The organism is Paenibacillus sp. FSL R5-0928, from assembly GCF_037970385.1.
GTDB classification, from domain to species: domain Bacteria; phylum Bacillota; class Bacilli; order Paenibacillales; family Paenibacillaceae; genus Paenibacillus_AQ; species Paenibacillus_AQ odorifer.
In genome coordinates, this window is sequence record NZ_CP150225.1 from 3287271 (window position 1) to 3517956 (window position 230686).

Consider the following 230686-nt stretch of genomic DNA (forward strand, 5'->3'; position numbering starts at 1 on the left):
GAAGAGAATAGTTAAGACGATCGATCATCCCTTGCTTAAGGCAAAAGGCTGGGTGTATCCCTTCGGATTCGCTTCGGGTGTACTTGGCGGTGCTTATAACTTTAATGGTGTCCCGGTCGTGATCTATGGTACTTTACGACAGTGGAATCCTGATCGCTTTCGGGGTACGTTGCAAGCTCATTTTCTTATTTCTGGTGTACTTGTTGTAACTGGTCATGCTATCGGGGGATTGTGGACTACGGATGCTCTTGTTCTTTATGGATATTCTATTCCAGCAATTATCTTAGCTACAGTGCTCGGTGTATATGTGAATAAACGTATTCCTGCTAAGAAATTTGAGAGTTACTTATTTCTGATTATCATTTTACTTGGTGTCCTATTGCTAGTACCTCGCGGATAGTTGAAAAGAAATAGAAAGACGTTCTTCTCCTTAGTGTATATGAACGTCTTTTAAATTTATCCAATCTTAGGGTTGACGAAGAGCCTTGTTCATGAGAAAATGTACGCGCGTACATTAAATGAATGCGTTTTCGAATAGTATATTGAACGAGGCTAAATGTCACTGTTCATAACCTATGAGAAGGAGGAATTTATATCGCCAGCCGTAAAGAGGTTGCCGAGCTTGCAGGTGTGTCAGAAGCCACAGTATCTCGCGTGTTAAATAACGTTGGCCCGATTAAGGAAGAAACGAAGGAACGTGTGTTGGCAGCTGCTCTGAAGCTAGGCTATACCCCTAGTTCACTCGCTCAGAGCTTTGCACGTAGACGGAGCGGGAACTTGGGTGTAGTGATGCCTTATTTGCCGAAAGCCCGCTTGTTCTCCACATATTATTTTTCGGAAATATTAAGTGGAATAGGGAGCAAGGCGCGAGAAGAGGGTTATGATCTGTTAATGCTGTTTCGGAATGCCGAAGAGCCAATGGATTATAGCGGGTTGTTTAAGATGCGGAAGATCGATGCTTGCATTGTGCTTGGCGCTAAAGAAGAGCCAGGTGAGCTAGCCTCACTCCGCCGTTTGAAGGAAGAAAACCATCCTTTTTGTCTGATTAATCAGCATTTTGCAGGGGAAGCTTTTCACGAGGTGGATGCCGATCATGTCGAAGGAAGCTGGCAAGCGGCTAAACACTTACTGGAACAAGGTTTTACGAGGATTGCTTTTCTAAATGGGCCTGAATCTTATTCCAACAGCCGAGATCGTCTAACGGGGTATGCCCGCGCTTTGGCAGAGGTGAATCTTTCTGTAGATTCTTCACTTTTGTTCGAAGGTAACTTCAGCCGGAAAAGCGGGATTATAGCTGCCCAAGAAATGTTGCCTCTGCTGGATGAGATTGATGCGATTATGGTCGCCAATGATCGGATGGCCATTGGTTTGCAGCAAGGGCTGCAGGAGCTAGGAATACCAAGGGATCGCCTGCCAGCTATTGTGGGTTATGATGATTCGGAAGCTGCGGAGCTTACCACACCTGCATTAAGCAGTGTGCGGGTTCCCTTTTACGAACTAGGTGAACTTGCCGCAGCCCAAATCATTGAATTGCTGGGAAACAATCTGGCAGATATACCCGCACCAGCCGTACAGATCAAATTACCGACAGAACTAGTTATACGAGCTTCATCTAAATCTATCAACACTTAGGAGGATTAAGATGAAACAGCTTCGCATTGGAATGATCGGTTATAAATTTATGGGTAAAGCCCACAGTAATGCTTATCGCAGTTTGCCTATGTTTTTCCCGAAGGCGCTTAAACCGGAAATGTCTGTAATCTGTGGACGTAATAGTGAAGCGCTTGAAGAAGCTGCATCGCAGTTAGGCTGGGCGGATTGTGTTACGGATTGGAAGGATCTGATCGCTCGAGAGGATATTGATCTTATAGATATTAATGCTCCCAGCAACGCGCACAAGGAGATAGCTTTGGCAGCAGCCAAAGCAGGTAAACATATTTTTTGTGAAAAACCACTTGCGCTGACCTTGGCAGATTCCCGTGAAATGCTGCAAGCTGCTGAAGACGCGGGAGTTACACATATGGTTGGTTTTAATTATCGCTTTTCTCCGGCAGTTCGACTGGCTAAGAAGCTCATAGAGAGTGGGCGTCTGGGAAAGATTTATCATTTTCGGGCTTGGTTTCTACAAGATTGGATAATAGATCCGGATTTCCCTTTAGTATGGAGACTGCAGAAGGATATCGCCGGTTCAGGTTCGCATGGAGATTTGGGGGCGCATCTTATAGATTTGGCTCATTTCTTAGTAGGCGATATGAAGGAAGTAATCGGCATGAGCGAGACCTTCATAAAAGAGCGTCCGCTTGCCGCTGAAATGACTGGTTTAAGCGCTAAAGGAGATAAAGATGCACCCAAGGGTAAGGTTACCGTTGACGATGCCACCTTGTTTTTAGCCCGTTTTGATAATGGTGCTCTGGGCAGCTTTGAAGCTACAAGATTCGCAGCGGGTCATCGCTCTACCAATTCTTTTGAGATCAATGGGAGTCTTGGTAGTGTGAAATTCGACTTCGAACGTATGAATGAATTAGAAGTTTATTTGACCTCGGATGCCGAGGATGTACAAGGTTTTCGCCGTGTGCTGGCGACCGATCCTGCTCATGAGTATGCAGAGGCTTGGTGGCCGCCTGGTCATACGATTGGTTTTGAACATACGTTTATTCACGAAATGCTGGAGCTTTCTAACGCAATTGAAGAAGGTCGTCAGCCAGAACCAAATTTCAATGATGGAGTGAAATGCCAAGCGGTGTTAGAGGCTGTAGAACGCTCTATTGATGAACGCCGTTGGGTCGATTTATCCGAAATGTAATCTAACCTTAGAAGGAGTGCTGAAGATGAGAAAAGCATTGATTGTATGGGGCGGTTGGGATGGTCATGAGCCTGAGCAGGTAGCTGATATAATCGCTAAAATGTTGCAAGAGGAACAGTTTGAAGTTGAAGTATCGAATACACTGGAGGCTTTTGCTGATGCAGATAAGCTTCTTGGACTAGATTTGATCGTGCCGGTATGGACAATGGGCACAATCGAGCAGGAACTTGTGAATAATGTCTCCGCAGCTGTACAACATGGAACAGGTCTTGCCGGTTGCCATGGCGGGATGTGTGATTCTTTTCGTAATAATGTAGATTGGCAGTTTATGACGGGTGGACAATGGGTAGCTCATCCTGGTAATGACGGCGTTAACTATACCGTAGAGATTTGTCAAAGCTCAAGTCCTCTGGTAGAAGGATTAGAAGATTTCAGCATTTGCTCAGAGCAATATTATCTGCATGTAGATCCAGCTGTTGAAGTTCTTGCTACGACTCGTTTTCCAGTAGTTGAAGGGCCTCATTCGTATAATAAGGCTGTTGATATGCCAGTAGCTTGGACAAAACGTTGGGGCTTGGGCAGAGTTTATTATAATTCACTCGGGCATCATGCGGACATTGTAGATCAGCCGCAAGTGCGTGAAATGATGCGCAGAGGATTAATATGGGCAGCTGAAGGTAAAGCGCAGGCATTATCCAATGTTATGGAGGTTAGTAATAGCTATAGTGGAATGGCAGACAGTCAATAAATTCTGGGAGCGATCAGCGAATGGATAAAGTCAAAGTTGGTATTATTGGATGCGGTAAAATCAGTAGTATCTATATGGAGAACTGTCAAAAGTTCGAGATCCTTGATCTAGTTGCATGTGCGGATTTAGATTTGGTGAGAGCACAAGAACAAGCGGATAAATACAATATTCCAAACGTCTATACCACAGAACAATTACTGAATGATCCAGAGATAGAAATCGTAATCAACTTAACGATACCAGCTGTTCATGCGGAAGTATGCCTGAAAGCTATTGAAGCGGGTAAACATGTATACGTTGAGAAACCTCTAGCTGTGACGAGAGAAGAAGGACGCAAAGTTCTGACTGCGGCGCGGGAAAAGGGAGTACTTGTGGGCAGTGCACCGGAGACGTTCTTCGGAGCGGGAATTCAAACGGTTTTGAAGCTGATAGATGAAGGAGTAATTGGCGAACCTGTTGCAGCTACTTCGTTTATGCTGGGCCGTGGACATGAGCATTGGCATCCAGATCCGGAATTTTATTATGCCGCTGGTGGAGGTCCAATGTTCGATATGGGTCCTTACTATTTGACGGCTTTGGTGCAGCTGCTGGGTCCTATTCATACGGTTAGCGGAATGACTGGGAAAGCGCTGGAAGAACGTACGATTACAAGCGAGAAGAAATTTGGGAAAAAAATTCCTGTTCAAATTCCAACTCACGTAGCCGGAACCTTACGATTTGAAAATGGTGCCATTGCAACGTTGATTACAAGCTTTGATATCTTTGGCGGGAGCAACCTGCCGCATATAGAAATCTACGGAACGCTAGGAACGATTCAAGTTCCAGACCCGAATAACTTTGGGGGTCCCGTGAAACTCCGGCTTATGGGTGAGAATGAGTGGACGGAACAGCCGTTGTTGTCAGGGTATGATCAGAATACCCGCGGGATTGGACCAGCAGATATGGCTTACGCCATTCGAACGGGTAGAGGGCATCGTGCCAGTGGAGAACTGGCTTATCACGTATTAGAAGCAATGTGGGCTTTCCATGATTCTTCTGATGCTCATTCATTCTACGAAATGGAAAGCACCTGCACTCGTCCTGCGGCACTTCCAATCGGTCTTGCTCCTTACACTTTGGATTAGAGAATTCTTCCTGAATCTGCAACCTATCACTTCCGGTCTTCGTTTGAGAAGATGAAGAGTGGAGGTGTTAATAGGATGCGTAAGATAATTATTGGTTGGATATGGATTCCCGTTGTTATTTTGTTAATCAGTGGCTGTTCAGAGGCTCAACAAGCGAATAAGGAGCCGGTTCCTACTCCTGTAATTAGTTCAGAACCACAAATTCTAGCTTCTAAGAACCCTGCAATGGATGATCCAGGCGAGGTTAAGACTTTCTTATCTGCTCAGAAGATTCCTAACGGAGATATTTATCTGCAAGATAACAAGGTTCATATTAATATTGTAGGTTTGAACTCGGAGATTGAGCAGAGCTTTGCTCAGGCTTTCACTGCAGGTACTTATGAGCTTCATGATGTGAAATATACAATGCAAGAGTTATTAGCTGCTCAAGAATTGTTGCATGAACAAGAACTCTACCAGAAGCTGAATCTCTACGGCTCTGGTGTAGATACGATTGGTAATAAAGTAACTATTACCATTCCGTCTGATGATGCGGAAGCAGCCAAGCTTGAAATTGAAAAGTGGATCGATCCAGAGATGTTGACCTATGATATTTCAGAAATAGGTGATCCACATGTAGTGGGTACAATCGTTGAGATCGACACTAAACAGGCAAAGCGGATACTAATCCTTGAACCTGGAAACGAAGATCCATCTTACTGGTTCACAATCAATGCAAAATCTGAAATGTTTAATGAAGCTGGAGAGACCATCAGCTTTAAGGATTTGCAGGTTGGACAGCAGGTTAAGTTATGGAATACAGGGATGGTGCTGGAATCTTTTCCCGCGCTTGCGAGTGTGCGGAGAATGGAGCTAGCAGTTACTGAATAATCTAATAGACCCGTCAACAGGTAGCAAGTTCTCCACGCATTTGAACAGTAGATGGAAAGTGAGGGTGCTCTAACCCTCACTTTTTCTTAATTAGGAATAGTATACTTTTTCTACTTTGTATAATGTATGCTCGATTGTTGGACAGAGATTGGCATCTACTTTGTAATATTTAACTCGAAAATATAAACTTTTCAAGAAATTCTTTATATTATTTTTTTGTTTAAAAGCAGGAAGAAATTCTGGATTTTTCTCCACATCACCAAAACTTCGAATCCATTGCTCTACATAAGTCTGACTAAGCATTTTTCTATCTAAAACACTAATTATGGGTCTTACCATTCGCTCATCTTCCCCATCGGAGTATATTCGATCTGTTATGGTCATCTTTTCGTGAACCAAATCGAGGATAGTTATAAGGTCATTTTTATCCAGTTCGGAACATTGAGCCAATTCATCTAAAGTATCTGCTGCATGGGCTATGGCATGAGCCCAGCCTTTTTCTTCGTCATACCCCCGGTAATCGCGCTCATTTTGCACACTGCAAAATACCTTCTCCTTTATCTGATGAATTTGCTCTCTTGAGAGAAATGGTGATTCTTTATGCCTCATGAAGAGGATTGGGATGACTAGCATAGAGAAAGATCTGGTAAAGACAGAGTCTGCATTGGTTTCGCCAAGCTTAAAATGCAAATGGTTTTTATCCAAGATAACGGGTATAAGTTGCTCCAGTTCGTTTGTAGTTAGAGCATTACCTGGGATCCAATGTGATAAGGTTGTATAAATTAGCTCATCCCGTAGTTGGGCATCTAAAGAACCAATGTTATTTATCATTTCTTGTACCCACTGGAAGGTATCGGGAGGTGCTAGGTAATCATTTTCTTTTATGCATATCAGCGTTTCTTTTAAATTCATTTTACATGCTCCTATTTTCCAGTGTGAATTATTTTCTAATACCAGATGGTGTAGTTCCTTTATATTGCTTAAACAGCTTGGTAAAATAATTAGGATTGTCGCAGCCCACTCGTCCAGCAATCTCCGTTACAGTAAAATCTGTCTCCAGCAGCAGTCGTTCTGCTTCATTTACGCGGCAAAGATTAACATAATCGATGAAGGTTCGGCCGGTGAGCTTCTTAAAGGTTTTGCAGAAATGGTATGGATTTAGATTAACGGATCTCGCGGCGCTTTCAATAGTCATTTTCTCATCAAAGTGGTTCTCCATATACTCCAGCAGTGGCTTAAAACGCTCACGATTGAAGGAATGACGTTCATTTGTTCTGCCAGAAACCCGCTCAGGCAAAAAGGTACGGGAGAGCAATACAAAAAGCAGATGAAGTTGATTTTTGATGATTAGCTGAAATGCAGGACCTTTCTGATGCACTTCATCCACGATAGTGTCTAGAAGAGAGTAATAAGTAGAACAGGTTGGAACAAGTGCTGCTGGTTTAACTGGTAGCTGATATCGATTTTCCAAATAGGGAGCTACGAACTGCTCATGTTGAGGATCTTGCTTCCAATCTTTAAATAAAGAACTATGAAATACGACGGATATAAATCGGACATGATCATCCCGCAGACTATATCCAACGTGCAAACCTCCAGAAGGAACAAACAAAACCTCTCCGGGATGCAGTTCGTAGGGCTTGCTGTCAATGTGGAAAATGGCGCTGCCTGCTTGCATGATAATGATTTCGAAATGCTCATGCCAGTGTAGAAAAAGGATGTTCTGGCCGATTTTCGCATGTCTGCATTCATTAAAAAACAATCGAAACGGATAGGTGCTTCCTTCTAATTGAGGGTATTCTTTAAGATCATTAGGATAGCTCAATATTTATTCAACTCCCACAATATACGACTATATAAACACAATATAATAAGAGTTTTAAGCTTAAATGCAGTATATACTCGGGTTATAGAACTTACTATAAACCAATATTGGAGTGGTACACAAGATGAAGGATACAATGCGTATAGGCACATTAGTTGGTGGCGGAGATGCTGTTAGAGTGATTCCGCAAATCGTAGGTCATGGCTTCGAATCTTTTAGCTTAACCTTCTGGCAGACTACAGGTGAAACAGATCTTGTGGAAACTGGTAAGCGTGTGCAAGAACTTGCGGCAAAACATGATTTTGTGATTTCATCGGTTGGCATCTTTGGCAATCCTTTGACGAATACTGGTGACAATTCCGATGCGTTAGCAAGCTGGGAACGGCTTATTGATCATGCTCATGTATTTGGTACTGATATGGTATCAGGGTTCACGGGACGACTACCAGGAGTGTCCATTGATGAATCGATTCCGAAGTTTACCCAGGTATTTGGTGAGCTGACCAAAAGAGCAGCAGATCGCGGGGTACGAATTGCCTTCGAGAACTGTTCCATGGATGGCAATTGGACTTCAGGGGACTGGAATATCGCTCATCATCCAATAGCCTGGGAAAAGATGTTTAACGCTGTACCTGCTGACAATATGGGACTTGAATGGGAGCCCTGCCATCAGATGGTGCAGCTGATTGATCCGATTCCACAGCTGCGCAAATGGACAGATAAGATCTTCCATGTACACGGCAAGGATGCCACCATCGCTTGGGATATTGTAAAAGAATATGGAATCCACGGCCCAAAACCTTATGTATGGCACCGTACTCCGGGTTTTGGTGATACGAACTGGACGGATGTTATTTCCATTTTGCGTCAGGCTGGTTATAAAGGTACCATTGATATTGAAGGTTGGCATGATCCTGTCTATCGGGATGAGCTGGAAATGATGGGTCAAGTACATGCCTTGAATTATTTGAAACAATGCCGCGGGGGCAGCTTTGTGCCTAATCCGCTTTAATAAGTCAGGGGGAGAAATATGACAGCACAGTACCGTGTAGCGGTTGCAGGTTGCGGAGGAATGGCTAACGCATGGATTGAATACGCTTTATTGCGTCCAGATACTAAGATCGTTTCTCTAGTAGATATAAGGTTGGAGTCGGCTGAGGCGATGGCTGCGAAGCATGGGATTTCATGTCTGACGTTTACGGATATTAAGCAGGCAATTCAGGAGACCGCAGCAAATCTCGTCTTTGACGTTACCGTTCCCGGAAGTCATTTCAATATTTCTAGTACTGCATTGGAACTTGGGTGTAATGTGTTTAGTGAGAAACCGTTAGCTGAGACTATGGAGGAATGTAATAAGATTGTTGAGATCTCGGAACGGACTGGAAATGCTCATGCTGTGATGCAGAACCGCCGTTATGATCCTCGAATTCGTTCTTTAAGAAAAATCATAGAATCAGGAACCATCGGAAGAACAGGATTTATCGGTGCAAGCTTTTTCCTTGGGGCTCATTTCGGAGGATTCCGTGATGTTATGAAAAGTCCGCTGCTGTTGGATATGGCAATTCATACCTTCGACCAGGCCCGGTTTATTAGTGGCGCGAACCCTGTGTCCGTATACTGTCAGGAGTTTAATCCTCCCGGTTCATGGTATGAGGGGAATGCGTCGGCAGTGTGCATTTTCGAGATGTCCGACGGTTCAATATTTACCTATCAGGGATCTTGGTGTGCAGAAGGTGCATCCACGTCATGGGAAGCTTCTTGGCGGGTTAACGGGGAGAAAGGAACAGCAATCTGGGATGGTCATGAGCTGCCATATGCTGAGGTAGTTACTGCAGGAGATCAGAGCGATAAGTTCATTCGTGACGTAAAGCGTATAAATGGAGATAATGTTGAGATGAATAAAACATTCCATCACGGGTGTTTGGATGAGATGTTCTTGTCATTGGCAGAGCAACGTCCTGCAGAGACGAATTGTAGAGATAATCGGTATAGTATGGCAATGGTGTTCGGAGCGCTGGAAAGTGCTGAATCTCGCCGGAAAATCGATCTAGTGGAGTTCTGAGATTGACTTCTGTTACTACAATCGCCAGCAAGGAGATCAAAATGGATATTAGAGCTTACCGAGAATCGGATATTAGTCAAATTGTCTCATTGTTCTACGAAACAGTTCATTCCGTAAACAAACAAGACTATTCACAGGAACAGCTAGATGCTTGGGCACCTAAAGAGGAAGAGGTACTTAAGCATAATACTTGGAGAGCTTCTTTGCGTCAAAATATCACTTATGTAGCCGAAATTGATAATATTATTGTGGGCTTTTCTGATATGACAGCAGAGGGACATTTGGATCGATTATATGTTCACAAAGATTACCAAGGACTAGGTATAGCCTCTGCATTGGTGAGTAAGCTTGAATTGAAAGCGAAAGAACTGGGTCTTTATGAAATGGATGCCGAAGCAAGCATCACTGCTAATCCTTTTTTTGAACGACGGGGATACCAGCTTATTGCGAAACAAAGTGTAGAACGAAAAGGTGTTCTGTTGGTCAATTATAGGATGAGTAAAAAAATAATGTAATTCAAAAAAGCAGGTTGCTCATTAGAGCAGTCTGCTTTTTGTGATAAGAAGGATATTCAAATTCACCCATCAATCAAGTTCATTAATGCTACAGTATCAAATCGATCCCCTTGCACTAACCATTTACCGTCCACATCAAAGAGAGTCAATATACCTTCCAAAGGCACACGTTTACTTTCTTTGTCATCCTTATCCAATAGGACAAGATCCACCGTATATTTTAACTCGATAATATCTTTTTTTTGTTCGGAAAGGTTAAATTTTAGGTTTTCCGGTTTTAAAGAAAGCTTTTGTTTATCAGCGATTTTAATTGGGATAGTTGTAATTCGGCTCGCTATAGCCTTTTCAGTAAAGTATTCTGTAAAATACGGTTTCATCTCTTCATTTCGCGCAAGAATGGATTCATCAGACATTAAATCCTCAGAAGCCTTGACGGTATATTCTACATTTTTATATTTCTCTGCGGCTTTAGTGGCATCATCTACCTCTGAACTACATCCGATAATTAACGCAAGAGATAATAATATCATACTCAATATCAACGGTGATTTACGCATTAGTACACCCCCAATGTATTTAATCTTGCATTATTATACTTATATTACCATGTTGTGGTTTCATAATTTCAAGAAGAAAATGATTCAACTCCCTAAATATGGTATGGTGTAAATATGATCGTAAATTTGCGGTGATTAAACTAAAAAGTAGAATCGAAAGGATTATTAAAATGAACACATCCTTAAAATTCACACACGGGAATAAAGTAGGACTGATTGCTTGTTCAGATGGTGTGAGAGTAGAGAACTTACCTAAAGTAGAGGAATTAAAAAAAGTTTTGCATTCATTTGGACTCCATGTAGTGGTGGCTAATACTTTGTTTAGAAAAGATGGTTATTTCAGTGGAAATCCAAAGGAAAGGGCAGCGGAGCTGAATCAACTATTTAAAAATACTGAAATTAGCGCGATATTCGATATTTCAGGTGGGGATTCTGCCAACCAAATCTTAGAGTACATAGACTACGAAAGTATCCGTATGAACCCCAAACCCTTTTTTGGAATGAGTGATTTGTCAGTTATTTTGAACGCTTTATTTACGCAAAATAATTCGAAATCCTATCATTATCAGTTGATGAATTTAGTGTCTTCTGATGGGGCAGAGCAGCAGAGGGCTTTTTATCGAACATTCTTCGAGGGGCAAAACGATCTTTACGATTTCCGGTATCATTGGGTCCGTGGTAACCAGATGAGCGGGATAGTAATCGGAGGGAATATTCGCTGCTTTTTGAAGCTGGCAGGGACAAGCTATTTTCCGGATCCTTCGGACAAAATATTATTGTTGGAGAGTTTAAGTGGCAGAGCTAACAAAATAGTCTCCTTTTTTGCTCAGCTCCAGCAATTGAAATATTTTGATGCTTGTGCTGGATTGATTCTAGGGTCATTTTCAGAACTAGAGAACTTTAATGAATTTCCGATAGTAGAAGCGTATGTGAAGGAAATTAGCCATTCCACCTCCATTCCTATCATAAAGACAGCTGAGATTGGGCATGGCAGTAACAGTAAGTGTATTGTTGTGGGCGATAAAATCACTTTGTAAAAAAGGTGGAGTGTGCGATGGGCAAAATTCTTTGCTTCATATCTGATGATTTTGCGGATTTTGAGATTACCTTGGCACTACATAAGATTAGAAATGTTGGAAAAAAAGAAGTGTTATCCGTAGGATACAGTTATGAATCTGTAGTTAGCGAATCTGGTCTGACTTATCAACCTGATTTGGTCCTCAAAGAAGCAGTTAAGCTTAATGATATTGAAGGGCTAATTATTCCCGGAGGTCCGATTGTAAATCAAAAACAGGATTTAACTGATCTGATAAACCATCTTGATCGAGAAGAGAAGATGCTGGCAGCCATATGTCATGGACCACAGTATTTAGGACGAGCGGGCATTTTAGACCATTGTAAATTCACTACTTCGTGTTCAGTAGAAAGAATCAGTAAACTTAATGTAGATGATCCATTTCCAAGAGACAATTATGTTGATAAGAGAGTAGTTAGAGATGAACATATCATTACTGCTAAAGGCCGTGCATTTGTTGATTTTTCATTTGAAATCTTTGATTATTTAGGGATTTATCAGGATCTAGATGAAGAAAAAGAACAATTGTTTAGGGATATTATGGATAAATAGCAGTGATAGATGATAAACAGGGAGAGTTGACGTGGAAACTAATTTAAACGAAAAGAAAAATGATTATAAACCATTAGGGATATCAGGACTTGGGGGATGGTTGATTCTTGTACAAATCGGTCTTTATGGGACGATTATCATTCAGTTGATGCAGCTTTTTCAGGATTCTTTTACAGCATTTGATGCCGATATCTGGACTGCTTTTACTTCTAAAGGTTCGGATTTCTATCATCCCTTGTGGGGATTTATAATTGTTTTTGAAACCACTTTCAATATAGCTATATTAGCGTTTAGTGTATATATTCTAATTAATTTCTACAGAAAAAAAGCATTTTTACCACGGTTATTGATTATTTTCTATATTGCAATCCCTGTAGTAGGAATCATTGATGTTGTACTTCTTTATCAAATTCCTCTTGCCAGAGAACTTGGAAATGGAGATTCACTCAAAAGGATCATTAGGTCAGCGTTTACTTGTGCAATTTGGACTGCATATTTATTGAAATCAGAGCGAGTACATAATACATTTGTAAAGTAATTTAATAAAGTGATTTAAAGGAGGGGTATGATGTCAACACACGATTATCTATCAAAAGAAGAATTGAAAGATGCGATTCATATTGCCTATCAGTCTCTTGATCAAGAATTTGATGGCATTGAGAACTCCCAAAGAGACAATCGTATGGAAGGGGTTGATCGAACCCCAGCAGAAATCATTGCTTATCAATTGGGCTGGTTGAATCTTGTTATGAAATGGGATAAGGATGAAAAAGCAGGGTTAACCGTTATTACACCTTCACCGGATTATAAATGGAATCAACTTGGCGGATTATATCAATCGTTTTATCATACATATGCTGCCTACTCATTAGACGAGTTAAGATCTTTATTTCAAGAGACAGAACATCAGTGGAAGAACTGGATTGATTCTTTAAGTGATGAAGAACTTTTTACGCAAGGCGTGCGGAAATGGACAGGAAACAATCCAAGATGGCCTATGGTCAAATGGATTCATATTAATTCAGTAGCACCGTTTAAGACTTTTCGTTCTAAGATTCGCAAATGGAAAAAGCTTAATGTAACTAAGGAATTATAAATCAAGCCCCCGCCTAAGAGAAATCTCTGAAGCAGGGGCTGTTTTAGGCTGATCAATGATCAGTATGAAGGATATAAGATTAGTGGAAGAGAATGTATAGCGGTAGGTGAATAGATTAGTAAAGGACGGATTATTTTTGAAGAAAATATCTATTATTGTAAGTACATTTATATTTTTGATTGCATTAAGCTCGATTATATTTGTCGTGGTAAACAACTCTGCAAAACCCATTAAAAGTCCTGAGAACATTGAACTAAAAGAGTTGGCGAATGGAAACAAAATACAAGTGGACTTCTCGAAGAAACCCACTGTATTCGTATTTTTCACCTCATGGTGTCCATATTGTAATGACGATGCTCCTAAGATTGTCTCATTGTATGAGAAATATAAAAATAGAGTGAACATATACGGAATCAATTTGCTTTATCAAGATGATCTTTCTGATGTAGAACAATACGTGGCGAATTACAACATTAAGTATCCCGTTCTCCTAGATGAAACAGGTGATCTCCATAAACAATTTGGTGAACAAGCTTTTCCTGCGTTGTTTTTTATAAACTCTGATGGCAAGGTTATGGATCAAATTATTGGCTCGACTGATTTTGACGCAATTGAGAGCTCGTTTAAGATTTTCATTAAAAACTATGATTAGTGTGAGATATATGAAATCAAAGAAACCCATAATCATCTTCGCATTTCTTTCATTTTTGCTTCTCACAACAACGATACTTTTGAACGATTTCGAACAATCGAGGGAGAGAGTTACTGAGTTCTTCGAAGATTTAAAAGACCAATCGAATCCAAGCTAGGAGGTTGAGATGAAGAAATTCATTATTGTAATTCTAGCTATAATTGCTTTATCGTCATTACATGCGGTCTCCGCGGATTGGGCCGGTTCGTTTGTTGTTTATTCAGGTGACATCTACGAAATATCAGATGATGAACTCATCCCCTCGGAAGAAATCGATAAGAAGATAGGGCATGTAACTAAATATTCCGATGAGGAAGGAACGTACAGGGGGAATTTCTCGAATATTTATCCTAAAGGTACGCCCTACTATTCAATTATCAATACCGATCCAAAAGATTTTATTGCTATTAAGACCCAAGAGGGTATCTTTGTAAAAGCTTATAATAAAGGCCATTATCCCAATGATGAATTGGTTGAAAAAACGATTTGGATGTATTTCTTATTGGGAACATCGGTTATTGTCTTATTAATTATTTGGATAATGAAGCGGAGGAAAGCAGTGTTGTCGCTAGAACGGCGTGGTGAAAAATTCAAGTTCAAAGGGTGAATCTAGTGGAAGAAACATCTAGTCTAATCAAAAAATTATCATGGCACACACGCGAAGAGGAAAAGGAAGAAGCAATTCATAAGCTACAATATATAAAGGATGAAGCTTTGCATTTATTAGTACAACCTATATCAAAAGACTATTGGGATGGAGCGGCTGAAACAGTCATACGTTTAGGATATCCACGTGTGAAAAGCATATTGCCGGGTTTGCTTGAATGGATACAAGATTTAAATTGGCCAGGTGCGCGGGAAATAGCTGATTTTTTACTTGAAATAGGTGATCCGATGATTCCATATGTTAAAGATGTACTAAATCAATACAGCGATGATCAAGAATGGGTGTACTGGATTTTTGAAGTATTAATTAATCATTGGAATACGGTACAAGTCCTACAGATACAAGCAGAATTAATTAAGATTTCACAGGAAAAAGCCAATGACCTATCGGCATTAAGAATCTTATTAACTCACGGTATATACGCAAAAGATGTGGTCTATGAAATAATCCAGCGAAAAAAAGATGTCCTTGTATTTGAACTCAAGGAACTTCATGATACTCATCCTGAAATTGATTGCGAAGCTCTTCATAAAGAATTCTTAAATCAGCAGCCTAATTTAATTAAACAGTTTCATGAGCACAATAAAGACCGGTTTTATATATGTAATGCGATATCTAACCGCCAAGAAGTTTTAAGAGAAATAGAAATTTTTACAGCTGAGTTTCTCACTTCATGAAGTTATCAAGCTTTACTGAAATAAATTGAAAGGAGACGTACCAGTGAACAACATCAAAGTGCTTCATTATGATGCTTTTTCGCCCTATCCGAACAAAGGAAATCCAGCTGGTGTAGTATTAGATTCGGTAGAGATGGGAAAGTAAATGTAGAAGTGTACCGACTAGATTCTGATAGAATGGATGGAACTGCGGTGTTTGTGGGGGAGGTAGATTTATGAAAATGATAAAATATACTCACTTGGAGTGTACGGAGTCTTAGTGATACCCAGTTAGAAGAGTTACATCAACTCCTTTTGTGAAGAAAATAATGCTGGGTCATTATTAGAACTTTAATGATCTATGGAATGGAGGTAACTTCATGATTGAAATTGATTGTCTGGGAGAAATCTGTCCAGTACCAGTAATGATGTTAAAAAAACATCAAAAAGCCATTCAAAATGGCGAAAAGGTAATGCTCGTTACTGATCATAGCTGCGCAAAAGTTTCCATCACGGATTACTGTCGTGGTTCAAATTTGAAATGTACCATTCAAGAAGTCATTAATGGGGTATGGGAGATTACGATTGAGCTATAAGTTCAACATAATGTATCAATCAATGTCTTTTCTATATAACGAATTAATTGTTTCGTATCATTGTCACAACGCTGATTGTGTTTTTTTACCATGTAGACATCGTTATTTACCTGGAACTGATCAATATGAATGATCTTGAGTTGTTTACTATACAACTCTTTTTTTATGGACATATAAGGGAGAAAGGCGACACCATGTCCTCTAATGGCAGCAAGCTTTACCGCCTCAATGGAGTCCAGATTAAACAGTATATTTAATTTAAGCTCCCCTGCAGATATGTTGTTCAAAGCCCTTTGTACACAATGAAGCTGTGAGGACCAGATTAAAGGATATTTAGGGAGCTCATTCAGTGTGATTTTATCAGGACATACAGTCGTACTGCTTGCCACTAACATAACTTGATCAGAAAACACCATATTGGAGCATAATTCAGATTTCGGGGAAGGCCCGGAAATAAAGCCAACATCACCTTCTTCAAGAAGTAAACGTTCCTCTACTAGTGACGATGCCCCTTCGTTTAGAGTGATATGGCAATTGGGAAAATGTTTTTTTACCTCATATAAGGTACAGGGCAGGGCATAATTACAGACTTCTGGAATCGCATAAATAGACAGCTCATGTTGTGTTGGCTGTAAATGATTGATTTCTGTGACCATATCATCATATAATTTACAGATTTGCTCCGCATACTTCTCCGCTATAATCCCTGCTTCTGTAAGGCTGGCCCCTTTATTACTTCTCACAAAAAGCTCAGAACCCAGGGTATTCTCCCAGGATTTCAACTGCTGACTAAGTGCGGATTGGGTGATATGAGATTTCTGAGCGGCTTTAGATATACTTTTTAACGAAGCAATATCTAAAAATAATTTAAGCGTTTCCATATTCATACTTATTCCTCCTGTTGCCCGCTGTTAGTGCACACTATAGCATACTTGATTACGCTCCATCTGTGCCATTAGTAACACTTATACAGCATAAAGAAAGCAGATAACCACAGCTCGAATAAGTATGTTACTATTTTCACATAGTCAATTACATAAAACGATGGAGGTGTTAGACTATGGGGCAAACCGTAAGTCCCGAAACGAAATCAACCCGAACCAGAGCTCCTAGAAAACCTAAAAAGAGTCAGTTGCCCATCGCGTTGCTGGTTACAGTTCTCATTATTGGGTTTGGTTTTTTCCTAGACCATTCCCACGATAAAATGGTTGTCTACCTGCTTTTCGGTATTTCGTTTGGCGTTATTTTGCAAAGATCACGATTCTGCTTTACTGCATCACTTAGAGATCCATGTATTACAGGCAGCACATCGGTAACAAGAGCTGTACTGATAGCATTTTCTCTCGCTACGATCGGATTTACAGCCATTAAGTATCCAGCGTTCCTGGAAGGTAAACCGATTCCTGGGATGGACAATGTGGGTCAAATCAGTTTTGCTTTGATAATTGGCGCTGTATTATTTGGAATTGGCATGGTTATTGCAGGTGGTTGCGCTTCGGGTACATTGATGCGTGTAGGTGAAGGGTTCACAATGCAGATGCTGTCGCTTGTATTTTTTATCATTGGTTCACTTTGGGGATCACATGATATGGGTTGGTGGAGAGCTAACGTTATAAAGGATGCACCAACAGTATTTTTACCAGACGTCTTTGGTTGGCTTGGAGCACTAGTTGTTCAGTTCCTGATCATTCTTCTGTTGTACATCGCTGCAGTTAAATGGCAAGAGAAAAAGATGGGAAGCGCAGATTAGTATAAGTTATTACGTGAATATTTTCACTATTGGTATTTCAAAAAAATATAAAGGTGGTTTTTAAGATGGCTGAATTTACACTTGATTGCATGGGAGAAGCTTGTCCGGTACCGTTAATGAGAACAGAAAAGAAGATGACTGAACTAAATATTGGAGACGTTTTAGTTGTTGCTATTGATCATAGTTGCGCAATGAAAAACGTACCAGAATGGGCGAGAAAACAGGGACATAATGTGGAAATCGAAGAGGTCGATGATGGCGAGTGGGAAGTTGTTATTGAGAAGGTAAAATAGGATCGCTGAGTAGGAAAGGACGGTGAATGAAACGGTGAACGAATTCTGGTTGAAGATATCGTCTAACCGCTTTTACAAGCAATTGCTCAAAGAACCGTTTACTTATGTAACTGGAGCTGTACTTCTGGCTGTGTTCGCTACAGCACATCTGGCTGTTTTCTCAAAAGGATGGGGAGTAACCAGCGCCTTCGCGGACTGGGGAGCTTGGGCGTATCGACTGGTAGGAGGAAATGTAGATAACTGGGCTTACTTTAGTACGGAGAAAGCTCAAAAAACATTATCTTCCGGATTTTTGAATGATGGTGGATCCATTCGAAATGTAGGGATTATCTTAGGTGCATTAGCAGCGACATTGTTTGCTTCCGAGTTCAAGCTTAAGAAAATTAAGTCCAAAAAGCAGGTAGTGGCGGCTGTACTTGGTGGGTTGCTCATGGGGTACGGAGCTAGACTGGCTAATGGATGTAATATAGGTGCATTATTTACGGCTATAGCTTCTTTATCGCTTTCTGGCTGGATTTTTGGATTGTTCCTGCTGGTTGGTGCATTTATAGGCAGTAAATTATTAGCCAAATTCTTTATGTAAAAGTGAAATAGGCTGAGCTTATAGTGCTGACGAGAGTCAGCCTATTTTATTGAAATCAAAATCTACACAGGAGGGACAATTGAAATGGAAAAGAAGACAGAACAGTATGATGTCGTCATTATCGGTGGCGGGGCTGCTGGATTAACAGCAGGGATCTATTGTGGACGAGCAAAATTGAAGACACTCCTCTTGGAAAAATCGTTGGTAGGCGGTCTTGCGACTTATACTAATGAAATAGAAAATTATCCTGGTTTTCCTGAAGGAACGACCGGAACAGATCTTATGGGATTATTTCATAAACAAGCCAAAAAATTTGGTGTTGATTTCAAAATGACAGATGTCAAATCTGTCTCGGTAGCAGAGGACATTAAAGTAGTGGAGACCTTTCGGGTTCGATATGAGTGTAAAGTCATTATCATAGCCAGTGGAGGAAAACCAAGAATTACAGGTGCAGCTAATGAAGATATGTTCTTATATGATAAAGGGATTTCCTTCTGTGCAACCTGTGACGCTGCGGCAAATACGGGGAAGACAGTTATGGTCGTTGGCAGTGGTGATGCAGCTATTGAGGAAGGGATGTTTCTGACTAAGTTTGCTGATAAAGTGATCGTATCTGTCATGCATGATCATGGGAAAATGGATTGCAATGAAATTGCCAAAACGCAGGCACTAGAAAACCCTAAAATGGAATTCATGTGGAATACGGTGGTAAATTCTTTCGAAGGTGAGGAACGTTTAAATTCCGTCGTCCTGAAAAATTTAAAATCTAATGAACTGCAAAACGTAAAGGTCGATTCATGTTTCTTATTTATTGGATACACCCCGAACACAGAAGTTTTATCAGGGGTAGTAGATTTGAATCGTAATGGATATATACTTATTAATGAGAAAATGGAAACGAATATCCCTGGGGTCTTTGCAGCAGGAGATGTGTGCGATAAGTTTCTAAAACAAGTTGCTACCGCTGTTGGCGATGGTGCCATTGCAGGGTATGGTGCAGAGAAGTATATATCTGAATGTGAGGTGTATGAGCATCAAATTCTGAATCAAGGCAAAGCATCTGTTGTTTATTTATGGAATGCCACAGATCCTTCCTGTCGGGAGTTATTGCCTCTAATTGAAGGATTTGAGCAATCCCATTCGGATGTCAGGGTCACAAAGGTAGATGTATATAAGTCACCCGGACTTGCCGCCAAGCTAGGAATAGATTCAGTTCCTTCTATTGTTTATCTGGATAATGGGAAGGTCCAAAAAGTAATTACTGAAAAGATAAATGAAGAAATACTGAGTACTCTTGCTAATTAAGGAGAAAGTCAAAGACACATGCAGATGTTATCTCTGTATGTGTCTTTTTTTATTCAAGCTTAAGGAATATGAGACGAGCTAATGCAAGAGAGTGTCAAAGTATCAATAATAGTTGTTTTGTCATATATTTTTGAAAGCGCTTAAACCTTATGATTATTTTATAAATGTTGCAACTATAGCGGAGGGAGAAAGGACATCAATTATCTGTACATATCTTCAAAATCATCACAAGGAGGATTCACCTATGGCGAACGCAAGCGTCGCACCAGACAAGAGATCCGGACCGAATCTCAACAAGCAACGAACTAGCGGGATCAGACGCTTTTTTAAGCAAATAGATCTACAGCTTATGGTATTACCAGCACTTGTTCTAGTTTTTATTTTTGCCTATATCCCCATGTACGGGATTCTAATTGCATTCCAGGATTACAAGTTAGGGAATAGTTTTATTAGCAGTGACTGGGTTGGCTTTAAGCACTTTATTTACTTTTTTAATGCACCTGAATTTGAAGTGGTTATGAAAAATACAATCATCATCAGCTTACTGAAATTTTGTTTTGGATTTCCTGCACCGATTATTTTGGCGTTAATGCTGAACGAAGTTCGTAAGATGTTCTTTAAACGGGTTATTCAGACCGTTACATATTTGCCTCACTTCTTATCTTGGGTAGTTATCGGCTCAATGGTTACCTCGATGTTATCTGTAGATAACGGCAGTATAAATATGCTGCTTGAGAAATTGAAATTTATTGATGAACCGATCAACTTCCTTTCCATGACAGAATATTTCTGGGGCATTCTAGTTACAACCAATGTATGGAAAGAAATTGGATTTGCTTCAATCGTCTATTTAGCTGCCATTGCTGGTATTGACCCGCATTTATATGAAGCGGCTTCGATGGATGGTGCAAGTCGGTTTAAACAGATATATTTGATTACGTTGCCTTCAATTATGCCAGTTGTAATCATCTTTATGATTTTGGCAATCGGTAATCTGGTGAATGCAGGATTCGAAGATATTTTGATCCTAGCTTCTAATCCAGCACTACGAGAAGTGTCAGATTCAGTTGATGTATATGTTGTACGTGTCGGTATAGACAATTTCAGGTACTCCTATGCGACTGCTATCGGATTGTTCAAGGCCGTGATCAGCGTGACATTACTTACCTTTGCCAACTTCATTGCCAGAAGAGCAGGGAACAGCTTGTGGTAATGAATTACTCAATATAGGGGGACCAAACTATGAAACGTATTAATATAGGAGATCGAATATTTATAGGATTCATATATGTATTCTTGACTTTACTGGCATTTTCCGCCTTTTATCCATTTTGGAACTCACTTGTTATTTCCTTTAATGAGGGGATGGATACTTCGAAAGGTGGAGTTACTTTCTGGGTCCGTGAGTTCACGCTTGAGAATTATAAGATCGTTTTTGAAGATTCCCGTCTAATGGGTGGATTCGTCATTGCTACATTGCGGACGGTAATCGGTACAGTAACAGCGATACTGGCCACTTCGATATTCGCTTATGGAATGTCGAAGCGTGAACTGATGGGTCGCAAATACTACATGATTATGTGTATCATTACTATGTATTTCGGTGGGGGACTCATTCCGTCATACATGCTTATCAGAAGTTTAGGGCTCTTCAACTCATTTTGGGTGTTTATTATTCCTGCACTGGTCAGCGTATGGAATATGATCATATTCCGGACCTTCTTTCAAGGTCTTCCACAAGGTTTAGAGGAGTCAGCAAAGATTGACGGTTGCGGGTATTGGGGGACTTTTGTCCGCATCGTACTTCCTTTGTCGGGGCCAGTTATAGCAACATTATCTTTGTTCACAGCAGTAAATCACTGGAATGAGTGGTTCGTAGCGAGTATTTACATTACGAAAGAGGAGTTAATGCCGATTCAGACCATCTTAAGACAGATACTGTTCTCTAATATTGCTTCAGAACAGCTGTCTAATGTAGATGCAAGCTCCATTGCTCATATTAACTCGGCTAAGAAAATAACCTCGAAGTCATTAACGATGGCTACGATTATGGTTGCAACCATTCCGATTGTATGTGTGTATCCATTCCTACAAAGATTCTTCGTTAAAGGGGTCTTGGTCGGATCATTAAAAGAGTAGGATGATAGAATGAGATTGGGTTTAGAGCGTATTGCTTTGAACATAGATTACAAATTGAAAGGGGAAAATACATTGAAGACTAAGAGAAAGATGCTTCTCGGTATGATGTCTACCTTGCTATTAACGACTTTGGTGGCGGGTTGTAGTGGCAACAATTCAAGCGCTCCAGCGGCAACTGCTGAACCAGAGAAAGAAGGAGGAACAGCGGTCAACACAGCAACTGAAGCTCCCGCGGCTGATTTGTATGAATTAGGGAAAGAACCGCTTGAAGTCTCATTCTACGGAAATTACGGCTGGTATCAAATGCCGAAATGGGGCAAAGATGCTGCTTCTAAATGGATTTTAGATAATCTGAAGATTAATGTCACAGGAATTAGCTCTGGTGGTAATAACGCTCAAAAGCTGCAAACGATGATCGTTGGTAACGAGCTGCCGGATATTGTGTGGACCGAGAAAGGTGCTGACGTAGAACGTCTTCGCCAAGCGGATATGCTAGTTCCTTTAGATGAATATATTGATAAATATCCAAACTTTAAGAAATACCTAACATCTGGACATTTGGAATTACTTCGTTCCCCTGATGGGAAGATTTATCAGCTGCCGAATTATTATACAACTCAACCAAACGGAAATGCCGGTTATGCTATTAATAAGAAGATTTACAAAGAGCTTGGTTCTCCTAAGCTAGAAACGACAGATGATTTGTATGCATATTTAAATGCTGTTAAGGCGAAGTTCCCTGACGTTATTCCGTTCGAGACAGGCTTAGCGAGAGATGGTAACGGAATTGACCAGTTATTTTCCTCTTTTAAAGAGAATAATCTGTCGTATACTAGAATATACGCCGTACCTGATGGCGACAAAATGGGTTCGATATACAAGGATGAAGGATTCCGTGAGTCTGTTGTATTTGCTGCTAAATTAATGCGTGAGAAGCTAATGACGCAGGATGCGAATACACAAACAGAAGATCAAATTAGAGAGAAAGCAATGAATGGCAAGTTTGCTGTTATTGCGACTTTTGATCCAATGAAATTGCTCGCCACTGCTGATGAAGAGATGAAGAAGACGGATCCGGAAGCTGGTTATATGTTTATTAAACCGATTTACAAAGCTGGTTTGGATCAAAGTAAGATTACTCCAGGAACGTACAATCAGTTAGGTTGGAACGTTGCTACAATCACTAAAAACGCTAAAAATCCAGAGGCTGTATTCGCTATGCTTGACTGGATGACAGGACCAGAAGGTTCTATGGTTCTTAACTGGGGTCCTCCAGGACCAGATGGTTATTGGGATGGATTTGAAGCAGATGGACTTACTCCTAAATTTAATAAAGATAAGTATCTGAATGAGCCAGAAGCTCTGTCCGAAATTAGCGGAAAAGCCGGTGACTTGGTATGGGTAGGTAATACAGTTTTCTTGGATAATACAAAGAAAATGATGTTGCAAACCCTTCCAGCTGACAAGATTGACTTTAGTAACCGTTGGCAGATGGAAGTTACTTGGGCTTCACAAGGTGACTTTACGGAGTTCCTGAATTGGGATCCGGCTCCAGACAGTGAAGAAGGTATTATTAGACAAAGTGTCAGAGATATCTGGTTAACAGCAAGAGCAAAATCAATGTATGCGAAGACTGATGCAGAAGCATTAGCAATTCTTGATAAAGCACATGAAGATTCTATCAAGGTTGGCTATGAGAAATTCCTCGATTATGTAACAAAAGTATGGACAGAAAATAAGAAAGCTTTAGGTAAATAATAATTTGTAATACGAAGGTTTGCTATTTAGCGAGCCTTCGTTTTTACGTCCCATTTCTAGTGCTCATTGCTTTATAAGCTGTTAGGTAAGAGAATGAATGGTATACTGAAAAAGATTGGTTAGTAGAATTCAGCAGGTTGGTTTAAAAACATTTCAAAGGAGGATTGTGTTGATGTACAACGTATTATTAGTAGACGATGAGATGCTTGATCTTGAAGGCATGAGACAATTCATTCCTTGGAATGAACTGGGTATGCAGGTCGTGGAGGCAGCGAATAACGCGTTTACCGCATGCGATATTTTAGAACAGCATGTTATTGATATTATTGTTAGTGATGTGAATATGCCGAATATGTCGGGTCTAGAGCTGGCTCGGATTGCCATAGAGAAAAAAAACGATATACGTGTGATTTTTGTAAGCGGTTACCAGGATTTCAGTTATGTGAAACAGGCGCTTTCGCTAAAAGCGTATAGCTATGTCCTTAAACCAATGGATGACAAGGAACTTATTGCTGCACTTCAGAAAGTTAAGCAGGATTTAGATGATGAAAGTAAACGGCGTGACGTTGAAGAAGCTTATCAGCATATGATTCCTATGGCCAAAAATGATTTGTTGATCCGCTTGTTTGAAGGGGAATGGGAGGGGGATACTCAAGCTGGAATGTTGAAGCTTATGAAATCCTACGGTCTGGATAAGCTGGAATGGCCTATACGTGTGGCGGTCTTGGAGCTGGACTATTTCAACTGGTTTCAAGAACAGGATAATCTAACTAAACATCTAATGTCCAAGGACTTTCTATATGAAGTGAATACAATTGCTCAGAAGCACGGGATGCCTCATTGCTATAAGGTATCGTCTTATCGAATCGCGTTGTTGATTAACGAACAGGAGATGGAGAGGTTTATTGAAGAAATTTATGACTCGATTCGTACAAAATTTCCTGTCACTATGACCGTAGGTGTAGGGAAGCCTACATTTGCTATGGAACAGGTCCACACCTCCTATCGGCAAGCTATGGAAGCCGTTGACGGAAAGATGTTTCTTGGCAAAGGCAAACTTATTATGTATGAAACGGTTAGCAGCGAACCTGGAATGATTGATGCCCGTACGTTGGATACCCGTATGGATACGCTTTTTAAAGCGATGAAAGAATATGAGTTAGTCCTTATTTATGATGAGATCGATAAGCTGTTCAGATCCGTGAGTAGTCTAAGATCTAAATTTACGATTCATAATCTAGCCATGTATATTATATGGAAGCTGGATCAGCAGTTGAAGGAGGTTAGCGAGGATTTATTTGAAATCTTAGGTATGGAGTTACATAGTTTAGATATTTTGCTTCAATTCGATACGATCAGTGATATACGCTCTTGGCTTGTACTCAAAACGTTTGAAATATCCGAGTACCTACGAAGCAAAACAGAGTCAGTGAACAATAAACTGATTAGAGAAATTATGCAAATGATGAAGGATAAGATGAGCGAGAATTTTACGTTAAAGGATATTGCACAGCAGTTCTCTTTCTCACCCAACTATTTGGGATATCTATTTAAAGAGGAAACTGGGAAAACGTTCAGCGAAGTACTCATTCAGCTGCGAATGGAACAAGCAGGCAAGCTTTTGAAAGATCCGAAGTGTAAAATCTATGAAATCGCGAGCCAGGTAGGTTACCGTTATCTTCCTTACTTCAGCAGACAATTCAAAGAAGCCTATGGTATGACACCTATGGAGTATCGTAAGCGGGAGAAGTGATGGGGGATGATGTTGCATGAAACAACCAAGAAGAAAACATAAGTATGTGCCGATAGGGTATAAATTAATGCTGACCTATATTTTTTTCATTATTATCCCTGTATCCGTGATCGGTTTTGTCTCTCACTCTATGTACAATGATTCATTACGCGAGCATACAAGTTCGAATATTAAAGGTACGTTGTTGCAGATTCGCGATAATATTGATTATAAAATGGGGGAAGTTATTCGGATATCAACGCAATTATATAGTGATTATGATTTCTATCGGAATCTGCGAAGTTATGAAGAAGGCTGGGAAAACTATGATAGGATGTCTATGAAGGTACTTCCAAAGCTGGACGTAGCTATTCAATCAACGGGTATGAGGATTGGGATGTCGCTATTTTTAAAGAATGAATCCATTCCTGAGATCTATTCGAATTCACTTGAGGGCTATCTGGATAATAGTAGCTTCTATCATCTTTACCATATGAAACGGATTGAAGGGAAATCCTGGTATTATGATTTTCCAACCGAGAAATACGCGGAGACTATGAAATGGTGGCAGATCGAGCGCGATGTAGAAAATAATCGGATCTCGTTGCTCCGTAGATTAATAGATACATACGACCCTCTCGTGCCTAAGGAGATTGGCTTCTTGCGGATTAATGTAGGCATTCCAGATCTGTTCAATAGTGTGAATTATACGAAGATAGGAAAAGGAAGTATTCTAATTTTAAAAAACGAGTTCGGAAGAACGATGTACCAATCGGGAGAACTACCAGAGCACTATACCAATGAAGCCGAACTTAATAAGGATTACCTGACGATTAGTGAAACAGTTACGGTTTCTAACCAAGCTTGGCAATTAAACGCGCTAGTTCCAATTACAATACTTGAACAGGATGCAGTGAAGGTACGACTGTTTATTATTTTAATGTGTCTCATCTGTTGTGTTGTCTTTAGTTTTGTCGGCATATTTATATCCCGATATTTTTCAATTCGGATTAATAAGTTCGTGTACGTGCTGAATGCCTATCGGGAAGGTGATCTTCACAAGCGTATTTCCTATCGAGGCAAGGATGAATTCTCTCAGATTGCAACCGCGTTAAATGATATGGGCGAGAATATCGATATGTTGATTAAAGAAGTATATTTGACGCAGCTCCAGAAGAAGGAAGCAGAGCTTGAAATTCTACAATCACAAATCAATCCTCATTTCCTATATAATACGTTGTCATCTATTATTCAATTAGCCAAGTTTGGTCAAAATGAAAAGCTGCAGCAGATGGTGCTGGAATTAGCGAAGTTTTATCGCCTGACGCTTAATGAAGGACGTACCATGATTCCGGTCCCCACTGAAATTGAACAAGCAAACGCTTATTTAGAAATTCAGAAAATTAAATACGGTGATCGTCTGGAAGTTATGTTTGATTTTGATACAGAAATCTGGCCTTATGAGACCATAAAACTGATTCTACAACCATTTATCGAGAACGTGCTGAAGCACGCCTGGTGTGGTGACCACATTCATTTACGCATTGTTGGGCGTAAAGAGGGCAATGATATTCTGTTCCGCATCATTGATGATGGAATCGGCATGAGACAGGAACGTATTGATCAAATTTTTGATCCAAAGGGCCATACGAATACAGGTTATGGGGTCCGTAATGTGGATCAGCGGATTAAACTGCAATATGGATCTGAGTATGGCGTAACCATTTTTAGTCGTGTCGGAATTGGCACTTCTGTTCAGATACTTATTCCGGCTAATAAGGGCAAGCGTGGCATTCGTTCGAATGTTGTACATGATGAAAAGGGGTCTTAAAGCTAGTTTTTCTAGCCTAAGACCCCTTTAGCTTTAATTAGAACCCTTTATATTGAGGCTCTTCGGACTCTAATTCGGTTACCCGGTTCTCTACTTGAGTTACGATTTGTTGTGTTTGCTCAGCTGCGTTTGTGAACAAGGTTTTTGCACTCTCGTTTTGTGTTTCTAGTGCAAATTGTTCAAGACTGGCTTGAGCACCTTTTAAAGAAGATAAACATGTTTTTACTTGTGAGGCTACTGTCATTGAGTTTCTCTCCTCTGTGTTGGATTATTAGCAAGACGATTGCTATTGTCCTCAAATGCATCTATCGTTATGCAGGAAAAAAATTCATGTTTGTAGTAATAGAGGATTTTCCATAAATAAGTAGTGAAATTCCGGAGTGAATGCGGCTTTATTGACAAATAATGAGTGTTAGTAAACAAGCTTTGATTCAAAAAGGAGGGTATTTGTAATGCCGGAGTGGTTGGAGGTTATAGTTCGAACGCTCTTTGCTGTGGTTGTACTTTTCTTTTTAACAAAATTACTGGGAAAGAGACAAGTATCGCAGCTCTCGTTCTTCGAGTATATTACGGGGATAACTGTCGGCAGCTTAGCCGCTTACATTTCTTTGGATACGGATAAGTTATGGCATTTAGGGCTCATTGCACTGATTGTATGGGTAGCTTGTTCTTTAGGGATCGAATACCTTCAGATGAAGAGTAAAAAAGCAAGAGACTTTATTGATTTCAAGTCTACCGTACTAATTAAGGACGGAAAAATTCTCGAAGATCACATGAAAAAAGAACGTTTAACCACAGATGAATTGCTGGAGGAGTTACGCAAAAAAGACGTTTTCAATATATCGGAAGTGGAATTTGCGATTATGGAATCTGATGGAGCCATAAATGTTTTACTTAAGAGTGAAAATCAGCCGCTAACCCCTAAGCAATTGGGTATAAAGGTTGCTCCAGAGAAAGAGTCACAAGTTGTCATTATGGATGGTAAAGTGCTCGACAAACCATTAGATACTCTAAATCTAACGCGAAGCTGGCTTGATGGTGCCCTTGAAAAAATGGGTCTGACTGTTGAAAATGTGTTTCTTGGACAAGTTGATTCTTATGGTGAGCTGACAGTCGATTTGTATGCCGATAACTTTAAAGTCCCACAGCCGCAGGATAAGCCACAATTATATGCTTTGCTGAAAAAGTGTGAAGCTGATTTAGAGATGTTCAGTTTATCAACAGATAACGAAAAAGCTAAAAAAATGTATGAACAATGTTCGGAGCAATTGCAAGCTTCACTGAAGGTTTTGAAACCGTTAATTCAAAATTAAGGGTATAGATAAGGCACTCTCGAGTGAGATCGAGGGTGTTTTTTTATATTAATTTAAATAAATGTAATAATATGGGCACAAAGTAGCTGTACAACTTCAAAATATTAATTATAGTTGAGATTAGGCTGGAGTTATAGATGACACAGGATTGGAGGAATGTCCTCGCTTTTTATTTAAATCACAAAAACAAGGAGGAAGATGTTCACGTGAAACTAAAAGGACAATTTTCATTCGGAATTATGGTTACGCTTACAACTTCGCTGGTTCTAGGTAATTTGGTATGGAGTAACCCTACCGCACAGGCAGCAAATATTTTTAGCAATGATTTTGAGAATGGAAATGCCGACAATTGGACGAGTACAACAGGAACTTGGTCTGTAGTTGAAGAGAGTGGCAATCATATGTATTATCAATCCAGTCAAAACGAAGGACGTTCGTTCTCCGGTAGCAACACGTGGACAGATTATAGTGTTCAAGCCGATGTGAAGATTGATAATTTCAATGGAACTAATCGAACTTATGTGTGCGGGCGCTATGTTGACGGAAATAACTATTATGCTGCATCTCTGTCTAACAGTAATGGTGGGACGCTTGAAATACGAAAAAAGGTGAATGGTTCAAGTTCAACACTGGCTAGTAAAACTGATTTTCCTATAACCACTGGAACTGCCTATACAGTTAGGCTGGAGCTTAGTGGAGATTCGCTTAAAATGTATGTTAATGATGTTTTGCAGTTAAATGCACACGATAACAATTTGACGGCAGGTGGTATTGGACTTGTAGCTTATAAGACAGCAGCGAAGTTCGACAATATCAATGTCTCCGATATCACAACGGGCACTCCGACATCTACGCCTACCGTAGCACCAACAATTGCACCAACGGTAGCTCCTACGGCTACTCCAACAGCAAGCGCAACCCCCACTGCGACAGTAGCTCCAACCGCCACTCCAACTGCAACACCAATTGCAGGCTCGATTTATGTAGCCCCTAATGGTCTGGACAGCAACGCAGGAACAATTGGTAGTCCAACCACACTGGCCTCAGCGATTACGAAGGTAGCCCCCGGGGAAACCATCTATATGCGTGGAGGGGTTTACACGTATTCTTCAACAATAATTGTTGGACAAGATAATAGCGGAAGCTCTAACTTACGAAAGAACATCGCTGCATATGGGACTGAGAAGCCTATACTGGATTTTTACGCCCAGCCATTTGACCCAGCTCAACGTGGTTTGCAGATATACGGTAACTACTGGAAGGTAAAAGGATTAGAGATAAGAGGCTCAGGAGATAATGGGCTCTTTATTGGCGGGAACTATAACATTATTGAGAATGTTGAAACCCATCATAATCGGGATTCGGGACTGCAAATCAGCCGTTATGCTTCATCTCTGACCAGCATGAGTCAATGGCCGAGCTATAATCAGATCATTGGAGTGTATTCTCATGATAATTATGATCCGGATAACGGGGAAGACGCTGATGGTTTTGCTGCTAAGCTGACCATAGGTCCTGGTAACGTATTCGATAAATGTATAGCTGCATGGAATACAGATGACGGCTGGGATCTTTACAGTAAATCAGAAACAGGCCCCATCGGAGTGGTGACGATCAAGAATAGTATCTCCTATAAGAACGGACAGACCTCAGATGGAAATTCAACGGCAAACAGCGATGGGAATGGATTCAAACTAGGTGGTGAAAAGATTGCAGTAAACCACATTGTACTGAATAGCATCGCATTTCAAAATAAAAAACACGGATTCACTTACAACAGTAATCCAGGTTCCATCCAGTTAACAAATAATACTTCTTGGAGTAACGGACAGAGTAACTTTGCTTTTGATACCGGTACTCACCAATTTACGAACAACTTGTCTTTTGCAGGAGGATCGAGTGACAAAACAAGTGGAACCGATATTCTAAGTACTAATGTGTGGTGGAAGAGTAATGCAAGTACCAATGCCAAGGGTTTGGTAGCCAGTGCCGCTGATTTTGTAAGTCTTACGCCTTCAGTGGTGCGAAATGCTGATGGATCTTTTAGTCTGGGCAGTTTCCTCAAATTAACAGGGGGTAGCGACCTAATCGGATCTGGAACACCTAGCGGAACTAATATTGGTGCTACATTTCCTTGATTTGAAATCTAGGGGTTTGATGGGCATGAGTTCGGTACTATACCGGACTCATGCCTTTTTGCTCTGATATAAGAATAAACCTTCCATTTCATTGGCAAACTAAGCCAGATTAACAAGTCACAATCTTGGAGGTATGCCGCAGATGTCTGGAATTATTGAAACAATTAAAGAACAACTAGAGGGATCTAGTGATGCAGTTTTTCAATCCATTCGCCTTCACGGGCATTCCTGCCACTTGATCTATATCCCATTCATTGTGAATTCCCTGAGTCTTCATAAGGATATTGCATTACCGCTAAGAAATGAAGCAAATTCAGAGCACAAATGGTCTGATTTTTTAGAACGACTGGATCGAGGAGCTGTTTTTCCCATCCCGTATCTTAAGGAGTTTGACATAAACAAGGCTGTGGATTTGATTGTCGCTGGAAAAGTAGTGCTCTGTTTTGAAGAGCTTCCTTATGTTTATTATTTTGAGATCACGCAATATCAGAAAAGATCGGTAACGGAATCACAAAATGAACTTGTGGTGATTGGACCACAAGAAGCATTTATTGAAGATATTGAAACAAATCTGTCCCTGCTCCGACACAAAATTAAACATCCGGATCTAAAGACTATTCAGTATACAATTGGTAAATATACCAAAACTGATGTGTATGTTGTATATATTGAAGGACTTTATAAAAAAGAAGTTCTTGCGGAAATTGAAAAGCAACTAAATGAAATAGATATTGATGGGATATTGGGCATTAGTTATATATCGGAGCAATTGCGGAAGGGGAACTTGACACCATTTCCTGTATTTCAATATACAGAACGCCCCGACTCGGTGGCAGCTTCTTTAATGGAAGGCCGGATCGGAATATTACAGGATGGCACACCCACTGCAATGATTGCACCTACATCTTTTTTTACAATGCTACAATCCTCTGAGGATTATTATCAAAGCTTCTATGCAGCAAGCTGGATTCGAATCGTTCGATTTGTGTTTTCCATCATATCCATGATTCTTCCATCGCTTTATGTTGCGATTACAACCTTTCATCCTCAGATCATTCCCTCAAACCTGTTAATTACGATAGCATCTGCCAGAGAGAATATTCCTTTCTCAGCCTTGACTGAGGCTTTAATCATGGAGCTTACCTTCGAGGCCCTTAGAGAAGCTGGAACCCGAATACCAAAGCCTGTGGGCCAGACCGTTTCTATTATTGGGGGTATAGTCATCGGTCAAGCTGCGGTACAAGCAGGAATTGTATCTGCTCCAATGGTCATTGTGGTTTCTATCACCGGAATTGCCACCTACATCATTCCCCATTATGAGCTGGGTTTGACTTTTCGTTTACTTCGTTTCCCTTTATTGATTATGGGGGGGACGATGGGATTACTCGGGGTATATATTACAGCCTTTTTGATTTACGGGCATCTGGCTAATCTTAGGCCGTTAGGTTCACCGTATTTACAACCCGTTGCTCCTTTGGTGTTACAAGACTGGAAGGACACATTATCTCGTTTTCCCTCTAACTATATGAAGAAACGAAGCAACATTTATAGCAACAGGAATCTAAGGAGACAGAAACAAAAATGAGAACTCTAAAAATTGGAGTTGTTATACTTCTACTCCTAAATGTAACAGGCTGCTGGTCGTCCAAGGTGGAACTGGACGAATTAACCTTTGTATACGGCTTGTTTATAGATGTAGGCAAAGAAGCAGGCACCGTTGAAATTACGATTAACTCTCCTTTGCCCAATCGTCTTAACTCATCAAGCCAACCCGCTAGTGGTGGCGGCGATGGAAATAGTTATTCTACAGTTTCCAAGACCGCAGATACGATAGCAGATGCCATGTTACTAGTCCAAAAAGACCTAACACGTCAGCTTAGTCTTTCTCAATTAAAAATAATCGTCTTAGGGAAAGCTTATGCAGAACAAGGAATCGGTGAACTTCTGTTATGGATTAGACGAGAGCCAGCCCTTCCCCTCGGAACCTATGTCATGGCGAGTCCCGGCAGTGCCAAAGAGATGAATACATTAACACCTATCTACGAACAATTGCCTTCTGATGTACTAATGAGCTTTGGAACAGAAAAATATATGTTTTCAACTACAATCAAGGACTGCTTGTTCGCCGAGGCATCTGGAGTTGGGTTTGCTATAAATAATCTTTCATTTGGTAAAAAAGAGGAAACTACAAAAGAAGGTAAACCACAATATTGGGCAGGCATTCAAGGGGCCATGTTGTTTCAGAATGAGAAAATGAAGGGAATACTAAAGCTTAAAGAAGGTAGGGCATTGGCATGGGCCGCAGGCAAGCTTAAGCTGTCGGTTTATTCTGTTACCTGGGATGGAGGAGAAAGTGCGGCAAGTGTTGTATTTGTTAGCACCAAATCTTCAAAGAAAGTAAAACTAACGGATAAAGGCCCAGTGTTCACAGTGAAATTAAAAGGAAAAGCTAGTGTGATTTATTTAAGGGACCCTAAGAAAAGAAATCTAGAAGAGATCAGTAATATCATTACAGAGAAACTAAGCGATAAAATTACTGCTAATCTGACCGAAGCTATACGTTTATCCCAAGAAGCAGGTGCGGATGTTCTACAACTCGGCATGTTACTGGAATGGAATGATCCGAAACTTTGGAAGGAAGTAAGAGAACGTTGGGATAATTACTACACCCACGAGGCAGATATTAAGGTGGCAACGGACTTTCGCATTGTAGATTTTGGAACAGCAAAATAAAGAACTGAGGAATGAAAAGTTATGCGTACAACAAAGTGGCAGCTGTTCCGGTTTATCACTATTTTTTTCAGCTCACAAACCACCATTTTTTTGATTCCAACTATTATTGCTAGTTCCTCCTATCAAGGCTGGATTGCATTAATCGTTGGCTCCTTATTAGGATTGATATTATTGTGGTTTACAATCTATGTTGGTAAGCTGCGACCTAATCAAGCTTGGGTTCACTTTGGAAAAGAGATCATTGGCAAATGGCCACATAAATTTATGATTCTGCTCCTACTATGCTGGTGTGTTTATTATGTTTCTTTCGATATAGAGAATTTCGTACTATTTTTCGGCTCGAATTATTTAAGAGGAACTCCACCTCTATTTATCCAGTGTGTCGTTGGTCTGGTGATCATGTACACGGCAAGTCTAGGATTTGCAACAATTACATATATGGCCGATGGATTATTTATTATTTTCTTTATTACCGTGATTATTTTATTTAATTTATTCCTTCCAAACGCGGACTTTAATATGGTACCTGCCTTCTTTCATTATCATGATCCTGGAATCGCCCTGAAAGATTCTATTGTGGTCATGTCATGGTTTGGAGAATGGATTGTCCTTTTGTTCATTGCACCTGATTTAAAAATTGAAGCGAAAATGATGAAAAGATTAGTATTTGCGCAGTTCTATGTTTCAATTACGGTCTTAATAGGATGGTTATTGACAATGATGAGTTTTGGTCCACATTTAGGCCAGCAACTCCAATATCCTTTTCTTGAGATGGTGCGTAGTTCAAAAGAAGATAATTTATTAGGTAATACTGACCCGCTTTTGATTGGAATCTGGTCGTCTTCGATGTTTATTCACAGTGCTTTCCTTATCTATGTAGCTTCAAAATGTGCAGCAAGTTTGTTTAATACTAATAGTAAAAAAATTTACGTTCCCCTTTTAACACTGGCTTCAGTGACAATAGCGTACTTATATTCACGCGACGTCGGCAGATATTACGAACACTATAAAAGCTTTGCCATTGTGATCATTTGGCTAATCGTTGAAAGCATACCCATATATTACGGGATTGTAGCCTTTTTTCGATATCGGCATAAGACTGCGAAATGAAAGTCGAATGGAAGACGGGTGCTGTCTAATTATGGGCAGTGCTTTTTTTTGTGAATTATAAATCGGGTACGCTTTCTGTTATGATTAAAGCACTTATTACATAATTATCCTCAGATTGGATGGTGTATTCACATGAATCTTCAAGAAGTAACTGAACTTATCAAATCTATTAGGGCCAATCTTGCCAAAGTCATTGTAGGAAAAGAGGAGGGAGTAGACCTGCTGCTGACCGCATTACTTGCGAATGGACATGTTCTGCTGGAAGATGTACCAGGAACGGGTAAAACCTTGCTCGCAAAGGTTCTTGCCAAATCATTAGATTGTTCATTTAAGCGCATTCAATTTACACCGGATTTATTGCCTTCTGATTTAAGCGGGATCAACTATTACAATCAGAAGACGGGAGAGTTTCAGTTCAGACCAGGTCCGGTATTTGCTAATATACTGCTGGCTGACGAAATTAATCGTGCAACACCTAGAACTCAATCCAGCCTATTAGAGTGTATGGAGGAACGGCAAATAACTATCGATGGCGTAACGCACGGATTAGAAGCACCATTTCTTGTCATTGCTACTCAGAATCCGATAGACAACCAAGGGACCTTCCCACTGCCTGAGGCTCAGTTAGATCGATTTTTGATGCGGATTACTACGGGTTATCCTACCTTCGATGAAGGGATACATATTTTACAGCGTTTTCGTGAGAATAATCCGCTCGAAGAGTCTTTTCCTGTAGCAACGGTACAAGATATTCAAGCCGCACAGCGCTTAGCCGCATCGGTAAGTATCAGTGATGATTTATTAGGTTATATCGTACGGATAACGGAAGCTACCCGCAAATCTACGGCAGTAAAACTGGGGGCGAGTCCACGTGCTAGTGGCGCGTTGCTTAGATCAGCTCAGGGATATGCACTTATTCAAGGCAGGTCCTATGTAACACCGGATGATATCAAAGCCGTAGCTGTTTCCGTGCTTGCACATCGTCTGCTGCTTCATCGGGGATTAGGCTCAAGAGAGGGACAAGCCGCGGATATTGTATTGCAAGTGCTACGTGAAGTTGAGGTGCCTGCTGAACCCGTGACGTCCTTAAGAGGCGGAAAGGTGGAATGACCTATGGCTTTGCCTTGGTTCATTTTCATTACTGTGGCGTTGGTGTTACTTCTTGCTGACATTTATAAACGGAATGGCCTGAAAGCGCTTAGTTATTCTCGCTATTTTTCACGCAAGACTGCTTATGAAGGAGAACGTATTGAGATGATCGAGGAGATCGTTAATGCGAAACTTCTTCCTTTGCCGTGGCTCCGATTGGAGTCTAGTATTGCGAGAGGTCTGGAATTTGGAAGTCAGGATAATCTTGGGATTAGTACAGGAGAAATCTCTCAGAATCATATTAGTTTATTCTATTTAAAATCTTATCGTCATATTAAAAGACGGCATCAGGTGACATGTGAGCGTCGTGGTTTATATCGTTTGGAATCCGTGACTATGACAACGGGAGATCCATTTGGTTTGACTCGAAAAAACAAAACGTATCCACTCGAGTTAGAGTTATTGATCTATCCCGTTCTGCTGAATCTAGACGAGCTTCCATTGCCCATTCATAGCTGGCTGGGTGAGCTTCCTGTGAAAAGATGGATCGTTGAAGACCCTTTTCTGACTGCTGGCATTCGTGAGTATAGCTCAGGAGATTCTATGGGATTGGTAAACTGGAAGGCTACAGCACGTACTGGTGTTATGCAGGTTCATAAAAAAGATTATACTGCTGACTCCCGGCTCGTCATCTGTCTGAATATAGAGGACAGTGATTCCATGTGGAGAACGGTGACTGATGTGGAACGAATCGAGCAAGGAATAAGATATGCAGCGACTATAGCTGAATACGCAATGCAGCATGGAATTGAGACCGGATTAATCTGTAATGGCAGATTGGACGATGCTGGCGAAAGAGATCCAATTGAAGCAGAGCCGATGGCTCAGCTCGAAGATATGTTAGAGCTGCTGGCAAGGCTGAAGCTGGATAGAACACTTCCTATGAGTCGACTATTGGAATTGCAGGTTGAGAGTGGAATTAGTGACACAGACTTTCTAATCATAAGCTGCCATAGAGGAGCAGAATTGCAAAAGGCGACGGATCTCCTAATGCAGCAAGGCAATGGTGTGGAATGGCTGGATATTCCGGAACAAGGGAGAGAGAGCGCATGAAGCTTACGTTGTCTGGCTATGTAAGGGAAACAGTCAAACTCTGGTTGTGGTCTGTTATTGAATTGTTGCTATTTCTACCGGTTTGGGTTCTATTTCAGATTTATTTGTTGCCCCAACAAGATGAACAAATATGGTTGATTGCGCTGCCTATACTAGCTTTAGCGGGCATTCTTTTGCGCAATTTTTGCAATGTAAGATGGAAGCAATTGCTTGCCGCCTTAATCCTCGGGGTATTATTAGGTGCGGTTTCAGGGAGTTTATCCATCGAAAGCCTTCCCTTAGGTGTGGCTGGATTTATATGTACATTTTTAGGGATGACGGTAGACTCTAGAAATAATAGATTCAGAATGTTTTGGATAGGTATAATAATCTATTTTGTAGCTACTATAGCGTTTCATAGAGTTCCTGAATTGGAGCCAAGTGTGCCGTTATTGACCTGGTGTGGCAGTCTGTATTTAATACTGACTTTACTTATTTCTAATAGCAGCTATATACGATACAGCGCACTTACTGAAGAGAATGAAACGCTGCCCAAAGGGATACAACGGAATAATCGTATATATGTCATTGTGATTGGAGTTATTGCAGCTGTACTAGCAGCAGGTGTCGGCAAAGCTATAGGAACACTGGTATGGAGACTCTTACGCTCATTTTTCAATTTTATTAATCAGTTATTTTCTGGCACAAAAGAACCAGAGCCTCCGCCAGCAGAATTGCCGCCAGCAACTCCGATGTTACCGCCTGTTGGCGAGCAAAAGCGGGGCTGGCTAGCTATTATACTAGAGTACGGATTCTATATTTTGGCAGCGGTATTATTGGGGTTTGTAGCCTATTATGCACTTCGCTGGTTGTACAGAAATGCTGGAGAAAAGTGGCGGAGAGCCATAGATGCATTGTTATCGATGTTACGTAGGGAACATGCCCCTAAGAATAATACAGCATATCTTGACGAAGAGAAAAGCGTCTTTACTTGGGAACAAACCGTTCGAGGGTTGAAGGATTTCTGGAGCTCACGTCTTCCTTCAAAACATCGAAAGGATCGCTGGGAACAGATGAATGGCGAGCAGGAACGTGTACGTTGGCTTTATCGGCGGTGGCTAAATATAAAGCGCGATAACGGTTATGAAATGAAAAGTTATCTTACGCCGCAGGAAACAAAAAGGGATGTTTTGCTATGGGGAGATCGTAACAAGCATAAACGTAAGGGAGATGAAGATTCTATAGCTGCGTCAGAACAATTGATTGAAATATATGAAAAAGTTAGATACGGAGAAGACCAGCCTGCGGCTTCTGATATTGCAGCCTTGAAAAATCAACTGAAATTATAGAATCGTTTTCAGAATATATGCAAATTGGAACAAATAGGTTACAAAAGGCCTGTAAGTGTTACAACATGGATACAATTGGATCTGCTCTAACCACTATAATAATTCTAGTAAAATACTCGTGGAGGGAAGTCAATGAGAAAGCATAGCAGTACATATGTTGTTTTACTCTTAAGCACCTTTGTCATAAGCCAGTTGACAGGGCATACCGCTTCGGCTGCATCAGTTAGTTCTGTTCAGCCAAAATCTGCGGTAGCTGCTGCAACTGTAGCAGCTCCTAGTAATCTGGGTTCCGTTTCTTTAGGAGCTAATATCAAAGCTACACTGGAAGATGTGAATATTTGGTCACAACCTGGAGGCAATATTTTAACTTATACAATTAACTATTCGAATGGCAGCAACAAAAGTGCTAGCCTATTGTATTATTTTTCGAGAGTTATGACCTCTGGCGGCTCTGTCATTCCAGGGAATCCACTAAGTGCTGACTCTACTAAGAAAAAAGTGGGTTCTAATGAAAGCTTGCGCGTTACATATTATGTTAATGTCGGCCAGGTAAATTCGTTAAAAGGTATCAAGATTCCAATGTACGTTTGGGATTCCAAAACCAAGGGGTATCTCAAGCAAGTAGGAACTTTTAATATACCCGCCAACTATTCGCCAACCGCTGTAAACGGTAAAACTGTAAGCACTACAATGAATGACATTCCGGTTGTTGCTAAAAGCGAATCCTTGGAGCTCTACAAATACAGCGGAAAGGTTTATGCCAAGGTGGGCATAAGCTTGACCAATAAAGGCAGCAAAGTATTAAGTGATCCTGGTTACGCAGCATATTTGGTCTCGGCAGGGGGAAGCTCGTATGAATTAGCCCTTGACCGTTCTCAGCTTAGTTATAAAATTCAGCCACAAGAGAAAAAGACCATTTATTATCTTACAGAAATTCCTTCGTATATGAAGACGGATAATATGAAACTGCAATTCACCCAAAAGGATGAGGCGCTGAAGCTGGAGATTGCCAAATCTTCGTACAAGCTGCCTGCGGCTACAACACCAAATTTGGTAGTTGGCAAAGGTGTAATCAAGAAAATTACCATCAATAACAATACGATTGAAACACAATTAAATAACGCAACCGTATACGCAGAGAACAATAAGGGATTCTGGTCTTTTCAGCTGCGAGTGAAGAATACAGGGAAGACAGCCGTTACGTTACCTTCTTATGAGCTTGCCGTCAAATCCTCAACTGGGACAACCTTTCCGATCAATTCTAAGGGCTTGAGCGGATTAACCATAAAACCTCTGGAGGAAAAAATCATCCCGCTTACCGCACAAGTCCCCCTTGAAGTAGAACAGAATTCACTGCAATTGCAGATGATTGAGGCTGTTTCTGCTCCAGATAATAGTGAGACGGGAACTACCGGAGACGGAGCAGGAACTGGAAGCACTGGTGGAACCAATGTCGTTACGGGCAACACAGCTAAACTAACTGTTCCGGTTGCTTACTTTACAATCTCCTATACCTTGCGTCCAGAGATACAGAAAGGGCTCGAATATAGAGCTACAAATGAATATGGGACGTTTACTTACAGTTTAGTTTCCTTACAGCGTTTTCCATGGAAAGACGACGATATCGTAGTTGCCAGATTAAATATTACGAATACCCAATCGGTTGCCTTGTCTCTGCCGGAATTAAAGGGAGCTGTTCAGGTAGACAATGAGGACATGTCATCTTCAACGGAACTGTTTATGGATAAGGAAACTTCAACGATTGGACCAGGTAAAAACGCTGAAATCTATGTGTTTGCCAAAATTCCTTATACACAAGAGTTCGATAAACTAAAATTAAATCTTTATTCTATGGTAAAAGAAGAGAAGAGCTCGTTCTTATCAGTTACTACTAACAGCATGATGAACGCTGTAGCTTCTATTGAAACTGGAGGAAGTTATGTTATCTCTGGTAAAGGTAAGAACGCTAAAGTGCAAGAGAACAAAACCATTATTTATGAAGGACTTAACTCCAATCTCGTATACACAGAGCTCCTTATGAGCAGTGAAGAGAAAAGACAAAGCAAAATGGCTCGCCTCCAAGCTTATTACAAAACGGGAGACGGTCAGCTATTCGAAGCTACAGCCAATCAACCAGATACTTCTGCTACTCCGGGCGGTAAGCAATTAATCACCTTCTGGGCGAAGGTTCCGAAGGCCGTTAATACTTCTGATGTTAGCCTGTTCCTAGGGCCAGGGATTACTGGGAATAAGCTGACGGAACCGGGTCAGGAATCCACTGGATTTATTAATATGGCTTCACTGTCATTAAATCCGGTTACCACTCCACCAGAGAAAAACTTGACGAAGGTGGCAATTTATCCGTATACCATGTCCGTTCTAAGTTCAGAAGGGCGCTCATTACAAGGCAGTGACTCTATAAATATAGTTATGAATTACAATCTTCTTCGTGATAGCAGCTATGATATGGGTACCTTCACGCATAAACTGGTCCTGAAAATGACGGACCCATATGGTCTTTCTCAGGAACGAAGCTTGAACATCGGTACTGATATTCTTGAAGGGACCAACAACTCGTATACAGCAAGCTTTAGCAATAATATGTATAAGAATTTGTCAGGAGGTACCTACCGGATCACGCTGTACGATGAATTCCAAGGCGAACGGATCGAGCTGGCTAGTCAAGCTTATAACATCAAGATTGATAGAGCAGTTGTAACTGAGAAATAGCATTTCATATCTATTATTGTACGAAGAGGAGCAGCTCCAATGTTGCGAGTGGAAAATGTAACGCATTCTTATAAAAACGGTAATGAAACTACAGCAGTGCTTCATCAAATTGACTTTTCTGTGAAAGAGGGGGAGATGGTAGCACTGCTGGGGAGCTCGGGTTCCGGTAAGTCAACGATGCTGAATCTGATGGCAGGACTAATGAAGCCTACTGAAGGCCATATTTATATTGCCGATCAAGATATCGTGAAGATGAGTGAGAATAAGTTATCGGAATTTCGCAGAAAAAATATCGGGTTTATCTTTCAAGCGTATGAGCTGATTACTAGCATGACAGTCCGTGAAAATGTAGAGCTGCCGCTGGTTTTTCAATCCGTTGCACCCTCTATACGTAAACAAAAAGCTTTAGAATTGTTGGAAGGGGTCGGCATTCCTGATAAAGCCGACTTGTTCCCTTCCCAGCTGTCTGGCGGACAGCAGCAGCGTGTCAGTATTGCGCGCTCCTTAATTACGGAACCGTCTGTTATTTTTGCAGATGAACCAACCGGAAACCTAGATTCGAAGACAGAAGAAGAAATTATCAATATCCTGCTTAACCTGAACAAGAAGATGAAGACCACCTTCATAGTTGTAACTCACGAGCTAAAAGTCGCGGAGCAAATGCAGCGGATATTCACGCTTCGGGACGGATATATGATTACTGAAAACCAAACTTCTTCGGATACTGAACTCGAAGGGGGTATACTCATTGAGGATTAGTGATATTTCCCGCTTGGCTTGGGAACAGGTCAAACGGCGGAAAGTTGTCACAGGTCTTTGTATGGCTGGCATATCCATTGGATGTGCTGCAATCATAGTTGCATTAAGTATAGGAGACTCCGCACAGAGCTACACGGAGCGGGAAATCAACCGCAATTTCAAAATGGATGAAATTACGGTGTCGCCCAACGGAGGTATACCCTCCCAAGGAGGAGGCAGCGGTGGCAGCGGATCGTCTGCGGCCAATGAAAAGCTTGATCCCGGCAGGCTGACGGCGCAAAAGCTGGAGATTATTAAAGGCTTGCGGCATGTAACTGCAGCAGCTCCCTTTCAAGAGCTAGGGTACATACAGATGTTGACTATCGATAATAAAATAACAGATGTACAGCTTATTGGAACCGATCTACGCCTGTTAACGAAATATGATAAGAAATTCAAACAAGGCGGGGCTTCTGATTTAGTGGGAATGGCTGTACTGAACTATGGTGCAACCGTTGGACTGATTGATAACGAAACTCGGCAGCGGCTTTTTGAACAACTGAGTACAGATCCATATAACAATAAGTTGATGGAACAGTACAACAGCTTAAGTATGCTTCCAACAGATATGTACAAGCAACAGGTTCAATTACAATCTTTTGATCCCGCCTCTCAAACCGGAGGGATGTTAGTTAGCTCACCGATTCAAGTGGTGGGGATCCTCGACAACCCGAGTGGAACGAACGAGAATATGGCTATGTACGACAAGAAGATCTATGTGTCACTAGAGACTGGCGAGCGGCTTGTAGAACAAATGAAGCTATCGAGTGGAACCGCTGGGCAAAAGGGTGTCTATAACTCAGCGATTGTAAAGGTAGACAGCACTGAGAATATCGTGGAACTAGAGAAGCTTATTCAGAAACTTACACTAACGACAAGCACGAATTTGTATCAAAAAGAGGCACTCGCTGATACCTTCAGCATGGTCAAGAAAGCGGCTCTCGGTGTAGGTGTATTTATTCTAATTATTGCTTCGATCTCCATTATCGTTGCGATGACTATGTCCACTCATCAACGACGGCGGCAGATCGGTATCATGAAAGTGCTGGGCGCCAATATGGGCCAGATCCGCAATATGTTCATTACAGAAGCGGCATTGCTCGGGATGTTGGGCGGATTGCTTGGTATAGTCTTTTCATACTTGATTGTATTAGGAATTAATAAGCTCATCGGTACCTCTTCAGGAATGGGTGGAGGCGAGCCTTTGGTGATTTATATTCCTCTGATGACTCTCCCGGTAGGGATCGCATTTGCGGTAATGACAGGGGTATTATCAGGTATTTATCCGGCGATCAGTGCATCCAGAACGAATGCACTCACGGCGATTAAACGGGATTAGCTATTTTTAAGTTGAAAGGAAGCCAAAGTGATGAAGAGGAGAATCAAGTGGATTGTATTGGTACTGATTATAATTGCAGCAGGTTATTTTCTATACAATAAGATGTATAAGCCTGAAGCGCAGTTAGAGCCTGTTGAACCCCCACAAGCAATAACTTTTGAGGTCACACAGGAGACCATTACCAATTCCATACAGGTTAAAGGTAATTCTAATTATGAGAAAGAAACGCTTGTTTATGCTCCATATGCTTCAAAGGTGACAAAGTGGAAGGTTGAGAACGGTGGACAAGTCAAAAAAGGCGATTTACTGTTTACTCTCGATCAGGAAGCCTTAAAGAATGAGATCGCTACACAAGAGGCGACTATTCGAAAAGCAAAGCTGGAAGCAGAGCTGAATGAATTTGTGAGCCAGCAAGACGAGGAGAATGCAGCCCTTGGTGCGACTGAAGCAGAACGGATTAAAGCACTCACAGCCCAAGAAGCAACACGGCTAGGGGACGAGCTTAATCAGGTCAATGCAGAAATACAGGCACGCGAATTAACAGAGAAAAAAGCCAAACTTAAAACAGCACTTTATTATGCTCCGGCAACCGGCATTTTCTTATTTGACAGTGCAAGTGAAATTCCGCAAACAGTGACAGATAATCAATATATCGGAAAAATAGTAGATATGAACAAGCTTGAATTCATTGCTCTTGTAGGTGAACAAGACGTCTTCCGTATAAAGACAGGCATGAAGGTCGACGTAAAAATGACAGCTATAAAAGATTTGAAGTTATCTGGAGAAGTTACGAAGGTAGCGAAATTTGCAAAGACTGCTTCAGGTCAGAATGCCACTACCAGTTCAGTTCCTCAATTCGAAGTGGTGATCACGCTGCAGCCTGACGAGCATTTGATCGGTGGCTTAAGCTTAAACGGAGAAATTGAAACAGTTCGCAAAGAAAATGCCACCGTTGTATCCAGCATAGCTGTAATGCATGAAGGAGACCTCTCCTACGTTATGCTGGATAAAGGGGACGGGCAATATGAACGAAAAGATATCGAAGTGGGTCTGGAAACAACGGACAAAACAGAGGTTCTCTCTGGGTTGAAGGTTGGAGATGTTGTTGTTCTTCAGTAAAAATGACTAACGCTTAGATTTACTTCTCAATCGTTTGACGCCAAACGTTAATATCTTTATTAAGATCGGTAAGATCAGGAACCGGGATTTGCTCATCGGAAAGGTTATATTTGGCTTTTAAGGCTAAGATCCGATAGACGCTTTCATCAATCCGTGTTTCTTGAATCTTACCGTTTTTTACGTTTTGCAGGAGGGAGTCCATGACCCGTTCTTCATTATCATAGCCATGAGCGACAAGGAGAATATCACTACCTGCATTCACAGTATCTACAGCTGCTGCAGCCAGATCGTAGTTCTTCATGATGGCTCCCATGGTTAGATCATCTGTAATTACGATTCCTTGGTAGCCCATTTCATCTCGAAGCTGTTCACCAATAATGGTACGCGATAAGGATGCAGGTTTGTCTGGATCTAATTTTGGAAACAAAATATGAGCGACCATTACGGCGTCCGTCCCCTCTTTAATGGCTGCTTGGAAGGGGAGCCATTCTAATTCGGCTAGCTGACCGGCTGTTTTATTCACAATCGGCAGAGCCAGATGGGAGTCGACAGAGGTATCTCCGTGTCCTGGGAAATGTTTGACAACAGGAACGACGCCTTCACTCTCAATTCCCTTCATTTCGGCAATCCCTAGTTGAATGACTTGGCCAGCAGCATTACCGAACGAACGATCTCCGATGACTGGATTATCTGGATTGCTATTGATATCGAGAACGGGAGCAAAGTTCATATTAAATCCGGCTGAACGTACTTCTCTTGCGAGCAGCTTTCCCATTTTCTCGGCAGCAGCAGCGTCATTACTTGCACCCACTGTTCCGTTAGAAGGGAATGTAGCATATTCTTTAGGCATCCGGCTGACTTTTCCACCCTCTTGATCCACACTCATGAATAGTGGGGCAGGGTTGCCAGTGTTACTCTTTTTCATAGAATTGATAAGACTGATCATCCCTTTCAGGTTTTTAATATTGTCCTTATAGAGGATGATTCCACCGATTTTGTCTTCGGTAATCATCTTTTTAGCTTGCTCATCAAGGACAGTTCCATCAATTCCAACTAGGAGCATTTGTCCGATTTTTTCTTCCAAAGTCATCTCAGCAACCTGAAGAGCAATTGGATCGCTGATTGCTGAGGGGGTGGGAGCCAAGCTAGCGGTTGGTGAAGGTGTGGATTGGGAGGTCGGTGTAGCGGTAGCTTCAGATTGTGAATTATTGCTGCTATTGGAACAGCCAGCTATGAGGAACAGTGACACCATAGCTGCAATAATGAAGAGTGTACCGGAAATCTTAGGCTTTAGGCTGTGACGGGTCAATCTAATCATCTGAATAGTCGTCCTTTCGTTAGCTAAATTAGATATTGGGAGAGGAATCCTTGCTGACTTAGAAGCACGGTGATAAGATAAACTTAAATATTTACATATTAAATTTGAATAATGAGGTGACGGTCCAATGAAAGATGGATTAGTACAAGCACTTAATGAACAGATGAATTTCGAGTTTTATTCCGCTCATGTTTATCTAGCGATGGCTGCTTATTGTTCCGGCGAAAGTCTGGATGGATTTGCAAACTTTTTTCTAATTCAAGCCGAAGAAGAACGGTTCCATGCCATGAAGATTTATAAGTTCCTTAACGATCGGGATAACCGTGCTACGCTAGAAGCACTACCAGAGCCGAAGAACGAATATAACTCGATGTTAGATGCTTTTGAACATGCCTTCGCGCATGAACAACAGAACACTAAACGGTTCTATCATTTGGCTGATCTTGCTCTGGATGAGCGTGAACATGCGACGATTTATTTCTTGAAATGGTTTATAGACGAGCAAGTAGAAGAAGAAGCACTCTTTAGCAACATCATCAGTAAACTGAAACGAATTGATAAAGATAGCAACGCCTTCTACATGCTGGATGCCGAGTTTGCTGCACGTACTTTTACAGCTCCGGCTGAATAAGTTATTGAAGCCCAAAAGCCTGAGAAATCAGGCTTTTTTATTTTATATATGCAGGAAGTTTAATGGCGAGCAGCTTATTATCCGTCCGAATCATCAGCATCCCTCCAGTTTTGAGGGAAGGGGCGAAGTTACGAGAGCCTGTGTTCACAGTGAAAATAGGCTTTAGAGTTAACATGTCATAAGCGTGAAATAGGCCATCAGATTGTCCACTATAAACCACGTTTCCGAACAGATCCGTCTGTACCACTGGATTCTCTCCAATATTGAGGTCGACAAGCTGTCCAGTTCCTAGCTTAAGTGCGGATAAAGTACCTTTATCTTGATTTTGAAATAACATTCTTTGTTTATAAACTTGGTTCAGTGGAGAGTCTTTTTCTTTAACCATCGAGGTCCAGGTTTGCACCGGCTTACCCTCTGCAGAATAATTCCAGAAATCATATTTCACAAACTTACTACCCTGAAAGATATAAAAGTCTTTTCCATCCAAAAACGCGTTTCCATTCATCCCATTATAAGTGTACACACCATCCTTATTCTCGGTATCTGTCCATTTATATAAACGTTCTCCTTTTAATTCTCCCGTCTTTATGTTGAACACGGATACTTTGACTTTACGATTTACCGGGTCATCATCCATCATAAATGTATTCGTAATGGAGTAGAGAAGTCCATCCTTCACTGCTAACGGCATCCATTGCCGGGTCTGGTCCCATAGTTTTTTTCCTGTCAGACTGTCATAGGCGGCTAGTCCAGCAGTAGTTAAGGCCCCTTGAGACAGATAGCTGCGAATAACGACCCCATCTGATTCCATGACCTCTGATAAGCCTGTAAAGTTATTGCTTTTCTCTACAGCCTTCCATTTGATCTTTCCGGTTACGGCGTCAACTGCTGCTAATTGTTCCTCTTGTGTAACATAAATAGTAGATCCTAAACGCTGTATATTTGTAGCTTTGGGGAGTGTTATGGAAGCCGACCATGCCTTTTTACCTGCCTCATTAACGGCATATAGTGAGCCGCTTTGGGTCAGACCGTAGATAAATCCATTGCTGTATGTGAATAGCGGCGCTAATCCACTTCCGAACTCCCATAATTTTTTGCCTGTTGCCGCATTCATTGCGGTTAATTTTTCATTGCGCTGCAACGCAAAGATCTTCCCGTTTTCCGCGAGTGCTGTAATGTCCTGTCCGGTGATTCTGTCTTTTTTTAAAATGGCGAGTTGTGCTGACCAAACAGGTTTTAGGATCGGGGCTATGACTTCACTGTAATAAGTGTTACTTAGGCTTACAACTGCTTTTTCTGCGGAAATGACTGACGTTGATCCACTGTTTGTTATTGGAATCAAAATACTCCCTATAGCTAAACATGTAACAATTTTCTTCGGAAAAGACTGAATCATCACTCCACGCTCCTTTGAATTTGTCATTACTATAATTAGACAATAAAAATAGCAAAAAGTTACTATTCCAGAAGAATGGAAGCAAAGTTGAACGGGGGCAAACTATGTTACGTCCTGCAAAACAGTTACGACCTTGCAACTCTATTTGACAGAGGGAACTATTGCGCCCCGTAGCAACACTGTTTCTCTAGACCCACCCGATTCTCAAAGTGTAGTATAGAACAATACTATTCTTTGGGGGTTCTTTTTTTGGAAACTTATAACGACATTAAACAAGGCGAAAAAGGAGCTTGGCTAAGCATCGTTGCTTATATCTTTTTATCAGCTATCAAGCTGTTCATAGGTACGGTCTCAGGATCTCAAGCGTTGCTTGCAGATGGATTGAATAACAGTACAGATATTATTGCTTCTATCGCGGTACTAATTGGCCTGAAGATTTCCAGAAGACCGCCGGATTCGAACCACAGCTACGGGCATTTTAGAGCGGAGACCGTGGCTTCATTAATTGCTTCATTCATTATGATTGCGGTAGGGCTTCAAGTTTTGTATCAAGCTGTGAACAAGTTTATTCAACCAGCACTGGAAAGTCCTGATCTTATAGCGGCATGGACGGCAGTGGGCTGTGCTGTAGTTATGATGGCTGTCTATATGTATAATATTAGGCTGGCCCGCGCCATTAACAGTAACGCAATGCGGGCAGTAGCACTGGATAATCGATCAGATGCTATAGTTAGCGTGGGCGCTTTTATCGGAATTGTGGCTTCCTCCTTAGGCGTTCCTTGGCTTGACCCGCTTACAGCTATCATTGTCGGACTAATCATCTGTAAGACGGCATGGGATATCTTTAGCAAGGCTACGCATGATCTAACGGACGGATTTGATGCGGAAGAGCTTGAACAGATGAAAGAAACTGTGGCAGAAATTGATGGCGTACAATCCATAAAAGATATCAAAGCCCGTATCCATGGGAATAACGTATTAGTAGACACAACTGTACTAGTGGATTCTCAGCTAAGTGTGGTGCAGAGCCATGATATTACGGAAGAAATTGAAGAACAGTTAAAAGACCGGCACCAAGTTTCCAATGTACTTGTACATATCGAACCCGTGATGAAGTAGAGATTATTAAATAGGTACCAAATCAGTAGGTGCTATATGTACAGCTAAAGGTTGAATATAGACGCCTGTGATGTTGTTAATAGTTCTTTTGTGGAGAAAGGTGGAAAATAAAATTGAAATGTAATTTTCAAGAAACGGAATGGTGATTTCATGATCGCTTGGAAAGATTCATATGATATCGGTGTAGAAAAAATTGACTGCCAGCACAGACAGTTGTTAGCGAAATTGAACGAGTTCTTTGAAGCATGCAGTAATCAGCAAGGAAAAGAAAAGATTGAGGAAACGCTGAAATTCTTGAAAGAATACACGATTGAACATTTCAGTAATGAAGAGCAGCTGATGGAGGAGATCAACTTCCCTGAACTAGCTGAACATCGTCAGACGCATGCTGATTTCGTGAAGGCAGTTCTCGAATTGGAAGAAACGGTCAAAACAAAGGGAGTGTCCGTACTCTCAACCATCAAGCTTAATCGAACGTTAACAGACTGGCTGATAAATCACATCAATAAATGCGATAAGCTGATTGGTCAATGTATGGCCACACGTGATAAAGCGATATAAGATAAACCTCCAAAGAAGATGCCGTAGGGCATTTTCTTTTTTTAGTTCCGATGTTTTCCGAACACCGCATTGCAGTTTATACTGGGTTAACGGTTTGTGTTATGATTTGAGATAAGAGGTAGAGAAGTAGTTAGGTAAAGGGGAGAGAAACGATGAAAACATTACGAATGTTAGCTTCAGGATTCGCTATGCTGCTCATTCTGGGTCTTGTTAATTTCTACATTGGCTATCACGGTTGGCTGCTTATTGATGAATGGTTTTCAGGTGTTTCGTCAGCAGTATTCTGGACATTATTTATACTCATCGCTTTTGCGTATGTCATTGGAATGATTCCATGGCCAAAATCGGTTAAACCGATCGCCAGATTCTTTAAAGTTATTGGATCGTATTATCTAGCCTGTATGGAATTTGCTATCATTACGTTACCTTTGGCAGACCTATTATACGTGATACTGGGATGGTCGGGAATCGATCGTACCTATTACATCGCAGAAGCGGGCGGGACAATTCTGATATTATTGGCAGTTTTTCTGGTCTGGGGCTCAATCAACGCCTGGAGTACCGTGATCCGCACACATTCCATTCCTATTGATAAATCCATTGGCACCAGTACGCCATTAACGATCGCGGTTGCTTCAGACCTGCACTTAGGGAATATCGTGGGCAATCGTCATCTCAAAAAAATGGTGTCACAAATGAACGCTATGCAACCCGATGTGATTTTGCTGGCTGGAGATGTCTTGGATGACAGCATTGAACCTTTTATACGCAATAGTATGAGTGAACAGATTAAACAGTTAAAAGCTCGTTATGGTGTCTACGCAGTACTGGGCAATCACGAATATTATGGTGGATCAATTAAGGAATATACCGATTTGATGAGTAGTATTGGGATCAAGGTCCTGCAAGATGAGGTTGAAGAAGTCGCAGGAACCTATATTGTAGGCCGAAAAGATAAGACAGCCGAGGCGATGGAAGCCGGTGGCAGACAAAGTGTAAGCTCCTTGCTCGAAGGACTTGATCTTACACGTCCTGTGATTATGATGGATCATCAGCCTACAGGCTTCGACGTAGCCGCTCAAGCTGGGGTAGACGTTCTACTCTCTGGTCATACACACCGAGGACAGATTGCTCCAAATCACTGGATCACTAAACGTTTGTTCGAGCTGGACTGGGGATATCTTCGTAAGGACAATTTGCATGTAGTCGTGTCGTCAGGTTATGGAACATGGGGACCCCCAATTCGTTTAGCAAGCCGGTCGGAGATCATTAAGCTGGAGGTTATGCTGGAGGGTTCTAAAAAATACAGTGAAGAGCCTGTTTCCACAAAAACGGTGTTAATCTAAGGTGAGTTTATATTTAGAGGCTGTTTCATCAGCAGATTTATTCTGCTAGGTGAGGCAGCTTCTTTTTTTTGACAACGCATGGGGATTGTAGTATGTTTGAAAAAAGTTAAGGACTTAACTATATTGGAGCTGAATTATAGAATATGGATCATTTACAACAAGTTGTGCTGAATCAGCCATTGCATACCAAAGCATTTTTTACATTAGTTGAAGCTACTGCAAATTTGGTTTCTGTCTCTGAGAAATATTGGCAGTCGAAAGGATTGAACGGAGCAAGAATTCGTATCTTGGTGGAGATCTCTAAACAGGGAGGTGCGATTTTACCTTCTACATTGGCTCAAATTATTGGAGTTACCAAAGCTAATATAAGCATGCTGTTAATACCATTGGAACGAGATGGATTAATAACCCGTTCGAATGATACAAAGGATGGCAGAAAAAGCGTCATTTCGATTACAAGTGAAGGCCAGCAATTACTTCTGGAGCATCTTCCAGAGAATCGTCAGGCTGTCGCAGAGAGAATGCAAAATCTGAATGATCAGGAGCTACACCAACTTATCTTTTTATTACAAAAACTCAGTACATTCGAATAACAGAAAGGGTGTTATGTATGTCAATTATGGTTACAGGAGCCACAGGTCAATTAGGCAGCTTAATTATGGAGAACCTTGAGAAGTATGTTCCGGCTAGTCAAGTTATTGCTTGTGTTCGTCAGCGAGAGAAAGCTGCTAATTATTTAGAAAAAGGGTTCGAAGTCCGTTTTGGCGATTATGACCAGTTGGATTCGTTAATTGAAGCTTTTACAGGGGTCACAACATTACTTTTAATCTCCAGCTCTCATACCGATGATAAGATCAGATTAAATCAGCATGCTCAGGTCATTCATGCAGCAAAAAAAGCCGATGTGAAACATCTGCTTTATACTGGATTTGCCTTTCCCCCCAAAGGTCCGATTCCTTCTTATCATATTCATTTACTAACTGAGCAGTTGATTCTTGAATCAGGGATAGCTTATACGTTTCTGCGTAACGCTTTGTATATAGATTTTGTGGGTGTGCTTGGGTTGAAGGAAGCGATGGAAAGCGGCGAGCTACCCACTTATCCAGGGAACTGGCAGTTTAATTCTGTCACTCGTGAGGACCTCGCTTTAGCTACGGCAAAGGTTCTTACAACGAGTGGACATGAGAACCAAGTCTACGAACTAGCCGCACCTAACGTTTGGGACTTTAATGACTTAGTTGATGTATTATCAGAGTTATCTGGGAAAAGAATTACGTATCGCCAGGATTCAAGTATTCAGCATTGGATATATTCGTTTCTTGCGAAGACAGATACTGCTTCTACATCAAAAGATCTGGAAAGGCTGATGGAGCGGAAGGTTACCACACTTAGAGAGAGTATCAAGCTTTTTGTTTGATCTGACTTTAGTTGTTCTATCGTTATAAAGTTGTTACTATGAGTTCATCCATTATTCAGGGAGTGTAAATGATGAAGAAGATTTTAGTAGCAGATGACGATGTGAATATTCGAACATTATTAAAACATGTACTAACAAGGGAAGGATATCAGGTGATGGAAGCCAGTGATGGCCGAGATGCGATACATAAATTGCAGGACAGTATTGCGGATTTAGCGGTCGTAGATGTAATGATGCCACATGTAGATGGGTTAGAGCTATGTCAGCATATTAGAGAAACGTATGATATTCCGATCATTTTATTGACAGCACGCCAGCAGCTGAGTGATAAAGAGCAAGGTTATTTGCGGGGGACGGATGATTATGTAACGAAACCTTTTGAGCCTGAAGAGTTGCTGTTCCGGATCAAAGCGTTATTTCGCCGCTATTCCATTGCTTCAGATGATCGGATTCGATTAAATTCTCTAGTCATTGACCGCAAAAATTATGAAATAACCGATGGTGATGAGGTTCTGCTGCTGCCGGTAAAAGAGTTTGAGCTTTTGGCCCAGCTCGCACAATATCCAGGCAGGTTATATACACGTAGTGAGTTAATTGAACTGGTATGGGGCATGGATTATGAAGGTGATGAGCGAACAGTCGATGTACATATCAAACGTTTGCGTCAACGCTTCATAGATTATCAGGAGGATTTTGTGATCCGAACCGTTCGAGGCATTGGCTATAAATTGGAGATGGTTAACGTATGAGATCCTTGTATGTCCGGATGTGTATTGTCTTCTGTTCAGTAATTGTGGTAAGTAGCCTTCTTGGATTTTTGGTGTCTAATATCTACTATCAAGCCCAGATTAAATCTCAGAACGATGCCAAACTTACCGGAATGGCTATCGAGGTTCAACAATTCGCAGAATCACATCCGGAAACGATGGAGGATTATTTGCGGAGTATAGCCAAGCTGGGTTATAAAATCTATTTAACAGATGCTGAAGGGGAATCAAGATTCTACGGTAAGCCCTTTAGAAAAGAAGATTTGGATGAGCAGCAACTAGAGAAGGTTCTGAATGGGCAAATTTATCATGGGGTCGCGGATTTCCCGGACAGTGCATTTATTACCGGATTTTTTGATAATCAACTGCGTAATTCAATTGGTGTTCCTGTAAAAGTAAACAATGAGACGTATGCTTTGTTTATGCGTCCGGATGCTGAAGTACAGTTCGGTGAGCTCCGCGTCTTTTTCGCTGTGATCATTGGGTTCACCGTGTTGTTTAGCTTAGGCTTTGTAATGATTAGCGTACTGCATGTAGTTAGACCTATTACACGTTTGACGACGGCCACTAAACGGATCTCAAAAGGCAGATACGATATCAAATTGAATACGTGGCGGCGTGATGAGATTGGTCAGTTAGCTTCCCATTTTATGATTATGAGCCGGGAGCTGGAACGAACAAATCGGGCACGTCAGGAATTTGTCGCTAATGTATCGCATGAAATTGAGTCGCCATTAACATCTATTCAGGGATTTGCCCAAGCGTTACAAGATTCAACCTTACCTGAGGATGAACGGTTACAGTATCTCAATATTATTGACCAAGAAAGCCATCGCCTTTCCTTGCTAAGCAAACAGCTGCTTACCTTGTCTTCGCTTGATTATGATCCTAATTCCATACAGAAAAAGTCGACAGACTTGCGTGCACAACTAAGACAGGTCGTACAAATCATGGAATGGAGATTAACAGAGAAACAACTGGCCGTGCGTTTGAATCTTGCTGACATCAGCGTTCTAGGGGATTCAAATCTATTGTTCCAGGTATGGATGAACCTGCTCTCCAATGCCATAAAATACACACCTGCTGAGGGTTCCATTATGATTTCCGCGAAGCTTGTGGAACAGAACTGTATTGTTTCTGTGTCTGATACTGGTGAAGGTATTTCAGCCGAGGAGTTACCGTTAATCTTCGATCGTTTCTATAAAGTAGATCGAGCACGAACGCATGAAACCCATAGCAGCGGACTTGGACTTGCGATTTCTCGAAAAATCGTAGAAGCGCATAACGGAACCATTGAAGTAACCAGTACTTTGGGTGAAGGGACTACCTTTACAGTTACACTTCCGCTTTTGTAATTCATTATTCATACTCCGTTCATTTTCATCTTCTAAACTGTGACTATACAGATTAGAAGGAGTGGTAATATGTTTTTAGCCTTAAGGGAAATGCGACATTCTAAAGCCAGATACCTATTAATTATGGTTATCATGTTATTGGTTTCCTTTCTTGTACTTTTCGTCACGGGACTAGCCAGAGGATTAGCTTATGCAAATATCTCTGCAGTAGAGAACATGCCGGCGAATTATTTTGTAGTACAAGGTGATGCGGATCAGACCTTTAGACGTTCTCAGTTAACAGATGCGGAGCTCCAGAATGTACGTGCAGTAGTTGGAGACAATAATGCGTCTTCGCTTGCAATGCAGATGAGCACTGTCACTGCTAACGATGCAGACGTAAAAGCAGATATTACTTTTTTTGCAGTAGATATGACTGGGTTATTAGCTCCTAAAGTAGTTGAAGGTGACAAGATTACAAATGAGACAAATGGTAAAGTCCTTGTTGATCGTGACCTGGAACAGTCAGGAATCAAACTTGGCAGTATCATTCGTGATCAGGCAACCGGGATGGAATTTACTGTCGCAGGTTTTGTTGAGGATAGCTCTTACAGCCATACCCCAGTAGTTTATATCAACAATCAGGATTGGCAAGCTATGAAGCAGGGGGTTAACCAAGGAGAAGAAAACTCTTCGTCGGTACCGTTTAATGTGATTGCCCTTAATGCGAATGCTGATCAAGTAGATAAGATTTCAACGAATGTAAAAGATGTAGAGGTCATTACGCAAAAAGTAGCTATATCCAATATTCCGGGCTACTCGGCAGAGCAGGGTTCACTGCTAATGATGATTGTTTTCCTGTTTGTGATCGCAGCGTTTGTTCTGGCGGTATTCTTCTATGTCATTACGATTCAGAAAACAAGTCAGTTTGGTATTCTGAAGGCGATGGGTACTAAAATGTCTTACTTGGCTTGGAGCGTGGTAGGGCAGGTCATGATTTTAGCTATATCAAGTCTTTGCATTAGCTTACTGCTTACCTTTGGGATGAATAAGGTCCTGCCAGATTCGATGCCATTCCAACTAGAGCCTTCCACCATTCTTTTAACCAGCTGTTTATTCGTTGGGATGTCTCTTTTAGGATCACTAATTTCTGTCGCTAAAGTGGCAAAAGTAGATGCATTAGAAGCTATTGGGAGGGCTGGAGCATGAGTGCAAAACTAATTATGAAGCAAGTAACCAAAAACTACGGTGATGGCGACACAACGGTGTCTGTGCTGAACAATTTGAATCTGATCGTTAATGAAGGGGAATTCGTTGCTGTCCTTGGACCTTCGGGAACAGGGAAAAGTACATTCCTTTCAGCGGCTGGTGCGCTTCTAACACCTACTAGCGGTGAGATTTTTATAGATGGAGAATCACTTACAGATAAAAGTAAAAGTGAGCTGACAGAGCTCCGTTTAGAGAAGATAGGCTTTATGTTCCAAAGCGCTCAACTATTGCCTTATTTGAAGGTAGAGGAGCAACTCCTTTTTGTAGCTAAGCAGGGGAAAATGAGTGCTAAGGAAGCGAAGGAACGGGCTGCCGATTTGATGAAACGATTGGATATCTGGAAACGGCGTAATCACTATCCGGAGCAGCTATCCGGTGGGGAGAAGCAGCGTGTAGCTATCGCTAGAGCATGGATGAATAAACCAGCGATTCTCTTTGCAGATGAACCGACAGCCAGTCTGGACTTCAAACGCGGAAGAGAAGTTGTACGCATGATCGCTGATGAGGTGAAGAGTGAGGGGAAAGCAGCGGTAATGGTCACTCATGATGAACGGATGCTCGAATGGTGTGACCGCGTTCTGCATCTGGAAGACGGGCATTTGGTTGAACATCAAGTATAATTTCATAGTGTGGAAGAAAAAAAGCTACTTGTCTTTTCTAAAGACAAGTAGCTTTTTTATAAAGACATCGGTAGCTAAGGAAGAAGAACATTCTTGATGTCGGATGATCGAGAATTGCCTTTCCAGATGATGTTGCCTGATTGGCAGCTCCTTGATCTCACCACTTTCCAGTTCCTTCCGTACAATCCATCTGGAGAGCATGGCGATTCCGAGACCGGAGGCCACAGCTTCTTTAACACCTTGAGAGCTGTTGAAGACATAGGATCTTTTAACAGAAATATCTTCCTCCTGTAGGAAATGATCGCTGAAAGCTCGTGTGCCCGAGCCATGCTCGCGAAGCACCCAAACCTGATCCTGCAACATGCTCTGCTCCACAGAAATCGCTTTTGACAGAGGGTGGGTAGCAGGGGCGACCATAATCATCTCGTCTTTCATATAAGGAGTGACGTTGAGATCATTCTCATGGACCTCGCCTTCAATAAACCCTATGTCCAGTTCGTTGGATTTAACGCCTCCAATAATCTCCTCAGTATTGCCTATCGTCACTTGCAGCTTGACCTGCGGATATTGATTGGCAAAATCAGCAAGTCTTGCCGGCAAAATATATTCACCAATAGTAAAACTAGCGCCGATATGTATACTCCCAGTGACTTCGTCCTGAAGCATATGGATTTCCTGACTTGCTTCATCGAAATGAGCCAATATTTGTTTGGCGTGTTTATAAAGAATACTACCGGCTTCTGTTAATCTAACCTGTTTAGAAGAACGATGCAGGAGTTTAGCACCGAGATCATTCTCAAGATTCCGGATATGCAGACTGACACCGGGTTGAGATAAATTCAGCGCTTCTCCTGCTTTGGAAAAATGACTCAGTTCAGCTACAGTAACGAATACGCGTAATGGATCTACAATCATTTTAATCCCTCATTAGATTAGTCTATACTCCCGAATAAGCCAAGAATCCACCGTCAACGGGGACGGTAACTCCGGTCACAAAGCTGGACATTGCTTCATCTGCTAACCAGAGTAGTGTGCCAAGCAGATCCTCCGGCTGTCCAAAGCGGCGCATTGGAGTATGAGAGATGATTTTTTGGGAACGGTCTGTAAGCTCGCCATCTTCACGAACCAACAGCTTCTCATTTTGTTTAGTAAGGAAAAAGCCAGGGGCAATGGCATTCACACGTATACCAGACTCAGCGAAATGAACGGAGAGCCACTGGGTGAGATTATTAATTCCTGCTTTGGCAGCGCTGTAGGCAGGTACTTTGGTCATTGGAGAAGGTGCGCTCATGGATGAAATATTAATTACAGATGTGCCCGTTCTGCCGAGCATCTGCTTGGCAAAAACTTGGGTTGGGATCAATGTTCCAATCAGATTAAGGTCCATCACGTTGCGAAATCCATCTACACTAAGGTCAAAAAAAGTGAATATGTCCGGGTTCTCCATGTCATCATTTTTGAAAATCTCTTGGGTCGTATTTGCTGAGGAATCATTTCCGCCAGCACCGTTAATTAATAGATCGCAAGGACCCCAGTGATTCTTAACAGCTTCTGCGGCTTTCATAACACTCTGTTGATCTGTAACATCACAGGAGAGTGAAATTGCTTGACCGCCTGCGGCAGTAATTTCAGCGGCAACCAAATCTCCCTTAGCTGCGGTACGATTTAGAATCGCGACTTTAGCTCCTTGTCGACCTAACTCTAGCGCCATAACCCGGCATAATACACCGGCTCCTCCGGTAATCACAGCGATTTTTCCTTCTAATGTTGGATGCAAAGTTAATTCTAGCATAACCATTGAGCCTCCCTAAAAGTCCTGAGTGTGATTAAAGTTCCTTATCAAGTACGAACTAATCCCTGTTTGGATTGCCCATCGTTCACAGGTTTCTACAAGCTGTCTGCCAATTCCTTCTCCGCGGCAAGTCTGATCAACAACAAGACCTCCGATTTCAACAAATGAAGGAGATTCAAGCAAAATTCGAACGGTCGCATGTATCCATCCTACCAATCGGTGATCTGATTCAGCTACATATACAGCATGATCTCTATGGGTTCCGATTTCTTGTAGTCGTTCTCCTAATTGTTCCAACACATAGATCCGGACATTCCCTAATAAATTTACTTAGTGCTGTTACGATAGGCAGAAGGGGAGATTCCTATTGTCTTTTTGAAATATTTAGAGAAATGGGCTAATTCCATACTTACTTGCTCCGCGATATCTGAAATGCTGAAATTGCTATAAGAAAGCTGTCTTTTAGCATGCTCCATTCTTTTCAATTGTACATAATGCATGGGGGGAACCCCTATAAATTTCTTGAAGTAGGGGATGAAATAGTTCGGATGTAAGTGGACAATTTCTGCTAACTCTTCTATTTCTATGGGTTTATCCAGCCGCTCATCAATATATTGAAGAACATAGGCGAGCTTTCCTTGATCCCCCGTATGTATAAATTCTTGCATAAAGTCTGTTTTGATATTCTCGTTCGATTCAAGGCAAGTAGCAATTAGATTGAGGACGTTCGCCTGAGTACGCAGAATGGACAATACATCATCTTTTTGAAACTGTTCGATCATTTCTGTGAAAATAACCCGTACGGAATCTGGGTCGGGCGCATCACAGATAAACAGTTTGTTTGCCGAATGGAATAAGGGCCACTCCCCAATATCAGCATCAAAATGGCAGAAATAGCGTGTATAGGGATCATTCATTGACGTTTCTGTAGTTTGAGTGCTTCCTGCGGGCATGATCATTAGCTGACCTGCTCTCGGATAATAAGTAACACCGTTAATGATAACTTTTCCCTCACCGCGGTCAATAAAATACAGCCGATTAAATGTTGGGGTTTCCAGCGTACGATTCCACCCGCTATATCCGCTTCTAAGTTGGGCATGGGTCACTTTTACGGTAAGATTCTGGAGGAATCTGCCGGTAAGGTTACCTGGATTATTCATCATCTAGCTCCTCTATGACTTGATTATCCTTATTATAACGAATTTATTTAACTAAATCATCTTATTATTATGCAAATAATGCTTAGTTTCGATCATGTTCATGTCTATTAATTAAGTATATTCTCATAACATAACCTCAAATAGGGAAGTGATCTGATTGAATAAAGTACGGTATGGCATTATTGGAATTGGGAATATGGGGAGTGCGCATGCACAAAGTCTGTTGAATCATATTAAAGATGCTGAGCTTGCAGCTGTATGTGATGTAAGGGAAGAACGTTTGAAATGGGCAGAAGAGCATTTACCGGAAAGTGTACAGAAATTTGCAACACCCCAAGAGTTATATGAGTCTCATCTCATAGATGCAGTATTAATCTGTACTCCACATTATGATCATCCAACTTTAGCTATCGAGGCTTTTCAATATGGTTATCATGTATTGGTAGAGAAACCGGCTGGGGTCTATACCAAAGCTGTTAAGCAGATGAACGAAGCTGCAGCAAAGTCTGATCGCAAATTCGGAATCATGTATAACCAGCGGACGAATCCTTTATATCAAAAGCTTAGGGATCTCATAAAGTCTGGTGAACTAGGCGAAATCCGCCGCACAAATTGGATCATCACCAACTGGTACAGATCACAAAGTTACTATAATTCCGGTGGTTGGCGGGCTACATGGGCAGGCGAAGGTGGTGGGGTGCTGCTGAATCAAGATCCTCATCAACTAGATTTATGGCAGTGGACGACAGGTATGATGCCTAAGCGGATCAGAGCGTTTTGTCATTTTGGTAAATACCGCAATATTGAGGTTGAAGATGATGTAACCGCTTATGTGGAATATGAAAATGGTGCGACAGGGCTTTTTATCACCACAACAGGTGAAGCACCGGGAACTAACCGTTTCGAAATTACTGGCGATCAAGGAAAAATCGTAGTGGAAGACGGGAAGCTAACCTTTTGGCGTCTACGCACGCCGGAGCCGCAATTCAATGCAGAGTTTACGGGAGGATTCGGCAGCCCAGAGTGTTGGAAATGTGAGATTCCTGTAGAAGAAGGTGGCGGTGAACAGCATAAAGGAATTTTGCGGAACTTTACGAATGCCATTCTACACGATGAGAAATTGTTAGCTCCGGGTGAGGAAGGTATTCACGGTCTAACGTTATCTAATGGAATGTATTTATCGGCTTGGACCGACGATTGGGTGGAGTTACCGATTGATGAAGATTTATTTTATGAGAAGCTCATGGAAAAGGTAGAGAATTCTAACTTCAACAAAGAAACCACAGTCGCCCAAACCTTTGATGTTAAGGGAACTCATTAAATTCTAATCAGAGAGGAAAGATCCTATGAATCGTTCAACCATTGCTGCTCAAATGTACACATTACGTGATTTTACTAAAACTGCGGAGGATTTAAGATCCACTTTTCAAAAGGTATCTGCTATGGGTTATGAAGCTATTCAGATTTCAGCCATCGGGCCGATCGATCCGAAACTCGTAAAAGAGTATGCGGATGAATCAGGTCTGGCAATATGTGCAACCCATGTGTCATGGGATCGCCTAACGAACGATTTGGATGCTTTAGCCGCTGAACATAAGCTGTGGAACTGCAAAAATATTGGACTAGGAAGTTTACCGGAAATATTCCGTACGGGACAAGAAGGTTACCGTGAATTCGCAAAGCTGATGTCGGACATTGCAGTTACTTTAAAAGATCAACATGATCTGCAATTTGTTTATCATAATCACGATTTTGAATTTGAACGCTTTGATGGAATGACTGGCATGGAAATTCTGCTCACCGAGTCTGATCCTGCCGTTGGTTTTGAGCTGGATTTATATTGGGTTCAAGCAGGCGGAGGGAGTCCGGCTGAATGGATACGCAAAGTTGCAGGCAGAATGCAGGTAGTTCATTTAAAAGATATGGCGATCGTTAATAGAAAACAGATCTTTGCTGAAATCGGTGAAGGGAATATGAACTATAAAGAAATTATCAATGTTTGTCGCGAAACAGGTGTTGAATGGTTCGTAGTGGAGCAGGATGTTTGCCGTCGTGATCCTTTTGAAAGCTTGGAGATCAGTCTGCGTTATCTTCTTAATACGTTATAGAATGGAGTAATACTGATTAGGAGGGGTTTTATGAATCGGAAAAATGGGATGACCTATGCACCAACATATGAATCCAAACCAGTAGTGAAGCCGGGTGAATTCATCATTGCCGCTATTGCCCTAGATCACGGTCATATTTACGGGATGTGTAACGGACTGGTTGAAGCAGGGGCAGAGCTGAAATGGGTATATGATCCGGATGAGGAAAAGGTCAGAAATTTTATTAGTAAATATCCCGGTGTCAAAGCTGCTGGATCTGTGGAAGAAGTTCTGGAAGATCCCGAAGTGCGATTAATAGCAGCGGCAGCAATTCCATCTGAACGCGGACCTTTAGGCAATCGGGTAATGGCTCACGGGAAGGACTATTTTACGGATAAAGCACCCTTTACAACCCTGGAACAGCTTGAATCCGCTAGAGCAGTGGCAGCAGCAACTAATAAGAAATATATGGTCTACTACAGTGAACGCCTTCACGTTGAAAGCGCTATCTATGCTGGGCGGCTGATTCAGCAAGGAGCTATCGGCCGTGTCCTGCAAGTCATTGGATTAGGGCCACATCGTCTAAATGCTCCTAACCGGCCGGAATGGTTTTTCCAAAGGGAGAAATATGGTGGGATTTTGTGTGACATAGGCAGTCATCAAATAGAACAATTTTTGTATTATGCAGATTGTCAGGATGCTTCGGTTATTCATAGTAAAGTGGCCAATTACAACCATCCGACTTATCCCGAATTAGAGGATTTTGGTGATGCTACTCTTGTAGGTGACAATGGGGCAACACAATATTTTCGCGTGGATTGGTTTACGCCTGATGGGCTGGGCACATGGGGAGACGGGCGCACGATGATTATGGGTACTGAAGGATATATTGAACTGCGTAAATATACTGATATGGGTCGTTCAAATACACCGGATCATGTGTACTGGGTCAATGGGGAAGGGGAACATTATGAGCATGTAGCTGGGAAGGTTGGTTTTCCTTTCTTTGGTGAGCTAATCCTTGACTGTCTGAATCGGACAGAGCTGGCGATGACACAGAGCCATGTGTTCAAAGCTGCCGAGCTATGTCTGAAGGCTCAAGAACAAGCGATCAATCTAACCCCGGCAATACTCAGATAACGATTGAATGATGAACGGGGGTAATATAGATGAAAGAACTTGGAGCAGCCATTATTGGATGCGGAGCCATTTTCCCTCTACATGCAAAAACATTAACAGGCATCGATGGTGTGAGCCTACTTGCAGTTGCAGATATTGATGCTGACAAAGCATTACATGCGGCTAAAGAATATGACTGCCAAGCTACTAATGATTATAGAGAAATTTTAAAGGATGACCGTATTCATGTTGTACATCTCTGTACGCCTCATTATTTACATGCAGAAATGGCTACGGAGTTGTTACAAGCAGGAAAACATGTCCTTACCGAAAAGCCTATGGCGGCAGATCTTCCTTCAGCCAGACGAATACTTGAAGCCGCACAGCAAAGCACAGGTCAGCTTGGTGTGGTGTTTCAGAACCGTTATAATGATGCCTCCATATATATTAAGCAGGTCATTGATTCAGGAATATATGGGAAGCTGCACTGCATGAAAGGAATCGTGACCTGGCACCGCAGCGAAAGTTATTATAGCGATAGTGACTGGAGAGGACGCTGGTCTACGGAAGGTGGAGGCCTGCTAATTAACCAAACTATCCATACACTAGATTTACTTCAGTGGTTTGGTGGAGAGGTTGCATCGGTGAAAGGGAGTATAACCACGGATGTGCTAAATGGGGTCATAGAGGTAGAGGATACCGCCCATGCCTCCATCGATTTCACTAGTAATGTCAGAGGGCTTTTTTATGGTACAAATACCTATCTGGAGAATTCTCCAGTGGAGCTGGAGCTAGTCTTTGAAGAAGGGACTATCAACCTCCGCAGAGATCATTTATATCTTTGGAAGGATGGAAAGGAAACCTTGCTGTGTGAGCCTAGATTTAGTGCTACGGAAGGTAAATCCTATTGGGGTACCGGGCATAAGAGACTGATTGAGGACTTCTATGAGCATGTCGCCAGGGGTCAAAAGTTTTGGTTGGATGGTGCTGAAGGGATAAAAGCGCTGGAGTTGGTGGCGGGGATTTATAGTTCATCGCAAAAGGCTGAATAAATAATAAATAAGCTGTATCAAAAGTAGATTACTCTACGAATGATACAGCTTATTGTATTTTTAATGTGAATCAATTATTCTCAATCCTCATAAATCAACGGAACTCTAAATATTCTATAACCTACCTTTTTAGCTTGTCCATGGGGTTGATTTATGTAATTATGTTCTTGGGTAAGTAATTCGTAGATTTACAATAAATATATAATGATGATTAACGGCAGGTAGGAGGGGTTAGGAATGAGTGTTACATGGAAAAGAAGGATTCTGATCAATGATCCTATTTCACTAGATCCAGTTCAGATTCAGCAAGACTTGTACAGCGGCAACCAAGTGATTGTTCAGTTCTCTGATCCATCGACCTATGGCTCGATTCTGGATGAAGTAAATGAGCTTTGCGCGCGTTTTGATGAAAATTTTGGAGTGCGTTTTTATGGCCATTATTCTGTATCCTTTGATTGTGAGACACTCCTGCAGATTCCAAATGTTAAAATGCTGCTGCTGAATTGTCTTCGCCAGGCACATAACACGAACGTATTGGCTAAGCTGAATAACCTGTATAGTCTGAGCGTGGGTATTTATGAGCTTGAGAATTCGGAGATTCTGAGTATAGATACGTTGCGGTCTTTAAGCATTTTAAATATTAGTTCGGAGAAAAAGACGCTTAATCTGGAATACCTAAAAGAATTCTCTCGTCTAGAACAGTTGCATGTAATAGGAAAGGTTAAAAACCTTGATGCTATTGGAGATCTGGAGGATCTTACCTATCTCGCGCTGCACTCCATCAGCAACAAACCCTTACATTTTATTAATCGGCTAAAGAAATTGAAAGAACTTCGCATTTTACTTGGAGGCAGAGAACATATTCAGGACATCGAAGAGAATGAGATCGAAAGCCTGGAAATTTGTAGAGTCCGTGGCTTTCATGATCTGAGTAATATTTCGGTTTTTCGTGCGTTAAAAAAGCTTGTGATTGAAGATCAAATCCAGCTACGTGAGATTAACTTTGATCAGCAGATGAAGGCATTGGAAGAGCTAACGATTATGAATTGTAAAACATTGGCTCATTTGACGGGAATGGAGCAATTACCTTTTCTGCACAAGCTTCGTATTTTCAAAACGGCGATCGATTTTGATTCATTTATAGAACAAGAGCTTCCAATTGGCTTAACTACATTAGAGTTTGCAACTTTTAAAAGAAAAGTAGATCAGGAAATTCAAAAAACAATAGTAGGGTTGGGATATCAAAACGGAATTGTCTACAATGAGAACAGGGGATGATACAGCTTTTTTTATTCCATAAATCTTGAGGACTTATTTCTATCTTTTTTACAAGCTTTTAAATATTTTATTTTTTTCATATAATAGTAGATATTAAATTTATAAATAATTGTAATACACCATGATAAGGTTATAATTGATACAGAAAAGGTGTGACGCCTAAGAAGGAGCGCCCACATCCTTTCTGCAAAATTCAGGGGATAAGGATGGTAATAATGGGCAAAAGTGCAACTGATACAGACGTCATTTTAATTGGTGCCGGAATCATGAGTGCGACTTTAGGAACACTTTTGAAGGAATTAGTACCGGAATGGAAAATTAAAGTATTTGAAAAGCTTGAAAAAGCAGGGGAAGAAAGCTCTAATGAATGGAATAATGCAGGAACCGGGCATGCGGCGCTCTGTGAGCTTAATTATACTGTTGAAAAGCCAGACGGATCTATAGATATTAGCAAAGCTATTCAGATTAATGAACAGTTTCAGCTTTCGATGCAGTTTTGGTCTTATCTTGTAAATCGTAAGCTGATACATAATCCCCAGGACTTTATTATGCCGTTACCTCATATGAGTTTGGTGCAAGGGGAGAAGGATATAGCTTTTTTAAAGAAAAGATTTGAAGCGCTCTCAAAAAATCCATTATTCCAAGGTATGGAATTTTCTGCTGACTCTAAAAAACTGATGGAATGGATTCCGCTTATTATACAAAATCGTCCAGCGAACGAATCCATTGCGGCTACAAAAATTGACTCTGGAACGGATGTTAACTTTGGTGCTTTAACGCGTATCTTATTTGAGCATTTAAAGAGTAAAAACGTCGATCTCCACTACAAGCATAGTGTCAATAGTATGAAGCGCAACAGTGCTGGCTTATGGGATCTGAAAATCAAAAATGCCAGCGGTAACATTGAACAACATACAGCGAAATTTGTGTTTATTGGTGGCGGGGGAGGAAGCCTGCACTTACTGCAGAAATCAGGTATTCCTGAAGGAAAACATATAGGTGGATTCCCAGTAAGTGGTATTTTTATGGTGTGTAATAATCCGGAAGTTATTGCACAGCATCATGCCAAAGTATACGGCAAAGCTAAAGTTGGAGCCCCTCCAATGTCCGTACCGCACTTAGACACAAGATTTATCGACAATAAAAAATCACTGTTATTTGGACCATTTGCCGGCTTCTCACCTAAATTCTTAAAAACGGGCTCAATGTTTGATTTAATAACTTCTGTAAAACCGGATAACCTCATAACAATGCTGTCGGCAGGTGCTAAAAATATGTCATTAACAAAATATCTGATCGAACAAGTGCTGTTATCGAAAGAAAAACGTCTGGAAGAACTGAAAGAGTTTATCCCCAATGCCAAAATTGAAGATTGGGATCTTGTTGTAGCTGGTCAGCGTGTGCAAGTTATCAAAGATACAGAAGCTGGCAAAGGCACACTTCAATTTGGTACCGAGGTTATTAGTGCCGCTGATGGTTCGGTCGCAGCACTGTTAGGGGCTTCCCCTGGAGCTTCTACGGCTGTTCACGTGATGCTTGAAGTGCTTAACAAATGTTTCCCTCAATATATAAAAGAATGGGAACCCAAAATAAAAGAAATGATTCCTTCTTATGGCTTGTCACTTATGGATAATCCCGTGCTTCTGCAGAAAATTCATACTACAACAGCAGCTACACTGGGTTTAGGTGGAAAAGAACATGTTTTTAATCAAAAGGTGTTTTAGTAATAAAAGGGCTGCCGAGAGGCAGCTTTTTTTTCTGCTCAAACCTGAACTATTGACACAAAAGTGTATTACACGTATAGTACATAAATAAGATGTATGAACCACTTAGTACACACACTTAGTATATGGAGTTGGTTGTATGACAGAAGAACAGAAATCAGGCGTCAGCTTTAATATTCGTGAGCCGGTATATATTCAAGTTGTGCGTCATTTCAAGGAACAGATCGCCACAGGGCAAATCGGAGCGGGAGACAAAATTCCTTCACGGCGTGAACTTGCATCAGTAATGAAGATTAATGCGAACACGGCGCAGAAGGCATATAAGGAAATGGAGGAACAGGGTTTGATCGTAACAGAAGGGAATTCCCCGAGCCGAATTACACAGGATCAGCAAATACTTAACTCGATTCGAGCTGAATTAATCGAAAGTGCAGTGGATATATTCATCAGCTCCATTCAGAATATTCAAATTCCAGTTGAAGAACTGGTAGAGATCATAAAGACAAAATATACATCCGAGCGAAAGTTATCTCCAGAGGATGGTGACACAAGATGATCCAAGTGAATCAGATGGTGAAGAATTATGGATTCAAGAAGGTACTTAATGGCGTTAGCTTCACTGCTGCCAAAGGAGAGATTACCTGCCTGATCGGAATCAATGGTGCCGGGAAGTCAACGGTGCTGAAGTCCATCATGGGACTGACACCATACAAAGGTGAGGTCTTAATCGATAATGTATCACTAACACCTGTGATGTATGAGAAAATCACTTTTATTCCAGATTCGTTAACGATGCCCTCCAATATGCGAATTGCTGATTGCTTGATCTTTATGGCTGACTTTTATCGGAATTGGAACGCTGAACGTGCAAAGGAATTGCTTAAGTTCTTCCAACTGAGCTCTTCGGATCGCGTATCCTCATTGTCGAAGGGGATGGCTGCGAAGGTAAATTTGTTGCTGGGACTAGCCTTGGATTGTGATTACATCCTAATGGACGAACCGTTCTCGGGGATTGATATGTTCAGCCGCGAGCAAATTACTGATGTGTTCACGAGTGAATTGATCGAGGACCGTGGTGTGATTATTACAACTCATGAAATTAACGATATTGAGCATTTAATTGATAAAGCGGTCTTGCTACAGCACGGGAAGGTAGAGCGTGAATTCTACTGTGAAGAAGTTCGCGAGCAGGAAGGTAAGTCCATTACGGACGTAATGAGAGAGGTGTACATGAAATGAGAGCTTTTGTGAAGCTATTGAATTTTGAAATGAACCGATTTGCCAAAATATATATTGGACTCATGGTGCTGACAGTTGCCTTGCAGCTTGCAGCAGTCACCATCGGTGCTAATCATTGGCTGGATTCTGCGAATGAGGCAATGAGAGTGAATCAATGGACGCTTGAGCAATATCACAATGTGACTGGATATATTCAGCTAAACAGTATGATGTATGCTCGCTATAATGGACTTCTATATTTCGGACCCATATTCTTGAGCATAACAGTGTTACTAATATATAGCTGCTTCATCTGGTACCGTGACTGGAGAGGTAAAAATACGATAGTATATCGCCTGCTCACCTTGCCATCCAATCGGGCGAATTTGTATTTTGCCAAGCTGGTTACGATCTTGCTATTCGCATTTGGACTTGTTGCCCTGCAAATTGTGCTTGTGCCACTGGAGCGTTTGATAGCACAGTCGATTCTTCCTGCTGAACTATATCGGAACATCTCGGTATTTGATTATTTGAAGTATCCTACTGTGCTTAGAGTACTGGTTCCGCCCTACTTTTCTGAGTTTGTTCTATATTATGGACTGGGCATTACGGGCTTGATCGTCTTGTTCACAGCGATTCTAATGGAGCGGAGCTACAGACTGAAAGGGATCGGCTTTATCGTATTATACTTAGCGGTTCTAGCTGGATTAGCCTCAATACCCTATCTTATGGGTTATAGCAGATACGATAGCTACTTCTATCCCGGAGAAATCTTAGGTGCTTGTCTCGGATTAATAGTGATTATTGCTGGAGGTTCGCTTTGGTACAGCTTGTATCTATTGCGTAAGAAAATATCGGTATAATTGAAGGGGAATGGAGGTTAAGGAATGAGAAAATATATGGTTACCGCCGTTCTTGTAGTGTTCGCGGTTGTTACAATCGGGACGTATTATGTACAGGCTTCACAAGAGACACCACCTAATTATAAGCTGACGATGGTTCAAGGGGATGCTTCTCTCGTTGAAGATATAGCTTTATACGGAAATTATCTGACTAAGGATAGTGTTTTTGGCATCAAACGAGCTAATATCACTACAAATGGTACAGATTATCCAGATGAAAAGTTAACGATCAGCCAAAGCTTAAACCGAAGACCAGTGAACACACAATTGGATAAATGGAGGGATCAGCATCGTCAGTTCATGCGTGGAAAGAAGAACTTAGCTGGGTTTTATGAAAATCAGGATATGCTTGCTTACGTGAATTGGACCGTAGATAAGCAGCAATCCAATGATCCTTCAGCGAAGAAAAATGCTAAGCTCAGTATTTCTGTGCTTAACAAGCAGAAGATCAATACGCTGGAAATCACATCCGATATCAATGTAGATCATGATGTTTCAGATATGTATGTACAAAATGTACAGCTTGTTGATCAAGAGCTTGTTGCAATGGTGTTTTTGAATCACAGCGCCAAAGGTTATGTATCTGAACCGCAGATTATCCGTGTTAATCTAACAACAAAGGAGATTACAAATGAGCCGCTCGTGTTACCAGGAGCTAAATCTGAAGCAGCAAATGGGGATAATCAATTCGTTAGGTTAGCCAATCAAAATCTGGATCACACGGATCAATGGATTTTAACGGTTAGTAAAGATAATCATAAAAAGGCATATCAAGTAGATGTTGCAACAGGACAAATCTCGCCGCTCGCGTTCCAAGGGCATGAAATGTTATTGAATAATATTATGAATGCGTATGGACAGAAAATTTATTTCCTGCAAAAAGCTGTATCGGGTAAGGAGAATATAGGATTTACTGTTATTTCTTACGATCTCGTGAGTAAAGAATATGAGACTACTTTGAAGAATACAAATATAGATTTAAGTGAAAACATTACCTATGATTTTAAACAAAACTATCTCTATATTGTGGGTTATAAGAATTTCAAAGGTAATCGTCTATATGTATTCAATTTGACAAGCGGTAACCTTGAATACGAAGGAAAAGTAGTATCAACGGAGGCTGCAAATCAGGCTGAAGATGAAACTAACATGGATTTGAATTTTATCGATCTCGGTCAGTATTAGAATTACTTGTAGAATAGAAAAATAGAGATAAAGAGATATGAAAAGGTACCAAGGCCGAGCTAATGACTTCTAATAGTCAATTAGCTTGGCCTTTTAGTCGAAAATTATAAAACAGCCAATAATAACTGTATTTCGATTAAAATATATTGTAAAACGATAAATAATGTGATAAATTCAATTCACAATAAATCTGTGAGGTGTGTTTTTTATGGAAAGAGGATCAACACTTTTTTTAAGGGCAGCGGTTATTCTTATAGGTATCCCGGTGCTTGCTTTGTGCATATTTGTGGTGCCGGAGATAGCGAGTTTCGCAGCAGAACTGTATCCGGATTATAGTTTATTGAAATATCTCCTTGCCATTGATTTGTATGCCTCGGCGATACCTTTTTACTTTGCACTGTATCAAGCTTTTAAACTGTTAGGCTATATTGACAAGAACAATGCTTTCTCGGAAATGTCTGTACAGGTTTTAAAGAAAATAAAATATTGTGCAATCATCATCAGTTGCTTGTATGTAGTTGGTATGCCACTCTTTTACCTCATGGCGGAGAAAGATGATGCCCCCGGGATTATAGTCATCGGTTTGATTATCATTTTTGCCTCCATGGTGATTGCCGTTTTTGCTGCAGTTCTGCAAAAGCTTTTAAAAGAAGCTATTGATATAAAATCAGAAAATGACTTAACTGTCTGAGGTGAAAACAATGGCGATTATAATTAATATCGACGTGATGCTGGCTAAAAGAAAAATGAGTGTTACTGAGCTTTCGGAGAGAGTTGGAATAACAATGGCTAACCTTTCTATATTGAAAAATGGAAAAGCAAAAGCGGTGCGATTATCAACGTTAGAGGCAATTTGTAAGGCTTTGGAATGTCAGCCTGGAGATCTATTAGAATACAAAAATGATGAGGAAAGTTAAGAATGAAGTCAATAACACAATTGCTGCATTTTGGATATCATCAGGCGATGAGTTGCATATTTCCTATTGCGATTTTTGGGACTTTAGCTCTTTCTAACATAATAGAAATGCCTTTTCTTTACCGTTATGATGCCATTCTTCTAATACTGCTTACAGTGCAGTACCTCATGTACCGTACTGGATTAGAAACACTGGATGAAATAAAAGTAATCTGTGTATTTCACGTTATTGGTTTGTTGCTGGAAATCTATAAGGTAAAGATGGGTTCATGGGCATACCCAGAGCCAGGGTTTACGAAGGTGTTTGGTGTACCCCTCTATAGTGGATTTATGTATGCGAGTGTCGCAAGCTTTATGTGCCAGATATGGCGAAGACTGAAAATGGATATGACCGGTTGGCCGGGGCTTGCTTCAGCGGGATTGTTGGGAGGAGCCATCTATTTAAATTTTTTCACACATCATTTCATTCCTGATTTTCGTTGGTGGCTGACAGCGCTTGTGGTTGTTGTCTTCTGGAAAACATGGATCATTTATAGGGTACGGACGGTTACCTATCGAATGCCCTTGACACTGGCCTTTTTTATTGTAGGATTTTTTATCTGGTTAGCTGAAAATATCGCTACATTTTTTAATGCATGGAAATATCCTGATCAATATCAAACGTGGCAACTGGTTAGTTTCAGTAAGATCAGTTCGTGGTTCCTTCTAGTGATCATTAGCGTCATTATAGTTGCCCAGCTTAAACATGTTAAGGCTAGCCGTAATCCGATAAATTCATAATTGAGCTGAGTTCGGACAATACGGTTGATTTGACGAATAAATCATTCGTTTGTTACAATGACGGCATCAATTAGGAAAAGGATGAGGACGATGGTTCGTCGTTTGAAAAGGTTTAAGAATGTCGCTACTGCATCAAGCTTCTAAGTATAAATGAATTACATTACTTAGAAGCGAGGGAAAGAAAATGAAACAACATCAGTTCAGCCACTGGTCTGAAATTAAGTATTTAAAGGATATTGTCACCAACCCAATGATTGAGGTAGGAGAGTACTCTTACTACTCTGGTTATTACGATAATCTTGATTTTGAAGATGGGTGTGTTAGATACCTTTGGGGTGATGAACAATCAAGAAAGTTGTTTAATCCCAGTGAAGATTATGGTTGGCATTTAGATAAATTGATTATAGGAAATTATGTTTGTATTGCTAGTGGTGTAATTATTCTCATGGGTGGGAATCACAATCATCATCCTGAATGGATCACCGTGTATCCTTTTGTAGATCAGATTGCAAACTCTTACGAATCCAAAGGGGATACAATCATTGCTAGTGATGCCTGGATTGGGATGAATGCAATGATTATGCCCGGTGTGAAAATAGGCGAAGGTGCTATTGTTGCGGCAGGATCAGTTGTTGTAAAGGATGTCCCACCGTATACGATAGTAGGCGGAAATCCTGCTAAAGTGATCAAGCAACGGTTTACAGATCAAGAAATCGAAAAGTTAAAGGAAATGTGCTGGTTCGATTGGAAACGTGAGAAAATTGAACAAGCAGTGTCTATCTTTTCAAGTTCATCTATTGATCAATTATATGACTTTTACCTTAAAGAAATAAAAAAATAACAAAATCAGAACAGGCTGCCGGTATATTCTGCAGCCTGTTCTTTTATCTGACAGGGTAGTTTAACAATAATCGTTTTTTACCAGATTAATCCTAATTAGTATGTTAATATAGGAATGGACTCATTTAATAAGTTAGGAGGAAATTATATTATGGCCTTACCTTTACAAATCCGTCGAATGACACAAAACGATATTGCTATTATACATACGGGGTTATCTGAGCATGACGTAAGCCAACCTCTTGATTATGTCCAACGTTGTTGGCAAGAAAATCAAAATGAAAAGCGAGTTACAATTTTAGCTTTTTGTGAAAATGAGTTTGTTGGATGGGGACATGTGGTATACAGGTCGGAATATCCTTATTTTGCAGAGAATAATATACCTGAAATTCAAAACTTTGACGTCATCCCGCCATTTAGGAAACGTGGGGTAGGAAGTGTATTAATTGAAGCTCTTGAAAAAGATGCTTTTACTATATCTAATACTATTGGTATTGGATTTGGATTATACGCTGACTATGGAACCGCACAACGGATGTATATAAAGCGTGGTTTTATCCCTGATGGGCGGGGAATCATGTACGATAATAAGCCTGTTGAGCCTGGGGCACATGTTTGTGTGGACGATGATCTCTGCCTTTATCTAATAAAAACTATTGAGCAATAAAAGCAGCTCTTGTACGGGGGAGATAGATTCTGAAGTATATCGAATTTGGTCTTGGCAATACATGGCTTATTAGAACTGAAACGGAGTTAGAGGATGGAACGGAATATGAAGAAAAAGGCATAGTGAAACCGGTAAAGTTCCGCTCGTTATTTTAGAGTTTGGATTGGCAAAACCGTAATCATTCTAGACTTAAAACAAGGCTTAAAAATAAGTAAGAAGAGTCGTAAAACGTTGAAGATTATTTTTGGTATAACAAGTCTTTAGGTTTAGCATGTCAAGGTTGCCGTCTAAATGAACAAATGGAGGAGCAAGATGAACTCATTTTTAATACAAAAATACAGTCCGCAAAGAGATAAGGCGCAAATTGAACATATGTTACTTCACAATAAGGATTTATTAAAGAGTTTTTATCAAAATGAAGAAAGCAACAGAGAGAACATTGTGGTTGCCATTATGAATGATACATCCATAGGCTTTCTTTCATTTAACGGGTTTGGAAGAAAACCACAAGCAATCCTGTTTGTTAATAATGAGTATGACACAATGGAAGTCGGCTCCAAGCTTATAGAAGAATATGAAAACATGCTTATACATAATGAAACAGTAGAGCATACAGTATTCAATGTTCTTTCTAGCAATGCTCAATTAATCAGCGTTTTGGAAAAAAATAATTATCGCGTATACTTTGCCATCTATAATATGGAACGAACAGGCGCTCCCTTTCCTTCAGAGAATATCCTGGTTAGAAATTATGAGGAAAAGGATTACTTTGAATGGGACAGAGTTTGCGAATTAGCTTTTTATCATATGCGTCAACGTGTAGGAATGTATCCCTCGTTTTTTTATAAACCTGTGGAATGGGAACGGGAACAGTATGCGGAGAATAAAGATAATATGTTTGTAATGATAGTTGATGAAACGATAGTAGCAGTAGGCAAGATAGCAGGAAATAAAATAAGTATGGTTGCTATTTCGATAGAACATCAATCACGAGGTTATGGAAGATCTTTTGTGAAATTTCTTATTAATGAAATCATTAGTAGAGGTGAAGATAAGGTCATACTTGAAGTAGTGAAGGGGAATTTTGCGAAAGCCTTATATGAGAGCCTTGGGTTTAAAGAAACGGAAATATACCACAACTATATCAAGTATTTTAGACCTGACACGAGACTTAGCGCTCCACCTGAGAATTATTAAAAAACTCAAAAATATAATGACAAGCGAGGTTTATATGGATCAGCCAGAGATTTTGACTCAAGCGCTGTCTAAGTTTTATGAAGAACTTGAACGATCTGATTTACCGGTTAATACTTTTATGCTATTGCGAAAGGGAGAAGTTATTACCGAGTTTTATCGTCAACCGTACCGCAAAAACGTTCCCCAAATTTTATTTTCCCTGAGTAAGAGCTTTACATCTATTGCAGCAGGCATAGCATGGGATAACGGTTATTTTGAATTAACGGATAAAGTGGTTTCTTTTTACCCAGATCAGCTTCCTAGCTCAATTTCACCTAATTTAGATAAGATGACGATACATCATCTTCTTTCCATGAATACGGGGCATAACAATAATATATATGGTGCGATAGCCAAGCAAAATGATTGGGTTCGTGCCTTTTTAGCTTTGGACGTAGAAGATGAACCGGGAAGTTATTACAATTACAATACACACGCCACTTATATGGTTTCGGCTATTATCGAAAAGACGACTGGAGAGAATCTTGTTGATTTTCTAATGCCAAGATTATTTACTCCATTGGACATAGAAAGACCGGATTGGGAGACTTGCCCGTTAGGAATTGTTGCTGGTGGAATGGGACTAAGCATACCAACAGATGGAATTGCGAAATTTGGCCAGATGCTCCTCAATCAAGGAGTTTACAATAGCTGTAGAATTGTTTCTGAAGATTATTTAAAGCTGGCGCTAAATGAACAAAGCGATAATCGTTGGGGACAAAATAAGGCTGATTGGTCAAACGGATATGGTTATCAGTTCTTTATGTGCAGGAATGGATGTAAGATGGGGAATGGAGCTTTTGGTCAATTGTGCTTCATTGATCCGAGTCGAGAGATTGTGATTGCTGCAACTTCAAGTTTTACCGAGATGAAGAAGTTACAGGATTTTTTAGATATCATATATGCAAATTTACTGAACCTTGATTGGCCAACGGTTGTATCTAACATTATTAAACCTCCTACATTTACCTCCTTAGTAGACAGGATAGTTAAAGTAGATTATAGATCGTACAGTGGAATTTATATCTTTGAAGATAATAAGCATAAAATCAAAGAATTAACACTGAAGTTTGAAGAAGATCACCTTAGTTTTTCTTTACTTTACGACGATCATTTAGATGAATTTAACTTCAATTTTTTAAAGCCTGCCTATGCAAAATGTTTATTTATTAAAGACTTATCCCTTAGTGAGCAGGAAGTTTGTACATCTGCAAGCTGGCAATATGCTGATTCTAAATTAATCCTCACGGTATATTACATTGAAACCCCTTACGTAGTTGATTACACCTTAAGTTTTAGCGGTAAAAAAATTGAATTGCATATGCATAGGAATCTTTCCTTGGAGGATAGAGAAGACATAACTGTTATTGGTTGGGAGGGATGAAATGATCAAGGGTAAAGGATGGATGGCTGTTTTATTTTTGCTGTTTTCTTTAGTTTTTGTGGGAATCACACATCAGGGGACTATGTTTGGGGATTACCTCTTCAGAACCATTGGAATTCCGCCTTGGAGCGAGCCTGCGACAAACCATGGTTTACATTACTCAGCGATATTCGGGATCATTATGTTAATCGTCAGTGGGAGTTTAACTATAAAGCACTTTAGACAGCGTTATAAAAAATATGTAGGCAGAACCGTTTTGCTTGCTATCATCATTTTCATTACGTTATATCCATTTCTAACAGAACGATTGTATTATCTTGTGAATATGAACAATGAAGGAATTGAAGTTGTGGATTTTCTGGAAAAAGATTCGCACTGTATGTACGGTACTCAAGAGGATATAGTGAAGGTTCAATGTACAATCAGGCTAATCAACTATGGCGGGCAAAATGAAACCGTTATGATTCGTCCAATCTTTCGAGAGTATGGTAATTCTCAAGGGATTTGGTCATTCGCAGAGGTTCAGCCGCAAGAGATTACATTGTTACCAAGATCTAATATTAAACATAACATTCACTTTGAGAGTAAGCCTGATGCTCGGATCGCTGAATTCGGGGCGAACGGTAATACCGATTATTTTGGTGTGGAATTCGTCAAGGATGGACAGAAAAAGGTAGTCTTTAGGGACTGAATTGATAAAAAGATTTATGTCAGTTTTAGCTTTGGTATTATTACAGCTGAGCAGTAACGGAGGGGAAGGTTTGCAGTGACTGAACGACTGATAACAAAAGTAAACCAGCGCCTCGAAAGTGTGCGTGTGCTTGTTCAAGAAATGATCTTGTCTATAGGTAACGAACAACGAAAACAGGAAGCGTATGTTCACCTGTACGGAGTGTCTAGCTTCGCTTCATTGCTTGCCATGAAAAGAGAACAAAATCAGGAATTGGCAGCCATTATAGGACTGCTTCATAATTATTATTTCTTCAAAACCGGAGTCAAGGATTTTCCAGGTCCCAACAGTGCAGATACCGTAAGGCCTTTATTAAGAGACTTGAATATGTTCACCAATGAAGAGCTGACTCAAATTCTAAAGGCGATCTTCCATCAAGGGGATAGGAATAAAGTTAAGGGTCCCTATGAAGAGATTCTAAAGGATGCTCAAGTTCTACAATTACACTTGCAGAATAGGGACTGTAATGTAACACAACAGGACACGAATAGGCTTCGGAATGTACTTCGTGAAATGACGATTCCAGAGGATTTTTTGGAAGAGATAGATTACAGTAGCGGGGCTGAAGTTCATCAGCCTACGGATAAACGAGGCAAGTTGGCTAATATTGCTGAAGCATTTGGAAAAGAAAACATTGTTGGAATACCAGGAAACGAACGATATCGAGAAATCTGTAAATATTGGCCTGACCAAGGGATTTATAAAGTATTACAAAACAATTGGTGCGCAGCATTTGTATATTACTGCTGTATGCAAGCTGGCTTTCTGCTGCCGATTCGATATCCGAATGCTGATTTTCGATTAGCTGGCGTAGGGGCATGGTTAGAGTGGGCGCAACTACCTGAGACCGCATTTTTTTATTTTGACGGGCAAGAGGGGTTTACTCCTCAACGTGGTGATATTGTGATTTATGAAAAATTGCTAACTAATGACCCTCACGATCATACAGGTATTGTTTTAGCATGCGATGACAAAGAGATCTTAGTTGCTGAAGGAAATAGGGATAATCAGAATTATTCCAGTGTTTTCTACAGAGATCGCTGGCATTGCGTATATGGCTATATCCGTATCGCTAATGACTATGAATTTGAGTTTAATGGAGAGTATACTCCAATTAGTTGAGGATGAAGAAGATTGCTTAATGGGCGAGTGTAGGAATTATATACTTGCCTTTTAAAAATGTTAGAGTTATCATAGATTTCTAAAGTCGTTAATGGAGGTGCTGAATGAAATATTCCCAAGCGACAGATTATGCACTTCATGCAATGCTCTATATGGTGACGGTGGCGTCTGATAAGCCGGTGGGTGTTCAATTGCTTGCTGAGAAGCTGGGTGTTTCCCAAACCTATCTGTCCAAAATGATGACTAAGCTAGTGAAGGCTGGATTAATTCAATCTGCGCCTGGCGCTAATGGTGGGTATCGTCTCAGACGCAAGTCGGAGGAAATTTCTTTTCTGGATATTATTCATGCGATTGAAGGAACTGCTTCCTTTTTTGAATGCAGTCTAGATCACGGAAGTGAATGTCTGATTCAACAGGTTGTGATTGACGCTGAGCGACAGATGGAGCAGTACTTAGAGAACACGAAAATTGCAGATTTGGCAAAAACGATGAAGACGGAGTAAAGATCCGTTCTTTTTTCGGGCTTATTAGAGATAATATAAATCCGTAATAACTTTAATGTGGGTTTTGATACTAAAATGTGAAGTTTAAAACAATGGAGGATGATTACAATGACTGAAGAGCAAAAATTAAATGCCAAGAGGGCGACCTATGAAAAAACAACTCGTATTTCGATTCCCTCTTATGATTCATTATTTTCGATGATCCAATCTTATTTTCGCTTCGAATTAGGTGACATCCCTGTATCTTTGCTCGTGGTCGGTGCGGGGGGAGGAAATGAATTTTCGGCATGGGGTCCATCTAACCCAAACTGGACATTTACTGGAGTGGATCCTTCGGAAGATATGCTTAAGATCGCGAAGTTAAAGATAGATGAACTGGGCTTAGAGAGCCGTGTCAGTCTGATTCCTGGGACAATCGATGATCTTCCTCAGCAGGACTCAAAGTTCGATGTGGCAAGTTGTATTTTGGTCGTTCATTTCATCCATGATGTTCAAGAAAAATTGAAATTGCTTCGCTCCATAAAGGATAATCTGAAACCGGGTGCTCCGTTTGTTCTCGTAAGTGCATATGGAGATTTGGATGATCCTGAACTCCACGACAGAATAAATGTATGGAAAAGCTTTTGGGTTGCAGGGTATGAATCTCCCGAAGCGTTTGATAATGTAAGTAGCAATATTACGAAAATTTCTTTCCTTCCTGAAAAACAAATTGAAGAGTTATTGAAAGAATCAGGCTTCACGAGAATCACTCGATTTTATTCTACTGGAATTATGGCAGGCTGGATGTGTCACGCGGAGTGACTTGAATACTTTCGGACTCAGATGACGTTATTTGCATATATTTAGCCTTTGGAGCATGATTTCGGACTCCAGTGCTGCTATTCCTTAAATAGAGGATGATATATGGTGATTATCAAGCTCATAGCGGCTATGGAGTCCGCGAGCACCCTTAATATAGGAAAAAGTAGCGCATAAGGTCAACTGTGTCCTATAGCGGCTTCGTTCGTGTGAATAATATCTAATCAAACCAAGTTTAAGGATTAGATCAGCGATCAGTTAGATTCAAAAAGTAAGGGTGCCCAACAGCCATTGTATGGCTATGGACACCCCATTGTTTTTAACGAAAGTGACTAATCTATACATGAAGCTTGTAACGATTTGCTTTGCTCATCTGCTGAATGTCTGCAAGTTCCTCCGAAGTGAGTGGAGCTACATCAGCAGCCATTACATTGCTTTTTAATTGCTCCAGACTGCTTGCCCCAGGAATAATAACGGCTACAGATGGATTAGCTAGTGGATAATGCAGCGCTGTTTGTGCAAGATTGCGAGAGTCGCTAGTTTCCTGTGAAAGCCGATCATGCAAATTCAGAAGTTCCTCACTACTGTAATCTAAGTAATTCTTTTCCGCCTTGCTGCGGCCACGCTCTGATAGAATGCCCCCCGCTAAAGGCCCGCGTGCGATCATGCTAATTCCATGCTTGGCTAGCAGAGGGAGGATTTCTTCTTCAGGACGTCGATCTAAAATGCTATATTGGCTCATAACACTTACAATATTTGATTTTTTCACATATTCTCTAATTACATTAGGACGAATAGAAGAGATCCCATAATAGCGGATAAGACCCTCTTGCTTAAGTTCTTCAAAAGCTTCAATCGTTTCGTCAATTCGATCTTCAATAGTGCCGCCATGCAGCTGGTATAGATCGATGTAATCCGTTTGCAGCCGTTTGAGACTATCTTTGACTGCATTTTTAATATAGGCTTTTGAAGGGTCCCAGCTCCAGCCTTCTTGACCGGGAATTCTGCGGTTGCCAACTTTTGTGGTCAGGATTACATCCTGTCGACGTTGACGAATGGCTTTGCCAATAATCTCTTCATTACGGCCCTCATCATAAAGATCTGCTGTATCAACAAAATTGATTCCTTGATCGAGTGCTTCATGAACAATGGAAATGGCTTTCGCCTCATCCGTACCCAAAGACATACAGCCAAGTCCTATTTCACTTACATGCAAATCGGATTGTCCTAAACGATTTTTTCTCATAGCGCATTCCTTTCTACTTCTGTTGTTGTTATATTATAACGTTTTGGAGATTTGAATTCTAATGGTGCTGCTGACTTCCATTGACTTTATGATCTTTTGGCTTTATCGTCATAGCATATATTATTTATTAGATGAAGATAGATAGGGAGAGATTTGATCATATGGAACAAGCGATGTTTGCAGGCGGATGTTTTTGGTGCATGGTGACACCGTTTGAGGAATTACCAGGCATTCATGGAATTGTATCGGGATATGCGGGAGGGTTAACTGAGAATCCAACCTACGAAGAAGTCAAAACCGGAACAACGGGGCATTACGAGGTTGTGCAGATTACGTTTGATCCAGCGCTTTTTTCATACGAGAAGCTGCTTGAATTATATTGGCCTCAGATTGACCCTACCGATGATGGTGGACAATTCCAGGATCGAGGGACTCAGTACCGGACAGCTATCTTCTATTATAATGAAGAACAGCGGTTAGCGGCTCTTGCCTCGAAAGAACAGGTTGCGGGCAGCGGCAGATTCTCCGGTCCAGTCGTTACGGAAATTCTTCCGGCGCCAACTTTTTATCGTGCAGAAGAGTATCATCAGGATTATCATCATAAGAATCCTAAGCACTACAAAGAAGATCGGGAGCAATCCGGTCGGGATACTTTTATCGCTAAACACTGGTAAGTGTTGAAAAAAACTTTAAACCAAGAGCATCCTGAGTCATACATGGCTTACGGGATGCTCTTTTTGCATTATATACAAATTTTATTTATTTTAAATTCTACATACTTTCCACACATTTGTAGACTAAACTACTCTAAATCAAGCGAGAACATCACACAGGAGGGTTTAGGATGAAAAAAATCATACCATTTGTTGCCGTTAGTTTGCTTTTGAGTACAGTGATAACAAGCTGCCAATCAGGCAATAATGTTCCATCTAAGGTTAATTCGCATGCTAGTTCTGCAACGGTGGAGCCACCTTGGATAGCTACGAAGAATACTACTCGCATTAACACTTCAGATCCGATTCAAGCCGCAGTGTTAGTTTCTCAGACTTTATGGACTGCGCAAACAAAGAATAATAGACCCTCAAGTGTAGTTTTGACGGATGTGAGTAATTGGCAGATTGCCGCAGTTAGTGCAGATTTGATTCATCATCCCAGTAACGGCCCCGTCCTGTATACCACAAAAGATGGGGTTCCTGAGGTTACCCTCGCAGAACTTAAGCGACTGAATCCAATAGGTGCTGATGGCAATAATGGGGTTCAGGTAGTGCTTGTTGGGCCTATGGCATCTAATGTAGAACAACAATTAAAGGCCATTGATTTAAAAGTAGACCGGATAGAAGGGGATGAGCCAGCGGCTGTAGCTCAGGCTATAGATACTTATTACGCTAAAGCAGCCGGCGAACTTCCAAAGTCGGTCATAATTGGTTCTATGGATAGCCCTGAGTACACGCTGCCAGCAGTGAATTGGATCGCACATATGCCGGAACCTCTACTCTATGTAACCAAAGACGAAATTCCTAACTCAACGGTCGAGGCTTTAAAAGAACGTGGAGGTAGTGCAACTATTTATATCCTAGGACCAGAAGACATTGTCTCAGCAGATGTAGAAAAGCAATTAAAAGAATACGGAACAGTTACCCGTATAGCTGGACAAGATGTTTTTAAGAACGCTATAGCTTTTGCAAGTTTTAAGGATGCCAATAACGGATTCGGCTGGGGAATCACTACACCCGGTCATAACCTGTCTTTGTTAACCACGGATTCAACGATGCTCGCTATCGCCGCTGCGCCGTTTTCCCATTTGGGGAAACATGCGCCGCTTATTTTTACAGAAAAAGACGGGCTGCCAGATTCAGTAATGGAGTATATGATGGAGCTTCAACCTAAATTTCAAGATTCACCAGCGGAAGGTCCTTACAATCATGCTTGGATAACTGGAGATAACCTTGCAATAAATGAGCGAGCACAAAGTGAAATTGATGATATGCTAGAAATCTCACCTACTGCAGGAGGCAATCCGCATTCCGGCCACTAACCATAATCACAGGCTGGCATCATTTAGGGATGATGTCGGCTTGTTCTGTATTTTTTTGTATAATGAGAAGAACTAGGTCATAAAGAGGGTGAACGGCTTGAATAAGCTACAGATACTGATCGTAGATGATGAATGGAACATGCGGAATTTATTGCGGATTTATTTAAGTAAAGAAGGGATGTCTACAAAAGAGGCGTCAACGGGTCATGAGGCACTCCAACTGTTGAAACAACACAGCTTTGACCTAATCTTGCTGGATGTGATGATGCCGGATATGGATGGCTGGCAGGTCTGCAAGCTGGTGAGGGAGACAAGCTCTATCCCAATTCTAATGCTAACCGCACGTTCTGAAACCAAGGATAAGGTACGTGGTCTCGGTATAGGAGCAGATGATTATCTTACTAAACCGTTTGAGCCGGAAGAATTAGTGGCTAGGATTTATTCTCTGCTGCGGCGTTCAACACTTACATTTGCCCACCAACCTCAGGATAAGGTGCTCACATACCCTGATTTTAAAATATACCCAGAAGCTAGGGAGGTACATATTCAGGATACATCCATTGAATTCACTCTCAAGGAGTTTGATTTACTGGCTACTTTGGCGCAAAACACTACCCGGGTTTTTACGAGAGAAGAACTGGTGGAACGATTATGGGGGAATAATTATGAGGGGGAGAATCGTGTTATCGACACCCATATTAAGAATATCCGTGAGAAATTGCATAAGGCAGACCTCTCCTATAATCCGGTTCAAACAGTGTGGGGGTTAGGTTATAAATTTCACGCTCCAGGTAATCTGGTATGAAAAATAACATCATCGGACTTAAGCTTGGTTATATTATAATGTCTGTTTTTTTAGTAGTTTTGCTTGTCCTTGGAATTACTATAGACCGGATGTTTACAAGCTTCTATTACAACGAGATGCAAAAAGAGACGGAGGAACTCACCTCACATTTTATCGGAATGGCGGAATCGCAGGATAGTTCAAATGAGCAGATGATGAGTACCTTTGCAGAATTTTCGGATGTCAGTATCTTTAATATCTCGAAGGATGGCAATGTGATACTCCACTCGGGTGTACATGATCGTTCGGATCGTTCATTCATCCAAGCTTCGGATGTTAGCCGGATTTTCGCTGGGAAAAGTGTTGATTTTGAGTATAAAGATCCTGCTGGACATTCTTATTTTATCATTGGAAAACCAATAATGGAGGGGGATACAACTCAGTCTGCACTTTATGTAATGTCCTCTACAGAGAGTATGAAGCAATCTTTGGCTTCCATCCGGAATCTGCTGCTGATTGCAGGAATAGGGGCTTTTATATTGGCTATAGGGATCACTGGTGTGATCGCCATGATTTTGTCCAGACCTCTGATCAAGATGCAAAAGGCAACCCGGAAAATCGCGGCTGGCGAGCTGGAAACGAGACTTTCTATACGTAGCAACGATGAGATTGGTTTTTTGGCAGAGGCTATAAATGATCTGGCTGTCGATCTGCAACGATACAGGGATACACGTCAGGAATTTCTGGCAAATATCTCACATGAGCTGAGAACGCCCATTACATATTTGGAGGGGTATACCAAGGTAATAAAAGATGGACTTTACGAGACCGAAGGGGAAAGAGATCTATACTTGGATATCATTCATCGGGAAGCACATCGGCTCCAGCATCTTGTGGATGATTTATTTGAACTGGCAAAGATGGAGGAAGGAAAGGTTACTCTTACCCAAGAGTGGATCGATCTCAGTCAGCTAGCGGAACAAGCCGTGCGCAGAGTTGAACTGAAAGCAAAGGAGAAGGGGTTACTGCTGAAGCTTCAGCTTAGCGGAGATGCGTATATGATCCGTGGAGATCAAAAACGTATGGAACAGATTATTATGAACCTTCTGGAAAATGCAATTCGTTATACGGATGAAGGCGAGATTATTGTTCATGTGGAATTTGCAGCGGATGCTGCAACTCTAATAGTTGAAGATACAGGAATAGGTATTCCTGAGGAAGAGCTTCCCTATATCTTCGAGCGTTTCTACCGGGTAGAGAAATCACGTTCAAGACAATACGGTGGTTCAGGTCTGGGACTTTCCATTGTTAAAAAGCTGGTGGAATTGCATGGAGGCAAGATTCGAATGATAAGTCAACCTGGAGCGGGTACTCGTTGCGAGGTGCAACTATTGAATCTATCTAAATCCGAATAAATGTAAGTGAAAAGAGACTTCATCATATACAAAATGAGGTCTCTTTTTTTGCTTGTTTATAATGTTATTTATTCGACTCAAGCTCTTCAAGTGCCCATTCACAAAATTGTATAGAGCTCTCCATATCAAGCACACGTTTGCGGATCAGTAAATAACGTCCAAAAGTTGTGGCTTTTAACTCACGAGTTTCACCGCGTTCATCACGCAACACTTCGTTTGCTTTGAGCAAAACCTTGTATCGCTCCAACTCACTCTTACAAAACTCTGCACGTTTTAGTAATAGGTCCTTGGCTTCTGCCGGGTTGGATAGCCATAAGCTATACAGCTTAAAATGCAGTTCATCCCGCAGCACCGGAGGCTCAGCAGGAGTTTCCACCCATTGCCGCAATTGTTTCAGTCCTGCTTCCGTAATGGAGTATTCTTTTTTATCCGGTTTGTCGGTCTGTTCAATGAGCTTAAAGGTGATATAACCTTGTTGCTCCATGCTCATTAATAGAGGGTAGATTTGACTATGTCCAGCACGCCAGAGCGGCTTGATATTCTGAGTTAATTCATATCCAGACAATGAGTTAGCGCTAAGTAAAGCTAGAAGTCCATAAGACAGTGTATTCATTACTATAAAGCCCTCCAGTTATTATAAATCCGTTTTCATTGAATTTTTCGGGGATATGTCATCATTGACATATTGATCATACGATTATAACATTATTCAAGTCACCTTATATATGTAAAAGTAGACATATAAAAAATAATGAGGAGGGGAAGCATGGAAGAAAATCAAGCAAGCAAAATACATTTTTGGCCGATCATGATTGCCATATTCTTCGGAAATTTCGTCTCTGTCTTAAGTACAACGACGATCAACATTGCTGTTCCTCTTTTAATGGATCATTTCAATACGAGTCTGAACACCATGCAATGGATGGTCACGGGCTTTATGCTGGCGACAGGAGTAACCGCACCACTCGCCGGATATCTCGGAGGAAGATTCAGCTACAAAAGGCTTTATCTTTTCGCCTTGATGGGATTCACCATGTTCTCTTTGCTTTGTGCTTTGGCATGGGATCCAACATCATTAATTGTATTTCGGATGCTTCAGGGTTCGTGCAGCGGTCTCATTATGGCTTGTACGATGACCATCATATTTCAAGTAATTCCGGGAGAACGCAGACCGTTTGCTGTAAGCCTCTGGTCGCTATCCGCGATGGTCGCGCCAGCCATAGGTCCGACGTTTAGCGGTTGGCTGCTCCAATATGCCAGCTGGCATTGGTTATTCTTAATTAACATTCCTATTGGAATTATAGCTGTTATTCTAACCCTAACGTTAATCCCATATTATCGAATGAATATTCCGAAGTCATTTGATATTCCTGGTTTCCTCACCGTTGTCCTCGGTAGTTTATCGTTATTAACCGCATTTAGCCAAGGCAACAGCTGGGGATGGACTTCATGGAAAACTTTATCGTTAATCCTTTTGGGGGTTGTGTTGTTAATTTTGTTTGTTTTGCGCGAGCTGAAGGCGGAGGTGCCTCTGCTGAATTTGCGTGTATTCCGTAATCGCCGTTTTACCGCCATGCTTAGTATCTATAGTTTGGTTACGATTGCGATGTATGCCGGAACCTATTTAACCCCTTTGTTCTTACAAACGGTAGAAGGGGCTACAACGCTTAAAACAGGGCTGATTTTATTGCCGTCCTCGATCCTCCTTGCCTTACTGAGTCCAATCGTAGGTAAGCTGTATCCAAAGTTCGGACCTGTGAAGTTGATTTCTGCGGGTATTTTATTTATATTCATCGGTTTATTCATGCTTAGTCGGCTGCAAACGAACATATCTTATAGCTTTATTATGTGGGCGATGGTCGTTCGTAATCTCGGCATTGGACTAGCCAATGTTCCAAGCAGTACAGCCTCAATGGAGGAAATTCCCGTCGAATGGTCTGGGCATGCTACGTCGATCAACAACTGGGTCCGCAATGTGTTAAGCTCACTTGGGATTGCAGTATTCACATCCCTGTTGTCGAGTAGATCTTTACTCCACTCTAAAGAGTTGATCAGCTCCGGTGCAAGTAATACAGATTCGATACGTTTACTATCGTTCACGATGGGTGTGAATGATGTTTTTGTGGTAGGTTCCATTATCGTGTTGTTTGGATTTCCGCTGATGTTTTTATTACGCAAGAAGCGTACTGTGGTAACTGTACAAAGCGCGGGATAACCGGTACGAGACAAAAAGCAGATCAAGGTTTTATCCTTGATCTGCTTTTTGACTTAGATTACGTTATGTTAATAAACTTTAATGCATCATATCGCCCATTCCACCCATACTGCCCACAATTTCCGGATTAATCATCCCAAATATCATCGCTATATGCGCCACGACCAAGAAGCCACTAATTAGCAGAAAATGCAGCTTCATCTTGTGCTCTTCCGATCGTTTACGGGCAATCAGATCAAGATCTAACAAAGCCAGTGGCAATAAGAAGAGTACTCCGCTTAAATAGAAGCCCACGGCTACGATATCTAACCATGTGTGCCATTCCCCATTCACAGACAAAGGAATAAATGCAGTTGGGAACAAGTAAAGGAATACCCCTGTGAAATATAACCCTGCGAGTATGCTGCAGACTTTGTTGAAGGATCGTAGCGGGCCTGTTAGATTCTTGGTGAACAAAATAATAAACTCTGTAATGGTAATCGTCTCAGCGAAAATCACGGGGATTGCCATGAATATAATCAAGTTCCAAGGCTGGTTGTCTGCTAGCAAAGACATGTAATGCGTCATGTTCATAAGATACTCCTCCGATAATATGTAATAGCTTCGGTTACTTATCGTATTTGAGAAGTATGTGGAAAGTATGTGGAAACGAAGGTATGATAAATATATGCAATAATAACAGTCGAGGGGAGCAAGACAACCGTGGGAAGAGGATTACACAACATTTTATTTGATTTAGATGGTACTTTAACAGACCCCAAAGAAGGCATCACCAAAAGCGTAGAATACGCTTTGAACAAATTTGATATACAGATCGAACACTTGGATGAGCTTCTTCCTTACATAGGTCCTCCGTTATATGATTCATTTATCGAGCTGCACCATTTCACTGAGGAACAAGCGCTTCAAGCGGTTGCTTTTTACCGGGAGCGTTACAGTGCCACGGGATTATTTGAGAATATGGTGATTGAAGGTATACCCCAATTGCTGGAGGGACTTAAGACGAATGGATACTCATTGTATGTAGCAACCTCCAAACCGACTGTTTTTGCAGCACAGATTCTTGAGCATTATAAGCTCGATCATTATTTCAAACATATCGGAGGAAGTAATCTGGACGGTACCCGTTCTAAGAAGCAAGAGGTTATTCAGTACGTGCTTGATGAGAATGACATACATCCAGAGGAAGCGGTAATGATAGGAGATCGTAAGCATGATATGATCGGTGCTATTGGCTGTGGTGTCGAATCTATTGGAGTGACTTTTGGTTATGGTCCCAAGGAAGAGCTTGAACAAGCCGGAGCAGACCATATCGCCTTTCGTGTGGAAGAAATTGCAGATATCATTCAGCATATTTCATTGAGAGAACGGTGCACCAAATGAGTGTTATGAATACTGAACTACTTGACGGGAAAACAATTAAGCTGGTTCCAATAGATGAAAGTCATGCAGAAGGATTGGCGAGAGTGTTAAGAAATCCAGACATCTGGGAATTTACCTGGCGAAAAATAACGTCGGACGAGCAGGTGCAAGGATTAATCTCAACAGCTTTAGCAAATCAAAAAAACGGTTCACAAATTACCTTTACTATCATTGAGAAAGCAACAGGTCAAATTATCGGAACCACAAGGATTATGCATCCGGATTTGGTTCATCGCAATGCGGAAATCGGATGTACCTGGATCTCGCCTGATTATTGGAGGACTAGTGTGAACACAGAGGGCAAGTCGCTGCTGCTACACTATTGTTTTGAAGAACTTAAGCTGATCCGTGTAGAATTTACAGTGGTCGCGAACAACTTGAGGTCACAAAGAGCAGTAGAACGAATTGGGGCGGTTAAAGAAGGAGTTCTGCGCAAGCATAGAATCAAGTCTGACGGATCGATTCATGATAATGTGGTCTTTAGCATATTGGATACCGAATGGCCTGCTGTAAAAGAGAATCTGCATTATTTGATAAATGATAAATACGCATAAGTATAGATAGTAGCAAACAAACGGGCTAGGGGCTGTTCCATAGGGAGCTACACTTCATCTAGAATAGATGAATCAGAGTGGCGATGGAAGCAATTAGTTGAAGCAGAGCGAGCGTTTAATTGTATTTTGTACAACTATAATTCCTTAATTGGTTGGGTCATAGATATAACTGTATTTAGTACATCTATTTTCCTCATTTACTTCCGTATAGGTAGATTTTTAGGTTTTTAATTGTACAGAATACAATTAAAACAAGTATAGTTGCTTTTTCATCCGGAATAAGTGCACAGAATGCAGTTATTTCACATTTACCCTATATCACTCCCCATTATCTCATTCGAATCCTTTAAATTAGGTGCTAGAAGTATACTAAGAGGGGATACAACGGAAGCTACGGACGGTCCGAAAGGATCACTCAAGAGCATCAGACTTGGCAACTCCTGCATAGTGTGTGGACAATTATACTTTGGTGGATCAGCGGATGTTTAAGCGGGTTAAATCAGAGTGTATAAGGATTTGCCCATAAATTTGCTTAAGCCCCGCTACAGATCAAAAACACCAGGCAGCGATACTCCATTTCCCGGAGTATCGCTGCCTGGTTGTTTTTTTAATAACAGAGACCGCTACAAATTCTAGAAAGAGCTGCTAGGGGCAGCGCCTTCTTTTATGATTCAGCCAATAGGCTGCTTATGGTTATTGTTTAGGACTTACAAGGATTTTTACTTGATTTTTTTCTTTCAAAAGTGCCTCAAACCCGTGATCAATCACTTCATTCAGTTTAATTCTCTTAGTAACAAGCTTCTCAGCAGGGAAGTACCCTTGTTCCATCAAGCTAATTACAGCTGGGAAAACATCACGGTATCCGATGATACCAGTTAAGTTGCGTTCTTTAAGTACGATATTGTTTGGAGTAATCGTAGCATCTTTTTCGAAAATACTAACGATCATGATTTGTCCACTCAATTTAGTGGAATTAATGGCTTGGGTTAGAACGGGAGGGACGCCAGTGACTTCAAAAGCAACATCTACGCCACCATCGGTACGTTTTTGAATTTCTTCGACCACATCATATTGTTTAGGATCGATTACAATACCACCGAGTTCTTCAGCTTTACTCTTACGTTCTTCAGAAAGTTCTACAACATAGATTTCCGCTGCACCGGATGCTTTCAAAGCTTCAATGACCAGCAAACCGATTGGGCCAGCACCGAATACTACAGCTTTATCTCCAACCTTTAGTTGACTGGAACGAACAGCGTGTAGAGCAACGGCAGAAGGTTCCACGAGAGCACCTTGTTCATAGGATAAGCTGTCTGGAATTTTGTGCACCATATGTTGGTCTGCTGCGACGTATTCTGAGAATCCACCGCCACCACCAGCCAAACCTAGGAAGCCCATTTTTTCACAAAGATTATATTTACCTTGTCGACAAGCCACACATTCACCACATGCAAAAACAGGCTCGACGACGACGCGATCACCAACATTAAACTTGCTAACGCCTTTACCTACTTCTACGATTTGTCCAGAAAATTCATGTCCCATTACGACTGGAGCTTTTTCACCAGTAAGGGGATGATCAGTACCTTGGGGGATGAAAATAGGGCCAGCTACATATTCGTGAAGATCGCTGCCACAAATTCCGCACCATTCGATTTTGATTTTCACTTTTCCTTCAAGGGCTGCTGGTTCTTCAATCGTTTCTAACCGTAGATCTTTGACGTTATGCCATCTTAATGCTTGCATATCATTCATCTCCTAGATTAATAATTGATAATAAATAGTGTTTTATTTCTGAAAAAGAGGAAACGTTTCCGAGAACAAATATGTCACATAATTTTCATATTGTCAAATTTAAATAATGAAAATATTAATATCGAAAATTAGTGAAATATTTCACTAAAACGGAGCTATATCAAGCGTTAAGGCACATGACGGTAGCTGAGATATGTATTTTTCTATGCAGTATTATGTTATAATCTTTACATTGGAATTTTGATTTTAGATGAGCGGAATAGAGATAAATACGAAAACGATTCCGGAAATAAGGGGACTATCAGAGTGGCTAATAAAAACAAAGTAACCATAGAGGATGTAGCGAAACGGGCGGGGGTAGGTATTGCTACTGTCTCAAGAGCCATTAATAATTCAGAGGGAATTAGTTCCAAGACCAAGGCGCTGGTACTTCAAGTGATTGAGGAGATGGGTTTCACTCCGAACACCTCTGCGCAAAGCCTCAAAATCCGCCAAACGAAGCAAATTGCTCTGGCCGTTCCTGACATCCGCAACGCAATTATTCCGGATATCGCCTGGTCCGTAGAGCAAGCCGCTAAACAACATAGCTATCGGGTAATTCAAATTAATACTTCTGGCAACCCGCGCACTGAGCTCGAAACGATTCGTGAGGTCAAAAAATTACATGTAGATGGACTCATTATCATGCCTCTTGCTTATCCAAAGACCATGGTAGAGTTAATTAATAAATCGAGTGTTCCGGTCTCCATCATTAACTACGGGAAAAGAATCACAGAAAATGTGAAAGCAGACATCGTCAGCTTGTCACGTTTTGAAGGTCAATTAGTGATGGAGCATTTAATCAATATCGGTCGAACTAGAATTGCATATGCAGGAGCTCAAAAAGATCTTATTGAAGATCGTTATCTTGCCTATCAGCAAGCTTTAAAACAAGTGGATATTTCGCTTGTTTATTTTGGCGAAGACTTTTCCTTGCAAACGGGGCTGCAAGCCGCTGATTATTTCTACAGCCTGACACATATGCCAGACGCTATTTATGCAGTGAATGACATGGTGGCCATAGGTATTGTGAATCGTTTTAAAGAATTAGGCGTTCGTGTTCCGGAAGATGTGGCGGTGGTTGGGGTGGATAATAACTCATGGACAACTATTACAACGCCTCAGATTAGTTCGGTTTCCATCATGGGGAATGAAGTGGCGCGTTTAGCCACACAGCTTCTTTTACAACGTATTCAGGATAATATTACCGGGGAGTATCAAAGGGTGCAGCTTGATCCACGATTAATCGTGCGAGAGTCGAGTGTTTCGGTTAGACGTAGTACGAATTAACGGCCTCAATTTGCGACTAATAAGAATCAATAGGTTGTAAATCCTTTAAATCCTGCTAGACTTAATACAGAGTAATTTGATTGGAAATTAAGAAATGAGGTGCGGATCATTATGGCTAATATTTACAAGAGCTTAACCGATCTGATCGGAAATACACCGTTATTAGAGATTTCAAAGTATAGTAAAACCCAAAACGTAGAAGCAAGGGTTCTTGCCAAGTTGGAATCTTTTAATCCTGCAGGTAGTGTTAAGGATCGTATTGGGTATGCATTGATCAAAGATGCGGAAGAGAGAGGTCTCATCAATAAAGATTCTGTCATTATTGAGCCTACCAGTGGAAACACTGGGATTGGACTTGCTTTTGCAGCTGCTAGCTTGGGGTATTCACTGATCATCGTCCTACCAGATACATTTAGTGTTGAACGCCGTAAATTAATGCTGGCACTAGGTGCTGAGCTTGTGTTAACACCGGGAACTGAAGGGATGAGCGGAGCTGTAAGAAAGGCAGAACAATTAGCTGCGGAAATTCCAAATTCATTTATTCCCCAACAATTCAGCAATCCTGCGAACCCGGAAATACACAGAACGACTACAGCTGAGGAAATTTGGCGGGATACCGATGGAGATGTAGATATTTTTATAGCAGGTGTTGGTTCTGGAGGCACTATCTCGGGTGTTGGAAAAGCGTTGAAAGAAAAGAACCCCGCAGTCCAAATCGTTGCCATTGAGCCGTTTGACTCCCCTGTTTTATCAGGAGGCCGTCCTAAGGGACATGGGATTCAGGGCATTGGAGCTAACTTTATTCCGGAGAATTACGATAATGAGGTAGTGGATGAGATTTTTCAGGTGAAAAATGATGATGCCTATAGCGTATCACGTGCACTTGCGAGAACAGAGGGTTTGCTGGTGGGTATCTCCTCCGGAGCAGCTGTTTACGCAGCTACACAAATCGCTAAGCGTCCTGAGAATAAAGACAAGACCATCGTGGTAATTCTGCCGGATACCGGTGAGCGTTACTTAACAACTACTCTGTTTGATTTTTAACGGAACATGAGCTCGAGATCCAACTAATTGGCTTTAAATTCATGAGGCTCAGCAATATGCTGAGTCTTTTTGTTGTTGGAGTATTGGCTGTATATCTAAGATTCCGGGTATCTCAAGTAACTAAGAAGTTTAAGAGGGATTCCAAAACTTCCATTATTACAAGTAGCTAAGAGAGTTTAGTGTGTTACGGACCGTATTGCAGCTATTTCGCCTTTTCAGCTCATTTTGCTGCGTTATCGGACTGTATAGCACTTATTGGCCAACATTTATGGATAAGTGGTGTGGTTTTAAGTAAATAGCTGCAACTGAGTCCGATAGACTGCCACAAACCCGCAAATGAACAAAATAACGTCTCCTGAGTCCGATCCATCGGCGAAAAGTATGTTATCCAGTAGGAGGATTCCAAAACTCCAATGTTCCTCAAGTAGCTTAGGAAGTTTAGGGGGATTCCAAACCTCCCATTATCTCAAGTAACTAAGAAGTTTAAGAGGGATTCCAAAACTTCCATTATTACAAGTAGCTAAGAGAGTTTAGTGTGTTACGGACCGTATAGCATCTATTTCGCCTTTTAAGCTCATTTTGCCGAGGTATCGGACTGCATAGCACTTATAGGCCAACATTTGCGGATAAGTGGTGTGGTTTTGAGTAAATAGCTGCAACTGAGTCCGATAGCTTACAGTAAACCCGCAAATGAACTAAATAACGTCTCCTGCGTCCGATGCATCGGCGAAAAGTATGTTATCCAGTAGGAGGATTCCAAAACTCCAATGTTCTTGAGTTTGATCCCTCAACACAACACGATGATTGCCCCTAAAGCGACTCGCACGCCTTAAATCACCTGCCTCACAAATTCTAACCGTTTTTTCCTGTTGTGTAATTTCCAGTTTAGAATAAAATGGAACTATTCCGCTAACCGCGCGTAACCGATAAATAAGAGAGATAATGATAGATCAGGAGGTACATATGAACACGAGAACTCTAAAAATACTGCTACGTACCACACTTGCTGCCTTATTGTTAAGTGTATTGCTTTTGCCGGCTGTAAGTTTAGCCAAAACTGCTGTACCTAAGCATACGGGTTCATTTTATGTAAATGATTTTGCGAATGTGATTGACGAGAAAGCAGAGAATTACATGGTGAACTACGGTATTCGATTACATCAGGCTACTGGAGCTCAAGTGGTGCTTGTAACTGTCGACTCTACTGAAGGGGTTTCGATGGAAGAGTATGCAAAATCGCTTTTCAATAGCTGGGGTGTGGGGGCTGCGGATAAAAATAACGGTCTGCTGCTGCTCCTTTCTATAAAAGATGATGATTATTGGGCGGTACAAGGTAAAGGTATAGAGGAATCATTGCCTAACAGTAAGATTAAAGAGATTCTTTCACAATATCTTGAGCCGGATTTCGCAGCTAAAACATACAGTAATGGTGCTAGGAAGACGTATGGAGCTTTTATTCAAGCTATGGGCGGTACTTGGGCAGAAAATGTTGGTACCAAAAATTACGTATCCGATAATGCGGGTGTGCTCAAAAAAGTAACTAAAGACTATCTGAACGATTCCAGCAACAGATATAAAACAACAACCGGAAGTGGAATTTATGTGGTTACCGTAAAAAATGCTGGAGATAAAACATTGCAGGACTATACCTATATGAAGTTTGCTTCGGTAGGTGCTGGTCCTAAGGATGTTATGCTTGTATTGGACATAGGCGGAGACAACTATCATGTTCTACAAGGCAAGGATATCGACAAGGTTTTAACTAATGAGGCTATTAGTAATATTTTAAATACCGTGCTTGAACCCCAATTTGTGAAAAAAGATTACGGAACGGGAGCTACAACGACAGTTAATTCGTTCTACAGTTTCTTGTTAGCGAGAGCGGATCATCCGCAAGGAGTCACTGGAAACAACGGAAACAATGTTAATCCTGGAACTACAACGAACTCTGGTACTTCCTCTACTACTGCTATAAGTGGAGGTGAGGCGGTTAGTAAAAGCAAGGCTTTTCTAATCTTCTCAGCAATTTTTGGTTCGCTCATCTTATTTGGATTTACTGCTTCACGACGCAATAGATATATAGAAATGTATGGTTTGCCATTTAATCCATATAGCCAAAGGAATATACGCCGTTATGGTCCTTGGCATGGTCAAGCCGATTACGGTTATGGCAGACGCTGGCATAGACGTTATTATCATCACCATCATAATCATCATAGAAATACACCATCCAATAACTCACAGTCAAGCTTCTGGGGAAACAGTGGTGGCGGAGGCTCTACTAACGGTGGCGGGGCAGGAAGGTATTCCTCAAGCAACGAGAACCATGGTGGTGGAGGTTCCAGCAGTGGTGGAGGAGCAGGAAGACATTCTTCCAGCTCTTCAAGCAGCAGCAGATCTAACAATGATAGTGGCTCTTCCGGTGGAGGAGGTTATTCCGGCGGTGGTGGCTCATCAGGTGGCGGCGGTAGCGCTAGCAGCGGCGGTGGAGTAGGAAGACATTAGAATTTGATTAGCTATATGTGAGCAGGTAGCCAAAACTTTGGAAACCTGCTCTTTTTTGTTTTTGAAATGATGACTATTACTCAAACAGAAACTTTTAACGAAAATCATCGTCTATGATAAGGACGAGTTGTACATATTATCAAATTAGTAATATTTAGGGAGGAATACTTAGAAGTGAGCACTTCATCATTACCTCAACGTTCCAATGCACGCAATAAGAAACCTGTTAAGAAACCAATAAAAAAGCGTAAGAAACGGAGTTTTTTTCGCACCTTATCCAAAGTTTTTTTATTCTGCTTATTCTTAATGTTCGCTGCTGGTGGATGGCTTTATTTTGCACCCTCGGCTCAGAACTTACGTTATACGATCGCAGATACGCTAATTACAACACAACATCGCTATATGGCTAAATATATTATAGGTGAAGATCAACTGAAGGACCGGGTAACCGAGTATACCGCCCGCTTTGAAGAGATGGGGGACGAAATAGATACACATACGATCGCTCCCGAACCTGAGGTGGTAGAGAAGCCACTTGTCGAGATTGAGAATGTCTCAGGCAGTGGTTATACCGGATATGTAATGATTGTTAATGATCCAACCAAAGTCCGGCTAGGAATACCTAATAAGATTGGTTCAGGTGAAAAAGTAACCAGTATGGTGAAGCGTACAGGCGCTATCGCCGGAGTTAACGGTGGTGGATTCGCTGATCCGAACTGGAAAGGTAACGGTTTTAAACCTATAGGAATTGTAGTCTCTCAAGGTAAATTATATTACAACGGTCTAGGCGGTAAAAAATCTACACAGATTGTTGGTCTTGATAAACAAGGAAAAATGGTTGCCGGGAATTATACGCTAGATGAGATTAGTAAAATGGGGGTTCAGGAGGCAGTTACTTTTAGCCCGCGGCTAATCGTCAATGGCAAAGGATTGATTAAGAATGCAGCGGAAGGTTGGGGGATTGCACCTAGAACAGCAATGGGTCAGCGGGCAGATGGCGCTATTATTTTTGTGGTAATTGACGGTCGACAGCCTACTTATAGTATTGGAGCAAATCTCTATGATGTGCAGCAAATTTTGCTTAAGCATGGAGCCGTGATAGCGGCTAATCTTGATGGTGGATCTTCTACGGTACTTGTAAAAGACAATGAGATTATGAATAAACCTTCATCCCAATATGGTGAGCGGTATTTGCCTACAGCCTTTTTAGTTTTTGAGCATCCAGAACAGGTTGATATGCCAAATATTTGGAAAGGACTAGATCCTGCCAAGATTGATGCCGGGAAAAAGAGAACACAATAAGTACGCGTTATTGGGCACCTGAAAAGGATTATCTTGGAATGAGAGATGTATTTATGCTACGATATCAGCTAGTATGAAACAGAATGCAGTACGAATAGGTCTGGAACAGGGGGAATAGGAGTGACGTTGCAGCAGCTCCGCTACGCTATCGAAATTGCAAATAGTGGCTCCATGAATGAGGCGGCAAAGAAGCTCTTTGTTTCTCAACCGAGCCTGTCCAACGCTATTAAAGAGCTTGAAAATGAACTTGGGATTACCATCTTTGAACGGACGAACCGTGGAATCAGCATTTCTGTAGAAGGAATGGAATTTCTCGGATATGCCCGTCAAATCATTGAACAAACAGAGCTTATGGAGAATCGTTATACTGGGAAAAAGCGTAGCCCAATCTATTTTTCCATTTCGACTCAGCATTATGCTTTTGTGGTAGATGCTTTTGTGAGTCTCATGAAGCAAAGTGATGTCTCAGAGTACAACTTCAGCTTGAGAGAGACGCAAACCTACGACATCATCGAAGATGTGCGTACCCTCCGTAGCGATTTAGGGATTCTTTATATTAACGAGAGCAACTATAAGCATATGAATAAGCTGTTCAGTGATGGTAATCTGAAATTCACACCACTCTTTAATACCGACCCACATCTTTATGTCAGAACTGGACATCCGCTTGCCCAGAAGGAAAGGATTTCGCAGGACGATATTTTACCTTTTCCGTATATTACTTTTGAACAAGGTGAGAACAATTCACTTCACTTCTCGGAGGAAATGTTAAGTTTTTCTCAGATTGAGAAGAATATTAAAGTGAATGACCGGGCAACCTTGACCAATTTATTAATGGGCACGGACGGTTATACGGTGGGTACAGGAATCATGGCATCCGATCTGAACGGTAATGGACTGAAGACGATTCCATTTGAGAGTAATGAAGTATTCACGGTTGGTTGGATTGCACATAAAGATCGCAGACCTAGTGTGATGGCATCCAAGTATATAGAAATCTTAAATGACTTGGTTTCCGGAAGTTATTTTGATCTAAATCATTTTTTACTATAGCTGTAGGAGGATCGGTATGATTAGACCCGTAACTGGCACCCAGAGAAATGCTCCACCCTTTCGCTATGATATCGTCGGCAGCTTCTTGCGTACGGAAGAAATTAAAGCAGCCCGCCTCCAATATGAGAATGGTGAAATCACAGGAAGTGAGCTTTATGAAATAGAGAATATTGAGATTGCTAAACTACTGGAACTAGAAAAGGAAGTAGGATTATTAGCAGTTACAGATGGTGAATTTCGCCGTTCCTGGTGGCATCTTGATTTCTTTGTTGGAATTAAAGGAACTGAAAAAATTAACTTAAACCAAGGGAGTGGAAGAGCGGAAACGGTTCAGCGCGCGGAATCATTCCGAATTGTTGACCGAATTTCCTTTGAAGATCATCCGATGCTCCAGCAATTTATCAAGCTCAAGCAAATGGCGGGAGACCGAATACCCAAAATGACGATTCCTTCACCTGCATTATTTCACTTTGTGGAGGAGTTTAATGGAAATGAAGTTTACCCTGATAAGGAAACTTTATTTCAAGATATCATAGCGGTTTACCAAACTGCGATTCAAGCATTTTACGATGCAGGCTGCCGTTACCTCCAGTTAGACGATACAACTTGGGGAACGCTGAGCAGTGGTAGACATCGCGCACATTTACGCAGTAGAGGTACAGATCCAGATCAGTTAGCAAAGGATTATGTTAGGCTGATTAATGAGAGTATTGCGAAGCGTCCGCATGATATGACCATCGCTCTGCACGTATGCCGAGGTAATTTCCGCTCCACTTGGTTCGCTGCTGGTGGTTATGAGCCTGTTGCCGAGGTGCTTTTTTCCAATTCAAAAGTTGATGCCTTTTTCTTGGAATATGATAATGAACGAGCTGGTGATTTCGAGCCTTTACGATTTATTAAAGACCAATTTGTAGTGTTGGGATTAGTGACAACCAAACATGGGGGTCTGGAGAGTAAAGAGCAGCTTAAGGCAAGGATCGAAGAAGCCGCGCAATATGTAGATATTGAGAAGCTGTGCCTAAGTCCTCAGTGTGGGTTTGCTTCTACGGAGGAAGGAAATATTCTAACCGAAGAAGAGCAGTGGGATAAAGTACGCCTTGTGATCGAAACCGCCCGAGAGGTCTGGTTATAATTAAATAAGCTAATTTGGTGGCCTGCTATAGCGTAAGCTTATGGTAGGCCATAGTTTTTAGGAGTTACCCTGTCCTGATTGTACAGTGCTATAGTGAATTCAACAGAAAAGCACAGACAAAGAAGGAGGACGAACCCCTATGAGTACCATCCAAAAAGGAAATCAAAGAACTGAAGTGCCATTCAGAGTAGATATCGTTGGCAGCTTCTTACGTCCGGAAACGATTAAGAGAGCTCGTGTCCAATATCAAAATAATGAAATCTCCGCTGATGAATTGCGCAAGGTTGAAGATACAGAGATTACCAGAGTCGTGAAAAGACAAAAAGCGGTCGGATTAAAAGGTGTAACGGATGGAGAGTTCCGTCGCTCTTGGTGGCATTTAGATTTTATGTGGGGCCTTGAAGGGGTAACAAAGAAAGTCAGCCCAGTGGGCTACCTGTTTAATGGTGTAGAGACTAGAGCGGAAACTGCAGAATTATCCGGAAAAATCCGTGGGACTAACCATCCGATGATCGCTGACTACAGACAATTGGTTAGCATAGCGGGAAATGATGTAGTAGCTCGCCAAACGATTCCTTCGCCAGCGCAGTTCCTTGCTGAACTTCAGCGCAATCAAAAGACTACTGTAGCGGTTTACAACAACCAGGATGAACTAGTGGCTGATATTGCTGCAGCTTATCGTGAAGTTATTCGCGACTTCTATGAGGCAGGTTGCCGTAATCTGCAATTGGACGACTGCACATGGGGGATGCTCTGTGATAAAGGATATTGGGAAGCTCGTCAAAAAGAGGGTGTAGATGTTAACGAAATCGCTAAGCTATACGCATTTGTAAATAACGAAGCGATAAAAGATCATCCAGCAGATATGGTAATTACGATGCATGTATGCCGTGGGAACTATGCGTCCACTTGGGCAGCATCCGGCGGATACGAGCCTATCGCAGAAGTGTTATTCGGAACGGTGGATGTAGATGGTTTCTATCTGGAGTTCGATACGGATCGGGCCGGAGATTTTGCACCCCTTAGATTTATTAAAGATCAACAAGTGGTTTTAGGTTTGTTCAGTTCGAAGTCAGGTGAGCTTGAGAATAAAGAAGAAATCATAGGACGGATTAAAGAAGCTTCGCAATATGTGGATATCAATCAGTTGTGCCTGAGCCCACAATGTGGTTTTGCCTCTACGGAAGAAGGAAACCATCTGACAGATCAACAACAATGGGACAAACTGCAGTTTATTAAAGAGATTGCAGATGAAATATGGCAGTAATCTATAAAAAATTAGCAGGCTCCTGATTGAATCAGAAGCCTTTTTCTATACGTATTGTGACAGCTTAGAGGATTAACCTACTACTGCACTTTACTAGAGCTATCGAAGAAGGGTATAATAAGTAACAATTGTTTTTAATTCATGTTGAAAGAGAGCGGGAACAATATGGGTCGTAAGTGGAATAATATTAAAGAAAAGAAAGCTTCCAAAGACGCAAACACAAGTCGTGTTTATGCAAAGTTTGGTGTTGAGATTTATGTAGCAGCAAAGAAGGGTGAACCCGATCCAGAAGCGAACCGGGCTCTGAAAGTTGTATTAGAACGTGCAAAAACTTACAATGTACCAAAAGCGATCATTGACCGTGCGCTTGATAAAGCTAAAGGCAGCGCTGAAGAAAATTATGAAGAGCTTCGTTATGAAGGATTTGGACCTAGCGGTTCAATGATCATCGTTGATGCGCTCACAAATAACGTTAACCGGACAGCTCCATTGATCCGTTCAACCTTCAGTAAGAATGGCGGAAATATGGGTGTCAGCGGATCAGTAGCTTACATGTTTGACTCTACGGCCGTTATAGGTGTGGAAGGTAAAACTGCTGATGAAGTAATTGAAATGATGTTTGATGCAGAACTTGATGTACGCGATGTGCTGGAAGAGGATGATGCAGTTATTGTTTATGCAGAGCCTGATCAGTTCAATGCAGTGCAAGAAGTATTCAAAAATGCAGGCATCACTGAATTTACTGTTGCTGAGTTAAACATGCTTCCACAAAACTATGTGGCACTCCCAGAAGATGCTCAAGCTCAATTCGAGAAATTGATTGATGCTTTGGAAGACCTGGAAGATGTTCAACAAGTGTATCATAACGTAGATTCAGAAGAAGAATAATTTAAGTTTTATAAAGGGCGATGGAGTTCGCCATAACTGTCTCTCTGAGACTAATGACTCCTACCAGTGTGAGCTTCCCTGGTAGGGGTCTGTTTTATTGTTGAGACTAATTTATTTTGTCCTTAGGAGCTGTCGAGATGAATCCATGGTCTACCCGATGGTTTGAAATCACTAAGAAGCGAAGTTATTTTGCACTTTGGAGTACTTTTATCAAATGGATTGTGCTTGGTAGTGTGGTTGGCATTTTATCCGGCACCGCCTCTGCTTTTTTTCTGAAAAGCTTGGATTACGTTACAGATGTACGTTTAGAGCATCCGTGGCTACTTTATTTGTTGCCTCTTGGGGGAGTACTTGTTAGTTTCTTATATATGCGATATGGCAAGAACAGTTCTAAAGGCAATAACCTCATTCTAGAACAAATTCAGGACGGACAAGAAACCATACCTTTGCGAATGGCTCCATTGGTGTTGTTCGGAACATTAGTAACCCACTTATTTGGTGGATCCGCTGGGCGTGAAGGGACAGCTGTTCAAATGGGCGGAAGCCTTGCGGAATGGTTCGGAAAGCTGATTAAAATCAGTCCTATGGATCGCAAAATATTGTTAATGTGCGGAATTAGCGGTGGTTTTGGATCTATATTCGGCACTCCACTAGCAGGAACTTTGTTTGGTCTAGAGGTAGTAACCATTGGACTTATTAGTCAACAGGCATTACTTCCATGTTTTGTGGCTAGCTTTGTTGGTGATCTGGTCACCACTCGATTGTGGGGCGTTCATCATACACACTATGTAGTGAATGAATTTCCAGCCTTAAGTTTAATGATTATTCTAAAAGTGGTATTGGCCTCTGTAATTTTTGGTCTCGTGAGTATGCTTTTCAGTGAACTGACTCATTTTCTAAAAAGAATCTTCACCGCCATGATAAGCAATCCAATGATAAAAGGTGCAGTAGGTGGATTAATTATCATTGCCTTAGTATTCCTTGTAGGGTCTCGTGATTACTTAGGCCTCGGAATTCCATTAATCAAGGATTCTTTTGAGGGAGATATCTCACCGTTCGCTTTTTTATGGAAGCTGATCTTTACTGCCTTTACCTTAGGAACAGGATTTCAGGGTGGTGAGGTTACTCCGTTATTTGTGATTGGTGCCACACTAGGCAATGCTTTGGCTGAAATATTACATGTGTATGGACCCTTTTTAGCTGCCCTCGGTTTTATTGCTGTCTTCTGTGGAGCTACTAGCACGCCTATCGCTTGCTTTTTAATGGGGATCGAGCTGTTTGGTTCGGAAGGAGCCATATACATGTTTATCGCTTGTGTGGTGAGTTATTTATTCTCCGGACATAGTAGTATTTATACTTCACAGCTTATCGGTGTATCGAAGAGCCAGTTCATTACAATTCCTCAAGGGACTAGGATCGGTACGGTCAAACGCGCCCGCAAAAAATAACAGCACCTCTCGGATGGTGGTTGACAAGTGCGGGTACACGATTTAAAATGTAGCCAAACGAAGGGATGGTTCAACATGATTCATGTGGAAACTGAAAAATTATATACCAGAAGCTGCTCCGAACAATCGGATACAAACGATGAAACGTTGTCCGGAGCTTAATCAAAAAGCGAATCGCTTTTTATATCATCGAAAGATAGCTAGGTCATTTTAGTGTGATTATTCATGCTTATTTGATTACGCCATCTTCCGATGTTAATGATTAAGAGGCTGTAGACAATTTTCGTCTACAGCCTTTTGTGTTTGTAATGTTCAGTTTCCAAACTGACAATTATCTATTTGTGCCGTCTATTCGTGCACGGATAAGCAGAAGGCTTGCGCCCAAGGGCGCGGTGTCTTCTGCTTTTTTTGTGCTTAAAAACAATTATAGAAAAGAGGAAAGTAAATGAGTTTACTTGAGGTTTCTAATTTATCACATGCTTTTGGAGATAAAGTGCTGTATAAACAGGTTTCTTTGGAAGTCTACAAAGGGGAGCATGTAGGTGTGGTGGGTCAGAATGGAACAGGGAAAAGCACATTAATTGGTATTCTGACGGGCGAGGTGATCCCTGATGGTGGAACGATTAAATGGCAGCCCAATATCAAAATAGGCCATCTTGATCAATACGCGGTTATTGATGGGTCAAGTACAGTTCAAAGTTATTTAAGGCGAGCGTTCACTGAATTATACAAAATGGAAGAAAAGATGAATGCACTTTATGCGGAATGTGCAGTTACTGGCAATGAAGTGCTTTTGCAGAAGGCAGCAGACCTTCAGGAACGACTCGAGGCGCTCAACTATTATTCTATCGAGAGCAATATCAGTAAAGTGGTTACGGGGCTAGGATTAAACGCAATGGGGATGGACCGTCCTATTGATCAGCTTAGTGGGGGGCAGCGAACCAAAGTTATATTGGCAAAGCTGTTGCTTGAACAACCTGATGTGTTATTGCTCGACGAGCCCACCAATTATCTCGACACCACGCATATTAACTGGCTTGCTGAATATCTGATAGCGTTCGATCAAGCCTTCATTGTGGTCTCTCATAACTATGCTTTTCTCGATAAAATATCAACAAGCATTTGCGATATTGAAGGGGAAACGATTAAGAAATATCATGGCAAATATGCTGATTTTTTGAGACAGAAGGAGCATTTTCGCGAGAGCCATATCCGGCAGTACCATGCACAGCAGAAAAAAATTGAAGCCACTGAGCAATATATCCGGAAAAATGTTGCTGGTGTTAATTCTAGAATTGCCCGTGGCCGTCAGAAGCAGCTGGATCGTATGGAGAGAGTCGCTGCACCGACGTTTGTCACTAAAGCATCTATCCGTTTTCAAGAGCTTCCTGTTAATGCACAAGTTGCGCTTAGAGTAGACCATCTGGTGGTTGGTTACGTCAAACCGCTGCTGCCCAAATTAACATTTTCGATTCGAGGAGGACAAAAGATAGTCATTACAGGCTTTAACGGCATCGGAAAATCAACATTGCTGAAAACATTAGTTGGTCAAATCTCCTGTGTTGCCGGGGCTTTCCGCTTTGCCGAACAAGTCTCTATTGGTTACTACGAGCAAGATTTAATTTGGGAAAACGATAACATGACACCTATTGAAATCGTCTCATCGTTTTATCCAAAATTGACTATTAAGGAAATACGTCGTCATCTAGCATTATGTGTTGTAAAAGATAGTCACGTTACACAGCCTATCCGTACACTCAGCGGTGGCGAACAATCTAAAGTTAAGCTGTGTCTTTTATTGCTTACAGCATGTAATTTCTTAATCTTAGATGAGCCCACCAATCACTTAGATGCCGAAACAAAAGATGCTTTACAGAATGCTTTAATCCAATTTAAAGGTACAGTGATTCTGGTTTCTCATGAGGAGCAATTTTATCAAGGGTGGGTGGATCGTGTAATCAATATTGTGGATGAAAATAGAAATAGAGAACTAAAGTATAGCCATAGATAAGGTTAACTAGTAACATGAAGCTGTTCCAAATTAATACAATCGTCTTCAAATGGCTTCCTGGTTTAAGTGGTTTAAGTGAATATTAAGGAGGGTTCCAATCAGACATGTACATTAATAAATCTTCGTTAGCTCAGTTTGCTCAGGGCAATAAGATCTCAGATGTAACCATGGATAGATATCTTACACAATATTTAGATCTTTACGATAAGGTAGAACCACACGTGCGTGCTTTCGTGCCAGAGGAGAACCGAGCAGATAGAATAAAAAATGAAGTGGCTGGGGTAAGAGAGAAGTATTCAGAAATTCCTAAACCATCGCTATATGGAATACCTGCTGGAATCAAAGATTTAATTCACTTAGATGGGTTGCCTACCCGTGCAGGGTCGAACCTCCCCTCACAAGCTTTGACGAAGTCTGAAGGCAGTTTTATTCAAAAGCTTCGGCAAAAAGGGGTTTGGTTCACCGGCAAAACAGTGACGGAGGAATTTGCTTATGCCGGACCTATCACAACCCGCAATCCTCATCAGCTGGATCATACGCCTGGCGGTTCTAGTGCAGGCTCTGCTGCTGCGGTTGCCGCGGGCATCTGTCCATTTGCGATAGGTACACAAACTTTGCGTTCTGTTATGGCACCTGCTTCATTTTGCGGAGTGGTCGGCTTTAAACCTAGTTATGCGCGTATCCCTATAGATGGTGTCCAATTGATGTCGCCATCTTTTGATACGTTTGGATTTTTCACTCAGGATATGGAGGGTATGGACTTTCTCGCCGCTGAGCTTGTAACGGGATGGAGACCTTTTAAAGAAGCTCGTAAACCTGTACTGGGGATACCCGAAGGTGTGTACATGACATTATTGGAGGATGACACCAAGATAACCTTTCAGAAGCAGCTTAAGAAGCTTGAGGAAGCAGGGTTCAGCATAAAAACAGTTGCGATGCCGTGGGAAGATAGCTTTATCTACGGAGATGCCATGGTGAGGTTTGTACATGGAGAAATGGCGCAAGTCCATGATCCACTATTTGATGTTTATAAAGATCTTTATGATGATACCGTACGGCAGGCTATTTTATCTGGACGAACCATTACTGAGGAAGAACTGGAAGGATATCGTAGCGGACAACTCAAGCTCAGAAATGATCTATTAGATGTGCAGAAGTCACAGGGGATTGATCTGTGGGTTTCGCCGGCTCAGGCAGGAACAGCTCCGCTGTGGGGAACACGAACCGGATGGACCGGAATGACGGCCATTTGGTCATATGCTGGAGCGCCTGCGGTGAGTATTCCAGCTGCCACTATAAATAACATGCCATTAGGGTTTCAATGTATCGGGGCATATGGTAGGGATGAAGAGTTAATTTATTGGAGTAAAGTGGTTTCTTTAGCGCTTCAGTGATTCTATGGCTTTAGAAATGGAAGGTGTTAAGTTGAACGATCAAAGTATTGTGTTTCCTGCGTTGCATACAGAAAGAATTGAATTGCGGATTTTAAATCTAGAGGATGCAAATGTAGTCTTTAGACATTTTTCTGATGAAGAAGTAACTAGATATATGGACATTGAGCCCTGCAAAGATCTAAAAGAAGCTGAAGAGATCATTCAGTATCATTTGGACGATTCGGGTTGTAGATGGGGAATGTTCGAAAAAGCGAATAATGAGTTTATCGGCACCTGCGGATATCATTATTTAAGAAGAGTAGGCAATGAATTTACAGCAGAGGTAGGCTATGATTTATCCAGAGCGTTCTGGGGCAAAGGCTACATGTACGAAGTGATGAAAGAGATTATTGATTTGGGATTCTTGAAATTGGGGTTTACTAGTATTGACGCTACAGTTGAGCCAGAGAATGTTAGATCCTTAATGCTGCTAGAGCGATTAGCGTTTGAGCAGGACGCTGAACTTCGTGATCAATTGTTGTATTTTGTTCTAAAACGTAATCGGTAGATTACACAGTAGGTCTTCGTTTTATTTGAAGATCTACTTTTTTTTGTATAAAGTGAGAGTTTTTTAAATAGGGATCGTCTATACAGTATCGTGCTTCAAGGAGGCTTCAAGGTGAAGGGACATGTACCGAAAGTTGAAAAAGAGGATGAGAGGCTATGGATCCAAAATATTCTCGATGGACATAAAGAAGACTATTCGTATCTTGTAAATCGATATAAGAATAAAATTTATGGGCTTATGCGAGGAATGGGAGCCAATCATCAAGATGCACAAGACATAACGCAGGAGACTTTTATTAAAGCTTACCGCAAGCTGGCCTCACATGATTTGGATAAGAATTTTGCGGCGTGGCTATATGCTATCGCGACTAATTTACTGAAGGATTTGTGGAAAAAAGACCGACCAACAGCGAGCTTGCCGGACAACAATGCCGAACATTCTCTTTCAGATAATCCAGAAGAAGAATTAATGCGATCGGAGCATCGCACAGAGCTGCTTCACCTGATGCAGAAGCTCCCGTCTAATTATCGTACGGCTTTACTGCTTCGTTATACCAATGATTTAAGCTACGAAGAAATGTGTATGGTTCTAGATGTTCCATTAAGCAAGATTCAAAATGATTTATACCGGGCTAAACAGCGTTTGAAGCAGCTAATTACACTCCAGGAGGTGAAGACCGATGAGGTGCTTAAATTCCTATGAGATCGAAGAATATATTTTAAGCAAATCTATCTTACGAGATCAAGCCGTAGCTGAACATATGGCAACTTGTACGCATTGTAATATGATCTACGAAGCAGAGCTTGAAGAACAAGCTGAATGGTCGCAGGCTATGTATGAAGAGCGCTTACCAGATTCATTTACTGCTCAAGTAATGGCTTCTTTGGAACAAGTTGAGCTTGAGGAATTTACTCCAACACAAAGGAATCGCAAGCATCCGAAGCGCAATAAGTTGCTGAGATTATTTATGGGCGCGGCGTTGTTACTGGTTGTACTAAGTGCCGTGATCTTATATTCCGTTCCTACACTGGCAGAGACTTTACGTTCTCTTTTTGTAAAAAACAACATGGACATTGGCCTTCTACGAGCACAAGAATTTGGGTTAGTAGAACATCCTAATATTAAGGTGAAGGATAAGGGCTACACTATCAAAATAGATGAAGCGGTGGCAGATCCTACACGGGTAATTGTTGCGTTACAGTTGTTTGGACCGGATGGAAAGCATGATAAAAAACGCTTGGCCCTTAATGATGGGAACAGTATTGCGATTAAGGATGATCAAGGGAAGGTTGTTGGGGAGTTATACGATATAGGATTTACCAGTGACTTTTACTATTTGATCGCTAATTTCACTGAACCTCTGCAAACTGATCGAATTACGGTCGAAGGTCATATTACTGAATTGGGAAGTGAACGCAAGAACATCCCTACTCTTAAAGGCGATTGGAATTTCAATTTTTCGATGGATATGACGGAAGCGAATAAACAAACGACCTCCATGCCACTAACGGGTAGCTACACCTCCCCGGACGGTTTAACTGTGACCTTGAATAAATTAACTCATATGGTGCAAGGTGTTCGTTTTGAGTTCGATACTCAATTGAGTGAAGAGGCGTTGACCCGTTCTCCAGGCGAACTATGGAAGCAACAAGGTTTGAAATTCCATTTTGAGGATACAGTAGGAGAAGAGATTCACAGTGTTAATGCTAGAAAGTTTCCTAATAAGAACAGCGTTATGTCCTACTCTAACATTCCCGGGGCAACAAAGGGACTTATGCACTGGAGCTATACGTTTAAATATTTACCACAGGATACGCCTTATACTTTCGTATTGGATGGATATTTTATCCCAGAGAAGGATGGTTCTAGTGTGCAATTTGAGCCAGCCAAGTTGAAAGAACATCCGATTCCCTTTGCTTTTGACGGGGATGAGCTGATGTTAAATGATTTTATAGTGGAATCGTCTCCCGATAACAATGTATCAGCGAAGGAAGGTGTATTACATTTTAGCGGAAGATTGAAAAATGAATTTATGAATGATGAATGGATGTTCAAGACAATGGATGGCAAGGAATACAAACTCACTAAACAAGGAGCGCATTCTATCAAAGGGGAAGGATGGAAGGATGGATATATTATAATTGTTCAATCTCAGTCAAATAATCAAAAGAAATATTTCCAATTCCGTGCCGAAGGCCTTACACAAATTCCCGAGCAGCTTCAATTAATACGCACGATAAACAATCGAATGTATACTAATGTAGACTGGTCCGTTCCTATCATGGAAGCTAGCAAAAAAGAGTAAATATAGTTATTTGGTTTCCGGATTGTACAAGCAAATAAGGGGGAATAAGCATCTCATATACTATCACAATCGAAAAGAGGTGGTAGTTTATGACTGCTGCAGAGAAGAGAAAAATTCAAAGAGCTTTGAACGCATTGCGTAAGCAAAGAGTGATTCTGAAAGAAAGTCTTAAAAGAATTGAAGCCATTCTTTGCAGGTTGCCTATTGGCAGTCGTGAAAGATTTGAATTGTTAGCAGTAAGAGACTCAATAGTAGAAGCGCTTCGACTAAATGCAATTGCCATTAGAAATTTAAAAGATGCTACTTGTTCTTGTTAATTACCCTAATACCAGTTCTACGCAGCTTTTGCGTGGAGCTGGTTTTTTTGAAATAATAAGATTCACACTATCCGTTATGATACTATAAACTTAATATGTCGATAACGTAAAAAAGAGAGGAAACCATTTATGACCAACAAATTATACTACAATTCAACATACCTGACTGATTGGCAAACCCGTGTGACTGAAACCATAGAACGAGAAGATGGTCTTTATGTTCTTTTGGAGGAGACGGCTTTTTATCCGCATGGTGGTGGACAACCCTGTGATCTAGGATCTATTCAGGGAATTCCTGTGCTTGATGTAATCAGTGAGGAAGAGCTTGTACTACATAAGCTGGAACGTTTACCTAATGATGAATCGGTAGCTTGCCAGCTCGATTGGAATAGAAGATTTGACCATATGCAGCAGCATAGTGGCCAGCATTTGCTCTCAGCGGTTTGTCTAGAAAAACATAACTTTATGACCTTAAGCTTTCATTTAGGTGAGGATTATTGCACCATTGATATAGAAGTGCCAGAACTGAATGCTGGTCAACTGTCCTCGATAGAGAGAGAAGTTAATCGGCAGATTTACTTAAATCACAATATTCTCAGCTATTTCGTAACAGGGGAAGAGGCTTCACAGCTTAAATTGGTTAAACAGCCAAAAGTGACAGAGAACATCAGGATTGTTGAGATCAAAGATGTTGAATACAACGCTTGTGGGGGGACACATGTGTCCTCAACAGGTGAAATTGGAATGATTAAGCTTCTGAAAGCTGAAAAAATAAAAGGGAATACGCGGATTTATTTTAAATGTGGATACCGGGCTTTAGAGGAATTTAATACCAGTCAGCAAATCCTTGGTACACTATCTTCCAAATTCAATACAGGCAAAGATGAAATTATCGATCGAATTGAAAAATGGGAAAATGAACAAAAGCTTCTGCAAGCTGAAATTAACCTGCTTAAAGAAAAAAATGACGACTATGTCGTGCAAGAGCTTTTAAATGAGCAAGCGGGAAAGATAATCGCACAAGTATTTGAGGATAAATCGCTAAAAGATCTACAGAGCTTAGCTAATAAGCTGACTTCGAAATGTGATCTTCCTGTATTATTAGCTACTTCTGCGGAGAATAAGGTTGTGTTTGCGCAGAATGGGAGCCTGGAGATTTCCTGTGGAGCTTTTTTCAAAGCTCATCTAGGCAGCTACAACGGTAAAGGCGGGGGCAGCGATAAACTGGCGCAAGCAGGATTCCCAACTCGGGAGGATGCTTTGGCTTTTTATGAGTTTGCTAGAGGGTGAAATGAAACTTTTTCCATTATCTTCCGTCTAATTACATATGATTATAATGTCGAAGGAGACGGATAGAAATGAATAAATGGAAAGTAACGCTAGGGATCTTTGCTGTTTTGATTTTAAGTACTGGGTATGGATCGGCATCTGCGCAAGCAGACAAGCAAATTCAATTCAACTATAAAGAAATTGGAATCAGCAGTAAACAAGTCATCGCGGAGAATACAACTTTTGTACCTTTGAAATCACTTGCAGATGCTATGGGTTATACGTTATCGTGGGATCAAAAATTAAAAACGGCCAAGCTGGTACGTCCAGAGCGTGAAGTCATCTTCACTGCGGGTGCTACAACGTCAAAAGTGAACGGGGGAGCGATGGGATTAACAAAATCTCCACGTATCATAAAAGGTTCGTTGTACGTGCCATTGGTCTCTGCGGTCAGTGTACTTGGGGGTAAAGCGGGGCTAAATAAAACGGATGGAATTATCCACATCGTTGATGAACCTAGATTTGTTGCCGCTTCTGTAGAAGGAAGATCCTATTGGATATCTCAAAAAAACGGTGATTTATATTACCGGGCTACAGCAGCTGGGAAACCAGTAATTATTGGCCAACTACCGCTCAAGGGATCCGCTTACAATCATGGATTTGAGATCAAGAAATTTGGAAATGGCAAGTACTTGCTCCAGTTAACAGACAATCACTATGCTATGTTTAATGATTTCAGCAACAGCTATCAGGTACTAGTTCAAGCAGGTACAATAATTCAGCAAATGGATTATCATTATATGATCTCTGCTTATCCTCATGCGCCTCAAGTGCCCTCCACTCAGGTGTATATGACCGATGGGAAGAACGTTCAGTATATTACTAAGGATGGCGGTTTGGGCAAGTTGTTTGAGATGGAGAAATTAACCGGGGCAACCGGTGATTTCATAGTGGAGTACGCCGCGGAGGATGTGGCACTCGTTCGCTTATTAGATACAACACAATTATATATTGTCTACAGCAGTACAGGAGAAATCGTCAATCTCAGTGAACAACTGATTACTAGTGAGGATCGTAAAGAATGGGATAAAGTAAATGATGGCAGAGATCAATACATTCTGAGCAGAATGTTAGGGATGAAAAGCCGTAAGGGGAATGTACTGACCTTCACCTACACGCCAATCCTTGAGGAAAAAGCAAAAACAGTGACATATACACTTCAAGCGAAATAATTCGGAATCACATCAATATAATTAGTACAAAAAAAGAGCGATGTTGAACATCGCTCTTTTTTATGTATTTATGATTATTTCGTCGTCATCATACTTCCACCCTTAATCTGAACGGGTTGATCATTTATAGATACCCAAACATCTATGGCAGAATTGTTGCGGATAATCGTTTTGTCGGCACTTAATTTCAGTGAATACAGGGCAGTGACATAATCATAAATCTCAATATTAGTAGCGTACCAAATATCTGTATGTCCACCTGCTTGTTGGCAAAAGGTTTCGATTAGCTCCCAATTGTTCTGCTGTGCGAACTCATAGCTATGGCCCCAAACATAACAGAGTCTTAGTTTCTGGGAGGGTCCTTCCATTGTGAATCGCTCCCAAACCTGATGCAGATCTTCAATATGGTGGCAGGTTGGATGCCATTCCATGAAATTAAGAGGCATATCAAATTGTTTAGTAGAGTGAACAGTGCGGCTGTATTCAATTCCTACGGACTGAAGTGGTGCAATTATCTCCTGAGAGTATGTACCGTAGGGGTAGGACATGCCTCGCACTGGATAATCCACCAGCTTTTCCAATCGTTTACGGTCTTCGAACAGCTCTTCAATTACCATCGGTAAAGGAAGACGCTCTAGATGTGGGTGAGTAACGGAATGGGCGGACACTTCATGATTCCTGAGCGAATGCTTAACATCAGCGGGCGATAAGAACCCAGGTGCATTGATCATTGCACTATTTAAATGGAAGGTCCCTTTGATTCCATATTGATCAAAAATACCAGCCAAGCGGATATCGTGTTTCTGGCCGTCATCATAGCTCATAGTGAGCGCCTTAGATAATCCGCCTGGGAATAAGTTGAATTGAAGTTTCATGAATTCACACTCCTATAATTTGGTAATCTCGAAATTACTTCTTCCAATTATAAACAATTAACGTTATAATCAGATTCCACGTTTAAAAAGGAAAGAGTTTTCAGTGAAAAATATACACTTAAGGAGAGATGCTATCTGCCTGACTTTCTCTACGTTGTAAAACTGCTCTATGTAAAAGACAAAAGAAACTCACTTTTATATTTTATCACTAACCTGCTGAGCCCACCAATTCTATTTGCAGAGCTGTTCATAACGAAATATGTGGTTGACCTCATTCAGAACTTCACGACTAACGCCTACCTACATATCTTACTATTGGTAAGTTCACTGATGTTAATTTTATATCTGGCTGGCATCAATGGTTCTCTTCGAGCCATTTCTGTAACCAATTTAACGGCAACCAGTATTTATGAACTGGAACATAGTATTTTGGCTAAGACCTCTAAATTATCGACGGCTTTATTGGAAGACCCCGCAACAAAAACGATTAGAGAAAAAGCAAAACGGCTTTCCCTGATCGATTTATTAGATCAATGGACCGGAGTGACAATCCACTTTATAACATTAATCGCACTAATCGTAGTTCTATCCTGTTATGGCTTTTATATCCTGGCAGTGTTCATTTTAGTTGTACAAATTCTGCAGCTTTACCTCATGAGATGGATGTCTCGGAAAGTAGAGGCCATTTCAGCGAATCAAACCTCCTCTGTACGAATGATTAATTATATCGTTGATTTGCTGGTTAGTAGAAATACCCTCCCGGAAGTAAGAATGTACGGAATGTCCTCCTACTTGGTTACCACAATGAAAGAAATCTTCAATGGAAATTTCAAACAAATGCACCGAAAAGTTATTTTATCTGAGACCTTAAGCTTCTCCCAAAGTATAATAATGACTTTATTAAACGGGCTTACGATTGCTATTTTAGCAATTACGCTTGGAGGTAGCGGGCAGAGCGCCGGACTTTTCGTATTATTACTTCAGATATCTAGTCAATTATTTATTGTCATTCCTGCACTAACAAGGATGTATTCTGATCTGACCAAAAGTCGCTTGCGCTTCAATGAGTATAGTGCGTATTTGGAACTTGAAGAGCAAGTTCAAAGAGATCCGGAAGATTCCATAAGGAATACCGATGCGATGCAGATCACAATTCAGCAGTTGAATTATCGTTATGCAACCAATGCAGAGGACACGCTTAAAAATATAAACATGATCCTCAAACCTGGTGAACGAGTTGCTTTTGTAGGTGAGAATGGTTCAGGAAAATCCACGCTCATCAAGCTGATAGCAGGGTTATATCATCCAACAGCGGGAAACATCCAGTGGTTTAATGGAGAGCAGGAAGTTCTGGCTCATAACGTCACAAAGGGTGTGAGAGTTGTATTTCAGGATTTCACTAAATTACATAGACCAATTCGAGAAAACATAGCCATGGGGAATATTGCTGCCATGTATGACGATTCAAGATTATTAGCTGCGATGAGAAAAGCAGAAGCTGATTCCTATGGTGTTGCGTTGGACACTTTAGTAGGTCCACAGTTTGGGGGGATCGATCTGTCTGGTGGACAATGGCAAAGACTTGCGATTGCACGTGCTTATCTCAACAACGGCTCGCTTACGATTTTTGATGAACCTACTGCAGCCCTCGATCCTTACGCGGAACAGCAGGCGTTTGAAACCTTTATGAAATTAGGAGAGCAGCAGACCTCCATTATTGTGACACATCGGCTATATATGTCCAAATTTGTTGATAGAATTTTTCTGTTTGAGCATGGACAAATCGTTGAAAGTGGAACACATGAAGAATTAATGATTTTGGATGGTAAGTACAGGGGAATGTTTAACCGCCAGTCCTCTTTATATGGCTGAGAAAGGAGAGATTCTGCTGAGAAGAGACCTTAAGAATATTTTAACGATACTGGCACGGATGATTGGAATAAGTCCAGTAATCTCAACAATAACGATCATAGTTCCTATAATCAGTGGATTATTAACTTTTTACTCGTATTCTGTTCAAGTTCATATCATTAATGCAGTAGCTGCTGGTGCGATAACCTTTATTCCGATTCTATGGTTTGTTTTAATTCATGGAGTACAAGCCTGTTCATTGAGTATAACCAACATAATGAAAAGTCGAATGAATGCGGAACTAACTCTCGCTTTCCAATCCGAGCTGATAGATATTGCAAACCAAGTTGACTTTGAGGATTTTGATGATGAAGAGTTTGGGAACAAGCTGCAAAGAGCTAAAACAATAGTTGGAGAAGATTTAGAGGGAATTACTGGTTTTTTGGTGTCCAGTGTAGGAAATATCTCAGGACTTATAAGTATCATCTGGTTATCGGCTACAAGTGGATATTTTTTAGTCACACTGGTGGTGGGTTTAATGATCGTATCTACTTTATCTTTTCGAATGTTTACTGAGATTAAAGTTAGAAGAACAGGGCGAGAGCTTACTTTTGACGGAAGAATGGGGGATTATCTAGCTGTAACTTTGGAAGATCCTAATGCGATTAGGGAAATGCGAATCTATAACTCTATCTCCTATTTTACGGATCTCTGGGCAAAGCTTATGAAGAAGCAGCATGATAAAAGGTATAGTGCGAGGAAATTCGAAATCAAAACAGGGATGATTGTGGCTATGGTTCAGACGAGTGCTATTTTTATCGTATTGGTCTATCTGTTAAGTAAAATGGGGGAGTCAAATACAGTTATTGTGGGGACAATCTCAGTATTATTTCTGGCTTTGTTAACTTGTGGTGGTAAAATCATGAGTTTGACCTGGCCGCTAAGCAAGCTTTACATCAGCAGCAGTAAATTATATGACTTAAATGAAGTGCTTACCTATAAAAATAGAGATTTTCGAAAAAATAATATCAATAACAGCTCTGAAGCTATGCTTCCTATTACCGTTTCAAATGTCTATTTTAAATACGCCAAATCCAGTAAGTATGTTTTATCTAACATCAATATGGTCATAAAGCCCGGTGAGAAAATAGCCATCGTTGGAGAAAATGGAGCAGGAAAGTCTACCTTGATCAAATTGTTATTAGGGCAGTACACTGCTAGTTCTGGATCTATTTACTGGAAAGACAGTCCAGAACCTCAAGGTAAAGTATCCGTCGTGTACCAGCATTCTATTAAATTCGAACTGACACTAAGAGAAAACATCCTGTTGGGGGATGCCAAATCTTCGCCGGACGATGTGAAAATACTAAGTATTCTGGAAAAATGTGAGCTGATGGATTTGTTTTACGAATTAGGGGGACTAGATGTAAGGTTAGGTCAAATGCTTGAAGGAAGCAGGCAGCTATCAGGCGGACAGTGGCAAAAGCTGGCGATAGCGCGTGCGTTATATAATGATGTGGATCTTATAGTGTTTGACGAACCTACTTCTGCGATTGATCCGAATGCTGAGATGCAGATCTATACACAATTATTAGATATCTGCCAAGATAAAGCTGCCATCTTCATTTCACATAGACTGGGCTGGGCGAAAAATGTGGATACGATCTATGTTATTGATAATGGAAGTATAGCTGAAGTGGGGCAGCATCAAGACTTAATAAATAATAAAGGGATTTATGCAGATATGTACGCTTTACAATCATCTTGGTATAACTAAAAATGCTTAGCATAGTAGTTTTCACCTTAATTATATTCATGAGGTTTACTAAAAAAATCCACAGCAAATTTCCGGAAATGTATAGCTGCTTGCGATAAAAAGTGCTTTCTGCTCCATGCGATGCCAAAAGAGCGTTGACATAGCGGATCTGTTATTTTTAATTGAACAATTTCGGTATTTTGACTTCTTCTGCCTAAGGAGAGAGGGAGGGTGAAGGTGATTCCTAGTCCCATTTCTACTAGGGTTTGAATGGCGCTTACTTCTTCAAGCTCGAACGTAATTTGAGGTTCAAATCCAGCTTGTCGGCAAAATTCATCTGAAATTTCACGGAAATTATATCTAGAAGATAAAGAAATGAAATTCTCACCTGCAGCTTCTATCAAAGAAATACTCTTTCGATTAGCAAAGTGATGGTTCTTGGGCACAGTTAAACATAATTCTTCTTCTGCTAAGGTATGCCACTCGATATCTGGTCCGGTAACAGGTGTAGATGATATGCAAAAATCAATCGCTGCACTCTCTAAATCATTTCTCATTTCTAACGCAGAGCCAAGCTGGCGTTGGATGATCCGTACATGCGGATGAAGGGTAAGAAATTCTTTTAGTAAAGTGGGCAATACATACGGGAGTGTGGCCGCAATGGAAATTACTCCATGTTCAAGTCCAGCCATATCTGTGAGCTCACGCTGTCCTTCTTCAAGTTCCATAAAAGCTTGCTCGACGCGTTGCAGATAGGTTTTGCCGAATTCGTTCAATTTTATATTTCTGCCTTGTCGCTCGAATAAGGGAACACCTAAGTTTTTCTCTAAACGCTGTATGGAATTACTAAGGGAGGGCTGAGATACATTTAATTCTTTTGCGGCCTTAGTCATGTGTTCATGGCGTGCAACTGCCTGAAAATATTGAAGCTGAAGGAATTCCATAACAAAAACCTCACTTTACTTATAACTCTAATGTGATCTATCGATCATATAATATGTATTTTACTTAATTAATTTTCAGTCCTATACTATTGTAACATATAAAAAGTTATAGGTAGGATGGAGAGAGTCTGTTGTGATTAGAGAGAAAATATGGACCCGCAATTTTATTGTTGTTTGCTTAAGTAGTTTTTTTATGTTCCTGACCTTTTACATTCTGGCAACTGCATTCCCGTTATACGTAAAGGAAAGTTTGCACGGGAATCAGCAGCAAATGGGGTTAGCGATTACTATCTATGTAATAGGGGGAGTGTTGATCCGTCCTTTTTCGGGACAATGGGTCGATAAATTCGGTAAAAAGAAAATGGCGGTTATTGGCCTAACCATTTTTCTAATCGCCTGTATTGGTTACTTCGGATCTAATGGAATTGTATTATTCCTGGTGATTCGTTTCCTACACGGAATGAGTTATGCTGTTGCCTCTACAGCTACAAGTACAATAGCCTCGACGCTAATTCCTTATTCACGTCAAGGAGAAGGCATCGGTTATTTTAGCATGTTTATGAGCATTGCTATGGTCATTGGACCCGCATTGGGGCTTTTTCTCTGGAAAGATGAGAATATTAATGTATTACTGTTAGGCGTATGTGTGATTGCTGCTCTTTCGCTGTTATTCACGTTAGGTGTTCGGATGCCAAAAGAAGATAAGGCTAACGTTATTGAAGCTATTAAGGAACCTGCGAAGACGCGAAAAGGGCTCCGCTGGAGAGACGTAATCGAGCCAAAAGCCTTGCCGATTTCACTTGTCGGATTTACGCTTGCTTTTTCCTACAGCTCCTTGTCTGGATTTATAGCTTCTTTTACGAAAGAAATTCATCAATCACAGCTTACTGGTTATTTTTTTGTGGCTTTTGCAATTATGATTGTATTGTTTCGCCCGGTTATAGGTAAAGTATTCGATAAATATAATGAGCATATTCTCATCTATCCCGGAATTCTAATCTTCGCCGTTGGATTGCTTAGTTTAAGTCAAGCTCGGTCTGGTTTGATGTTAATGATGTCTGGTGTCATTATGGGAATTGGATATGGTGCACTTATGCCATGTTTCCAGACTCTTGCGCTTAAATTAGCGGCTAAAGATCGTAGAGGTAGTGCGAATGGGACCTTTTTCTTGTTTTTTGATTTGGGTTATGGAGCGGGCTCGTATTTCATGGGTTTAATTGCTTCTTATACGGATTACCGAATGATGTATGAGGTTGCGGGGGGAGTAACACTTCTTTCTCTTGCTGCGTACTATTTGCTTCATCATGTACCTCAGGCCAAAGCTAAGCTGCACATACAAAAATCAAATATAGACGTTGTATAAATAGATGGTCTTGGCTGTATGATATAATTATTAGAAAAAAATATGGGGAGAACTGTATGACTACAATCATTGATAAAATTGCATGGATTCATATTCAGAATGGACAAGTTTTGTGTGCGCGTTCCAAAGGGAAAGATACCTATTATTTGCCTGGAGGAAAAAGAGAAGCTGGAGAAACAGACGAGGAGACGCTCGTGCGCGAAATCGAGGAAGAGATCTCTGTTCGTATTAAAACAGAAACCATCTCCTATTTTGGAACCTTTGAAGCGGAAGCTCACGGTAAAGCTGAAGGCGTCATAGTTAAAATGACATGTTATATCGCCGATTTTGAAGGTACACTTAGTCCTGCGTCGGAAATTGAAGAGTTATCCTGGTTATCTTATAAGGATCGAAATGGTGTTTCAGTCGTTACACAGATCATTTTTGATCAATTGCATGAGCATAAATTACTTTCCTAATCCACAATTTAAAGTTCTGAAAGCCCGTTTTAAGCCTAAGAGATGGCTTGAGGCGGTCTTTTTTTTGAAAATATATGAAAGGCTTATAGGGGCAACAACATCGTTTATTTTGGTTTAGGACAGATGTCCTTTTTTAAAGGCCTGAATTGCTTTTTAATATGTAAGAGATCGAAGTTGAGGAGAGAGAGAAATGAGAGGAATTATATTTGCGTTTTTAGCGGGGGCTTGTATCACTCTGCAAGGAGTATCTAATGCTCGAATTAGTCAAGATATTGGGACTTGGCAAGCTGCGACAATTACACAGCTAACTGGGTTTATAATGTCCTTATTAATCCTGCTATTCGTCCGAGATGGCAAATCACAGGGCTTTAAACAGGTAAAACCTTTATATTTGATTGGCGGCGCCTTTGCCGCAGTCATTATTTTCAGTGAGGTAACAGCTATTCAGCAGATTGGTGTAACGTTTACGATATCCACATTGCTGATTGCTCAGCTATGCTTGACCTTCATCATCGATATTAAAGGCTGGTTCGGGATGGAAAAACGAAAGATGAGACTGCCACAATTTATCGGTATCGCGTTAATGATTGCTGGCGTCGTGATCCTGAAATTCTAAATGATCCTGATGGATAATCGATAAATGGAGGAATGAAGTTATGATTATAGGTTTGATATTAGCGCTTATCGCGGGCTCACTAGTGAGCCTGCAAAATATATTTAATACGAAGGTTAATGAGAAGGTTGGATCTTGGGCTACAACGACATTAGTGTTAGGCATGGGATTTCTGGCTTCTTTTATCATGAGTCTTATCTTTGAAGGCAACCGTATATTTACTTTGCGAAACATGGAGCCCTGGTATTGGATCAGCGGATTGATCGGAGTGGGAGTTGTAATCTGTCTCGTGCAAGGGACCAAGCGGCTTGGACCAACCTATGCGATCTCTATCGTGTTAATCTCTCAGCTTGGATTCGCTTTATTGTGGGATTCCCTCGGCTGGTTAGGGCTTGAGAAGGTTCCTTTCACTTGGAAGCAGTTGGTCGGAGTACTTGTGATTGTTGGCGGTATTCTAGTGTTTAAGCTAGGCGGTGCCCGGGAGACTCAAAAGTCGGCTTAAATCAATCCTCTAAATAGAGCTAATAAATTTGTAAGCGTGGACCCATAAGGGTTCATGCTTTTTTTTGTTATGAATAACCTATTCTCGGACGCATGACTGTCAAATTAGAAGTGATGGCAGTCACACGAGAGGAGAAGAAAATCGATTTATACTTTGCCAAAGCAGTAAATCTGGAGCATAGAAGGAAAGGAGAAATTATCTAATGTCGGGAGCGGAATTGTTAGTAGACTTGTTATTGAGGAAAGGTGTTTCAACGATTTTTGGTTACCCCGGTGGGGCCGTACTGCCTGTATATGATGCATTGTTCGATTGTGAAGGATTAGAGCATATTTTAGTACGGCATGAACAGGCTGCAGTACATGCCGCAGATGGTTACGCGAGAGCGACAGGAAGTGTAGGCGTTACACTCGTAACTAGTGGTCCTGGAGCCACCAATGCTATAACTGGAATAGCGACAGCTTTTATGGACTCCATTCCACTGATCGTACTAACTGGTCAGGTCCCCACGGATATGATTGGATTAGACAGCTTTCAGGAGGTTGATATTTATGGCATGACCATGTCCATCACGAAGCATAATTACATAGTAATGAATAAGAGTGATCTCCCACGCATCATTGATGAAGCTTTTTATTTGGCAACTACAGGACGTCCTGGCCCTGTTCTTATTGATCTGCCTAAAAATGTTATGATGGACACAACTCCAATAATATACGAAATTTCCGAACAACAATCATTTGTTTCTATTCGTGGATATTCAGTTGCTAATCAGTCTAATGGGAATGACTTGGATACGATGGCGGAGAAACTTCGGAATGCTGCCAGACCCTTACTATTGATCGGCGGGGGATGTGTAGCAGGTGAAACCCCTTCCTTATTGCTTAATTTGGCAGAACGTCTCGATCTTCCAGTTGCTTCTACTCTGATGGGTATAGGGGCGTTTCCATCTGATCATCCATTGCACTTAGGAATGGTAGGTATGCATGGAACGGTGGCCGCGAACCGCGCTATACAAGCAGCTGATGTTCTAGTTTGTCTAGGCGTCAGATTTAGTGATCGTGTAACAGGAAAACGCAGAGCGTTCTCTCCTCATTCGTATAAAATCCAAGTGGACATAGATGAAGCTGAATTTGATAAAAATATAGAGATGGATCTAGCTCTTTGTGATTCTATAACAAACGTATTACAGGAAATGCTTAATCGCTTATCAGATAGAAAGATTCCTGAATGGCATGACCAGATCAATGAATGGAGCAGATGTCCAATTCAACCATTTAGAGATCATCATGAATCGAGATTGACACCTCAAGACGTTATTCGGTACGTTGATCATGCAACTGTCTCCGATGCTATTATTTCCACGGATGTAGGACAACATCAAATCTGGACAGCACATCACTATAATTTTAAAAAGCCGCGTACCTTTCTAACCTCTGGAGGATTGGGTACTATGGGTTACGGGTTTCCTGCAGCTATTGGAGCAGCAGTTGCTTTTCCGGAACGGCAGGTTGTATGTATAAGTGGGGATGGAAGCTTTCAAATGAATATGCAGGAAATCATGACAGCTGTAGATTTGCAGCTCAATGTAAAAGTAGTTATTTTGAAAAATGGTTATTTAGGAATGGTGCGTCAGTGGCAGGAACTATTCTTGAACAAAAGATACTCAGCCGTACAGATTAGTTCACCTGACTTTGCCGCACTCGCTAAATCCTTTGGTGCACAAGGTTATCAAGTCAGCACTAAAGAAGAGGCTAAAGCCATAATCCAACATGCTATGAATACCGAAGGTCCTGCTATTATGGAATTTGATGTCATCGAAGAAACAAATGTCTATCCAATTGTCCCGCCTGGGGCAAGCAACGATGAATCGATTGAAGGGTAGTCTAAATTACAAAATAAGGAGTAGAGTATCTTATGCACATAGAACTAAACGCACTAACAGTAGATAAGTTAAAAGAGAACCTTGGGGAACGGCCAGGTGATTTTAAATTGTTCTTCGATACAGAGGGTTGTGGTTGTAATGGCGTGATCGTAATTCAGATCATTAGTGAACCCTATGCTACAGATATTGAAGTTCAGAAAGAGCCTTTTACATTTTTTGTTGATCGTCAACAGGAATCTTTATTTGATGAACAGATGCGACTTGAAGCAGATGCAAATTACCCTACATTTAAATTAAGTAGTGATGCCAGTCTGTTAGGAAATAATATTCGAGTAAAAGATATTCGCTGAGTAGAGCACTGCTACACTAAAAAACCAGAGCATTTGAGATCATCTCTCAATGCTCTGGTTTCTTGAATTTTTGTTTCCGTATTAGCTGCTTGCGTTTCGTTTCTTATCCATTTGATTTTTTCATAAACGCTATATGGTCTATTTTGCTGTTAACCAGTGTAATTAACTGTTCTGCCATATAGCTCGCCGAATATTTGAAATTGACTTCAGCCCAGTGCATAATGACACCTACTGTAGCAGACATTTGGTAACTCAACATAATTTCATAATCCACGGGAGCAGCATCAGCTTCTATCTCAATCCGCATATCCTCACGCATGGATTCCCGTAAACGGTCGAACAGTTCAACAGTCATTTTCCCTCGTTCCACAGCGGATAAGGCCAAAAACTCAGCTTTATGCCCCTCAATATATTCGAACAATTGCAAAATGGAAGGGAAAACCTCTGTTGCCTCAATACGATCCAATCCCTCATAAGGGTCTATTAGCGCTTCACCTATGCCCTGTAGAAATTCATCATGTATTTCGTTAAGCAAAGCCTCTTTACTCTCAAAATGCTTATAAAAAGTCCCTCGATTGTAATCCGCTCGATTAGTCACGTCCAATATCGTAACTGAATCATAACTATTTTCCAATATTAGTTCAATGAATGCAGATTTCAGAGCTTGGCGTGTTCTTCTGGTTCTTCTGTCTTCATGCTCTTCCTGTATCAAAAAAACTACCCCCAGCTATGATCTTTTTATCGTTCATTTATAATTCCTACTTTAAAAGTAACAAAAGATCAGCCAATGTTCAAGATTTAGACATAAGTAAACACAGAGATCAGTTCTGTTGGTTAGGCGACATTGATTAAAATTCTGATTATTGAACAGATTAACTAATGGGGTGTACTCTAGTAATAGAGATAGGTTATCCCATCTCCTAAGACTATAATATATAGCCAATTCATAACAAAGGATGCGAATATACAATGAGTGAATCATATGTAAAAACTGCTGTAATTACTGGAGCTGCAGGAGGAATCGGTAAGGAGCTTGCCCGTCGATTGTCTGATCGTAAACTGAATCTTGTACTTGTCGATCTGAATGAAGAAGCGATAAAAAATGTTATCCAAGATTTAGGCTTAAATGAATCTAACTCTTTAGCTGTAGCTGCGGATGTCTCTAATGAAGAAGACGTTCAGAATTATGTTAATAAAGCGGTAGAAAAATTTGGTGCCATTGATTATTTTGCAAACAATGCCGGAATTGAAGGTCCAGCAGGTCAAATCGAAGAGCTTAACGTCAAAGCACTTGATCTTGTATACAACGTCAATGTACGTGGTGTATTTCTTGGACTACACTATGTAATTCCTGTGATGAAAAAACAAAACTCAGGTGCTATTCTGAACACTTCTTCTCTGGCAGGACTCATGGGCGCACCAGGCATGGCCCCTTACATTATGTCTAAGCATGCTGTAATTGGTCTGACTCGCGTAGCTGCAAATGAGCTTGCACCACTTGGCATTCGTGTTAATGCGGTACTGCCAGGAACGATCAATACACAAATGATGCGTAAAATTGAGAATAATTTCGGAAGTGCAGAAGAATACAAGGCAGCTAACGAAGCTGCAACACCAATGGGTCGCTACGGTGAACCGCAAGAAGTTGCCGCTGTGATGAACTTCCTTCTGTCGGATGAGGCTTCATTCGTAACGGGTTCTCTATATACAGTCGACGGTGGTATGATAGGTCAATAATGCAAGCTGATTTCGGTCATTATGGATACTCCAAATAAAGGATTGGGCCTGTGCGTTAAGCATTGGGTTCAATTCTTTTTTATTTAGGATACCCGGATCGGATTTAATAATAAGCAATCTGTTGAATTATCTTATAGAATATACAAAGGGGAATTATTCTTTTAAGTATTGCTCAGTTATTTAGATAAATTGTTGGCGAGGAGTGTTCATATGCTTGAATTATCTCAACAGGATTTTATTGAAGTGAAACCGTTACTTACAGGTGCTCTTATTCATCCTGAAATTCTCTCCATCATCGAGGGAAATAATCCGGGCTGGATTTTTGTAGATCAACTTGTAACACCGAAAAGCGCGTTGGTATGGAGTAAGGGGATGCAAGGATTTTATATTATAGGCGATCACACCAATGGGATATTTATCAAAAGCTTAGATAGTTATGTATCCAGTCATATTGCACCGAGGATGAAAAAGCTTGGGCTGGAGTATTTTGAAGTCTCAGGTCAACACGATGAATGGGATCTGGCATTGATGTTTCCTTCTAGGAAGCTATATCCTTTTGAACAAATGGTGTTCAAGTTATTCCACAAGCCCGCTGAGTCCCTTAATAATGGGATTAGAACTATAAATCTTAAAATACAGGATTGGGAGAACTTAGATTTAAAGCACATGGAATTTGTACATGAGAATATTGATTTATTCTGGTCATCGAAAAAAGGCTTTAAGGCAACAGGCTATGGATATGCTGCTATTGAGGGAGCTGAGATCATTGGTGTATGTTATTCTAGTTTCGTTACTGTGGATACTCATGCTATCGGAATTGAAACCCTCTCCAAGTATCAGAATAGAGGAGTGGGGACCCATTTAGCGGCTTTAGTAGCGGGAGATATACTTGCAAATGGTTTTACACCTTATTGGGACTGTTCATTAGATAATGAAGCTTCCCAAAAGCTAGCTCTTCGTTTAGGATTTCAGCAAATTCATCAATATAAGTGTAGCGCTTTTTCAATATGACGGTTTCGCAAATTATTAGGTTAGGATGAACATATATGAAAATATTGCTCGTAGAGGACGATAGAACCATTGCGTCAGGACTTGAATATTCCTTGCAGCAGGATCATTTTGAAACTATTTTATGTTATGATGCAACCTCTGCTAGGAGGGTGTTGGCGGAGCAGATATCTGAAGTAACACTTTGCATTTTTGATCTCTCTCTACCGGATGGCAGCGGATATGATCTGTGTAAGATCGTGAAGGAACGGAGCGATATTCCGGTCATCTTTTTAACTGCGATTGATGATGAGGTCAATGTAGTGATGGGACTTGATATGGGAGCAGACGATTACATAACTAAGCCATTTCGGATTCGTGAGCTGTTATCACGCATTAAATCGGTGTTAAGGAGATATAACAAGCAGGCTCAGACCCCGTCTAATTTTGAACTAGAGAATGTACGGATTAATACGCTAGAAGGAAAAGTGTATAAGAACGGCAATGAAGTTCTGCTAACAGCATTAGAATATCGTCTGCTTCTGATATTTGCTAATCATGTGGGACAAGTCCTTTCCAGAAATCAATTGTTAGAGCGGATTTGGGATGTCGCCGGAGAATTTGTAAATGATAATACATTGTCTGTGTATATTAAACGCTTACGGGAAAAGTTAGAGGATAACCCGCAAGAGCCCACCTTAATCAAAACAGTACGCGGTTTAGGGTATAAGGTTGGTGATTAGGATGTTACGTAACAAAGAATTTAGATGGTTATTACTAACGATGTCTACGATCAGCCTTCTGGCGATTATAGTAACGGCATTTATTTCATCAGGGGCGATGGGGATCACGGCGGTAACTTCAGTTCTGCTTATAGGTTGTTGTTTATTATTTACCCGCTGGAGATACCGCGAAATTGAGAAGCTTTCAGGGTATCTACGTCAAATTAGCAGCGGTAATTATTCGCTCGATGTTCGTGATAATCAGGAAGGCGAGCTTAGCATTCTGAAAAATGATATTTATAAGGTGACGTTGATGTTATCGGAGCAGCGTTTGCTGTTGCAAGAGGATAAAATAAAGCTTACCAATGCGATCTCCGACATCTCCCATCAGCTCAAAACACCACTTACCTCCATGACCGTGATGGCAGATTTATTAAGCGACCCTGAACTGAACGTTGAGAAAAGAATGGAATTTACGCGGAAAATCAGTCTTCAGCTCGATCGGATTGGCTGGCTGGTTTCTTCATTATTAAAGTTCTCAAAGATCGATGCCGGAACCATTCAATTTAAAAAAGATTCAATAAAAGTAAAGAGGCTTGTTCAGAAATCTATGGAGCCCATACTGATTCCAATGGATATTAAGGAGCAACGGATCCAAATCGAAGGAGAAGACGCTACCTCATTCATAGGCGATTACAATTGGACAACTGAGGCGATGATTAATATTCTGAAAAACTGTGTAGAGCATACACCTGCTGGGGGAGTGATCACGATTTCTTTTGCAGAAAACACGCTGTTCACGGAAATTGTCATTACTGATAATGGCAAAGGAATTCCTAAGGCAGAGATCCCCTATATTTTCAAACGATTCTACAAGGGGACAAATGCAAACGAAGACAGCGTTGGAATTGGACTTGCCTTGGCGCAAAGTATTATCACTGAACAAAACGGAACGATTGATGTGATGAGTGAAGTAGGGAAGGGTACACAATTTCAGATCAAATTTTACAAGCAAGTGATTTAACACTTATAGCTTAGTGACTAGAATGTCACTTAAGAGTCACTGGAGAGTCATTGTAGACAGATATACTGATCTCATCAACAAATGGAGGTCTAACAATGGATATTTTAAAGATTGAACATCTGTCTAAAACATATGGTAAAGGCGAGACTGCAGTAAAGGCTCTGGATGACGTATCGTTTTCAATTAAAAAAGGTGAATTCGTAGCGATTATCGGACCATCCGGCTCAGGAAAATCAACCATTTTGCATTTATTAGGTGGAGTGGATAGACCGACAAGCGGCAAAGTATTTGTAGATAACACGGATATTTACGATTTGAATGAAACACAACTGGCGATCTTTAGACGCAGACAAATTGGTCTGATTTATCAGTTCTATAATCTCATACCGGTGTTGACGGTCGAAGAGAATATCACACTACCGTTACTGCTCGATCAGCATAAGGTGGATAAGAAACAGTTTGCGGATACCGTGAAGGCGTTGAATCTGGACAATCGTTTAAAACATCTGCCGAATCAGCTATCAGGCGGACAGCAGCAGCGGGTATCCATAGGCAGAGCGTTAATTAGTAATCCTGCAATTATGCTGGCAGATGAGCCAACTGGTAATCTAGATAGCAAGAATAGTAGTGAAATTATTGAATTATTAAAAATGTTTAATAAAACGTATAATCAAACACTTATTGTTATTACTCACGATGAACGTATTGCCTTGCAAGCAGATCGGGTCATTACTATTGAAGATGGAAGGATCGCTAAAGATGAGGTGATTCGTCCGTGAATATCGTAAACAAATTAACTATAAGACATTTGAAACAGAATAAGCGAAGAACATTGGTTACTATCATTGGAGTCATTATTTCTGTAGCTATGGTAACGGCTGTCGCGACCTTAGGTTTTTCTTTTATGGAATTAATGAAGAAGCAAAGTATCTCGACAAATGGAGAATGGCATGTCCAATATAGAAATGTTACTAAAGCTCAGCTCAAAGCGATAGAAACAGATGATGCGACAAAAGCACTAGTGATCTCCAACGATCGTGGTTACGCCCCTTTAGAGGGTGGGAAGAATGAGAATAAACCTTATTGGTATATCAAGGAATATAATGCAGCTGGTTTTAAACAATTTCCGATTGAACTGCTGGAAGGTAGACTCCCGAAGACAAACCACGAAGTAGTCATTTCTGAGGAGATTGCAAAGAATGCAAAAGTCACTTACAAGATGGGGGAAACTTTAACGCTTGATGTTGGTGAACGTGTCACTAGCGATGGTGAAAATAGTGGCCAACCCCTATCTCAGAATGAACGATTACGGACTGAAGAGGACACCCTGCTTGAAAAGATTATTCATAAAAAACCAATGAACTATACGATTGTGGGAGTGATAAAGCGTCCTACTTGGGAACCAACATGGTCTCCGGGCTATACTGCCTTAAGTTATGTGGATGAAAGCTTGATTGGAGCAGCCGAAAAAACCACAGCGACGGTAGTATTAAACAAGGTGGATAGCTCCATATACAAGCATGCAGAGGAATTGGCAAAAGAAAACAATATCGAGTCGATCTCTTATAATAATAGTCTGCTCCGCTACTATGGTGTGACGAATAACGATGGCTTACGTAACACACTTCTTTCATTGTCAGTGATCATTATGGTTGTGATTATCATTGGTTCCGTTTCATTAATCTATAATGCTTTTGCGATCTCTGTCTCGGAGCGTGCACGTCATTTAGGGATGCTCTCCAGCGTAGGGGCTACAAAGTGGCAGAAGCAGAATTCAGTGTTTTTTGAAGGAATGATTATCGGTTTAATTAGTATCCCCATTGGGATCATTTGCGGAATAGCAGGCATCGGGATCACTTTTATGTTTATCAATTCAATGATTCAAGATGTATTAGGCATAACAGAAAAATTAACGTTAGTTGTTACACCTCTGTCTCTACTAACCGCTTGTTTAGTTTCAATACTGACAATTTTTATATCCACTTATCTTCCAGCCAGAAAGGCTTCAAAGATCTCGGCTATTGATGCGATCAGACAAACAACCGATGTTAGGCTCTCTGGTAAAGCTGTGAAAACATCCAAGTTCGTGCGCAGATTGTTTGGTATTGAAGCAGAAATTGGTTTGAAGAATTTAAAGAGAAATAAACGCAGGTACCAAGCAACCGTGTTCTCACTTGTCATTAGTATCGTTTTGTTTTTATCTGTATCAGCGTTCACTTCTAATATGACAAGGTCGGTAGAACTCTCACAGGATGGGTTGAACTATGATATCCAAGTATATATGGGGACTGAGGACGCTCAAAAAGTGGATCGGTTGACGAAATCGATATCCAAATTACCTAATATAACGGAATATAATGTGACTAGGGAACTTAGTGTGAGTTCATGGATTGATGAAAAAAATATGGCGAAAGAATTGCAAGAGATTGTGCAGGCGGATAAGAGTGTTCTAAAGAACGGGAAATATCCTTACTACATTCAGATTTATGCACTAAATGAACAGAGTTTGAAAACCTATGCAGAAACGGTCGGCACAAATTATGAACAACTAACGAAGCTTGATCAGATGACTGCTATTGTGAATGATACGGTTACTTTTGAGGATGAGAAAGCCAAAAAAATTGTCGAGACCAAAGCTTTTCACTCTGAAGTCGGCCAAAAGCTTGATCTTTTTTATACGGATTGGGATACAAAAAAAGCGACGGATTTATTACCCGTAAAAATTGCCGCTCTAACTGATAAACGTCCCATGGGTGTACATTCAGCAATGGTTGGTGGAATAAACATCATCGTCTCTGAACAAGTCTTCGATAAACTAACAAATGATACGATGAGTAAAGATATTCAAAGTCGGCTTAACTTGAACAGCACAGACCCATTAGCGACACAGCAAGCCATAGAGGAAATGAAAGAGCGTAATATCTATGTTCAAAATGTGTATCAAAATAGACAAAATAGTGAGCAGATGATCATGTTAATGTCTATTTTCACCTATGGTTTTATTGCTTTGATTACTTTAATATCAATTGCGAATATTTTTAATACGATATCAACCAGCATATCCCTTCGTAAAAGAGAGTTCGCAATGCTGAAGTCTGTGGGGATGACACCAAATGGTTTTAATAAAATGATTAATTACGAAAGTGTTTTTTATGGAATAAAGTCACTACTATACGGGCTTCCGATTAGTATCGTTATTATGTACTTGATCTATAGATCAATGATGAGCAGCTTCTCTTATGGATTCACACTTCCGTGGATGAGTATCTTGTGCGTCATTTTGGCAGTGTTTATCATCGTTAGCGTAGCCATGTTATATTCAAGCTCAAAAGTGAAAAAAGAGAACATTATCGATGCATTGAAACAGGAAAATATATAACTATTATCCATCATTGCCGCGTTTAACGCGGCTTTTTTGTGTCATATCTGACACGTTGGTATGTAAATTCTTATAAAATCCTATGATATAATGTACACAATTGAATTGATACAGATTATAACCACGAGGTAGGTGTCAACGAATTGAGAACAATTGTCGTGATTGGCGGGGGAATTACTGGATTGTCCACCGCTTACTATTTACAGAAATCTATAGAGCATAATAAGCTAGATGTAAAAATTATTTTGGTTGAAGCCAGCGATAGACTGGGCGGCAAAATCAGAACACTAAAACAAGAAGACTTCATTATGGAGTCTGGGGCAGATTCTATGGTCACCCGCAAAACGAATGTTGCACCTCTGATTGAAGAGTTGGGTATACAAAATGAGGTTGTATATAACGCGACAGGAATATCCTTTATTTATACAGAAGGTAAACTGAAGCAAATTCCTAAAGATGCAGTCTTTGGCATTCCGCTCAGTATGGAGTCGCTTGCTACTACAGAACTGATCTCAGCTGAAGGAAAGGTTGAAGCACTCAAAGATTTCTACACACCCAATAATAAGTTTACGAAAAACGATTCCGTGGGTGATTTTCTAGAAGCTTTTTTAGGAAAGGAACTTGTCGAGAAGCAAATTTCACCTGTTCTTTCAGGTGTATATTCCGGGAAGTTGAGTGAACTTACAATTGCCTCGACACTGCCTTATTTGATTGATTATAAGAATGAATACGGCAGTATTATTCAGGGTTTATCCGCTAATAAAGCCAAATTTCTAGGAAATGGCGATAAGAAGTTCATGTCATTCAAGGGTGGTGTATCTGCCTTGATCGATTCTATGGAAGAACATCTTTCTAATTCGGAGATCATCAAAGGGATTCGTGCCGAGAGAATTGAGAAACGTGGAGAGCAGTACCGGGTAACTTTGGCAGATGGACGAATCATAGACTCCGATGTTGTCGTACTTGGAACGATGCATTCTACTGCACAAGCGCTACTTCAAGACGAAGAACTAAATGAAGATTTCAATCAGTTATATAATAGTTCAATGATTAGTGTATATTTAGGATTTAATATCCCTGATAGTCAGTTGCCTGCGAATGGCACAGGGTTCATCACTGCCAACAGCGATGATGTTCTATGTAATGCGTGTACGTGGACAAGTCGCAAGTGGGAGCATACGTCAGGACAACAGCGTCTGCTTGTCAGACTCTTTTATAAGAGCTCAAACCCTCATTATGATTCGTTGATCAAGCTATCTGAAGAGGAACTATTGAAGGTGGCTTTGAAAGATATACAGACCAGTCTCGGGATAACAGGACAGCCAGCTACCTATGATGTGACCAAATGGCATGATGTAATGCCAAATTACCATAAACTTCATCATCAAATTGTAGTATCCTTAGAGAAGAAGATGACAGATAGGTATCCTAATGTTATCCTTGCCGGATGCTCTTATTATGGAGTTGGTATTCCGGATTGTATTGCGAATGGAGAAAAGACAGCTGAGCGTATTTTGGAACAAGTAACTACACAATAAAAAGGAGGGTGTACAATCGTGAGAAGATTAGCGATCAGCTCTATGCAAAGTCTAGACTTATAAACAACGGCGGTTGTTTGTATAGAGCGAAAAATTGAGTTTACCGCTAGTGCAGTGTGCATGGGTTGTTTACAGAATAGACTTTGCTACCTTCAAACTCATTAAAAAGTTTAAGGAGCAGAGCGATTATGAAATATGTAAATGCAGATACGATTTTCCCAAAAGAATTATTAGAGGAAATTCAGAAATATATCAACGGTGGTATGGTTTATATCCCTAAGCCAGAAGAATCACATGTAAAATGGGGCGAAAAATCAGGGAGCAGAAAATACTTAAGATCTAGAAATATCGAAATCTGTCTAAGATTTGCTGTTGGTGCAACGGTTGACCAGCTTTCAGATGAATATTGCCTTTCTAGAGATAGTATCAAGAAAATTGTTTATTCAAAAAAATAGCTTATCATCCAAAAAAACCACGTTAGAGGAAACTCTGACGTGGTTTTTGGAATTTAATTATAATTTAATCTTAAATACCATATTTTTTCCGATATTTATTGATCCCATCTACAAACTGTCCTTCATACTTCACGCCTTCATCCATCTTTTTATTTGCGGCATTAATAGCTGTACTAGAAACCTTTGTTTTGTATAGTGCTTCTTTCATCATTGTCATTGCTTCTAATTGCAACTTAATCGCTTTTAAATAGATTTCATGTAACGCCTGCAATTCTGTATTGGGTGCTTTGATCTTTTTCGCCTCTATTACCAACTTAGTGTAATTGGGAATGATCACATTATTAAACGCTGTATAGCGTTGTTTTCTATTGTTACCTGTATCTATTCTGTTCTTTACATATGCCTCAGAGGCAATTTCGTCAAATTTAAAAATCGCTGCTATTTGATTAGAATAGGTTGTGAAATCTATTACTTCTTGTGGCGTTTTCATCTTTTCTTCATAATCTGCCTCAGATAGAACGGTAATAGGGAATCTTTCTTCAGACCAACCAGGAATGTTGAAGACTACTTCTGCAGAACCTTCTTGAACTCCTGTAATAATATAATCTGAGTAACCATCCAATTCAATGGTAAGTATAGATTCATCAGAAACTTCAGGTGTCAATTTTGCATATGTAAGACTGGTCATTTCGGCTAGTAAGCGAACTTTTATTTTTGTGGTTCCACCCACGGGAATAACATCACTAGACAAAGTAATACTCGCTTCGTTAAGCAATTTCTTATCAGCAGCAAACACAGTGGATGGCATTAATAGAGCAATAACCATAGTGCATAGTATCAAATATCGACCAAACCTTTTCATTTTCAATCATCCTTATCTATTGATTTTGTATTTACTGGTAGCAATCCCGTATTCCATAAACTTACTATTCCTCCCTGAGTTTTACTATAAAGTGTTTTTTCTCAAATACCAACTACTTTTTGTGCTTTAAATCTCTATACATCGATTGGGAATGGATTACTGAATTAATGAAGTCAAATATAAAGATAGATAGGGCGACAACCTGTATTTTTTGATACAAGTTGTCGCCCTATCCATTAAATATGTAATGCTATACGATTTGTTTATTCATATTCAAAGAGGCTTCAAATGCATCAATTATATACAGGAATCGTTCTGCTTCTCGGAATACATGATCCGCAAGCAATGGATGGATGATGCTCTTTATTCGACATTCCTCAATAAGATCTCGTGCCGTTTTCTTAAAGTCACGGAGAGATTTAACTGAGACTTTATTCTCGTCAAGTTGCTGACTGAGCAGGGGTTTGGTTTGGGATTGAGGACGCATGGAGCTAAGATCAATAGCTTGATACAGCAAAACATCAAAGTCATGGCTGAAATTTCTTGCTTGTTCAACAAGTTGACGTTCAGAGGGGTCCAATAAATGACCAATGAATTTAGCATGGTCTGCCATTATACGTAGGAAGAATACATTTTCATTAATAATTGCGTCTGGTAAAGGATCTAACCTACCCTGATTCAGTTCTTCCAGTCGATTTCGAAAATAGTTGGCTTCCCTACTGACATGATCCACTAATAAGGGGAAGTTCGTTCCGCCTGGAAGCTTACATTGTAGAATTAGACCTAGTATTTTTCTTTTGAACGCCCAGATATGTGAAGCTGCACTATGAACTTCCTCATTAAACTTCCGTATTACTGCTGGATCAGAATCCACAGTAAATCCGAGTGATCTATTCTCTATGGCTTCGAATGTGGCATAGAAATGGTTTGCTTCATTAATTAGTTGCGTGTCTTCACAACGAAACCCTAATTTAAGAAAAAAAGAGTGTTCTTTCATGATTCGTGACCAGAATCGTATTTCATCTAGAGATCTCGAAACAAAAGGATCCGGCATATCTGAGCACACCTCCCATTTTTATACAATTATAATATGCTAGAGGTTTGTACTATATCCGCAGAAGTTAAGGCGAGTCGAGTATATAGAAGTACAGGTACGCTTAACTTAATTATCAAATATAAATGGTGACATTATATAAAAATTAATTCTAATCGAATATGGCATATAACTAGAGCGAGGTCGTAATTATACTGAGAAAAGAAGTAATTATTGAGAAGAAATTGTGGGGGATGATGGAGATTAAGTTTGTTCCTGAACCGTTGAAGATAAAAAGTTATTCTGCCATAATATTTTAACGGAAAGTACTTACAGAGTATACAAAAGATAATTATACAGAATGTTATTTGAGTGATCTCCATTAATATATTCGAAAATTCGATAGAAGGTAGGAAGGTAACGATATGAATATCACAATCACCTTAACTGATAGTGCCTCGAAGTTTATTATTAACAACCTCTACCCACTATACTTACACGATCTATCAGAAATATGGGGGACGATTCCTAATCAATACGGGGTATTCGCGGAGGACGAGACACAGACACTGAAGGAACAGAATAAAGTCTTCGACATTTGGTGGGAGAAAGCTGGCGTTTTGTATCCTTATTTAATAAAAGAAAATGATATTCCAGTAGGGTTTGCATTAGTTGCTACACCGCCTTACACACCGTCTGCTTGTGAATTCTATTTGAATGAATTTTTTATTCTACGGCCCTTCCGTGGTAAGGGAATTGCTGAATATGCAGCTAAGGAAGTCTTTAAGCTTCATTTGGGTAACTGGGAGTTGCAAACAAATCCCACGGGCACAAATGGGAGAGCACAGCATTTTTGGAGGAAAACTTTAAAAGAATACACTGGTGATAGTTATTTAGAGGAATGCGGGAAGTCATATGATGATGAATTAAAGATGATTTTTACATTTAGTAACCAATCAAAATTATCGAATCCATAAAAGGGGATTATTTCGAAGTTATGTTTAAGAATTCATTCCTAAAAGCGAAAGCTTATAAGTACAGTTCTTTGCAATATTTGGATGTTGAAGAGCTGGAACTACAGGCGCCTGAGGATATTCTTATTGATGAACCTGGTGTGTTTATATTATGTAAATCGGTTGATGAGGGTCATAATATTCACTGGGCTGCCGAGTCTACAGAATTATTTAGGACTGCACTAATAGATCTGACCAGTAAGTTTATTCAATTACCTGTGGGTGGAACTCATAGAATGTATATCGAATTTATACATCCAGATCTCATGCCAGTTATGGAGTCTTTGGGGTTCAAGATAGTTAGTCAGTTTATTGATTTCTGGAATGAGGATATCTCAAAGAAGATCACCGATCAAGCAGAATCACCATTCATAAGAAACATTGAGCCTAAAGACTATTTACAGGTTAGTATGATCACCAAAGCATGTATAAATCTTTCAAGAGGTTTCTATGGTGAAGAGTTGGATTTCATACAAACATGGAATGAATCGGATCATTCTTGTATTCTTGTAGCAGAATTGAATAAAAGCATTGTTGGAGTATGTTTATTGAACATCTACGGATTTGAAAATGAAAAGGGACCTGTGTTATGGCTTAGAGAATTAGCTGTAGATCCGAAATATCATAACCAAGGTATCGGACATAAGTTAGCTGTTGAAGGTATACGCTGGGGGAATAACAACGGCGCTAAGCGGAGTTTTCTAGCAGCAGATAAAGAAAATCGAAATGCGATCAGAATCTATAATAAATTGGGGTATAACCATAAGGACGAAGTAGGGCAGATTAATATGGCTTTAGTGCTTGGAATTGAAGAGCCGATCTAACTATCATAGTTAGATCGGCTTTTGTTGATCTTAGCTATTTGATGCGTTTAACTCGCAAATATATGCTTACCAATTTTCAAGTTTTGCGGACGTGACCAGATCCATGCACTTGTTGCTGTATCCGGATTGAAATAATAGATTGAATGGTTTGTGGGGTCCCAACCCCGAACAGCATCAAGAGCAGCTAAATAAGCTGTCTGATTTGGTGTAAGCCAATACTGGCCGTCAGATACGGCTGTGAAAGCTCCTTTTTGGAATACAACTTCTTTAATATTATTAGGAAATTGACTTGATTGTATACGATTCATGACTACTGCACCCACTGCAACTTGTCCTACATAAGGCTCACCGCGAGACTCACTGTAGATAACTTTAGCCAAAATATCCATTTCATTAATATTAAGCGTGTGTTTTTTTAAAATATTCCAAGTTTTTGTCCCCGAAATTCCATCAGCGCTTATTCCATAGGCCTTTTGAAAACTAGTAACCGCTGCTTTCGTTTGTGATCCGTATACCCCATCTAAGGGCTCAGTATAGAAATCAAGGGTTTTTAATCTATATTGTAGATCCCATACATCTCCTGAAGAACTTCCTATGGTTAATACCGGAGCTGCATTAGCAGAACCGATCATAGTAGCCATGCTCACCAGACCCAAAAGAAGCAACAAAGTGAATATTTTAGTCTTCATTATAGTAGCCTCCTTTCAGAAAACATTATAAATATAGTTTAATCATTGAGACAACACTCATTTAATGGAAAATAAATTACTGTTTTACAAACTGTGAACTCTTAGTTCCGTTTGTGATTTTCTGAAATGGGTAAAATAATACTTATAGGCAGATAAAATTTCGGAGGTCTTTTATATGAAAAAGCAATTATTTCTACTAGTCGTTGCAGCTGCTTTCAGCTTAAGTGCTTGTAGTAATGACAATAGCTATGGCAATCAAATGTCTTCTAACGATACACAAATGGAACATAACTCACATTCAAGTTCAGGTGAAGTTCCAAAAGATCTGCGGGTAGCGGAGAACCCTACTTACAAAGTAGGAAGTGAAGCTGTGATCCAAACTGACCATATGGAAGGGATGAAGGGAGCCATTGCGACAATTGTGGGAGCTTATGAGACGACAGCATATAATGTTTCCTATAGACCTACTACAGGAGGTCAGCCGGTCACAAATCATAAGTGGATTATTCATGAAGAAATAAAAGAAGCAGATGATATATCCTATCAACCAGGCTCAGAGGTTATTATGGAATCTGATCATATGAAGGATATGAAGGGTGCAACGGCTCAGATTAACTCAGCAGAAAAAACCACTGTCTATATGATTAATTACAAACCTACTACGGGTGGAGATGAAGTGAAAAATCATAAGTGGGTAACAGAAGATGAGCTTTCACCTGTAAAATAATAGATCAACACAAAAACTGCAACTTACTCAGTTACGCATGAGTACGTTGCAGTTTTTGTTGTTTTATAGTCAGCTTCAAAGTAATTTGCGGTTAGGCTTTATCCACTGCAAGTTTTGAAGATTTCATGTTTGACGGGTCCTGTTCAGCTTCTTCAGGAACTGGCATTTGGTTAGAAGTACGAAGTGGAAGCTCCTTCAGGAAGAAGACAAGCACGAAAGCTACAACAAGCACAATGGTCCCGGTTAAGAACACGGATGACAATGTCTGTCCTAAAGCGTCACGGATACCCTCAATCATTTGTAAGAAGATAGGCTGTACATCGGTTGGCAGACTAGCTTGAGTCTGTTCAAGCAATGGTTTGTTCATTAATGCCTGTGGATTAGCGAAGGAGAGCATTTGCTCAGCAAGTTTTGGATCTATCTGTGTGAAATCCGGTGCTGATGACGATTGCAGAGCTTCCTTCAAGTTTTTGGTAAGACTATTTGACATAACGGTACCCATGACTGCGATACCGATCGTACCGCCTAAATTACGGAATAATTGTGAGGAGGCCGTTACTACACCCAGTTCTGTGTGTGAAACCGCATTTTGAGTAGCTAGTGAGAATACTGGCATTCCCAATCCTAACCCAAGACCAAACACAATCATACTTAGGACAGCCATCGGTACATTATTCATAAATACCATAATTGTCATACCAGCAATCATAATGGGTATTCCAATTAATGCGTAACGTTTATACTTCCCTTTTTTCGCCATCTTTTGTCCGGTAAGGGCACTGGCTACAACCATAACGATCGACATTGGCATAGTAACATACCCTGCATATGTCGCGGAGATCCCCAGAACACCTTGTACGAAGAAGGAAAGATAGATCATAGCTCCCATCATACCGAAGTTCATAATAAAACCAATAATATTAGATATGGTAACTACGCTATTCTTAAATAGATGAAGCGGAAGAATTGGATTTTTAGCTTTGGATTCGACCAAAATAAAGAGAAGTGCCGAAACGACCGTTCCCGCCAACAGGCCGAGAATTTGCGAAGAACCCCAATCATATTCTGTACCTGCCCAGGTGAAGGCAAGCAGTAGAGGCACGATGGTAGTTGTCATTAGCAAGGAACCTAAATAGTCTATGCTTGTTGACTCCCCGCGTTTGCCTTTAGGAAATAAGGTAAGAATCATCACGAAGGCTACTACACCAAGCGGTAGGAAGATCCAGAACAGCCAATGCCAATCCATATTGTCAATCAAAAAGCCTCCAAGCGTTGGTCCAAGCACACTGGAGAAGCCGAATACTGCCATCATCAACCCCATCCATTTACCACGTTCACGCGGAGGGAATAAGTCACCTACGGCAGTAAATGCGGTGGATTGAATAATACCTGCACCTACCCCTTGAATCCCACGGTAAATGATAAATTGATAAACATCGGAAGATGTACCTGTCAGAAAAGCCCCAACCATAAATAAGAGAATACCTGCTAATAGAAAGGGTTTACGTCCGAACATATCAGATAACTTACCGACAAGAACGGTTGCTATTGTTGATGTTAATAAGTAAATGTTAATAGTCCAAGTATAGTAATCCATGCCATCAAGAATTGCGATTATACGCGGCATAGCAGTACTTGTAATTGTCTGATTAATCGCTGCGAACAGCATTGCAGCCATTATTGCTATCATAATACTAAGTTTTCGTTTGCTGGATAAATGTTCCATTTGATTGTTTCCCCGCCACTTTTTAAATTTTATCTCTTGTCTAAATCAGAAATTATTACTGCGAAAATTCTTCTTAAATGCTCAATATCCTCATCGGGCAGTATCTTAAAGTAAGATTCCATAAGTTCTTGATGGCGTTCCTGCACCTCTTTAATCGTTGCTTCTCCTTTCTGCGTAATGGTGATGTGTACAACCCTTCGATCATCTTTGGCGCGTTCCTTATTTACGTAATCTTCAGCGATTAATTGGTCTGTTACGCCTGTAATTGCTGCTGAGGTAATACCCAGAGCTGCAGCAATCTGTGATACGTTTTGTGGACCGTTCTTAGATAAAGTCCTGAGGGTTTTGAACTGTGTAATATTTAAGGGGTAGTCTTGTTTGTTCCAATCTTGGGAGATTCCTTTTAAAAAGGATTTGAACATAGTAGAAATCTGAAGAAAATCTTCATTATTAGCCAAATCACGCCTCCTAAAGTTATGAAATAGGGCGGAATAAGTAATTCCATTAAATTTTAGATAACAACTAAATGATTAACTACTTAATTATTAAAGCGTGAAACAATATATCATCCTTTTTTATATCTCGTCAAGAAAAGGTTTGTTTTTTTCGAATGAAATAGAGTGTTGTTGTTGAAGTTCGTTCCTGAGCTAATGAATTATTTGTTATACTGTGTATAGTTATCTTTATTATTATTTCATTAAAAAGGAGCATTTATTTGAATCTAGCAACTCCTGTAACACCTATTCAACTTATGCAAGTACTTCTAAACGTTTCTGTGATTCGCCCTGTTTTTATCTGGGGGGCGCCTGGTATTGGGAAATCTTCGCTAGTAGAAGCTTTTGCTGATCAGGTGGGTCTTCCTTGTGTGTCACTATTAGGTTCTCAATTAGCACCTGAAGACATCATTGGAGTCCCGCAAATCGTTAACGGTAAGAGCCAATTCTGTCCTCCAAAAATGATTGCTCGGGATGAACCATATTGTTTGTTCCTAGACGAGCTTAATGCCTGTTCTCAAGAGGTGCAAAAAGCTTTTTATAGTCTCATCCACGAACGCCGCATCGGCGATTATCACCTACCTGAGGGCTCTATAGTAATAGGAGCTGGTAACCGTGCACAAGATAGTGCAATTGTTAAACCTATGTCCTCCGCGCTTATCAATCGGATGTTCCATATACAGTTAAATGTATCGTTTCAGAATTGGATCTCTTGGGCATATGAGCATAGCATTCATCCTATGGTTATTGAATATCTGGAATTGCGTCCCGATCATTTGTGGAGTGCACCTCCAAAGACTGAAGAGCCTTTCTCCACGCCACGCTCTTGGCATATGCTTAGTGATGCACTACATGAGTTTGGCGATGATGTAAATGTGGATACCGTGGGGATTTTAGCGAATGGCTCACTGACACCTTCTCACGCCACACAATTCAGGGCTTTTTATAAAAATCTAACTGGAAAATATGAACTTAATCAAATTATAGATGGTAAATCCTCATTTCCAACGGCTCCAGAAGATCGGGATCTCCTGTATTTTCTGGCGCAATCCTTGCGTGCCCAGATTATCAAAGAACTCCCTCCGATTAAAGATAACGTACGAGATGGACATCGCCAATTTGCACATACGGTTAAAAAGCTGATTAAAGACCTGTCCGTCATTAGCTTTGAAATTGCACAGCTAGTAGTTGCTAAGCAGGAGCAAAGTGATAATATTCCAGATTGGTTAATGGTTGAAATTGTACGTGATTTACCACGTCTTGCAATAAAAGAGCGGGGGTAAATATGGCTAAAAAAACAACTCCAGATAATCCCGCTTTGAAAAATTTTAACGAAGCATGTTCGTTAATCGCGGATCATCCTATTTTTGCGCCGTTATCTGTTCGAGCTTCGATTATTCATAATGAAAATAGTCCCTATCCTGAAGACGGCTGGGCAATTGTCACTAATAACGGTTATATTTACACTCATCCTAAACGGCGTGGCGAGGTTGCTGAATGGATGTACGTTTTGGCACATTGTTTTCTTCATTTAGGTCTTGGACATTTAAAGATTAAAGAGAATCAAGTGGCGTGGAACGTTGCATGTGATGTGTACATAGCAAAGTTTTTAAATGACTTGAAGTTTGGGAAAATACCCGCAGATATGGAGTCGCGAATTGATCTTACAATTAAAGATGAACAACAGCTTTACGAGCAGTTTATGATAAAAGGAATTCCGGACAACTCCAGATATTTTGGGACTGCGGGTGTTTCAAAACTGGATATGAATGTTAGAGATGCCACCAAAAGATACTGGGGAAAAGCACCGGATTGGGAAGCCTATTTTGCTTATGGGTTATCTAATGCTGTGACGAATGCAGTAAGTGTTGCTGGAGGACATGCTAATACTATTAGTGACCCTGCACTTTCTTTAACAGCTCCACAACGGGCAAAACGATGGTTTATGGACAGATATCCTTTATTAGGAGCGCTTGCCGCCGGCTTTGAGATTATAGAAGATCCAGCGATATGTCGGCGATTAGATATTTCCATAGCTGCCATTGACGTTATTGATCGCAAAATATTCATGAACCCTGCAGCTGGACTAAACGATGAGGAGTGTATTTTCGTGATGGCGCATGAGCTTCTGCATGCGGGGCTTCAGCATCACGAGCGATGTCTTGGTCGAGATCATTATCTTTGGAATGTGGCTTGTGACTACGTTATAAATTTATGGCTAGTGGAAATGAGTGTAGGGGAGTATCCGCGAATTGGACTCTTATTAGATCCTGAGCTTAAAGGTTTATCTGCTGAAACGATTTATGATCGTATGGTCGGAGATATCCGCACTTATAAGAAACTGGCAACCTTGAGAGGGAATGGACTTGGTGACATTTTAGATAACGGTTCATCAAGTTTTTGGGATGCGAGAGAAGGACAAACGTTAGATGATTTCTGTAAAAATGCTATGCAACAGGGACTTATGTATCATGAAGAGCAAAGTCGCGGTCTTTTGCCATCAGGCCTAGTTGAAGAGATTAGAGCGCTGGGCCAGCCACCTATTAAATGGGATGTAGAGCTTGCACGGTGGTTTGATCATTATTTTTCACCGCTTGAGAAGACCAGATCTTATTCACGAATTAGCAGACGTCAATCTTCTACGCCTGATATCCCTCGACCACAGTGGGTTCATAGCGGTGCTGCAGATGATGGCCGTACTTTTGGAGTTATTTTAGATACCTCAGGCTCAATGGATAAAAAACTTCTGGCCAAAGCATTAGGGGCTATTTCAAGTTATGCGCAGGCTCGTGATGTTCCTTTTGCACGGATTATCTTTTGTGATGCTTGTCCTTATGATGCAGGTTACATGCCCCCCGAGGCTATCGCGGATCGGGTACAAGTGAAGGGAAGAGGGGGAACGATCTTACAACCAGCTATTGATTTGATTCAACAAGCTGAGGATTTCCCGAAAAAAGGACCGCTTCTAATTATTACAGATGGTTATTGTGACAAGCTGATCCTTAAAAGAGACCATGCTTATATTTTGCCCAAGGGTAATGACTTGCCTTTCTCACCCAAAGGACCTGTATTCAGAATTAATTAGGGCTTAGAATAAATTTAGAGCGAGGTAACAATGGATATGAATCCCCCCAAACATATTCTTTCAGCAGCTACAGTTGTATTCAATGATCAAGAAGAAATCTTATTAATAAAAGGTCCACGTAGAGGCTGGGAGATGCCAGGCGGACAGGTTGAAGAGGAGGAGTCCCTTATAGAAGCAGCAATCAGGGAAGCCAAAGAAGAATCGGGCATTGATATAGAGATTAATAAGTTCTGCGGAGTTTTTCAAAATGTTGATCGATCTATTTGTACTAACCTATTTCTAGGGAATGCCATCGGCGGCGAACCTGCTACTAGTTCCGAGAGCTTAGAAGTTGGGTTTTTCTCGATAGAACAAGCATTAGAAATGGTCACATGGAAAAACCTCAGACTGCGGCTGGAGTATTGTCTAAATGATGAGGTACAGCCTTTTTACGTAGAGTTACGGGGTACAGAAGTTGAAGAAATTATATTTAAATTAGAAAACCAGCAAACTTTTTAGAGGTCCTCCTGCGTCCTAGCTAATGAGTGTCATCGGAAGGCACTTATAAATAGAGATGGAGGATGACGAGATATGAACAAAAGAACAAAAAATCTATTTAAAATGAGTGCAGTGGGATGTGTAGCCATTATGGGAGTGAGTGCAGCTTCTTTACCGGTTCATGCTATGGTTTCCACACAAGTAACAGCTAATGTTTCTGCGGCTTTACCGTCCAAGATACCAGCCCTTGCTGGCATTAAAGTACAAGAAAAAGTACTTAACACAACAAGTAAATACCTGATTGCAGATTTAAAAGTACCTCAGCTAACAGGAATGCTGGATACTCATTATCAAGATGAACTGAACGATATTATCCTCTCTCATGCTGAAAAGGATCTGGCACAGTGGGAGAAAGACGCTGCAGAAATGGGCAAAAAAGCACAGGCTGATCAAATGGAATTTCATCCTTATACTCTTTACATTACTTATGATCTGAAATCAGATGGAACAGGTTCTCCAGCAGGCGTTATCTCCTTGACTGTTACTACTGAAGGTTCTGAAGGTGGAACAAGCATGCCGCGGATCGATACTTATAATGTGAAAAATATAGCTGAGGCAGAACCTGTTACACTAACGGATCTACTGGGCGCTAACTACAAAGAGAAGCTCGATGCAGACATTCTGGCAGAAATTAAAAAGGATTCAGATAAGTATTTCTTAGAAGAGTACACAGGAACTTCAACTGAGCAGTCGTTCTATATCGATAAAGGTAACTTAGTAATCGTATTCCCTAAATACAGCATTGCGCCAGGTTATGTAGGTTCACCAGAGTTTCGGTTCAGCTTAAATCATAGTTCAACGGATACAACTAAGCTAGATTTGAAAAAAGTAGCTACTTTCACGAATAAGAAAGGCGTGCGCATGGTATCGCTTCGTGATGTGGCCAGTCAACTAAACTATGAATTGAAATGGAATCAGTCTACCAAAACCGCTGAATTGATGAAAGGTGCACAGTGGACAAGTGTTACGCTTAACAAAGATTCTTACTTCTTCGCAAAAACGACTCCTAAAGCTTTAGGTGCTGCCCCTGTTCTGCAAGATAACAAAACCTATGTACCTGTTCAATTCGTATCAGAAATTCTACAGGTTGAAGTTCAGAAATAACCTTTTAGAAGTTTGTGAAAGTAGTTAGATTTTTTAAAAACATCCCGCAGGGTAATTCTTGCGCGGGTGTTTTTTTTACTTTTGATAACAGAATAACCAGTTAAAAGAACTTTTTGTGCTACTCCTGCGTCCTGACTATGAACAACAAATTAAGGGTAAGGACTGAAACAGAATGAATGACAACAAGCGTTATATGCCTGGAATTGATGGACTAAGAGCTTTTTCTGTACTCGCTGTCATAGCCTATCATTTGAATTTGAAATGGGCTGGGGGTGGACTGCTGGGAGTGGGAATCTTTTTTGTGATCTCGGGTTATCTCATCACAGACCAAATCATTAACCAATGGGAGCGTCATCGAAGATTGGACCTTCTGGACTTTTGGATACGTAGAGCACGGAGGTTGCTGCCGGCGACGATAGTCATGCTGATCGTTGTCACCTTATGGCTCTTAATCATAGACCCCACGAGATTAAATGGGCTGACAGGAGATTTCATGTCATCACTATTTTACGTTAATAACTGGTGGTTAATATTTCATGATGTTTCGTACTTCGAAAGCTTTGGTCCTCCTTCACCGATCGGACATTTATGGTCACTTTCTATTGAAGAACAGTTTTATATTCTATGGCCGCTGCTGCTCGTATTAGGACTAAAGATCATACCTCGTCGAGGTAAACTTATTGCCTGGATTCTGGCTTGTGCTGCTGTCTCAGCTTTAGCCATGGCTATGTTCTATGTACCGGGCACAGATCCAAGCAGGGTCTATTATGGAACAGATACTCGCATATTTGCACTTCTAGTTGGAGCGGCGCTTGCCGTTGCATGGCCTAGTCAGAAACTTAAAAATACAGTCACAGAAAGATCTCGTTATATGTTTGATATCATTGGTGCTCTGGGACTGCTGGTATTAATGGTGCTAGTTTACCGGATTAACGAATTTGATGAATCACTATATCGTGGTGGATTTTTGATCATCTCTATCATTACTGCAGTAGTGATTGCCGTGCTTGCTCATCCTGCCAGTTCTCTTGGCCGGAAAATGGGCTGCAAACCTTTGCGATGGATAGGTGTACGTTCATATAGCTTATACCTTTGGCATTATCCCGTAATTATTCTTACCAGCCCTAATGGGAATCCAGATGAGAGCGGCGTACTTCGTATTATCCTTCAGTTAGCAGGAAGTTTTCTACTGGCAGCCTTATCATACAAATATGTGGAGGAGCCGCTCCGTCGGAGATCATTAAGAGATATTTGGAACAATTGGAGTGCAAAGCAACGCCGCAGCTACCGCCCAGTCTTTCTTATGACCATGATCTTTTTGGTTCTTATTCCGATTGCCTGCAATGGATATTTATCCAATGCTGAATCTGACACGCCTACAATCGAAGTTGCAGATAAGCAGAATGTACAGCAAGAGGGAACAGCGCAAGATCCAATAGCTCACAACTCATTGGCACCACCCGTAGAAAAAGATACGACTGATGATGAAAAGCAAAAACCTGACACTGAAGAGAAACAAGTTGAACCAGAAGGAAACATTGCGGTAACCGGGAAAAATCAAACCGGAAAGAATATTACGGCCATTGGTGATTCTGTCATTTTGGATGCAGCACCATTTTTGGTAGAAAGTCTCCCTGGTATTGTCATCGATGGAAAGGTCGGCAGACAGATGCTGCAGGCACAGGAGGTGGTTGATCAGCTTAGAGCACAAGGGCGGTTAGGGAAGCGGATGATCATTGAGCTGGGGACGAATGGAGCTTTTAACTCCAAGCAATTACGTAAACTACTAAATTCGTTAAGCGATGCGGAGCAGATTATTTTGGTCAATACACGTGTGCCGAGAAAGTGGGAGCAGACTGTGAATTCCACCCTTTCAAAAGTTTCCAGTGAATTCAGGAATACGACCATAGTAGACTGGTACTCAGCTAGTGAAGGAAAAGACGACTACTTCTACAAAGATGGTGTTCATTTGAAACGTGAGGGTGCCAAGTATTATGCATCAATTCTAATTAAAGCTTTGGAAAAAGAAAATAAATAATTTATTTGGAATCTCCAAACTTTTTTATACTCACCAAACGTCTTACTCCTGTTACAACACCAGATCACAAACAGAGAAGGATAATCGACCATGTTGAATAGGAAAACCGAGAAAATATTGACGCGATGTATCAAAGAAAACAAAGAAAATGTATACCGGCTTGCTTACAGTTATGTGAAAAACAAAGAGGATGCCCTCGACATTGTGCAGGATTCTATTTATAAAGCGATGACACGAATGGATTTGCTAAAGGATCACGATGCCGTGAAAAGTTGGTTTTACAGGATTGTCGTGAATACTTCTTTAGACTTTTTGCGCAGAAACAAGAAGGTTCAGACGATGGAGCCAGAGATAATAGAAACCTATAGTCCGGCTGTTGAGGATAACTATACAGATATGGATTTGAAAAGAACACTGGAAGAGCTGCCGGCGAAATACCGAAGTGTGATCGTGCTTAGATATTTTGAGGATATGAAGATTAATGAAGTGGCTGAAGTTCTTAATGAGAACACCAATACAATAAAGACAAGGCTGTATCAGGCCCTTCAGTTATTGCGAGTGAAGCTGAATGATGAAGCCTTAAAGGAGATAAAGTAAGATGGACGAAAGAATACAAGAATTACATAAAGAGTATACCGATATTCCCATTCCGGATGAACTTGATTTGATTGTAAACCGCTCTATAAAGCAGTCACTTAAAGCCAATAGAAAAAAACACACAACAACTAAGTGGGTGGCTAGTGTTGGCGCGGCCGCAGTTATTTTTCTAGTAGCCATAAACACCAGTACAACCGTAGCTAGTGCATTATCTTCCATCCCAGGCGTTGATCGGATAATAAAAGTGCTAACTATTAAAGAATACGTTGTAGAAGAAGAGAACTACGATGCTAATATCAAAGTTCCAGCCGTAACGGATATGGAAAACAAAGAACTGGAGCTTGGATTGAACAGCAAATATTTAAGTGAGAATAAAGCACTATACGAAAAGTTCCAAGCGGAGATCGAAGCGTTGAAGGAACAAGGTGGGGGCCATTTGGGGCTGGATGTTGGTTATGAAGTGAAAACGGATAATGAGCATATTTTCTCCATTGGCAGATATGTTGAGGAAACCGCTGGTTCATCTTCAATGGAAGTTACTTTTGATACGATAGACAAAGAAAATCAGATCCTTATTACATTACCAATGTTATTTAAAGATGATCAATACATTGAGCGCATCAGCGAAAATATTAAAGAACAGATGATTGCTCAAATGAAAGCAGACTCTGAAAAAGTTTACTGGATCCCTGAGTATGGCGATGATGTGCCAACGGATCAGTTTACATCCATTACGAAGGATCAAAGCTTTTATATCAATACCGAAGGTAAGCTTGTGATTGTGTTTAATAAATACGATGTCGCACCGGGTTATATGGGCTCCGTTGAATTTATGATACCAACCGCGGTGCTTGCTGATGATTTGGTCAGTCAGAAGTATATTCAATAAAAGAATTCTGGGAATAACGTCATCTGCGTTCCGAAACTCTGCGCAAAAGTTGATAAATGTGGAACTAGCGTCATCTGAGTCCGAAAGTTTAGCCAAAACTCTTTGTCAAAGCCTTAAACATCGTTTGATGTCATTATTTTACGGGGGACGCAGCAGCTATCGGACTCAGCTGACCCTAAACGCAGCATTATCGCACTTTTGCAATCCTAACGGACCACATCGTCGCTATTGGCACGAAAAACACTCCTCAAGCACTCTTTTCTAACGAATAGCTGCACTGGGGTCCGAAGCTCTGCGCAAAAGCTGATAAAAGCGGAAATAACGTCATCTGGGTCCGAAAGTTTAGACGTAAATAAATCGCTCTACTGCCGCAACGGTAGCATTAATATCCGGGTTAGAATTATCGATCAACGCAATATTTTCAGCCGGGAGCGGCCATGCTACCGTACGGTTGCCAAGAGAAGTGCGGAATTCATTCCAATGCTGGAACTTCCATTCATCTAGTGGTGATTGTCTGTCTTGAATTCGTTCCCGGTACAATTCCTCGTTGGCTAAACCTACCAAGACAACCTTGACTTCAACATCAAGGAGGGAACGTCCGATCCGAACTAACTCATTGCTGATCCAGTCAGGATTGGCCGCCTCTTTGGTGAAGGGACCAACCACAAAAGCATCGACGTCCAAGCCTATATTATCCAGCGCAGCATCCATAGTGATTCGATAACCTAAATCGCGGCATAACCTTTTGTACTCTGCTGAGTCTCTATCTGCCGGATCCAGTCCGTGTAAAGTCATTATGGCGTCGGCAGCAGGCCGTAGCAGAATATCCATATCGAAAAATGGTATTTTGCGCCGCGAAGCAATCGCTTTAGCTAACGTTGTTTTGCCTGCTCCAGCTGGACCAAGAAAAAATACAAGTTTATTCATTTCTAATTCTCCTTAGTTCTCAAGTCAACTCCAAAGTGTATCTATGCATACTATCATATAAAAGATGACGAGCGATCGCCAGCGCAAACCTAATCTCGGCAAGTGACGGTCCACAAAAACTAAAATTGTTCGCAAATTAGCCTGAAAAATGATAATTTTTTGCTTCTCCATTGAGTTTTTAGTTAATCCTGCTTATAATATAGCGAGAAAAATAAGAAAAAGGTGTCCATAAATGAGCATATTAAATGTTGAAGGATTAAGTCATGGCTTTGGGGATCGTGCGATTTTTAAGGATGTTTCATTCCGTCTCCTAAAAGGCGAGCATATCGGATTATTCGGCGCTAACGGCGAAGGAAAATCCACTTTTATGAATATTGTTACAGGCAAACTGCAACCTGATGAGGGTAAAGTCGAATGGTCCAAGCGGGTGCGTGTTGGCTACCTCGATCAGCATGCTGTGTTAACCAAAGGAATGACGATTCAAGACGTACTCAGAAGTGCCTTTCAATACCTGTTTGATCTGGAGCAAGAGATGAATGATATGTACGGCAGAATGGGTGACGTTTCACCTGAAGAGCTGGAAAAGCTGCTTGAAGAAGTAGGTACCATCCAAGATACACTTACAAATCAAGATTTTTACATGATTGATGCGAAAGTACAAGAAACTGCGCGTGGACTAGGGATCACTGACATTGGATTGGATCGTGATGTAGCCGATCTTAGTGGTGGTCAACGTACCAAAATCTTGCTTGCGAAGCTATTGCTTGAAAAACCAGATATTTTGCTCCTCGATGAGCCTACCAACTATCTGGATGAGCAGCATATTGAGTGGCTGAGACGTTATCTTCAAGAGTATGATAATGCCTTTATTCTGATCTCTCACGATATGCCATTCTTGAACAGCGTTATTAACCTGATCTACCATATGGAAAATCAAAAGCTGACCCGCTATGTGGGTGATTATGAGCAATTCCAACAAGTCTACGAAATGAGAAAACAACAGCTTGAATCTGCTTATAATCGTCAAAAGCAAGAAATAGCAGAGCTGAAGGATTTCGTAGCTCGTAATAAAGCCAGCGTGGCAACCCGTAATATGGCAATGTCCAGACAGAAGAAGCTCGACAAGATGGAGATCATCGAGATTGCCAAGGAGAAACCGAAACCACAGTTTAACTTTAAAGAAGGTAAAACTGCGGGCAAGATGATTTTCGAAGCAAAAGAATTGGTTATCGGCTACGATTCTCCATTGTCCAGACCGCTTAATTTGCTGATGGAGCGTGGACAGAAGATCGCGTTGGTTGGGGCAAACGGAATTGGTAAAACAACTTTGCTGCGCAGCATTTTAGGTGAAATCTCTGCATTGTCCGGTTCGGTAGAACGTGGATACCATCAGGAGATTGGCTATTTTGAGCAAGAGATGAAGGAAGGCAATTACAAGACTTGTATTGAGGAAATCTGGGACACGTTCCCGTCTCTGTCACAATTCGAAGTACGTGCTGCCCTTGCTAAATGCGGATTAACTACGAAGCATATTGAGAGTAAGATTGCTGTTCTAAGTGGTGGGGAAAAAGCCAAAGTGCGTCTATGTAAGCTCATTAATAGCGAAACCAATATTCTCGTATTAGATGAGCCGACAAACCACTTGGATATCGATGCCAAAGATGAACTGAAACGCGCTCTAAAAGCATACAAAGGAAGCATTCTTATGATTTCTCACGAACCCGATTTTTATCAGGACATCGTAACAGATATCTGGAATTGCGAAGATTGGACGACGAAAGTATTCTAAGTATACGAGTTCAATTAACGAATCTTAAACAGGATACCTTACTTCGATTCTCCGAAGGGTATCCTGTTTTTTTTATCCCGAGGCACCATCTGCATTAACTGTGACGATTAAAATTGGCATCTGAGGCAATAATTCCATCTCTCTGAGAAATCATGAACAGTAACGCAAAAACACCTCTGAGGATGGATAATGTAACTACACAAGGTTACTAGGATACCAATGATCCAGCCTGCAAGATGGGAGACACTTTCAATGCAGATGCCTTTTATAAAATCGACTGATTTATATTTCATCCGTACCTCAAGATAGGCGTAGATGATTACAAATAGCATAAATAGACCACACCAGTGGTAAAAGTATTTTGGCAGATTCCCAGATAACAAATCCGTCAAAAATTGAATGGCCGTCTTCATGATTTCCATAATTAACACAAACAATAGATCACTCCTCAAAACTTTCCGCCGGTAAGCAAACTTTAGGCTTCAAACTTCAGATTCTGCGGTTCCGTCGGAAATTCTTCTGTCCGTGCACGGGAATCAGTGACGGGAACGTCCAGGCCTACTTCTTCAAAGGTGCAGTCATCCAGCCAAATCTTTCCGGATCCGGATAGGAGAATACCTATGTTGATACAATCCGCCTCTGCCGGGATATCCAGCACACAAGCGTAAAAATTCCAGGAAGCAGTTCCTTTAATACTTCTGTACTGCATGTTGTCAAAACCCAGCATATTCTGGAGCTTGTCATCAATACGCATCCATAAGCCGCACCTGTCGCTTACTTCTTCGGTCCGGATAAAGCCGGCAAACCGCATCCGTTTCCCAAGATAATTTTTTGCGTCAAACTGCTGCATTAGAGTACCGAATTCGTTCCCTTCGAGTGGTTCAGTTTCTGCGCATTCCAGTGATACAGAGTTCCTTCCCTTATGGTAAATCTGCATATCTAATGATGCCTTATATTTGCTGGGAGATGTTCCGGTGATGAACCAACCTTTAATTTCGGACATGGTAAATTCCTCTCTTTCCTGAATCAATAGTTTTATCTGTGACCTGTATTGGGCTGGGGGGAGAGCATAAAGTCCTTTAAAAGCTCTTGTAAAAGCCTCTTGACTATCAAAACCATAAAGAAGTGCAATATCTAGAATGCGTTCTTCGGAATAGAGCAGCAGTTGGGCAGCAGAACTCAACCTGCGGGAACGAATGTATTCAGCTACACTTTTGCCGACATATTTCTGAAAGAGCCGGTGGAAATGATATTTGGAGAATCCAGCCTCTTTCGCAATTCTGTCCAGATTCAATTCTTCTTCTTCCAAATGGTTCTCAATAAATTCAATACTATTGTGAATCATCTTGTAATACAGCCTGATCACCTCCTTGTTCTGGTCTTAATATACCTCATCTATTTAAAGGGATTTTGATAATTCTTGCTTAGTTGTACTTCAGTATGTAGAAATTTGCACCTGAATCTAATACTATCAGCAGAATATATAAAAGAAGAGTATTAAAACTATAAAACACAAAAAGGCGAATTCTTACTCATAATGGAGTGAGAATCCGCCAATATCTATTTGGATGCATTCCTACATTAAACCTCAATGATGATTGGAAGGATCATTGGACGCCGTTTCGTTTTCTCGTATAGGAACTTACTTAATGATTCTTTGATGGTCTGCTTGATGATATTCCATTGGCCGAGATCAGTTTCGTTCATCTTTTTAAGGGTCGATGTTACATGCTGGTTGATCTCGTCCATTAAATTATCGGAGTTACGGACATAAACGAATCCCCTGGAAATGGTGTCCGGCTCATTTAATAGACGTCCATCGGTTTGGCTCAGTGTAATCACCGTAATCAGTATGCCGTCTGCTGACAGCTGGCGACGATCGCGAAGCACAACATTTCCAATATCACCGATCCCAAGGCCATCCACTAGAATTTGCCCAGCAGTCACTCGACCGGATTGGCGGACAACACCAGACGATGACTCGACGATGTCCCCATTTTTTAGAATAAAGATATTTTCTGGTTTGACGCCTACCGCCTCCGCTAACAAGCTGTGATGATGCAGCATGCGGTATTCACCATGGATCGGAATAAAGTATTCAGGTTTCATTAGAGTCAGCATTAGCTTAAGTTCCTCTTGGCTACCATGCCCTGAGACGTGAAGCTCACTGCGTGAACCATAGATGACTTTAGCACCCAGCATATATAAATTATCGACAATCCTTGAAACATTTCTTTCATTTCCTGGGATGGGATTGGCTGCGAGCAGAACCGTGTCCCCAGCCTGGATCTCCATCAATCGATGGCTTGAGTTCGCTAAGCGGGAGAGGGCGGCCATGGGCTCTCCTTGACTGCCTGTACATAAAACAGTTACCTGAGCCGGAGGAAGCTTAGCAGCTTCTGCAGGTTCGATCAGCATATTGTCCGGAATGTTTAAGTAACCGAGCTCTTGGGCTACTCCGACTACATTAACCATACTTCTGCCTAGTAAGGTCAATTTACGTTCAGTTAAATGAGAAGCATCAATGATCTGCTGTAGACGATGTACATTTGAGGCGAAGGTAGAAATAAAAATTCTACGTTCTGCTTTTAAAAAGGCTTCTTCTATGTGAGCGCCAACAAGCTTCTCAGAAGGGGTGAAGCCAGGGCGCTCAGCATTGGTGCTTTCTGACAGCAGGATCTTTACACCCTTTTTACCGATATCGGCCATTTTATGTATATCTGGATACTGCTTGTTGACGGGCGTCATGTCAAATTTGAAGTCTCCCGTATGAACTACGGTACCTTCAGGTGTATCGAATACTACGCCAAGGCAATCTGGAATGCTATGATTTGTATTAAAAAATGTTGTAGTAATGGCACCCAGGGTTAAAGTAGATTCTGAATCAATACAATGGAGTTTCGTTTGTCGTAAAATCCCATGTTCCCTAAGTTTATTTTCGATTAATCCTAGGGTTAAACGGGAAGCATATATCGGGATATTCAACTGTTTAAGCAGGTAAGGAATCCCACCGATATGATCCTCATGTCCATGAGTAACCACCAATGCTTGTACCTTATCAATATTATTTAATAAATACGAAACATCAGGAATAATTAGGTCAATTCCTAAAAGACTTTCATCTGGAAATTTAGAGCCGCAATCAATAACGACAATGTCATCTGCGTATTGCAGGATATACATATTTTTACCGATTTCATGAACCCCGCCTAATGCTGCAATCGAGAGCTGCTTAGCTGCCATTTTCATTGAAGCCCCTCCTAAATAAATTTCTCTATATTATGTTTGATTCCCATTATAATTATCCATTCTGAAGGCTGATACAATATAATAACTGAAGAAAGCTAATCGAAAGATAGGAGAACGTTACTCATGAATATCCGACTATTACAAATGAAAGATAATAGCTCCATTGAAAAGGTCATCAGGGACTGCCTAATTGAGTTTGGCGGGAATCGCGCGGGTCTCGTCTGGGAGGATGACAGCCTGCATCATTTATCTGATTATTATAATCATAGTGAGAATCGGGCTTATTGGGTTGTTGAAGAGGGAGGGGAAGTATTGGGAGGTTGTGGAATTGCTCCTTTCGGGAATGATGACAAGATATGTGAGTTGCAAAAAATGTATTTATCTCAGTCGATTAGAGGTAACGGGATAGCCAACGAACTTTTAAATACAGCGCTGGACTTTGCCAAGCTTCATTACAACCAATGTTATTTGGAGACACTGCAAAACATGCACGCAGCCAACCGTTTCTACACAAAAAATGGATTTGAGCTATTAGAAAAACCACTTGCTGGGTCGGAGCATTTTGCTTGTGATGCTTGGTATATTAAAAATTTAATGTAATTGATTTAAAAATGTTGGAGGCCTGGATTACCAGGCTTTTTTTGCTCTAAGATAATGATTTTTTATTTGACAATAAAACCGTCCAGACGGTATAGTAAATAACAGAGGTGATTATCGTGAACAGTAATTCAAAACGAAGTAGTATTTTATTAGCAGCTTCTATTGTTGTTAAAAATAATGGGGTGGAGAAGCTTACGCTTGAAGCCGTTGCCAAAGAAGCCGGGGTCAGTAAAGGTGGACTGCTGCACCATTTTCCGAATAAGGAAGCTTTAATAAAAAGTATGGTGGAAGAGTTAACAAGCGATTTTTTCAGTAATGTTCAAGAAAGAGTAGCGAATGCATCTAGAGAAACGGGGAAGTGGGGACGAGCGTTTGTTCAGGCGATTGACGACGATCTTAAGGAAGAGCAGGAGATTAGCACAGCGCTTTCGGCTGCTCTTTTTACGAATCCGGATATCCTTAAGAAATTTCAAGATCAATACTCAGTATGGCAAAACAATATAGAGAACGATGGAATAGATCCTGTACGTTCAACGATTGTCAGGCTGGCAGCGGACGGTTTATGGTATTCAGAAATGTTCGGATTAGGAGTTTTAGATAAGGAGTTACGCAGTAAAGTGATTCAAGAATTAATAAACATGACGGAGTAAGGAGGGGCTATTGTTGAATTCATATCTGTTACTGGCAACAGCGATTATCTGCGAGGTATTTGGTAGCTCCATGCTTAAAGTTTCTAACGGGTTTAAAAAGATTTTACCTTCAATAGGAGTCGTACTCGGCATGGGTTCAGCCTTTTATTGTCTTTCTTTAGCGCTTTCAACGATTCCTCTAGGGACGGCTTATGCTATTTGGTCGGGGGTAGGTACGGCTTTAACTGCGTTAATAGGAGTAATCATTTATAAAGAAAAATTCAATCTGAAGAAATTACTCGGTCTGATTCTTATCATTGGTGGAGTAGTCATTATGAAACTTTCTGGTGGATCTCATTAGAGCTTGGAGGAAATGTTATGAACAAGAATAAGGGTTTTTGGGTACTAGGGGTAGCTATTATAAGCGAAGTAATAGGTACAACTATGCTGAAAATGTCAGAAGGGTTCACACAAATATTGCCTACTATAGGTGTTATTATTGGTTTTATAATCGCATTTTATAGTTTGTCTATAAGTCTCAGAGTTTTACCTTTAAGCTTAGCTTATGCGATTTGGGCAGGTGTAGGTACAGTTCTAACCGCTATCGTTGGCATAGTAATATGGGGGGATCCATTTAGTGTGCTTACACTTGCAGGCATAGTATTAATAGTTGGAGGTGTAGTTTTATTAAACTCTCCAGATTCAGCTAATGAAAAAGAACTTAAAACCACAAGCTAATCTTTATAAAAAACAAGGGCCTGAGAAATCAGGCCTATATTTGATTGGCGTGATGTTGATAGATTCCATATTTAGGGTAGTTTGGCGATATTGGTATCACATATCTTTTCCGTAGAATTACATCTTATAGCTTGAACTGTTCTTTCTCTATAATGAAAGTGTCTCACATTGAAAGGAGGATCGGTTGTTATTTAATGTGCTCTGAGATGAATTTAAATGTAAACGCTATCATTTGAGCACTCAGATAGGGCGACACATTAGTGATAATCTACTTTAAGAGGAGGATTATAATGCGCAACAAGTATGTCGTATGGTCGCTTGTAGTAACCCTGTTGATTTCAAGTTTATACCTGGCAGCGGGTCCGTTCACATTTGTTAGTGCCTCTGGTGGCGCGAGTTTGACGCTGGGCAAAACTGTAACGGCTAGCGGTCAATCACAAACGTATAGTCCAAACAATGTGAAAGACAGCAATCAAGAGACGTATTGGGAAAGCAGCAATAATGCATTTCCGCAATGGATCCAAGTTGATCTCGGTACAGAGACAAGTATTGACCAAATCGTATTGAAGCTGCCAACGGGCTGGGAGACGCGTACGCAAACACTCGCCGTTCAAGGCAGCACAAATGGATCTACATTCACTGACATTGTTGGTTCAGCTGATTATGTGTTCAATCCTTCAGCAGGAGGGAACACCGTTAAGATTGATTTTTCAGCAACCAGCACTCGTTATGTACGCCTGAATGTAACAGGCAATACGGGTTGGCCGGCAGCGCAAGTATCTGAATTCGAAATTTATGGAGCTAGCACACCAACACCGACGCCAACAGCCACACCGACAGCCACACCAATTCCAACAGCCACACCGACAGCCACACCAACGCCAACAGCCACACCAACGCCAACAGCCACACCAACGCCAACAGCCACACCGACAGTCATACCAACGCCAACAGCCACACCAACTGTCACACCAACGCCAACAGCCACACCAACTGTCACACCAACGCCAACAGCCATACCGACAGCAACGCCAACGGCTACGCCTGTTGCGGGCAGTAATATCGCGGTTGGCAAATCGATTACCGCATCCTCTAATACGCAATCATTTGTGGCAGCAAATGCTAATGACAACAACACCAACACATACTGGGAAGGTGGCAGTAATCCTAGTTCATTGATACTTGACCTGGGGTCAAACTACAACGTTTCCTCAATCGTTCTAAAGTTAAATCCAGCCGCTGCATGGGGAGCACGTACCCAAACGATTCAAGTGCTCGGTCACAATCAAAACACAACGACATTTGGAAATCTGGTGTCAGCACAATCGTATTCGTTTAATCCAGCTTCAGGAAATACAGTAACCATTCCTGTTACCGCAACTGTCAAACGTCTACAGCTTAATATTACTGCCAACTCGGGTGCTCCAGCTGGACAGATCGCCGAATTAGAAGTGTACGGTACTCCAGCTCCGAATCCGGATTTGGTGATTACTGGCATGTCCTGGTCACCAACGAATCCGGTTGAGTCTAATGCGATTACGCTGAACGCAATCGTAAAGAATATCGGCAATGCCAGCTCTCCAGCTACTACTGTTAATTTCTATTTGAATAATGAGCTTGTAGGCTCAGCTCCGGTAGGTGTACTAGCAACTGGAGCATCGACAACAGCATCGATGACACTTACCGCAGGAGTTAAGCCTGCAGCAACGTATTCAGTTAGTGCCAAAGTTGATGAAGACAACCTAGTTATCGAACAAAATGAAGCGAATAACAGCTACACGAACCCAGCGTCACTTATTATCGCTCCAGTGTCCAGCTCTGACTTAGTGGGAACTGTTACATGGACACCAAGTAATCCTGTTGCTAATAACAATGTAGCGTTCAATGTAAATCTTAAGAATCAAGGAACCATTGCCTCTGCAAGTGGTTCACATGGTATAAGCGTTGTTCTAAAAAACTCTGCGGGTTCCACTGTTCAAACCTATAATGGATCTTATAACGGTGCCTTAGCAGCGGGGGCATCAGTTAATGTTGCGATTCCAGGGACTTGGACAGCGATTAATGGTAACTACACAGTCACCACTACTGTTGAAGTGGATGCTAATGAGATAGCTGCCAAGCAAGCGAATAATGTAAGTGTTTCTAATCTCGTTGTCTATGCTGCGCGTGGTGCAAGCATGCCGTATAGTCGATATGATACCGAGTATGCTACTCTCGGGGGTGGCGCGACCTTGAAATCGGCGCCAACCTTTGATCAGGCATTACTCGCTTCTGAAGCTTCTGGCCAGCGTTATATAGCTCTTCCTTCGAATGGTTCGAACTTAGAGTGGACGGTCAGACAGGGTCAAGGCGGCGCAGGTGTAACGATGAGATTTACAATGCCTGACTCTGCAGATGGGATGGGATTGAATGGTTCACTGGATGTGTATGTGAATGGAGCGAAAGTAAAAACAGTTTCTTTAACCTCATACTACAGCTGGCAGTATTTCTCAGGTGATATGCCTGGCGATACACCTAGTGCAGGACGTCCACTATTCCGTTTTGATGAAGTTCACTGGAAGATGGATACACCCCTCCAACCTGGGGACAAGATTCGAATCCAGAAGAACAATGGAGATAGCTTGGAATATGGTGTGGATTTCATTGAAATTGAATCTGTTCCAACAGCAATTGCCCGCCCAGCTAACTCCGTATCTGTAACAGATTACGGTGCTGTGGCAAACGACGGACAAGATGATCTGGCAGCTTTTAAAGCTACTGTAAATGCAGCCGTGGCAAGCGGAAAGTCTATTTATATTCCAGCAGGAACCTTTAATCTTGGCAGTATGTGGGAGATTGGTTCTGCTAGTAATATGATCAATAACCTCACTATTACTGGTGCTGGTCTCTGGCACACCAATATTCAGTTCACCAATCCTAATGCTGCGGGCGGGGGTATTTCACTCCGTATTTCAGGTAAGCTAGATTTCAGCAATGTTTATATGAATTCTAATTTGCGCTCACGTTATGGACAAAATGCAATTTACAAAGGTTTTATGGATAACTTTGGAACCAACTCTATTATCCATGATGTCTGGGTAGAGCATTTTGAATGCGGAATGTGGGTAGGCGACTACGCTCATACACCTGCGATTTATGCTACCGGGCTGGTAGTTGAAAACAGTCGGATTCGGAACAATCTTGCAGACGGCATCAACTTCTCGCAAGGCACTAGCAATTCAATTGTACGCAATAGCAGTGTGCGAAATAATGGTGACGATGGTCTTGCAGTATGGACCAGTAACACCAATGGTGCACCTGCTGGTGTGAATAATACCTTCTCGTATAACACCATTGAGAATAACTGGCGTGCGGCAGCGATTGCTTTCTTTGGAGGAAGTGGTCATAAGGCTGATCATAACTATATCATTGATACAGTTGGTGGTTCCGGCATACGTATGAATACCGTTTTTCCAGGTTATCATTTCCAGAATAATACGGGTGTAGTTTTCTCAGACACAACCATTATTAACAGTGGCACGAGTAAAGATCTTTATGGGGGTGAACGTGGCGCAATTGATCTTGAAGCATCAAATGATGCTATCAAGAACGTTACATTTAACAACATAGACATCATTAATACCCAGCGTGATGCGATTCAATTTGGATATGGTGGTGGATTCGAGAACATCGTGTTCAACAACATCAATATTAACGGTACAGGACTTGATGGAATAACAACTTCACGGTTCTCAGGTCCACATAAAGGTGCAGCTATTTACACCTATACAGGCAATGGTGCGGCAACCTTTAATAACCTGACAACTTCTAACATTGCTTATCCGAATCTGAATTATATTCAGAGCGGTTTTAATCTAACGATTCATTAATTTTATGTACGAGGTTGAGGGAGAAGCTCTTAGGAGCTTTTCCCTTTTTAGCTTGTAACGAGCTAATATCTCTAATTTGCCAGAAGGATAATGACTACATGAACAAGAAATTAATATATGGGGAATTTAAACTATTAAATTTTTGAAATTCTTTTGCAGATGTGTTGATTTCATCATCTTATGTTCGTCATAGCAGATGCGTCGGATCTCAAAGGACCTCCTGATTTTGTTAAACAACTTACTGCGCTTATTCAGGCAAACCATTTAATTACTTAAAGGGAGAGATGAAAAATGAATCAGGAAGTAATCGATTTTATTGAAGCGCTAAAAGAATCATGGCAGGTGGAGTTGTCCACCTCACTACGTGAGGTTGTTCATCAGGCTATACCGGATGTGCAGGAACGTATTCAGTATAAGAAACCTCATTTTTTGAAAAATGGAAAATACGCTGCGGCCATCTCGACATCAAAAGACGCAGTCAGCTTTGTAATCTTTAATACAACCGAGCTAACGCTTCCAGAGGGAGCATTTGAGGGACCACCTGAAAGGAAAACCTTAAAGCTTCGAAAAGGAGACACATTTGATTCTGCACAGTTGGTCTCTTTAGTTGCTCAAGCTTCAGCTTCTCTTTGATCCATACTTATATTAAAAGGACGATATCTCAAAGTCATTTGACTTCATGGGATATCGTCCTTTTTTGATGATTATACAGTTTTAGTTACTAGTTGTAGTGCTGAGATAATGAATCTGCTCTTCCAGGATGGTACTTGCTTTGCCTAAAAATGTTGTTATCAACTCAAGCTCCTGCTCAGTAAAGGAAGACGCCAGTTTAACCATCTTAGTGTGCAAAGGAAGGTAGGCATTTCCAACCTCGTTATTCTCATATAAAGGGACAATGATCACCTTACGACGGTCATTTGGGTCATGTTCTCTGCGAACAAAGCCGTTTTTTTCAAGTCGATCAACTAATGTGGTAATGCTGCCTGTAGTAAGTCCAGTTAATTTGGATAGCTCGCCGGCGGTGATAGGACCTTTTTCCTGAAGGATATCTATAGATAGAAAATCGTTATTGTATAACCCTAAAGAAGTTGCTACTTTTTGCTGATACAAAACCGTTCGGCTGCCTAGGCCCCGCATGCGTAAAGTTAAGTCTTCCTGCTGAATTGTAACTTGATTGTGTCGATCTCTTGACAAAAGAGGACCCTCCTTTTAAAATGTTTATATCTTGATAGTCAAGATAATTAATAAACAAGATGCTTGATGAACATCTAATTAATTGTCTTGATTTTATCGAATTATTCACTAATTTGCAAAGGGTATAACATCACGTGGTTTGGAATGAAGCCTGTGCACAATCCTTTAACAATTAGAGCAGAACTAAACATTTGGGAAAAGTGGAGGAGAAAAAGGAGCATGGAAAAGAAAAATAAAGTTGGGGTTATTATAGTAGCTCTATTGTTGGCCACCCTTATGGCATCAATGGATAATACTATACTTGCAACCGCAATGGGAACCATTGTAGGTGACCTTGGCGGTTTTGACAAATTGATGTGGGTTACGTCCGCTTATATGATAGCTGAGATGGCGGGTATGCCGATTTTCGGTAAATTATCGGATATGTATGGACGTAAGCGATTTTTTATTTTCGGTATTATTGTCTTTATGATTGGTTCAGCTTTATGTGGTACGGCAAATTCTATTGTCCAGCTTAGTATTTATCGGGCGATTCAGGGTATTGGTGGAGGGGCACTCGTTCCTATCGCATTCACGATTATGTTCGATGTAGTGGCCCCGGAGAAACGGGGGAAAATCGGTGGGTTATTCGGTGCTGCCTATGGTATTTCCAGTATTTTCGGTCCCCTTATTGGCGCTTATATAGCGGATTATATTCATTGGTCTTGGGTCTTTTATATCAATTTACCCATTGGTGTTATTGCATTCTTTATGATCGCTTTCTTCTACAAAGAATCTGTTGAGCATTCCAAAGAGAAAATTGATTATCTTGGGGCTTTTACACTTGTAGCTTCAATCCTTTGTCTCATGTTTGCGATTGAGCTCGGGGGTAAGAAATATGCTTGGGACTCGACAATGATTCTGGGATTATTTATGGCTTTTGTTGTGTTTTTAATTGGTTTTATTTTTATTGAACGTCGTGCAGAAGAGCCAATCATTACCTTTGGCATGTTCAAGAATCGTCTCTATTCTACGAGTAATGTTATGGCGATATTTAGCGGAGCGGCATTTATTACAGCCTCGGTGTACATTCCAATTTATATTCAAGGGGTTCTTGGCGGGTCTGCCACAAATTCGGGGCTTGTTCTACTTCCGATGATGATTGGTTCTGTTATCACTGCTGCTGGCGGAGGATTCTTGCTCTCTAAATTTAATTATCGCACGATCATGATTTCTACGTTAGTACTCCTTGTTGCAGGTATTGCTCTGCTTACCACACTAACACCAGACTCCTCCCGGTTTATGGTCACTATTTTTATGTTTCTGGTGGGTCTTGGCATAGGTTCATCATTTTCTGTTCTAAGCAATGCAGCGATTCATGGATTTACAGCAAGACAACGGGGTTCTGCAAGTTCGACACTTAGCTTCACACGGGAGCTGGGAATGACACTTGGTATTACGGTATTTGGTATTATTCAAAGTCACATTTTTTCGAATAAATTAACTTCCATGTTCAGTAAAGGAGGCGCGGCACCAGAAGGTGTTAATCTAAGTGATCCAAGTACAATTTTGACTCCCGACACACGGGCCAAAATTCCCTCTGAGGTTCTTGATAAAATCACCGAAGGATTATCTTCTTCTCTTGTTCATACCTTTGCTTGGGCGATTATTCCATCAGTTATAGCTCTAATGGCAGCATTTGTGATGAGCAGGGAGAAGTTTGATCCTGCTTCTGAGCTGGAAGAATTTACGGCATCGCATTAAGGAAATAAAAGATAAAATAAAAGCCTAAGTCCTTTGTTAATAAAGGCTTGGGCTTTTTTGATAAGAAGCTCGGCGATCCTATTTCTCTGAAATGCTATATCGAGAATGTAAATGCCAGATAAGCTCTCTACGGCTGCTGACACCTGCTTTAGCGAAAATGGATTTTAAATGATCCTGAACCGTGTAAGCAGAAATATGTAACTCAGCAGCCAATTCTTTAGTAGATAATCCACGAATTACTCCTTCAAGTAAATGCTGTTCCCGTTTCGTCAGATCATACGCTTCTGCAATGATAGGAAGCATATCTGCTGGACGTGCAGGCTCGAATGAAATAGCGATTTGCGTCTGACCGTCGTATGCATGAAGCCGGCTAGCCCGGATCACTAGATAAGGTCCTACTGACATCCGGATACAGGACTTAGCCATCCCCGAAGATTCAGAGGGACTATTGATTGCTTGTGTGCTCACCGCCCGAATTGGACGTGGCAGGATATGGTGATCAATTTTTTCTAATGAACGAAGTTTCTCTAACCAGCGGTCTGCTGTAGGATTGGAGGAGAGGAGCACTAGTTGATCAGAAAGGACAGCAATTCCGGAACCGTAATCTTCTTCCAGCCAAGTCTGATTTCTCTCAGGCAACTCAAGACTGAAAGCCCGCATTCTTGCGGCAATCTCAGGAAGCATTAAGGCTATCCACTCACAATCCTCCCGCGAAAATACAGGCTGACCCGACTTTCTGTAAAGTGTCAGATACCCCCAACACGCATCTCCATGAACAAGTACAGCGCGTAATTCATCCTCAAATCCTGCCGGAGATAGTACCTTTTGATAGCGAGCACTCAAATCTGGCTGCCCTTCGGTTGCTTCATATAAAGTAGCTACGTGCATTTTACTATGAACCATTTGCTCATAGGGATTAATATCGTCTTCACCGTATTCGATCTGGAACAAGTGATGGTGAATGGATTCCACGTTATCTTCTGTAACTGCACCTGTCGAGAGTAGTGTACGTGGATCAACATGGGTACAGCAGGCAGCATCAAAGGGTACAGCATCGCGTAAAATCGACAGTAATGAAGTACGGTAGCTATGTGAAGAATCAGAAACAGCACCTAACCTTATGATTTGTTGTTTAATATGATTAAGTTGTCTTATGGTTTTCATAGGTCAGCCCTCTAGTCATGGAGTATAAAAACAGGTATCCCACATTTATGGGATAGTGAATGTAAACCATATCCGTATAATTGAGAATGGTTCTTAATTATTTCTATTATATAGGATGCGGTGATAAAATGCAGAGAAAAGAAGATATTGTAGTCGTCGGTGGATATGGCCATGTAGGGCGTACCATTTGTGAAATCTTAGAGAAAAAATATCCTGGAAAGGTATATGCTGCAGGGCGAAGCCTTGTAAAAGCAAAGCAATTCAGTCAAGCAACTGATGGGAAAATTAAGCCGATGCAGGTGGATATTAATAAACCTTTACCTACTGATAAGTTAGAACGAGTTAAATTAATCATTATGTGCTTAGATCAAACGGATACAGATTTTGTAAGAGCTGTGTTTCGAAGCGGTATTCATTATGTGGATGTATCTGCGAACGGTTTGTTTTTGAATGAAATTGAGAAATACAAGAGAGAGGCTGAAGATAATGGGTCAAGTGCTGTCTTAAGTGTAGGACTTGCTCCCGGCATCACTAATCTCCTGGCCCTTGAAGCAGAGCGGCAGATGGATCAGATCGAGGAGATAGAAATTGCAATTATGCTCGGACTAGGTGATTCTCATGGCAAAGCGGCGCTAGAATGGACAGTCGACAGTTTAGCAGCTAAGTTCGAAGTGAAGCAGGGTAATCGCCAGGTTGAGGTGGAGAGCTTTACAGACAGAAGGTTATATCATTTTGGTGATAAGATGGGTAATCGATATGCTTACCGTTTTCCATTCTCAGATCAACAGACACTGAGCAGAACACTGAAAGCATCGTCTATCTCCACACGATTTTGTCTTGATTCAGCTATGGTTACTAAAATACTGGCAATAACGAAAAAAACAGGAGCCGTTCGCTTACTGCAAATAGGCTGGCTGAAGAATTTAATTGTTCGTGCTATGGGGCGGCTGCATTTGGGGGATGATGGGTTCGCTATTAAGGTTGAGGCAAGTGGAAGAAATTTAGAAGGTAAATTACTTCATGCGGATTTTTTATTACAAGGAAAGAATCAATCTATCATTACGGCAAAAGTAACAGCGGCAGTAGCAAAACATCTATATGATTCACCACCCCCAGGTGGAGTTTACCATATTGAGCAGCTGACTGATATAGCGTATATACAGAAGGAATTAGGATCAGCAATTTCTCTCAAGACTGCGGTAAACTAGTATAATATTAATCATATAGAAAGGGGCGTCATAGAATGAATAGAAAAGATTGGGAGCTGTTGAACGGTCATAAAGCGGGCGTGTTTTGGTTCACAGGATTATCAGGTTCAGGAAAAAGTACACTAGCACAACAAGCTGAAAAAGAATTGTTTAAGCAAGGCATAAGATGTGCTGTGATCGACGGCGACCAGCTAAGAAAAGGTTTAAATATCGATTTAGGTTTTTCAGAAGAGGATCGTAAAGAAAATATGCGGCGTGCGGCCGAAGTAGCGTCTATGTTTTTGGACCTTGGCTTTATAGTGCTTGTCCCGATGATTTCACCTTCTTCAGCTGCTAGAGAAGCGATTAGATATCGTTTTCAGTCTGGCGAGTTTGCAGAGATTTATGTGCAATGTTCATTAGAAACCTGCGAACAACGTGATCCTAAAGGGTTGTATAAGAAAGCTAGAAAAGGTGAAATTCGTGAGTTTACAGGTATTGATGCTATTTATGAACCCCCTAAACATGCCGAATTGACAGTTGACACAGAGATTTACAATATGGAGAGCAGTGTGAATCTGCTAGTTGATTTTGTTACACATAATTACGCTAAAAAGATATAGTGGGAAGTTAACAGAAGCCTAATTAAGTAGGGCTTCTTTTTTTGCATTCTCAAATGGAATTTTATCGCATAAAGGGAATCAAGGTGCTACAATATGAATGAACAAAAATAAATTCATTCATATTTATCGGGATTATTCAAAATATGCGATATATGGAGGAGTCCAAATGAAAAAAGTTACTGCATTTATTGGGAATCAGCAAAAGCATGCGACCTTCGAAGCGGTTTGTGAATTTGGTAATAATTTAAAGGCATATGGTGATATTGAATTTGAGTATATTTTTTTAAAAGATTATCGGCTTGAATATTGCCGGGGCTGTAAGCTGTGTTTCAATAAAGGTGAGGAATATTGTCCTTTAAAGGATGAACGCGATGTATTGATGGAGAAAATGATTCATTCTGACGGGGTTATTTTCGCTACCCCTAATTATGCATTTCATGTATCGGCACCGATGAAGAACCTCTTGGATCGGCTTGCCTTTGTATTTCATAGACCTCGTTTCTTCGGAAAAACCTTCACGGCTATTGTCAATCAGGGGATCTTTGGAGGCAACAAAATTGAAAAATATCTTAGTAATATGGGCGAGAATTTCGGATTTCAAGTCACAAAAGGTTGTGTCTTGACTACTTTGGAACCAAGAACAGAAGTTGCGCAGAAAAAAATGACGAGAGAAATTAAGAAAGCCTCCGAAAGATTCTATAAGGACCTCATGTCACCTAAGACTCCGGTTCCTTCATTTTTCAGGTTAATGCTGTTTCGAATGTCACGTACAAGTATAAAAACAATGCTTGATGATCATTCCAGGGATTACCGGTATTACAAAGAACAAGGCTGGTTTGAGTCGGGTTATTATTATCCTGTTTCATTGGGTCTTATAAAAAGGACAGCGGGTCTGATCTTTGACTTTATTGGGAAACGTATGGCGAAGAATTCGTAACCATAAAGACACTTCCCCGTATAAGATATGAACATGACCGACAATTAACCAAAAGAGAAGTTGAGGTAATCCACCTATGAATGTAAATTTAACCGATCATGCCGATTCAGCCTATTCGCTAGCCGAGCAGAGGGCGGCTCAGTATTTTGTTTCACTGCATATGCAGTTCAAAGAAAAAACGTATGTATCTACTCTGACTGAAGATATTCAATTATGGAAAAAACATCATATTCATCGCCGCTCATGGTTGTCCTTTTTCTCTAGAGGGAAGAGGAAACCTGATTCTCAGGATTATCATAAGTATATAGGGTGGCTGAATCTTTCCGGTAAATTGGATGATTATTTAGATCGCAGCGTTTCCTATTTATATATGAGAGATCTGGGCAAAGCCTTGGATTCTCCTGACACACAAAACAGGATTAAGCGAATGGTTGCTGACATTAGATCTCAATTGATCCCAGACGGTTCAACAATGATAAGAGAACAATCGGAATTTATGAGCTTGGCAGGAGTATATCGCTGGGCGCAAAAAGAAGGCGTCGAGACCGCCACCATCTGGGTGATCGACAAGCTAAAGAACGTATCAACCCATATTCCGCAGGAAATGAATGCCGAACAAGCGCAGCGTAAGTTAATTAAGATCATTATCGGGGTCATTCTGCATGTAATGGAGGAAATGGGGGAGAGTACCCCACCTTTGGAACGTTCTAAGAAGCTTAGTGAAGCCATTAGACTTGGCTATTCTTATGGGCTGACTTACCCTTTTATTGATGATCTTCTCGATTCCAGTGTCTTAACGCTTCAAGAAAAAGAGCAATATTCCCTCATGTTACGCGACGCTATCCTTACTAGATCTGTGCCTGAGCTTGGAGAATGGTCCGGAGAGAACATGGAATTCATTCGATACGTACATTCGGAGCTTAGTGAAGCTTTCCAATATATTAAAAGCTATCAACGTCCAGAAATGCAGAACATATTTTTCGAGCAATCCTTTGTGTTTTTTCAATCTCAGGAGCTGGACCGTGTTAAGGAACTCTCCAACGCTAAATACACCAATGAAGAGCTTTATATCCCCATTATCTTAAAATCCTCTTCTTCCCGTTTAATTGTCCGATCCGTTATTAGTGCTCCTACAGATGATGGATTTGATCAACGTACTTTTTATTATGGTCTTTACAATCAACTGGCTGATGATTTTGCGGATATGTTTGACGATATGAAAGAGGGAGCGGTAACGCCGTATACCTATTTTCTGAAATACCGTGATCAACGTTCAGATTTGATAAACCCTTTTGAATTATACTGGACCGTCATCTCTCATCTAATCCATTCCGTATATCACTCCGATGCCAAAACCCGTGAAGTGATTCTAGATCGAGCAATTAACGGTTTGAAGCGTTGTAAAGAACGTGTGGGTACTGAAAAGTATAAAGAGATTATGCAGATCTTTGCTTCGGGTCAACCCGAATTTAATCATCTCGTGCAGCAAATGGTGTTGAAAGCTGATGATGTGGATTTTTTTGACAAACTACTAAGAGATCAACTGCTTACGAATTTAAAAAACAACAAGCAGGAAAAGGTGGATTTTCACAATACGATTCAAAAGGTTCGTGGTGAAATCAACAATCAATTGCCGATTAATAAACCTGTTGGGACACCAGCTATGAAAGAAATGTTAATTGATGCAGCCAATTATAGTTTAGAGGGTGATGGCAAGCGAATACGACCTATCCTGACTTGGGTTATGGGTGTGAACGAATACGGATTAGACAGCGCAGCAATTGTGCCGCTTTTGAGGTCTTTGGAATATATGCATACTGCATCCTTAATTTTCGATGATCTGCCCTCTCAGGATAATGCCCCCACTCGAAGAGGCCGTTCAACTCTACATGAGGTGTATAATAGCGCTACGGCGGAATTGACAGGACTCTTTCTAATTCAGAAGTCGATTGAGGAACAGGCATCCCTTCATACATTCGATGCTAAATCCGTAATTGCTTTAATGCAATATTCAGCTCAAAAGGCGGAAGATACCTGCATGGGGCAAGCGATGGATTTGAATTCTAAAGGAAAAGCATTGACGCTAGAGCAATTAAATATGATTTGTTTCTATAAGACGGGCATTGCGTTCGAAGCTTCACTAGTTATGCCAGCGATTCTTGCACAGGTTAAGGAGACAGAAATAGAAGCTTTGAAGAAATTCGCTTATCATGCGGGGATTGCTTTTCAGATTAAAGATGATTTACTCGACTTGGAAGGGGATTTACAATTACTAGGTAAGCCGACAGGGCAGGATGTTGAGAATAACAATGCAACGTTTGTATCCATTCTGGGTTCAGAAGGCGCTAGAAAAGAGATGTGGGAGCACTATTGTCTTGCCATGGAGGCGTTAAAAGAGATCCCCCGCAATATCAATTTTTTAAAACATCTATTGAATTATATGGTTAATCGTGATCGATAAATATGAAAATGGAGTGTTGGCATCTTTGCCAGCACTTTTTTATGAAAAAAATCAATCGTTTTTACGTTCAGCTCCGTCTTACTTATAAGAACATCAGAACGATGACTTTATCCTAATACCGACACTGACAAAAAAAGAGGGGGTGTAGTGAGTGGTGGATAGGACGATGGACGAGGTCAGAATGGTTGATTTTGCCCGTATGGATGAGGAAGTTTTCTTTAAACGCCTGTATGTGGAGCATCGGAAAATGTACACCGTCGCTTATAGTTATCTACGAACAGAAGCGGACGCGTTAGAAGTTGTACAAGAGGCTTCATGTCGGGCCTGGATGAAACGTAAGAAGCTTAAAGATGAACAGTCATTTACACCTTGGTTGATTCGAATTACGATCAATTGTTGTATGGATGAACTACGACGAAAAAAACGAGTGATTCCTACGGAGAAGCTGGCAGAGGTTGCAACTCAGGAAATGAAAAGCAACGACCGGATTGATCTGGAACGCGCTATGAACAGGTTAAAGCCCAAATATCGGCATGTGGTACTTCTTAAATATTACAATGACATGACTACAATCGAAATCGCAAAAGTGCTAAAAAAACCAGAAGGTACAATCAAAACCTGGTTACGTGAGGGACTTAAACAGCTTCGTAATGTGCTGAAGTGATATGGGAGGTGAACAGAGTGACAGATAAAGAAGATCGTATTTTGCAGAAAAATGTTGATGAAATGAATCAGAATACTGAGACTTTACAGGAAATGAAAATTTATAACGCGATGCGAAAGGGAATTATGGAAGGAAAAAAACGTGAGAAACGCCGTGTTTATACCGCAGGTTTGGGAGTGATTGCAGCTGCAGCCGTAGCCCTATTATTTACATACTCTTCAATCGGATTACCGGCCAAGGAAGTGGCCCAACCTTCAGTTCAAACCGCCAGCCCTAAAAATACAGATGATTTTGCAGCTTATCGCTCATTTTCAAGGTTAGAACCAGCACTTGCAAGTGCTCTGGAACAGAATCTCGTGATGCCGGTGGGTCAGAGCGCGGAAAACAAGGGGTACCGAGTGGATGTAACTGGTGCAGTAACAGATGGAAGGAAGGTGTATATTCTATACAGTGTTCAGAACAATACAGACAAAGAAGTTATACATGCGGATTTTGCGCTTCAATATGAAGGCATACAGGAGTCGAATCTACATAAAGGTGCTGCACTAAGTATGCTTGCCAGCGATAACCGAATTCAACCAGGCCAGTCTAAGGATTTTATATACACCACTAGTCTTTCACCAACGATTAAATATCCAAAGGAAGTAAACTATAATGTCATTCTCACTGAAACTTCAGATAAGGCGCTACAATCCAGTAGTAATAAATACCGGACTAATCTGGATGTTGCTTTCGAACTTAATCCTGATATGCTCAAAGCACAGGAAAAAATTCTAAAAACGGATAAAACGCTGACAGTTGACGGGCAAAAGATTAAAGTGAATCTAGTGCAATATACACCGCTTAGTACCTATGCAGATTTGGAGTATGATCTGAACAATGATAAACAAATTTTCCAATTGATTAATCCAGTTCTGATTAGTACAAATGGGGGTGCTACCGAAAAATTATTTTACCCCGACATCGTCAACTCTGACAATTCTGAAGTCTATTCGGACAACACCAAGTTTACGTTGGTGTTCAGGAACAGCCAGAGCGGCCTAAAGCATCAGCCAGACACCGTTTCATTAAAAACCTTTGGTATCTCGGCAGTCGAAAAAAATAAAATGAAAATTGTTGTCGATCTCAATAAGCAGCAAATCATTGAAGCACCGGGAAGCGGCCTTGAGCTTGTTGCTCCAACGCAAGAGAATTATGCAGATGAAGGAGAGATCTTGTTGCGGCATACAATTACTGATGCCGAATATTTAAAATACTACACTAGACTTGCTGAGACTTTTACTGATGCGGAAGGAAATGTGCATAAAAGAGCAATCAAAACAACTTCGGCAGGAAACTTCGGTGGCTACATGACTTCAAAGGATGGTACAGCCGTGGATGAAATGCGTTATACTTTTGGAAAGGGAGCGAAAGATTATCCTCAACCACTAACGATTACGCTAGAGAAATATATCAATCCGATTATGGATACGCAAACCGTAGAGTTATTTTCTAAGTAATAGATTAAGCTTAACGATTAATAATCTTGTATTTGTTGTAATCCTATAGGAGGTAGTTATGCGTAAATATAACACTGTAATCTTTGATGTGGATGGAACCTTAATTGATACAGAAATTGCTGTTTTGAGTTCTCTGCAAAAGATGTTAAAGGTGGATCACAACAAAGAGTATGAATTGTCAGAGCTTAATTTTGTGTTAGGTATTCCAGGTTCAGCTTCATTACCGCAACTTGGGATCGAAGATATTCATGAGGGCAATGAGAGATGGAATGTTTTCATGAAAGATTTCTATGATACTATTAACATCTTTGACGGAATTGTAGATGTAATGAGTTCATTACAGTCAAAAGAGATCGTTCAAGGAATTGTGACTTCCAAGACAAGAGATGAGCTAAATGACGATTTCGCTCCATTTGGCTTAACTAAATATTTATCATATACCGTTATCGCAGAAGATACAGCAAAGCATAAGCCACATCCAGACCCCTTGCTAGAATTTATTAGAGTATCAAAAGCAAACCCTGAATCATCTATTTACATAGGGGACACGATTTATGATTATGAATGTGCACGAGATGCTGGTGTCGATTTTGGATTAGCTTTATGGGGATGCAAGCAGCATGAGCATATTCCCGCGAAATATAAATTTGAAACTCCGCAGGATATTTTAAAGCTGCAATTGTAAAGTGAATAGGATGAATATAAAGCAGAGCGGCATTTTGCCCTCTGTTTTTTAATGGAAAAACCTTCATTGTATGTTCTTAACATTGACTCTTCTCTATCTTATCGTTAATATTACCTCTGTGCTTCATTGCCCAAAAGCCTAAAAGCTTAAAAGCTTAAAAGTAAGTAAGCACCGCAATCTTCGGATTTTATCCCAATCACAATGTTAAGGAGCACTATCGTTATGGACCGTCAGCTTAGTTTTTCAAAAAGTATGATTATCATCGCCTTTATTCTTGCATTTCTTTTTGTATCTATTTTCCTATTAAAAGCAGAACCTCATATCCCGCTTCTCGCAACCACAGTTGGCACAGCAGTCTTATTGGGTTTATTTGGCGTGTCATGGAAAGATATTGAGGCTGCTATCATCAAAGGCATACAAACAGCTATAATGCCCATTCTTATCCTCATGCTAATCGGAATATTGATCGCTGTATGGATGATGAGTGGTACGGTGCCTACACTTTTATTTTATGGTATGGATTATATTAATCCGAACTACTTTGCAGTAAGCGCGTTATATGTCACAATTGTCGTCTCTATGTTTACTGGAAGCTCATTCACCACCGTTAGCACGATTGGTGTAGCTTTGATGGGTATTGCTTTGACGACAGGGATTTCTCCAACACTTGCTGCTGGAGCGATTATTTGTGGAGCTTGTTTTGGTGATAAAATGTCTCCTTTATCTGATACTACAAATTTCGCACCTGCAGTGGTAGGTATATCCTTGTTCACACATATTCGTAATATGATGTACACAACGATTCCAGCGCTTATTATAACTACTGTCTTTTTCTTGTTCGCACCAAAAGCCGATGCGATTGATTTATCGTCGATTCAGGGGATTAAGTTTGCTCTACAGGATGGATTTAGTATTCACTGGTTAACGTTGATCTCACCACTTGCCGTTATTATTTGCTCAATCAAACGAATCCCAATCCTTCCTACACTGATGGTTGGCATTGTCACTGGTCTTCTGGTGACCGCTATTATTCAGCAGCAGGCAGAAATCGGTGTCTGGTTCAGTGTGATGCAGAATGGATACGAAAGTACTATTGCCAATGAAACCGTTGCTTCTATCGTTAACCGAGGTGGAATGCAATCAATGATGAGTTCCGTTTCACTTATCTTGATTGCTTTATCATTAGGCGGGCTAATACAATATTGTGGTGTCATAGAGGCTTTTTTTCGCAAAATCATTCAACCCCTCAAACGTAAAAGCAGTATCGTGCTTATGAGCGGCGCATCATCCATTGCGGTTAATGGGATGACTGGTGAACAGTATCTTTCTATTTTGCTGCCCGGTCAAATGTTCAAAGATGAATATAATCGCCGAGGCATTCCAGCAAAGACACTATCCCGTACGTTAGAGGATTGTGGAACCCTTGTTAATCCTTTAATTCCTTGGGGAGTTAGCGGTGCTTTTTTCGCAGCTACACTAGGTGTACCGGTAATTGAATATATACCTTATGCCACCCTTCTGTGGTTAAGCCCATTCATTACGTTTGCGTATGCTTTGATCCCGAAGCTGCAAAAGAACTCGTTAGGCTAACCTTCTCTGAAAGAATGTATTTATTGAACGGATATAAAGAATAATAAGAGTGATTTCTGATTTATATCTGGGGAATTCAGCGGGGGTATTGATAGTGAGTCGCAATAAGTTGCAGGACAGAATCAGGTTAGCAAATGTCGAGACTAAACATGCAGAGCAATTTAATAATTTATTACGTTATGTATTTCAAGTGACGAATCGTGATTTACAAATCTTTGGTTGGGAAAATCGTGAAATCACCCAAGCGAAGCTGCCAGTTCTAAAGTATGCTGATGTAGTCGGTTGGTTTGATGGTGATAAATTGATTTCACAGTTAGCAGTATACCCATTTCAAGTAAATATTTTTGGGCGAATTTATGAGATGGGTGGCTTGACGGGTGTTGGAACCTATCCCGAATATGCTAATTTAGGTTTAATGAATAAGCTGATGCTGCATGCATTAACTAAAATGCGGGGCCGCAAGCAATCAATTTCTTATCTATTTCCGTATTCCATTCCATATTATAGGCGGAAAGGCTGGGAGATCATTACCGATAAAATCTCATTTGAAGTTCCGGATACCCAGCTGCCGAAAACTAAAAAAGTTCCTGGGAACGTGGAGCGGGTAACTATTGAACATCCAGATATCAAGGAGATATATGATCAGTTCTCCATGCAGCATCATGGAGCTATGCTTCGAAATAAGTTGGCTTGGGAAGAATATTTACGTTGGGATCTGGATGAAATGACGGTAGGCATCTATTATAACAATGATGATTTGCCCACGGGGTATTTGTTGTATTGGGTTGCTGAGGAGATCTTTTATATCAAAGAAATGGTATATATTAACGAAGAAGCTCGGGTGGGATTATGGAACTTTATAAGTGCACATTTTTCGATGATTACACTTGTCAAAGGGGATATTTATAAAGGGGAGCCGCTTTCCTTCGTTTTAGATGATGGTGACATCAAGGAAACCATTGCTCCTTATTTTATGGCCCGGATAGTGGATGTACAATTATTTATCGAACAGTATCCGTTTAAAAAACAGGATAAAGAGGGTTGCCTTATCTTCACCTTGAGTGATCCGATGCTGGAATGGAACCGGGGTACATTTACGCTTAATGTGGATAAAGATGGAACAGGTGTTTTGCACGCAGGAGGGACTAACCCTTCCTTGTTGATTGACATTCCTACTTTAACCACGATGTTAATGGGCTATAAGCGACCTACCTATTTGGCTAGGATCGGTCGGATCCAGGCAGATGAAGCTACAGTTCAATTCCTGGAAGGGTTAATCAGGCCAGAACATCCTTATTTCTCTGATTATTTTTAAAAAGCATACTCTAATGAGTGTGCTTTTTTGTTCTTTTATAGTAGAATTGATTCTCGGCAACACTAAATGATATGGGGTGTAAGAATGGCGATTAATTTCACCAAACCAATGATCCAAAGGTTAGAACAAGAAATCATAGAGGTAGAGAGCAAGCTCAAAAACGTGAAGAACAAAAAGGAAAAATCCAAATTCAAAATTAATCAATTAGAACAGGATATGAAATTTAGCAAGTCTCACACAGATTTGAGCAGTAAAATGACGCGAATCAAAAAGCTTAACGATGAAATTAAAAACATGAATCGCCTGCAAGCTGATCTTTCCAAAGAATTAACAGCAAAGAAAAACTCGTTAAAAAAACTCCAGGTAAATGGAACCGCGCCTACTACAATTGATTCCACAAAAGGATAATCGATGATGGTTGCACAGATAAAAAACCGCGTAACTGGCGGTTTTTATTTTTTTACCAGCTCATCTGTATCTCCCCTTAACAAGGAAATCTCATGCTTATAGGGTGCGTTTACATATTTCTTTTCACCGATGGAGGGAGTCTCTAAGAGTTTGGGAATAGCTGGAAGTTATTCAAAAGAGACTCCACATTCACTACCTTTTCCAGCCATAGTTTCTAACGAAACCTGAACATTTCGTTTATCTGTTAGCACTTCGTTTAAGCCTTCCACGATCCGAGAGATGCCGGCTTGAGAGCCAGGATGTAGGACGATTTGGGTTGAACCCAAAGCTTCTGTTCTTATGATTTCTGATTGAAGAAACTCTATACTATGCTCAAAGACCTGTGCCGAAAGTGTATTTCCTAAGTTAACAATAAATGGAGCGTGTACAATAATATTAGAAATACCGTTATCTCTCATATGAGCATGTCCTGCTTCAATATTCAAAGCTTCAATGGGTTTGCGGCGTGTATTTTGTGGGGCTCCGGTATAAAAAAGGAAGGTGGCCGCTCCATAAGAAGCTGCCTCTTCACTAGCTCGAAGGAGCATTTTTGTTCCGGTCATAGACACATGAGAGCCTAGGAGTAAAGACATCGGGGTTGACACTTCCTTTCCTCAGAATACAGGAAGTTTTTTAGGGAAGATCAAGGTTGTCTTATCTGATCTATTATTTATGAGAGACAACCTTAGCGACCCGGAATTTAGCGCTAATTAGCGGCGAAAATAGTCTCGCCTTGAATTGGTTTTAAATCTTGCTCCCATTTAACTCTGATTGCCCGGGAAGTGAATAGATCAGCTCCATCTGAGATTTGGAAGTGTAGATGGGCCTCGCTCGTATTACCAGAATTACCTGTTAAGCCAATAACCTCCCCTTTTTCGACTTTATCCCCCGGTTTTACAGTAACTGACCCTTGTTTGAGATGCGCCAAATGACTATATTCCCCGCCATGATCAATGACAACTATATTCCCGGTAGCTTGATTCGGATTCATGACCCCAACTGGCTCATTGTCTTTAATGTCATTCACAACCGATACAACGGTGCCGTCCGCTGGAGCGAGAATGTTTTTGCCAAAGGCATAATAGCTTTCATTTCTTAGTGGGTCTCCTTTATAGGAATAGTTATCTTTGGTTTGGATAAAATCGTAAGCGTAACGCTGGATTTCTAACTCATAATGATAATTCACAAGCACATTCTCACCACCCCAAAACACATACCAATCTCCCTCAAACGGCAGTGCGTATTCATGTTTACTTAGTACATTGTCGGTTTCAGGAGAAGGGGTAAGCTCTTGAACTTGAATTAATGTAATCATCCCATCCGGATCAAACATCCCGACAAGCCCCTTATTGCCAGCATCACTAACCCATGTGCGTCGATCAAATCCATTAAGCTGCATGGTCGATGCCTTTTCCAATGTATGGATACCCTTAGTGAATTCTTTTCCTGTCTCTGCTAATTCTGTTTCACTTATTTCATCTTTTAAAGGCTGGTTAAAGCGGGCATACAACTCCTTGTACTTCCCGTCCAGTAGAATCTTTGATAGTTCATCTGGAGCAAATCCACTCAGAATGGCAGCTGTGGCCGGGTTTGTTGTCTGCTCCGCCTTTTCATTAGTGGGCACATCAGCATTCTCTCCTCCACAGGCAGCCATTAATAAAGACAGTGACCCTACAGCCAAGGCAGTTCTTGTATTCAAAATAACTTTATGAATGATTTTTTCAGGTTTTTTGTTCATATATTTCGCCTCCCAGTATTACGATTGTAGCAGTCTAGCCTTAGCTCTTCTGAAATTCTATATTAACACTTACATAATTTACTAGCTATTTAATGAATACGAATTAAGCTTCCGTTAAGATTAGTAAGATTGCTAGCCAAAAAAATCATGCTATGATGATAAAAACGTCTATTGTGAAAGGGAAAATTTATATGAATGAGGCTTCAATTTTATTGGTTGATGATGAGGTATCACTTTTAGACATTATGGAGACAGTGCTGCGTAAGGAAGGCTACGTCAATATAGATACAGTGCAAACAGGTGAAGAAGCAGTAAGTGCCTGTGAATCCAAAAAATATGATTTAATTGTGCTGGATGTAATGCTGCCCGGACGAAGTGGCATCGAAATCTGCCCTTTTATCCGGCAGACGACGGATGCTCCTATTCTTTTTCTGACTGCTCGGACGTCTGATTTCGATAAATTAACGGGCTTTGCTATAGGTGGAGATGATTATATCACTAAGCCCTTTAACCCGCTTGAAGTGGTGGCTCGTATAAGAGCACAGCTGCGGAGATATTTTGCTTCTGCTAACCAACAGGCTACTGGCAAGAGTGTAGAAATAGTCCCCCATAAATCTGCAAATGTATATGATTACGGAAGGTTTAAGCTAGATGAGACAGCGGGAGAACTCCTGGTAGAGGGTCAGTCTGTTGCTTGTCCGGCACTTGTATTTCAACTGCTGGTCTTCCTATGCAAACATCCCAATCAGATTTTCAGCAAAAGTGAGTTATATGAGAAAGTATGGGGCGATGAAGCACTGAGTGATGATAATACGGTCATGGTTCATATTCATCGAATTAGAGAACGTATCGAAGCAGACCCGTCCGATCCAAAATTTATTGTTAACGTTAGGGGCCTTGGTTATAAGCTGGTGAAGGTAGACCGCCAGGAGTTGTCCATGCCATGAATATCAAACGCCGGTTAACGTTAAGGTTCGTTCTACAGCTAGCTATTACGGGAATGGTTGTTCTCGCTATTGCAGCAGTAACGTTTACTTGGATGCTGTTGCGTTTTCTCGATATCAGTATTACGCGTGATTTTGCTAATGTTGGCTTAGAGCAACTGGTTGAATCCTCCAAAATTGATGAGAAGGGCATTCAATTTTCCCCGAGCTTGCTGGAGCAAGTGAAGAAGAATAAGGGCTGGCTGCAAAACATCGATGAAAATGGAAAAGTTGAAAGTGCCTACAACACTCCAAAAGATGTCCCAATTCAATATGGACCGGGTGAAGTAGTCGCCTATTGGACAGGGACTCAGCCTTTTCCGTATACTCTGGCTGTATGGATTCAAGAGAAAAATGGGAGACAATTCACGCTTCTTTATGGCGCGCCAAATATACTAGATCCTCTGTTAAAAAAAATGAGCGAAGGTACATTTGATGCAGTAGATGGAGATCTGGTTCTGCCTGATTCGATTGAAAGAGAAATTAAATCATCACAGGCTTTTGTTCAACTCATTGATTCATCGGGTACGGAGCTGCTCTCCTATAATAGGCCAAAGATGATTCCCACCAAGTACTCAGTGCCAGAGCTAGCACTACGCACTCTCTACAGTGAACGTTACGGCTATCATGTCCGATCTTCTTTTGATAAACAAACCGGCCAAACATGGATCGTTGGACAACCAAACGTAAAGGGAGCAGATATAGGCCAAAAGGTATGGTTACCTGAAGAGGTTAAAATTGTTATTAAAGGCTCATTAGCAATGCTCGCGGCTTTATTGCTTGCATTTATATTGCTTTCTTTATGGCAAGCTCATAGGTTTGGAGCGCCAATGCTGCATATGCTTGTATGGCTCGATTCCATTGGAAATGCCATATATACAGAGCCTATGGACCGTAAAGGAAATCGTCGTAGTCGAACACACGTAGGTAAATGGAGACGGAGATACCGGGTTTTTTCTGATGTTATGGTATCCATAGAGAAATTATCTGCTAATTTGCAGAGAGATCAAGCGTTGCGGCAACAAACAGAGAATTTGAGGGAAGAATGGATCGCAGGTGTTACACATGATTTAAAAACTCCTTTATCTTCTATAACTGGTTATGCCCATTTACTGGCGGAGCCTTCGTATGATTGGTCGAAAGAGGAAGTTCGCAAGTTTACAAGGACTATGCTGGATAAATCAGCCCATATGGACATGCTTATTAGTGATCTTGCCATGACCTATCGGCTAAAAACAGGGATCAAGCCACCAGAGCTGATGGAGGTGGAATTGAACTTTTGGCTACATCAAGCCCTTGATCAAGCTGCTGCAAATCCCGAATACGGGAAGCAACGAATTATATTTGTGCCGGCACCAAACGAAGTGAGAGCTCGATTGTATACTCCATGGCTAGAGCGGGTGGTCAACAATTTGACTGCGAATGCTTTACTTCATAACCCCTCAGATACGATTTTAACGGTTTCGCTTACTATGAATGATGAGGACAGTGGATTTACTATTCAATTTTCCGATGATGGCGATGGAATGGATGAAGTCACACTTAACCGTCTATTTGAACGTTATTATCGAGGAACGGACACCGTATCTAGCTCCAACGGATCCGGCCTTGGCATGGCGATCTCCAAGGGATTAATCGAATGTATGGAGGGCAGGATTGCTGTTGAGAGTAGCCCTGGACAAGGGACCATTATTAAGTTGAGTTGGAGCTGATCATAGAACCAGCGTTTTTCCTAACGGAAATGACGGTGGTTTTTTTGTTGTGAATATAGTTTTTTAATTCTTCTGTTTATTATCCAGCCAGAGTTGGGATCATAAATAAGTTGACATCTAAACTGATTGTAACTACAATAGTTACAGGTAGTGATTAAAAATAAATTTATCATCCTAATTTGAGGAGGAAGTAAAAATGAAAATAGCAATAACAGGAGCAACAGGTCAATTCGGATCATTGGTGATAGAAGCTTTACTTAAAACTGTACCCGCAGGTGATCTTGTAGTTAGTGTGCGGAACCCAGAAAAAGCAAGTGATCTTCAGGCGCGTGGAGTAGAAGTCCGTCATGGTGATTTTGATCAACCTGAGACGCTGGAATCAGCATTTGCCGGTGTGGATCGACTATTAATTGTATCCGCAGATGGTGATAATGAAACCCGGATTCGTCAACATAAAGCAGCTGTTGTTGCTGCGGAAAAAGCAGGCGTTGGCTTCATTGCCTACACAAGTGTAGGACAAGCAGACAAGAGTGAACTATTTCTTGCTGAAGTTCACCGCATCACCGAAGAAGCTATTCGCGCAACAGGCATTCCTTACAGCTTCCTCCGTAATAACTGGTATTTGGAGAATGAGATCGGCTCCATTCAAGGCGCTCTAGCAGGTGCCCCATGGGTGACTTCAGCAGGGAACGGTAAAGTTGGCTGGGCTACACGCGGAGATTATGCAGAAGCTGCAGCTAATGTACTGACAGGTGACGGACATGAGAACACAGTGTATGAATTGTCTGGCAAACCTTTAACACAAGAGGAATTGACTGAGATCATAGGCACTGTAATCGGTAAAGAAATCAAAGTAATCCAGGTTGACGACGAGGCTTATGCCAAGACCATGTCGGAGGTGGGTGTCCCAGAAGCTGCGCTTCCAATAGTTGTAGCTATACAACGTGGTATTCGTGAAGGTTGGCTTAATATTGAAAGTAGCGAATTAGAGAAACTGCTGAAACGTTCAGCTACTCCTCTTGCGGATGTCATTCGTGTTATGGTCGGTAATTTACAAGCATAATAATATAAAAGATAAAAGGCTTCCTCGAGGTTGAAAAACCAGTGAGGAGGCCTTTTTTTGTGTTGATAGAGGATGAATCAAATACATAACTTTTCACTATTTTGCCTTGTTCATAATTGTGTTAGTTTAGTTTAACTAGTTATACTAAAAGAAATGGAAGATACTCTGAGAGAGTACATAATCTGGCGAATAAGCGAAGGAGATGATTACAAATGAAAAGAAATATCTTGCTGGTATCTGGAGCGGCGGTTGTTGCATTAGGTGCGTATTTGTTATTGGGAGGTATCGACAAGGATACGCCCTCAGCACAAGATACAACCGACATTAAGCAATTAGTGCAAGAATATAGTTCAAGCAGTATGGAAAACCTGTCCGCTTCTATCACTTCTGAGCAACTTATTGTAACCGATAGTAACAATAAAGAGAAAACTTACGACTTGCCTAAAGATGAGTTTTTTGTTTCTATAGCTCCATATGTGGAGAATACGCATCCTTGCGCTACACATAGCTTGACCGGCTGCCAAGGGGAATTAACGGATGATGAGTTTAAAGTATATATCGAAGACAGCGAAGGCAATGTGATTGTGGATCAAGAAATGAAATCGCTATCTAACGGATTTATTGATCTTTGGTTACCCCGGGACAAACAATATAACGTAACCATTGAGCAGGATGGAAAAGCAGCAAAATCTGAGCTTTCCACTTTTAAGAGTGATAATACATGTGTTACCACTATGCAATTGGCAGAAAGTATCTAAAAAGTTGTAGAGAGAAGACTTGGAAAGCGAATGCTCAGGAGGATGTTTCTTAAGCGATGTCGAATTCGTTATTCATAATCCGATTTGATCTTCCTTCTGATGTATTCTGTGTCGGACTTTCGCCAAATGTCCATCGTATCGGACTCCATTGCAGCTATTTTAGATTTTCGCAGCATTTTTCAAGCTTATCGGACTGCATAGCTCTTATTGGGTTGTAATGGCACAGAATCGGAGTGTTTTTAGGGAAATAGCTGCATCTGGGTCCGATAACCTGGTGAAATGCCATAAATCTTCGAAATAAGAGCCCCACGGTCCGATCCAGCGGAGAGTTAGAAACTGTTTGGGAAAAGGAACAAAAGTATCACACGAATGATCAAAAGAAATTGCTTTACAGAAGAGAGGAGAGGGATGAATGGTTAAAGAGCTGATCATTGGGGATGTTTTGCAGGAGTTGGCTGGTACGCGTCGGATACTGGAGAAGCTGCCTCAGGAGCATATGACATGGAAACCACACTCTAAGTCAATGAGCCTGGGTGGGCTGGCCACACATCTTGTTACCCTTCTGAGCTGGCAATCCGCAATTCTTCTTTACTCGGAGTTTGATTTGGCATCCGTGGCATACCGACGAGAAGCACTGGAGAGTCCCGATGCGGTTCTACAAGAGTTCGACCTGAAAGCTCGTGAGATTGAGGAATTAATTACTGCAAGCAATGTGGAGATGCTCGGCGCCGAGTGGACCTTGCGGAACGGGGAGCAGATCATCCGTCGTCAGACCCGGGCTGCTGCGCTTCGTACCATCGGATTGAATCACATGGTTCACCACCGGGCACAGCTTGGAGTATATTTGCGGCTGCTTGACGTGCCGGTACCTGGTCTTTATGGACCCTCGGCTGATGAATTAGAATTAGCAAACGGGGAAGTTTGATTAGTGAGGAAGCCCTACACTGCCAAGTAAGTTCAAGATATAGCTCTTACCTTATATATTGGAGTATTAAGTTACTTCCAAACATACGGTAATGGGCTTATTTGCTTTTTTCTAGCACTACACTAAATAAAACTCATGGAGGATCGGGAGGTTTGGGTTGACACTTTAGTTAATTTGGAGATATTATAGATTCATTAAATCTATGATGTAACAGATATTTTTTTGATTTAATAATAGATAAAAAGAGTCTTTAATATCTGCATATAGGAGATGATTCATATGATTTACGATTGCATTATTGTTGGTGGTGGACCCGCAGGCTTGAACGCAGCCCTTGTTCTTGGTAGGGCAAGACGAAAAGTAGCTTTAATTGATAATAATCAGCCAAGAAATGCTGTTACCCATGCGTCACATGGTTTTATTACAAGAGACGGGGTTACACCAGCCGAGTTTCGTCGTATTGCGTATGAGGAGGTACTACGTTATCCGTCAGTTGAGCATATCCAGACTGAGATTATTTCGATTAACAAAAATGATTCTGGATTTGCAGTACTTGATTCGTTTGGTCGTCACATTGAAGCTCGCAGATTGATTTTGGCGACTGGGTTAAAGGAGGTCCTTCCTGAGATAGAGGGCCTACGTCCATTATACGGAAAAAGTCTGTTTAATTGCCCGTATTGTGACGGCTGGGAATTACGAGATCAACCCCTTGTCGTTGTTTGCGAAAATCCACATATTTTTCATATGGCAAAGATGCTGCTCAATTGGAGTAAAGATTTGGTTATCTGCACGAACGGCAAGACATTCCTTTCAGATGAACAGAAAAAAAGTCTTGAGGCCAAGGGGGTTGTAGTCAAAGAATCATTAGTTTCCTCTTTTATGGGTCATGACGGGCAACTTCAGGCGGTTCGTTTTGCGGATGGTACTGAGATCATAAGAACGGGAGGGTTTATTGCTCCGAATTTGATCCAAACGGCATCGATCGTAGATCATTTGGCTGTAGAGCGGAATGATTCTGGTGGGTTTAGCACAGATGGTGCGGGGAGAACCTCGATTCCAGGATTATATTCGGCTGGAGATGTTTCTTATTTTATGCCTTCTCAGTTAGTGTTTGCCGCGGCTGACGGGAGTCGGACAGCTATGAGTGTAAATATGGATCTTACAGAAGAAGAATTTGAACTTTTTTAACGAATTATGGGTAGGAAGTTGAAAATAATAAGTATGCATGATAACATAATTACAAATTAATGATCGGAGTTGAAAAGTATAGTGTAGTAATTATTCTTGCGTCCTATGATGAATAAAACAACAACAATGGTTTATTTCGTTTGTTTTATTCTTTGTATGCAAGAAAGTTACTACTTCTTTTCACTCGAAAATATATCCATATCTAACTCCATTTGGGGCTGGATTTGCTGTATTTATTTGAGTCACAAGAAAGTAACTTTCTTGTGGCTTTTATTTTTTAAAATACAGGAGGATTATTTTATGTCATTAATAAATGTCACAAATCTAACCTTTGCCTATGAAGGCAGCTACGATAACATATTTGAGAACGTAAACTTTCAAATCGATACCGATTGGAAATTAGGTTTCACAGGGAGAAATGGTCGAGGAAAGACTACATTTCTTAGCTTATTGCTTGGAAAGCATGAATACAGCGGTAATATTTCTGCTCATGTCAGCTTTGAATATTTCCCTTTTCAGGTGAATAACAAGGAGCTTAACACCATAGATGTGATCAGCGAGATTTTTCCGGATTATATTCATTGGAAGTTAATGCGTGAGCTTTCTTTGCTAAAGGTTTCTGAGGATGTGTTATATCGTCCCTTTGATTCATTGTCTAACGGAGAGCAGACGAAAGTGCTGTTAGCCACATTATTCATTAAGGAAAATAGCTTCCTGTTGATTGATGAACCTACAAATCATTTGGATATGACGGCAAGAAAGCTTGTCAGTGATTACCTCAATTCAAAAAGTGGATATATTCTGGTTTCTCACGACAGATCCTTTCTTGATAATTGTGTGGACCACATCTTGTCAATCAACAAAACCAATATAGAGATTCAAAAGGGCAATTTTTCTAGCTGGTGGGAGAATAAAGTCAGACAAGATAACTTTGAGTTAGCAGAAGACGAAAAACTTAGAAGAGATATCAAACGCTAGTCAGCATCATCTAAACGGACAGGTAACTGGTCACATGAGGTGGAAAAAACTAAAAACGGAACTAGAAATTCTGGATCTAAGTTAGATAAAGGTTATGTTGGGCACAAGGCCGCTAAAATGATGAAACGCTCTAAAGCCATCGAGCAAAGACAGCAATCTGCCATCAACGAAAAGTCTAAGCTTCTTAAAAATATTGAAAATTCTGAGAACTTAGAGATTACGCAGCTTGCTTATCATAAACGTCATCTTGCGGAGCTGGACAATGTTTCGGTTTTTTACGGAGAGAAAAGGGTATGTTCAGAAGTAAGCTTTACCATTGAGCAGGGGGAGAGAATAGCACTCTCGGGTAAAAATGGTTCCGGGAAATCAAGTATCATCAAATTGATCTGCGGTGAGGAGATAGATTATACCGGCACCTTCACTAAGGATAGCCAGCTTATCATTTCCTACGTATCGCAAGACACTTCTGATCTACGGGGCGATTTAACAGATTATGCTAGAGAGAATGGGATAGATGAAAGTCTTTTTAAATCTATTCTGCGAAAGCTTGATTTCTCCAGAATTCAATTTGATAAGGATATTTCCACATACAGTGGCGGCCAAAAGAAAAAAGTCCTGATCGCCAAAAGTCTTAGTGAAAAAGCTCATTTGTATATTTGGGATGAACCGCTTAATTTTATTGATGTTATTTCACGTATGCAAATTGAAGAGCTATTGCTTGAATATACACCAACACTCGTTTTTGTGGAGCATGATCGCGAATTTTGCCATAATGTTGCCACGAAGATCATTGAACTTAGCTGATATTTTTAACATCGATTGAAAATTTCCAACTCTAACAGACCAATATTATTATATTAATAAAGATAATTATTATATATATTACAGTTATCCAATGTACTATAATGGTATAGTTAAACTTTATGATATGTAATTGATGCCTAAAGAAACAACCTATAGAATTGAACAACAGGAGGAAACAAGTTGAGTACACAGAGTGTGGGAATTCCATTAGAAGGTTTTGCAGAATTTAGCCGAACGGTAGCCGCTGAAGGTGCGGTACTGTTGAAGAATGATCATCAGGTGCTTCCGCTTGGTGAAAATGATAATGTTGCTGTATTTGGCAGAACTCAAGTGAATTATTATCGCAGTGGTACTGGTTCGGGCGGTAGTGTTCATGTTACTTATACAACCAACCTGCTAGGCGGTCTTCGCAGTAAAAAGAACCTTACGGTCAACGAAGATTTGGCAGCAGTATATGAGAAGTGGATTGCGCAAAATCCATTTGATAATGGTGGCGGCGTTTGGGCTGCAGAGCCATGGAACCAGAAGGAAATGCTTTTATCCGACGAATTGGTAGCAGAGGCTAGAAGAAAATCGAACAAAGCAATCATTGTAATCGGACGTACAGCAGGAGAAGATCAGGATAATGTCGATGGTTCAGGGAGCTACCAACTAACAGCTGATGAAAAGGCGATGCTGAAGCAGGTAACTACATATTTTGAGCAAACGATTGTTGTACTGAACGTCTCTAATATTATTGATATGAGCTGGCTGAACGATGAAAGCTATAAAAATCCGATTTCGTCTGTCATCTACTCTTGGCAGGGGGGAATGGAAGGTGGTAATGCAATTGCGGACGTGCTGGCCGGAGAAGTGACTCCAAGCGGTAAATTAACAGACACGATCGCATATTCCATCAACGATTACCCGTCAACACATAACTACGGCAATGAATTTACAAACCTTTATCAGGAAGATATCTATGTTGGTTATCGCTATTTCGAGACATTTTGCCCAGAAAAGGTTCAATATGAGTTTGGTTATGGAATATCGTATACCAAGTTTAAGCTCGAGCCAGAAGAAGCAAAACTTATTAACAAAGCTGGCGAACTAAATGTTGAAGTCGGCGTAACCGTAACCAATATAGGAACTACCTTTGCTGGAAAAGAGGTCGTTCAGGTCTATTATGAAGCTCCACAAGGAAAATTGGGACAGCCTGCTAAAGCTTTGGCAGCATTCGCAAAAACAAAAGTCCTTCAGCCAGGCGAAGCTCAACGTCTTACTGTGAGTTTTCCTGTTCATTCTATGGCTTCCTATGATGACGCTGGTGTGACAGGGCATGCTTCTGCTTATGTGCTAGAAGAAGGCACGTACCGCGTGTTTGCGGGAACGAGTGTTAAAAAAGTGGAGGAAGTCAAGGTTGAAGGGAATAGCGGCTATGTCGTGGAAACTCTTCAAGTTGTGGAACAGTTACAAGAAGCTCTTGCACCAACGCAAAGCTTTACAAGAATGCAACCTGGCGTTCAAAATGCAGACGGTTCGTATGAACTTCTGTATGTAGAGGTTCCAACACGCAAGATTTCGTTAGCAGAACGGATCGAGAGCAATCTACCAACAACGATCTCCCAGACAGGCAATCAAGGGCATAAATTAAGAGATGTATTTGAACAAAAAGTTAGTATGGAAGCTTTTATTGCCCAGCTTAGTGACGATGACTTGGCTGCCATTGTCCGGGGTGAAGGCATGAGCAGTCCTTTAGTTACACCGGGTACAGCTTCTGCATTTGGAGGAGTAAGTGATAGTCTATATAACTTAGGAATCCCTGTTGCATGTACGGCAGATGGTCCTTCAGGAATTCGTATGGATAGTGGAGCAAAAGCGACTCAGGTTGCGATCGGAACGCTTCTTGCAGCTACTTGGAATGCCGAATTAGTCGAAGAGCTGTATGTGTTAGAAGGACAAGAGTTGGTAAGAAACAACATAGACACCTTGCTTGGACCAGGTCTGAATATTCGTCGCAGCCCGCTTAATGGCCGCAACTTTGAATATTTTTCTGAAGATCCTTTGATCTCTGGGGTGTTTGCCGCTGCATGTACACGTGGGATTATGAAAGGTGGCTCTAATGCCACACTGAAGCATTTTGCCTGCAATAATCAGGAGAAACATCGCAGTAAGGTTGACGCTGTTGTGTCGGAACGTGCGCTTCGCGAGATTTATTTGAAAGGTTTCGAAATTGCTGTGAAGCAGGGTGGGGCAAATTCAATTATGACCTCTTATAACCCTGTTAATGGACATTGGGCCGCTTCAAATTACGATTTGAACACTACAATTCTCCGCGGAGAATGGGGCTTCAAAGGTATTGTCATGACAGACTGGTGGGCCATCATGAATGATGTCGTTAATGGTGGAGCTGCAGACCGGAAATTTACAAATTGGATGGTCCGTGCACAAAATGATCTGTACATGGTTGTAGCTAACTATGGCGCCGAAATTAATGGATGGAATGACAACACCATTGAATCCTTGGAAAATGGATCTTTGACTAGAGGAGAGCTGCAACGTTCTGCAATGAATATTTGTGAGTTCATCATGCATGCTCCAGTATTCTCGAGAAAACAGCAAATTATTGAAACGGTTGAGTCCTTTAAGGCCAATCCTTCACTTACTGCAGAACAAGTACAATCCTTATCTCAAAATCCACAGGTTAAGCCAGCCGTTGAAGGATCGACTTTCTTTGAAGTTGGCCAAGCTGGTCAATATCGGATCCTCGTGCATATCATGTCAACAGAGCCTGAGCTGGCTCAAAGTGCATGCAATGTTAATTTGAATGATCAATTGATGACAACCATTCAAACCAACGGGACAGAAGGTCAATGGATTAGACAAAAGCTTGTGAAAGTAGAACTCGAAGCAGGTCTTTATGAAATGAAACTGGAATTCATTAAACCAGGTTTACAGATCGACTGGATCGAATTTAATAAAGTTGACTAAGTAGCTCTAAATATAAGTTAAAGGAAAAACCCTGTGCTAATGCGCAGGGTTTTCCTTTTGCTAAGCGATTAGTTTAAAGTTGAGACTACCTTACTCTACTTGGAACTGGAACCACTTAAAGTCAAACTGGCTCCCCGGTAGAAATATAAAGGTGACGGTTTGTGGACCGGTTACGCGCTCCAACACAAATTCTCTTTCGCAATAATCACTTGACTGTGTAAACTCCACAAGCTGTCTCTTTTCACCCTCTGGTCCGCTAAATAGAATATGCAGAGTATTTTTATCGATAGGCGAATGCCCGCATAAGGTTAGTTTAGTGCTTCCAGTCTCACCGAAGTCCATATCTTTAAAGATGAGAGAGACGTTGTTACCAATATTTTTGATTTGTCCATCTGCCAGTGTAAAGGAATCCCCATAAATCTGATTGTATTCCAGAACGTTAAGTTGTTCGTACGCTTTTAAAGGTTTGTTAAACTGAAAGCCCTTGAGATGAATCTTTTTATGAAGAACAAAACAAAGGGTGGTGACACCTTTTATTCGCTCAGGTAATGAGTAGGTTTCCTCTTGATATACATTCCATATAGAAGGTTTTTGATAGGTTACCTGTGTCAGCAGAGCTGCGTTTGGAGCATCCGGAGTACCTTTCCATATATCAATCGTATATTTATCGTTATCTAGCGCGAAGATAGGAAGGGTAAGTTCAGTAGCTCCATAATCACCGAAATCGATGTTGTCGAAACAGATCCAGCTTTCTCCTTCTCTTGCAGTAGCCACTCCGCGTTCATTCCCATTTGTTAAGTTCCGGCTCGTATTGCTATGATAACCAGCGGAAACAAACTCATAAGGATTCAAAAAGGCGGCTCCCATATCTCGAATATGGAATTCCATAAGCGAGTACAGGCGCACTTGATCTGCACCGTTTTTCGTTGCACACCGTATATAGACGTCTCCGTCTCCCAAAGCCGATATTACTGCTTCATGCCCATTTGCCTCAAGAACGGCTATATTGGCGTCAATGCCGGCAGCATTCGTAACTCGCCATTCAATTTCCTGATAGGTTGCGTTCTCTGGATGAATTTGCACACGAACCGGAAGTGCTCGGGTGTCCTTCGTTAGTTGATTTCCTTGTGGGCATATGATTTCCAGCTTGCGAACGGGAATTTCATCTGATAAATAGTCTTGGGATAACTCGCTCACATCCGATAGTGATTGTGACGAATGCTGATAAAGTACAAGCTCTTCGTCCTTAGAATGATCTAGCTCTCGTGCTTCGGCAGTCAGTGTAAGCTCAGCGGACTGTAAGCCTTGGGAAGATGCACGTACAACGATTTTACCTGGCTCCAATGAAGAGGCAATGACTGCAAGCAATTTTCCACTGAACATCCGGCGACTTGTTACTTTATATGAATCGTAGTCAGTGCTGTCACCATTATCCAAACCAACAAGACGCCCCGGTCCTTCTACAGAGATTTGGATACGATTATTGGCGTTCTCCACGGGACGTCCTTCTTGATCGAGGGTCGAGATCTCAACAAATACCAAGTCCGATCCGTCAGCAGTGATCTGAGTTTTATCAGGCTTCATGACCACAGTAGTTGAATCTCCGAAAGAAGTTACCGTATCTTCAGCGATCTGTACTCCGTGTTCATCATAAGCGACTGCTCGTAGAGTACCTTCGCTAAATGGGAGCTGCCATTCCCCAAGCAGCTTTTTACCATGTTTATGGTCAATGTTAAAAGTGCCCATGGATTGATCATTAAAGAACAATTCGATTTGTGGTGCGTTGGAGCATACTCGCACATCAATAAGCTGCCCTTCAGAGAAATCCCAGTATGGAAAAATATGAATCATCGGGGCGACCTTGTAATCCGTCCATTCTGCTTGATAAATATAATAGGAATCCTTTTTGAATCCCGCGGTATCCAGTTGACCGAAATACGAGTTTTTAGTGAAGTACGGGGTCGGCTCCCCGATATAGTCAAATCCAGTCCAAATAAATTGTCCCGGTGAGTAGGTCGCATCACGATCTGCAATGATGCAAGCTTCTGTGTTCTTGGCACCCCAGCTAGTGGAGCTATTTCCTAAAGCTGAGCATTGTTCATCATCGTCAGACAATACAGACTGAGCAAAAGGGAAGTGATAGATGCCTCTGCTCTGTACAGTAGACGATGTTTCACTGCCATAAATAATCCAGTCTGGATGTTCCTCATGATGCTGATCATAGTATTTTTCGGCATAGTTATACCCTGCGAACTTCACTAGATCTGCGCATTTCTGTGCATTCTCCCAAGGCATATAGTTGGAACCGATAGTAACCACTGCATTTCCTTTAGGGTCATGAACCTGCACCAGATCACGTAATTCTATGGTTAACTCTTGGCCGCGTTCATCGGCATGGGTGTCGTATATTTCATTTCCGATACTCCACATGAGCATGGAGGGGCGATTTCTATCCCGGCGTACCCAGCTGGCAATATCTTGTTTCCACCAATCCGGATAAAATCTGGCGTAGTCAAAAGGAGTTTTACTGCGTTCCCACATATCGAATGCTTCGGAAACTATGAGCACGCCCATCTCATCGGCTAGTTCCATCAATTCAACGGCTGGCATATTGTGGGCCGTACGAATAGCGTTTACGCCCATCTCCTGCAGGAGGATAATCTGTCTTTTTAGAGCTGTTTTATTCACCGCAGCCCCCAAACATCCCAAATCATGATGTTGGCATACGCCATGAATCTTCACCTTTCGGCCATTCAATAAGAAACCTTGTTGGCTGTCAAACTCCATCGTACGGAATCCGAAGGTTTGGACTTCTTCCTCGATCACTTGTTCGTTCTCTAACAGCTCCGTTTTTAGGTTATAACAGTAAGGCTGGTTAATATCCCAGAGCATTGGATTATTGATGGATAAGAGGGCAGAGCTGGGTACAGCAGACCCGACTTGTACTGGAATTTCATTTTCTACATGAGAGATACAAGTTCCTGAAGCATCTAGTATACTGTGACGAATTATGTAGTGCTTTGCGCTTTGCAATAGATCATTGCACAATACTTCGGTATCTACCTCAACATTCCAGGCATCCTCTTTTTTGCGAGTAGAGATATAAATACCATCAGGCACAATATGTGTCCCTGGATACGTCTTCAGCCATACACTCCGATAGATGCCCGCACCGGAATACCAGCGTGAGTTAGGAGACTCATGAACCACTTGAACATAGATTTCGTTGATACCTTCAATAATGTATGGCGTGATATCTAATTCAAAAGTGGAGTATCCATTTTTCCAGACGCCTGCGATATGGCCGTTCACATAGAGAGTGGAGTCCATGTATACGCCTTCAAAACGAAGCGACACACGGCTATTTGGCACGTGCTCATCTATAACTATGCTTTTACGGTACCAGCCTTCTCCGCTTTCATATAGATTATGTGTATCAAAAATTAGCCAGTCATGGGGTAAGGTTACGTCGATCCACTCCGAATCAGCTGCTATCACCGATTCTAAAGTAGACTTAAGCGGCTGTTTGCTGAATAACCAGTCATTATTTAATCTTGTTTTCTGACTCATGAATGAAGTTCTCCTTTATCTTTGAAAAATTTAGAAGTGGTTATTATCGATGTGAATGATTTCCGTAAAGCCTTTTCTATTCTTTTTTATCATATCAAAGATTTTGCAAAAAGACATTCACGAAGAAGAGTAAAAAAACCGTTATAACAAAGCTATTGAAATCGCATTCAAAATGATAACATGCCATTGGTAAATTATCTATTTATTTCTTAATATATCTTTTATTGCGGAGGATGAAATTTATACAAAAACAGTACTAATGAGCGATACAGAGGAGTATCTCTGGTCTATGAAAAATGTTTTTGCTACAGAAGATAATGAAAGTGAGGGAAATTGCCTGGTATACCAACTAAGATGTGGCGGCTTATTGCTGATTAAATACTTTACAAATACTTGTCTGCATGTACTTGTGTTTGTTCGAATAAGTTAGAAAGAAGGACAGGACAAACCATAGGTGGAGATGCGTATAAATGGGGATGCGTAAACAAAGTTTTATTCGTGGCACGTTCATATTAACCGTGTCGTCATTTTTCACAAAAGGGCTTGGTTTTTTGAACGGAGTCTTGCTGGCACGTTTTTTGGGAGCAGAGGGAGTAGGGCTGCTTATGATTGCTCATCCACTGCTTCCTTTATTTATTACGCTGACAGAGCTGGGGCTTCCTGTTGCGATTTCAAAGCTTGTATCGGAAGCTGAGGTTAAGCAGGATGAAGCGCGAGTAAAGCGTATTCTCACTGTATCCTTAAGCATTACGGGTACGTTGAGTATTATATTAACTTTAGTGGCTCTATTTGGCTCCAAATGGATCGCATCGATTTTTTTGGCCGATCAGCGGGCGTATTATGCTATGGTTGCTATTACGCCGATCATTCCAATTATTGCGATGTCTGCTGTACTGAAAGGTTATTTTCGTGGAAAACAGAACATGAACCCACTTGCCTTTTCCGATATTATTGAGAATCTGGCGCAAATCATTGTCATTATCGGTGTTGTCAACGTTTTGCTGCCCTACGGTATTGCCTATGCGGCTGCTGGCGCGATGGCTGCCTCCGTTGTTGGAGAAGGTTTTGGTTTGCTCTACTTGTTTGCAGTTTTCAAATGGGCTAATCGAGGTAAGATCAAAACCTCTCCACCACATACGTCAAGAATTTCACTTAAAGGAGACAGTACGTTAAGAGATTTGCTGCGCATCGGCTTACCGATGACAGGCAGCGGTTTTATTCATTCGCTCTATCATGCCTTTTTACCACTGCTGATTACGAAAAGTCTAGTACTGTTTGGTGTAGGTGTTGAGATGGCAACCAAGCAATTCGGACTTCTGGCGGGTTATGCTCTTCCCATGTTGTTTCTCCCCAGCTTCTTCACACAATCGTTGTCGACTGCATTAATTCCGGCGATCAGCGAAGCAAGTGTGAGCAACAATAGCAAGCTTATGCATAGTCGGATGGATATGGCTATGCGATCCGCGCTTATAGTAGGTTTTCCATGTACAATCATCCTGTACCTATGGGCTGTACCCTTAACGACTATGATCTACCATTCGCCAGAAGCGGGCGAGCTGCTAAGGTTAATTGCACCCTTATTTTTTCTTTATTATTTTGGAGCGCCACTGCAAGCAATTTTGCTTGGTTTGGGGAAAGCATCAACCGTTATGTGGAACCATATTCTTACGAATATTTTCGAAGTGATTGCGATCTTTGTTCTTGGTTCTAATATTGGAATCGAAGGGGTGGCCATGGGATTCGGACTGGGACTCTTGCTGCTGACACTGTTGAATTTTTTATCTGTGGCAGGAACGATCGGATTTTATTTTGACTTTCGTATTGTATTTAAGGTGGGAGCAGGAGGAATTGTCATGGCGCTTAGCGGGCTGGCGGCTCACGGAATTCTGGAACGATTGGACCTGGGGCAGATCATTGAACTGTTCGGAGCGTTGCTCGTTTCGTTAATCACCTATGCAGCAACATTGCAGGTAACCCGTGCTTGGGAAAGAGCACCGAAACCACCAACGATTACGCCTGTTTCTTGAATGGTGATCTTTCGGTACCGTGCTCCAAAAAGTAAATCGAGCAATGATGCAACCCTCTGTGTGCCAGTATGGAGGCGGATGAAGGAAATGGGAAGCAGCAATGTGTTTAACTGTATTTTGTACAGCTATAATCGTTCAAAGCAGTTGCGCATTGAAAATAGCTGTATTTCTTACATCTATTCTCATGAATTTAAGCCTATTAGGTGATTTCTCTTGATTTTAATTGTATAGAATGCAGTTAAAGTCGAAGTTATTCCCTAGCAATATGGATTAAGTGTATAAAATGCAGTTATTTCATTAAATTGCGTGAAAATCTTGCGCTACAAATATACGGAGTGGGGATATCAGACGTTACAGTCTTAATTGCTCAGGCAAACCGCGAGTGATCCAAAATATCAGGCAGCGATCCTTGATTATCGGAGATCGCTGCCTGATTCTAATTAGCTTTATGCTAACTATGCTCGATTGACTCACATGCAAAAATGGAGTCTATCTCATAAGTAATTTAAGTAATTTCTATAGGGTTGCTCCAAATGGCAAGTTGGCTTGATAGGTAACATTTTGCGCACACGTATTTGCTATCGGACTCAGCTGACCTTAAGAGCAGATTTAGCTTACAATTGGAATTTTAACGGACACTATCGCAGTTATTACTATGAAAAACATCCGAAATGACTCTCTTTTTAAGGAATAGTTGCACTGGAGTCCTTAATCTAACTCAAAAGCCTACGCAAATAGCGTCTTCTGAGTCCGAAAAGCTCTATGCTTGATCAAGACTGGGTGATTTAGGTAGGTGCAACGGACAAAAGCATTCAACTCTCGATTCATAACATCAGAGCAACGAGATTCTCCAGTAACGGACGATTGCTGCTCTGGCGATCCAAACTTTTTCGAGACAGTTAAGAAGTGGAGCAGGACAACGCAAGATATTACCGAGTATTATCCTTGACCGTATTTTTTTCTGTAATGACTCAATGTGAGTAGTGGCCAGATATAGCGGTAACTATGATAATTGGAATAGAAATTACCGGGGAGTCCACCGCCAGTTGGATAAGAAGTTTTCCAATCTTCTTCATGAATAGACGTGATTAGTCTTTGAATCCCTTTTTCCACCGCTGCTGTTGGCTCCGGCTGAACCGCGATGAGTGCATCAAGTGCCCAGGCGGTTTGAGAAGGTGTGCTTTCTCCTAAAGGAACATATTGTAGAAGCCGATCACTGTGACAAGACTCCCCCCAGCCGCCGTCCGAGTTCTGAATGCTTAGGAGCCACTTCACTCCTTTTTGCAACGTATCATGATTTATAGGGAGCCCAACAGCCTGCAGGCCTGTTAATGATGCCCAAGTGCCATAAATATAACAAACACCCCATCTTCCATACCACGAACCATCCTTCTCCTGATGTTGAATCAGCCATTTCGTACCCCGTTTAATGAACTCGTGTTGTGTATTTAAACCAGCGAAGTTTCCGAGAAACTCCAAAGTTCGTCCGGTAAGATCTGCTTCCGAAGGATCAATGGCTGCAGATTTAGCACCATCGATAGCGAGCCATGTGAGCATTTCTTTATTGGTGTTTTTTTCGAATGCCGGCCAGCCGCCGTCGTTATTTTGCATCGATAGGACCCAATTCAGACCGCGATTCCATGATTCCAGATATGAAGGGTGAATTGTTGATAAGCTTCGGATGGCTCGCAAGGCTGCCGTTGTATCATCTACGTCCGGATTGATTGTATTGGACTCAGAGAATCCCCACCCACCGGGAACTGTATCCGGATTATGGATGCTCCAATCAGCAGTTTGATGATGCTGTTTATCCAGAAGATAAGATGCAGCGTGTTTTATTCCTTTGTGATCAACCGGAATTTGAGCCTCTTGTAAAGCATAGGAGATTAACGCTGTATCCCATATTGTAGATGGAGAGTTTTGAATTGTAGTTTTATGATCTGATTGGCATTGCAGCGCGGTGAGACCTTGAATGGCCTGTGTAATTATTGGATGCTGCCGATCATAATCGAGAGCAAGCAGGGCAAAAACCATAAGAATTGTACTGCTGGCATAGCTGTAAAAGGTACCGTCGGATTCGATTCGCTGGAGCATATATTGCTCTGCTTTGTTTTTGGCAGCTTCATGTATGTAGTGTGGACTCCCGAGTAATCTGCTCAAACCCATTTGAATAACATCCTGCAGCTCCTGATATCCACGGGTAGGCGATTCATTTGCATCCAACCGTGTCTCCATAAGATCTGACAGATCAGGAGCATGGGCTGTAGTGATCGAAAATCGCCGATCGGCCATAATGAGCATAGGAGTGAGGTGTACCCTAGAGTAGCCAGAGAATTCGAAATAGTTAATAGGGAAGTAAGACGGAAACAAAAGCACCTCCAGTGGAATCGAAGAAATTGCTAAAGGCCACTTGCTTTGACCCGTTGCGGCGAGAATGACTCTAGTTAAGATACTTGTGACTTTGCCTAATCCACCTTTAGACAGTATATAACGCTTAGCACGCTGTATTGGCTCGTCTGTTATCTTACTGTACCCAGAGTAGAGCAGGGCATAATAAGCTTCGACCGATGTGGATAAGTTCCCAGCTTCTTCGTCCTTATATAACTGCCAGAAACCCTCTCGCTGTTGTGCGTCAAGAATGCGTTCATGTAGCTGCCGAATGAGGGTTTCATTCTGTCGGTTCAACACCCTAAAGAGAATGATCATATAAGCATCGATCACAATCCCGTTCTCAAAACAAAAATGCCATGAGCCGTCATCCTTCTGCTGTTGTTGCAAGAACGTTGTCAAACGTTCGATTTCTTTATCTACTTTTCTTAGTATATCCGTCATTTTTTGGGTTCCTCCGAAGGCATCATTTTTAACATTATATGAAGTCGGAGAACAGGTCATGAAAAAGAGCTGCTTAGTCGCTTTTACGCAACTTTGCAGCTCTCTCAGCATTATAAAACGGTTAATTTTCAATCACAATACGATGTAGCTTGAGATTAACCGGAGCAGCAATGGTGTCACCTACAGGGCATTTGCTCTCCAGAAATTGTACGAACTGTTCGACCTTCTCAGCAGGGGATGGAGTCTTTATGTAGAATGTATACCGAATATCGGAATAGCCAGGACGTACTTCAGAGCGGTTGAAGAATCCGTCGAGATCCAAGTCACCTTCCACATCTACTCTGAAATCTTCAAGCTCCACCTCAAATTTAGAGGCGTAGACCCGAGCTACAATGGATTGGCAGGCACCCAAAGAAGCGAGCAAAGCTTCAACAGGATTCATTCCTGTATCCGTACCCCCTAGACTTGTCGGTTCGTCGATGACCAGCTCGAATTGTCTTACATTAGTAACGACCCTAACGCCGTCTTGCAAATGAGCAGTTGCTTTGAAAGTTTGAACATTTGGCATGTGTTTACACTCCTTCTTGTGGACAAACTAAGGATGATTTAATGTTTCTTATTTTTTATAATTCATAGTATGTTTCTAGGAATTGTATAGATTATAGTTCTATTCTGTATACCCGTCAATACATGATTAAAATAATAGTTAGGAGGCAGCTAGAGTGTCGATCGAAATTGAGAGCTATTTGGACTATCCTATGGTTGCAATTCCAGGGGGAGAAATAGAATTAAGAGACGATCGGATAAAGCGTAGATGGAAAGCAGAAATCAAACCGTTTCTTCTTGCACCTTATCCTGTAACTGTGGATCTATACAATGCTATAATTAACAACTCATCTCACGGAGATCTAAAACCGGTTGTGAATATTTCATGGTTTGAAGCCATCTCTTTTTGCAATCTGCTTTCCCAGAAAGCTGGATTTATAGAAGCTTATACTATAGGTGAAGATGGTAAACTCATTACTTGGGATAAGGAATCAAACGGATATCGACTTTCAACAGAAGCAGAGTGGCAATATGCATGTAAAGCAGGAACTTCCGGTTATCAATATGGAGAACTGGATAAAATTGCTTGGTATAATGAAAATTCAGGTGGCGAACTCCACGAAATAGGACAAAAGGAACCCAATGCTTGGGGACTTTATGATATGTTAGGAAATGTATGGGAATGGTGCTGGGATTTATATGATGAACAAGTGTATGGCTCCTATCGAATTTTTCGGGGAGGCAGCTGGGCAGAAGAGGACAGAGGATGTGGAGCCACATGCCGCCGTCGTAGTCATCCAACATTTAGCGTAGATGATCTTGGCTTCCGTCTTGCCCGGTCTTATTAATGGGCCATACATTTGTAATCGGAGTTAGAGGAGGAAATAACATGCGCGAAGGACACATAGAAATGCACGGTTATAACGAGTATCGAGAACACGGAGAGCATGGAGAAATGAATATAAATGGAGTCAAGGAGGGTTCGGAGCATCCTCACAAAAGTGCTCAGACCTTTCGTCGAGCTAGGGCTATCGCATTTTTGGACAAGCTAATGATTAATCGTTCGGCGTTGCAGCAGCAGCTAAAAGAGTCAGAGTTTGAATCTGCAAAACAGCTCATTAGTGGTGAATTAAAAGCTACGGAAGCGATCATCGATGAGTTCATTCATATGTTTCAGATTCATGAGATAACTTCTGATAATAGAGAAGATAGAACCTAAGCCACTCAGCTATATAGAGGTGTTCATGCCCTAGGTTTTGATATGAATGAAAAAAGAAGACTTCTGAAGAAATCAGAGGTCTTCTTTATGTGTAGTTAATAAAGAAAAATGTCTAATGTAAAGAGAATACATCATAAAGTAAAACGCTTTCATGTTCACTTGATAAATTGATTTATATAATTAGTCCTGTAAGCAATATAAAAATGGGGGGCGAAAAAGAATGAAAAAAGTCAACAAAAAAAGGATGAACCTAACTCTAACAGTGTTGATGGCTATGTCCATGCTTATCACTGCTTGTGGTGGGAACAACGGGAATAACGTGAATTCCGAGGCTAATGCAAACGCAGGCAATACGGGAAAAACAACTGCGGCGGAAGAGAAGCTCAAGATTACCATGTGGTCTCAATTCGCGGATCCAAATTCTAAAGATGGTGGGTTTGTTGGTTTTTATAAAGCACTTGAGGCAACCAAGGCTAAATTCCCTAATGTAGAAATCGAGCATGTAGGTGTTGGGGGCGAATCTTATAAAACAAAAGTGAAAGCGGCTTCAGCAGCCAATGAACTGCCCGACATTTTTTACACCTGGGGTGGCGGATTCTCTGAGCCATTTATAGCGGGGAACCGGATTCTGTCCATTGATGATCTCGCAAAAGATGGAACGCTGGACCAAATCGTACCAGGTACGACAGACAATTTCGTCTTCGATAGCAAGCTTTACGGTCTGCCGATCAATATAGCTACTGCTCAAATGTACGTTAATAAAGAACTATTTGAGCAAGCAGGAGCAAAAATTCCGGAAACATGGGATGAGCTTGTTGCTGCGATTGAAGCACTAAAAGCAAAAGGTATTCAGCCGATTGCACTTGGGGCTAAAGACAGATGGCCAGCCATGCAATGGAACGCGATTCTAGCCATCCGGATGGCAGGCGTGGATGCTGTAAATGCCGCTTTAACGAAAACAGGATCATTCGACACACCTGAATTCACAGAAGCTGCCGCGAAATACAAACAATTGATTGATGCGGACTCCTTCGGCAAACATTTTGTTGGAACTTCTTATGATGACGCGACAAATATGTTCCTATCAGGCAAAGCAGCTATGATGTTCATGGGTGCTTGGGTCAACGGACAGATTGAAGATGATAACTCTCTGGTCAAAGGTAAAGTGGTACCGATTAAATTTCCAACCATTCCAGGGGGGAAAGGAAATGCTGACGAGTGGTTCGGAGGTTCGGGTGAAACATTCGTGCTCAATGCCGATCTGAAAAACAAGGAAAGAATATGGGAAGTATACAAGTTCTTTATTGAGACCATGTCTAAAGAAGTATTTCTGGCTGGTTCAGGCTCCTCAGCATGGAAAGTTGATGTAGGTGACACTTCTCAAATGAATCCACTGGCTCTGCAAATTGGTGAGTTGTCTTCTTCAGCAACAGGTTTCTCCTACTGGTGGGATCAAATGCTGAATGGTAATGACACTGAATCTATGTTCGGCTCGCTGATGAAATTCGTTGCCGGAAAAACAACACCTGAAGACTACACGAAAGAATTACAGAGCAAGGTCAATCAAGGACAATAATCTGCGTCAGGCGGCGAGAATTGTTCGCCGCCTGATCGATTTAAAGGTGGAGTGAAGCATGCATCAAGTATTCGGAAACAAAAAGGCTATCGCCGTATTTGTTGTTCCTGCTTTGATTTTATACATTCTTGTTGGTTTTTTCCCGATCCTTCAGTCCATGTATTACAGTCTGCTGGACTGGGATGGGATTCAACCGGCTAAATTTATCGGTTTAGCTTCTTATAAGGATTTATTTTTTACAGATACGTACGGCATGGATTTTAATCATTCGATACTTAATACGTTGTATCTGGCAGTTCTTTCTGTTTTCATGCAACTTCCGATAGCTCTGGTGCTCGCTCTGGTTCTTGCCAGAGGGGTCTGGGGTGAAAAGCTGTATCGTACTTTGTATTTCATTCCAGTCTTGGTATCCTCCTCTGTCATCGGGGTTATGTTTCTGAAAATCTATCAGCCTGAATATGGCTTACTGAATACGATACTCAATCAATTAGGCTTGTCCTCCTGGACACATGATTGGTTAACGGAAAGCGGAACAGCACTAATTAGTGTTATGATTCCAATCGTTTGGCAATATATCGGCTACCATATGCTTCTAATGTACGCTGCCATCAAAGGGATTCCTGAAGATTTGTACGAGGCTGCAAAAATTGACGGAGCATCAAGTATAAGAACCGCCTTCTCTATCACCATTCCACTTATTTCACCGATCCTGAAGGTATGCGTCATATTTGCTGTATTGGGATCATTGAAGTTTTTCGATTTAGTCTTCATTATGAGCAATGGCTACCCAACACCGGAAACTAGTGTTCCAAGTACGTTGATGTATTCATCGATTTTTAATCGCAATATGTATGGGTACGGCAGTGCGATGGCCGTGTTTATGGTTGTGGAATGTCTCTTTTTCTACTTAGTTCTACAAAAACTGATCAGAACCTACGATGATAAGGAGGAGAGCTAATGACAACAACACATAACCGCCGCTGGCCAAAGGTTGTTTTGCAGCTTGCGTTTCTAATCTTCGCCGTTATTCAATTGTATCCGCTCGTGTGGCTTGTATTTTCATCCTTTAAAACAAACATAGAAATTACAGGCTCAAATGTGATGGGCTTGCCTAATGAGTGGCGGTGGGCGAATTACGACTACGCACTTTTTAAGGCGAATATCGCACGTAACTTTTTGAACAGCCTTATGTATACAACGGTAACTGTCATTATTTCTGCTCTGTTATCGGCAATGGTTTCTTTTGCTGTCGCAAGAATGAAGTGGAAGCTTAATAATGTGGTGCTTACTTTCTTTATGCTGGGATTGATGATCCCCGTACATGCTACGCTGCTACCTGTCTTTCAGATGTTAAAAATGACAAGTTTGCTGAATACACCGTGGGCTTTAATCATTCCTTATACCGTTAGTGCACTTCCTACTACAATCTTTATCATGATTGGTTTTTTTAGAGCGCTGCCAGGGGAGTTGGAAGAAGCCAGCGTTGTAGACGGCTGCAATATTTATCAGGTTTTTTTCCGTATTATGCTTCCGCTTGTAAAGCCGGCTATCGTAACCACTTCCATCTTTACTTTTTTATCCGCTTGGAACGAACTGATGTTTGCTAATACGTTCATTAATGATCCTGACTTAGCAACAATTACCGTCGCCATCAATTCGTTTAAAAGTGCCTATGCCACAGAATTCGGACCTATGTTCGCTGGAATGGTTGTGGCTACACTACCCATGATCATTATCTACTTGTTCCTAAGTAACCAAGTCCAAAAAAGCATTATTGCCGGGGCAGTTAAGGGCTAAAGCAATGGGATAGGAATCCTTCGAAAAATGCTATACTAGTATCGTATTGAAGTAGCTATAAATAAAGGTCCGTATTCGCTTAATTGTCGGCCAGGAGGTTACCGATGAGGTTTGCACGTATCCGATCACAAATCGTTTTTTACTACTTGGCCTTATTAGTGGTTTCCATGATTGCAAGCGGTATTATGTACCAACGAATCAATGAGAAATTCACCGAGGAAAAGGTAGGTGAGGTATCGCTTCAAACCTTAAACGCCATGAATTCCGGAATTGAATCACTTCTTGACAGCACGAATAATTATTCCAAGATGATCGTGTCGAACAACACAGTTCAGGAAATTTTGGGCAGTGATCTGGCGGGTAACGACATCGGGATTTTAACTTACAAGCTAGAGGTGGCTCTGTCAGATTTTATGCTCGCAGAGCCCTCTATCTCTTCTGTTTATCTATTCGATAATGCAGGACGTAAGTTTGCGATTGATTTGCAGTCTGCAAAACCGATCAGAACGGATGGGATCGAGTCAGCGGAATGGTACTCCGAGGCGGTCGCCTTGGACGGAAAAGCAATTTGGAGGAAAAATGCCGGAGGTATCTTCAATTTTGAGACGAAGGAACCCCAGCAGGATCCACAATATATTTCTCTGATTCGCATCGTAAACGACATGAACACTTCCAAGAAAATAGGAGTATTAGTCGTGAACATTACCGTTCAGGAGCTGAAAAAAAGCTATGAACGTTCGATCAACGATAATAAACCTGATTTAATGATCGAAACTGGATATGAGACACTCCTTGATTTTACAAGGCCTGAATTATTGACTTATACAAACTCTTCTATGCTTGATGTGCCGCTCGGCAGTAGCAAAATCGTAAAGATCAAAGATCATAATTATCTGATCTCTTCTCTGGTTTCAATGGATCGTGGTTGGAAGTTTACTAGCGCTCAGCCTCTGGGGGAATGGGAAAGCCCCTATCGTCAATTTAATCTAATGCTGTTAATGATTATGTTGTTTAATTTCATTTCTATATTTTTAGGTTCCGTCTGGATTTCTAGATTCATTACAACACCTATTTTACATATGCTGCGATCCATGAAAAAAGTGGAGATTGGAGAGTTCAGTTTGGTTCGGTACGAGGCGAGAACTGATGAACTGAACCAGTTGAAAGATAGGTATAACAATATGATTATGACCATTGAGCAAGCGCTGAAGCGGGAGAAAGAAGAACAGAAATTGATTCGGAAACTCGAATTGGATATTTTGCAGCAGCAAATTAAACCACATTTTTTATATAACACGTTAGAATCAGCTGGCTATTTAACTTTGTCAGGAAATAATAATGAGGCGTACCAGATTATTTCTGAGCTTGCAGCCTTCTATCGTCAGAGTCTTAGTAGGGGCAGTGATGTAGTAACGTTAAGAGAAGAAGTAGAGATCACTAAAAGTTATTTGAGTATACAAAATATTCGCTATCCAGAAATTTTCACAAGTGAAATTGAGGTGCCGGAAGAAGCTGAGTATGTTCGGATACCCAAATTGACGCTTCAGCCGCTTGTAGAAAATGCGCTTTATCATGGTATTCGCCCTTTAGGGGAGTGTGGTAAGATTCGCATCCTTGCCCGAATTCAGGGGAATCGACTGAAGTTAATCGTGGAAGACGATGGTGTGGGCATGAATGAAGACAAACGTCGGGAAATGCAAGCTGAGCCCTATGGGCAAAATGAGTCCAGTTTTGGATTGCGCGGTACTTTGATGCGTCTGAAGCTGTACTATGGGGCGGACATGAATTGTAGTTTGGTCAGTGCACCGGGAGAAGGAACTCGGATTGAATTGGAACTACCGCTTGAGGAGGGGAATAGTCTTGGAGCTTGAACTGCTCAGAGCCATTATTGTGGATGATGAAATTAATGCGAGAAAAATTGTTCCCATTATTATAGATTGGCAAGCGGTTGGTTACAGATTCGTAGGTGAGGCCTCGAATGGAAGCGAAGCGTTAGATCTGATCGAAACGATGAAACCGGATGTAGTATTTACAGATATCAGTATGCCTTTTATGGATGGACTGGAATTAAGCCGGTTGATAAAAGAAAGGTATCCGCTAGTCAAAATTGTGATCATCACTGCACATCTCGAATTCGAATATGCAAAAAGAAGCCTGGACATTGGAGTACAAAATTTTATCTTGAAGCCGCTTCAAGCCGAGGAAGTACGAAGAGTTGCGGTAGATCTTCATGGGAAAATCCGGGAAGAGACAGAGCGGTGGAACGAATATCAGGAACTGAATCGACAGTTAAAAGAAAACGCCGTTCAACTAAAAGAAAAATTTCTAAATGATTTGCTATCAGGCCTCTGGGACCCCGATCAGCTGGACAGCCGGTTCCATTACTTTTTTCCTGACTCAGCGAACAGCCTGTTTTCAATCATGCTCATTGAACTTCAAATTTCCTTAGAAGAAGGGGAGGAACAACGAATCCTGCAGTCTTTGCGTTGTAAGAGGTTTATTGATTATGCGCTTGAAGAGTATGAGGGAATCGAAGTTTTTTTTGATAACAGTCAACGCATTGTCCTTCTTAATAGAAAAGATAATCAGAATCTTACGAAGATTGGAGAGTGGCTTGCCCAATCGCTCCATGAAAAGCTTGAATGCAAAGCTTGCATTGGCGTAGGTAGTACCTGTACGGATTTCAATAGGATCAAAGAATCCTATAAAGAGGCGCTGGAGGCAGTTAGATATGGTAAGTTAAAGGGCAGTAACGCCATCTATTTTTTTAATGATGAAATTCATTTCGGAGGCCGATCCTGGGAAGTTAAGACGAATGAAATTGAGGAAATTTTATTTTTTGTAAAAGCTGGTGTCTTAGACAAGGCTATGCAATCCATCGAGAAAATGTTTCAGGATTTGGAGAAGTCCAAGGCTTTTTCTGTGGAACGAGCTAGGTTGGTTTCCGCCCAATTTGTCTCCACATTAATCAATTCACTCGCTGAAATGGGAGTTATACTAGATAATAATCTTTCTTTCGATATTTCGCCATATAAAAGGATTTTTGAGCTCGATAGCCTGCCAGACATGCAACAGACATTACTTGAACTCACAGAGAAGGTAACCTCTCAAGTAACCCGGGCACGTAGCAAAAAAACCAATAATATTATCCATGAAGTTAAAGAATTTATTCAACAGGAGATGCACATTCCGGAGATGTCTTTATCCTATGTATCGAATAAATTCCACATGAATTCCAGTTACTTTAGCCGGATCTTTAAGCAGGACATAGGGATTAGCTTTACGGATTATCTTCTCAAGTGCAGAATGGAAAAAGCGGTGAAGCTTCTGAATGAAACGGATTGGAAAGCTTATCAAATTGCTGAAAAGGTAGGCATTAAAGATCCATTTTACTTCAGTAACTGTTTTAAAAAAGTAATGGGAGTATCCGTTCAGGAGTATAAGAAAAATAGTTTTTCCCTATAAATCACTCCGTTGAATTTGATAATTTTTCTCTTTAAGCCCGCACTTTATGCGGGTTTTTATTGTTTTTTCAGATATAAAATGAGCAATTATGATGTTACAAAATGGAAAAATGATCTTGACAGAAATGGTTTCTATCGTATACATTTGTATACATGAAGAACGCGTATACAATTGTATACACTACTGCAAAAGGAGGAAATAAAATGCGTGAAGGACATATCGGCAAACGTGGCGGTCATAGGGAGCACGGAGAACACAGAGATCGTGGCTTTATGAAACATGGGATGACAGAACCGATGGATCAACATCCTAAAAGTGCTCAAACTTTTCGCCGTGGCAGAGCCATCGCTTTTTTAGATAAGCTTATGGTTAACCGGGCTACATTACAGCGGCAGTTAAATCAGCCTGAGCTTGAATCGATTAAACAAGTGGTTAGCGGTGAATTAAAAGCAACGGAAGCGATCATTGAAGAGTTTAAACAAATCTTTCAGATTCATGAGATCGCTCCAGAAGATACAACATCAAATGTTAAAAAAGAGGAGAGTAAAGAAAAAGATGAAAATAACTGAGCTCATTAAAACCCGTAGAAGTATAAAACAATTCAAACAGACTCCAATAGGTGAAGAGGAGTTACATTCATGGCTGGAGGCTGCAAGTTACGCTCCTAATCATCGTATGACCGAACCTTGGGAGCTTCTTTTCATCGGACCCAATACTAGAGCGAAATTAAAACATAAGACGGATTTTGGCAACGCACCTGTTGTTTTTGCAGTTCTGTCTAAGCCTGCCGTAACTGCGTTTGAACGCGATGAGAATGTTATGGCTGCTGCTTGTTTCGTACAAAATTTCCTATTAGCTGCACATGAAGCAGGTGTAGGTACGTATTGGGCTTCGCTGGGGGCTTTGCCTCATAATCGTGAGATTCTTAATGTTCAAGAAAATTACGATGTTATTGGGATATTTGGAATGGGTTATCCGGAGGAAATGCCGAATGCGAAACCCAGAACACCGATTAGTTCTAAAATCACGTATTTATCTTAAACAATTGAAGGTGGCGGAATGTGGAAGCTTAAGCATTATTTGAGGCCATATTGGGTGTGGTGTGTGTTGGCACCATTGCTGATGTTGGTCGAAGTGACTATGGATTTACTGCAGCCCACGCTCATGGCGAGCATTGTGGATAAGGGTGTTATGACAAAAGATTTGTCTCATATTTTCTCGACCGGACTGATTATGCTTGGTGTAGCGTTTATCGGTCTAATTGGTGGGGTGGGCTGCACTATTTTTTCGAGTATTGCTTCTCAAAACTTCGGTAATGATTTGCGGATTAGCTTGTTTGAACATATTCAGAAATTTTCTAACAAGAACCTGGATCAATTGAAGACGGGCTCACTGATTACGCGATTAACAAATGATGTGGTGCAGCTGCAAACCTTTGTGCAAATGATTTTGCGGAGTATTCGATCTCCATTGCTATTAGTCGGAAGCTTGGTGATGGCCATCCGGATTAGTCCTATGCTGACCCTCATCCTAGCCGTTGCCGTGCCACTCTTGAGTTTAATATTGTATGGGTTAATCCGACTTTCTTTTCCTTTGTTTCAAAAAATGCAGGTCAAATTAGACGGTGTGAACACAGTGTTGCAGGAAAATTTATCCGGCATCCGTGTAGTCAAAGCATTCGTCCGCGCTAATCATGAACAGAAACGCTTTAATACAGCTAACAAGGATTATACAGAAATTGCGATAAAAGCGGTACGGTTAATGTCATTAAATATGCCGCTAATGATGCTTGTACTAAATGCCAGTATTGTTGCTGTACTATGGTTTGGGGGAGTGCAAAGCTGGAACGGTGGGCTGCCAGTTGGTCAGCTGATCGCTTTTATTAACTATATAACTCAATTGTTGATGTCAATGCTGATGTTAAGCAATATGTTGACCTTCTTCTCACGAGCCAAGGTTTCTGCCGATCGGGAGAATGAAGTATTCTCCACCATTAGTGAGATTACAGAAGTTGCCAACGCTAAAAAAGATGCCATACACAACGGTCGGATCGTATTTGACAATGTATCCTTTGCTTATGATCCTACGGATGAAAATCTAGTGTTAGACGGTATTAATTTCACTGCGGAGCCAGGAGAAACAGTCGCCATTCTTGGTGCCACCGGTACTGGTAAATCATCATTGGTCAGCCTCATTCCCCGGTTTTACGAAGTGTCCTCTGGATCCATCACAATTGATGGCTCCGACACTCGTATGATTGCTCTGGAAGATTTGCGCAGCAGAATCGGATATGTTATGCAGCAGGCTATTCTGTTCAGCGGTACTATCCGCGATAATATCCGATATGGCAGACCGGATGCCACAGATGAGGAAGTGGAAGAAGCAGCAATAGCCGCCGAAGCTCACAATTTCATTTTAGAACTTCCACAGGGTTACGATACAGAGCTCGGCCAGCGTGGCATTAACCTGTCCGGTGGGCAAAAGCAGCGGCTTTCGATTGCACGGGCACTTTTAATTCAGCCAACAATCCTCATTATGGATGACAGCACTAGTGCGCTCGATGCAGCGACAGAGTCACGAATCCGGCAGATGTTAAAAACACGGCTGCGCAGCAGCACGAATATTTTGATAGCTCAGCGTGTCACCTCTGTAATTGACGCTGATCGCATTCTGGTATTAGAAAACGGCCGAATTGCTGTACAAGGTACACATGAGGGGCTGATGAACAGCAGTGAAATATACAGAGATATTTGGAGATCACAGATGAAGGGAGAGGAGGTGCCTTATGTCAAAGCTTAATAACGGCATGAACACCACTCCTTTTAATCGATCAGGCGGATTCGGACCGGGACCTGGATCTGGACAGGGATCTGGTCCCGGACGCGGCGGAGCTGTGCCAATCGTACGTGCTAAGAATCAAGCGAGCACACTCAAACGCATCTGGACTTATTTGAACCGCCAGCGGTTCGGGTTAATCATTGTATATGTATTTACAGTGTTGAATGCAATCCTTTCGTTGATTGGGCCTTATCTAATCGGTAAAGCGATTGATACTGCCGTAATTCCTCACGATTATCAGGGTCTTATTAGCTTTTGTCTACTCCTAATAGGTATTTATGGGCTAAGCAGTGTGGTTGCTTGGGTGCAAGCCTATGTTATGACCTCCGTTTCACAAAATACCGTATTCGAGCTGCGTCGTGATTTGTTCAGCAAATATCAACAGCTACCGATTAAGTTTTTTGACACGCAAGCTAACGGAGAACTAATGAGCCGGGCAACCAACGACATAGAGAGCGTATCCAGTACACTTAATCAGAGTGTGACCCAGTTATTAAACAGTTTGATCACACTAAGCGGTTCACTAGTGATCATGTTAATGATGAACGTTCCGTTGACCGTAGTTTCACTGATAACGATCCCTCTTGTGTTATTGTCCAGCCGTAAAATCATAGGTTTAAGTCGAACTTATTTTAAAAATCAGCAACGCCATTTAGGTGAGTTGGGTGGATTTATCGAAGAAACCATCAGCGGACAAAAAGTGGTCAAACAATACAGCAGGGAAGAGACAGAAGTGAAACGGTTCCGCAAAATCAGCGGAGAGCTGAATAAAGTCGGCGTTAAGGCACAAATTGTTTCCGGATTAGTGGGACCGGTTATGAACATGATTAATAACCTTGGATTTGCAATCATTGCCGGGGTGGGTGGCTGGATGGCTTTTCATAACATGGCTACGGTTGGTGTAATCGTTAGCTTCCTTACGTATTCCAAACAGTTCGGACGACCGATCTCCGATCTTGCTAACCAGTACAATCTAATTCAGTCGGCAATTGCTGGTGCGGAGCGAGTGTTTGAAGTCATGGATATGCCATCCGAATACGGTGACGGTGATGAACAAAGTGACGATCTGCCGAGGTTAAAAGGGAATGTTGTTTTCAAAGACGTTTCATTTGCTTACAAGCCGGATTCACCAATTCTGAGTGAGGTTACGTTTGAAGCAAAACCCGGAGAGAAAATTGCGCTTGTTGGCCCAACGGGTGCTGGAAAAACGACCATTGTCAACTTGCTGATCAGATTCTACGATTTGAGCGGCGGCTCCATATTCATTGATGGACGCGAGATTGGAGAGCTGGATAAAAACGCACTTCGTAGTCAATTGGGAATGGTATTGCAAGACGCGCATGTATTCTCGGGTACGATTCGGGAAAATATTCGTTTTGGCCGTCTTGATGCGACAGACCAAGAGGTAGAGGAAGCGGCAAGATTGGCCAATGCAGATGCCTTTATCAATAGACTGCCGCATGGATATGAGACTATTCTCCATGCGGAAGGCAGTAATTTGAGCCACGGCCAGCGCCAGCTTTTAACGATTGCCCGCGCCATTCTAGCTGATCCAGCTATTTTGATCCTAGATGAGGCAACCAGCAGTGTGGATACGCGTACGGAAATGCATATTCAACAGGCGATGGAAAAGCTAATGAAGGGACGAACAAGCTTTGTGATCGCCCATAGGCTTAGTACCATCCAGGATGCTGATCGTATACTCGTTATTCAGGGTGGCGGAATTGCCGAGCAAGGCAGTCATAAAGAGCTTCTTGCGCTGCAAGGTGTTTATTACGAGCTGTACAATACCCAGTTCAAACGAGCGATTTAAAAGAATCTTTACTTGAACCGATAACATTTGTAAGTAGATGCTTTTATCGGACTCATCTGACCTTAAAGGCGAGATTTTCTGATTTTCAGAATGTTAAAGGACCCCACTGCAGCTATTGGGGTGAAGGAATAGCATCCCAGGGTCCGAAGTCCTTAAAAAGATGTGTAATCTATTGCGTAATTAATGCCCGATAAAAAAGAGCGACGATTCACCTATTATAGGAGAATCGCCGCTCTTTTTATAAATTCCTCTCTAATAACGTTCCGAGTTGTTCAGCCAAGACTTGATGTGCTACAGGTCTTTCATTCTTGAACCACCATTCCACTACCCCTGCATAAGCCGATGCAACAAAACTAATAATAACCTCTTCATTTAACCCTTGGTTTATTCCTGCGGTGACATTTACTTCATGCCGAAACTCATCGAGAAGAAAGCTTAAGAAACGATTTCGAAAATAAGGAGCACCTTTACTCGCTAACATCATAGAGAAGAAAGAATAATTTTTATCGAAGTATTCCGTCCAGATCAACGTTGCCTCGATAAAATCCAATTCAGACGCCGATTCACAAAGTGCTCTTAGGACCTCTATATGTTCTTCGATAAGTTTATCTAACAAATCATATTTATCCAGATAATGAAGGTAGATCGTTCCCCGGCTTACATTTGCTGTGTCGGAGAGATCCTGTATGGTAATGTCGTCAAAATTTTTCTTAGTCATCAGTTCAATGACGGCCTTTTTAAGCGCATCTTGAGATTTGAGTATTCTTCTATCCACTTTAGACATTCGGGGCTCACCTTACTTTCTAAAAATAATAAACACATTTATAGGATCTGTTTAGTATTGAACAAAACAGACTCATCGTACAATTGAATGTATTCTGTAATGTTTATAATAATAGATTATAGTCTATTAATAAATCAATATACAATATCGAAAGGGTGTTTTTTCACATGCCAAATATCAAAGATAAAGTCGTAATTATTACAGGTGCTTCTAGTGGGATTGGGGAAGCCGCCGCGAAAGAACTAGCCTCTAAAGGTGCTAAGCTTGTTCTAGCCGCTCGTCGTGAGGAACGTCTTCAAAAGCTTCAAGGAGAAATTGAACAAAGTGGTGGAACAGCCATCTACAAAGTGACAGATGTGACTTCCCAAGCACAAATGGAAGAACTGGCTGCTTATGCACTTAAGAGTTTGGCAAAATTGATGTATTAGTTAATAATGCGGGAATCATGCCACAAGCTTTTCTTTTTAAGAAAAAGGTGGATGAATGGGATCAAATGATTGACGTAAATATCAAAGGGGTTTTATATGCGATTGCAGCTGTTCTCCCATCAATGAGAGAGCAAAAATCTGGTCATATTATTAACTTATCATCGGTTGCTGGCCATAACATTTACCCAGGGGGTACAGTATATTGTGGCACCAAGCATGCGGTTAGAGCAATTTCTGAAGGGCTTCGTCAAGAAGAAGCGATGAGTGGAACCAATATTCGTGTTACCAATGTTTCTCCAGGAGCCGTCAGCAGCGAATTGTTAGCTACTACCTCAGATGCAGAGTCAAAAGCTGGCTTGAATGAATTTTACAAAATAGCCATTGATGCAGACAGCATCGCTCGTGCCATCACATTTGCCATTGAGCAACCTTCAGATTTGGCTATCAATGAAATGATTATTCGCCCAACAGTTCAAGTAGGTTAAAAGGGGATCGTTATGGATGTAAAGCTTGGATATGTGGCAGGATTACCATGGAGGAAAATTTTACGTTAGGCAATAAATTAGAATTAGAGCAGAGTAACACTTCAAGCATTCCTAGAACAGACTTTATCGCTCAAAATGATGCCTCAACATATGCAGTAGCTGTAGATCCCTCGGGAAAACTGGGCTGGACCAAAAACTACATTTCAGAAGGAAGTCACAATAGAACAGAGCATCATATCATTGAAGTGCTTACAGAACAGGTATCTGATGCTTATCTAGCTTATCTGAAAAATCTAGGAATCTCATATATATTCGGTGGAAAAGAACGATTGAATTTTTCTGTAGTCGTGAGAAAGCTGAAACAATTATTCTCAATCGATGAATTGATGCTGGAGGGTGGGGGCGTTTTAAACGGCTCTTTCCTGAACGAAAACTTAATTGATGAGTTAAGCTTGGTTATTGTTCCCATCGTAGATGGAGCCTCTAATTCTGTGACCTTATTTGAAATGGATTCATCTATGAAACAACAGCCCTCAGCAAATTTCAGCTTAAAAAGTGTAGAAAAACTTGCGGATGATGGGCTATGGTTGAAGTATGTAACACGGCGTGATTAAATCTATGTTTCTTAAAAAGCGCAAAGCAAAATATGCTTTGCGCTTTTTGAATTCGAGAAAGTAGTAAGCAAGCTTCTCATTCCAAGCCTGCCAGATGCATCGTTTGTTTCAGACGATCTACGTTCACATAGATGTCTTCCAGTCCTGGAAAACGAATCGCAGGATCTGCTACACCTTGCCCGTACACCATATAATATTCGAGATTATTATGGTTGCTGATCATCCAATAGGTTGGAACAACATGCTGGGCATGGAAAATTTCAATGACCAGTGTTCCAGGCTGGCAAAAAGCCAGATTAGCGAGTCCAGCACCATGCGGACCTACGATTACTTTCGCTGAGGCGAATAATTGGATTTGCTGGGCAACCGTCCAGTCTTCTAGACAAATCGGTACGATATTAAATTTCTCTAGGCAGCGGATGACATCATCTTCATTAACCAACCTTCTTGAGCTTGCTTTTTTTCGTGAGATATAAATTCGTTCTGGAGTGACTAGTGTTGTTTCTCTATGCGGTAACAAAAATCTCCGCAGTGTATCCGTGGTCCAAGGAGGATAATGTGAATTCATCATTAAGGAAGGGACAAGTAGCTGGTCAGCCTGAACATATGCTTCTGAATTCGTCCGGATCACCAATGACTCGGATATCCCAAGCATGGCCCACGTTTGTTCCACAAAGGGTCCATACGGATTTGGATTCATGATAATAGTGGAGTAAGTGATTCCGCTCGATTGAAGCATCGCTAATCTAGGAAGCACATCATACATCCAATGAAAATAGTTATGGGCTCCGCAAAATGTTAACACCGCCGCGGTCCCGGCAAAATGTTGAAGCTGAGGATCGTTCCACCGGTGAAACACTGGGTGCTCATCTGCTTCAAGCATCTTGTATTGTTCGGCATCATATTCTTGGGAAAGATCAAAGATCAATTTCCCTTCTGGTGTTAGAAGGGCACCAGATTCTCCCCATACCTTCCCTCTGGAAATGGTGGCTACGTATCCGCCAAATGGCTCTAAACAATAAGGTGTTAGTGCTGGAGCAATACTCGTTTCAATGCTTTTGGGCGCTCTGAACTCAGCCGCCCGTCCGAAGTCAAAAGGAACGACATTCCCAGCTTCCTTTGTACTGTTTTCGTTGTGGGAAGTAAAGTCCCAGATGCTTTGGTAATATCCTTGGGGTGGTACCCCTTGTGCAGAAAATAACATCATGTCACCTCATATTCCCAAGTAGAAGCGCAGAAACCTTATTAAGCTATTTTATGAAATGAAGATTCTTTGGACACAGGCTTACTCGGAAAGAGGCGGATGAACAAGAAGACTTACGTGAGACTGAGCAGAAACAACTCATCGCACAGAAACAGATCAGATCCAAAAATCTAAATATATGCGTTAACCTATGAAGAAATTGCGTTTCTGGAAAAGACATATGTTCCATTGTTGGTATGAATTAACTTATTAACTAATAAGCGACGAGCACGCTAACGCTGAATAGATAGCCGATGGATGCGATGTGTACCAACGTTTAACTGCATTTCGTACAACTATATTCCTTCAAATCACTCAGCTCGGGGATATAAGTGTACTTCGTACATCTATTTCCTTGATTTTCTACCCAATAGGTGGATTTGATCGTTTTTAGTTGTATAGAATGCAGTTAAAGTATGAAGGTTCCTTTTCCGTACGGAATAAGTGTATAGAATGCAGTTATCTCCCAGATTCGATTAAGACACAGAACTAAGAGAATACGGAGAGGGCATTCCGATCGGTTACATTCCAAGGTTTGCTATAAGCGATATGCGGACCATTAGTTTGTTTATATTCACTTGCCCATAATCTGATCAGGTAAGCTGGTTAATCCAAAAACACCAGACAGTAATTTTCCAACAATAGGAGAATCGCTGCCTGGTGTTCTTTTTTTACCCTCAAAGCTTGTTCCTATAGACCTTAGGTGACATCCCATAGATTTTGGTGAATTGGCGGGTAAAATAATTGCTATCACTAAACCCGCATTCATGTGAGATTTGGGTGATACTGAGGTTAGAATGCTTTAATAGTCCGCAAGCCCGTTCCAGACGTAAACGATGAAGATAAGCGATCGGGGTTGTCTGATAGTAGGAGCGAAAGATCCTGTTTAAGTGTCTGACTGAAATGTCCGAATGTTTGGCGATCTGATCCAGTGTTAAGGGCTCAAGATAACGATCTTCCATATATGAGAGTGCATTCGCCAAATGCATCAGATGGTTCCCTTGAATCCCTTTTTCCTGTTGGTCATAATGTCTGGACAAATAGACAACCAGTTCCATAAACTTGGAGCCCAGCATGGTCTGATAACCCTGTAGCTTGTTGTGATATTCTTCAATCATGCCCGCTATGAGAAAAGAGACATACTCCAGGTTAGGAATCGGCAAGCTGAGTTTGCTTGTGTAGGAATGTTTATGACGATACAGGGGTTCCAACACAAATAATGCTTGAAAGCCGTTGGATGTCCGCAAATCTGGCCCAGCTGTCGATAGCATTTCAGGCTGAAACATAATATTGCAGATCTTGAAATCCTGAGGATCTTTAAAAGCATGCGGGGTCGAACCATTAATTACAAACACATTTCCCTTTTTGATAAAAGACTCCTCAGTATTAACAATATGTGTAGCTGTGCCACTCAATACAATTACGAGCTCTGAAAAGTCCGCATGTCTATGTAGATCGGTGTCTTCGTCGTGATAGCCGTATTGAATAAAAAATGGAAATTGACGATCAGATGTAAACCATTTTAAATAAAATTCACTCAACTCGTTACCCTCCAAAAGCTTGTCTAGATGAATGTCTATATCATGCTATTTTAGGACCGAATAATCAAGGCTTTCTATCCAGCTGAAGCAGTATAATCCTTGACATAGGTTTCAGTGATTAAGATAGAGAAGGAGAATACTACATGAAATATAACAATCCGATTATCCCGGGGTTTTATCCAGATCCAAGCATTTGCAGAGTAGACGAGGATTATTATCTGGTAAACAGTTCATTTGCCTATTCTCCGGGAATACCTATTTGGCACAGCAAGGATTTGGTGCATTGGAAGCAGCTTGGGTATTGTTTGACTCGTGAGAATCAGCTTCAATTTGATGAATCAGTGGTTTCCGGAGGTGTGTGGGCGCCGACTCTTCGTTATTATAACGGACGTTTTTATATGGTTACGACAAATCAGGATAGCGGAGGTCATTTCTACGTTTGGGCGGATGACCCTGCAGGCGAATGGTCGGATCCACTTTATGTGGAGCAGGAAGGTATTGATCCCTCCTTGTTTTTTGATGATGGAAAGGTTTATTTCACAAGCACAGGCTCCGAGCAAGGAATGGGGATCTACCAATGTGAGATTGATATTGAAACGGGTCAAAAGCTTAGCGATACACGCTTGATCTGGACTGGTAGCGGAGGGAAATTCCCGGAGGGTCCACATCTTTACAAAATAAACGATTACTATTATTTGATGTGTGCAGAAGGTGGGACAGAATATGGACATATGGAGACTATTGCAAGAAGTAAATCGCCATATGGGCCTTATGAATCGTCTCCTCACAATCCGATTTTGACTCATCGAAGTTCAGATTACCCCATTCAAGCTACAGGACATGCCGATTTAGTTGAAGCGCAGGATGGTAGCTGGTGGGCGGTATTTCTGGGGATTCGACCAGTAGGTTATCCTTACCGTCATCATCTTGGCAGAGAGACATATTTGGCTCCGGTTCAGTGGACAGAGGAGGGTTGGCCAATGATTGGTGATAACGGAGTGGTTGGATTAGAAATGGAAGCTGACCTGCCTTCACCAATGCCGTGGGAAGAAGAGCCTGAAACCGACGATTTTAATCAATCTGACCTAAGAATGAGCTGGAATTTCATTCGTAATGCTAATAAGGTGAATTGGTCATTGCAGGAACGGGGAGGGTGGCTAGCTTTACGTGGATCAGATGTGAGATTAAATGAGAAGGGAACGCCTGCTTTTATTGGCTGTAGACAGCGGCATTTGAATTGTGAAATTACCACCAAAATGGAATTTAGCCCTCTTGATGGTGACGAAGCTGGTCTTGTAGTTTTTATGGATCAGAAGTATCACTACGCAATTGGACTAACGCAGATGGAAGGTAAAAATGTTATTGCACTGCGCAGACAGGTAGGGAGCATAAGTGTTGCGGCATATTCTTCGCCTTTCGAAGGCGCAGGGGTAGAATTGAGAATCCAGGCATTACCTGAAAAATATATGTTTTACTATCGAGGTGTGGATCAAATATGGCATCAGCTTGGCGAAGCCGAGACACACTTGATTTCTACTGAAGTCGCAGGAGGATTTACTGGAGTATTTTTCGGTATGTATACCTACTCTCCTAATCAAACAACTGCTTATTATGATTGGTTTAGCTATCAAAAGAAATAAAAAGCGGTAGGCTACGTGTTCGTCAGAAAAAGCAGTGTTAGCTTGTGGAAAACACAAAGCAGTGATTCTCCAAGTATGGATGAATCGCTGCTTTGTGTTTTTTGGTTGTCGTTGTTTTTTTGTCGTCGTTGGTTGTTTGCCTCAGCTTGTATTTATAAACCTCTTGGGCTTAAGGACTCAGAGGAGGTTATTTGCGTATTTATCCCTTTTTGAGCTTAGTTTCGGACCCCATTGCAGCTATTACTTCGAAAGCGATTCAGATTGAGCGTTTTTTGAGCCAATAGCAGCTATGCGGTCCTTTAGCATCCCAAATGTGAGATATTACTGCGTTTAAGGTCCTCTGGGTCCGATAGTAATAAGCTCATTAGCGATAAACCCGATAGAATCAGCGTGTGCGCAAAGGTTACCTATACATGTTGGTGTTTAGCGGATAGTTCCATATTGTGAATGAAGCACGCTTTTATCAAATGAGCATATCTTCCTTCAAACGCTTGATGTCTGCTCTAGGTGGTGAACCGAACATCCGTGAATATTCGCGGCTGAATTGTGATGCACTTTCATAGCCAACGCGAAACGCGACATCCGCTGCATCCGCTGATTCAGATAATAAAAGGCGGCGAGCTTCCTGTAAGCGCAGATGCTTTTGAAACTGTATAGGACTCATGGCAGTTACCTCTTTGAAGTGTCTATGGAACGAAGAAATGCTCATACTGGCTGTTTCAGCAAGCTCTTCAATGCGCAAAGGTTTATCACAGTTCTCGATAATCTGTTCGATGGCCTCCCGAATGCGGTAGGTGCTGCTTCCTTCCATCGCAATCTGTGCGAGTGTAACTCCATATGGTCCCTGCAGAAGCCGGTATAGAATTTCATCAGTATAAATCGGAGCCAAAAACGGAATGTCCTTGGGATCATCCAGCAAACGTACCAATCGTAGGATCGCATCCAATAGTGATAACTCTATCTGCCCGACATACATAGCTCGCTTAGCATTTTCTTTCGGAGCGAGTTTAAATTCGGAATCATTTAGTACCTTCAATATCTGACTCTGCGTAAATTCTAGCTTAAAGCTTAAATAGGGTGCATTGGGAGAAGCTTTTATAATCTGACCGATAACCGGTAAATTCATTGATGATATTAGATAATTTGCGGGACCATACTCAAAACGGTCCTTGGCCAGTATGATCTCCTTTGTTCCTTGCGCAATGAAACATAAAGAAGGTTTGTATACTCTGTATACTGGCTCAGTCACGTTGGAGTTACGAATCACAAACAATGAGGGGATAGCGGTCTCATATACTCCATCCTGGCACGAATGATGTTCAATCAATCTGGCGAGTTCTTCTTTCCGCTCTAGTAATTCTTCAGACATGTGCTCCTCCTAATGTTTTATTCTTACTCAATTATAAAGTAAAAGCATCTTTTGTGTTAGTGCTAGTGAGAGGAATAGGCAATCATTTAAGATAATTGAGATAACGCTGTCAACTTCATACATCGCATAATTAGAACTAAGAAAGGGGTTTTGAAATTGAGCAATGTTTTGATCTTAGGCGCTAACGGTGGAATTGCTCGTCATGCGATTGATTTATTCTTGAACGAAACCGATGCTCAGTTAACTCTATATCTTCGCAACTCGGACAGATTAAGCTATATAACATCCAGCCGTGCTCGAGTAGTTGAAGGGGACGTTATGGATAGTGATCAATTAAAAGAAGCGATGATCGGGCAAGATGTTGTTTATGCCAATCTGGCAGGTAATTTGGAGAAAATGTCTAAGACTATTGTTGAAGCAATGAACACCACTGGTCTTAAACGTTTGATTTTTATCAGCTCAATGGGCATTTACGATGAAGTTCCCGGAGAGAAGTACAGCAGTATATTGGATCCATATCGTAAATCTGCAGAGATCATTGAAGCTTCAAATCTTAACTATACAATTCTGAGACCTGGATGGTTTACCTATAAAGACGAGATAGAATACGAAACAACTCAGAAAGGTGAACCTTTTAAAGGGAGAGAAGTGTCGCGAAAAAGTGTGGCTGCGTTAGTTGTTAAATTGGCTGAATCACCAGATATGGAAATTTGCCGCAGTTTAGGAGTTAACAAACCCAAAATCTAAAGGAGGCACAAGCTAATGGAATATATAAAACTTGGACGTACTGGTTTGGACGTATCTAGAATTTGTCTTGGCTGTATGAGTTACGGAGTACCTGAACGTGGAATGGCTCCGTGGTCGCTGAATGAGGAGCAGAGCAGACCTTTTATTAAAAGAGCACTGGAGCTTGGGATCAACTTCTTTGATACGGCTAATGTATACTCTGACGGAACTAGCGAAGAAATTGTCGGACGTGCCTTAAAAGAATTCTCTCGCCGGGATGAGGTAGTCATTGCGACAAAGGTGTTTTTCCGGATGCATCAGGGACCAAATGGGGCAGGACTTTCACGCAAAGCGATTATGACCGAAATAGACAACAGTCTAAGACGGCTGGGCACGGATTATGTGGACCTATACCAGATTCATCGTTGGGATAATGACACTCCTATCGAAGAGACCATGGAGGCACTCCATGACGTAGTAAAGGCAGGGAAAGTTAGATATATAGGAGCGTCCTCTATGTATGCATGGCAGTTCTTGCAGGCGCAGCATGTTGCTGAGCGAAATGGTTGGACTAAATTTGTCTCTATGCAAAATTACTTGAATCTACTCTACAGGGAAGAAGAACGGGAAATGTTGCCTCTTTGCCGGGAAGAAGGAATCGGTGTGATCCCATGGAGTCCGCTTGCTAAAGGCCGACTAACCCGTGATTGGAATGAACAAACAGCTCGTTCAGAGATAGACGAAGTCGGAAAGGCATTTTATGCAAAAATGGCTGAAGCTGACCGCAAGGTTGTTGAGGTAGTTGCCGAAATTGCGGCTAAGCGGGGGATTCCACGTGCACAAGTAGCGCTTGCTTGGGTTCTGCAAAAAAAGCCAGTAACATCGCCTATCATTGGTGCAACCAAACCTAATCATCTGGAGGACGCCGTTGCAGCGTTATTAGTGACGCTGGAGCCAAGTGATATAGCGAGACTAGAAGAGCCTTATGTGCCACACCCAGTTATAGGAAATCTAAGCTAGATAAAAAAGCGTGATGCCCTTTGGGATCGCGCCTTTTTTTATCTAAGTTAACTTTCATCCCTTATTTAGTGCCTTTAGAAACTTGTCTTTAGTTTGGCTTAATCGTTGCTCAGCGCCATGCGGTTGCAAGGGTTTGCTTAAATAAGTGAATAAGAAAACACATTCCAATCGATAAAAATGACATGTTCATTCTTCTTTAGCCAAGGTAATATGTATCCGACATGTGAGAGTGAATATAGAAAAGGAGATGAACTCTTTATTATTAATTCCACATTGAAGCATACGCACATGAATACTGAAATTGGTCAACCAGCTATCCTCAAGCCTAGGGAGGTTTATCCGACGGTTTCCTTCACATCGTGTGTTGACGGAAGGGTTGCCGGTGAATTGATTTTTGATAGAACGAAGCTGGTTGATAGTTTGCCTGAGACTCCTATGGTCAAAGACTCGTTAATGGAATGGACACCGTTAGGCACGGCAGAACAACTGGGTACTTATGAACTGCGAATGACCCTCAAACAGGACGGAAAATCTCCTCAGTATGACTCATATTATTTTACCGTGCTGGATCCAAAGAGCATCCCCGCGGGACAGAGCCCAATTGCTTTCCTTGGTAACGATGGAATGATGATGTATATCGGTGATTATCGAGGTAATCGGATCTTGGATTTTTCCAATGCGGGTTATAGGGGTGGCGGTGTTGAAATCCCGAATATCCCCGTTAAGTCGACCGTTCTACCCTTGGACGGAGACGCGACGGAACGTATTCAGGTAGCGATTGACCAGTTGGCCAAGCTCCCGCTCGATAAGAACGGATTCCGCGGAGCGATCCTGTTGAAAAAAGGCAGATATGAAATCGGAGGCACGTTATTCATTAAAGCAAGCGGGATCGTCCTTCGCGGCGAAGGTCAGGACAAAGAGGGCACAATTATCTATGGTACCGGAGCGAAACCACGAAATTTAATTGAAATTGGTGAAAATGCAGATCTTATGCTGGACAGCAACTCGAAACAGATGATTTCAGATTTGTATGTACCCTCAGGCTCGCGTACTTTCCATGCAAAAGAAGGGAATGCTTATCATGTTGGTGAACAGATCATAGTCCGCAGAATAGGTGATAAAAACTGGATTCACGAAATTGGCATGGATAACATATATAAGCGCCCGGGTGGAACCGTAACCCAATGGTCACGGTTCAATCTGGATTTTGACCGAGTCATCACTGCTATTGTAGGTAATGCGATTACGGTCGATGCCCCACTAGCGAATGCTATCGAACTTCAGTGGGGCGGCGGAGAGATCTATAAATATACAGACCATGCCCGCATTCAGCAGGTGGGGGTAGAGAATATGAGGGTAGAGTCCGATTTTGACCCGAGCATTATAGATATTAAGATGGATAACGATACAACGGATCCTTATTATGCGGACGAAAAGCATGCTGAGCGTTTTGTCGTATTCAACAGTGTGAAGAATGGCTGGGTTCGAGATGTGACGGGTTACCATCTGTCCTATTCTCTCGTTCAAATGAAGCGTTATTCCAAATGGATTACGGTTCAGGATTGTCAAATGTACGATATGATCAGTGTGGTTACTGGGGGTCGCCGTTATGTCATACATCAGATGGGTCAGCTAAATCTCGCTCAACGTATTTATACAGAAACGGCGCGGCATGCGTTCACCGTCGATAGCTGGGTACCGGGGCCAAATGTATTTCTGGATGGGGAAGCTGTTAACAATTATAACACCAGTGAGCCTCATCATCGCTGGTCAGTCGGAGGCCTGTTCGATAATATCAAAGCTCCCATCTCTATTCGGGATAGGGCGTGGTTAGGCAGCGGACATGGCTGGGCAGGCGCGAATTATGTAACCTGGAATACGCAAGGAGAACTCACTTTACAGCGGCCACCAACCGCTCAAAACTACGCCATTGGCCATGTTGGTAACAAGGTACCTGGACTGGTTCCTAACGATTATGATCCCCGGCCCCGTGAAGATGGATATTGGTGCAGTTGCGGTCAACATGTCGTCATTAATAGTCTCTACAAGCAGCAGCTGATGGAACGTTTAGGTCGAAATGCGCTCAGTAATATAAAAAAATAATTTACAGTAGGGTGCGGAATCTTCCGCATCCTTTTTAGTTTGGATCATAAAAAAACACAACCCCTAACAATCTATGCCATGGAGAGACATCAGGATCAAGAGTAGCATAGGAAGTGGAGTTACTGACGAATGATATGACCTGAAAATAGGAAAGGCCAGGTGAACAAGAGTTGAGTGAAAGAAGACGAGCGAAACAAGAGGTGGCATTACCGGCAACCATGCGAGAATCAGAACGTCTTCGATTATGGTATACAAGCCCGGCGTCAAATTGGAATGAGGCTCTTCCCATAGGAAATGGGCGCCTCGGGGCAATGGTGTCCGGTATGATCGGCCAAGATAAAATCCAGCTTAACGAAGATTCAATCTGGTACGGAGGCCCTGGACGCGCAGCTAATCCTGCAGCTCAGCCATATTTGACGGTGATTCGGCAAATGCTGAAAGACGGCAGGCAGGCGGAGGCAGAACATTTGGCACGAATGGCTATGACTGCTTCACCAAAATATGAACAGCCGTACCAGCCACTTGGCGATTTGATTTTAAAGTTTCTGGATTCCAGTGAGATTATTGAAGAATACGAGCGGGAGCTCGACTTGGAGCAAGCGGTCGTTACGGTATCGTACCGTTGTGGCGGGGTTCGCTATTACAGGCAATATTTTGTAAGTGAACCGGACGGTGTATTAGTAGTCCGATTGACAGCTGACAGACTTGGCAAGATCACGTTGGCTGCGAATCTTATGCGTCGTCCGTTCGATACCGGCTGTAGCACTGGCCTTGCTAACACAGTTCTAATGAATGGGGAATGCGGAGCGGATGGTGTTCGCTTTTGCACAGCACTAAGGGCAGTTCAACAAGGAGGCCGCCAGAGGCTCATCGGGGATTTCATCTCTATTGAGGGGGCAGACTCTGTCACCCTTATGCTGGCAGCGCAGAGTACCTTTCGTGTGGATCAACCTGAAAAAGCCTGTCTAGAGCAATTGGATCAAGCCATGGCTCAGTCTTTTGCAACTCTAATAAAGCAGCATAAGGAGGAATACAAGTCTCGGTTTGCTCGATTCTCAATCGATTTAACAAGGGATGGCGACCCGTACGCCGAGCTTCCTACCGATAAGCGATTACTGCGGTTACAGCAAGCAAAAGATGAAAGAAGCAATTCCAATGAGTTTGGTGATCCGGGACTAGTTGCACTATATGTACAGTATGGGCGCTACTTACTGCTTTCCAGTTCTCGACCAGGTACGTTGCCTGCTAATCTGCAAGGCATATGGAATGATAGCTTTACCCCGCCATGGGAATCAAAATATACAATTAATATTAACCTCCAAATGAATTACTGGCCTGCCGAAGTCCTAAATATGGCTGAATGTCATGAACCGCTGTTTGATCTGATCGAACGGATGCAGTTGAACGGTCAAGAAACGGCGAAAAAAATGTACGGCTGTCGCGGTTTTGTTGCTCATCATAACACTAACTTATGGGCGGAAACCCGACCTGAAGGCATCCTAATTACCTGCACGGTCTGGCCAATGGGTGCTGCTTGGTTATGCCTTCATTTGTGGGAACACTACCGGTTTGGACTGAACCTTTCTTTTCTCAAGGAAAGGGCCTATCCAGTGATGAAGGAAGCAGCGCTTTTTCTGCTTGATTACATGGTAGAGGAAGGTGGTGTACGGATTACTGGGCCTTCGGTCTCCCCTGAAAACCGCTTCCTTCTTTCGGACGGAAGCAGCGGCAGCCTCTGTATGGGACCATCTATGGATTTGCAAATCGCATATACATTGCTATCCGCCTGTTCGGAAGCGGCATTAATTCTCGGAGAAGAAGATACAATGTTTCTCTTTGAACTACATGAGACGCTTGAACACATTCCACAGCCGAGTGTGGGCAGTCATGGACAGATTAAGGAATGGCTGTTTGACTACGAAGAGCAAGACGCAGGTCACCGGCATATTTCTCAGTTGTTCGCTTTACATCCGGGTGAACAGATTGACATGAGGCACACCCCTGAGCTTGCCGCAGCAGCCCGGCGAACGCTTGAACGCCGCCTTGACGGAGGTGGAGGTTATACCGGCTGGAGCAGGGCATGGATCGTCAACTTTTATGCCCGTCTCGGTATGGGTGCGGAAGCCTACGAGCATTTACTTAATCTCTTAGCCTCCTCCACGTATTCGAATCTTTTAGACTGCCATCCACCCTTTCAAATAGACGGAAACTTTGGTGGAGCAGCAGGCGTAGCAGAAATGCTGCTGCAATCCCACCGAGGAGAACTTCGACTATTACCTGCCCTTCCTAAGGAGTGGGCTTCAGGCAGCATAAGGGGAATGAGAGCAAGAGGTGGTTTTACCGTTGATCTTTCTTGGAGCCAAGGAAAGCTTGATGAAGCGACGATTCACTCTACGTTAACCGCTGAATATCAAATTTGGTCTGCCGTTCCGCTTGATCTGCCAGAACAATCTCTTATTAGCGATGGTCAGGGATTTGAATATAATTTTTCTTCAGTTGCAGGGAAGTCCCGCAAGATTTGTGCACAATAGTCAATCGTAATAAAACACAGGCAAGCCGAAAAATCTCCATTTTGAAGACCTGGATATTGGATTAACATTAGCCATACAACAAAATCCAAACTGCAACCAAAGGAGCGATATTTATGCCACAACAAGTGCCAGCCGCATTGCCAGCGAGCAGGCCAGATCTTTCCCCATTCCAAAGACGAATGACCAATTTGCGCAAATATAAGGCGCTATATCTCATTTCACTGCCGGGCATTATTTTTTTTATCGTATTTAAATACTTACCCTTGGCGGGTTCCATCATGGCCTTTCAAAACTACAACATATTCAAAGGTTTTACAGGCAGTCCTTGGGTTGGCCTTGATCAGTTCCGGCGGATGTTCACCTATCCAGAGTTTTTGAGAATTCTTGAAAATACTATCCTGATCGGCCTATATGATATGGTCTTTGCGTTTCCGGTTCCCATAATATTCGCCCTCCTTCTTAATGAAGTGAGAAAAGCTTTCTATAAACGGATTTTGCAGACCGTCGTTTATTTGCCCCATTTTCTCTCATGGGTCATTATTGGGGGGATTATGATCGGCATTTTGTCCCCAACGACAGGTATCGTGAACCAGATCTTAAATGCTTTTGGGCTCGACTCCGTTTATTTTCTGGGCGAGGACTCGTATATTCGTACCATCCTGGTTGGAACAGGCATATGGAAAGACAGTGGATGGGGAACTATTGTTTATTTAGCCGCACTCGCTGCTGTGAATCCTGAGCTGTACGAGGCGGCCCGGATTGACGGAGCAAATCGGTGGAAACAAACCTTATCTATAACGATCCCGACGATCTTGCCCACCATCATGATTATGTTCCTGCTTCATATCGGTAACTTCCTTGATTTTGGCTTCGAGCGAGTGTTTGTATTTATCAATTCGCTTAATGAGACCAATGGAGATATTCTCGATACGTATATATACCGAGTGGGTCTTATTGATCAGCAATACAGCTATACAACAGCTATAGGCCTCTTTAAATCGGTCGTCGGACTGTTGCTAGTTATGATCGGGAATACGCTTAGCAAAAAAGCATCAGGGGATGGACTTTACTAGAAAGGAGTCGAAGAGTAAATGAAAAATAAAGGTCGCCTGTTTGACGTTTTTAACTATATATTTCTGATGCTGGTCGGGTGCTTGATGATCTTCCCTCTGCTGCATGTGCTCGCCAAATCATTTAGCAGCACTCATGCCATTAATGCAGGCGAGGTTAAGCTATTCCCTGTAGATTGGACGCTTATGAATTATCAAGTTATTCTTGGGGATACCTCCATCTGGAGAGCTTTCATGGTAAGTATATTTATTACAGTTGTCGGAACAGTTATTAATCTGATTTTAACTGCATCACTGGCCTATCCTTTATCCAGATCCGAATATTCGATGCGCAAAGGAGTTCTGATTTTAATCCTAATTACGATGATATTTCACGCTCCGCTCATACCGAACTATATGGTCATCAAAAACTTGCACTTGATCGACTCTTTATGGGTATTAATCATCCCATCGGCCATCAGTGCATATAACCTGTTCATCATGCGTTCTTTTTTCTCAGCCCTGCCTACTGAGCTGATAGACAGCGCGCGAATGGATGGAGCGGGAGAGCTGCGCACGATGTGGAGCGTCATCCTTCCTTTGTCCAAACCTGTTATGGCAACTATGGGCTTGTTCTACGCGGTATCCCATTGGAATTCTTATTCATCGGCGTTGTATTTTATCAATACACGAGCGCTTTATCCACTTCAGCTGCGGCTTCGGGAAATCGTACTGAGTAACGACCTTGGGCAAGCGGGCAGCTTATTAGAAAACGTAAATGAAGTATCTCCGGCAGGTGTGCAAATGGCAGTTATTGTCGTCTCCGTCATACCGATTATTATCGTGTATCCGTTTCTGCAAAAGTATTTTATCAAAGGGATGTTAATCGGATCTATTAAGTCTTAAATCAACCAGCTTGCATCATCCTTTAAAAGAAACAGCCATCTGCTTATCAAAATATGGTAAGATATAATCCAAACTCAAAAATGGAAGCGTTGCCAATGATCGCAACTTCAAATCAATTTCATACCACAAGACAACTGATTCTGATTCCATTCCGGAAGGGATTTGATACAAGTGCGAGTATTGATTGTAGAAGATGAGCCTGTCATTCAAAAAGGATTGGTGAAGATGGTCCAGCGTTATCCGGTCTCATTCACCGCGATTTATACAGCCGACGATGGCGAAGCAGCCTTAGAAACTATCCAAAAGCTAGAACCGCATTTAGTACTGACAGATTTGCGCATGAAGCGGATGGATGGCCTTGATTTATGTGAACGAATTCACCGTGATTACAGTCATGTCCAGGTGGCAGTCATTTCCGGGTACAATGACTTTCAATATGCTCAACGAGCAATGGCATACGGCGTTAAGCGATATTTGTTAAAGCCGGTTCTCCAGCAGGATGTGCATGATATGCTGAGAGAACTTATATCCGGAATGACAGGCAACATTATTCCTGTTCATAAATACGTGGATTGGGCCGAACAGCTGGAACAACATATCTGGCTGCTGCAACGTGATGAGACAAACCGTCTGCTTGATGACAGAGAAACATCCGGTTTATTTGAAGGGTTGAACGTCTTTAGCATGGATGCAGTCCTGAATGATTGTCTACAAATGATCGTAGATCGCTTGGAACGCCGAGGCTGGAAGCCTCAGTCCCGGTGCTGTGGAGATGTGAAAGCCGCCAATACGAAAAAAGAAACGATGTTAGCATTTGTCGCGATAATAAACGGTATACTTGCGGAGCTGCAACTTACTCGCAAAGGCAACTATAAGGACCCGGTTGAAGAAGCAAAAGCTTTCATTGATAAACATTTGGCTGAGGATGTGTCGTTAGAAGAAGTAGCCAAACGGGTGGGACTTGCCCGCACCTACTTCAGCGCATTATTCAAAAAAATGACGGGGGAAACCTTCGTACACTACCGGATCCGAAGAAGAATGGAGGAAGCGCGCAGACTTCTTGCCGTACCTACCATGACAATCAGTGATATCTCGATTCATGTAGGTTACGAGGATTATCCCCATTTTACGAAGACGTTTAAAAATCTCGTGGGTGTGTCACCTTCGGAATACCGTGCTTCGTTTGGCATTGAATAATGAGAGCAACCCTCAGCCGGAAGCTGCTATTTTATTTTACCATTGTCATCTTACTTTCCCTGTCAGCGCTGGGGATTTCCTTCTACAGCATTTCTGCCAAGCAATTGCAGGCAAGTACTGAAAACCAGATGATACAAATCGTAAATAATGCAGTTCATCATACCAATCTCTATATTTCATCCTATCAACGGTCGACCGTGGCGCTACTAACGGATTTGAGAGTTAAAAGATATATTGACCTATCAGCAGACCGTGAGGAATATGAAAATTACCGCTACACGACCGATATTCGCGATGCAATTGTCGAACCAGTATGGATTCGCAATCCTGAGATTGAAGCCTTATATATTATCGGGTATTCCGGGAATGCGCTTTATTATTATAATGGCGGTTCAGCGCCATCTTTTACACAGGAAGACACCGCTAGACAGATCAGGTATTTCAAAGAACATACAGATGTCAGTGGACAGTTGAATGTAATCAATTACAGTATCCGTGGGGATCAAACGCCGATGTTGACCTTAATCCGCAGCATTCGTGGCCTTCAGTCACCAGAGATGAAAGGATTTGTAGGCATTGAAGTCAAAGCAGAGGAGCTCTCCACGTTATGGAAAGGGATCGATCTTGGTCCCGAAAGCTATTTTTTTATTGTAGATGGCGAAGGCAGGATTCAATATCATAACGATCAAAACAAAGTAGGGACGTTGATTCCCGATAGTCTTGGCAAGCAAATTGAGCTAGCAGGAGATGCGATGTTCCGCAGCTCGGCAGAGGGAGTGGAAAAATCTTATATCAGCCGTAATGCGGAATATTCCGGTTGGCATCTGGTTGTATCCATTCCAGACACTCAGCTGCAAAAGCCGCTAATTACCATCCGGAATTATATTATTGCTGTCGCGATTTTGACATTTATGATAGCGCTGTTTCTGGCAAGCCGATTTGGTAAGTCTGTTACTACACCAATCCGTATACTGATGAAAGGAATGAGCCAGACCGAAAAAGGAAATTGGGAATTAATCTCCCTTCCGAAAAGCCAGGATGAGGTCACTGGGCTTATCGTTCGTTACAATCTGATGGTAACGCGCCTGTCAGAGCTTGTGGACACCGTGTATCAATCAGAACTGAAGAACAAGGAAGTGGAAGCCGAGCGGCAGAAGGCCGAATTCCAATCCTTACAGTTACAGATCAACCCCCATTTTTTATATAATACGCTCGAAACGGTGGTCTGCTATGCAGTAATTCAGGATTCAGATGAAATATCAGAAATTGTCGGAGCCCTGTCCTACATGCTGCATTATTCGGTGCGCACCAATCTTGAAGAGATAACCGTGGCCAATGAGCTGAAGCATGTCATCCATTATATGGTCATTATCAATCACCGGATCGGAAGGCCGTTTGAAATCGATGTGCGGATAAAGCCTGAAATGCTTCTGCGCAAAATGGTCCGTTTGACCTTACAGCCACTTGTGGAAAATGTGTTCCAGCACGCCTTTCGTTATGGTGTTGAAGATTATCAAACGATTACGATTGATGCTGGAGAGGATGGCGATATCTTCTGGGTCAGCATTACGGATAATGGCAGCGGAATGACCCCGGAGCGGCTTGAAGAACTTCGCCTTAAACTGAGCGAAAATCGACTCGCCGATGTGGAGGAAGGTAAAGGAAGCCCAGGCGGCATTGGTGTGCAAAATGTTCATCGCCGGATTCAGCTTGTCTTCGGAGAAGAATTCGGCGTTGACGTAGAAAGCAGTCCAGAATGGGGAACACGCATGATCATGAGAATGCCGATTTCCGGAAGGAAGGAACATCAAGTGCTTAACGCATAGGCGCTGCTCGCCGAAGAGAACGAGGATCAAAAGGCTGTCCTGAGGTCCGAGCCGCGGACTTTTGGGGATGGCCTTTTTTTATAACGGCAACCGATCACAAAAAAACACATCCCACAATAATCCACCCCATGGGAGAGCTGATGATACAGCTTTATGATGGGTACAGGTAAACCAAATACCTTTTTATACTAATAAGGGGGATTATCCAGATGAAAAAATGGGTTAGTCTGATCCTATCCACGGCGCTTGTCTCAAGTCTCGTCGCAGGATGCGGAAGCAATGAAACATCGGACGGTAACGCCGATGCAGCAGGCGAATCAAAACCGCTTAAATTTAGTATTTCGTTAAACACAAGCGGAAACGCTTACACGGAAAGTTCTAAAGACATTAACACCGATAAGTGGGTCAAGGAGTTGGAAAAACGGGCGAATGTCGATTTAGACATTAAGTTAATTCCTTTGAAGGACTTTGATTCCAAAATGGCTGTTATGTTCGCAGGCGGTGATATTCCGGATGTGGTTCAAAATGTCGGAGGGGCTACAGATAAATCGATGGCTGGATCGGTTCAGGCTGGTGTTTTTATGCCGCTAGATGATCTGCTGAAGGAGAATGCGCCTAACTTGATGAAGGTTGTCCCGCAGGAGGCATGGGATGAAGTCAGCTACGACGGAAAAATATATGGCATTCCGACTTGGCTCAGCAATCCGTCTCGACGTGCCACCTTTATCCGAACAGATTTATTGGAGAAAACCGGTCTCCCGGTACCTGTAACGATTGAAGATTTCTTGAATGTGCTACGCGCTTTTAAGAAACTCGGTGTGAGCGCGCCTTATCAGATGCGTGAGAACTTCAAATATGCAGATATCGCATTCGGTGCATATGACGCGCTTGGCTATCAGTTTACAGAGGATAATGGAGAGATCGTACCCAAATTTTATAATTCCGAGAATATGGAAAAAGCACTAAACGTATACAAAACGATGTATGACGAAGGCCTCATTCAGAAGGATTTTGCAACAATTCAGACGGCGCAGTATGGCGAAAATATTGCTGCAGGCAATGCAGGAATCTGGACAGCTAACGCGCAAAATCTACTGGATTTCCGGACCCAAATCGCCGCATCCAATCCGGAAGCGAAAGTGGATATTATCTCGTCGCCAACCGGTGACAATGGACAAAAAGGATATGGCTTGTATAGTTCGGTCAATACCTCACTGTATATCAACAATAAGGTCAGTAAAGAAAAGGCTGCCCGGATTATTCAAATGTTTGAATGGATGCAGACCCCGGAAGCAAGTAATTTCTATAGCTTTGGGATTGAAGGCGAAAATTACACGGTAAAAGACGGAAAAGTTGATTATAAGCTGCCAGAGAACAAGGCTGCCCAAGATGAAGAGAAATTCCGCACACAGCTGCGCTGGGTAGGGGACGGAACGATCAACCGCGAACGAACTGAGCTGCTTTCGGGTGGTAAAGATGTCTTGAAAGCATTGGATGAAACGCTGAGCAAAGAAGGCTTAGGGGGCATCGGATTTGTACCTGATCTGGAGTCTTTCAGCAAGTTCCCTGATCTTGCCTCTAAACGTCCCGATCAGGCACCAAAATTGATCATAGACCATATGGTCAAAATGATTTATGGCAAAGAACCGATTAGCGATTTCCCAAAAGTCATCGAGGAATATAAGCAAAAAGGCGGCGTAGAAATCTTAAAAGAAGCAACAGAACGCTACAAAAATAATGAGGGAATCCTTAATCAGCAAAGTCGTAAATAGATAGATTCTCAGGAAGCCTCTTCATTCGAAGGGCTTCCTGCCAGTTAGGAGGGAGAACGATGAGTCAAACTTCATTGTGTGATGAAATCATGCGTCTGCCTGTAATCGATACACATACCCATCTCGTCGGCGATAAGCTAAACGCGGCTGACTTCTGGGAAATAGCCGATTATTTCTGGTTGAACCAAGAGCTTCAGTCAGCAGGATATCCGGCGAATGCGGACCAACTTTCGAAAGGGAAACGGGCTGACTCTTTTGTTAGCGCCTACCACGCTTCCCGTAATACGATGATGAATCGTGCTTTTACAGCAATCATGAAAGATCTGTACGGTATCTCCATCACAGATTCAGAGTCGGTGTTCAAAGCGGATATAACGATTAAACAGCAAAGTCACGATCCCGGCTGGGCGCAGAACGTAGCTGACCGTCTGCATGTGCAGCGGTTTATTGTAAACCGTCCGGAACATGCCAACTTTGCACACATGAGGGAAAATGCTCTACTGATTCC

At 41.3% G+C, this 230686-nt stretch carries 203 protein-coding genes, 5 pseudogenes and 1 riboswitch (2 of these 209 only partly in view); of the genes and pseudogenes, 171 read left to right on the top strand and 37 right to left on the bottom strand.

All coding sequences use genetic code 11. From position 1 onward, the window contains the following. The 6 genes from MKZ16_RS14790 to MKZ16_RS14815 all read left to right on the top strand — a co-directional run. Positions 1-400, top strand: the 3' portion of a protein-coding gene (locus MKZ16_RS14790; RefSeq protein WP_076105574.1) for a sulfite exporter TauE/SafE family protein. 350 nt of this gene lie to the left of the window's left edge; only the last 400 of its 750 coding nucleotides appear in the window; its start codon lies beyond the left edge, outside the window; it ends in the stop codon at positions 398-400. A 188-nt stretch (positions 401-588) separates the two neighbouring features. Continuing rightward, on the top strand, positions 589-1632 hold the full coding sequence (locus MKZ16_RS14795) for a LacI family DNA-binding transcriptional regulator (protein ID WP_038570689.1): 1044 nt from the start codon (positions 589-591) through the stop codon (positions 1630-1632). Positions 1633-1642: 10 nt separating this feature from the next. Then, positions 1643-2803: a Gfo/Idh/MocA family oxidoreductase gene (locus MKZ16_RS14800; RefSeq protein ID WP_038570692.1), complete on the top strand. Its 1161-nt coding sequence runs from the start codon at positions 1643-1645 to the stop codon at positions 2801-2803. 25 nt (positions 2804-2828) lie between these two features. Continuing rightward, entirely contained in the window at positions 2829-3551 is a 723-nt protein-coding gene (locus MKZ16_RS14805; protein WP_076105575.1) for a ThuA domain-containing protein, read from the top strand. A gap of 20 nt (positions 3552-3571) precedes the next feature. Next, positions 3572-4675, top strand: coding sequence for a Gfo/Idh/MocA family oxidoreductase (locus MKZ16_RS14810; protein WP_076105576.1), 1104 nt, complete (start codon positions 3572-3574; stop codon positions 4673-4675). A gap of 75 nt (positions 4676-4750) precedes the next feature. Then, a complete protein-coding gene (locus tag MKZ16_RS14815; protein ID WP_076105577.1) occupies positions 4751-5545 on the top strand; it encodes a hypothetical protein in 795 nt (264 codons plus the stop codon). 90 nt (positions 5546-5635) lie between these two features. Here MKZ16_RS14815 and MKZ16_RS14820 read toward each other — a convergent pair whose 3' ends face one another. Together MKZ16_RS14820 and MKZ16_RS14825 are read right to left on the bottom strand one after the other, a co-directional pair. Beyond that, positions 5636-6457, bottom strand: coding sequence for a DUF2785 domain-containing protein (locus MKZ16_RS14820; RefSeq protein ID WP_076105578.1), 822 nt, complete (start codon positions 6455-6457; stop codon positions 5636-5638). A gap of 28 nt (positions 6458-6485) precedes the next feature. Beyond that, positions 6486-7370, bottom strand: coding sequence for an AraC family transcriptional regulator (locus MKZ16_RS14825; RefSeq protein ID WP_076105579.1), 885 nt, complete (start codon positions 7368-7370; stop codon positions 6486-6488). A 124-nt stretch (positions 7371-7494) separates the two neighbouring features. Here MKZ16_RS14825 and MKZ16_RS14830 point away from each other — a divergent pair, with 124 nt between their 5' ends. Genes MKZ16_RS14830 through MKZ16_RS14840 form a run of 3 tightly spaced genes read left to right on the top strand, consistent with a single transcriptional unit; the run spans position 7495 to position 9947 of the window. Further along, positions 7495-8382, top strand: coding sequence for a sugar phosphate isomerase/epimerase family protein (locus MKZ16_RS14830; protein ID WP_076105580.1), 888 nt, complete (start codon positions 7495-7497; stop codon positions 8380-8382). Between the two features lie 18 nt (positions 8383-8400). Then, on the top strand, positions 8401-9432 hold the full coding sequence (locus tag MKZ16_RS14835) for a Gfo/Idh/MocA family oxidoreductase (RefSeq protein ID WP_076105581.1): 1032 nt from the start codon (positions 8401-8403) through the stop codon (positions 9430-9432). A gap of 41 nt (positions 9433-9473) precedes the next feature. Continuing rightward, the gene (locus MKZ16_RS14840) at positions 9474-9947 is read left to right on the top strand and encodes a GNAT family N-acetyltransferase (protein WP_076105794.1); all 474 of its coding nucleotides are present in this window, start codon (positions 9474-9476) and stop codon (positions 9945-9947) included. Positions 9948-10009: 62 nt separating this feature from the next. Here MKZ16_RS14840 and MKZ16_RS14845 read toward each other — a convergent pair whose 3' ends face one another. After that, on the bottom strand, positions 10010-10504 hold the full coding sequence (locus MKZ16_RS14845) for a hypothetical protein (RefSeq protein ID WP_076105582.1): 495 nt from the start codon (positions 10502-10504) through the stop codon (positions 10010-10012). A gap of 170 nt (positions 10505-10674) precedes the next feature. On the opposite strand from MKZ16_RS14845, the gene MKZ16_RS14850 reads away from it, so the two are divergent. The 8 genes from MKZ16_RS14850 (at position 10675) to MKZ16_RS14885 (ending at position 15837) form a co-directional block, all read left to right on the top strand. Then, positions 10675-11541 carry a S66 peptidase family protein gene (locus MKZ16_RS14850; protein WP_076105583.1) on the top strand — a complete coding sequence of 289 codons (867 nt, stop codon included), beginning with the start codon at positions 10675-10677 and terminating at the stop codon, positions 11539-11541. Between the two features lie 17 nt (positions 11542-11558). After that, complete coding sequence (locus tag MKZ16_RS14855; protein ID WP_076105584.1) at positions 11559-12131, top strand: DJ-1/PfpI family protein; 573 nt, start codon at positions 11559-11561, stop codon at positions 12129-12131. A 31-nt stretch (positions 12132-12162) separates the two neighbouring features. Further along, positions 12163-12669, top strand: a complete 507-nt coding sequence (locus tag MKZ16_RS14860) for a DUF2569 domain-containing protein (protein WP_036678279.1) — start codon at positions 12163-12165, stop codon at positions 12667-12669. 30 nt (positions 12670-12699) lie between these two features. Continuing rightward, positions 12700-13227 carry a ClbS/DfsB family four-helix bundle protein gene (locus tag MKZ16_RS14865; RefSeq protein ID WP_076105585.1) on the top strand — a complete coding sequence of 176 codons (528 nt, stop codon included), beginning with the start codon at positions 12700-12702 and terminating at the stop codon, positions 13225-13227. Positions 13228-13333: 106 nt separating this feature from the next. Further along, the gene (locus tag MKZ16_RS14870; protein ID WP_081386837.1) at positions 13334-13879 is read left to right on the top strand and encodes a TlpA disulfide reductase family protein; all 546 of its coding nucleotides are present in this window, start codon (positions 13334-13336) and stop codon (positions 13877-13879) included. Positions 13880-14045: 166 nt separating this feature from the next. Further along, positions 14046-14525, top strand: coding sequence for a hypothetical protein (locus MKZ16_RS14875; protein ID WP_179090023.1), 480 nt, complete (start codon positions 14046-14048; stop codon positions 14523-14525). A 5-nt stretch (positions 14526-14530) separates the two neighbouring features. Continuing rightward, a complete protein-coding gene (locus MKZ16_RS14880) occupies positions 14531-15262 on the top strand; it encodes a DUF5071 domain-containing protein (protein WP_076105586.1) in 732 nt (243 codons plus the stop codon). A gap of 359 nt (positions 15263-15621) precedes the next feature. Continuing rightward, positions 15622-15837: a sulfurtransferase TusA family protein gene (locus MKZ16_RS14885; RefSeq protein WP_076105587.1), complete on the top strand. Its 216-nt coding sequence runs from the start codon at positions 15622-15624 to the stop codon at positions 15835-15837. Between the two features lie 2 nt (positions 15838-15839). Here MKZ16_RS14885 and MKZ16_RS14890 read toward each other — a convergent pair whose 3' ends face one another. Further along, the gene (locus MKZ16_RS14890) at positions 15840-16724 is read right to left on the bottom strand and encodes a LysR family transcriptional regulator (protein WP_036678261.1); all 885 of its coding nucleotides are present in this window, start codon (positions 16722-16724) and stop codon (positions 15840-15842) included. 173 nt (positions 16725-16897) lie between these two features. On the opposite strand from MKZ16_RS14890, the gene MKZ16_RS14895 reads away from it, so the two are divergent. The 9 genes from MKZ16_RS14895 to MKZ16_RS14935 all read left to right on the top strand — a co-directional run bounded on the left by MKZ16_RS14895 (position 16898) and on the right by MKZ16_RS14935 (position 27228). Beyond that, positions 16898-17587, top strand: a complete 690-nt coding sequence (locus MKZ16_RS14895; RefSeq protein ID WP_036678259.1) for a YeeE/YedE thiosulfate transporter family protein — start codon at positions 16898-16900, stop codon at positions 17585-17587. A 65-nt stretch (positions 17588-17652) separates the two neighbouring features. Further along, a complete protein-coding gene (locus tag MKZ16_RS14900; protein WP_076105588.1) occupies positions 17653-17880 on the top strand; it encodes a sulfurtransferase TusA family protein in 228 nt (75 codons plus the stop codon). A 22-nt stretch (positions 17881-17902) separates the two neighbouring features. Then, positions 17903-18463, top strand: coding sequence for a YeeE/YedE thiosulfate transporter family protein (locus MKZ16_RS14905; protein WP_232061338.1), 561 nt, complete (start codon positions 17903-17905; stop codon positions 18461-18463). Between the two features lie 84 nt (positions 18464-18547). Beyond that, positions 18548-19768: an FAD-dependent oxidoreductase gene (locus MKZ16_RS14910; RefSeq protein ID WP_076105589.1), complete on the top strand. Its 1221-nt coding sequence runs from the start codon at positions 18548-18550 to the stop codon at positions 19766-19768. A 244-nt stretch (positions 19769-20012) separates the two neighbouring features. Continuing rightward, positions 20013-20981, top strand: coding sequence for an ABC transporter permease subunit (locus MKZ16_RS14915; RefSeq protein ID WP_036678250.1), 969 nt, complete (start codon positions 20013-20015; stop codon positions 20979-20981). Positions 20982-21010: 29 nt separating this feature from the next. After that, a complete protein-coding gene (locus tag MKZ16_RS14920) occupies positions 21011-21907 on the top strand; it encodes a carbohydrate ABC transporter permease (RefSeq protein ID WP_036678249.1) in 897 nt (298 codons plus the stop codon). A 72-nt stretch (positions 21908-21979) separates the two neighbouring features. After that, the gene (locus MKZ16_RS14925; RefSeq protein ID WP_170914248.1) at positions 21980-23665 is read left to right on the top strand and encodes an extracellular solute-binding protein; all 1686 of its coding nucleotides are present in this window, start codon (positions 21980-21982) and stop codon (positions 23663-23665) included. 172 nt (positions 23666-23837) lie between these two features. After that, entirely contained in the window at positions 23838-25418 is a 1581-nt protein-coding gene (locus MKZ16_RS14930; RefSeq protein WP_036678246.1) for a response regulator, read from the top strand. 16 nt (positions 25419-25434) lie between these two features. Continuing rightward, a complete protein-coding gene (locus MKZ16_RS14935; RefSeq protein WP_076105590.1) occupies positions 25435-27228 on the top strand; it encodes a sensor histidine kinase in 1794 nt (597 codons plus the stop codon). A 37-nt stretch (positions 27229-27265) separates the two neighbouring features. Here the strand turns inward: MKZ16_RS14935 and MKZ16_RS14940 are convergent, their stop codons facing one another. After that, positions 27266-27472: a DUF1657 domain-containing protein gene (locus tag MKZ16_RS14940; RefSeq protein WP_036678243.1), complete on the bottom strand. Its 207-nt coding sequence runs from the start codon at positions 27470-27472 to the stop codon at positions 27266-27268. A gap of 208 nt (positions 27473-27680) precedes the next feature. Here MKZ16_RS14940 and MKZ16_RS14945 point away from each other — a divergent pair, with 208 nt between their 5' ends. From MKZ16_RS14945 to MKZ16_RS15000, 12 genes and pseudogenes are all read left to right on the top strand, one after another. After that, positions 27681-28541 (top strand): DUF421 domain-containing protein, encoded by an 861-nt coding sequence (locus MKZ16_RS14945; protein WP_036678238.1) that lies wholly within the window; start codon positions 27681-27683, stop codon positions 28539-28541. 968 nt (positions 28542-29509) lie between these two features. Continuing rightward, positions 29510-30679 (top strand): annotated as a pseudogene (locus MKZ16_RS14950) (right-handed parallel beta-helix repeat-containing protein); the annotation flags it as partial. Positions 30680-30812: 133 nt separating this feature from the next. Beyond that, positions 30813-32264: a spore germination protein gene (locus tag MKZ16_RS14955; RefSeq protein WP_076105591.1), complete on the top strand. Its 1452-nt coding sequence runs from the start codon at positions 30813-30815 to the stop codon at positions 32262-32264. Beyond that, complete coding sequence (locus MKZ16_RS14960) at positions 32261-33412, top strand: Ger(x)C family spore germination protein (protein ID WP_076105592.1); 1152 nt, start codon at positions 32261-32263, stop codon at positions 33410-33412. Before MKZ16_RS14955 ends, MKZ16_RS14960 begins: the two co-directional genes overlap by 4 nt. A gap of 21 nt (positions 33413-33433) precedes the next feature. Further along, on the top strand, positions 33434-34522 hold the full coding sequence (locus MKZ16_RS14965; protein ID WP_076105593.1) for a GerAB/ArcD/ProY family transporter: 1089 nt from the start codon (positions 33434-33436) through the stop codon (positions 34520-34522). Between the two features lie 132 nt (positions 34523-34654). Then, positions 34655-35632, top strand: a complete 978-nt coding sequence (locus MKZ16_RS14970; protein ID WP_076105594.1) for a MoxR family ATPase — start codon at positions 34655-34657, stop codon at positions 35630-35632. 3 nt (positions 35633-35635) lie between these two features. After that, positions 35636-36724, top strand: a complete 1089-nt coding sequence (locus tag MKZ16_RS14975) for a DUF58 domain-containing protein (RefSeq protein WP_036678226.1) — start codon at positions 35636-35638, stop codon at positions 36722-36724. Next, entirely contained in the window at positions 36721-38052 is a 1332-nt protein-coding gene (locus tag MKZ16_RS14980; protein ID WP_036678223.1) for an FUSC family protein, read from the top strand. Before MKZ16_RS14975 ends, MKZ16_RS14980 begins: the two co-directional genes overlap by 4 nt. A 132-nt stretch (positions 38053-38184) precedes the next feature. Continuing rightward, positions 38185-40782, top strand: coding sequence for a hypothetical protein (locus MKZ16_RS14985; protein WP_076105596.1), 2598 nt, complete (start codon positions 38185-38187; stop codon positions 40780-40782). Between the two features lie 39 nt (positions 40783-40821). Then, complete coding sequence (locus MKZ16_RS14990; RefSeq protein WP_036678220.1) at positions 40822-41541, top strand: ABC transporter ATP-binding protein; 720 nt, start codon at positions 40822-40824, stop codon at positions 41539-41541. Then, a complete protein-coding gene (locus MKZ16_RS14995) occupies positions 41531-42919 on the top strand; it encodes an ABC transporter permease (protein ID WP_170914247.1) in 1389 nt (462 codons plus the stop codon). Before MKZ16_RS14990 ends, MKZ16_RS14995 begins: the two co-directional genes overlap by 11 nt. 30 nt (positions 42920-42949) lie before the next feature. After that, positions 42950-44038 (top strand): efflux RND transporter periplasmic adaptor subunit, encoded by a 1089-nt coding sequence (locus tag MKZ16_RS15000; protein ID WP_038570750.1) that lies wholly within the window; start codon positions 42950-42952, stop codon positions 44036-44038. A gap of 19 nt (positions 44039-44057) precedes the next feature. Here MKZ16_RS15000 and nagZ read toward each other — a convergent pair whose 3' ends face one another. After that, positions 44058-45356, bottom strand: a complete 1299-nt coding sequence (gene nagZ, locus MKZ16_RS15005) for a beta-N-acetylhexosaminidase (protein ID WP_076105597.1) — start codon at positions 45354-45356, stop codon at positions 44058-44060. A gap of 127 nt (positions 45357-45483) precedes the next feature. Here nagZ and MKZ16_RS15010 point away from each other — a divergent pair, with 127 nt between their 5' ends. After that, entirely contained in the window at positions 45484-45987 is a 504-nt protein-coding gene (locus MKZ16_RS15010) for a ferritin (RefSeq protein ID WP_036678216.1), read from the top strand. A 37-nt stretch (positions 45988-46024) separates the two neighbouring features. Here MKZ16_RS15010 and MKZ16_RS15015 read toward each other — a convergent pair whose 3' ends face one another. Further along, positions 46025-47383: a PQQ-binding-like beta-propeller repeat protein gene (locus MKZ16_RS15015; protein WP_076105598.1), complete on the bottom strand. Its 1359-nt coding sequence runs from the start codon at positions 47381-47383 to the stop codon at positions 46025-46027. Between the two features lie 249 nt (positions 47384-47632). On the opposite strand from MKZ16_RS15015, the gene MKZ16_RS15020 reads away from it, so the two are divergent. From MKZ16_RS15020 to MKZ16_RS15060, 9 genes are all read left to right on the top strand, one after another. Continuing rightward, entirely contained in the window at positions 47633-48502 is an 870-nt protein-coding gene (locus MKZ16_RS15020; RefSeq protein ID WP_036678210.1) for a cation diffusion facilitator family transporter, read from the top strand. A gap of 150 nt (positions 48503-48652) precedes the next feature. Continuing rightward, entirely contained in the window at positions 48653-49063 is a 411-nt protein-coding gene (locus tag MKZ16_RS15025; RefSeq protein ID WP_051491008.1) for a bacteriohemerythrin, read from the top strand. 152 nt (positions 49064-49215) lie between these two features. Beyond that, positions 49216-50409, top strand: coding sequence for a metallophosphoesterase (locus MKZ16_RS15030; protein ID WP_036678207.1), 1194 nt, complete (start codon positions 49216-49218; stop codon positions 50407-50409). Positions 50410-50552: 143 nt separating this feature from the next. After that, positions 50553-51002, top strand: coding sequence for a MarR family transcriptional regulator (locus MKZ16_RS15035; RefSeq protein WP_076105599.1), 450 nt, complete (start codon positions 50553-50555; stop codon positions 51000-51002). A gap of 17 nt (positions 51003-51019) precedes the next feature. After that, positions 51020-51826, top strand: a complete 807-nt coding sequence (locus MKZ16_RS15040) for an NmrA family NAD(P)-binding protein (RefSeq protein ID WP_076105600.1) — start codon at positions 51020-51022, stop codon at positions 51824-51826. Positions 51827-51897: 71 nt separating this feature from the next. Then, positions 51898-52575 carry a response regulator transcription factor gene (locus tag MKZ16_RS15045; protein ID WP_076105601.1) on the top strand — a complete coding sequence of 226 codons (678 nt, stop codon included), beginning with the start codon at positions 51898-51900 and terminating at the stop codon, positions 52573-52575. Further along, positions 52572-53948: a HAMP domain-containing sensor histidine kinase gene (locus MKZ16_RS15050; protein ID WP_076105602.1), complete on the top strand. Its 1377-nt coding sequence runs from the start codon at positions 52572-52574 to the stop codon at positions 53946-53948. Before MKZ16_RS15045 ends, MKZ16_RS15050 begins: the two co-directional genes overlap by 4 nt. 123 nt (positions 53949-54071) lie before the next feature. Beyond that, positions 54072-55136 (top strand): ABC transporter permease, encoded by a 1065-nt coding sequence (locus MKZ16_RS15055; RefSeq protein ID WP_339815860.1) that lies wholly within the window; start codon positions 54072-54074, stop codon positions 55134-55136. Further along, positions 55133-55816 (top strand): ABC transporter ATP-binding protein, encoded by a 684-nt coding sequence (locus MKZ16_RS15060; RefSeq protein ID WP_036678191.1) that lies wholly within the window; start codon positions 55133-55135, stop codon positions 55814-55816. The genes MKZ16_RS15055 and MKZ16_RS15060 overlap by 4 nt, the downstream gene beginning before the upstream one ends. A 24-nt stretch (positions 55817-55840) precedes the next feature. Here MKZ16_RS15060 and MKZ16_RS15065 read toward each other — a convergent pair whose 3' ends face one another. Genes MKZ16_RS15065 through MKZ16_RS15080 form a run of 4 tightly spaced genes read right to left on the bottom strand, consistent with a single transcriptional unit; the run spans position 55841 to position 58771 of the window. After that, positions 55841-56731, bottom strand: coding sequence for a LysR family transcriptional regulator (locus tag MKZ16_RS15065; RefSeq protein ID WP_076105604.1), 891 nt, complete (start codon positions 56729-56731; stop codon positions 55841-55843). Positions 56732-56753: 22 nt separating this feature from the next. Beyond that, positions 56754-57608 (bottom strand): SDR family oxidoreductase, encoded by an 855-nt coding sequence (locus MKZ16_RS15070; protein ID WP_076105605.1) that lies wholly within the window; start codon positions 57606-57608, stop codon positions 56754-56756. Between the two features lie 15 nt (positions 57609-57623). After that, on the bottom strand, positions 57624-57908 hold the full coding sequence (locus MKZ16_RS15075; RefSeq protein ID WP_076105606.1) for a GNAT family N-acetyltransferase: 285 nt from the start codon (positions 57906-57908) through the stop codon (positions 57624-57626). 26 nt (positions 57909-57934) lie between these two features. Continuing rightward, entirely contained in the window at positions 57935-58771 is an 837-nt protein-coding gene (locus MKZ16_RS15080; RefSeq protein WP_305953517.1) for an AraC family transcriptional regulator, read from the bottom strand. Positions 58772-58925: 154 nt separating this feature from the next. Here MKZ16_RS15080 and MKZ16_RS15085 point away from each other — a divergent pair, with 154 nt between their 5' ends. From MKZ16_RS15085 to MKZ16_RS15190, 22 genes and pseudogenes are all read left to right on the top strand, one after another. After that, on the top strand, positions 58926-60089 hold the full coding sequence (locus MKZ16_RS15085; protein WP_036678183.1) for a Gfo/Idh/MocA family oxidoreductase: 1164 nt from the start codon (positions 58926-58928) through the stop codon (positions 60087-60089). 25 nt (positions 60090-60114) lie between these two features. After that, on the top strand, positions 60115-60876 hold the full coding sequence (locus MKZ16_RS15090) for a sugar phosphate isomerase/epimerase (RefSeq protein WP_038570765.1): 762 nt from the start codon (positions 60115-60117) through the stop codon (positions 60874-60876). A 30-nt stretch (positions 60877-60906) separates the two neighbouring features. Next, entirely contained in the window at positions 60907-61995 is a 1089-nt protein-coding gene (locus MKZ16_RS15095) for a Gfo/Idh/MocA family oxidoreductase (RefSeq protein WP_036678180.1), read from the top strand. 29 nt (positions 61996-62024) lie between these two features. Beyond that, positions 62025-63026 carry a Gfo/Idh/MocA family oxidoreductase gene (locus tag MKZ16_RS15100; protein ID WP_076105607.1) on the top strand — a complete coding sequence of 334 codons (1002 nt, stop codon included), beginning with the start codon at positions 62025-62027 and terminating at the stop codon, positions 63024-63026. Between the two features lie 237 nt (positions 63027-63263). Then, on the top strand, positions 63264-64304 hold the full coding sequence (locus MKZ16_RS15105) for a hypothetical protein (RefSeq protein ID WP_038570772.1): 1041 nt from the start codon (positions 63264-63266) through the stop codon (positions 64302-64304). A 215-nt stretch (positions 64305-64519) separates the two neighbouring features. Beyond that, positions 64520-66028, top strand: coding sequence for a malate:quinone oxidoreductase (locus MKZ16_RS15110; protein WP_076105608.1), 1509 nt, complete (start codon positions 64520-64522; stop codon positions 66026-66028). A 139-nt stretch (positions 66029-66167) separates the two neighbouring features. Then, positions 66168-66584 (top strand): GntR family transcriptional regulator, encoded by a 417-nt coding sequence (locus MKZ16_RS15115; protein WP_076105609.1) that lies wholly within the window; start codon positions 66168-66170, stop codon positions 66582-66584. Continuing rightward, the gene (locus tag MKZ16_RS15120) at positions 66581-67267 is read left to right on the top strand and encodes an ABC transporter ATP-binding protein (protein ID WP_036678167.1); all 687 of its coding nucleotides are present in this window, start codon (positions 66581-66583) and stop codon (positions 67265-67267) included. Before MKZ16_RS15115 ends, MKZ16_RS15120 begins: the two co-directional genes overlap by 4 nt. Then, positions 67264-68109, top strand: coding sequence for a hypothetical protein (locus tag MKZ16_RS15125; RefSeq protein ID WP_038570781.1), 846 nt, complete (start codon positions 67264-67266; stop codon positions 68107-68109). Before MKZ16_RS15120 ends, MKZ16_RS15125 begins: the two co-directional genes overlap by 4 nt. A 24-nt stretch (positions 68110-68133) precedes the next feature. Continuing rightward, positions 68134-69333, top strand: coding sequence for a hypothetical protein (locus MKZ16_RS15130; protein ID WP_076105610.1), 1200 nt, complete (start codon positions 68134-68136; stop codon positions 69331-69333). A gap of 208 nt (positions 69334-69541) precedes the next feature. Next, positions 69542-70024 (top strand): DUF2975 domain-containing protein, encoded by a 483-nt coding sequence (locus MKZ16_RS15135; protein ID WP_036678158.1) that lies wholly within the window; start codon positions 69542-69544, stop codon positions 70022-70024. A gap of 10 nt (positions 70025-70034) precedes the next feature. Continuing rightward, positions 70035-70250 carry a helix-turn-helix transcriptional regulator gene (locus MKZ16_RS15140; RefSeq protein ID WP_036678155.1) on the top strand — a complete coding sequence of 72 codons (216 nt, stop codon included), beginning with the start codon at positions 70035-70037 and terminating at the stop codon, positions 70248-70250. Positions 70251-70252: 2 nt separating this feature from the next. Beyond that, positions 70253-71029 (top strand): DUF817 domain-containing protein, encoded by a 777-nt coding sequence (locus MKZ16_RS15145; protein ID WP_038570784.1) that lies wholly within the window; start codon positions 70253-70255, stop codon positions 71027-71029. A 184-nt stretch (positions 71030-71213) separates the two neighbouring features. Then, positions 71214-71870, top strand: coding sequence for a CatB-related O-acetyltransferase (locus MKZ16_RS15150; RefSeq protein ID WP_076105611.1), 657 nt, complete (start codon positions 71214-71216; stop codon positions 71868-71870). A gap of 150 nt (positions 71871-72020) precedes the next feature. After that, positions 72021-72536, top strand: coding sequence for a GNAT family N-acetyltransferase (locus tag MKZ16_RS15155; RefSeq protein WP_036678147.1), 516 nt, complete (start codon positions 72021-72023; stop codon positions 72534-72536). A 29-nt stretch (positions 72537-72565) separates the two neighbouring features. Then, a pseudogene (locus MKZ16_RS15160) lies at positions 72566-72800 on the top strand (DUF3977 family protein). A 48-nt stretch (positions 72801-72848) separates the two neighbouring features. Next, positions 72849-73733: a GNAT family N-acetyltransferase gene (locus MKZ16_RS15165; RefSeq protein WP_076099315.1), complete on the top strand. Its 885-nt coding sequence runs from the start codon at positions 72849-72851 to the stop codon at positions 73731-73733. A 34-nt stretch (positions 73734-73767) separates the two neighbouring features. Next, the gene (locus MKZ16_RS15170) at positions 73768-75156 is read left to right on the top strand and encodes a serine hydrolase (RefSeq protein ID WP_179090024.1); all 1389 of its coding nucleotides are present in this window, start codon (positions 73768-73770) and stop codon (positions 75154-75156) included. Position 75157: 1 nt separating this feature from the next. Continuing rightward, positions 75158-75847 carry a hypothetical protein gene (locus tag MKZ16_RS15175; RefSeq protein WP_036678141.1) on the top strand — a complete coding sequence of 230 codons (690 nt, stop codon included), beginning with the start codon at positions 75158-75160 and terminating at the stop codon, positions 75845-75847. 75 nt (positions 75848-75922) lie between these two features. Beyond that, on the top strand, positions 75923-77008 hold the full coding sequence (locus MKZ16_RS15180; protein WP_256715512.1) for a CHAP domain-containing protein: 1086 nt from the start codon (positions 75923-75925) through the stop codon (positions 77006-77008). 104 nt (positions 77009-77112) lie between these two features. After that, on the top strand, positions 77113-77511 hold the full coding sequence (locus MKZ16_RS15185; protein WP_036678138.1) for an Rrf2 family transcriptional regulator: 399 nt from the start codon (positions 77113-77115) through the stop codon (positions 77509-77511). A gap of 108 nt (positions 77512-77619) precedes the next feature. Beyond that, the gene (locus MKZ16_RS15190; protein ID WP_076105613.1) at positions 77620-78312 is read left to right on the top strand and encodes a class I SAM-dependent methyltransferase; all 693 of its coding nucleotides are present in this window, start codon (positions 77620-77622) and stop codon (positions 78310-78312) included. 334 nt (positions 78313-78646) lie between these two features. On the opposite strand, the gene MKZ16_RS15195 is transcribed toward MKZ16_RS15190, so the two are convergent. Continuing rightward, on the bottom strand, positions 78647-79555 hold the full coding sequence (locus tag MKZ16_RS15195; RefSeq protein ID WP_076105614.1) for an aldo/keto reductase: 909 nt from the start codon (positions 79553-79555) through the stop codon (positions 78647-78649). Positions 79556-79716: 161 nt separating this feature from the next. Between MKZ16_RS15195 and msrA the strand changes: the two genes are divergently transcribed. From msrA to MKZ16_RS15215, 4 genes are all read left to right on the top strand, one after another. Next, positions 79717-80229 (top strand): peptide-methionine (S)-S-oxide reductase MsrA, encoded by a 513-nt coding sequence (gene msrA, locus MKZ16_RS15200; protein WP_036678131.1) that lies wholly within the window; start codon positions 79717-79719, stop codon positions 80227-80229. A gap of 170 nt (positions 80230-80399) precedes the next feature. Continuing rightward, positions 80400-81590 (top strand): ArsR family transcriptional regulator, encoded by a 1191-nt coding sequence (locus MKZ16_RS15205; RefSeq protein ID WP_051491006.1) that lies wholly within the window; start codon positions 80400-80402, stop codon positions 81588-81590. 97 nt (positions 81591-81687) lie between these two features. Then, positions 81688-82395 carry a response regulator transcription factor gene (locus MKZ16_RS15210; protein WP_179090025.1) on the top strand — a complete coding sequence of 236 codons (708 nt, stop codon included), beginning with the start codon at positions 81688-81690 and terminating at the stop codon, positions 82393-82395. After that, complete coding sequence (locus MKZ16_RS15215) at positions 82392-83789, top strand: HAMP domain-containing sensor histidine kinase (protein ID WP_076105615.1); 1398 nt, start codon at positions 82392-82394, stop codon at positions 83787-83789. Before MKZ16_RS15210 ends, MKZ16_RS15215 begins: the two co-directional genes overlap by 4 nt. 64 nt (positions 83790-83853) lie before the next feature. On the opposite strand, the gene MKZ16_RS15220 is transcribed toward MKZ16_RS15215, so the two are convergent. Continuing rightward, positions 83854-84402, bottom strand: coding sequence for a PadR family transcriptional regulator (locus MKZ16_RS15220; protein ID WP_076099308.1), 549 nt, complete (start codon positions 84400-84402; stop codon positions 83854-83856). A 153-nt stretch (positions 84403-84555) separates the two neighbouring features. On the opposite strand from MKZ16_RS15220, the gene MKZ16_RS15225 reads away from it, so the two are divergent. Continuing rightward, on the top strand, positions 84556-86004 hold the full coding sequence (locus tag MKZ16_RS15225; protein WP_038570799.1) for an MDR family MFS transporter: 1449 nt from the start codon (positions 84556-84558) through the stop codon (positions 86002-86004). Between the two features lie 78 nt (positions 86005-86082). Here MKZ16_RS15225 and MKZ16_RS15230 read toward each other — a convergent pair whose 3' ends face one another. Further along, positions 86083-86577, bottom strand: a complete 495-nt coding sequence (locus tag MKZ16_RS15230) for a DUF6803 family protein (protein WP_076105616.1) — start codon at positions 86575-86577, stop codon at positions 86083-86085. A gap of 129 nt (positions 86578-86706) precedes the next feature. On the opposite strand from MKZ16_RS15230, the gene MKZ16_RS15235 reads away from it, so the two are divergent. Both MKZ16_RS15235 and MKZ16_RS15240 read left to right on the top strand, forming a co-directional pair. Then, positions 86707-87387, top strand: coding sequence for an HAD family hydrolase (locus tag MKZ16_RS15235; protein WP_076105617.1), 681 nt, complete (start codon positions 86707-86709; stop codon positions 87385-87387). 5 nt (positions 87388-87392) lie between these two features. Then, positions 87393-87980, top strand: a complete 588-nt coding sequence (locus tag MKZ16_RS15240) for a GNAT family N-acetyltransferase (protein WP_339815869.1) — start codon at positions 87393-87395, stop codon at positions 87978-87980. A 693-nt stretch (positions 87981-88673) separates the two neighbouring features. Here the strand turns inward: MKZ16_RS15240 and MKZ16_RS15245 are convergent. Beyond that, positions 88674-89726: a 2,3-butanediol dehydrogenase gene (locus MKZ16_RS15245; RefSeq protein ID WP_036678113.1), complete on the bottom strand. Its 1053-nt coding sequence runs from the start codon at positions 89724-89726 to the stop codon at positions 88674-88676. A 315-nt stretch (positions 89727-90041) separates the two neighbouring features. On the opposite strand from MKZ16_RS15245, the gene MKZ16_RS15250 reads away from it, so the two are divergent. The 17 genes from MKZ16_RS15250 (at position 90042) to MKZ16_RS15330 (ending at position 110778) form a co-directional block, all read left to right on the top strand. Then, the gene (locus MKZ16_RS15250; RefSeq protein ID WP_036678110.1) at positions 90042-91064 is read left to right on the top strand and encodes a LacI family DNA-binding transcriptional regulator; all 1023 of its coding nucleotides are present in this window, start codon (positions 90042-90044) and stop codon (positions 91062-91064) included. A gap of 111 nt (positions 91065-91175) precedes the next feature. Beyond that, positions 91176-92108, top strand: a complete 933-nt coding sequence (gene cysK / locus MKZ16_RS15255; protein WP_036678108.1) for a cysteine synthase A — start codon at positions 91176-91178, stop codon at positions 92106-92108. A gap of 963 nt (positions 92109-93071) precedes the next feature. Beyond that, positions 93072-94613 carry a TPM domain-containing protein gene (locus MKZ16_RS15260; protein ID WP_076105619.1) on the top strand — a complete coding sequence of 514 codons (1542 nt, stop codon included), beginning with the start codon at positions 93072-93074 and terminating at the stop codon, positions 94611-94613. Between the two features lie 174 nt (positions 94614-94787). Then, positions 94788-95915 (top strand): phosphodiester glycosidase family protein, encoded by a 1128-nt coding sequence (locus tag MKZ16_RS15265; protein WP_076105620.1) that lies wholly within the window; start codon positions 94788-94790, stop codon positions 95913-95915. A gap of 120 nt (positions 95916-96035) precedes the next feature. Further along, a complete protein-coding gene (locus MKZ16_RS15270; RefSeq protein WP_076105621.1) occupies positions 96036-96968 on the top strand; it encodes a LysR family transcriptional regulator in 933 nt (310 codons plus the stop codon). A gap of 16 nt (positions 96969-96984) precedes the next feature. After that, entirely contained in the window at positions 96985-98100 is a 1116-nt protein-coding gene (locus MKZ16_RS15275; protein WP_076105622.1) for a 5-methyltetrahydropteroyltriglutamate--homocysteine S-methyltransferase, read from the top strand. Between the two features lie 139 nt (positions 98101-98239). Beyond that, entirely contained in the window at positions 98240-99367 is a 1128-nt protein-coding gene (locus tag MKZ16_RS15280; RefSeq protein WP_076105623.1) for a 5-methyltetrahydropteroyltriglutamate--homocysteine S-methyltransferase, read from the top strand. A gap of 165 nt (positions 99368-99532) precedes the next feature. Then, a complete protein-coding gene (locus MKZ16_RS15285) occupies positions 99533-100255 on the top strand; it encodes a YebC/PmpR family DNA-binding transcriptional regulator (RefSeq protein ID WP_036678376.1) in 723 nt (240 codons plus the stop codon). A 7-nt stretch (positions 100256-100262) separates the two neighbouring features. Then, a riboswitch (Fluoride riboswitch) is annotated at positions 100263-100325 on the top strand. A gap of 67 nt (positions 100326-100392) precedes the next feature. Further along, positions 100393-101703: a voltage-gated chloride channel family protein gene (locus MKZ16_RS15290; RefSeq protein ID WP_038570813.1), complete on the top strand. Its 1311-nt coding sequence runs from the start codon at positions 100393-100395 to the stop codon at positions 101701-101703. Positions 101704-102148: 445 nt separating this feature from the next. Next, complete coding sequence (locus tag MKZ16_RS15295; RefSeq protein ID WP_076105624.1) at positions 102149-103714, top strand: ABC-F family ATP-binding cassette domain-containing protein; 1566 nt, start codon at positions 102149-102151, stop codon at positions 103712-103714. Positions 103715-103818: 104 nt separating this feature from the next. Further along, complete coding sequence (locus MKZ16_RS15300; protein ID WP_076105625.1) at positions 103819-105108, top strand: amidase; 1290 nt, start codon at positions 103819-103821, stop codon at positions 105106-105108. A 4-nt stretch (positions 105109-105112) separates the two neighbouring features. Further along, positions 105113-105655, top strand: a complete 543-nt coding sequence (locus tag MKZ16_RS15305) for a GNAT family N-acetyltransferase (RefSeq protein ID WP_256718494.1) — start codon at positions 105113-105115, stop codon at positions 105653-105655. A gap of 111 nt (positions 105656-105766) precedes the next feature. Next, positions 105767-106357, top strand: coding sequence for a sigma-70 family RNA polymerase sigma factor (locus MKZ16_RS15310; protein WP_076105626.1), 591 nt, complete (start codon positions 105767-105769; stop codon positions 106355-106357). Then, entirely contained in the window at positions 106335-107960 is a 1626-nt protein-coding gene (locus tag MKZ16_RS15315) for a DUF4179 domain-containing protein (protein ID WP_052097022.1), read from the top strand. Before MKZ16_RS15310 ends, MKZ16_RS15315 begins: the two co-directional genes overlap by 23 nt. A gap of 89 nt (positions 107961-108049) precedes the next feature. Further along, on the top strand, positions 108050-108277 hold the full coding sequence (locus MKZ16_RS15320) for a hypothetical protein (protein WP_036678084.1): 228 nt from the start codon (positions 108050-108052) through the stop codon (positions 108275-108277). A gap of 129 nt (positions 108278-108406) precedes the next feature. After that, the gene (locus tag MKZ16_RS15325; RefSeq protein WP_038570821.1) at positions 108407-109567 is read left to right on the top strand and encodes a DHHA1 domain-containing protein; all 1161 of its coding nucleotides are present in this window, start codon (positions 108407-108409) and stop codon (positions 109565-109567) included. A 68-nt stretch (positions 109568-109635) separates the two neighbouring features. Further along, positions 109636-110778, top strand: coding sequence for a copper amine oxidase N-terminal domain-containing protein (locus MKZ16_RS15330; protein WP_038570823.1), 1143 nt, complete (start codon positions 109636-109638; stop codon positions 110776-110778). 74 nt (positions 110779-110852) lie between these two features. Here the strand turns inward: MKZ16_RS15330 and MKZ16_RS15335 are convergent, their stop codons facing one another. Continuing rightward, positions 110853-111653 (bottom strand): polysaccharide deacetylase family protein, encoded by an 801-nt coding sequence (locus MKZ16_RS15335; protein WP_076105627.1) that lies wholly within the window; start codon positions 111651-111653, stop codon positions 110853-110855. Between the two features lie 330 nt (positions 111654-111983). Between MKZ16_RS15335 and MKZ16_RS15340 the strand changes: the two genes are divergently transcribed. Next, positions 111984-113525 carry an ABC transporter ATP-binding protein gene (locus MKZ16_RS15340; protein ID WP_076105628.1) on the top strand — a complete coding sequence of 514 codons (1542 nt, stop codon included), beginning with the start codon at positions 111984-111986 and terminating at the stop codon, positions 113523-113525. Beyond that, positions 113518-115281: an ABC transporter ATP-binding protein gene (locus tag MKZ16_RS15345; protein WP_076105629.1), complete on the top strand. Its 1764-nt coding sequence runs from the start codon at positions 113518-113520 to the stop codon at positions 115279-115281. Before MKZ16_RS15340 ends, MKZ16_RS15345 begins: the two co-directional genes overlap by 8 nt. A gap of 26 nt (positions 115282-115307) precedes the next feature. On the opposite strand, the gene MKZ16_RS15350 is transcribed toward MKZ16_RS15345, so the two are convergent. Continuing rightward, positions 115308-116204, bottom strand: coding sequence for a LysR family transcriptional regulator (locus tag MKZ16_RS15350; RefSeq protein ID WP_076105630.1), 897 nt, complete (start codon positions 116202-116204; stop codon positions 115308-115310). A 133-nt stretch (positions 116205-116337) separates the two neighbouring features. Here MKZ16_RS15350 and MKZ16_RS15355 point away from each other — a divergent pair, with 133 nt between their 5' ends. From MKZ16_RS15355 to MKZ16_RS15380, 6 genes are all read left to right on the top strand, one after another. Beyond that, positions 116338-117567: an MFS transporter gene (locus tag MKZ16_RS15355; protein ID WP_076105631.1), complete on the top strand. Its 1230-nt coding sequence runs from the start codon at positions 116338-116340 to the stop codon at positions 117565-117567. 56 nt (positions 117568-117623) lie between these two features. Next, positions 117624-118025: an NUDIX domain-containing protein gene (locus MKZ16_RS15360; protein ID WP_076105632.1), complete on the top strand. Its 402-nt coding sequence runs from the start codon at positions 117624-117626 to the stop codon at positions 118023-118025. Between the two features lie 190 nt (positions 118026-118215). After that, complete coding sequence (locus MKZ16_RS15365; protein WP_036678064.1) at positions 118216-118641, top strand: DMT family transporter; 426 nt, start codon at positions 118216-118218, stop codon at positions 118639-118641. A 40-nt stretch (positions 118642-118681) separates the two neighbouring features. Further along, positions 118682-119140 (top strand): DMT family transporter, encoded by a 459-nt coding sequence (locus MKZ16_RS15370; RefSeq protein ID WP_036678062.1) that lies wholly within the window; start codon positions 118682-118684, stop codon positions 119138-119140. A gap of 202 nt (positions 119141-119342) precedes the next feature. Next, the gene (gene ilvB, locus MKZ16_RS15375) at positions 119343-121022 is read left to right on the top strand and encodes a biosynthetic-type acetolactate synthase large subunit (protein ID WP_076105633.1); all 1680 of its coding nucleotides are present in this window, start codon (positions 119343-119345) and stop codon (positions 121020-121022) included. Between the two features lie 32 nt (positions 121023-121054). Next, positions 121055-121372, top strand: coding sequence for an iron-sulfur cluster biosynthesis family protein (locus tag MKZ16_RS15380; protein WP_038570840.1), 318 nt, complete (start codon positions 121055-121057; stop codon positions 121370-121372). A gap of 103 nt (positions 121373-121475) precedes the next feature. Here MKZ16_RS15380 and MKZ16_RS15385 read toward each other — a convergent pair whose 3' ends face one another. Beyond that, the gene (locus MKZ16_RS15385; protein ID WP_076105634.1) at positions 121476-122084 is read right to left on the bottom strand and encodes a TetR/AcrR family transcriptional regulator; all 609 of its coding nucleotides are present in this window, start codon (positions 122082-122084) and stop codon (positions 121476-121478) included. 257 nt (positions 122085-122341) lie between these two features. Here MKZ16_RS15385 and MKZ16_RS15390 point away from each other — a divergent pair, with 257 nt between their 5' ends. From MKZ16_RS15390 to MKZ16_RS15425, 8 genes are all read left to right on the top strand, one after another. Further along, positions 122342-123109, top strand: coding sequence for an SDR family NAD(P)-dependent oxidoreductase (locus tag MKZ16_RS15390; RefSeq protein ID WP_036678050.1), 768 nt, complete (start codon positions 122342-122344; stop codon positions 123107-123109). A gap of 210 nt (positions 123110-123319) precedes the next feature. Beyond that, the gene (locus MKZ16_RS15395) at positions 123320-124120 is read left to right on the top strand and encodes a GNAT family N-acetyltransferase (RefSeq protein ID WP_076105635.1); all 801 of its coding nucleotides are present in this window, start codon (positions 123320-123322) and stop codon (positions 124118-124120) included. Between the two features lie 35 nt (positions 124121-124155). Further along, positions 124156-124839, top strand: coding sequence for a response regulator transcription factor (locus MKZ16_RS15400; RefSeq protein WP_036678046.1), 684 nt, complete (start codon positions 124156-124158; stop codon positions 124837-124839). Between the two features lies 1 nt (position 124840). Continuing rightward, positions 124841-125842, top strand: coding sequence for a HAMP domain-containing sensor histidine kinase (locus MKZ16_RS15405; RefSeq protein WP_076105636.1), 1002 nt, complete (start codon positions 124841-124843; stop codon positions 125840-125842). Between the two features lie 95 nt (positions 125843-125937). Then, positions 125938-126621 carry an ABC transporter ATP-binding protein gene (locus MKZ16_RS15410; RefSeq protein WP_036678042.1) on the top strand — a complete coding sequence of 228 codons (684 nt, stop codon included), beginning with the start codon at positions 125938-125940 and terminating at the stop codon, positions 126619-126621. After that, entirely contained in the window at positions 126618-129221 is a 2604-nt protein-coding gene (locus MKZ16_RS15415; RefSeq protein WP_076105637.1) for an FtsX-like permease family protein, read from the top strand. The genes MKZ16_RS15410 and MKZ16_RS15415 overlap by 4 nt, the downstream gene beginning before the upstream one ends. Positions 129222-129364: 143 nt before the next feature. Beyond that, on the top strand, positions 129365-130759 hold the full coding sequence (locus MKZ16_RS15420) for a protoporphyrinogen oxidase (RefSeq protein ID WP_076105638.1): 1395 nt from the start codon (positions 129365-129367) through the stop codon (positions 130757-130759). A 188-nt stretch (positions 130760-130947) separates the two neighbouring features. After that, entirely contained in the window at positions 130948-131214 is a 267-nt protein-coding gene (locus tag MKZ16_RS15425; RefSeq protein ID WP_038570858.1) for a CD3324 family protein, read from the top strand. A 70-nt stretch (positions 131215-131284) separates the two neighbouring features. Here the strand turns inward: MKZ16_RS15425 and MKZ16_RS15430 are convergent, their stop codons facing one another. Both MKZ16_RS15430 and MKZ16_RS15435 read right to left on the bottom strand, forming a co-directional pair. After that, a complete protein-coding gene (locus MKZ16_RS15430) occupies positions 131285-132076 on the bottom strand; it encodes a hypothetical protein (protein WP_076105639.1) in 792 nt (263 codons plus the stop codon). 250 nt (positions 132077-132326) lie between these two features. Next, positions 132327-133130 carry a DUF2935 domain-containing protein gene (locus MKZ16_RS15435; RefSeq protein ID WP_036678028.1) on the bottom strand — a complete coding sequence of 268 codons (804 nt, stop codon included), beginning with the start codon at positions 133128-133130 and terminating at the stop codon, positions 132327-132329. A 404-nt stretch (positions 133131-133534) separates the two neighbouring features. Between MKZ16_RS15435 and MKZ16_RS15440 the strand changes: the two genes are divergently transcribed. Beyond that, a complete protein-coding gene (locus MKZ16_RS15440) occupies positions 133535-134086 on the top strand; it encodes a GNAT family N-acetyltransferase (protein WP_076105640.1) in 552 nt (183 codons plus the stop codon). 20 nt (positions 134087-134106) lie between these two features. Then, complete coding sequence (locus MKZ16_RS15445) at positions 134107-134946, top strand: GNAT family N-acetyltransferase (RefSeq protein ID WP_076105641.1); 840 nt, start codon at positions 134107-134109, stop codon at positions 134944-134946. 47 nt (positions 134947-134993) lie between these two features. On the opposite strand, the gene sleB is transcribed toward MKZ16_RS15445, so the two are convergent. Continuing rightward, complete coding sequence (gene sleB / locus MKZ16_RS15450) at positions 134994-135587, bottom strand: spore cortex-lytic enzyme (RefSeq protein WP_256715518.1); 594 nt, start codon at positions 135585-135587, stop codon at positions 134994-134996. A gap of 223 nt (positions 135588-135810) precedes the next feature. On the opposite strand from sleB, the gene MKZ16_RS15455 reads away from it, so the two are divergent. Then, positions 135811-136362 carry a YdhK family protein gene (locus tag MKZ16_RS15455; protein WP_076105643.1) on the top strand — a complete coding sequence of 184 codons (552 nt, stop codon included), beginning with the start codon at positions 135811-135813 and terminating at the stop codon, positions 136360-136362. Between the two features lie 91 nt (positions 136363-136453). Here MKZ16_RS15455 and MKZ16_RS15460 read toward each other — a convergent pair whose 3' ends face one another. Next, positions 136454-138088, bottom strand: a complete 1635-nt coding sequence (locus MKZ16_RS15460; protein WP_076099291.1) for an MDR family MFS transporter — start codon at positions 138086-138088, stop codon at positions 136454-136456. 29 nt (positions 138089-138117) lie between these two features. Further along, positions 138118-138546, bottom strand: a complete 429-nt coding sequence (locus MKZ16_RS15465) for a MarR family transcriptional regulator (protein WP_036678010.1) — start codon at positions 138544-138546, stop codon at positions 138118-138120. 257 nt (positions 138547-138803) lie between these two features. On the opposite strand from MKZ16_RS15465, the gene MKZ16_RS15470 reads away from it, so the two are divergent. From MKZ16_RS15470 to MKZ16_RS15500, 7 genes are all read left to right on the top strand, one after another. Next, the gene (locus MKZ16_RS15470) at positions 138804-139865 is read left to right on the top strand and encodes a MoxR family ATPase (RefSeq protein WP_076105644.1); all 1062 of its coding nucleotides are present in this window, start codon (positions 138804-138806) and stop codon (positions 139863-139865) included. Between the two features lie 2 nt (positions 139866-139867). After that, positions 139868-141667, top strand: a complete 1800-nt coding sequence (locus MKZ16_RS15475) for a peptidase (protein ID WP_038570877.1) — start codon at positions 139868-139870, stop codon at positions 141665-141667. Between the two features lie 36 nt (positions 141668-141703). Beyond that, complete coding sequence (locus MKZ16_RS15480) at positions 141704-142165, top strand: NUDIX hydrolase (protein WP_052097483.1); 462 nt, start codon at positions 141704-141706, stop codon at positions 142163-142165. Positions 142166-142237: 72 nt separating this feature from the next. After that, entirely contained in the window at positions 142238-143308 is a 1071-nt protein-coding gene (locus MKZ16_RS15485) for a stalk domain-containing protein (protein ID WP_076105645.1), read from the top strand. Positions 143309-143480: 172 nt separating this feature from the next. Next, a complete protein-coding gene (locus tag MKZ16_RS15490; protein ID WP_076105646.1) occupies positions 143481-145346 on the top strand; it encodes an acyltransferase family protein in 1866 nt (621 codons plus the stop codon). Positions 145347-145436: 90 nt separating this feature from the next. Beyond that, a complete protein-coding gene (locus MKZ16_RS15495) occupies positions 145437-145943 on the top strand; it encodes a sigma-70 family RNA polymerase sigma factor (protein ID WP_038570883.1) in 507 nt (168 codons plus the stop codon). 1 nt (position 145944) lies between these two features. Next, positions 145945-146832 (top strand): RsiV family protein, encoded by an 888-nt coding sequence (locus MKZ16_RS15500; RefSeq protein WP_076105647.1) that lies wholly within the window; start codon positions 145945-145947, stop codon positions 146830-146832. 342 nt (positions 146833-147174) lie between these two features. Here MKZ16_RS15500 and MKZ16_RS15505 read toward each other — a convergent pair whose 3' ends face one another. Beyond that, complete coding sequence (locus MKZ16_RS15505) at positions 147175-147759, bottom strand: AAA family ATPase (protein ID WP_076105648.1); 585 nt, start codon at positions 147757-147759, stop codon at positions 147175-147177. Between the two features lie 232 nt (positions 147760-147991). On the opposite strand from MKZ16_RS15505, the gene MKZ16_RS15510 reads away from it, so the two are divergent. Next, the gene (locus MKZ16_RS15510; protein ID WP_036677991.1) at positions 147992-149548 is read left to right on the top strand and encodes an ABC-F family ATP-binding cassette domain-containing protein; all 1557 of its coding nucleotides are present in this window, start codon (positions 147992-147994) and stop codon (positions 149546-149548) included. Between the two features lie 475 nt (positions 149549-150023). Here MKZ16_RS15510 and MKZ16_RS15515 read toward each other — a convergent pair whose 3' ends face one another. Next, positions 150024-150893 (bottom strand): helix-turn-helix domain-containing protein, encoded by an 870-nt coding sequence (locus MKZ16_RS15515; RefSeq protein WP_076105650.1) that lies wholly within the window; start codon positions 150891-150893, stop codon positions 150024-150026. A gap of 236 nt (positions 150894-151129) precedes the next feature. Further along, complete coding sequence (locus MKZ16_RS15520; protein ID WP_036678358.1) at positions 151130-152791, bottom strand: ribonuclease J; 1662 nt, start codon at positions 152789-152791, stop codon at positions 151130-151132. Between the two features lie 129 nt (positions 152792-152920). Here MKZ16_RS15520 and MKZ16_RS15525 point away from each other — a divergent pair, with 129 nt between their 5' ends. The 6 genes from MKZ16_RS15525 (at position 152921) to MKZ16_RS15550 (ending at position 159266) form a co-directional block, all read left to right on the top strand. Beyond that, positions 152921-153397, top strand: a complete 477-nt coding sequence (locus tag MKZ16_RS15525) for a GNAT family N-acetyltransferase (protein ID WP_076105651.1) — start codon at positions 152921-152923, stop codon at positions 153395-153397. Between the two features lie 116 nt (positions 153398-153513). Next, positions 153514-154047 carry a TetR/AcrR family transcriptional regulator gene (locus tag MKZ16_RS15530; RefSeq protein ID WP_036677976.1) on the top strand — a complete coding sequence of 178 codons (534 nt, stop codon included), beginning with the start codon at positions 153514-153516 and terminating at the stop codon, positions 154045-154047. 13 nt (positions 154048-154060) lie between these two features. Then, positions 154061-154387 carry a multidrug efflux SMR transporter gene (locus MKZ16_RS15535; protein WP_038570894.1) on the top strand — a complete coding sequence of 109 codons (327 nt, stop codon included), beginning with the start codon at positions 154061-154063 and terminating at the stop codon, positions 154385-154387. 17 nt (positions 154388-154404) lie between these two features. Continuing rightward, positions 154405-154764, top strand: a complete 360-nt coding sequence (locus MKZ16_RS15540) for a multidrug efflux SMR transporter (protein WP_076105652.1) — start codon at positions 154405-154407, stop codon at positions 154762-154764. Positions 154765-155054: 290 nt separating this feature from the next. Next, positions 155055-158633 (top strand): discoidin domain-containing protein, encoded by a 3579-nt coding sequence (locus MKZ16_RS15545; RefSeq protein WP_076105653.1) that lies wholly within the window; start codon positions 155055-155057, stop codon positions 158631-158633. A gap of 291 nt (positions 158634-158924) precedes the next feature. Beyond that, the gene (locus MKZ16_RS15550; protein WP_036677965.1) at positions 158925-159266 is read left to right on the top strand and encodes a DUF1801 domain-containing protein; all 342 of its coding nucleotides are present in this window, start codon (positions 158925-158927) and stop codon (positions 159264-159266) included. An 81-nt stretch (positions 159267-159347) separates the two neighbouring features. Here MKZ16_RS15550 and MKZ16_RS15555 read toward each other — a convergent pair whose 3' ends face one another. Next, complete coding sequence (locus tag MKZ16_RS15555; protein ID WP_169744822.1) at positions 159348-159770, bottom strand: MarR family transcriptional regulator; 423 nt, start codon at positions 159768-159770, stop codon at positions 159348-159350. A 276-nt stretch (positions 159771-160046) separates the two neighbouring features. Between MKZ16_RS15555 and MKZ16_RS15560 the strand changes: the two genes are divergently transcribed. Next, positions 160047-161570 (top strand): MDR family MFS transporter, encoded by a 1524-nt coding sequence (locus MKZ16_RS15560; RefSeq protein ID WP_038570903.1) that lies wholly within the window; start codon positions 160047-160049, stop codon positions 161568-161570. A gap of 78 nt (positions 161571-161648) precedes the next feature. Here the strand turns inward: MKZ16_RS15560 and MKZ16_RS15565 are convergent, their stop codons facing one another. Next, on the bottom strand, positions 161649-162734 hold the full coding sequence (locus MKZ16_RS15565) for a helix-turn-helix transcriptional regulator (protein ID WP_076105654.1): 1086 nt from the start codon (positions 162732-162734) through the stop codon (positions 161649-161651). A 128-nt stretch (positions 162735-162862) separates the two neighbouring features. Between MKZ16_RS15565 and MKZ16_RS15570 the strand changes: the two genes are divergently transcribed. From MKZ16_RS15570 to MKZ16_RS15615, 10 genes are all read left to right on the top strand, one after another. Then, a complete protein-coding gene (locus MKZ16_RS15570) occupies positions 162863-163942 on the top strand; it encodes a saccharopine dehydrogenase NADP-binding domain-containing protein (RefSeq protein ID WP_036677954.1) in 1080 nt (359 codons plus the stop codon). Between the two features lie 35 nt (positions 163943-163977). Then, the gene (gene cysC, locus MKZ16_RS15575; RefSeq protein ID WP_038570909.1) at positions 163978-164544 is read left to right on the top strand and encodes an adenylyl-sulfate kinase; all 567 of its coding nucleotides are present in this window, start codon (positions 163978-163980) and stop codon (positions 164542-164544) included. Between the two features lie 166 nt (positions 164545-164710). Beyond that, complete coding sequence (locus MKZ16_RS15580; protein ID WP_076105655.1) at positions 164711-165481, top strand: flavodoxin family protein; 771 nt, start codon at positions 164711-164713, stop codon at positions 165479-165481. A gap of 76 nt (positions 165482-165557) precedes the next feature. Beyond that, positions 165558-167942: a polyprenyl synthetase family protein gene (locus tag MKZ16_RS15585; RefSeq protein ID WP_076105656.1), complete on the top strand. Its 2385-nt coding sequence runs from the start codon at positions 165558-165560 to the stop codon at positions 167940-167942. Positions 167943-168108: 166 nt separating this feature from the next. Continuing rightward, complete coding sequence (locus MKZ16_RS15590; RefSeq protein ID WP_036678355.1) at positions 168109-168606, top strand: RNA polymerase sigma factor; 498 nt, start codon at positions 168109-168111, stop codon at positions 168604-168606. 17 nt (positions 168607-168623) lie between these two features. Then, positions 168624-170105: a DUF4179 domain-containing protein gene (locus MKZ16_RS15595; RefSeq protein ID WP_076105657.1), complete on the top strand. Its 1482-nt coding sequence runs from the start codon at positions 168624-168626 to the stop codon at positions 170103-170105. Between the two features lie 58 nt (positions 170106-170163). Further along, on the top strand, positions 170164-170790 hold the full coding sequence (locus tag MKZ16_RS15600; protein ID WP_038570921.1) for an HAD family hydrolase: 627 nt from the start codon (positions 170164-170166) through the stop codon (positions 170788-170790). 222 nt (positions 170791-171012) lie between these two features. Further along, the gene (nhaC, locus tag MKZ16_RS15605; RefSeq protein ID WP_076105658.1) at positions 171013-172380 is read left to right on the top strand and encodes a Na+/H+ antiporter NhaC; all 1368 of its coding nucleotides are present in this window, start codon (positions 171013-171015) and stop codon (positions 172378-172380) included. A 94-nt stretch (positions 172381-172474) separates the two neighbouring features. Further along, entirely contained in the window at positions 172475-173695 is a 1221-nt protein-coding gene (locus tag MKZ16_RS15610; RefSeq protein ID WP_036677937.1) for a GNAT family N-acetyltransferase, read from the top strand. Between the two features lie 84 nt (positions 173696-173779). After that, positions 173780-174103, top strand: coding sequence for a hypothetical protein (locus MKZ16_RS15615; RefSeq protein ID WP_036677934.1), 324 nt, complete (start codon positions 173780-173782; stop codon positions 174101-174103). 44 nt (positions 174104-174147) lie between these two features. Here the strand turns inward: MKZ16_RS15615 and MKZ16_RS15620 are convergent. Both MKZ16_RS15620 and MKZ16_RS15625 read right to left on the bottom strand, forming a co-directional pair. Beyond that, positions 174148-174735 (bottom strand): annotated as a pseudogene (locus MKZ16_RS15620) (TIM barrel protein). A gap of 113 nt (positions 174736-174848) precedes the next feature. After that, positions 174849-175880 (bottom strand): M23 family metallopeptidase, encoded by a 1032-nt coding sequence (locus tag MKZ16_RS15625; protein ID WP_076099276.1) that lies wholly within the window; start codon positions 175878-175880, stop codon positions 174849-174851. 191 nt (positions 175881-176071) lie between these two features. Here MKZ16_RS15625 and MKZ16_RS15630 point away from each other — a divergent pair, with 191 nt between their 5' ends. The 8 genes and pseudogenes from MKZ16_RS15630 to MKZ16_RS15665 all read left to right on the top strand — a co-directional run bounded on the left by MKZ16_RS15630 (position 176072) and on the right by MKZ16_RS15665 (position 187261). After that, positions 176072-176827 carry a response regulator transcription factor gene (locus MKZ16_RS15630; RefSeq protein ID WP_036677929.1) on the top strand — a complete coding sequence of 252 codons (756 nt, stop codon included), beginning with the start codon at positions 176072-176074 and terminating at the stop codon, positions 176825-176827. Continuing rightward, a complete protein-coding gene (locus tag MKZ16_RS15635; protein WP_076105659.1) occupies positions 176824-178575 on the top strand; it encodes a HAMP domain-containing sensor histidine kinase in 1752 nt (583 codons plus the stop codon). Before MKZ16_RS15630 ends, MKZ16_RS15635 begins: the two co-directional genes overlap by 4 nt. A gap of 196 nt (positions 178576-178771) precedes the next feature. Continuing rightward, complete coding sequence (locus MKZ16_RS15640) at positions 178772-179638, top strand: SDR family oxidoreductase (protein WP_038570928.1); 867 nt, start codon at positions 178772-178774, stop codon at positions 179636-179638. 212 nt (positions 179639-179850) lie between these two features. Then, the gene (locus tag MKZ16_RS15645) at positions 179851-180396 is read left to right on the top strand and encodes a CueP family metal-binding protein (protein WP_076105660.1); all 546 of its coding nucleotides are present in this window, start codon (positions 179851-179853) and stop codon (positions 180394-180396) included. Between the two features lie 412 nt (positions 180397-180808). Further along, positions 180809-181321 carry a DinB family protein gene (locus MKZ16_RS15650; protein WP_076105661.1) on the top strand — a complete coding sequence of 171 codons (513 nt, stop codon included), beginning with the start codon at positions 180809-180811 and terminating at the stop codon, positions 181319-181321. A 279-nt stretch (positions 181322-181600) separates the two neighbouring features. Continuing rightward, positions 181601-182509 carry an NAD(P)/FAD-dependent oxidoreductase gene (locus tag MKZ16_RS15655; protein ID WP_036677918.1) on the top strand — a complete coding sequence of 303 codons (909 nt, stop codon included), beginning with the start codon at positions 181601-181603 and terminating at the stop codon, positions 182507-182509. A gap of 300 nt (positions 182510-182809) precedes the next feature. Beyond that, positions 182810-184291 (top strand): annotated as a pseudogene (locus MKZ16_RS15660) (Lsa family ABC-F type ribosomal protection protein). A 180-nt stretch (positions 184292-184471) separates the two neighbouring features. After that, complete coding sequence (locus MKZ16_RS15665) at positions 184472-187261, top strand: glycoside hydrolase family 3 C-terminal domain-containing protein (protein ID WP_036677914.1); 2790 nt, start codon at positions 184472-184474, stop codon at positions 187259-187261. Between the two features lie 90 nt (positions 187262-187351). Here MKZ16_RS15665 and MKZ16_RS15670 read toward each other — a convergent pair whose 3' ends face one another. Then, entirely contained in the window at positions 187352-190831 is a 3480-nt protein-coding gene (locus MKZ16_RS15670; protein ID WP_076105663.1) for a glycoside hydrolase family 2, read from the bottom strand. A 470-nt stretch (positions 190832-191301) separates the two neighbouring features. Between MKZ16_RS15670 and spoVB the strand changes: the two genes are divergently transcribed. Next, positions 191302-192858, top strand: a complete 1557-nt coding sequence (spoVB, locus tag MKZ16_RS15675; RefSeq protein WP_076099270.1) for a stage V sporulation protein B — start codon at positions 191302-191304, stop codon at positions 192856-192858. Positions 192859-193797: 939 nt separating this feature from the next. On the opposite strand, the gene shc is transcribed toward spoVB, so the two are convergent. Then, on the bottom strand, positions 193798-195690 hold the full coding sequence (gene shc, locus MKZ16_RS15680) for a squalene--hopene cyclase (RefSeq protein ID WP_076105664.1): 1893 nt from the start codon (positions 195688-195690) through the stop codon (positions 193798-193800). 121 nt (positions 195691-195811) lie between these two features. Then, entirely contained in the window at positions 195812-196258 is a 447-nt protein-coding gene (locus MKZ16_RS15685; RefSeq protein WP_036677906.1) for an OsmC family protein, read from the bottom strand. A 190-nt stretch (positions 196259-196448) separates the two neighbouring features. Between MKZ16_RS15685 and MKZ16_RS15690 the strand changes: the two genes are divergently transcribed. The 11 genes from MKZ16_RS15690 to MKZ16_RS15740 all read left to right on the top strand — a co-directional run bounded on the left by MKZ16_RS15690 (position 196449) and on the right by MKZ16_RS15740 (position 208944). Next, positions 196449-197084 carry an SUMF1/EgtB/PvdO family nonheme iron enzyme gene (locus tag MKZ16_RS15690; protein ID WP_176462527.1) on the top strand — a complete coding sequence of 212 codons (636 nt, stop codon included), beginning with the start codon at positions 196449-196451 and terminating at the stop codon, positions 197082-197084. 41 nt (positions 197085-197125) lie between these two features. Next, positions 197126-197455, top strand: coding sequence for a hypothetical protein (locus tag MKZ16_RS15695; protein WP_256715514.1), 330 nt, complete (start codon positions 197126-197128; stop codon positions 197453-197455). A gap of 220 nt (positions 197456-197675) precedes the next feature. Continuing rightward, on the top strand, positions 197676-199031 hold the full coding sequence (locus MKZ16_RS15700; RefSeq protein WP_038570948.1) for an extracellular solute-binding protein: 1356 nt from the start codon (positions 197676-197678) through the stop codon (positions 199029-199031). 58 nt (positions 199032-199089) lie between these two features. Beyond that, positions 199090-199989, top strand: a complete 900-nt coding sequence (locus tag MKZ16_RS15705; RefSeq protein ID WP_076105665.1) for a sugar ABC transporter permease — start codon at positions 199090-199092, stop codon at positions 199987-199989. Further along, complete coding sequence (locus MKZ16_RS15710) at positions 199989-200828, top strand: carbohydrate ABC transporter permease (RefSeq protein WP_076105666.1); 840 nt, start codon at positions 199989-199991, stop codon at positions 200826-200828. The genes MKZ16_RS15705 and MKZ16_RS15710 overlap by 1 nt, the downstream gene beginning before the upstream one ends. Before the next feature lie 104 nt (positions 200829-200932). Further along, positions 200933-202699, top strand: a complete 1767-nt coding sequence (locus MKZ16_RS15715) for a sensor histidine kinase (protein ID WP_076105667.1) — start codon at positions 200933-200935, stop codon at positions 202697-202699. Further along, complete coding sequence (locus MKZ16_RS15720) at positions 202689-204293, top strand: response regulator (protein ID WP_076105668.1); 1605 nt, start codon at positions 202689-202691, stop codon at positions 204291-204293. Before MKZ16_RS15715 ends, MKZ16_RS15720 begins: the two co-directional genes overlap by 11 nt. A gap of 203 nt (positions 204294-204496) precedes the next feature. Next, positions 204497-204862: a hypothetical protein gene (locus tag MKZ16_RS15725; RefSeq protein ID WP_052097030.1), complete on the top strand. Its 366-nt coding sequence runs from the start codon at positions 204497-204499 to the stop codon at positions 204860-204862. Beyond that, a complete protein-coding gene (locus tag MKZ16_RS15730) occupies positions 204849-205334 on the top strand; it encodes a nitroreductase (protein WP_076099264.1) in 486 nt (161 codons plus the stop codon). Before MKZ16_RS15725 ends, MKZ16_RS15730 begins: the two co-directional genes overlap by 14 nt. A gap of 18 nt (positions 205335-205352) precedes the next feature. Further along, the gene (locus MKZ16_RS15735) at positions 205353-207092 is read left to right on the top strand and encodes an ABC transporter ATP-binding protein (protein ID WP_076105669.1); all 1740 of its coding nucleotides are present in this window, start codon (positions 205353-205355) and stop codon (positions 207090-207092) included. Further along, positions 207079-208944 carry an ABC transporter ATP-binding protein gene (locus MKZ16_RS15740; RefSeq protein ID WP_081393433.1) on the top strand — a complete coding sequence of 622 codons (1866 nt, stop codon included), beginning with the start codon at positions 207079-207081 and terminating at the stop codon, positions 208942-208944. Before MKZ16_RS15735 ends, MKZ16_RS15740 begins: the two co-directional genes overlap by 14 nt. Before the next feature lie 238 nt (positions 208945-209182). On the opposite strand, the gene MKZ16_RS15745 is transcribed toward MKZ16_RS15740, so the two are convergent. Beyond that, the gene (locus MKZ16_RS15745) at positions 209183-209728 is read right to left on the bottom strand and encodes a TetR/AcrR family transcriptional regulator (protein WP_076105670.1); all 546 of its coding nucleotides are present in this window, start codon (positions 209726-209728) and stop codon (positions 209183-209185) included. Positions 209729-209895: 167 nt separating this feature from the next. On the opposite strand from MKZ16_RS15745, the pseudogene MKZ16_RS15750 reads away from it, so the two are divergent. Next, positions 209896-210641: pseudogene (locus tag MKZ16_RS15750) on the top strand (SDR family oxidoreductase). Between the two features lie 47 nt (positions 210642-210688). Then, positions 210689-211255: a RibD family protein gene (locus MKZ16_RS15755; protein WP_076105671.1), complete on the top strand. Its 567-nt coding sequence runs from the start codon at positions 210689-210691 to the stop codon at positions 211253-211255. 76 nt (positions 211256-211331) lie between these two features. On the opposite strand, the gene MKZ16_RS15760 is transcribed toward MKZ16_RS15755, so the two are convergent. Next, the gene (locus MKZ16_RS15760; RefSeq protein ID WP_081388157.1) at positions 211332-212462 is read right to left on the bottom strand and encodes a glycosyltransferase family 61 protein; all 1131 of its coding nucleotides are present in this window, start codon (positions 212460-212462) and stop codon (positions 211332-211334) included. 713 nt (positions 212463-213175) lie between these two features. Next, a complete protein-coding gene (locus MKZ16_RS15765; protein WP_038570981.1) occupies positions 213176-214039 on the bottom strand; it encodes an AraC family transcriptional regulator in 864 nt (287 codons plus the stop codon). A gap of 143 nt (positions 214040-214182) precedes the next feature. Here MKZ16_RS15765 and MKZ16_RS15770 point away from each other — a divergent pair, with 143 nt between their 5' ends. Next, the gene (locus MKZ16_RS15770; protein ID WP_076105673.1) at positions 214183-215679 is read left to right on the top strand and encodes a glycoside hydrolase family 43 protein; all 1497 of its coding nucleotides are present in this window, start codon (positions 214183-214185) and stop codon (positions 215677-215679) included. 463 nt (positions 215680-216142) lie between these two features. On the opposite strand, the gene MKZ16_RS15775 is transcribed toward MKZ16_RS15770, so the two are convergent. Continuing rightward, complete coding sequence (locus MKZ16_RS15775) at positions 216143-217048, bottom strand: AraC family transcriptional regulator (protein ID WP_076099257.1); 906 nt, start codon at positions 217046-217048, stop codon at positions 216143-216145. A 156-nt stretch (positions 217049-217204) separates the two neighbouring features. On the opposite strand from MKZ16_RS15775, the gene MKZ16_RS15780 reads away from it, so the two are divergent. From MKZ16_RS15780 to MKZ16_RS15825, 10 genes are all read left to right on the top strand, one after another. Next, the gene (locus MKZ16_RS15780) at positions 217205-217795 is read left to right on the top strand and encodes an NAD(P)H-binding protein (protein ID WP_076105674.1); all 591 of its coding nucleotides are present in this window, start codon (positions 217205-217207) and stop codon (positions 217793-217795) included. A gap of 15 nt (positions 217796-217810) precedes the next feature. Then, on the top strand, positions 217811-218794 hold the full coding sequence (locus MKZ16_RS15785; RefSeq protein WP_038570987.1) for an aldo/keto reductase: 984 nt from the start codon (positions 217811-217813) through the stop codon (positions 218792-218794). 288 nt (positions 218795-219082) lie between these two features. Further along, positions 219083-220897 (top strand): hypothetical protein, encoded by a 1815-nt coding sequence (locus tag MKZ16_RS15790; protein WP_143759077.1) that lies wholly within the window; start codon positions 219083-219085, stop codon positions 220895-220897. Between the two features lie 170 nt (positions 220898-221067). Next, complete coding sequence (locus MKZ16_RS15795) at positions 221068-223428, top strand: glycoside hydrolase family 95 protein (protein WP_256715515.1); 2361 nt, start codon at positions 221068-221070, stop codon at positions 223426-223428. Positions 223429-223607: 179 nt separating this feature from the next. Further along, the gene (locus tag MKZ16_RS15800) at positions 223608-224501 is read left to right on the top strand and encodes an ABC transporter permease subunit (protein ID WP_051491014.1); all 894 of its coding nucleotides are present in this window, start codon (positions 223608-223610) and stop codon (positions 224499-224501) included. A gap of 18 nt (positions 224502-224519) precedes the next feature. After that, positions 224520-225383 (top strand): carbohydrate ABC transporter permease, encoded by an 864-nt coding sequence (locus MKZ16_RS15805; protein WP_038570993.1) that lies wholly within the window; start codon positions 224520-224522, stop codon positions 225381-225383. 171 nt (positions 225384-225554) lie between these two features. Further along, positions 225555-226580 (top strand): response regulator, encoded by a 1026-nt coding sequence (locus tag MKZ16_RS15810; protein ID WP_076099254.1) that lies wholly within the window; start codon positions 225555-225557, stop codon positions 226578-226580. Continuing rightward, positions 226580-228406 carry a sensor histidine kinase gene (locus tag MKZ16_RS15815; RefSeq protein WP_076105677.1) on the top strand — a complete coding sequence of 609 codons (1827 nt, stop codon included), beginning with the start codon at positions 226580-226582 and terminating at the stop codon, positions 228404-228406. Before MKZ16_RS15810 ends, MKZ16_RS15815 begins: the two co-directional genes overlap by 1 nt. A gap of 209 nt (positions 228407-228615) precedes the next feature. Next, positions 228616-230178 carry an extracellular solute-binding protein gene (locus tag MKZ16_RS15820; protein ID WP_036677873.1) on the top strand — a complete coding sequence of 521 codons (1563 nt, stop codon included), beginning with the start codon at positions 228616-228618 and terminating at the stop codon, positions 230176-230178. 59 nt (positions 230179-230237) lie between these two features. After that, positions 230238-230686: the 5' portion of a glucuronate isomerase gene (locus tag MKZ16_RS15825; protein ID WP_076105678.1), read on the top strand. Its footprint extends 751 nt past the window's final position; only the first 449 of its 1200 coding nucleotides appear in the window; its start codon is at positions 230238-230240; its stop codon lies off the right edge, out of view.

Excerpts from the sequence above, each read along its gene's own strand:
- MKZ16_RS15740 (WP_081393433.1), top strand. The coding sequence starts at position 207,079 with ATGTCAAAGCTTAATAACGGCATGAACACCACTCCTTTTAATCGATCA.
- MKZ16_RS15435 (WP_036678028.1), bottom strand. The coding sequence starts at position 133,130 with ATGCCGGATCCTTTTGTTTCGAGATCTCTAGATGAAATACGATTCTGG.
- MKZ16_RS15330 (WP_038570823.1), top strand. The coding sequence starts at position 109,636 with ATGAATAAATGGAAAGTAACGCTAGGGATCTTTGCTGTTTTGATTTTA.
- MKZ16_RS15070 (WP_076105605.1), bottom strand. The coding sequence starts at position 57,608 with ATGCTAGAATTAACTTTGCATCCAACATTAGAAGGAAAAATCGCTGTG.
- MKZ16_RS15485 (WP_076105645.1), top strand. The coding sequence starts at position 142,238 with ATGAACAAAAGAACAAAAAATCTATTTAAAATGAGTGCAGTGGGATGT.
- MKZ16_RS15685 (WP_036677906.1), bottom strand. The coding sequence starts at position 196,258 with ATGCCAAATGTTCAAACTTTCAAAGCAACTGCTCATTTGCAAGACGGC.
- MKZ16_RS15045 (WP_076105601.1), top strand. The coding sequence starts at position 51,898 with ATGAAGAAGATTTTAGTAGCAGATGACGATGTGAATATTCGAACATTA.
- MKZ16_RS15770 (WP_076105673.1), top strand. The coding sequence starts at position 214,183 with ATGAAATATAACAATCCGATTATCCCGGGGTTTTATCCAGATCCAAGC.
- cysC (WP_038570909.1), top strand. The coding sequence starts at position 163,978 with ATGAATAGAAAAGATTGGGAGCTGTTGAACGGTCATAAAGCGGGCGTG.
- MKZ16_RS15440 (WP_076105640.1), top strand. The coding sequence starts at position 133,535 with ATGAATATCACAATCACCTTAACTGATAGTGCCTCGAAGTTTATTATT.
- MKZ16_RS15730 (WP_076099264.1), top strand. The coding sequence starts at position 204,849 with ATGAAAATAACTGAGCTCATTAAAACCCGTAGAAGTATAAAACAATTC.
- MKZ16_RS15650 (WP_076105661.1), top strand. The coding sequence starts at position 180,809 with ATGGTTAAAGAGCTGATCATTGGGGATGTTTTGCAGGAGTTGGCTGGT.
- MKZ16_RS15155 (WP_036678147.1), top strand. The coding sequence starts at position 72,021 with ATGGCCTTACCTTTACAAATCCGTCGAATGACACAAAACGATATTGCT.
- MKZ16_RS14910 (WP_076105589.1), top strand. The coding sequence starts at position 18,548 with ATGGAAAAGAAGACAGAACAGTATGATGTCGTCATTATCGGTGGCGGG.
- MKZ16_RS15800 (WP_051491014.1), top strand. The coding sequence starts at position 223,608 with ATGACCAATTTGCGCAAATATAAGGCGCTATATCTCATTTCACTGCCG.
- MKZ16_RS15220 (WP_076099308.1), bottom strand. The coding sequence starts at position 84,402 with ATGAATACACTGTCTTATGGACTTCTAGCTTTACTTAGCGCTAACTCA.
- MKZ16_RS15625 (WP_076099276.1), bottom strand. The coding sequence starts at position 175,880 with ATGAACAAAAAACCTGAAAAAATCATTCATAAAGTTATTTTGAATACA.
- MKZ16_RS15050 (WP_076105602.1), top strand. The coding sequence starts at position 52,572 with ATGAGATCCTTGTATGTCCGGATGTGTATTGTCTTCTGTTCAGTAATT.
- MKZ16_RS15500 (WP_076105647.1), top strand. The coding sequence starts at position 145,945 with ATGGACGAAAGAATACAAGAATTACATAAAGAGTATACCGATATTCCC.
- MKZ16_RS15185 (WP_036678138.1), top strand. The coding sequence starts at position 77,113 with ATGAAATATTCCCAAGCGACAGATTATGCACTTCATGCAATGCTCTAT.
- MKZ16_RS15425 (WP_038570858.1), top strand. The coding sequence starts at position 130,948 with ATGAAATATGTAAATGCAGATACGATTTTCCCAAAAGAATTATTAGAG.
- MKZ16_RS14975 (WP_036678226.1), top strand. The coding sequence starts at position 35,636 with ATGGCTTTGCCTTGGTTCATTTTCATTACTGTGGCGTTGGTGTTACTT.
- MKZ16_RS14935 (WP_076105590.1), top strand. The coding sequence starts at position 25,435 with ATGAAACAACCAAGAAGAAAACATAAGTATGTGCCGATAGGGTATAAA.
- MKZ16_RS15405 (WP_076105636.1), top strand. The coding sequence starts at position 124,841 with ATGTTACGTAACAAAGAATTTAGATGGTTATTACTAACGATGTCTACG.
- MKZ16_RS15555 (WP_169744822.1), bottom strand. The coding sequence starts at position 159,770 with ATGCGGGGCCTAGGCAGCCGAACGGTTTTGTATCAGCAAAAAGTAGCA.
- MKZ16_RS15710 (WP_076105666.1), top strand. The coding sequence starts at position 199,989 with ATGACAACAACACATAACCGCCGCTGGCCAAAGGTTGTTTTGCAGCTT.
- MKZ16_RS15815 (WP_076105677.1), top strand. The coding sequence starts at position 226,580 with ATGAGAGCAACCCTCAGCCGGAAGCTGCTATTTTATTTTACCATTGTC.
- MKZ16_RS15140 (WP_036678155.1), top strand. The coding sequence starts at position 70,035 with ATGGCGATTATAATTAATATCGACGTGATGCTGGCTAAAAGAAAAATG.
- MKZ16_RS15640 (WP_038570928.1), top strand. The coding sequence starts at position 178,772 with ATGAAAATAGCAATAACAGGAGCAACAGGTCAATTCGGATCATTGGTG.
- MKZ16_RS15370 (WP_036678062.1), top strand. The coding sequence starts at position 118,682 with ATGATTATAGGTTTGATATTAGCGCTTATCGCGGGCTCACTAGTGAGC.
- MKZ16_RS14815 (WP_076105577.1), top strand. The coding sequence starts at position 4,751 with ATGCGTAAGATAATTATTGGTTGGATATGGATTCCCGTTGTTATTTTG.
- MKZ16_RS14990 (WP_036678220.1), top strand. The coding sequence starts at position 40,822 with ATGTTGCGAGTGGAAAATGTAACGCATTCTTATAAAAACGGTAATGAA.
- MKZ16_RS15820 (WP_036677873.1), top strand. The coding sequence starts at position 228,616 with ATGAAAAAATGGGTTAGTCTGATCCTATCCACGGCGCTTGTCTCAAGT.
- MKZ16_RS15615 (WP_036677934.1), top strand. The coding sequence starts at position 173,780 with ATGGCGATTAATTTCACCAAACCAATGATCCAAAGGTTAGAACAAGAA.
- MKZ16_RS15570 (WP_036677954.1), top strand. The coding sequence starts at position 162,863 with ATGCAGAGAAAAGAAGATATTGTAGTCGTCGGTGGATATGGCCATGTA.
- MKZ16_RS14900 (WP_076105588.1), top strand. The coding sequence starts at position 17,653 with ATGGCTGAATTTACACTTGATTGCATGGGAGAAGCTTGTCCGGTACCG.
- MKZ16_RS15065 (WP_076105604.1), bottom strand. The coding sequence starts at position 56,731 with ATGATTGTAGATCCATTACGCGTATTCGTTACTGTAGCTGAACTGAGT.
- MKZ16_RS15390 (WP_036678050.1), top strand. The coding sequence starts at position 122,342 with ATGAGTGAATCATATGTAAAAACTGCTGTAATTACTGGAGCTGCAGGA.
- MKZ16_RS14855 (WP_076105584.1), top strand. The coding sequence starts at position 11,559 with ATGGGCAAAATTCTTTGCTTCATATCTGATGATTTTGCGGATTTTGAG.
- MKZ16_RS15240 (WP_339815869.1), top strand. The coding sequence starts at position 87,393 with ATGAATACTGAACTACTTGACGGGAAAACAATTAAGCTGGTTCCAATA.
- sleB (WP_256715518.1), bottom strand. The coding sequence starts at position 135,587 with ATGGCTACTATGATCGGTTCTGCTAATGCAGCTCCGGTATTAACCATA.
- MKZ16_RS15565 (WP_076105654.1), bottom strand. The coding sequence starts at position 162,734 with ATGAAAACCATAAGACAACTTAATCATATTAAACAACAAATCATAAGG.
- MKZ16_RS15350 (WP_076105630.1), bottom strand. The coding sequence starts at position 116,204 with ATGGAATTCCTTCAGCTTCAATATTTTCAGGCAGTTGCACGCCATGAA.
- MKZ16_RS14845 (WP_076105582.1), bottom strand. The coding sequence starts at position 10,504 with ATGCGTAAATCACCGTTGATATTGAGTATGATATTATTATCTCTTGCG.
- MKZ16_RS15495 (WP_038570883.1), top strand. The coding sequence starts at position 145,437 with ATGTTGAATAGGAAAACCGAGAAAATATTGACGCGATGTATCAAAGAA.
- MKZ16_RS15525 (WP_076105651.1), top strand. The coding sequence starts at position 152,921 with ATGAATATCCGACTATTACAAATGAAAGATAATAGCTCCATTGAAAAG.
- MKZ16_RS15115 (WP_076105609.1), top strand. The coding sequence starts at position 66,168 with ATGACAGAAGAACAGAAATCAGGCGTCAGCTTTAATATTCGTGAGCCG.
- MKZ16_RS14850 (WP_076105583.1), top strand. The coding sequence starts at position 10,675 with ATGAACACATCCTTAAAATTCACACACGGGAATAAAGTAGGACTGATT.
- MKZ16_RS15725 (WP_052097030.1), top strand. The coding sequence starts at position 204,497 with ATGCGTGAAGGACATATCGGCAAACGTGGCGGTCATAGGGAGCACGGA.
- MKZ16_RS14800 (WP_038570692.1), top strand. The coding sequence starts at position 1,643 with ATGAAACAGCTTCGCATTGGAATGATCGGTTATAAATTTATGGGTAAA.
- MKZ16_RS15455 (WP_076105643.1), top strand. The coding sequence starts at position 135,811 with ATGAAAAAGCAATTATTTCTACTAGTCGTTGCAGCTGCTTTCAGCTTA.
- MKZ16_RS15690 (WP_176462527.1), top strand. The coding sequence starts at position 196,449 with ATGGTTGCAATTCCAGGGGGAGAAATAGAATTAAGAGACGATCGGATA.
- nagZ (WP_076105597.1), bottom strand. The coding sequence starts at position 45,356 with ATGATTAGATTGACCCGTCACAGCCTAAAGCCTAAGATTTCCGGTACA.
- MKZ16_RS15590 (WP_036678355.1), top strand. The coding sequence starts at position 168,109 with ATGGACGAGGTCAGAATGGTTGATTTTGCCCGTATGGATGAGGAAGTT.
- MKZ16_RS15015 (WP_076105598.1), bottom strand. The coding sequence starts at position 47,383 with ATGATTCAGTCTTTTCCGAAGAAAATTGTTACATGTTTAGCTATAGGG.
- ilvB (WP_076105633.1), top strand. The coding sequence starts at position 119,343 with ATGTCGGGAGCGGAATTGTTAGTAGACTTGTTATTGAGGAAAGGTGTT.
- MKZ16_RS15510 (WP_036677991.1), top strand. The coding sequence starts at position 147,992 with ATGAGCATATTAAATGTTGAAGGATTAAGTCATGGCTTTGGGGATCGT.
- MKZ16_RS14875 (WP_179090023.1), top strand. The coding sequence starts at position 14,046 with ATGAAGAAATTCATTATTGTAATTCTAGCTATAATTGCTTTATCGTCA.
- MKZ16_RS15120 (WP_036678167.1), top strand. The coding sequence starts at position 66,581 with ATGATCCAAGTGAATCAGATGGTGAAGAATTATGGATTCAAGAAGGTA.
- MKZ16_RS14940 (WP_036678243.1), bottom strand. The coding sequence starts at position 27,472 with ATGACAGTAGCCTCACAAGTAAAAACATGTTTATCTTCTTTAAAAGGT.
- MKZ16_RS15205 (WP_051491006.1), top strand. The coding sequence starts at position 80,400 with ATGAAAAAAATCATACCATTTGTTGCCGTTAGTTTGCTTTTGAGTACA.
- MKZ16_RS15400 (WP_036678046.1), top strand. The coding sequence starts at position 124,156 with ATGAAAATATTGCTCGTAGAGGACGATAGAACCATTGCGTCAGGACTT.
- MKZ16_RS15215 (WP_076105615.1), top strand. The coding sequence starts at position 82,392 with ATGAAAAATAACATCATCGGACTTAAGCTTGGTTATATTATAATGTCT.
- spoVB (WP_076099270.1), top strand. The coding sequence starts at position 191,302 with ATGGGGATGCGTAAACAAAGTTTTATTCGTGGCACGTTCATATTAACC.
- MKZ16_RS15745 (WP_076105670.1), bottom strand. The coding sequence starts at position 209,728 with ATGTCTAAAGTGGATAGAAGAATACTCAAATCTCAAGATGCGCTTAAA.
- MKZ16_RS15300 (WP_076105625.1), top strand. The coding sequence starts at position 103,819 with ATGTACATTAATAAATCTTCGTTAGCTCAGTTTGCTCAGGGCAATAAG.
- MKZ16_RS14810 (WP_076105576.1), top strand. The coding sequence starts at position 3,572 with ATGGATAAAGTCAAAGTTGGTATTATTGGATGCGGTAAAATCAGTAGT.
- MKZ16_RS15655 (WP_036677918.1), top strand. The coding sequence starts at position 181,601 with ATGATTTACGATTGCATTATTGTTGGTGGTGGACCCGCAGGCTTGAAC.
- MKZ16_RS15560 (WP_038570903.1), top strand. The coding sequence starts at position 160,047 with ATGGAAAAGAAAAATAAAGTTGGGGTTATTATAGTAGCTCTATTGTTG.
- MKZ16_RS15230 (WP_076105616.1), bottom strand. The coding sequence starts at position 86,577 with ATGAACATGACGCATTACATGTCTTTGCTAGCAGACAACCAGCCTTGG.
- MKZ16_RS15335 (WP_076105627.1), bottom strand. The coding sequence starts at position 111,653 with ATGAAACTTCAATTCAACTTATTCCCAGGCGGATTATCTAAGGCGCTC.
- MKZ16_RS15305 (WP_256718494.1), top strand. The coding sequence starts at position 105,113 with ATGGCTTTAGAAATGGAAGGTGTTAAGTTGAACGATCAAAGTATTGTG.
- MKZ16_RS15460 (WP_076099291.1), bottom strand. The coding sequence starts at position 138,088 with ATGGAACATTTATCCAGCAAACGAAAACTTAGTATTATGATAGCAATA.
- MKZ16_RS15280 (WP_076105623.1), top strand. The coding sequence starts at position 98,240 with ATGAGTACCATCCAAAAAGGAAATCAAAGAACTGAAGTGCCATTCAGA.
- MKZ16_RS15165 (WP_076099315.1), top strand. The coding sequence starts at position 72,849 with ATGAACTCATTTTTAATACAAAAATACAGTCCGCAAAGAGATAAGGCG.
- MKZ16_RS15600 (WP_038570921.1), top strand. The coding sequence starts at position 170,164 with ATGCGTAAATATAACACTGTAATCTTTGATGTGGATGGAACCTTAATT.
- MKZ16_RS14890 (WP_036678261.1), bottom strand. The coding sequence starts at position 16,724 with ATGAATATGGAAACGCTTAAATTATTTTTAGATATTGCTTCGTTAAAA.
- MKZ16_RS15585 (WP_076105656.1), top strand. The coding sequence starts at position 165,558 with ATGAATGTAAATTTAACCGATCATGCCGATTCAGCCTATTCGCTAGCC.
- MKZ16_RS15760 (WP_081388157.1), bottom strand. The coding sequence starts at position 212,462 with ATGATGTTATTTTCTGCACAAGGGGTACCACCCCAAGGATATTACCAA.
- MKZ16_RS15635 (WP_076105659.1), top strand. The coding sequence starts at position 176,824 with ATGAATATCAAACGCCGGTTAACGTTAAGGTTCGTTCTACAGCTAGCT.
- cysK (WP_036678108.1), top strand. The coding sequence starts at position 91,176 with ATGGCTAATATTTACAAGAGCTTAACCGATCTGATCGGAAATACACCG.
- MKZ16_RS15130 (WP_076105610.1), top strand. The coding sequence starts at position 68,134 with ATGAGAAAATATATGGTTACCGCCGTTCTTGTAGTGTTCGCGGTTGTT.
- MKZ16_RS15145 (WP_038570784.1), top strand. The coding sequence starts at position 70,253 with ATGAAGTCAATAACACAATTGCTGCATTTTGGATATCATCAGGCGATG.
- MKZ16_RS15175 (WP_036678141.1), top strand. The coding sequence starts at position 75,158 with ATGATCAAGGGTAAAGGATGGATGGCTGTTTTATTTTTGCTGTTTTCT.
- MKZ16_RS15285 (WP_036678376.1), top strand. The coding sequence starts at position 99,533 with ATGGGTCGTAAGTGGAATAATATTAAAGAAAAGAAAGCTTCCAAAGAC.
- MKZ16_RS15735 (WP_076105669.1), top strand. The coding sequence starts at position 205,353 with ATGTGGAAGCTTAAGCATTATTTGAGGCCATATTGGGTGTGGTGTGTG.
- MKZ16_RS15395 (WP_076105635.1), top strand. The coding sequence starts at position 123,320 with ATGCTTGAATTATCTCAACAGGATTTTATTGAAGTGAAACCGTTACTT.
- MKZ16_RS14955 (WP_076105591.1), top strand. The coding sequence starts at position 30,813 with ATGCCGCAGATGTCTGGAATTATTGAAACAATTAAAGAACAACTAGAG.
- MKZ16_RS14945 (WP_036678238.1), top strand. The coding sequence starts at position 27,681 with ATGCCGGAGTGGTTGGAGGTTATAGTTCGAACGCTCTTTGCTGTGGTT.
- MKZ16_RS14980 (WP_036678223.1), top strand. The coding sequence starts at position 36,721 with ATGAAGCTTACGTTGTCTGGCTATGTAAGGGAAACAGTCAAACTCTGG.
- MKZ16_RS15095 (WP_036678180.1), top strand. The coding sequence starts at position 60,907 with ATGAATCGGAAAAATGGGATGACCTATGCACCAACATATGAATCCAAA.
- MKZ16_RS15445 (WP_076105641.1), top strand. The coding sequence starts at position 134,107 with ATGTTTAAGAATTCATTCCTAAAAGCGAAAGCTTATAAGTACAGTTCT.
- MKZ16_RS14920 (WP_036678249.1), top strand. The coding sequence starts at position 21,011 with ATGAAACGTATTAATATAGGAGATCGAATATTTATAGGATTCATATAT.
- MKZ16_RS15010 (WP_036678216.1), top strand. The coding sequence starts at position 45,484 with ATGAAAGATGGATTAGTACAAGCACTTAATGAACAGATGAATTTCGAG.
- MKZ16_RS14895 (WP_036678259.1), top strand. The coding sequence starts at position 16,898 with ATGGGGCAAACCGTAAGTCCCGAAACGAAATCAACCCGAACCAGAGCT.
- MKZ16_RS15245 (WP_036678113.1), bottom strand. The coding sequence starts at position 89,726 with ATGCAAGCATTAAGATGGCATAACGTCAAAGATCTACGGTTAGAAACG.
- MKZ16_RS15150 (WP_076105611.1), top strand. The coding sequence starts at position 71,214 with ATGAAACAACATCAGTTCAGCCACTGGTCTGAAATTAAGTATTTAAAG.
- MKZ16_RS15000 (WP_038570750.1), top strand. The coding sequence starts at position 42,950 with ATGAAGAGGAGAATCAAGTGGATTGTATTGGTACTGATTATAATTGCA.
- MKZ16_RS15090 (WP_038570765.1), top strand. The coding sequence starts at position 60,115 with ATGAATCGTTCAACCATTGCTGCTCAAATGTACACATTACGTGATTTT.
- MKZ16_RS15110 (WP_076105608.1), top strand. The coding sequence starts at position 64,520 with ATGGGCAAAAGTGCAACTGATACAGACGTCATTTTAATTGGTGCCGGA.
- MKZ16_RS15105 (WP_038570772.1), top strand. The coding sequence starts at position 63,264 with ATGAGTGTTACATGGAAAAGAAGGATTCTGATCAATGATCCTATTTCA.
- MKZ16_RS15475 (WP_038570877.1), top strand. The coding sequence starts at position 139,868 with ATGGCTAAAAAAACAACTCCAGATAATCCCGCTTTGAAAAATTTTAAC.
- MKZ16_RS15520 (WP_036678358.1), bottom strand. The coding sequence starts at position 152,791 with ATGGCAGCTAAGCAGCTCTCGATTGCAGCATTAGGCGGGGTTCATGAA.
- MKZ16_RS15040 (WP_076105600.1), top strand. The coding sequence starts at position 51,020 with ATGTCAATTATGGTTACAGGAGCCACAGGTCAATTAGGCAGCTTAATT.
- MKZ16_RS14970 (WP_076105594.1), top strand. The coding sequence starts at position 34,655 with ATGAATCTTCAAGAAGTAACTGAACTTATCAAATCTATTAGGGCCAAT.
- MKZ16_RS15805 (WP_038570993.1), top strand. The coding sequence starts at position 224,520 with ATGAAAAATAAAGGTCGCCTGTTTGACGTTTTTAACTATATATTTCTG.
- MKZ16_RS15035 (WP_076105599.1), top strand. The coding sequence starts at position 50,553 with ATGGATCATTTACAACAAGTTGTGCTGAATCAGCCATTGCATACCAAA.
- MKZ16_RS15545 (WP_076105653.1), top strand. The coding sequence starts at position 155,055 with ATGCGCAACAAGTATGTCGTATGGTCGCTTGTAGTAACCCTGTTGATT.
- MKZ16_RS15325 (WP_038570821.1), top strand. The coding sequence starts at position 108,407 with ATGACCAACAAATTATACTACAATTCAACATACCTGACTGATTGGCAA.
- MKZ16_RS15315 (WP_052097022.1), top strand. The coding sequence starts at position 106,335 with ATGAGGTGCTTAAATTCCTATGAGATCGAAGAATATATTTTAAGCAAA.
- MKZ16_RS15515 (WP_076105650.1), bottom strand. The coding sequence starts at position 150,893 with ATGATTCACAATAGTATTGAATTTATTGAGAACCATTTGGAAGAAGAA.
- MKZ16_RS15705 (WP_076105665.1), top strand. The coding sequence starts at position 199,090 with ATGCATCAAGTATTCGGAAACAAAAAGGCTATCGCCGTATTTGTTGTT.
- MKZ16_RS15630 (WP_036677929.1), top strand. The coding sequence starts at position 176,072 with ATGAATGAGGCTTCAATTTTATTGGTTGATGATGAGGTATCACTTTTA.
- MKZ16_RS14835 (WP_076105581.1), top strand. The coding sequence starts at position 8,401 with ATGACAGCACAGTACCGTGTAGCGGTTGCAGGTTGCGGAGGAATGGCT.
- MKZ16_RS15755 (WP_076105671.1), top strand. The coding sequence starts at position 210,689 with ATGGAGGAAAATTTTACGTTAGGCAATAAATTAGAATTAGAGCAGAGT.
- MKZ16_RS14805 (WP_076105575.1), top strand. The coding sequence starts at position 2,829 with ATGAGAAAAGCATTGATTGTATGGGGCGGTTGGGATGGTCATGAGCCT.
- MKZ16_RS15775 (WP_076099257.1), bottom strand. The coding sequence starts at position 217,048 with ATGTCTGAAGAATTACTAGAGCGGAAAGAAGAACTCGCCAGATTGATT.
- MKZ16_RS15225 (WP_038570799.1), top strand. The coding sequence starts at position 84,556 with ATGGAAGAAAATCAAGCAAGCAAAATACATTTTTGGCCGATCATGATT.
- MKZ16_RS14840 (WP_076105794.1), top strand. The coding sequence starts at position 9,474 with ATGGATATTAGAGCTTACCGAGAATCGGATATTAGTCAAATTGTCTCA.
- MKZ16_RS15785 (WP_038570987.1), top strand. The coding sequence starts at position 217,811 with ATGGAATATATAAAACTTGGACGTACTGGTTTGGACGTATCTAGAATT.
- MKZ16_RS15195 (WP_076105614.1), bottom strand. The coding sequence starts at position 79,555 with ATGAGAAAAAATCGTTTAGGACAATCCGATTTGCATGTAAGTGAAATA.
- MKZ16_RS14985 (WP_076105596.1), top strand. The coding sequence starts at position 38,185 with ATGAGAAAGCATAGCAGTACATATGTTGTTTTACTCTTAAGCACCTTT.
- MKZ16_RS15055 (WP_339815860.1), top strand. The coding sequence starts at position 54,072 with ATGGTTATCATGTTATTGGTTTCCTTTCTTGTACTTTTCGTCACGGGA.
- MKZ16_RS15490 (WP_076105646.1), top strand. The coding sequence starts at position 143,481 with ATGAATGACAACAAGCGTTATATGCCTGGAATTGATGGACTAAGAGCT.
- MKZ16_RS15060 (WP_036678191.1), top strand. The coding sequence starts at position 55,133 with ATGAGTGCAAAACTAATTATGAAGCAAGTAACCAAAAACTACGGTGAT.
- MKZ16_RS15135 (WP_036678158.1), top strand. The coding sequence starts at position 69,542 with ATGGAAAGAGGATCAACACTTTTTTTAAGGGCAGCGGTTATTCTTATA.
- MKZ16_RS15410 (WP_036678042.1), top strand. The coding sequence starts at position 125,938 with ATGGATATTTTAAAGATTGAACATCTGTCTAAAACATATGGTAAAGGC.
- MKZ16_RS14820 (WP_076105578.1), bottom strand. The coding sequence starts at position 6,457 with ATGAATTTAAAAGAAACGCTGATATGCATAAAAGAAAATGATTACCTA.
- MKZ16_RS15340 (WP_076105628.1), top strand. The coding sequence starts at position 111,984 with ATGTTAATTTTATATCTGGCTGGCATCAATGGTTCTCTTCGAGCCATT.
- MKZ16_RS14960 (WP_076105592.1), top strand. The coding sequence starts at position 32,261 with ATGAGAACTCTAAAAATTGGAGTTGTTATACTTCTACTCCTAAATGTA.
- MKZ16_RS15170 (WP_179090024.1), top strand. The coding sequence starts at position 73,768 with ATGGATCAGCCAGAGATTTTGACTCAAGCGCTGTCTAAGTTTTATGAA.
- MKZ16_RS15380 (WP_038570840.1), top strand. The coding sequence starts at position 121,055 with ATGCACATAGAACTAAACGCACTAACAGTAGATAAGTTAAAAGAGAAC.
- MKZ16_RS14965 (WP_076105593.1), top strand. The coding sequence starts at position 33,434 with ATGCGTACAACAAAGTGGCAGCTGTTCCGGTTTATCACTATTTTTTTC.
- MKZ16_RS14865 (WP_076105585.1), top strand. The coding sequence starts at position 12,700 with ATGTCAACACACGATTATCTATCAAAAGAAGAATTGAAAGATGCGATT.
- msrA (WP_036678131.1), top strand. The coding sequence starts at position 79,717 with ATGGAACAAGCGATGTTTGCAGGCGGATGTTTTTGGTGCATGGTGACA.
- MKZ16_RS15345 (WP_076105629.1), top strand. The coding sequence starts at position 113,518 with ATGGCTGAGAAAGGAGAGATTCTGCTGAGAAGAGACCTTAAGAATATT.
- MKZ16_RS15480 (WP_052097483.1), top strand. The coding sequence starts at position 141,704 with ATGAATCCCCCCAAACATATTCTTTCAGCAGCTACAGTTGTATTCAAT.
- MKZ16_RS15030 (WP_036678207.1), top strand. The coding sequence starts at position 49,216 with ATGAAAACATTACGAATGTTAGCTTCAGGATTCGCTATGCTGCTCATT.
- MKZ16_RS14915 (WP_036678250.1), top strand. The coding sequence starts at position 20,013 with ATGGCGAACGCAAGCGTCGCACCAGACAAGAGATCCGGACCGAATCTC.
- MKZ16_RS15100 (WP_076105607.1), top strand. The coding sequence starts at position 62,025 with ATGAAAGAACTTGGAGCAGCCATTATTGGATGCGGAGCCATTTTCCCT.
- MKZ16_RS15080 (WP_305953517.1), bottom strand. The coding sequence starts at position 58,771 with ATGATGAATAATCCAGGTAACCTTACCGGCAGATTCCTCCAGAATCTT.
- MKZ16_RS14885 (WP_076105587.1), top strand. The coding sequence starts at position 15,622 with ATGATTGAAATTGATTGTCTGGGAGAAATCTGTCCAGTACCAGTAATG.
- MKZ16_RS15025 (WP_051491008.1), top strand. The coding sequence starts at position 48,653 with ATGATCGCTTGGAAAGATTCATATGATATCGGTGTAGAAAAAATTGAC.
- MKZ16_RS15125 (WP_038570781.1), top strand. The coding sequence starts at position 67,264 with ATGAGAGCTTTTGTGAAGCTATTGAATTTTGAAATGAACCGATTTGCC.
- MKZ16_RS15430 (WP_076105639.1), bottom strand. The coding sequence starts at position 132,076 with ATGAAAAGGTTTGGTCGATATTTGATACTATGCACTATGGTTATTGCT.
- MKZ16_RS15715 (WP_076105667.1), top strand. The coding sequence starts at position 200,933 with ATGAGGTTTGCACGTATCCGATCACAAATCGTTTTTTACTACTTGGCC.
- MKZ16_RS15670 (WP_076105663.1), bottom strand. The coding sequence starts at position 190,831 with ATGAGTCAGAAAACAAGATTAAATAATGACTGGTTATTCAGCAAACAG.
- MKZ16_RS15275 (WP_076105622.1), top strand. The coding sequence starts at position 96,985 with ATGATTAGACCCGTAACTGGCACCCAGAGAAATGCTCCACCCTTTCGC.
- shc (WP_076105664.1), bottom strand. The coding sequence starts at position 195,690 with ATGACGGATATACTAAGAAAAGTAGATAAAGAAATCGAACGTTTGACA.
- MKZ16_RS14930 (WP_036678246.1), top strand. The coding sequence starts at position 23,838 with ATGTACAACGTATTATTAGTAGACGATGAGATGCTTGATCTTGAAGGC.
- MKZ16_RS15580 (WP_076105655.1), top strand. The coding sequence starts at position 164,711 with ATGAAAAAAGTTACTGCATTTATTGGGAATCAGCAAAAGCATGCGACC.
- MKZ16_RS15790 (WP_143759077.1), top strand. The coding sequence starts at position 219,083 with ATGAATACTGAAATTGGTCAACCAGCTATCCTCAAGCCTAGGGAGGTT.
- MKZ16_RS15260 (WP_076105619.1), top strand. The coding sequence starts at position 93,072 with ATGAACACGAGAACTCTAAAAATACTGCTACGTACCACACTTGCTGCC.
- MKZ16_RS15645 (WP_076105660.1), top strand. The coding sequence starts at position 179,851 with ATGAAAAGAAATATCTTGCTGGTATCTGGAGCGGCGGTTGTTGCATTA.
- MKZ16_RS15700 (WP_038570948.1), top strand. The coding sequence starts at position 197,676 with ATGAAAAAAGTCAACAAAAAAAGGATGAACCTAACTCTAACAGTGTTG.
- MKZ16_RS14830 (WP_076105580.1), top strand. The coding sequence starts at position 7,495 with ATGAAGGATACAATGCGTATAGGCACATTAGTTGGTGGCGGAGATGCT.
- MKZ16_RS15190 (WP_076105613.1), top strand. The coding sequence starts at position 77,620 with ATGACTGAAGAGCAAAAATTAAATGCCAAGAGGGCGACCTATGAAAAA.
- MKZ16_RS15505 (WP_076105648.1), bottom strand. The coding sequence starts at position 147,759 with ATGAATAAACTTGTATTTTTTCTTGGTCCAGCTGGAGCAGGCAAAACA.
- nhaC (WP_076105658.1), top strand. The coding sequence starts at position 171,013 with ATGGACCGTCAGCTTAGTTTTTCAAAAAGTATGATTATCATCGCCTTT.
- MKZ16_RS15695 (WP_256715514.1), top strand. The coding sequence starts at position 197,126 with ATGCGCGAAGGACACATAGAAATGCACGGTTATAACGAGTATCGAGAA.
- MKZ16_RS15290 (WP_038570813.1), top strand. The coding sequence starts at position 100,393 with ATGAATCCATGGTCTACCCGATGGTTTGAAATCACTAAGAAGCGAAGT.
- MKZ16_RS15365 (WP_036678064.1), top strand. The coding sequence starts at position 118,216 with ATGAGAGGAATTATATTTGCGTTTTTAGCGGGGGCTTGTATCACTCTG.
- MKZ16_RS15360 (WP_076105632.1), top strand. The coding sequence starts at position 117,624 with ATGACTACAATCATTGATAAAATTGCATGGATTCATATTCAGAATGGA.
- MKZ16_RS15295 (WP_076105624.1), top strand. The coding sequence starts at position 102,149 with ATGAGTTTACTTGAGGTTTCTAATTTATCACATGCTTTTGGAGATAAA.
- MKZ16_RS15320 (WP_036678084.1), top strand. The coding sequence starts at position 108,050 with ATGACTGCTGCAGAGAAGAGAAAAATTCAAAGAGCTTTGAACGCATTG.
- MKZ16_RS15540 (WP_076105652.1), top strand. The coding sequence starts at position 154,405 with ATGAACAAGAATAAGGGTTTTTGGGTACTAGGGGTAGCTATTATAAGC.
- MKZ16_RS15550 (WP_036677965.1), top strand. The coding sequence starts at position 158,925 with ATGAATCAGGAAGTAATCGATTTTATTGAAGCGCTAAAAGAATCATGG.